Genomic DNA, 226,759 nt, shown 5'->3' with positions numbered 1-226,759 from the left:
CGGCGCGCTGCATCTGCGAAACCATCGGCCAGCGCCTTGTGCATCAGGCGGAACGACAGGCGCGCAGCGGCGAGTTTTTCTCGTACACGCTGAACGCTGAGAGGAGAAAGAAGGCTCACTACAGGCCCTCCTGTTCCAGCAGACGGCGATTCAGCAGCGCCACATTCACCATGACGCGGTTGCCGATCTTGATACGCGGGATGTAGCCCACGCGAATCCAGCCCTCCACTACCCCTTCATCCATACCAATCCAAGAGGCGAATTTTCGCCACGGCATCAGTACGGGAGCGTTTTTGACCGCTTCGAGAGAAACCTTGCTTCCGTTCTGTTCCATAACCTCCCCCTACGCTACGATCAGCCAATTTATGGGAAATTGCAGGTGGCTCCGTATAAGCCATTTGTAATTTACAAATGAAATATACGCCCAGCCTATGCGGAAGGCGAGCTATACATGTGTAATGTACAAGATCATTATGGAATCAATAGATAGCCGAATTAGAACAATTATCGATAAGACGACTATCGATGAGCTGGTCAAGAAAACGACGATCAGCGGAACTCGATGGCGTACCGTCAGGTATGACAAGCGCACTCGCGTCAGCACCCAAGAGCTGGAGGCGCTAATCGCTATCTATCCTCAGTACGCGCTATGGCTAAACACTGGGAACATCATCCCCGAGTCCGGGCAAACGAGTCCGGAATACGATGAGGCGCAGGCGCATTTAAACGGAGCCCACGCGGGATAGAGCTGACAAGGAAAGCAGCCCTCAAGTGGTTCATAGAAAAAAAGGGATAACGTCCTAAAGAACGTTGTGCTGCGTGCAATTAGTCAAGCCAGCATCAAAGGACAAACGACACAACTATCGACGATGTATCAGATCTGGCACAAAGTGATGACAAAGTGCTATGAATGCGCTAGTTATCGCTAGCCGAGACTGAGTTCAGCCCGGCTACTCCCCACACCTGCACACCACGGATGGATGCATGCGGGCTATCAATTTGATACGGATGTCAGTTAGCGGGCGCGCTCCCGCGCCTAGCCGGGTTTGGCAAGAGGTCCCCTCGTGAACCTCCTGCTCATCCACCAGAATTTCCCCGGTCAGTTTCGACACATAGCGCAGTATTTTTCAGCGCAGCCCGGTCATCGTGTCGTTGCCATTGGCCGGGATATTGCACCAGGCTTGGCCGGCGTCGAGCTACACCGATATCGACCACATCTCGTCGCGTCGCGGCAGACACATCCGTACCTGCAATCTTTCGAGTCGGCTGTTCTGCACGGCCAGCAGGTCGTGCGAGTCATCCAGAAGCTCAAAGCCGAAGGTTTTCGCCCGGACGTCATTCTGGGCCACCCCGCGTGGGGCGAAACGCTCTATGTGAAGGACGTCTTTCCTGATGTCCCCTTGGTGCATTTCTGCGAGTTCTATTACCGCACTCAGGGGGCAGATGCAGGATTCGACCCTGAGTTCCCTGCCTCGCTCGATGGCAATTGCAGGCTCAACACACGTAACGCGCTGCATCTTCTGAACCTGCAACAGTGTGATTGGGGAATATCTCCGACGCACTGGCAACGCAGTGTGCATCCCGCCCCATACCTGCAGAAAATCCGGGTCGTTCACGAAGGCATTCCAATTCGGCAACTCGGACCTGATCCGAAAGCCAGTCTGGTACTTCCTTCCAGGCTCGAACTGAAAGCCGGCCAGCCCGTTGTCACTTACGTCGCAAGAAACCTGGAGCCGTACCGGGGTTTTCACAGCTTCATGCGAGCCTTACCGCGAATCCTGAAAGAGCATCGCACTGCTCAGATAGTGGTCATCGGGGGAGACGACGTCAGCTACGGCGGCAAGCCCAAGGACGCTGCAAACTGGCGTGAACGAATGCTGCGAGAAGTACAGGTCGACCTCGAGCGTGTGCACTTTCTTGGCAAGGTCCCTTACGAAACGTACTGCAAGGCACTGCAGGTCTCGGCTGCTCACGTTTACCTGACCTACCCCTTTGTACTGTCCTGGTCGATGCTCGAAGCAATGGCCTCGGGGTGCCTGGTTATCGGCTCGGATACCGCCCCTGTGCGGGAAGTTCTGCGGCATGGCGAGAACGGCTATCTGGTCGATTTCTTCGATACCCAGGGCATCGCTGATCAAGTGCTACAAGCCCTGAATAGTCCCCAGGCACAGCAGGCTCTAAGAGCCGAGGCGCGCGACACCGCGTGCCGTTACAGCGTTGAAGCCGGCTTGACCGGCTACCGGGAGTTGATTGCCGAAGCTCTCTCCGCTTCGGGCAAACAACCCGCACCCACTACCTCATCCCTGACCCAGTTGGCCTGTCCTCTCTGACACGCCAGGAAAACCGCATGTCCAGTACCGAAGCGTTTTCACCAGAACAAGGACAATCTCAGGCGCCGGACACCGGCTTGATCTGTCTGGTCATGCTGGCCCGTTTTCACAGCGTGGCTGCGTCCGCTGATCAACTGGCCCATGAATTCATGCCGCCAGGTGCTCAGTTCGGAAGTGCCGAGTTGCTGCTGGCAGCACGCAAGCTCGGTCTCAAGGCTAAATCCGTAAAAACCCGCTTTGATCGACTGGCGCAAACGCCTTTGCCCGCCATCGCGCGAAGCAATGACGGTCACTACTTCATCATCGCTCGGATTGATCAGGGCAAGGCCTTGATTCAAAGCCCGCTAGTGCAACGCCCTGAGATCATCAGCCAGGAAGAACTCGAATCAAGATGGAGTGGTGAGCTGCTGTTGTTTCGTTCGGAGGCCTCGCAGGCTTCCGAGCTGTCGAGGTTCGACTTCACCTGGTTCATCCCCGCCATCGTCAAGTACCGAAAGCTGCTGGGGGAGGTGCTGGTTGCGTCGTTTGTCCTTCAGATATTCGCTCTGCTGACACCTCTGTTCTTCCAGGTCGTGATGGACAAGGTGCTGGTACACAGGGGGCTTTCCACGCTCGATGTCCTTGCAGTGGGCCTGTTGGGCATCATGCTATTCGAATCGCTGCTGAGCGGCCTACGCAGCTACATCTTTGCCCATACAGCGAGTCGGATCGACGTCGAGCTGGGTGCACGCCTGTTCCGGCATCTGGTCAGCCTGCCTCTGGCCTATTTCCAGGCCCGCCGGGTAGGCGACTCCGTGGCGCGTGTCAGGGAACTGGAAAACATACGCAGCTTCCTGACCGGCAACGCCATCACGCTGCTGCTCGACGTACTGTTCTCCTTGGTATTCGTCGCAGTGATGTTCTTCTACAGCGGATGGCTCACCCTTGTGGTGATCCTATCGTTACCGTTGTACTTCGTGCTTTCGCTGCTGATCACACCGCTGTTGCGGGCGCGAGTGCAGGAAAGCTTCAGCCGCGGCGCAGAGAACCAGGCATTCCTGGTCGAGTCGATCAACGGCATCGACACGCTCAAGTCCATGGCAGTTGAACCGCAGGTCACCCGCAAATGGGACAACCAACTGGCGGCTTACGTATCTGCCAGTTTCAAGACCCAGACGCTGTCCACTTTCGCCAATGAAGGTGTTTCGCTGATCGGCAAACTGGTCACCGTAGCGACACTTTGGCTGGGAGCGCGCCTGGTGATTGATGGCCAGCTAACTGTCGGGCAATTGGTGGCGTTCAACATGCTGGCCGGACGAGTGGCGCAACCCATCATGCGTCTTGCCCAACTATGGACCAATTTCCAGCAGACCGGCGTTTCCGTGCAGCGCCTGGGCGACATTCTCAACAGCCAGACCGAACTGGCCCAGGCCACCCGTAGCACGCTGCCGGCGCTTCGTGGCCAGATCGAGTTCGACCAGGTGCATTTCCGGTACCGGCCTGATGGTTCGGAGGTCCTGCGCGGGGTCAGCCTCGCCATTCGCCCTGGTGAAGTCATCGGCATCGTCGGGCGCTCGGGATCCGGCAAGAGCACCCTGACCCGTCTGCTGCAGAGGCTCTATGTTCCTGAGCGCGGACGGGTGTTAGTCGATGGAATGGACCTCGCCCTGGCCGACGTCAGCTCATTGCGCCGCCAGATCGGCGTGGTACTGCAGGACAACCTTCTCTTCAACCGCAGCATCCGCGAGAACATCGCACTCACAGACCCCGGCTCCCCGATGGAAACGGTTATTCAGGCTGCGAAGCTTGCCGGCGCCCACGAGTTCATCCTGGAACTCCCAGAGGGCTACGACACGGTGGTCGGCGAACACGGCTCATCACTGTCGGGAGGCCAGCGGCAACGCATTGCCATCGCGCGCGCGCTCATAGGCAACCCCCGCATCCTGATATTCGACGAGGCGACCAGCGCGCTGGACTATGAGTCCGAACGCGTTATCCAGCAGAACATGAAAGCCATCTGCCAAGGCCGGTCGGTAGTGATCATTGCTCACCGCCTTAGCGCCGTGCGTGACGCCAACCGAATCATTGTCATGGACCGAGGCCAGATCGTCGAACAAGGGACCCACGGAGAACTGCTGACCTTGCAAGCCGGCCACTACTCACGGCTTCACCGCCTTCAGCAGGGAGGTCAGGCATGAGCGCCAAACGCGAACTCCTCAATCGTTACCGGCGCACCTGGTCCCATGCATGGCGAAACCGCAAGCAGATGGACGCGCCCGCGCGACTCCCGCATGAAGTGCAGTTCCTGCCAGCGGCATTATCACTGCAGGAGCAACCGGTTCACCCCGCGGCCCGCTACATCAAATGGTCGATCATTGCGTTCTCGGCACTGGCAGTGTTGTGGGCGTGCCTGGGCGAAATCGATGTTGTGGCGACTGCCCAGGGCAAGATTGTCCCCAGTGGCAAGACCAAGGTCATCCAGCCAAGTGATGTGGCCGTGGTAAAGGACATTCACGTTTACGACGGCCAGCAAGTAAAGGCTGGAGATCTGCTGGTAGAACTGGACGGCAGCCAGACAGGAGCGGATGTGGAGCGGCTGAAGACGGACTTGCTAGCCGCTCGGATTGACGCCGCAAGGGCGGCAGCGCTGTTGGAGTCGATTCGTACTGCCCAGCCGCCACAGTCCCTAACTCCTCGCTTGCCTGATGTTGCCGAGGACCAGCGCCAGGCAGCTCAGCTGTGGCTTCAGGGACAGTATCTGGAACTGAGCAGCAATGTGGGTCAAACCCAGGCGACGATCGACCAACGGGCTGCTGAGATTCGTGCGGCGCAGGCGACCGTTGACTCCTTACGGCAGACCTTGCCGATCGCTGAGCAACTCGCCACTGACTACAAGCGTCTTCTGGAGCGCAATTTCGTGGCAAAGCACGCCTGGCTGGAAAAGGAACAGGCCAGGCTCGATCAGCAGCGTGAACTCGCCGTACAGCAAGCGCGCGTAATCGAACTCGATGCATCGCAGCGCGAAGCCGAGCAGCGTCGTGAAAGTGTCATCGCCCAAACTCGGCGCGCCATGCTCGATCTCCAGCACGAGTCCGAACAGAACGCAGCAGGGCTTACTCAAGAACTACTCAAGGCAGAACAACGGGACCGTCTGACGCGCCTGACCGCTCCCGTAGATGGCACCGTGCAGCAACTGGCAATCCACACCAATGGTGGGGTAGTCACCGAGGCTCAACCGTTGATGGTTATCGTTCCCAAAGACCAGCCAGTAGAAGTGGAAGCGATGCTTGAGAACAAGGATATCGGCTTCGTCCATCCAGGGCAGGAGGTTGAGATCAAGGTGGAGACCTTCACTTTCACCAAGTACGGCGTCGTGCATGGTCGGGTGATCAGCGTTTCAGAGGATGCGATTGAAGATGAGAAACGCGGACTACTGTACAGCATGCGCATCCAACTCGGCCAGGACCATATTCGCGTTGGAAGTACCGACGTGTCGTTAACGGCGGGAATGGCAGTTAGTGCTGAAGTTAAAACGGATAAGAGAAAGGTAATCGAGTACTTCCTGAGCCCATTAAAGCAGTATGTTAACGAGAGCTTGGACGAGCGGTAGATTAATAATTCTTATTTCTAAAATCAACTTTCCAAAGGATAAGCAAAATGGATGCTGCGATTGAGTTAAAAAAAGCGGAAGTATCAATCTCCGTGAAACCGAAAGATGGATCGGCCGGTGCCAAGATATCAATTGATGAAAAAGGAAATGCTACCGTTAGCGGAAATTTAGGGATTTTAAGTGTAGAGTACGACAAGGAGACTGGTGAGTACAAAGAGCGCGTGAACATCCCCACGGTAAGAGGGGTTGTCGTGGTTTCATTTGGAAACAATAAAACCATTAATCCTGATGGTAGTGTAACTTTCAATTCCGTTTCTCTCGAGGCATCTGTAGCGCTTCCAGGTGGTAGCGCTGATGCAAGTCTTACGGTAGGGGCAGGTATTGACGAGGATGGCAATCGAGCATTTAAACTTGAAGGCAAGGTCTCTGTTACAACCCCGTGGGGCGCAACTTATGAGCAGGAGCTGTTTAATTTCTATTGGGATCCTGCTGATATGTTTGATCCCGCTGAAAACGGTGTATTGTCGCACGGAATGCTGGGGCAGGCCTTTACGGACCTGAAGAACCGTGGTGATCAGATTGACGCAGCGGTAGACGCGGCAGTTAATGGAAATACCCCAGTTAGTAGGGACGTCAATACGAATTTTTTGTCTGCGAAAAGCTTTGTTCAGCGCGTTGACCCGCTGGCGGTGGATCTTGATGGTGATGGGCTGGAAACGGTTTCGGCCAATTTTGGTATTACCTTCGACTTTGATGGCGATGGCCTTAAGACCGGAACGGGGTGGGTTGGTAAGGACGATGGATTCCTAGCTTGGGATCGGAATGGAAACGGCAAAATTGATACCGGTGCAGAGCTGTTCGGCGTTGACTATGTCAAATCGAATGGCCAAAAAGCCACAAACGGCTTTGATGCGCTCAAAGATCTAGACTCTAACGGTGACGGGATTTTCGATGCAAACGATATCAAGTTCTCCAACGTGCGTGTATGGCAAGATCTGAACCAGGACGGAGTCAGCCAAGCCGAAGAACTAAAGTCGCTCAAAGATCACCACATCACTTCCATCAATCTCACGGCAACCACCAGCAATCAAAACAGCAACGGCAACATAATCAGTGCCATTGGTAGTTTTGTACGGGACGACGGCTCGATCGGCGAGGTCAACGGAAATCAAAGCATCGCTGGCAATCTGGATCTTGCATCTAACCCCTTCTATCGAGAGTTCACTGATCATCTGCCTCTAGATGAGGCGGCCAAAGCTCTCCCGGACATGAAAGGGTCCGGGGCAGTGCGGGATCTACGTGAAGCCAGTATGCAAAATTCTGCGCTCAAAGGAGTGCTAGCGGACTATGCCAGCGCTCAAACCCGGGAGCAGCAGATGGCTTTGCTCGACAGCCTGTTGAGCGAGTGGGCTGATAGCTCGAATTACCGGACCTTTGAACAACGGCTCAGCGACCTCTCTACCGGTATTATGACTGTAGACTTCGAATGGTCCTGGGAACAGGACCTGAAGCTCTCAGGCGGAGGCACTGGGTCCTCTTCCGGGAATATCGATCCGGGCTCAATCAATAGTGGTCCGACCGCCGCTCAGCTTCAGCAGAAAACCCTTCTGGAGCGCGTTCGACTGTTGGAAGTGTTTAATGCGCAAAACTTTTTTATTTTCACCAAAGAAGAGAACAGCAGTGGTGGTTTGAGCCACTTAGGCATCAAGTCCGGCGCATCACTGACAAATATCTCGGGTAGCGCGATCAACAACAACAGTGGGACCCAGAGCGGTGGTACGTCCATCGCTTCTCACTGGACGTTAACCGAGAAAAACCTGGTCCTGAATACAGGCCAGGCGAGCCTCATCAATCAGGCCTATGAGTCTTTAAGAGAGTCCATCTACAACGGACTGCTGCTCCAGACGCGCCTGCGTCCTTACGTCGAGGCAATAGGCATCACGCTTGGTGAAGAGGGCATTGGCCTTGATTTCAGCAAGGTGGCCACGCTGTTCCAAATCACCTTCGACAACAACCACGTCAATGGCGCGACTGACTTGCTGGAGTTCGTTACTCAGCCAATGGCGGGTAAAGCCATTACCGAGCTAACTCCTCTCGTTGAGCGTTTTGTGACGAGTCTGAGCTCGGACGAGGTTGTAAAGATTAACTCTTTGGGTATTGCGCTGCAGATAGGTACGACAGACAATCAGAGTCTCTCGGGCAAAGATAAACAGGACTATCTGTTCGGACTCGCAGGAAATGACACGCTAACTGGTGCGGCCGGTAACGATTATGTTGATGGTGGATCCGGTAATGACGGTCTTTATGGCGGCGCTGGGAACGACACCCTGATCGGTGGCGCCGGCAACGACATCCTCAGCGGTGATGCCGGAAACGATGTGTACTACTTCGAGCGCGGCTGGGGGCAAGACACTGTCTCCAACTACGACACCACGACCAACAAGACCGATACCATCGAGTTCGCCCCGGGCATCGCCCTGGCCGACATTGAGATGAGTAACTTGTATGGCGCTCTGATCCTCAAGCTCAAGGGATCGACCGACCAGATTTCCGTGTCATCTTTCTTCTCGCAGGATGGCGCCTCGAACTACCGCCTGGAGCAGATCCGCTTTGCCGATGGCACTGTCCTGAGCCTGGAAGACATCAAACTCCGCGTTCTGGCCGGAACCCCTGGAAACGACAGCATCACCGGCTATGCCAGCAACGATACGCTCCATGGGGGCACGGGCAACGATACCCTCAAGGCTGGACTTGGGGATGACCTGTTGTTCGGCGATGAGGGTGCCGACACGCTGTACGGGGAAGGCGGAAACGACACCCTGATTGGTGGCGCCGGCAACGACTACCTCAGCGGTGATGCCGGTAACGATGTGTACTACTTCGAGCGCGGCTGGGGGCAAGACACTGTCTCCAACTACGACACCACAACCAACAAGACCGACACCATCGAGTTCGCTCCAGGCATTGCCCTTAGCGATATAGAGATTAGTCGCTCGACTAGTTCTTTGATCCTCAAACTCAAAGGAACTACCGACCAGATCGATGTATCGAACTTCTTCCAACAAGATGGAAACTCCATCTATCGACTGGAGCAGATCCGCTTTGCCGATGGTACTGTCCTGAGCCTGGAAGACATCAAACTCCGCGTTCTGGCCGGCACCCCTGGAAACGACAGCATCACCGGCTATGCCAGCAACGATACGCTCCATGGGGGCACGGGCAACGATACCCTCAAGGCTGGACTTGGGGATGACCTGTTGTTCGGCGATGAGGGTGCCGACACGCTGTACGGGGAAGGCGGAAACGACACCCTGATCGGTGGCGCCGGCAACGACTACCTCAGCGGTGATGCCGGTAACGATGTGTACTACTTCGAGCGCGGCTGGGGACAAGACACTGTCTCCAACTACGACACCACAACCAACAAGACCGACACCATCGAGTTCGCTCCAGGCATTGCCCTTAGCGATATAGAGATTAGTCGCTCGACTAGTTCTTTGATCCTCAAACTCAAAGGAACTACCGACCAGATCGATGTATCGAACTTCTTCCAACAAGATGGAAACTCCATCTATCGACTGGAGCAGATCCGCTTTGCCGATGGTACTGTCCTGAGCCTGGAAGACATCAAACTCCGCGTTCTGGCCGGCACCCCTGGAAACGACAGCATCACCGGCTATGCCAGCAACGATACGCTCCATGGGGGCACGGGCAACGATACCCTCAAGGCTGGACTTGGGGATGACCTGTTGTTCGGCGATGAGGGTGCCGACACGCTGTACGGGGAAGGCGGAAACGACACCCTGATCGGTGGCGCCGGCAACGACTACCTCAGCGGTGATGCCGGTAACGATGTGTACTACTTCGAGCGCGGCTGGGGACAAGACACTGTCTCCAACTACGACACCACAACCAACAAGACCGACACCATCGAGTTCGCTCCAGGCATTGCCCTTAGCGATATAGAGATTAGTCGCTCGACTAGTTCTTTGATCCTCAAACTCAAAGGAACTACCGACCAGATCGATGTATCGAACTTCTTCCAACAAGATGGAAACTCCATCTATCGACTGGAGCAGATCCGCTTTGCCGATGGTACTGTCCTGAGCCTGGAAGACATCAAACTCCGCGTTCTGGCCGGCACCCCTGGAAACGACAGCATCACCGGCTATGCCAGCAACGATACGCTCCATGGGGGCACGGGCAACGATACCCTCAAGGCTGGACTTGGGGATGACCTGTTGTTCGGCGATGAGGGTGCCGACACGCTGTACGGGGAAGGCGGAAACGACACCCTGATCGGTGGCGCCGGCAACGACTACCTCAGCGGTGATGCCGGTAACGATGTGTACTACTTCGAGCGCGGCTGGGGACAAGACACTGTCTCCAACTACGACACCACAACCAACAAGACCGACACCATCGAGTTCGCTCCAGGCATTGCCCTTAGCGATATAGAGATTAGTCGCTCGACTAGTTCTTTGATCCTCAAACTCAAAGGAACTACCGACCAGATCGATGTATCGAACTTCTTCCAACAAGATGGAAACTCCATCTATCGACTGGAGCAGATCCGCTTTGCCGATGGTACTGTCCTGAGCCTGGAAGACATCAAACTCCGCGTTCTGGCCGGCACCCCTGGAAACGACAGCATCACCGGCTATGCCAGCAACGATACGCTCCATGGGGGCACGGGCAACGATACCCTCAAGGCTGGACTTGGGGATGACCTGTTGTTCGGCGATGAGGGTGCCGACACGCTGTACGGGGAAGGCGGAAACGACACCCTGATCGGTGGCGCCGGCAACGACTACCTCAGCGGTGATGCCGGTAACGATGTGTACTACTTCGAGCGCGGATGGGGGCAGGACACTATCTCCAATTATCACACTGACCTAAATAGCCAGGATCGGATTGTTTTCTCGAGTGGGATCAACGCAGAACAACTCTGGTTCCGCAACAATGGAAATAATCTCGAAATCAGCCTGATTGGGACAAATGACAAGGTATCTATCGGTGGCTGGTTCACAAACAGCAACAATCACGTCAATCAAATAACGACAGCTGATGGAAAAGCACTAATGGAAAGCCAGGTACAAAATTTAGTTAATGCCATGGCAGCATTTGGTGTTCCAGCTGGCGGGGAATCAAATTTGACCCAAGACCAACGAAGTCAACTCGATATAGTTATTTCCGCCAACTGGCAACAGACTTAAAAGCAGAACCCCGCCCTAAATATGATTGAACAAGGACCTTATCAGCCTTGTTCAATCCCTATACTGTATGCTTCTCATTGGGAGGTGCCCAGATCAAAAACTCTCGCTAAAAGACAAACTCGCAAACTTCGCACTAGCAAGCATAATTTAAACGATTTATTTATAAGTATATTACAAACATTATCCGACTTCTTATACAGACCCGTTCCACCTTGTCTGCGCCGTAGCCTTTGATCTGTAGCCGAACGGAATGAACCTGGAGATTCATGGATCGATAAATTCTCGGAGCGATAGTGAGGAGTGAGGAGTGAGGAGTGCTGATCTCTGGTCTTCGTGATTAATGACTGTGGCTAGGCTCTGAGACCAGAATGGCTCTGGATATTACACAGGGCTCGAACTGTTCGCTTTTGGCCGCAAGCAGACTCTCCCAACGTGTCGAAAAGGTGTCGAAAAGGTGTCGAAATTGCTGTCCTTTGTTATCCAAACCTATCCATTCCACAAGAAGCTTGGCGATCTCAAGCCTTGAGCTATCAAGGGCTATCTAATGCTATCCCCCCCCTAAAACCGTGACTAGCTTTTACGCGCAAAGCGACGCATACCCCAGCCCCTCCATCGGGCTGCTGCTAATCTGGCAGCATGACGCCCGATCTCGATCCTTCCCTTGACCTGACGGACCAGCTTCTGGAGCTGCTGAGGGAAGCCCCTGAAGGAATCTCCGAATTCCAGCTGATCCAGCAGTTGAAGGCTCGGCATTGCACCCATGTGCCCAACCTGCCGCTGACCGACAAGCTGGTGCTGTTCCGCACGCATTTCCTCGTCTTCAACGCGCTATATCGGCTGCGTGACCGGCTTTGGGCGGAAAACACCGCGCACCTGGAAATCGGCCCGCTGCAGATTCGTCTCTCGCCTTATATGAGTGGCGCGCAGGCGCTCGGCGAGCAGGATGCGCTGCGTTCCTACTATCTGGACGAGAAACACCTGAAGGAAACCAGTGAACTAGACGTCGAGAAAATGCTGAAAAGCTTCTGGACGCGCATGCAGGGCAACGAGGAGAAAGCGGCTGCGCTAGCGCTGTTCGAACTGGAGGACGGGCCAGTCGATTATGCCCTGATCAAGCTGCGCTACCGGCAGTTGGTGAGCCAGCACCACCCGGATCGGGGTGGTAGCACCACGCGCCTGCAGTCGATCAACAAGGCGATGGAAATTCTGGAGCGCTATTACAGCCGCCCGTGAAGCTTCCATTTGCTCTAACCCCACAGACGACGTGCCTTCCAGCCATTCCTATACTGCGACTTAAGGTCGCATAGGTCGGCCGGGCACCGGATGTCGCTGGCTACGCGCACTCGGCGCCTCGCTGGGGGGCGACCTTCTATAAGAAGAGGAGAATGCTGACATGATCCATCATGTGTGGGGGCTCTTCACCCATCCCGATCAGGAATGGCAGGAAATCCGTGGCGAGGAAGAATCCATCAGCCACATGTACCTGACCCACGTCCTGATCCTCGCTGCCATCCCGGTCATTTCCGCCTACATCGGCACGACGCAGGTGGGCTGGGTTCTCGGCAACGCGGGACCGGTCAAGCTGACCGCCGCCAGTGCGATCCAGCTGACCATCATGACGTACATCGCCATGCTCGCCGGCGTCGCCGTGATGGGCGCCTTCATCCACTGGATGGCGCGCACCTACGACGCCTCGCCATCGCTGACCCAATGCATCGTGTTCGCGGCGTACACCGCGACGCCGCTGTTCATCGGCGGACTGGCGGCGCTGTATCCGCACCTGTGGCTGGGGATGATCATCGGCACCGCGGCGATCTGCTACACGGTCTACTTGCTCTACGTCGGCATCCCGACCTTCATGAACATTCCCAAGGATGAAGGCTTCCTGTTCTCCAGCTCGGTGCTGGCGGTGGGACTGGTGGTGCTGGTGGCGATGATGGCGCTGTCCGTCATCCTCTGGGGCAGCGGCGTCGGCCCGGAATACACCTGATCCTGTTCTCTGCAAAAGAACCGGGCCCTCAGTGGCCCGGTTTCTTTTTGGCTTTTCGCAGGAACGAGCGGGCGCGCGAATCACCTGGCGATGAAGCCACCGGCGAGCATGGTTCGCGAGCAAGCTCACTCCTACCAAGAGCAGTCTTGCCTGAAACTCGCCGCGCTTGCCTGAATCTGCACCCCGGACGAGCGGCGGCGAGAAATCCTCCACCGGCGCTTCGACTGCGGCATAATCTGCCCCGTCGGAGAACCACTGTATGCCTGAACAGCTCAACGCTCGCGTCGAAGCCTGCTACCAGCAGGCCGAAGCCTTCTTCCAGCGGCGCTTTCCCCGCCCGGAAGTGAGCTTCCGGCTACGCGGCCAGAAGGCCGGCGTCGCCCATCTCGATGAGAACCTGCTGCGCTTCAACCCGCAGCTGTACCGGGAAAACCACGACCACTTCCTCCAGCAGACCGTGGCCCATGAAGTGGCCCACCTGATCGCCCACCAGATGTTCGGCCCGCGCATCCGCCCGCATGGCGAGGAGTGGCAGCTGATCATGCGCGGCATCTACGGCCTGCCGCCTGATCGCTGCCACACCTATGAGATCAAGCGCCGCCGCTCCACCCGCTACCTGTATCGCTGCCACTGCGGCGAAGGCAATGAATTCCCCTTCTCCGCCCAGCGCCATAACCTGGTCGCCCAGGGGCGCCGTTACTACTGCCGGCGCTGCCGCGCGACGCTGATCTTCACCGGCGAAACCCGCCGCGAGTGAAGCGGCTCAGGCGATGACCTTCGCCGCCTTGAGCGCTGCGACCTGCTCGTCGGTATACCCCAGCTCCGCCATCACCTCGGCCGTGTGCGCGCCCAGCGCGGCGCCGATATGGCGGGGGTCGGGCAGACCGGCGGAAAAGCGGATCGGGCAGGCGATCTGCCGCTGCTCGCCCCCCTGCCCAGTGGGCACCTGGGTGACAACGCCACGCTCGCGCAGCTGCGGATGCTCCACCGCTTCGGCAATCGACAGCATCGGTTCGACGCAGGCGTCCAGTGCGGCGAAGCGCGCCTGCCATTCGCTGAAATCGTGCTTCTCGAAGGCGATGGCGATCTCGCGCTTGAGCGCCTGCTGATCCTCGGTCTTGGGCGACAGCCCGCGCGCGGCCAGCTCCGGACGCCCGATGGCGGCGCAGAATTGCTGCATGAACTGCGGCTCCAGGCTGCCCACCGAGAACCAGCGTCCATCGCGGGTGCGGTAATAGTCGTAGAAGCTCCCGCCGTTGAGCGCGAGGCCCTCCATCTCCGGCTCGACGCCCGCCGCGAGGTAACCCGCGCCGGCCATGCCGTGCAGGCTGAAGGCGCAGTCGGTCATGCTGACATCCACCTGCTGCCCCTCCCCCGTCTGCTGCCGGTGGATGACCGCCGCCAGCAGGCCCATCACGCCGTGCAGCGAGCCGCCACCGATGTCCGCCAGTTGCACGCCCAGCGGCAGCGGGCCGCTCTCGCGGCGCCCGGTGTAGCTGGCGACGCCTGCCAGGGCCAGGTAGTTGATGTCGTGCCCGGCGCGGTCACGCAGCGGCCCGGTCTGGCCGTAGCCGGTGATCGACACGTAGATCAGCTTCGGATTGATCGCCTTGAGCGCCTCGTAGCCCACGCCCAGCTTGTCCATCACGCCGGGACGGAACTGCTCCAGCACAATGTCGTATTCCTGCACGAGCTGCTTCACCACCTCCACCGCCTCGGCCTGCTTGAGGTCCAGCGCGATGCAGCGTTTGTTGCGGTTGAGGTAGGCGTGGCTGGCGGAGGTGCCATCCACATGGGGCGGCAGCACGCGCACCAGGTCCATGCGGGTGGGCGACTCCACCCGTAGCACCTGCGCGCCCATGTCGGCCAGCAGCAGCGAGGCGAACGGCCCCGGCAGCAACGTGGAGAAATCGAGGATCTTCAGGGACGCGAGCGGGCCTTTCATGGGCACTCCTGTTTCGCTCAATCGATGCGTGGCGCCGCGACTTCAGAGCTTCATGCCGCGGCTGATGATCTCTTTCATGATCTCCGAGGTACCGGCGAAGATGCGCTGGATGCGCGCGTTCGCGTACATCTTGCAGATCGGATACTCCCACATGTAACCCCAGCCGCCGTGCAGTTGCACGCCTTCGTCGACTACCTTGCACAGCAGCTCGGTGGTGAAAAGCTTGGCTTCGGCGGCCACTTCGGCGGTGAGCTTCTTCTGGTTGTGGTCCATCACGCAGCGGTCGGTGAACACCTGCGCCACGTCGATCTGCGTGCGCATTTCGGCCAGCTTGAAGCGGGTGTTCTGGAAGTGCGCCACCGGGCGGTCGAACGCCTTGCGTTCCTTGACGTAATCGATGGTGGCGTTCAGCGCCGCCTCGGCGCCGGCCACCGCGCCACAGGCGTTGGTCAGGCGCTCCTGGGCGAGCATGTTCATGAGGTAGAAGAAGCCACCCTTGGCGTCGCCCAGCAGGTTTTCCTTCGGCACTTTCACATTGTTGAAGAACAACTCGGCGGTGTCCTGGCTCTTCATGCCCAGCTTCTTCAGGTTGCGCCCACGCTCGAAGCCCTCCATGCCGCGTTCGACCACGAACAGGCCCATGGCGTGCTTGTTCGACGGATCGGTCTTGGCCGCGACGATCACCAGGTCCGCCAGCAAACCATTGGAGATGAACACCTTGGAGCCGTTGAGGACGAAGTGGTCGCCCTTGTCCACCGACGTGGTGCGCATCCCGGCGAGGTCGGAGCCGGCCGACGGCTCGGTCATCGCCACCGCGAGGATGCTCTCGCCGCGGATGATCCCCGGCAGCCAGCGAGCCTTCTGCTCGGCGTTGCCGTATTCGGCGATGTAGGGGCCGCACAGTGCCGAGTGCAGCGGGATCATGAAACCCGGCTCGTTGATGGCGGCCAATTCCTCGCACATGATCTGTTCGTAGCGGAAATCCTTCAGCGCGGTTCCGCCGTACTCCTCTTCCGCCCAGGGCAACAGGAAGCCCATCTCCCCCGCCTTGCGCCAGACACTGCGGTCCACCACGCCGGCTTCCTCCCATTCCTCCTGGTGAGGCACCACTTCCCTGTCGAGGAAGGATCGGAACGCATCGCGGAACAGGTTGTGCTCGGTCTCGAAGTGATTGCGCAGCATGGTCGACTCCCGGTGGGTTGAGTGCCCGCAGGGTAGGTGCTGGCCGCGCGCGGCCTCAATGACGGGAGCGCTCAGGGTCGATTGACGCAATCGCCCAGTGGATGCGAGTGTGAAACTTCCCAAAGCTGCACCCGAGAGCGCCCGCATGCAGATCCGACCTTTCCAGGCAAAGGACCTTCCGCCGTACGAAAGCTGGTTCGCCGACCCGGTACTCGATGCGCAGTTGGGCCCCATGGACCGCGTCTGGATGGAACAAGGGCTGGTCGATCCGGACAGGGCGCTGTACAGCATCCTGCGAGGCGAAGAGTTGGTCGCGGTGGTGGGGATCAACCTGCCCAGCCCGGCGCATCCGTATTACTTCGTCACCGACCTTGCCGTACGCCCGTCACTGCGCGACTCCGGCATCGGACGCGCGGTGATGGGGCTGGTGATGAATCGCCGCGAATTGCAGGGCAGCCCGCTCTGGAGGGCCAGCGTGCGGCCGGACAACCCGGGGGCGCTGGCTTTCCTTCTCAAGCTGGGCTGGACGCGGCTGGAAATGGGCAACCCGTTCGATGAACTGCTCGAGTTCGAATTCCACCGGCGGCCGGCCGGGCCCGGATTTCGCTGAGGCAGCAAGGCCATAGGAGCGGACTCCGTCCGCGATGGCCAGCCGCCGCGCGAGGCCCACCCGATCACGGATGAATCCGCTCCTACGTAAGGAGCAGCATGACGATTCATTCGAAAGATGTTTTCCCGAAGCCATAAAAAACCCCCGCCGAGGCGGGGGTTCACACAAAGGAGTCAAACGGTAGAGCTGTCTTTCTTAGAACACGTACTGCAGGCGGGTGACGACGCCGTTGCCGTCGTCGTCGCCGTTGGCGTTACGGATGCCGTCGGTGCTGACGTGGACGTAGTCCAGGGATACCTTCACCGCTTCGTTGGCGTACCAGTTCACACCGACGGTGTTGGTGCTGGCCTTGGTGTCGCCCACGTCGCGGGTGGCGGTGGCAACCACCACGTTCGGGTCATCGACCTTGATGTGGTCGTAACGGTAGAAGACTTCCCAGGCACCGATTTCCTTGTTGGCCGGCTTGATGGTGTCGAACTTGGCGCCATCGAGCTTGTACGCGCGGGATTCACCGGTGATGGTGTACGCCAGCTGGCCGTAGTAGCCGTCAGCCTTGATGTCCTGGTAAGCGTCGGCATCAGCCTTCAGCTTGCGCTTCAGGTATTCGGCCTGAGCGGAGAACGGGCCGATGGCGTAGGCGAATTCAGCACCCCAGGTGGAGTCGTCCTTGTAGGAACCGGCCGGGCTCAGGGTGGCGCCGCCAAAGGTCGCGCGGTTGCCGTTGTCGCCAGCATCGTTACCGCCGTTGGTGGCGATACCACGCATGCCCAGACGCGGACGGATGCGGGAGTCGAAGGCGGTGTCGTCCAGGTCACGGTAGGCGTAGTCCACGCCCACGTGCAGCACGTTGCCGTCGGTGTTCAGCGGCGCGAACACACCACGGAAGTTGAACTGCTTGACGCTGTCGCCGTCGGTATCGTCGGCGTCCTTGGCGTACACGCCGGCGTCCAGGTAAGCCATGTTGGCGACGACGCCGCCAACCTGGGCACCCATGCCGTCCTGGTGGGTGTTGATCCAGTCAGCCAGTTCGTAGGCGGAGGTACGCTCGGTAGCGGTGACCCACTTGGAGCTGGTGGCTTTTTCCAGACCGAAGTCCGGGTCGAAGCGGCCGAACTTCAGGGTCACCGGGGCGAAGCCGATGTAGCTGAAGGAAGCTTCGTCGAAGTAACCGTTGTCAGCGTTACCGGAGTTGTGGGACATGTCGTAGTTGATCTGGTATTTCCAGTCCTTGTAGACAGTGCCGCCCAGCTCCAGGTAGGCGCGGCGGAAGTAGGCGCCGTCACCGTTGTTGCCGTTCTTGGTGTAGAAACCATCGAAGCGGCTGTAATCCGCTTGCAGACGGCCACCGAGCTTGAAGCTGAATTCCTTGTCGGTGGTGCCGACTTCAAGACCGCCTTTGGTCTTGATCACGATATCGGCGCCATCGGTGGTGACTGTGCCTGCGAAAGCCTGGGCGGAAACGGCCAGTGCCAGGGCAGTGGCGGCGTAACCGGCGAAGTGCTTACGGATCATCGAAGATTCCCCTTAATGGTATTTGCGTTGAACACGCCGAGTGCCTGGCTGCTGCGCGCCCCCCAAGGACTCGCACAGGCCGTTCTGGCGGCCCCCGTTTGTGTTGCTGGGAATCTTGGCGAGGGGTTATTTCAGAGGAGTTGCTCGTAGATAAAACTTTTATTACAGCGGAACTTTTGATTTCGATATGGCATAAACGTCCCAGGCCGCGGTTGACTAGGCCTGCAGGCGATTCCCGTGAGCCCTTTTGCCGGTATGCTGTCCGCCTTCCCTGAACGACCTTTCCTGCTCAGGCTTTCCGATGCACGAATTGCAACCGCTGATCCAGCAACACGGCCTCACCCTGCTGTTCTTCAACGTTCTGCTGGAACAACTGGGCCTGCCGATCCCGGCCTACCCTGCGCTGATCGTCGCGGGCGCCCTGGCCCTGCAGGGCAGCGGCGTGCCACTTGGCCAGGCCCTGGCGGTCGCCGTGTGCGCCTGCCTGATCGCCGACCTGATCTGGTTCTGCGCCGGCCGCCGCTTCGGCGGTTTCATGCTGCGCAGCGTGTGCAAGGTGTCGCTGTCGCCGGACAGTTGCATCCGCCAGAGCCAGAGCCTGTATTTGCGCGTCGGCCCGCGCGCGCTATTGATCTCGCGCTTCCTGCCGGGCGCCAGCGCGCTGACCACCACCATGGCCGGCATGACGCGCACGCCGCTGTTGCGCTTCCTCGCCTACGACTGCGCCGGCGCGGCGCTTTGGGCCGGCTCGGCACTGCTGCTCGGGAGCATTTTCAGCAGCGCAGTGGACCGCATCCTCGCGTTGCTCACCGAATACGCCAGCGTGGGAGTCGCGGTGCTGCTGGGCGCCTTCGGCCTGTTCATCGCCTGGAAGCTCTGGCAGCGCTTCAGCCTGCTCAAGCGCACGGCGCGGATTCCGCGCATCAGCGTGGACGAACTGCGGGCACGCCTGGATGCCGGTGAGCCGCCGCTGATTCTCGACGTGCGGGCCCAGTTCGATGACGAAGCGATCCCCGGCTCCATCGCCTTCAGCCTGGACGGCGCACTGGATGAGCTGGGCGACAGCCTGGCGGACAAGGACGTGGTGATCTACTGCGCCTGCCCCCACGAACTCTCCGCCGCGATGCTGGCGGAGCGGTTGCAGGCTTTCGGGCACCCGCGCACCTGGGCGCTGTCGGGTGGGCTGGAAGCATGGCGGGCGCAAGCACCTGCACCGGTGGTGAACCCCTCGTAGGAGCGGACTCCGTCCGCGATGGGGAGCGCTTCGCGCCGGTCGTTCAGGACACGCCATCGGGATTTTCGCGGACAAGGTCCGCTCCTACGAGATCTATCTGCGCTAGGGTTGGCCCTCGCCCTAACCCTCTCCCAGGGGGAGACGGGACCATTCGGCGCAGGATGAAAGCTTGGCGTCAGTAGGCTCGGACCGCCCCCTCTCCCTGAGGGAGAGGGCTGGGGTGAGGGGACGCATCGGCACGGACTCCTCCAGAAGAAAACGGTTGCTTACTGTCACCCCAACGCAAGAACGACCCGCGGTTCAACGCCGAGCGCTGTCCCGGCGTAGTTCGGCGAGGTGGTCGGCCAGGCGTTCCGAGTCAGGGGGCGGTGGGTCTGGCAGCAGGCGCAGGGTGGCCTGGGCCAGGCGCATCTGCCGCAGGTAGCGCCGGCAGTGGCGGCACAGCAGCAGGTGCCGGCGTAGCGCGAGCTTCTCGCGCCAGCCCAGCTGTTCGTCCAGCAGGTCGCTGGAGCGCGCCACCAGTTCCTTGCAGGTCAGCATTCCCCGGTCTCCTCGAAATGCTCCACGGTGGCGAACACCTTCAGCCGCGCACGGTGCAGCAGTACCCGGACATTGGAGAGCGAAACCTCCAGCAGATTACAGATCTCCTCCAGCTCCAGCCCCTGGCGTTCACGCAGCAGCAACACGCTGCGCTGCAGTTCGGAGAGGCTCAGCAGGGTCTTTTCCAGGCATTGGCGCAGCTCGTCCTCGGCCAGCAGGGCCTCGGGCGAATCCTCGTGCCAGGCCAGCGGCGCCGGGCTCCAGTGGCCATCGGCGGCGAAGCGGGTTTCGTCGAGGCTGCCGTGGGGCGCGGGCAGGTCGTCCAGCGACACGTCGCGGCGCACCTTGCGCAGGCGGGATTTGGCCGTGTTGGCGGTAATGGTCAGCAGCCAGGTCTTGAGGCTGGCGCGGCCCTGGAAGCCATCCAGGTTGCGCACGGCAGCCAGCCAGGCGTCCTGCACCACCTCATCGGCATGGGCGGCGCCGACGATGGCGATGGCCACGGCGCGCATCGCGCCCTGGTAGGTGGCTACCAGGGTGCGGAAGGCCTGCTGGTCACCGGCCAGCAGGCGGGACAACAGCTCGCTGTCGTCGGCGGGCACGATCAGCGCTTGCGCAGGATCACGCTGCCGATGGAGTAACCGGCGCCGAAGGAACTCAGCACGCCGATGGAGCCGGCGGGCAGGTCGTCCTGGTATTTGTGGAAGGCGATGACCGAACCGGCCGAGCTGGTGTTGGCGTAGGTGTCGAGGATCACCGGCGCTTCGTGGGCCTCGGCGTCACGGCCGAGCAGCTTGCGGGTGATCAGCAGGTTCATGTTCAGGTTGGCCTGGTGCAGCCAGAAGCGCTTCACGTCGCTGACCGGGATGTCGTTCTGCGCCAGGTGCTCGCCGATCAGCTCGGCCACCATCGGGCAAACGTCCTTGAACACCTTGCGGCCTTCCTGCACGAACAGCTTGTCGCGGGTGCCGATGCCCTCTTCCGCGGCGCGGTTGAGGAAGCCGAAGTTGTTGCGGATGTTGTTGGAGAACTGCGTCAGCAGCTTGGTGCCCACCACCTCGAACTGATGCTCGCTGGTGGCCTGGTCGGCACGCTCGATGACCACGGCGGTGGCGGCGTCACCGAAGATGAAGTGGCTGTCGCGATCGCGGAAGTTCAGGTGACCGGTGCAGATCTCCGGGTTGACCATGAGGATCGCGCGGGCCTGGCCCAGCTGCACGCTGTTCACCGCGGCCTGGATGCCGAAGGTGGCCGAGGAGCAGGCGACGTTCATGTCGTAACCAAAACCTTGGATGCCGAGGGCGGCCTGCACTTCGATGGCCACGGCCGGGTAGGCGCGCTGCAGGTTGGAGCAGGCGACGATCACCCCGTCGATATCCGCGGGAGTGCGGCCGGCACGTTGCAGCGCCTGTTTGGCGGCAGCGGCAGCCATCTCGCAGAGAATGCCCCAGTCCTCGTTGGAACGCTCCGGGATGCGCGGCGTCATGCGCTGCGGATCGAGGATGCCCTCCTTGTTCACCACGAAGCGGCTCTTGATGCCGGAGGCCTTCTCGATGAACGCGGAGCTGGACTCGGCCAGCGGCTCCATCTCGCCCTTGGCGATGGCTTCGGCGTGCTGCTCGTTGTGACTGCGGACGTAGCTGTTGAAGGATTCCACCAGTTCATCGTTGGAGATGCTGAACGGCGGGGTATACAGGCCGGTTCCGCTGATCACGACTTTATGCACGGTCAATCCTCTTCTCAATCTGCGCCGCCGGGCCGGGCGGCAAGGTTAGGCATCAAGGTGCCCGCTCGCGGCCGGCACTGGATATTCGTCGCTCCGCGTCCTGGCGCGAAGGCATCGGGAGGGCAATCCCCGCAACCGGGCAGTGTGCCACTCCCACCGCCGGTGGGCACCTTTGCCCGCCCGGCGGTGTGCGGTGCTACCCGGGGGTGCAACCGCTGATCGCTGATTATGCTGCAATTTTCGCCGAAAAGCCGCCGTGCGAGAGCGACATTTGCGCAAGATTACCGACACGAATCACGCCGCGCCTGCGTTGAAGCAACGGATTGAAATTTTCCACCGGCACCATAGAGACAGTGTGGACGCGCTACGGCGCGCAACGCCCTATCCTTCAGCGCATTCCCGACTTTGCCTAGGAGACTTCAGGATGAGTGCCGCGAACCGCCCGGAAATGGACGAACAGACGCTGGAATTCGCCAACCAGGTAATCGACCTTGCCCGACAGGGTGATAGCCTGCGTCTGACGGAACTGCTCCGCCAGGGGCTGCCGGCCAACCTGCGCAACCACAAGGGCGACAGCCTGCTGATGCTGGCCAGCTACTACGGCCACCACGATACCGTCGCTGTGCTGCTTGACCGCGGCGCCGATCCCGACCTGCGCAACAATGCCGGGCAAACGCCCCTGGCCGGCGCCGCCTTCAAGGGCGACCTGGAGATGGTGCGCCTGCTGCTCAGCCGCGGCGCCCAGGTGGAGGGTGCCTCGCCCGACGGCAAGACCGCGCTGATGATGGCAGCGATGTTCAACCGCCCGGAAATCGTCCTCTGCCTGCTGGAGCACGGCGCCAATCGCGAGGCCCGCGACGCCAGCGGCCTGACCGCCATGGCCGCGGCGAAGATGATGGGCGCGGCCGATACCCTGGCGCTGCTCGAAGCCGCCTGAGTCAGTCGATGCGCACGTGCTCGGCGAGGAAGTCGAGCACCGCCCGTACCCTGGCCGGCAGGTGCCCCGGCTTGCCCAGGTAGAGTGCGTGCATGGGTTTGCGGTCGCCGGGATTGAAGTCCGCCAGCACCTCCACCAGCCGCCCGGCAGCGATATCCTCGCGCACCTGGAATTCCGCCAGCCGCGCCAGCCCGAGGCCCGCCAGCGCCAGGTGGCGGACGCTGTCGCCATCGCTGGCCTGGACGTTGCCGCCGGGTTCCGCCTGCTCCGGCGAGCGGCCGAGGAACGGCCAGTCCGGCTCGATCCGTCGATAGCTGAAGCCCACGCAGTTGTGCCGGGGCAGATCGCTCGGCTGCAGCGGCGTCCCCTGCCGCGCCAGGTACTCGGGCGAGGCGACGACCTTGTGCCCGGATTCCCCCAGCGAGCGCGCCACCAGTCGCGAATCCCGCAACGGGCCGCTGCGCACGGCGACGTCGGCGCGGACCTCCAGCAGGTCCACCACTTCGTCGGTCAGGTGCAGGTCGAGACTGACGCCCGGATGCCGCTCGAAGAACAGCGGCAGCGCCGGAATGAGGAATTGCCGCCCGACCGGCAGGTTGCAGCTGATGCGCACCCGGCCTTGCGGCTCGGCGCTGGCCGAAGCCTCACGCTCGGCTTCGTCGAGGTCGGCGAGGATGCGCAGGCTGCGCTCGTAGAACGCCGCGCCTTCCGCCGTGAGTTGCTGGCGACGGGTGGAACGGTTGAACAGACGCGCGCCCAGACGATCCTCCAGCCGCGCCACCAGCTTGCTGACGGCCGACGGGGTCATTCCGCATTGCTGCGCGGCAGCGGTGAAGCCGCCGGTTTCCACCACGCGGATGAAGACTTCCATTTCGCCGAAGCGGTTGACGTCGGGCCGGGCCATGTTGAATTCAATTCACAGGTGATTTGCTGAAAAGCAGTCTATATCAGTAATCCGCTCAGCGATAACGTGGCGCCCATGCTTGAATCCATCGGGAGAGCCCACGTGCCCATTGCCTTGTACGCCCTGACCGCCGGTGCCTTTGGTATCGGCGTAACCGAATTCGTGATCATGGGATTGCTGCTGGAGGTCGGCCATGACTTCGGCGTGTCCATCTCCGCCGCCGGCCTGCTGATCTCCGGCTACGCGCTGGGCGTGGTGCTAGGCGCGCCCTTGCTCACCGCCCTCACCGCGCGCTGGCCGCAACGCCGGACCCTGCTGGGGTTGATGGTGATCTTCACCCTCGGCAACCTCGCCTGCGCCCTGGCGCCGGACTACACCACACTGATGGCGGCGCGCGTGCTGACCTCCTTCGCCCATGGCACCTTCTTCGGCGTCGGCTCGGTGGTCGCCACCAGCCTGGTCCCGGCGGAACGCCGCGCCTCGGCCATCGCGCTGATGTTCACCGGCCTTACCGTCGCCACCATCCTCGGCGTACCGCTGGGCACCTGGCTCGGCCAACTCTATGGCTGGCGCGCGGCCTTCTGGGTGGTGACCGGCATCGGCGTGCTGGCCCTGGCAATCCTTGCGGTCTACCTCCCGCGCAGCAGTGCGCCGCCCGCCGCCGGCAACCTGCGCGACGACTTCCGCGTGCTCAAGCGTCCGGCGGTGCTGCTCGGCCTGCTGACCACCGTGCTGGGTTTCGGCGGCGTGTTCACCGTGTTCAGCTACGTCTCGCCACTGCTGACCCGCCTCGCCGGCTTCTCCGAGACCGCGGTATCGCCGGTGCTGCTGGTCTTCGGCGGCGGCCTGGTGCTGGGCAACCTGCTCGGCGGCAAGCTCGCCGACCGCAGGCTGGTGCCCGCCCTGCTCGGCAGCCTGGTGGCGCTGGCGGCGGTCATGGGCCTGATGAGCTTCGCCCTGCAGAACCAGGTGGCGGTGGTGATTTTCATCGCCCTGCTCGGCGCGGCCGGCTTCGCGACTGTGCCGCCGCTGCAGATGTGGGTGCTGGAGAAGGCCCACGGCGCCGGCCAAAGCGTCGCGGCGAGTTTCAACATCGCTGCCTTCAACCTGGGCAACGCCCTGGGCGCCTGGCTCGGCGGCCTGACCATCGACCACGGACCGGGCCTCGCCGCGCTGCCCTGGGTCGGTGCGCTGCTGCCGCTGGCGGCGATCGCCACGGCGCTATTGTGCCTGCGCCTGGAGCACGGACCGGCGATCTCCGCAGCGACCGCCCAGCAGGCCCGGTGAACGATCGGCGAGACCGTACTGTCGAGGAAAGGGGCGCGCCTTGTCGCGCCCCTTTCTTTTATCCACAGACGGAGGACTCGCCCACCCATGCTGGTTTCGCTTCAGGCACTGCGGGCACTGGCCGCCTGGCTGGTGGTGTTCCATCACTTCATGCAGGTGTTCTTCGATTTCCGTGCCGACAGCCTCGGCGGCAAGCTCCTCTCCACCCGCGGCCAGGTCGGGGTGGATATCTTCTTCGTCCTCAGCGGCTTTGTGATCCACCTCTCCAGCGCTGGCCGGCCGATGTCGCCGGTGACCTTCCTGGTCCAGCGCCTGGCCCGCGTCGCCCCGGCCTACTGGCTGTACACGGCGATCACCGCGCTGATCCTCTACGCCTTCGCCGACGTGATGCCGGTCTACGGTGTCGGCGGCAAATCGCTGCTGCTGTCCCTGCTGTTCATCCCCAGCGAGAACCCCGGCGGCTTCGGCCTCTACCCGGTGCTGCCGGTAGGCTGGACGCTGAACTTCGAGATGCTCTTCTACGGGCTGTTCGCCCTCTCCTTCCTGGTCGCCGAACGCTGGCGCCCGTGGCTGGTCACCGGCCTGGTGCTGCTGGTGGCGCAGGTACTGGCGCGCGAGCCCTGGCTCAGCCACTTCTACCGCAACCCGATCATCTTCGAATTTCTCCTCGGCCTGGGCCTGGCGGCGCTGTACCGGCGCGGCTGGCTGAACCTGCCCCGGCCGCTGGCGCTGGCGATGGCCGCCGGGGCGGTGGCCACCATCGTGCTGTTCCCCGCCGACCATCCGTGGCGCCTGCTGACCTGGGGCCTGCCCGCCGCCGCGCTGCTGGCCGCGTGCGTGGCGCTGGAGCCGTTGTTCGAGCGCAACCGCGTCCTGCACGCGCTGGGCGACTGGTCGTATTCGGTGTACCTGCTGCACGTCATCGTGCTCTGGCTGGCCGCGTACTGGCTGCATGAGCGGCTGGGCCTGACGCCCTACCAGGCGCTGGGCCTCAGCGTGCCGGCCATCCTGCTGCTGTCCTGGCTGAGCTACGAATGGGTGGAGCGGAAGATGGCGCGCACGGTGCGCAGCGCCTACGCGCGGATTGCCGAGCCCGTGGCGGCCAGGCGTGCTCAGGCCGGGTCGCTGTAGACCAGGCGGTTGCGTCCCTCGGCCTTGCCCCGATACAGGCGGCGATCGGTGCACCGGTAGAGTTCGTCCGCATCCAGGCCGTCGCCCGGCCACTCGGCGAGGCCGAAGGTGGCGGAAATCTGGATGCGTTCGCCGTGGTACGTCAGCGGTGCCTCGTCGATGTCACGGCGCAGGGACTCCACCAGCGGCTTGGCGTCGAAGCGGTCGGTGAAGGGCAGCAGCAAGCCGAATTCCTCGCCGCCCAGCCGGCCGATGAGGTCAGTGGCGCGCAGGCGATGGCGCAGGCGATTGCACAGGTGCTGTAGCGCCTTGTCACCGGCATCGTGGCCCCACTGGTCGTTGATGTTCTTGAAGTGGTCGACGTCCAGCACCACCAGCACCAGTCGCGTCTCGTAGCGCGCCGCCTCCTGGATGCAGCGGCGCAGCGCGCGCTGGAAGCTTTCGCGGCTGGCCACGCCGGTCAGCGCATCGGTCAGCGCCAGGTGCCGCAGCTGCTTGTAGGCGGCGGCGCGGCGTTCTTCGTAGACGTGCATGAAGGCGATCATCAGCACGCCGCAGAAGATACCGTTGCCGATGTCGATCAGCCCCGGCGCATCCAGGCGCACCTGGTTGGCGTGCAGGTACATGACCGTGGCAATGAGCATGAACGGCACGGCGAGGAGGAACCCACGCCACTTGCCCAGCAGCAGATACGCCATCACCGGCATGAGGTAGACCCAGACGAAGGCCGTGGCCGACGCGCCGGGCATGACGATGATGTAGAGGATGAAGCAGAAGGTCGGCAGCAGGTAGGCGATGATCCACGGCACCAGCCGGCGAACCCGCTTGAGCCGGTGCGCCGCCCACAGCAGCAACACGCTGGTGAGCAGCTCCGCGCCGGACAGCCAGGCATTGCCGGCGAAGTACTGGAGGAGCGAGAACACCCCCAGGGTCGCCCCGGTGCAACCGAAGATCAGCCGCATCAGCAGGCGATGGTCGGCCTCCTCCAGGCCGGTCGGTCCGGCGCTGGACTCGAACAGGTGGTCCGGGTCGCTGTTGCGGTGCATCGCCCTGCTCCTTGGCTCGACCGCCCGGCGGTTCGGCCGATATGGCGGCATCCGGGCGCTCCAGCCCGATTCAGGTTCCTGAAGACTACTCCAATTTCCTACGATGCATAGCCAACCCGACGGAAACCGGGCGGATAGGCTAGCCTAGGCTGCACTGTCCATGGAGGAAGTCTATGCGTTCGATCCTTGCCGTCGTGTCCGTGCTCGCCATTTCCACTGGGGTGTTGTCCGGCTGTGCGTCGTACCAGAGCGATGAAGTGCAACCCGTCCCCGCCGACCGCCTGCTGGCCTACCAGCAACCGGGCAAGGACAGCGTGAAGGTCGACGTGACCCGCGACGTGGGCTACATCGGCGGTGGCTGCTACGTCGCCCTCACCATCGACCATGAAGTGGCCGCACGCATCGGCAAGGGCGAGTCGGCCAGCTTCCACGTACCGGTGGGCAAGCATGTGGTCGGCATCATCGGCGACAAGGATGGCGAAGGCCTGTGCAGCAAGGCCATGCTGCGCCGCGAGCTGCTGGTGCCGCTGGAACCGGGCGGCAACAACGCCTTCCGCATCGTCAGCGACAACCGCACCGGCTTCGACATCAAGCCGGCGGTCGAGTAACCGCCGACCGCGCGGGTGCGCCTCAGCCGTTCAGCCGGGCGACGAGGCGCGCCTGCAGCTTCTGCAGTTCCTCCGCATCGGCCTTGTTCGCCGCGTGGATGCCCAAGCCCTCGCCGGCGTAGCGCGGGACGATGTGCACGTGGATGTGGAACACCGTCTGCCCGGCCGGCGCGCCGTTGAACTGGGCAATCTGCACGCCATCGGGGTTGAGTTCCGCGACGATCACGCCGGTCAGGCGCTGCACCACGCGCATCACTTTCGCCAGCGCGTCAGGGTCGACCTCGAGGATGTTGCGCGCCGGGGAATTCTTCGGAATCACCAGGGCGTGGCCGTAGGACTGCGGGAACAGATCGAGGAAGGCGAGTACGTCGTCGTCCTCGTACAGCTTGTAGCACGGGGCCTCGCCGCGAATGATCTGGGCGAAGATGTTCTGCGGATCGTAAGTGCCTTGCAGGCTCATGCCGGGGTTCCTTTTCCATTGACTGGGTATGGGCCCGCACCATACCGGTTTGTCGCGCGCAGGTCATGACCGATGGCGCGCGCAGGGCTATCCTGAGGCCTTTCGCTGCTTAACCTCAGTGACCTTGCCGGAGTATGCATGCCAGACCTTTCCGCGTTCCCCATCACCCGCAAATGGCCCGCCGCACACCCTGACCGCCTGCAGCTGTACTCGCTGCCCACGCCCAACGGCGTGAAGGTGTCGATCATGCTGGAAGAGCTCGGCCTGCCCTACGAGCCGCACCTGGTCAGCTTCGAGCGCAACGACCAGATGTCCCCGGAATTCCTCTCGCTGAACCCGAACAACAAGATCCCGGCGATCCTCGACCCCAATGGCCCGGACGGCAAGCCGCTGGCGCTGTTCGAGTCCGGGGCGATCCTGGTCTATCTGGCCGATAAGACCGACTCGCTGATCGCCCCCGGCGCCAGCGGTCGCTACGAGACCCTGCAGTGGCTGATGTTCCAGATGGGCGGCATCGGCCCGATGTTCGGGCAGATCGGCTTCTTCCACAAATTCGCCGGCAAGGACTACGAGGACAAGCGCCCGCTGCAGCGCTACGTGGACGAAGCCAAGCGCCTGCTGGCCGTGCTCGACCGCCACCTGGAAGGCCGCGACTGGATCCTGGGCGAGCGCTACACCATCGCCGACATCGCCACCTTCCCGTGGATTCGCAACCTGGTGGGGTTCTACGAGGCCGGCGAACTGGTGGGCTTCGACAACTTCAGGAACGTGAAGCGCGTGCTGGAGCGCTTCCTCGCGCGGCCGGCGGTGCAGCGCGGGCTGAATATACCCAAGCGGGATTGAGTTTCGGGGCAGAGCCGCCTCGCGGCTCCCCTCACCCCAGCCCTCTCCCAGAGGGAGAGGGGGTTGTCCGTGCAAACTGAACGTTCAGGTTTCAGCCGGCAACTCAGGTTCCGGCTAACGCCGCCACCTCCGTCCACGCCGATCAGTCCCCTCTCCCTCTGGGAGAGGGTGAGGGAAGGGACTCCAGCCGACTACCCAAGTCATCGGCAAGCCGGTCGCGAGCAAGCTCGCTCCCACAGAATCAGGCCTCGACCTGGCTCCATTGCTTGGACAGGCGCTTGTCCGACACCGGCAGTTTCGTCCCCAACTGCTGGGCGAACAGCGAGACGCGGTATTCCTCCAGCATCCAGCGATACAGCACCAGCTCCGGGTCGCGCTTGCCCTCCTGGGCATGCTTGGCCAGGCGCGCCGTGTACTGCTCCCAGTAGCCGGCCATCTCGCCGCTCCACACGCGGTCGCGCTGGACCTGGCCGGCGACCTTGTCCAGGCGTTGTTCCACTGCCTTCAGGTAGCGCGGGTATTCCTTCAGCCATTCCAGCGGCGTGTCGCGCACGAAGCCGGGGTAGACCAGTTGGGCCAACTGCCCCTTCACATCGTTGAGCGGCACCGTCATGGCCAGGTCGACCTTGCCCTTGAAGCGCTTCTGCAGGCCGTGCCAGAGCTTGAGGATTTCCAGGGTCAGACGGGCGATGCGCTCGGCATGCTCGGTCCAGGCGCCGCGCTTCTTCTCGGCGAGGGACGCAAGCCCGGCGCCGTCGCGCGGCAGGCTGCGTTCGCCGTCGAGAATGGCGCTGTCCAGGCTGGCCAGCAGGATGTCTTCCACCAGCGATTCGACGCGCCCCAGCTCGCGGTAGAGCAGGCCCATGTCGGTCTGCCCCGGCAGCTTGCTGCGCAGGAACTTGGCCGGCTCGGCCAACTGCTGCAGAAGCAGGCGCTGCAAGGCGCGGCGGTGCTGGTAGTCGGCCTCGGCCTGGGTCGGGAAGCGGTTTTCCTTGACCACGCCGGCCTCTTCCACCAGCGCCGGGTAGACCGTCATCGACAGCCCCGCGACCTTCTGCTGGACCCTTTCCGCCACCTCGCCAAAGCCCTTGGCTTCCACCGGCTTCTGCGGCTTGTCCGCCTGCGGGATGGCCAGCGCTGCCTGGCTGGCCTCGGCGAAGCGCGCAGTCAGCTCCGCCAGGTCACGGCCTTCGCCGAGAAACTTGCCCCGCGCGTCGACGACTTCGATGTTCATCCGCAGGTGGCTTTCCACCTGGGTCTCGGCCTCCGCCCAGGCCTCTTCCGGCACGCGGCTGCCGGTCATGCGCTGCAACTCGCGACCGAGCGCTTCGGACAGCGCGCCCTCGGCAAAGACCATCTTGCCCAACGCGGCGCGGACGAAGTCCGGCACCGGCACGAAATTCTTGCGGATGGCCTTGGGCAGGCTGCGCACCAGCTCGATGCACTTGGCCTCCAGCAGCCCCGGCACGAGCCATTCCAGGCGCTCGGCGGGCAGCTGCGGCAGCAGCGGCGCCGGCACACGCACCGTCACGCCGTCACGCACGTGGCCGGGCTCGAAGTGGTAGCTGAGCGGCAGTTGCAGCTCGCCCAGGCGCAGGCGGTCCGGGTAGAGCCCGGCGGTGACTTCGCTGGCATCACGGGCGAGGACATCGTCCTCGCGCATGATCAGCAGGTCGGGGTGCTGCCGGTGCTCGCGCTCGTACCATTTCTCGAAGCTGGCGGACTGGTAGATGTCCGCCGGCAGGCGCTCGTCGTAGTAGGCGAACAGGGTTTCTTCGTCGGCGAGGATGTCGCGCCGGCGCGCCTTGGCCTCCAGCTCGTCGAGCTTCTCCAGCAACTGGCGGTTGGCCGACAGGCATCTGGCGCGGCTGTTGATCTCGCCGCGCACCAGCGCCTCGCGGATGAACATCTCGCGCGCGACCGGCGGATCGATCGGGCCATAGTGCACGGCACGGCGGCCGATGATGATCAGGCCGTACAGGGTGACCTGCTCGTAGGCCACCACCTGGCCACGGCGTTTCTCCCAGTGCGGCTCCAGGTAGTTCTTCTTCACCAGGTGCCCGGCCAGCGGTTCCAGCCAGTCCGGCTCGATCTTCGCGACCATGCGAGCGAACAGCTTGGTGGTTTCCACCAGTTCGGCGGCCATGATCCACTGCGGCTTCTTGCGGCCGATCACGCTGGAGGGATGAATCCAGAAGCGTCGCTGGCGCGCACCGAGGTAGTCACCCTCTTCCGCCTTCTGGCCGATCTGGCTGAGCAGGCCGGAGAGGATCGCCTTGTGCACGGCGGCGTAGTCGATGTCGCGCGGCTTCGCGTCCGGCTCACCGCCCTTGTGGGAGCGAGCTTGCTCGCGAACCTGCTTCGCTTCTTTGTCGACGGCTGGCTGACGGCCTTTGTTGTCCTGGGGTTTCGCGGTGTTGGGCTGTTCGCGAGCAATAGCGGAGGCGCCCCCCTCGCTCCTACGAGAAGCATCCGGCTTGCTGAAGGGCAGCTGCAGCTCGCGGCAGATCAGCGTCAGCTGACGGTGCGCATCGCGCCACTCACGCAGGCGCAGGTAGTTCAGGAAGTTCTTCCGGCACCAGGTGCGCAGCGGGTTGGAGCCCAGCGCCTGGCGCTGCTCCTCGAAACCGCGCCAGAGATTGATCAACGCGGCGAAGTCCGAGTCCGGGTCCTTCCACTGCGCATGCGCCTGGTCGGCGGCCTGCTGGCGGTCCATCGGCCGCTCGCGCGGGTCCTGCACGGACAGCGCGCTGGCCACGGTGAGCACTTCCGGCAGGCTGCCCAGTTGCGCCGCTTCCAGCAGCATGCGCCCCAGGCGCGGGTCGATGGGCAGTCGCGCCAGCTGTCGGCCCAGCGGCGTCAGCTGGCCTTCGCGGTTCACCGCGGAGAGCTCCTGCAGCAGGGTGAAGCCGTCGTTGATCGCCTTGCCGTCCGGCGGCTCGATGAAGGGGAAGGCCTCGATGTCGCCCAGGCGCAGGTGGAGCATCTGCAGGATCACCGCCGCGAGGTTGGTGCGCAGGATTTCCGGATCGGTGAAGGCCGGGCGGCCGTTGAAGTCTTCCTCGCTGTACAGGCGCACGCAGATGCCCGGCTCGACCCGGCCGCAACGGCCCTTGCGCTGGTTGGCGCTGGCCTGGGAAATGGCCTCGATGGGCAGGCGCTGCACCTTGGCGCGGTAGCTGTAGCGGCTGATGCGCGCGGTGCCGCTGTCGATCACGTAGCGGATGCCGGGCACGGTCAGCGAGGTTTCCGCGACGTTGGTGGCGAGCACGATCTTGCGCCCCGGCATGGGCGCGAAGATCTTCTGCTGCTCGGCCGGCGTCAGGCGCGCGTAGAGCGGCAGCACCTCGGTGTGGCGCAGGTTGGCCTTGCGCAGCATGTCGGCGGCGTCGCGGATTTCGCGCTCGCCAGGCAGGAACACCAGCACGTCGCCGGGGCGCTTGCCCACGTCGCGCTCATGGGCGGCGATCTCGTCCAGCGCGCGGAGGATGCCCTGGTCCACGGAGAGGTCGTCGAACAGCGCTTCGCCGTCCTCGTCCACTTCCGCCGCCAGCGGGCGATACCAGGTTTCCACCGGATAGGTGCGGCCCGACACCTCGACGATGGGCGCATCGCCGAAATGCCTGGAGAAGCGCTCCAGGTCGATGGTCGCCGAGGTGATGATCAGCTTGAGGTCGGGCCGGCGTGGCAGCAGCGTCTTGAGGAAGCCGAGCAGGAAGTCGATGTTCAGGCTGCGTTCGTGGGCTTCGTCGACGATGATCGTGTCGTAGCGTTCCAGGTAGCGGTCATGCTGGGTCTCGGCCAGCAGGATGCCATCGGTCATCAGCTTGATCAGCGTGCTGTCGTCGCTCTGGTCCTCGAAGCGCACCTGATAACCCACCAATGCCCCCAGCGGCGTGCCGATTTCCTCGGCAACGCGGGTCGCCACGCTACGCGCGGCCAGCCGGCGCGGCTGGGTGTGGCCGATCAGGCCATGGGTACCCCGGCCCAGCTCCAGGCAGATCTTCGGCAACTGGGTGGTCTTGCCCGAACCGGTCTCGCCGGCGATCACCACCACCTGGCTCTTTTCCAGCGCAGCCTTGATTTCATCGCGCTTGGCGGCGATCGGCAGGCTGTCGTCGTAGCAAATCCGCGGGATGCTCGCGCGGCGCGCCTCGACCTTGGCGCAGGAGGCCTGGAAGCGCTCCGCCCACTGGGCCAACCTGGCGTCGTCGGGGTGCTTGCGCAGTTCATGAAGCTGCCGGCGCAAGCGATGGCGGTCGCGGATCATCGCGTGATCCATGCGCTGCAGGAGCTGTTCGGGAGTCGGCGTACTGTCTGTGGTCATCGGCTTCGCGGGCATCAGGCGGGAGCGGCGCGAGCAGGTGCAAAGCCGGTCCCTGGAATGGGCTGTCATGGCGACAATGGGGTGAATTGTCGCAAAAGACCGGCACGGGCCGCCATGCTGATCGCAGGGTGGCCCGGTTAGGCGGGGCGTTGCGCCCCGCCAGGTCAGCGGAGGAACCGGTCGAGCAGGCGCTCGCCAGCCCCTCGAGGACTTAGACTCAGGCCTCTTGGTGTTCGCGCAGCTTGGCCAGGGCGATCGCCAACGCGGCGCCGCCCAGCGTCTTGATCAGGGTCGGGTGCTGGGCGTAGAAGTTGCCGATGCTCTCGACCACGCCCGGGTTGGCTTGCTCGGCCTGGGCGGCCATGGCCTGCACATCGTCGGGGCTCAGTTGGCTGGCCTGCTCCGGCGTCACTTGCGTGGCGCCGGGTTGCAGCACCTTGCCCAGCCCGCCGCTCATCATCTGCCCGACCAGGGCCGGGCCGGCAGCGGCCAGCAACTGGTTCAGCATGCCCGCGCGCTGCGTGTCGTTGGACTGACCGAACAACTGGCTGACGGTATTGGCAAAGGGCGGCGTCTGATCGGAATTGAACATGGCGGTGAGGCTTTGCCCCAGCGCGCCGGCCGGCGCGTTTGCCAGGTGCTCTTCCAGGTTGCCACCCACGGCACCGACCACTTGCTGCAACAACGAATCCATCAAACTCATGGTGATTACCTCAGCTCTTCTTGGCGAACAACAGGTGGTAGAGGGCGAGCAGGACCACGGCGCCGATCACGGCGCCGATGAAGCCCGTGGACTCGCCCGGCTGGTAGAAGTGCAAGGCCTGGCCGGCGAAGGTCGCCAGCAGTGCGCCGGCAATCCCCAGGGCCGCGGTGATGAAGAACCCCACGGGGTTGCTTCCCGGCGTGATCCACCGGGCAATGAGCCCCGCGACGAAGCCGATACAGATCGTCCAGATAAGGTGCATGGCGTTTTTTAACTCCGAGACAGGGGAGAACAGCGCGCACGAGACTACGAGCGGCGCTGCGGCGGAGATATCGGTGATTTCCGAAAACGCGGCGGGTTATGGACACTGTTGCTGCCCCCCGGCGACGGCTCCTGCGTCTTTCGCAGGGCAACCCGGGCCGGAGGACGATGAGGGCGGGCACAAAAAACCCGCCGTGCGGCGGGTTCCTTGTTCGTCGGGCTTAGGCCCTGATCTTCTTCAGCTCTTCGTCGCGCAGCTCGCGACGCAGGATCTTGCCGACGTTGGTGGTCGGCAGGCTGTCGCGGAACTCGACGGACTTGGGCCGCTTGTAGCCGGTGAGGTTGTCGTGCATGTGCTGCATGACCTGCTCCTTGGTCAGGGTGACGCCCGGCTTGGATACCACGAAGACCTTGATCGCCTCGCCGGACTTCTCGTCCGGGATGCCGATGGCGGCGCATTGCAGCACGCCCGGCAGGGTCGCGAGCACGTCTTCGAGCTCGTTGGGATACACGTTGAAGCCCGAGACCAGGATCATGTCCTTCTTGCGGTCGACGATCCGCATGTAGCCGTCGTCCTGGATGATCGCGATGTCGCCGGTGCGCAGCCAGCCGTCCTTGTCGAGGATCTCGTCGGTGGCTTCCTGGCGCTGCCAGTAACCCTTCATCACCTGCGGGCCCTTGACACACAGCTCGCCCCGCTCGCCCAGCGGCAGGTCCTGGCCGTCGTCGCTGATGACCTTGCACAGGGTCGACGGAACCGGGATGCCGATGGTGCCGATCTGGATGTTCTGGAACGGGTTCACCGACACCACCGGGCTGGTCTCGGTCATGCCGTAGCCTTCGCAGATGGCGCAGCCGGTGACGTCCTTCCAGCGCTCGGCGCTGGCCTGTTGCAGGGCCATGCCGCCGGAGAGGGTCAGCTTCAGCGCGGAGAAGTCCAGCTTGCGGAAGCCTTCGTTGTTGCACAGGCCGACGAACAGGGTGTTCAGGCCGACGAAGCCGGTGAACTTCCACTGCGACAGTTCCTTGACCATGCTGGCCAGGTCGCGCGGGTTGGTCACCAGGATGTTGTGGTTGCCGGTGAGCATCATCGCCATGCAATGGAAGGTGAAGGCGTAGATGTGGTACAGCGGCAACGGGGTGATGAGGATCTCGCAACCTTCATTGAGGTTGGCGCCCATCAGCGCCTTGCACTGCAGCATGTTGGCGACCAGGTTGCGGTGGGTGAGCATCGCGCCCTTGGCCACGCCAGTGGTGCCGCCGGTGTACTGCAGCACGGCGACGTCGTCGTTGTGCGGCGAGACTTCCTTCACCGCCTTGCCACGGCCCTTGGCCAGCACGTCGGTGAGCTTCTGCGCGTTGGGGATGTGGTAGGCCGGAACCATCTTCTTGATGTTCTTGACCACGAAATTGACGATGAAGCGCTTGAGCGGCGGCAGCATGTCACCCACTTCGGTGACGATGACGTTGCGGATGCCGGTCTTGGGCAGCACTTCCTCGGCCAGGTGCGCCATGTTCGCCAGGCACACCAGCGCCTTGGCGCCGGAATCGTTGAACTGGTGCTCCATTTCCCGCGCGGTGTACAGCGGGTTGGTGTTGACCACGATCAGGCCGGCGCGCATGGCGCCGAACACCACGACCGGGTATTGCAGCAGGTTGGGCAGTTGCACGGCGATGCGATCGCCGGGCTGGAGATCGGTGTTCTGTTGCAGGTAAGCGGCGAAGTCCCCGGAGAGCTTGTACATCTCGCCGTAGGTCAGGGTCTTGCCCAGGTTGCTGAAGGCAGGCTTGTCTGCAAAGCGTTGGCAGGACTCTTTGAGTACCGCGAGGATGTTCGGGTACTGGTCAGCGTTGATCTCGGCAGCGATCCCCACTGGGTATTTGTCCTTCCAGAAATTGTCGGTCATGGAAGCCCACTCCTAAGCAACAGCTCATCTTTACCGCGTTCGCGGTTCTTTGTTGTGTTTGTGTCGCTTTCCCCTGGCTCGGGGAGCGAAAAGCGGGCCGAGATTATCAGCTTTGGGAAAACGCGACCAGCACCAAACACAGCCTCGCCAGTAAGAAAAATGACCGAAAACAGTGGACCTGGTCATTTTCATTCCGCTCGTCGGAAAAGCCCGTCCCAGAAGGCTCGCAGCCTTGTTGGATTGTCTGACAAAGTGGGTTTCAGGGAAATGAAACCGTAAAAAAGTCCGGGACTGGAGGTCGGACCAAACCGTGTCGCAGGGTAAATCGTCGGAGTTCGAATCAGGCGATTTCGCATGCCATCCGAGGCGCAATGGTTTCCGCCCGCAGCGCTGGCACTTCCCCATGCGCAATGCGCTGCGCTTCAGTGATCTACCTCAACACTGGCCGGGCCCGGATCCAGCAAAGTGCTTTTGCACTCTCCTGGAGAACCCTCATGTTTCCCGAATTCCGCGAAAAAATTTCCCGCCTGAAATCCGAAGACCCGCATTTTGCCAAGCTCTTCCACAGCCACAACGATCTCGACCAGGAGATCAAGAACATGGAAGCCGGCATCATCCCCGCCACCCACGACGCCATCGAGGTGCTGAAGAAGCAGAAGCTCCAGCTCAAGGACGATCTCTACGAAATCCTGCGCAAGAAGGACGGCTGCTGCAACTGCGGCAGTGGCGGCTGCGGCGGCTGACCCGCCCCTGCCAGCGCCCGCGTTGACCGCCAGGAACCCCAGCCGAGGCTGGGGTTTGTTCGTTCACGGCGGCCGAAGTCGTTCTCGGCGGTGACGGCATCGCCCAGGCCTCTGCGCTCCAGGCCCCGCCCAAACAAAAAGGGGGCTGATCCCGGATCAGCCCCCTTTTTTGCCACTCGCCAGGCTTACGCCGTCTCGCGCAGCTCCCGGCGCAGGATCTTGCCCACCGGCGTCATCGGCAGGGCATCCTTGAGCACGATGTGCTTGGGTACCTTGTAGCCGGTGAAGTTTTCCTTGCAGTAGGCCTTGAGCTCCTCGACGGTGACGCCGCCCTCGCGGGCCACCACGAACAGCTTCACCGCCTCGCCGGATTTTTCGTCCGGCACGCCGACCGCCGCGCAGTTGGCGACCTTCGGGTGCGCCATGACCACGTCTTCGATCTCGTTGGGATAGACGTTGAAGCCGGAGACGATGATCAGGTCCTTCTTGCGGTCGACGATGCGGGTGAAGCCATCCGGGTCGATCACCGCGATATCCCCGGTGCGCAGCCAACCGTCGGCGTCCAGCACCTCGGCGGTGGCGTCCGGGCGCTGCCAGTAGCCTTTCATGACCTGCGGGCCCTTCACGCACAGCTCGCCGCGCTCCCCCAGACCGAGGTCATTGCCGTCGTCGTCGATCACCTTCAGCGCGGTGCCGGGCACCGGGATGCCGACCGTACCCAGGCGCGCCTGCTCGCCATAGGGGTTGGTGCTGACCACCGGGGAGGTTTCGGTGAGGCCGTAGCCTTCCACCACGGTGCAGCCGGTCAGGGATTTCCAGCGCTCGGCGGTGGCGGTGACCAGTGCGGTGCCACCGGAGTTGGTGACCTTGAGGTTGGAGAAGTCCAGCTCCTTGAATTCCGGGCGGTCCATCAGGGCGACGAACAGGGTGTTCAGGCCCAGCAGCGCGGAGAAGCGCCACTTCTTCAGCTCCTTGATGAAGCCGGGAATGTCGCGCGGATTGGTGATGAGCACGTTGTGGTTGCCGTTGACCATCATGCACATGCAGTTCGCGGTAAAGGCATAGATGTGGTACAGCGGCAGCGGCGCAATCATCACCTCGTTGCCGACCTGCATCAGCGGCTTGCCGTCCGGCCCGTGCTGCTGCAGGCAGGCGTGCACCTGCTGCATGTTCGCCACCAGGTTACCGTGGGTGAGCATGGCGCCCTTGGCCACGCCGGTGGTGCCGCCGGTGTACTGCAGCACCGCGATGTCGTCCAGGCCGACCTTGACCGGCTGCAGGCCATGGCCGCGGCCCTGGCGCAGAGCGGACTTGAAGGCGACGGCCTGCGGCAGGTTGTACGCCGGCACCATCTTCTTCACGTGCTTGACCACGGTATTGACCAGCAGGCCCTTGAGCGCGGGCTGCAGGTCGCCCATCTGCGCTTCGATCAGGTACTCGATGCCGGTATCGGGGAGCACTTCCTGCACCAGCTTGCCGAACAGGTTCACGTAGACCAGCGCGCGGGCGCCGGAATCCTTGAACTGGTGGCGCATTTCGCGGGCGGTGTAGAGCGGATTGGTGTTGACCACGATGAGCCCGGCGCGCAGGGCGCCGAACACGGCGATGGGGTATTGCAGGATGTTCGGCATCTGCACGGCGATGCGGTCGCCGGGCTTCAAGTCGGTGTGCTTCTGCAGGTAGGCGCCGAAGGCGGCGGACAGGCGATCCAGCTCGGCATAGGTCAGGGTCACGCCCATGTTGCTGAAGGCCGGGCGGTCGGCGAATTTCTTGCAGGAGCGCTCGAAGACTTCCACCACCGACTTGTAGGCGGTCAGGTCTATGTCGCTGGGCACGCCGGCCGGGCGTTTGTCGTTCCAGAATTCAGGTTGCATTTATTCTTGTCCTCGTACCTGAGCGAAACCGAACCGTCATTGCGGTCATTCGACGGAAGCTAGCAGTTCCTTTGGTCATCGCAAAGACTCCAGGCGGCGTCATAGACTGCGTGAATCTTGCGCCACCACCCCGGCATGGCGCGGGATAGAGCCGATGGCCGCCTGGGACGGGACTTGCACGACGATGGCCGGGCATCATCGGCAATCCATACAGGAAATGTCCCGGCGTGGCAGAATCGCCCCGTCCGGCCCATTCCATGGCCCCATTCCAACAAGAATCGACGAACAACAAGCAGGATGGACCCCATGCCCTACGCCGCCTACTGGCTCGCCGCCAGCGACGAGACACCGCTCTACACCCGCCACTGGGCACCGGAAGGCCCGTCGCGCGGGGCCCTGATGCTGTCCCACGGCATGGCCGAGCACAGCGGCCGCTACGAGCGCCTGGGCCTGGCGCTGAACGCCGCCGGCTATCACCTCTACGCCATCGACCAGCGCGGCCACGGCCGCACCGCCGAGAACGGCGAACTGGGCCACTACGCCGACCACGGCGGCTGGGGCAAGGTGATCGGCGACCTGCACACGCTCAACCAGCACGTGCGCGAGGAGCATCCGGACCTGCCGATCATCCTGCTCGGCCACAGCATGGGCAGCTACATCGGCAGCGCCTACCTGCTGCAGCACAGCGCCAGCGTACAGGCGGCGGTGCTGTCCGGCTCCAACTACCAGCCGGTGGCGCTGTACAAGAGCGCCCGCGTCATCGCCCGCTTCGAGCGCTGGCGCCAGGGCCCGCTGGGGCGCAGCGCGCTGATCGACTTCCTGTCGTTCGGCTCGTTCAACAAGGCGTTCAAACCCAACCGCACCGCCTTCGACTGGCTGAGCCGCGACCCCGCCGAGGTCGACAAATATGTCGCCGACCCGCTCTGCGGCTTCCGTTGCAGCAACCAGCTGTGGGTCGACCTGCTCGGCGGCCTGGCTGATATCACCCCGGTGGCACAGCTGTCGCGCATCCGCAGCGACCTGCCGCTGATGGTGATCGGCGGCGAGCGCGACCCGGTCAGCCAGGGCAGCCGCCTGCGCGATCTCGCCCAGGCGATGACCCGGGCGGGGGTTCGCGACGTCCAACTGACGATTTATCCCGACGCTCGCCACGAGTTGTTCAACGAGAGCAACCGCGACGAGGTCACCCGCAACCTGATCGACTGGCTGGGCGCGCACTGCCCCCTCCCACAGGTCGAGAAATCCGAGGAGCCCCTATGACAACCGTGCAAAACGTTCCCTACGACGAACTCGAAGTCGGCCAGAAGGCCAGCTTCCAGCGCAGCGTCGGCGAGCGCGACATCCAGCTGTTCGCCGAAGTCTCCGGCGACCGCAACCCGGTGCACCTGGACGCCGACTACGCCGCCACCACCCAGTTCAAGGAGCGCATCGCCCACGGCATGCTCACTGGCGCGCTGATCAGCGCGGCGATCGCCACCACCCTGCCCGGCCCGGGCACCATCTACCTCGGCCAGAACCTGGCCTTCACCCGCCCGGTGAAGCTGGGCGACCAGTTGACGGTGGAACTGGAAGTACTGGAAAAGCTGCCGAAGAACCGCGTGCGCATCGGCACCGTGGTGCTCAACCAGGACGGCAAGGCCGTGGTCAAGGGCGAGGCCGAAGTCATGGCGCCGACCGAGAAGCTCAACATAGAACTGCCCGCGCTGCCGCCGATCACCATCGGCTGATGGTCGCTCCGGGGCCGGCCACCGGCCCCGGAAACTTGTATACAGTTTTCCGCTCGACTACCCTGCCCTCGTCACCGCACATTCATCTGGGATAACCGAAGGCGTCGTGCCCGAAACCCCTCACCGGGAATCGGAGCCGCCATGGACCTTCGACTGCTGTTGCTGTCCCTTTGCACCTTCGCCGCGGGCCTCGCCGAGGCCATCCTCACCGGCATCCTGCCCTCGCTCGCCGCCGACCTCCAGGTTTCCCTCAGCCTCGCCGGGCAGCTCACCAGCCTGTTCTCCCTGAGTTTCGCCCTCGCCGCCCCGCTGCTCGGCTGGCTCACCCGCGGCGCCGACTGTCGCCGGCTGCTGGTCATCACCCTGCTGGTGTTCGCCGCCTTCAACGCAGGCGCCGCGCTGAGTCCCGGCTATGGGTCGCTGCTGCTGATGCGCATCGGCATGGCAGCCTGCTGCGGGCTGCTGATCCTGCAGGCCAGCCTGCTGGCGGTGGAACTGGCGCCCCCGGCGCAGCGCGGGCGAGCCATCGGCCTGATCTTCATGGGCATCAGCGGTTCGCTGGTGTTCGGCGTGCCGGCTGGTGTGCTGGTCAACGACTGGGTCGGTTGGCGCTGGATCTTCGCCGCCATCGCCCTCTACTCGCTGCCGCTGACCACCGCACTGTGGATCGCCCTGCCCCGCCGCGTACTGGGCAGCCCGGCCAATGGAGCGGCCTACGCACGCCAACTGCGCAACCCGGCGCTGAACCTGGCGCATTGGGTGTCGATCCTGCTGCTGGGCGGGCATTTCACCCTGTTCGCCTATATCACCCCGTGGTTCCAGCAGGTCGCCGGGATTACCGATAGCCAGGGCATCGCTGTGACCCTGCTGCTGATCGGCCTGGCAGCCATCGGCGGCGGATACCTGGGCGGCTGGCTGAGCGACCGCCTCGGCCCTCGCCGTGCACTGGTGGCGGTTCCGTTGCTGTTCGGCGTGGCGATGCTGGCGATTCCGCTGAGCCTCGGCCATCCGGGGCTGCTGCTCGGCGTGCTGATGGTATGGAGCACCATCAGCTGGATGATCTCGCCAGCGGTGCAGAGCTACCTGCTGGCCAGCGACCCGGCCAGCGGCAGCGCCGGGGTGGCGCTGAACACCTCGGCGATGCACTTGGGCGTGGCCCTCGGTGCGGCGCTGGGCGGCGTGGTGATCAGCCTGGCCGGCATCGCCTGGACGCCCTGGGTGGGCGTCTCGCTGGTGGCCGCCTCCATCGTCTGTGCGGCGTTGTCCTGCTGGCTTCAGCGCGAACGGCGCGGCGCGCCGGTCACGGCTTGACGGTCACGCTGGCGGTCATCCCGGCGCTCAGGTGCACGCCCTCGGGCACCTTGTCGAGATGGATGCGTACCGGGATGCGCTGGGCCAGGCGCACCCAGTTGAAGGTCGGCTCGACATTGGCCAGCAACTGGCTGTCGGGGATGGCGTTGCGGTCGGTGATACCGCTGCTGATGCTCTCCACGGTGCCGTCGATGGCGACGTCGCCGCTCATCAGCACCACCTGCGCCGGCTGGCCGACGCGGATGCCGGGCAACTTGGTTTCCTCGAAGTAGGCGGTGACGTAGAAGGACTTCTGGTCCACCAGCGCCATCATCGCCTGGCCGGCCTGCACGTAGTTGCCCTGGGCCAGGCGCAGGTTGGTGATCTGCCCGTCACGCGGGGCCCGCATCTCGCTGCGGGTCAGGTTGAGCTGCGCCAGGCGCACCTGGGCCTGCGCCTCGTCGTATTCGCTCTTGGCAATGGCGGCGTTGATCTGCGCCGTCTCCTTGTCCTCGGCGCTGATCGCGGCGATGCCCAGCTTGCTGCGCCGCGACGCCTCGCTCACGCGCAGCAGGTATTGCTGGTGCCGGGTCTCGGCCAGGGCCTTGGCCTGCTCCAGGTTCGCCGCGTAGCGCTCGTGGTCGATGCGCATGATCAGGTCGCCGGCCTTGACCTGCTGGTTGTCCTGCACGGCAAGGTCGGTGACCCAGCCGGAAACGTCCGGGGCGATCACCACCACGTCGGCGCGCACCCGCGCGTCGCGGGTCCAGGGCGACAACATGTAATAGCGCCACAGCCAGGTGCCGGCCAGGACGGCGGCGATGACCAGGATGAGGGTGACGACTACGCGAAAGGTTCCGCGCATAGGGTTTCTCCTCTCAAGGCGCTGCGCTGAGCGCCCAGGTAATGGCACAGAGAATCAGCACGAACAGCGCACAGTCGAACAGCGCCTCGTGCCAGATCCAGCGCCCGAAGGGGGTGGCCTGCAGCAGCAGGCGCAGGACGACCGTCAGGCCCAGGGCCAGCACGGCGTAGATAAACAGCGGGCTGAGGAACACGCCGCCCCAGCCGAACTCATGCAGTCCCATTGGCGTCCTCCAGACGGCACCACTGGCGCCAGGTGTGACGCAATTGCGCCAGCGCGGCGCGGGCCAGCCGGTTGGGTTCGTTGTCGCCCTGCAGATCATGGGCGAGGGCCTCTTCCAGCGAAGGGCAGAGGCTTTCCAGGCGCTGCTCGCGCCCCGCTCCGGGGCCTTTCTCCAGCACGCTGCCCAGGGCGCCGAGGAACTGGTCCCGGCGCTTGCGCAATTGCCCCTGGGCACCATTGAGACAGGCGCGCAGGTGGATCAACTCGTTGCCCAGGTCGAGGGCGAACAGCCCCTCCTGCCAACGCCGCTGCTCGTCCTTGGGCAATAGCGTGTAGTGCCGCGCCAGGCGGATCAGCCGGTCGGCCATGCGTCCGCCGAACCAGCTTTCCGCCTCGGCCAGCGGCCGCCGCGTAAGGCGCCCCAGGTCCTCGCAAGTGGCCTGGATCAGCCGGCGGTTGAGCCAGTTGGCCGGCAGGGTGAGCAGGCGGAAGACCACCACCGCGAACCCCACGCCGATGACGATGCCCTGGGCGGAATTGAGCAGGGTGGCCAGGTCGTACTTCATCACGTTGCTCGGCGCCACCAGGGTGATGAAGTGGATCGAAAACGACGTTGCCGTGCCCGCCAAGGCTGGCGTGGCCATGCCCAGCAGGGCGAAGAACAGCGGCACGCCCAGCGCCAGGCAGAGCAGCGGAAAGCCGTTCCACTGCGGCAGCAGCCACTGGGTGACCACGGCGGCCGCCGGAATCGCCAGCAGAATGCCACGCAGAAAGCCCAGGCCGATGGCGACCGCGTTGTCGCGGTTGGCGAACAGGCTGCAGATCACCGCCGCCAGCAGCATGCCGCCGGTGGCGGCCGGCCAGGCGGTCGCCATCCAGAAGGCCGACATGCCCAGCAGCGCCAGGGCACTGCGCAGGCCGTAGAACAGCGCCATCAGCCAATCTCGATGCCAGGACAAGGTGCCGGTGGCGACGTCATCCACCCGCCCATCCGCCACCGCGCGCATGGCCTTTTCCGAATTCAGCGCCTTGAGCAGCAGCAAGGCGCAGCGGGTCAGGCAGTAGCGCAGGTCGTTGGAATAGCGCTCGTCAGTCCCGGCCTGTTGCAGGCGTTCCTGCAACGAGCGCATGGCGTCGACCTGCGGATCGTCCAGGACGGCGCGCAACTCCTCGAACCAGGGCTGCAGGCGCGCATGGTCCTCGGCGTCCAGCACACTTCGCTGCCGGGCCACGCCGCGTGCGGTACGCAACAGGCTGAGCAGATCGCGGGAGAGAATCCGCAGGGCTCGCGAGCGCATGCGTCCGCGATAGCCCTCGAACCAGGCGTGGTCGCGTTGCACGTCGACTTCGACGATCTTGCCCAGCGCCTGCAGCAGACCCTTGATCTGCCGGGAATCGGCATCGATCTCGCTGCGCGCGGCCTGCATGCCAGTGAGCCAGGTGGCGTGGGCCTGCTTGTCCAGATTGGCCTCGACCCGGCGCGGCCAGAGGATGGCGCTGACCGCGGAGGCGCAGAGAATGCCCAGGCAGATCTCCGTGCTGCGCGCCACGGCCTGGTCGAAGATGCCCAGCGGATGGCTGATCGCCGGCAGGCCGATGATCGCCACGGTATAGCCGGACAGCACGAAGGCGTAGGAAACATGGTTGCGCAAGGTCGTCGAGGCGGCTGTACAGAGGCCGAGCCAGAGCGAGATGGCCAGCAGGAACAGCCAGGGCGTCTGGGCAAACAGCGCGATCATCACCACCGACATGATGGTGCCGACCACCGTGCCGATCAGCCGGAAGATGCCCTTGGCCACCACCATGCCCGACAGCGGCTGGGAGACGATGAACACCGTCATCAGCGCCCACTGCGGCTGCTCCAGGTCGAAACGGAAGGCGCACCACAGCGCCAGGCCGCCCGCCAGGAGCGTCTTGATCGCGAATTTCAGCGCCAGCGTATCCGGCGCGAGGAATGCCTGAAGCGTAGGTCGCACGCGGTATCTCGAAAGGTCCGGGTCTATCGCTTAACGATAGTCGGCAACCGGAATGACAGAATCGTTGCTGATAATATTATTAGCAGCCTAACGATATGTCATCCCCACTTTCGTCGAGGCAAAAAAAACGGGCGACCTAAGTCGCCCGAAGTGCCTTGCGTGCTCTGTGACTCTGTAAGGATCAGCTCTTCTTGTGGCTGTCCTTCCAGATGAAAATTCCGACCCCGCCGAAGAACAGAACCATGAGGCCAACGGTAAGGACGCCTGCGAGTACCACTTCGTCGATGAACATGATGCTGGCCTCCTATCGGCTACATCGTCTGGGGATGGGTGCAGATTACCGGTGGGCTGGGGCGGCAAGTTGACCTGGATCAATGCTCGACAAGGCGCTATCCGTGGAGGGCCGGAGCACTGACGCAGGTCAAGTTTCGAAAGGGATCGGGTGCGGCGGGAAGCCGCGCAGAGCGGGGGTTTTGCGGGATTGTCAGGCAGAGATCAGCGTTTCTTGGGCTTGCTCTTGCCCTTCTTGCGCGGCTTACCCAGCGGCAGCGCCTGCTCGAAGGCCTTGCGCACGTCCTGCAGGCGCTTTTCGTGCACATCGTGGATGCGCTTGTCGCGTTCGGCGGTGAAGTCGATCAGTTTGTCGTCGTTGCTCATGGCAGGGCATGCACCAGGCGGAAAGTCAGATTCAGGCGCGGCGCGACCGGACGGCGCGTCTTGGCGACCTGATGCTGCCAATAATGCTGCGTCGCGCCGGACATGACCAGTAGCAAACCGCCGGGCAGCTCGATGGAATGTTCGATTGTGTTTCGGCCCTTGCGCCGCAGATCGAAGCGCCGCGTGCCGCCCAGGTTCAACGAGGCCACCACCGGGTTGCGGCCCAGTTCCGGCTCGTCGTCGCTGTGCCAGCCCATGGAGTCCTGGCCGTCGCGGTAGTAATTGAGCAGCACGCCATTGAAACGCTGGCCTGCCGCCTCTTCGACGGCCGCGCGAATCTCGGCCAGCAGCGGCGTCCACGGGAGCGGCGCGTGGGTCAGGCCGGAATAGGTATAGAAAGCCTCGGGATCGCCATACCAGTTCACCAGGCGCGGCACCGGGTAGTCGCGGCCATGCAGGTGCACCTGCGGCTGCTCCCAGGGCGTCTGCGCGAGCAGTTGCTCCAGCCAGCGTTCAGCGCGCTCTGGCGGGCACCAGTCGGGGAACAGGCGCAGCTCGGCATCGGGCAGCAGGATCGGGGCGTCGTCGAACAGCATGGAGGACTCGGGGAAACGGCGTTGTGGCCAGTCTACTCCGCCGCGCGGTCAGACCTCGACATCGATCCACAACCCTTTGCGCGGCGCAGCCTGCACCTCGTCACCCAACTCCTCCACCTCCTCCAGTTCCTCCAGCGCCTCACCCTCGGGCGTGCCGTCGGCGAGCTGGCGACGCTTGCGCCGGCGCTGGTATTCCTCGCGCAGCGCCTGTTCATCCGGGCGGCGTTCCAGTGCGACGCCGGCATTGCCGGCACTGGGCGCGGGCGGCGTCACCGGGGCGACATCCGGTCGCGGCTTGGGCACGTCCTGCTGGGCAGTGACGGGTGCCAGACTATGGGGAATCGGCGGCAGCATCGGCGGGTCCTGGGGCAAGCCCTGTGGGAATGGCGCTGACAAGTCCTCTGGTCAGGCTATCGGCGCGGCGGCTACAGACTTGAGGCCGCCTCGCTACACTTTCCACGATTCGCGATGAATGCGCGCCCCGTTACCGGTTCAACCGAGGATTCGGACGACCGGAGGCGCCGACGGCCATCGCTGAACGCTGCGCGTTCCGGTACCATAGCCGGCTTTTTTTGGGAGGTGTCCATGGCGCAGTATCAACCCGGTCAACGCTGGATCAGCGACAGTGAAGCGGAACTCGGGCTGGGGACCATCCTGGCGCTGGATGGCCGCATGCTCACGGTGCTCTATCCGGCCACCGGGGATACCCGCCAGTACGCCGAGCGCAATGCGCCGCTGACCCGCGTGCGCTTCGCCCCCGGCGACGAGATCACCCATTTCGAAGGCTGGAAGATGACCGTCCGCGAAGTGGACGAGATCGACGGCCTGCTGATCTACCACGGCATCACCGCGCAGAACGACCAGCGCACCGTGCCGGAAACCCAGCTGTCGAATTTCATCCAGTTCCGCCTGGCCAGCGACCGCCTGTTCGCCGGGCAGATCGACCCGATGTCCTGGTTCGGCCTGCGCTACCACACCCTGGAACACCGCACCCGCCTGCTGCAGTCCTCGCTGTGGGGCCTGGGCGGCGCCCGCGCGCAACCCATCGCCCACCAGTTGCACATCGCCCGCGAAGTCGCCGACCGCATGGCGCCGCGCGTTCTGCTGGCCGACGAAGTGGGCCTGGGCAAGACCATCGAGGCGGGCCTGGTGATCCATCGCCAGCTGCTCTCCGGCCGCGCCAGCCGCGTGCTGATCCTGGTGCCGGAAAACCTCCAGCACCAGTGGCTGGTGGAAATGCGCCGGCGCTTCAACCTGGAAGTGGCGCTGTTCGACCGCGAGCGCTTCGTCGAGAGCGATGCGAGCAACCCCTTCGAAGACACGCAGCTGGCCCTGGTGGCGCTGGAATGGCTGCGCGAGGACGAGAAAGCCCAGGACGCCCTGTTCGCCGCCGAGTGGGACCTGCTGGTGGTCGACGAGGCCCACCACCTGGTCTGGCACCCGGAACAGGCCAGCGCGGAATACCAACTGGTCGAGCAGCTGTCCCAGGTCATCCCGGGCGTGCTGCTGCTCACCGCGACCCCGGAACAGCTCGGCCTGGACAGCCACTTCGCCCGTCTGCGCCTGCTCGACCCGGACCGCTTCCACGACCTGGAAGCCTTCCGCACCGAAAGCAGCCAGTACCGCCCGGTCGCCGAGGCCGTGCAGGAGCTGATCGACCAGGGCAGCCTGTCCCCCGCTGCACGCACCGCCATTCACGGCTTCCTCGGCAACGCCGGCGACGAGTTGCTGGCCAGCGTCGAGGCCGGCAATGAAGAAGCCCGCTCGCGCCTGGTGCGCGAACTGCTCGACCGCCACGGCACCGGCCGCGTGCTGTTCCGCAACACCCGCGCCGCCGTGCAGGGCTTCCCGGAGCGCCAGCTGCATCCGTACGTACTGCCCAATCCCATCGAGTACCTGGAGCTGCCGCTGGGCGAACACCCGGACCTGTATCCGGAGGTCAGCTTCCAGGCCCAGGCCGATGACGGCGACGAGAACAATCGCTGGTGGCGCTTCGACCCGCGCGTCGAGTGGCTGATCGACACCCTGAAGATGCTCAAGCAGTACAAGGTGCTGGTGATCTGCGCCCACGCCGAAACCGCGATGGACCTGGGCGATGCCCTGCGCCTGAAGTCCGGCATCCCCGCCACCGTGTTCCACGAGGGCATGAGCATCCTCGAGCGCGACCGCGCCGCCGCCTATTTCGCCGATGAGGAATTCGGCGCCCAGGTGCTGATCTGCTCGGAAATCGGCAGCGAAGGCCGCAACTTCCAGTTCGCCCACCACCTGGTACTGTTCGACCTGCCGGCACACCCGGACCAGCTGGAACAGCGCATCGGCCGCCTGGACCGGATCGGTCAGAAGCACACCATCCAGATCCACGTGCCGCACCTGGAAAACAGCCCGCAGGAACGCCTGTTCCAGTGGTACCACCAGGCGCTGAACGCCTTCCTCAACACCTGCCCCACCGGCAACGCCCTGCAGCACCGCTTCGGCCCGCGCCTGGTGGAACTGCTCGACGGCGGCGACGAGGATGCCTTCGATGCCCTGCTGGCCGAAGGCAAGGCCGCCCGCGAGGCGCTGGAAGCCGAGATGCACAACGGCCGCGACCGCCTGCTGGAGCTGAACTCCGGCGGCGCCGGCGAAGGTGAGGCGCTAGTCGCCGAGATCGAGGAGCAGGACGACCAGTTCGCCCTGCCGATCTACATGGAGCGCCTGTTCGACACCTACGGCATCGACAGCGAGGACCACTCCGAGAACGCGCTGATCCTGCGCCCGAGCGAGAAGATGCTCGACGCCAGCTTCCCGCTGGGCGACGACGAAGGCGTGACCGTGACCTACGACCGCGCCCAGGCCCTGGCCCGCGAGGACATGCAGTTCCTCACCTGGGAACACCCCATGGTGCAGGGCGGCATGGACCTGGTGCTGTCCGGCTCGCTGGGCAACACCTCGGTGGCGCTGATCAAGAACAAGGCGCTCAAGCCGGGCACCGTGCTGCTGGAACTGTTGTTCGTCAGCGAAGCCGTGGCGCCGCGCAAACTGCAGCTGGGCCGCTTCCTGCCGCCGGTGGCGCTGCGCTGCCTGATGGATGCCAACGGCAACGACCTGTCCTCGCGCGTGTCCTTCGAGACCCTGAACGACCAGCTGGAAAGCGTGCCGCGCGCCAGCGCCAACAAGTTCGTGCAGGCCCAGCGCGACGTGCTGGCCAAGCAGTTCGCCCAGGCCGAGACGAAGATCACCCCGCGCCATGCCGAGCGCGTGGAAGCTGCCCGCCAGCAACTGATCGCGACCCTGGACGAAGAGCTGGCGCGCCTGACCGCCCTGAAAGCCGTCAACCCGAGCGTGCGCGACAGCGAGCTGGACGCCCTGCGCAAGCAGCGTGACGACAGCCTGGCGATGCTGGACAAGGCCTCCCTGCGCCTGGAAGCGATCCGCGTGCTGGTCGCTGGCTGATCGCCGACATCGCGTCGTGAAGAAGCCGCCACCGGGCAACCGGTGGCGGCTTTTTTTCATGGGCGCCGTTGTTCGCGAGCAAGCTCGCTCCTACAGGTTGCGGGCTTGCCGGCTTTTCGTAGGAGCGAGCTTGCTCGCGATCCCGCCCTGGCACGGTCCATCCATGTCTGAGCCGCTCTGTTCCCGGCACATCGGGCCATACCGACTACCATTGACGCTGCGCAAGGGAATCTCCGCCCTGGAGGGATAGAGTTTTCCTACCAAGCCACTCATTGAGGGAACACATCATGTACGAGCGCATTCTGGTAGCGGTGGACGGCAGCCCGGTATCCGACCGAGCCCTGGTCGAAGCGGCCAAGCTGGCCAAACTGAGCGGCGGCGAGCTGCGTGTCATCACCATTGTCGACAGCCCGCTGCGCCATCTGCCTGACTACGCCGTGTACTACAACCCGGAGCCGCTGCGCGAAGCCGCGCTGAAGGCCGCCGACGATATCCTGGCCAAGGCCAAGGACAAGGTCGCCGAGTTCGCGGTGAAAACCAGCTTCGAGCGGGTCTGCCAGGAACGCGCCAGCGAAGAGATCGCCGAGCGCATCGAGGTCGAGGCCGAGGCTTCCAAGGCCGACATCATCGTCATGGGCACCCACGGCCGCCGTGGCGTGCGCCGGCTGATGCTGGGCAGCGTGGCCGAAGGGCTGCTGCGCGTCAGCAATCGCCCGGTGCTGCTGGTACGCGACAAGTAACAGCTCCCGGAAAGACAAAAGGCCCTGCGGTGCAAGCCGCAGGGCCTTTTTCATGGCCGCCGCTCGGGTTACTGCGCGGCGGTCATGTCGCGTTTGCAGGAGTGGAAGATATCCAGGTCCGGCTGATACAGGCTGGTGTGCACGCCGTAGAGGCCCAGCACCGAGTGGAACAGGTTGTCATGGCTCAGCTCGGCGCCATCGGCCTTCCTCTCCAGGCAGCCGCGGTCCACGCCCATGCCACCCAGTGCACCGTTGCCGAACCACATCACCATGGGCACGTGGGTCTGCGCCTTCGGTGCGATGGCATAAGGCGCGGCATGCAGGTAGACGCCGTTCTCGCCCAGCGATTCGCCATGGTCGGAGACGTAGATCATCGAGGCGTCGAAGCGCTCCTGGTTCTGCTTGAGCAGCTCCACCACCTTGGACAGGAAGAAGTCGGTGTAGAGGATGGTGTTGTCGTAGACGTTGATCAGCTCTTCGCTGCTGCAACTGCCCAGCTGGTTGGTGCGGCACACCGGGGTGAAGCGCTCCAGCGACTTGGGATAGCGGTCGTAGTATTCCGGGCCGTGGCTGCCGTCGGCGTGCAGGACGATGATGGCGTTGTCCTTCAGGCCATCGATGTAGGCCTGCAGGTTCTGCAGCAGGGCTTCGTCCAGGCAGTTCTTGCCATCGCAGAAGGGACCGGGCTGGTCCTTGGGAATGTCGCGGTTGGGCACGCGCAGGCAGGTGCCCTTGCAGTCGCTGTTGTTGTCCAGCCAGAGCACCGACACGCCGACGCGCTGGAGGATGTCCAGCAGGCCCTGATTGGTCTTGCCCTTCTTGTCGCTGTAGTCCTCGCGGGGGAACTTGGAGAACATGCAGGGCACCGACACCGCCGTGGAGGTGCCGCAGGAACTGACGTTGGTGAAGTTGAGGATATCCAGCTTCTTCAGTTCCGGGTTGGTCTCGCGGGCGTAGCCGTTGAGGGAGAAGTGATCGGCCCGGGCGGTTTCGCCGACCACGAAGATCATCAGCGACTTCTTGCCATCGGCGCTGACCTTGCGCGGCATCACCGCGTCCTCGCCGATGGGCTGCACCACCAGGTTTTCCTTGATGCCCAGGCGCTGCTTGGTGAACTTGCTCACCGCGTAGATGTAATTGGTCGGGTTGATGAAGTGGGTCAGCTTCTCTTCCTGGCGGAACACCGGGGCGTAGGTGGAGTAGAAGGCGCCCACGCAGACGGCCACCACCACCAGGCAGCCGAAGATCACCAGCACCTTGTTCAGCAGGCCACGGAAGAACGGGCTGTAGCGCACCGGCGTCAGCCAGATGATCGCCGCCGGCAGCACACCGAGCAGCAGCAGGTAGACGACCATGCGCAGGCTGAACAGCGCGGCGGCTTCACCCGGATTGGTCTCGATGACGTTCTGCACCATCACGGTATCGATCACGACGCCGTAGGTGTTCATGAAGTACGCCGCCGCCGCGGACACCAGGGCCACCAGGGTCAGTGCCGGCTTGAGCAGCGGGCGGAACGACACCAGGGTCAGCAGCAGGGTGAAGGCCGCCCAGAGGAACAGGCCGAACGAGGCGAAGAACGCCACGCCCCACAGGCCTTCCATGGGCACCAGGCTATTGAGCGCGCGCCAGGTGGCGAAGTTGTAGAACAGCACCAATGCCAGCGAGAACAGCAGGACCAGCCGCGCGGAGCTGACCTGGGGGAAGAGGCGGCGCTTGCCCTCGAACATCGAGCGCACTCCTTTCATCGAGTCGGGTAGGAAATAGATAGCCGACCCTGCCGGCCGGCGGCGCAACTTTAGCGGGCGGTTAGTCAAAAAAGTGTCAAGTTGGAGTTCCAATTTAGACCAGCGATCGGATGTGCGATCGACCGATCAGTTGGTACTACCGTACGTCGCACGGCGCCCGGCTTTGCTCCGAAAACTCAGCGCAGTCCTTGCAGCGTCCTGCCGGCTTCCTAGACTTCACACAAAGTGATATCAATCTGCCTTCTCCCTTCCCGACATCCGGAGCATCCCGCCCATGGACTGGCACCAGGACGCCGTACCCGATGCTGTGCTGCTGGAGTGTTCCCACAACCCCGGGCTGGTCCTGCTGGCCATCCTGATCGCCTGCGTATCGAGTTTCGTCGCCCTCAGCATCACCGCACGCATGGCCCGCGCGCCGCAGCACGCCCATCGCTGGCAGTGGGTGGGCGGCATCTGCCTGGGCAGTGGCATCTGGTCGATGCACTTCATCGCCATGCTGGCCTTCCATGCCTCGGTGCCGTTGCACTTTGCCGGCGGGCTGACGCTGCTCTCCCTGCTCATCGCCATCGGCATCTGCGTGGTCGCCATGCGCCTGCTCGCCCACGCCGGGCTCAGCCCGCTGCAATACCTGCTGGCCGCCTGCTGCATCGGCGCCAGCATCGCCGGCATGCACTACACCGGGATGGCGGCCATCGAGTCGCCGCCGATGCAGCACTACGACCCGCTGCTGGTCACCCTGTCGGTGCTGATGGCCGTGCTGGTGGCCTTCGTCGCGCTGGTGCTGGCGCCGGTGCTGAACCGCCAGCCGACGGGTCGCCAGTGGCTCTACCAGACGCTCGCCAGCCTGCTGCTGGGCAGCGCCATCGCCAGCATGCACTTCACCGGCATGGCCGCGCTGACCCTGACGCTGCCCAGCTGGGTCGCGCCGGTGGCAGACGTCGGCCGCAACAACGCCATCCAGCTCGGCCTGATGGTCGGGCTGCTGGCCCTGGCCGTGGTGTTGGCCGGGCTGTGGGCGGCCTGGATCGAGGACAGCCTGGAAAGCAAGGAAAGCGAGCTGAGCCGCGTCAATGCGCTGCTCAACCAGCTGGACAATGCCAACGCCTCGCTGCAGAAACTGGCGCGCTTCGACGGCCTGACCGGCCTGCACAACCGCAACGCGCTGAACGAGGAGTTCGCGGCCCGTCTGCAGCGCAACCGGCAGAAGGGCCAGGGCATGGCGGTGATCCTGCTGGACCTGGACCACTTCAAGCGCGTCAACGATTCCCTCGGCCACGCCGCCGGTGACGAGCTGCTGTGCATCGTCTCCGAACGCATCCGCAGTGCCCTGCGCAGCACCGACCTGCTGGCGCGTTTTGGTGGCGACGAATTCTGCATCCTCGCCGACCTGGGCGAAGACCACGAGGCGCGCATCCTCGCCCAGCGCCTGATGCAACGCATGAAGGAGCCGATCAGCACCGCCGGGCGCAACCTGGTGATGACCCTGAGCGTGGGCATCAGCCTGTTCCCCAACGACGGCGACCAACCCGAGGAGTTGCTCAAGCACGCCGACCTCGCGCTGTATCAGTCCAAGGGCAACGGCCGCAACGCCACGCACTTCTTCAGTCCGCACCTGAAGACCAAGGCCACCCAGGAACTGCAGCTGGAGGAAGAACTGCGCAAGGCGCTGTGGGACGACGAGCTGGTGCTCTACTACCAGCCGATCCTGCGCATCGACCATGGCGAAGTGGCGCAGCTCGAAGCGCTGGTGCGCTGGAAGCACCCCACCCACGGCCTGCTGGCACCGGACCGTTTCATCGGCCTGGCGACCGCCAACGGCCTCATCGGTGCGCTGGATGCCTGGGTGCTGCGCCGAGCCTGCCAGGACCTGCGCCACCTGCACGACCGGGGCTTCGGCAACCTGCGCGTGGCGGTAAACTGCTGCGCCAGCAACCTGGGCCGCGAGAGCCTGGTCGACGAAATACAGCAGACCCTCGCCGACACCGGCCTCGCCGCGCGCTACCTGGAAATGGAAGTGACCGAGAACGCCGTGATGGCCAACATCAACCAGGCGATCCCGCTGCTCAACCGCCTGCGCGACCTGGGCGTGAGCCTGTCCATCGACGATTTCGGCACCGGTTATTCCTCGCTGTCCTACCTGCGCCAGCTGCCGCTGGATGCGCTGAAGGTGGACCGCTCGTTCATCCGCGACGTGCCGCAGTCGCGCCGCGACAGCGAGATCGCCCAGGCGATCATCGCCATGGCGCAGAAGCTGCACCTGAAGGTGATCGCCGAAGGGGTGGAGCACGCGCAGCAACTGGCGTTCCTGCGCGACAACCATTGCGAACTGGCCCAGGGCTACCTGTTCAGTCGCCCGCTGCCGCTGTCAGCACTGGTGGAATTTCTCGAAGCCTACCGCGAGGACAGCGACGCCGCGCTGATGCGCAGCCAGGCATGACTCAATAATCGAACTTGCCGGCGCGCCAGCGCGGCAGCCAGCGCAGCGAGTCGGCGGTGGTCCCGGTGGGGCGGTATTCGGCGCCCAGCCAGCCGTCGTAGCCCACGTCGTCGAGCACCTGCAGCGGCACGCCGAACTCCATCTCGCCCGAGCCCGGCTCGCCGCGCTCGGGGTAGTCGGCGAACTGCACATGGCCGATCTGGCCCATCAGCGCGTAGATGCAATCCACCAACTCCAGGCCCATGCGCGCCATGTGGTAGAGGTCCAGCTGCGCGCGCAGGTTTTCCCGCGCCACGCGCTCGAGCATGTCCTGCAGGTGCTCGGGGGTGTTGAGCAGGAAGTCCTTCATGTCGTGGCAGTTGATGGCTTCCATCAGCACGTCGGTGCCGCTGCCGGCAAAGGCGTCGCAGGTGGCGCGCAGGCGCTCGGCCAGGGTCTGCAGCGCGACCTCGCGCTCCAGCCCCTCGACCAGCCGCCCGGCCAGTACGTTGATGTGCTGCGGCTGGACGATGCGCGCGTAGTCCAGCGCCGTGGCCAGCGCCGCCTCGAACTCCACCGCGCGCTCCGGCACCGCGGCGATGCCCGGCCCGCCCTGCATCAGGTCGCCAGCCGGCAGGTTGATCAGCACCAGCGGCAGGCCGGCTTCGTCCAGTGCGGCCTTCAGGTCCTGCGCCGGGACGTCATAGGGGAACTGGATCTCCACGCCCTCGAAACCGGCCTTGGCGGCGGCGTCGATGCGCTGCAGCAGCGGGACTTCGGTGAACAGCAGGGAGAGGTTGGCGCAGAGTTTCATGCGGGGAATTCCTTCGACTGACGGTATTGCTCGACCAGGGTAGCCGGGTCGCGTTCGAGATGGCCCTGGCTGCCGTGCAGGCGCATCAGTTGCGCGGCGAGGCCGCTCATGGGCGTGGCCGAGCCTTCCTCGCGGGACAGCTTCACGGCGGTGTCCAGGTCCTTGAGCAGCGTGCGCACGTGCCACTTCACCGGTTCGAAGCGGCTTTCGGCCATTTGCGGCGCCAGGATCTGCAGGGGTCTGGAATCCGCGAAACCGCCGGCCAGGGCCGGGGCTATCAGGCTCGCATCGACGCCCGCCTTCTCCGCCAGCGCCACCACCTCGGCGATTACCAGCGCGTTGCAGGCGACGATCATCTGGTTGCAGACCTTGGTCACCTGCCCCGCGCCGACGTCGCCCATGCGCGTCAGCCGCTGGCCGAGGTGGGCGAGGATCGGCCGCACGCGCTCGATGTCCTCGACACGGCCGCCCGCCATGATCGCCAGGGTGCCGGCTTCGGCGCCCGGCGTGCCGCCCGAGACCGGCGCATCGACCCAGCGCATGCCGGTGCGCGCTTCCAGCTCGGCGGCCATCTCGCGGGTGGCAGCCGGCTCCAGGCTGGAAAAGTCCACCAGCACCTGCCCGGCGCGGGCACCCTCGACGATGCCACCCGCACCGAACACCACCTCGCGCACGGCGGCGGTATCGGCCAGGCACAGCATCACCACCTCGGCATCGGCGCACAGTTGCGCGGGGGTGGGCACGGCCGTGGCGCCTTCGGCGGCCAGCAGGTCGCGCTTGCCGGCGGAACGGTTCCACACGCTCAGCGAGTAGCCGGCGGCGAGCAGGCGGCGCGTCATCGGCACGCCCATCAGGCCGAGGCCGGCGAACGCAAGGGATGGCAAAGGGGACGACATGGGGTGATCTCCAGTTCGGCAGCAGGGCGGGCACGGGGTGCGGCATTCTAGCAGGCGTGAAGTGGCGAGGCCGGCACGCCTTTCGATACCGCGACGGCTGCTAAACAGGCGCGCCGCCACTATACTCCCGAGGTTTTTTCCGCCATTGAACCGGAGAACTCTCCCCATGCTCAAACGCACCCTGGCGCTCGCCGCCGGTTTCGCCCTGTCCCTGTCTGCCGTTTTCGCCCACGCCGATACCCCGAAAGAACTGAAAGTCTCGGCCATTCCCGATGAAGCCCCGACCGAACTGCTGCGCAAGTTCAAGCCGCTGGGCGCCTACCTGGAAGAACAACTGGGCATGCCGGTGAAGTTCATCCCGGTGTCCGACTACGCCGGCGTGGTCGAAGCCCTGGCGTCGGATCGACTGGACATGGCCTGGCTCGGTGGCTTCACCTTCGTCCAGGCGCGCCTGAAGACCGGCAACGCCATCCCCCTGGTACAGCGCGAGCAGGACCAGCAGTTCACCAGCAAATTCATCACCGCCGATCCGAACGTGAAATCGATCCAGGACCTCAAGGGCAAGACGTTCGCCTTCGGTTCGGTATCGTCCACCTCCGGCAGCCTGATGCCGCGCTACTTCATGCAGAAGGACGGCGTGGTGCCCGAGCAGTTCTTCTCCCGCGTGGCCTACTCCGGCGCCCACGATGCCACCGTCGCCTGGGTCCAGGCCGGCAAGGTCGATGCCGGCGTACTCAACGCCTCGGTCTGGCAGAAGCTGGTGGACAGCGGCAAGGTCGACACCAACAAGGTCAAGGTCTTCGCCACCACCCCGACCTACTACGACTACAACTGGACCGTGCGCGGCAACCTCGACCCGGCCCTGGCCGAGAAGATCAAGAAGGCCTTCCTCGCCCTCGACCCGAGCAAGCCGCGCGACAAGGAAATCCTCGACCTGCAGGCGGCCAGCCGCTTCATCGAGACCCAGCCTGACAACTACAAGGGCATCGAGGAATCGGCGCGCGCCGCCGGCCTGCTGAAGTGACCCTGACACTGACCGGCGTGGAGCACATCCACGCCAACGGCCAGCGCTCGCTCGTCGGCATCGACCTCAGCGTCGCCGCCGGCGAACGGGTGGCGATCATCGGCCCGTCCGGCGCCGGCAAGACCACCCTGCTGCGCATCCTCGCCACCGCCCTGAAGCCCACCGCCGGCCGCGTCGACCTGCTCGGTTCCCAACCCTGGGCGCTGAGCGGCTCGGCACGCCAGCGCCTGCGCTCGCGCATCGCCCTGGTGCACCAGGCGCCGCCGCTGCCACCGCGCCAGCGCGTGGTCACCGCCGTGCTCGCCGGCCGCCTCGGCCACTGGCCGCTGTGGAAAAGCCTGGCCAGCCTGCTCTACCCCGTCGACAGCGCCGGCGCCCGCAGCGAGCTGCAGCGCCTGGACCTCGCCGACAAGCTCTTCGAACGTTGCGACCAGCTCTCCGGCGGCCAACTGCAACGCGTCGGCATTGCCCGCGCGCTTTACCAGCAGGCCGAAGTCTTGCTGGCAGACGAACCCGTCTCGGCCATGGACCCGGTGCTCGCCGGCCACACCCTCGGCGTGCTCACCCGCGAGGCGCAGAACCGTGGCGTAACGCTGCTCGCCAGCCTGCATGCGGTGGAACTGGCGCTGGAACACTTCCCGCGCATCGTCGGCGTGCGCGAAGGCCGCATCGCCTTCGACAAGCCGGCGGAAAACGTCACGCCCGAGGACCTGCGCGCCCTCTACGCCAACGAGCAGCTCGGCCAGCAGGAAGCTGCCTCGCCGGTGGGCAAACCCGTGGTGGTGCAGATTCCGCGATGCTGAATCCCGCCCTCCCGCAAAGCCCGCCCCGCGATCCGGCGGCGCTGCCGCGCCTGCTGCTCACCCTGCTCGCCCTGGCCTTGCTGTGGCCGGGGCTGCGCCTGTCCGAGCTGGATATCGCCGGCCTCTTCAGCGGCGACAACGCGCGGACCATGGCCAACTTCCTCGGCGGTTTCTGGCCGCCGGCCCATGACGGGGAATTCCTCACCCTGCTCGGCCGCGCCACGTTGGAAACGCTCGCCATCGCCACCGCCGGCATGGCGCTGGCCTGGCTGATCGCATTCCCCGCCGCGCTGCTGGCGACCCGCGCGCTGTCGATCTCCGCCCTGCCCCGCGGCGGCCTGCCGGCCTGGTGGGCACGTGCGCTGCGCTGGCCGGTGCGCGGCCTGCTGATCGTACTGCGCAGCGTGCCGGAAATCGTCTGGGCGCTGCTGTTCGTCCGCGCCGTGGGCCTGGGCCCCACCGCCGGCGTGCTGGCCATCGCCATCACCTACGGCGGCATGCTCGGCAAGGTCTACGCGGAAATCTTCGAATCGGTGGACCCGCGCCCGACCCGTGCCCTGCTGCTGGGTGGCAGTTCGCGGCTGCAGGCTTTCGCCTACGGCGTGCTGCCCTCGGCGGCGGCGGAACTGATTTCCTACACCGTCTACCGCTGGGAATGCGCGATCCGCGCCTCGGTGGTGATGGGCTTCGTCGGCGCCGGCGGTCTCGGCCAGCAGATCGACCTGTCGCTGCGCATGTTCGCCGGCGGCGAGGTGGCGAGCATCCTGCTGACCTTCCTGGTCCTGGTGCTGGGCGCCGACCTGCTCAGCCGCTTCCTGCGCGGGAGGCTCGAATGACCGGCCTTGTGCGCAGCCTGGGCTGGCTGCTGCTGATCCTGCTCGCCGTCGGCGCGTCCTTCGCCTATCTGGAGATGGACACCGGCGGCTTGTTCGATGCCCGGGGCCTGGGCCAGATGCTCGACTACGGCCGCGACTTCCTCTCGCCGGACCTGAGCGCAACCCACCTCGCAGCGGTCGGCCGCGGCGCCCTGGAAACCCTGGCGATGTCGGCCATGGGCACCCTGCTCGCGGCGCTGCTGGGCATGCTCATCGCGCTGCCGGCGGCAGGCCGCTTCGGGCGCATCGCACAGAGCCTGTCGCGGCTGCTGCTCAACGCCCTGCGCGCGGTGCCGGAGCTGGTGTGGGGCGCGCTGATGGTACTGGCCGCCGGCCTTGGCCCGAACGCCGGCACGCTGGCCCTGGCGCTGCATACCGGTGGCGTGCTCGGACGGCTGTTCGCCGAGGCGCTGGAAAACACCCCGACCGCCCCCGCCGAAGCCGTGCGCCTGGCCGGTGGCGGGCGCGTTGCCGCCTTCGCCTACGGCACTCTGCCGGCGGTCTGGCCGCAACTGGTGGCGTACATCCTCTACCGCTGGGAGAACAACATCCGCATGGCCAGCGTGCTCGGCTTCGTCGGCGCCGGCGGCCTGGGGCAGATGCTGTACTTCAGCCTCAGTCTGTTCCAGCAGGCCCAGGCGGCCACGGTGATCATTGCCATGCTGCTGCTGGTGCTGTGCGTCGACAGCCTCAGCGCCTGGGCGCGGCAGCGCTGGGTGAGTCACTAGCCGGCATCCGTCCCTGTAGGAGCGAGCTTGCTCGCGAACCGCATCGGCGATCAGCCAGCCGATGACTCCGTTCGCGAGCAGGCTCGCTCCTACACAGGGCGGCACCGCGATATCACCGGCAACAAAAAGCCCGGCACTTGGCCGGGCTTTTTATTGGATTCGGACGTTACGAGTCGCCGTGGATCACCTTGTCCAGGTCGATCGGGTCGCCCGGATGGGTGCCGAGCTTCTGACGGATGTCCTCGAACATCGCGTCGTATTCCTTGTGGTTGCGCACCATGGAGCCGAAGCGCGGATGCAGGCCATGTTTCTGCGCGATGCGGGTGGCATCGCTGGCAAAGTTGAAGGCCTGTTCCTTGGGCATGTCCCACTCTTCAGTGAAGGAATTACCGTCGATCTCGCCCTTCATGATGAAGTGGACGAGCATGCCTTTTTCCGCATCCCGGCGGACTTCGTAGTTGATGTGAGCATCGATCTCCTGCTGTCCCAGACCCGGCAGGGACTGAAGATGCAGATGGCCCGGTTCAAACATGGCGAATCTCCTTCGATGGAATTTTCCGACAGTCTAGTCGGCCTTTTCAAATAAGAAATCGCCCAAGGTCAGTGCAGCGACTCTTTTCGAACTCTTTCTTGCACCAGCACCCAGGGGGCGATCACCACCGCCCAGAGTTCCGGGTCGCGGGCGTGGAAGTCCGCCGCCCGGGTTTCGTCGACCTTGCACAGATCACCACTGGTCAGCCACGCGGCGACCTTCGCCTTGTCGTCCTCGGCCACGCCCATCGCGACTTCCACCAGATCGGCGGTGCCGGCCACCTGGAGCAGGTTGCCGCGGGCGAAGAAGGGGGCGAGCTCCTGCCAGGAAATCTTCGCGGTTTCGCCAAGCAACTTGGCATAGAGGGTGCTAGCTTGTTCAGTCATGGATCTCACCTGGTAAACGAACGGCGCCATGATAGCGCCGGGGCCGCGCCAGGCAAGGTTCGGACGGCGTTTTCACGGGGTACGGAAAACCCAGAGTGAGAAGTCATACAGCGCCGTTTTTCTGTACGTTTGTGTCAATCTTGCGACATGCCCACCCTTGGCTGCCCGCCCCCCGCTTTTCAAGCGGTCAGGCGGCACTCTACACTGTACCGGTACAGTTGCCGGTGGGTCTGTCCGGGGCAATCCCGGTCCTGAAGCCTTTGGCAACCAGGACTACAAAAACGAAAACACAAGAAGAGTGGAGCACTATGAAAAAGGGTACTCAGCGTCTTTCCCAGCTGTTCACCGCCATGGCTCTGGCCGGCGTTGCCAGTTTCTCCATGGCCGCCGACACCATCAAGATCGCTCTGGCCGGCCCGGTGACCGGCGCAGTCGCCCAGTATGGGGAGATGCAGTTCATTGGCGCGAAAATGGCCATTGAGCAGATCAACAAGGCCGGCGGCGTCGACGGCAAGCAACTCGAAGGCGTGGTCTACGACGACGCGTGCGACCCGAAACAAGCCGTGGCCGTTGCCAACAAGATCGTCAACGATGGCGTCAAGTTCGTCGTTGGCCACCTGTGCTCCAGCTCCACTCAACCGGCTTCGGACATCTACGAAGACGAAGGCGTGATGATGATCACCGCCGCGTCCACCAGCCCGGACATCACCTCCCGCGGCTACAAGCTGATCTTCCGCACCATCGGCCTGGACAGCCTGCAGGGCCCGACCGCCGGCAAGTTCATCGCCGAGCACATCAAGCCCAAGACCGTGGCCGTGATCCACGACAAGCAGCAGTACGGCGAAGGCATCGCCACTGCCGTGAAGAAGACCCTGGAAGACGCTGGCATCAAGGTCGCCCTGTTCGAAGGCATCAACGCCGGCGACAAGGACTTCTCCGCGATGATCGCCAAGCTCAAGCAAGCCAAGGTCGACTTCGTCTACTACGGCGGCTACCACCCGGAGCTGGGCCTGATCCTGCGCCAGGCTGCCGAGAAGGGCCTGAAAGTCGGCTTCATGGGCCCCGAAGGCGTCGGCAACAAGGAAATCTCCGCCATCGCCGGCCCGGCTTCCGAAGGCCTCTACGTGACCCTGCCGAAGTCCTTCGACCAGGATCCGAAGAACCAGGCCCTGGTTGACGCCTTCAAGGCCAAGAACGAAGACCCGAGCGGTCCGTTCGTGTTCCCGGCCTACGCGGCCGTCCAGGTCATCGCCGAAGGCATCAAGAAAGCCGGCAGCGAAGACACCGACAAAGTGGCAGCGGCGCTGCGCGCCAACAACTTCGAGACCCCGACCGGTACCCTGGCCTTCGACGAGAAGGGCGACCTGAAGAACTTCAACTTCGTGATCTACCAGTGGCACAAGGACGGCACCAAGACCGAAGCCAAGTAAGCCACCCGCCGACACACAAAGCCCACTGCAGCCGCAGTGGGCTTTGTTTATCCGAGTATTCCGGGGGTCCGTCGCGCCACAAGCGCCGCTTCACGCGACGCCCGAGGAGTTAGGTAATGCCTGAGCTCTATCACTACCTGCAACAGCTGATCAACGGCCTCACCGTCGGCAGCACCTATGCCCTGATCGCCATCGGCTACACCATGGTCTACGGCATCATCGGCATGATCAACTTCGCCCATGGCGAGGTGTACATGATTGGCTCGTACGTAGCCTTCATCGTGATCACGGGGCTGGCGATGATGGGAATCGTGAGTCTTCCTGTCGTCATCATCTGCACCTTCGCCGCGGCGATCATCGTCACCAGCGCCTACGGCTACAGCATCGAACGCATCGCCTATCGTCCCCTGCGTGGAAGCAACCGACTGATCCCGCTGATCTCCGCGATCGGCATGTCGATCTTCCTGCAGAACGAAGTCCTGCTCGCCCAGGATTCCAAGGACAAGGCCATCCCCAACCTGCTGCCGGGCAACTTCATCATCGGCGCGGACGAGATGACCGGCGTGACCATTTCGTACATGCAGGTGCTGATCTTCATCATCACCCTGCTGACCATGTACGGCCTGTCCATGTTCATCTCCCGCTCTCGCCTGGGCCGCGCCTGCCGCGCCTGCGCCGAGGACCTGAAGATGGCCAACCTGCTGGGCATCAACACCAACAACATCATCGCCCTGACCTTCGTCATCGGCGCCACCCTGGCCGCCGTGGCCGCGGTGCTGCTGGGCCTGCAGTATGGCGTGATCAACCCGCACATCGGCTTCCTCGCCGGCATCAAGGCGTTCACCGCCGCGGTGCTGGGCGGCATCGGCAGCATTCCGGGCGCCATGCTCGGCGGGCTGGTGCTGGGCGTCGCCGAAGCCTTTGGCGCCGACGTGTTCGGTGACCAGTACAAGGACGTGGTGGCCTTCACCCTGCTGGTGCTCGTGCTGCTCTTCCGCCCCACTGGCCTGCTCGGTCGCCCGGAGGTGGAGAAGGTATGAGCCAGAAACTCAAGACCGCATTCTTCAGCGCCCTGCTGGTGATGGCCGTCGCCTATCCGGTGCTGGGCGTGAAGCTCAGCGTGATCGGCATCGGCCTGCAACTGGAGAACGTCAGCCCCGCGCGCCTGTGGACCATCGCCGCCTGCGCCGTGCTGATGTTCGTCTGGCAACTGGTGCGTGATCGCTTCGCCTTCGGCGGCAGCGTGAAACAGGCGCTGTCGCACCCGCACACCAGGCTGGCCGAACGCCTGACGCACGCCTCCGTGCAACGCAAGATCATCATGGTGCTGATCCTCATCGCCCTCGCCTGGCCGTTCTTCGGCTCGCGCGGTGCGGTGGACATCGCCACCCTGATCCTGATCTACGTGCTGCTGGGCCTTGGCCTGAACATCGTGGTGGGCCTGGCGGGCCTGCTCGACCTGGGCTACGTCGGCTTCTACGCCGTGGGCGCCTACAGCTACGCGCTGCTGTCGCACTACTACGGCCTGGGCTTCTGGGTATGCCTGCCGATCGCCGGCCTGATGGCCGCGTTCTTCGGCTTCATCCTCGGCTTCCCGGTGCTCCGATTGCGCGGTGACTACCTCGCCATCGTGACCCTGGGCTTTGGCGAGATCATCCGCATCCTGCTGCGCAACATGACCTGGCTCACCGGCGGCCCCAACGGCATCAGCAACATCGAGAAGCCGACCCTGTTCGGCCTCACCTTCGAGCGCCGCGCCCCCGAGGGCATGCAGACCTTCCACGAGTTCTTCGGCATCGCCTACAACTCGAACTACAAGGTCGTGTTCCTCTACCTGGTCGCGCTGCTGCTGGTGCTGCTGGTGCTGTTCGTGATCAACCGCCTGCTGCGCATGCCCCTGGGCCGTGCCTGGGAAGCCCTGCGCGAAGACGAGATTGCCTGCCGCGCGCTGGGCCTGAACCCGACGCTGATCAAGCTCTCGGCCTTCACCCTTGGCGCCTGCTTCGCCGGTTTCGCCGGCAGCTTCTTCGCCGCGCGCCAGGGCCTGGTTACGCCGGAGTCGTTCACCTTCATCGAATCGGCCATCATCCTCGCCATCGTGGTGCTGGGTGGCATGGGTTCCCAGCTCGGCGTCATCCTGGCCGCCGTGGTGATGATCCTGCTGCCCGAACTGATGCGTGAGTTCAGCGAGTACCGCATGCTGATGTTCGGCGCCCTCATGGTGCTGATGATGATCTGGCGTCCGCAGGGCCTTCTGCCCATGCAGCGCCCGCACCTGGAGTTGCGCAAATGAGCCGACCGATTCTTGAAGTATCCGGCCTCACCATGCGCTTCGGCGGGCTGCTGGCCGTCAACAACGTGGCCCTGAAGGTCGAAGAGAAACAGGTGATCTCGATGATCGGCCCCAACGGCGCCGGCAAGACCACCGTGTTCAACTGCCTGACCGGCTTCTACGCCCCCACCGGTGGCGAGATCCTGCTGCGCGGCGAGCCCATCCAGGGCCTGCCGGGCCACAAGATCGCCCACAAGGGCGTAGTGCGGACCTTCCAGAACGTGCGCCTGTTCAAGGAGATGACCGCGGTGGAGAACCTGCTGGTGGCGCAACACCGGCACATCAACACCAACTTCCTTGCCGGCCTGCTCAAGACCCCGGCCTTCCGCCGCGCGGAAGCCGAGGCCCTGGACTACGCCGCGCACTGGCTGGAAATCGTCAACCTCAAGGACATCGCCAACCGCCCGGCGGGCACCCTCGCCTACGGCCAGCAGCGTCGCCTGGAGATCGCCCGCTGCATGATGACCCGCCCGCAGCTGCTGATGCTGGACGAGCCGGCGGCCGGCCTGAACCCGCGGGAAACCGAGGACCTCAAGGCGCTGATCGCCATGCTGCGCTCCGAACACGGCGTCACCGTCCTGCTCATCGAGCACGACATGAAGCTGGTGATGAGCATTTCCGACCATATCTACGTGATCAACCAGGGCACGCCCCTGGCCGACGGCACCCCGGAAGAGATCCGCGGCAACCCGGATGTGATCAAAGCCTATCTGGGGGAGGCCTGAGTCATGCTGAAGTTCGACAAGGTTTCCACCTTCTACGGCAAGATCCAGGCGCTGCACGACGTCAGCATGGAAGTCCAGCAGGGTGAGATCGTCACCCTGATCGGCGCCAACGGCGCCGGCAAGTCGACCCTGCTGATGACCCTCTGCGGCTCGCCGCGTGCCGCCTCCGGCAGCATCACCTACATGGGCGAAGAGCTGGTCGGCAAGGAATCCTCGGTGATCATGCGCAAGAGCATCGCCGTCGTGCCGGAAGGCCGTCGCGTGTTCGCCCGCCTGACCGTGGAGGAGAACCTCGCCATGGGCGGCTTCTTCACCAGCAAGGGTGACTACCAGGAGCAGATGGACAAGGTCCTGGCGCTCTTCCCGCGCCTGAAGGAGCGCTTCAACCAGCGCGGCGGCACCATGTCCGGCGGCGAACAGCAGATGCTCGCCATCGGCCGTGCGCTGATGAGCAAGCCCAAGCTGCTGCTGCTCGACGAGCCGTCGCTGGGCCTGGCGCCGATCATCATCCAGCAGATCTTCGACATCGTCGAACAGCTGCGCCAGGAAGGCGTGACCGTGTTCCTCGTCGAGCAGAACGCCAACCAGGCGCTCAAGCTCGCCGACCGCGGCTACGTGCTGGAGAACGGGCGCATCGTCATGCAGGACACCGGCGCCAACCTGCTGGTGAACCCCAAGGTGCGCGACGCGTACCTGGGCGGCTGATCCGTCGCGGCGATGAAAACGGCCCTTCGGGGCCGTTTTTTTTGCCTTGCCAAGCCCTGCTTTTCGTAGGAGCGAGCTTGCTCGCGAACGGTTTTCCCTGCAGCACCATCGTCGGGACGGTTCGCGAGCAAGCTCGCTCCTACAGACGTTCCTGCGATTCTCCCCGCTGCAGCCCACCCAAGAAAAACGCCGCCCCAGGGGGCGGCGTTTTCGTTGCCAGGCGGATCAGGTCCCGTAACTCAGCACCTGCGCACGCTGGCGCAACTGGGACACCACATCGTCCTCCATGCGGCCCTCGGAGATCAGCAGGTCGCGGCGAATGGTCTGCACCGCCTCCTCGCTCTGCTCATGGTCGGCCAGGTGCTGGCCTTCGATGACACGCCGCAGAACCACGTCTCCATCATCGTTGGTGAGGGTCAGGATACGGCCGCCGTCGGGGCGTGCCGGGCCCAGCGAGGAAACGTAGGGAGCGAAGGTCTCGGTCAGCAGGGCGCTCAGCCGGTCCATGTCGTATCTCCTTGTTGCGAAATGAAAAACATGCAGAAGAAGACCGCACGTTCGGCGATAAAGTTCGCCGGTTTCAGTACCGTTGGTCATGACGACATGTGTCACGGCATCACGCGCAGGCATGAAAAAGCCCGCCAGGTGGCGGGCTTTTTCGAACGGCGATCCGCAGTTTAGAGCGGCTTGCCACGGTTGCCATGGGCGCTGACGAAGGCCTGGACCTTGGCCAGTTCATTCGCCAGGACGGTGCAACGTTCTTCGCGCTGGAACAGGTCGGCGAGGTGCGCCGGCAGGGCCGGAACCGCCTCGATACCGGCCTTCTCCACGGCCTCGGGGAACTTGACCGGGTGCGCGGTACCCAGGGTGACCATGGGGACGGACAGGCTGCGGCGGCACTCGCGCGCGGCGCGCACGCCGATGGCGGTGTGCGGGTCCAGCAGCTCGCCGGACTCGGCGAAGACCTGGGCGATGGTTTCGCAGGTCTCTTCGTCGCTCACGGCCAGGGAGTCGAACAGGCGGCGTGCTTCGGTCCAGCGATCATCCTCGACGGCCAGCTTGCCGGTGGCCTTGAAGTTGTCCATCAGCTCGGCGACGGCCTTGCCGTTGCGGCCGTGCAGGTCGAACAGCAGGCGCTCGAAGTTGGACGACACCATGATGTCCATGGACGGCGACAGAGACGCGTGCAGGGTGTCCTTGTCGTAGCGGTTGCCGGACATGAAACGGTGCAGGATGTCGTTGCGGTTGGTGGCGACGATCAGCTGGCTGACCGGCAGGCCCATGTTGCGCGCCAGGTAGCCGGCGAAGATATCGCCGAAGTTACCGGTGGGCACCGAGAACGCAACGGAACGGGCCGGCGCACCGAGCTGCAGGGCGGCGTGGAAGTAGTAGACGATCTGGGCCATGATCCGCGCCCAGTTGATCGAGTTCACCGCCACCAGACGGGTGCCCTTGAGGAAGCCCTGGTCGGCGAAGCTGGCCTTGACCATTTCCTGGCAGTCGTCGAAGTTGCCTTCGATGGCGATGTTGTGGATGTTCTCGCCGAGGATGGTGGTCATCTGCCGGCGCTGCACCTCGGACACACGGTTGTGCGGGTGCATGATGAAGATATCGACGTTCTCGCAGGCCTTGCAGCCTTCGATGGCGGCCGAGCCGGTGTCGCCGGAGGTGGCGCCCATGATCACCACGCGCTCGCCGCGCTTGGTCAGCACGTGATCGAGCAGGCGGCCGAGCAGCTGCAGGGCGAAGTCCTTGAAGGCCAGGGTCGGGCCGTGGAACAGCTCCAGCACCCACTCGTTGCCGTTGAGCTGGCGCAGCGGCGCCACGGCATTGTGGGCGAAGACGCCGTAGGTTTCTTCGAGGATCTTCTTGAAGTCGGCGTCGGAAATGCTGCCGGCCACGAACGGACGCATCACGCGGAAGGCCAACTCGTGGTACGGCAGGCCAGCCCAGGAGGCGATCTCTTCGACGGTGAAGCGCGGCAGGTTTTCCGGCACGTAGAGGCCGCCGTCGCTGGCCAGGCCAGCCAGCAGCACGTCTTCGAAGTTCAGCGCGGGCGCCTGGCCGCGGGTACTGATGTAACGCATAGATCAAACCTTCGGTTTGAGCCCCAAGCTTCAAGCCTCAAGCTGCAAGCAGTGCTTCTGCTTGCGGCTTGCAGCCTGCGGCTTGCAGCTCCGAGTTAATTGAGCTGTTCGACGCGGATGCGTACGACATTGCCGACGACGTCATCCAGCGCTTCCAGCGCGGCGATGGCTTCGATGATGCGGGACTCGAGCACGCGGTGGGTAACCAGGATCATCGGCACCAGACCGTCATGCTCTTCAACTTCCATCTGCATGATCGATTCGATGTTGATGCCGCGCTCGGAGAGGATGGTCGCCACCTGGGCCAGTACGCCCGGATGGTCCTTGGCCTGGATGCGCAGGTAGTAGGCGCTTTCGCAGGCGTCGATCGGCAGGATCGGGTGGTCGGAGAGCGAGTCCGGCTGGAAGGCCAGGTGCGGCACGCGGTTCTCCGGGTCGGCGGTCATGGCGCGAACCACATCCACCAGGTCGGCGACCACCGAGGAAGCGGTGGGCTCCATGCCGGCGCCAGCGCCGTAGAACAGCGTGGAACCCGCGGCGTCGCCATTGACCATGACGGCGTTCATCACGCCGTTGACGTTGGCGATCAGGCGGTCGGCCGGGATCAGGGTCGGGTGCACGCGCAGCTCGATACCCTTGTCGGTACGGCGGGCGACGCCCAGGTGCTTGATGCGGTAGCCCAGGGCCTCGGCGTAGTTCACGTCGGCGGTGGTCAGCTGGGTGATGCCTTCGGTGTAGGCCTTGTCGAACTGCAGCGGGATGCCAAAGGCGATGGATGCCAGGATGGTCAGCTTGTGCGCGGCGTCGATGCCTTCGACGTCGAAGGTGGGATCGGCCTCGGCGTAGCCCAGCGCCTGGGCTTCCTTGAGCACGTCGGCGAAGGCACGGCCCTTCTCGCGCATTTCGGTGAGGATGAAGTTGCCGGTGCCGTTGATGATGCCGGCCAGCCAGTTGATGCGGTTGGCGGCCAGGCCCTCGCGGATCGCCTTGATCACCGGGATGCCACCGGCCACGGCGGCTTCGAAGGCGACGATGACGCCCTTCTCGCGGGCCTTGGCGAAGATCTCGTTGCCGTGCACGGCGATCAGCGCCTTGTTCGCGGTGACCACGTGCTTGCCGTTCTCGATGGCCTTGAGCACCAGCTCATGGGCCAGGGTGTAGCCGCCGATCAGCTCGATGACCACGTCGATTTCCGGGTTGTTCGCCACGTCGAAGATGTCGGCAGTAATGGGGGTACTGCCGGTATCACACTTCGGATTGGGGCGACGGGCGGCAATCTGCGCAACCTCGATACCACGCCCGGCACGGCGGGCAATCTCCTCGGCGTTGCGTTTGAGTACATTGAAGGTACCGCCACCGACGGTCCCCAACCCACAGATTCCCACTTTCACCGGATTCACGCTGAAACTCCCCATGATTACAGCATCGGGGCGCCTGACGCACCGACGCCCGCCAGGAGGCGGGCGCGGCGGCAGACACCAAATCGGAACAGGCGGACTGCCTGTTCCCTAGTCAAAAGGAACCGAACATTACGAAGCGGTTCCGCATTAGTCAATCGGGGCGCAAGCCGCGACTTACTTGGCTTCCAGGGCCAGCTTGGCGATCTGGCCGGCCGGCTGGTAGCCCGGCAGCATGGTGCCGTCGGCGAGGATGATCGCCGGGGTGCCCTGCACACCGACCATCTGGCCCAGGGCGAACTGCGCGTCCACCGGGTTCTCGCACTTGGCGGCCTTCACTTCCTTCTCCTGGAACATGTCGCTCATGGCTGCCTGGCGGTCCTTGGAGCACCACACGGCCTGCAGTTGCTGGTCGCCCGGCGAGTTCGGGCCCTGGCGCGGGAAGGCCAGGTAGCGCACTTCGATGCCGCGCTTCTGCAGTTCCGGCACTTCAGCGTGCAGCTTCTGGCAGTAGGGGCAGGTGGTGTCGGTGAAGACAGTGATGTGCGCCTTGGTTTCGCCCTTGGCCGGGAACACCACCATGTCCTTCGCGGCGATGGCGTTGACGGTCTTGGCGACGCCCGCGCTCTCGGCCTTCTCGGTCAGGTTGGTCGGCTTGCCGTCCTTCACCTGATAGATGTTGCCCTGCACGACGAACTGGCCGTCGGCGCTGGCATAGAGGATACGACCGCCCTTGAGCTGCACCTGGTAGATGCCATCCAGGGGACCCTTGGAGATGTTCTCGATGGGCAGGTCGGGCTGCAGGGACTGCAGGGTGGTGCGGATCGCCTGGTCCGGCTCGGCGGCCAGGGCGAGGGTGCTGACGAGGCCAAGGGCCGCGCCAGCCAGAAGTCGGGACAAACGCATGGAAAACTCCTGATGTCGGTCGGCGAAGACTACCACACCGGTGCGGCAAGACCGAGCCAAAGGCTGTAGCCGGAAGCTTCGGCGGCGCTAGCGGTTAAGACCCTGGTCGCAAAGATCGAACAAGGTGTAGACATCCCTGTCGCGATAACCTGCCCACGCTCTACCCCGGCCCGGCCATCCTTGGCCGGTCGTTCGCGGGGCAACGCATGCCTTGCCAGAGCCCCGCTCACCCGCGGGGATGGTGCTGGGCGTGGAGGTCCTGCAGCCGCGCGCGGGCGATGTGCGTGTAGATCTGCGTGGTGGAGAGGTCGCTGTGGCCCAACAGCATCTGTACCACGCGCAAGTCGGCGCCGTGATTGAGCAGATGAGTGGCAAAGGCATGGCGCAAGGTGTGCGGCGAGAGACTCTTGCCGATACCGGCCACCTTGGCGTGCAGCTTGATGCGGTGCCAGAAGGTCTGGCGGGTCATCTGCTCGCCGCGCAGGCTGGGGAACAGCACGTCGCTGGGCCGCCCCGCCAGCAGGTCGCCGCGCGCCTCGCGCACGTAGCGCTCGATCCAGCGGATCGCCTCCTCGCCCAGCGGCACCAGGCGTTCCTTGCTGCCCTTGCCCAGCACGCGCACCACGCCCTGACGCAGATTGACCTGCTCCAGCGTCAACCCGACCAGCTCGCTCACGCGCAACCCGCAGGCATAGAGGACTTCCAGCATGGTGCGGTCGCGCAGGCCGAGCGGATCGTCCGTTTCCGGCGCCGCCAGCAGGGCTTCCACATCCGCTTCCGACAACGATTTGGGCAACGGCTTACCCAGTTGCGGCAACTCGACCAGCAGGGTCGGATCCTCGGCGATCAGCCCCTCGCGCATACAGTAACGGTAGAAGCCGCGCAGGCCGGAAAGAAACCGCGCCGTGGAGCGCGCCTTGTAGCCCTCGCCCAGGCGCCAGGCCAGGTGATCGAGGATCACGTCGCGCCCGGCGGACTCCAGCGCAACGCCCCGTTCGCCCAGCCAGCCATTGAACAGGGCGAGGTCGCTGCCATAGGCACTGCGGGTGTTGTCGGACAGCCCTTTCTCCAGCCAGAGAGCATCGAGAAAGCGATCGATCAGGATATGGGGAACCGGGGTCATTTCAGGCCAGAGCGAAGGAAATTACGGCGCGGGTAGTCTTTCATATCCTTCATCTTCCTCTCCACTCTCACGCAGGACCTCGCCGCTCCATGGATGAACACAGCACTTACTACGCCCTCGCCGGCATCGGCGCCGCTTCCCTCGCCAGCCAGTGGCTGGCCTGGCGCCTGCGCCTGCCGGCGATCCTGTTCCTGCTGCTGAGCGGCATCCTGGTCGGGCCCGTCCTGCACCTGCTGAACCCGGAAGCGCTGTTCGGTCCCCTGCTATTCCCCCTGGTGTCGCTGGCGGTGGCGCTGGTGCTGTTCGAGGGCAGCCTGACCCTGCACCTGGACGAATGGAAGGAAATCGGCACGGTAGTGCGCCGCATGGTCACCCTCGGCGCCCTGCTCACCTGGGGCGTCATCGCCCTGGCGACCCACTACCTGCTGGACTTCACCTGGGAAATGGCCCTGCTGTTCGGCACCCTCACCCTGGTCACCGGCCCCACGGTGATAGTGCCGATGCTGCGGGTGGTGCGCCCGAACGCCACCATCGCCAACATCCTGCGTTGGGAAGGCATCGTCATCGACCCCATCGGCGCTCTGCTCGCGGTGGTGGTCTACACCTTCATCGCCGCCAGCGACAGCGGCTCGGGCTGGACCGACAGCCTGCTGACCTTCTTCAGCGTGATCGGCACCGGCATCATCGCCGGCCTGCTCGGCGGCCAGGCACTGGGCGTGGCGCTGCGCCGCCATTGGCTGCCGGACTACCTGCACAACCTGGCCTCGCTCTCCGTGGTGCTGGGCCTGTTCGTGCTGTCCAACACGCTGATGTCCGAATCGGGCCTGCTGGCGGTGACCGTCATGGGCCTGCGCCTGGCCAACATGCAGGGCGTCGACGTACGGCAGATCCTGCACTTCAAGGAAAACTTAAGCGTCCTGCTGATCTCCGGCCTCTTCGTGCTGCTCGCGGCGCGCCTGGACCTCTCCGCCCTGCTCGGGCTGGGGCCGATCGCCCTGCTGGTGCTGGCACTCATCCAGTTCGTCGCCCGTCCGCTGGCCGTGCTGGTTTCCACCGCCGGCTCCTCGCTCGACTGGCGCGAACGCGCTCTGCTGAGCTGGATAGCCCCGCGCGGCATCGTCGCCGCAGCCGTCTCGGCGATCTTCGCGATTCGCCTGCAGGAGGCCGGCCACGCCCAGGCCGGCGTCCTGGTGCCGCTGACCTTCCTGGTGATCATCGGCACGGTGATCCTGCAAAGCGCCACGGCGCGCCCGCTTGCCCGGCTGCTGAAGGTCGCCGAGCCGGTACCCACCGGGTTCCTCATCATCGGCGCCAACCCCGTGGCCCGCGCCATCGGTACCGGGCTGCAGAATGCCGGGGTGAAGGTGCTGCTCACCGACTCCAGTTGGGAGAACACCCGCGCGGCGCGCATGGAGCACCTGCCGACCTACTTCGGCAATCCCGCCTCGCAGCACGCGGAGGCCCATCTGGACCTGATCGGCCTCGGCCATCTCCTGGCGCTCTCACCCAACGCCGAACTCAACGCCCTGATGTGCATGAGCTTCCGCCACGAGTTCAGCCCGCGCCATCGCTTCATCCTGCCTACCAGCCAGGACAGCCGGCGCAGCGAAAAGCATCGGGTCAGCGACCGCCACCGCGGCCACCCGCTGGGCCAGAGCCTCGTCACCTACCCGCAGATGGCCGGGCTGATCGCCCGCGGCGCGGAGGTCCGCTCCACCCTGCTCACCGACAGTTTTGGCTGGGCGGAATACCAGGCGCAGCACGGCCAGCGCGCCCTGCTGCTGTTCGCTCGTGATCCGAACGGGCGCCTGCACATCGCCAGCCCCGACCATCCGCTCTCCCCGGCCAGTGGCTGGACGGTGATTGCGCTGATCGAGGACGCATCGGAACCCGCTGCCAGCAGGAGCGAGACGGCGCAGGCCCTGACAACCTGACGACCGGCCATGTCAGCCTATCTTTAGGCTGGTGACAGAAAGTGTCTGACAGACAATGATTGCAACACGCCATCATAGCGCCCACGAAGCCCACGCCATGCCCAGTCAACAGAACTCCCGCCTCGGTCAGATCCTCGTCAGCAAGGGCCTGATCACCTCACAGCAGCTGGATAAGGCCATCCAGCTCCAGCTCACCAACGGATTGCGCCTGGGCGAAACCCTGATCCAGCAGGGCTGGATCAGCGAGCGGCAACTCGGCCGCGCGCTGAAGAAGCAGAACAACCTGCGTCTGGCGGCGACCCTGGTCGCCGCCCTGCTCAGCCCGTTCCAGCTGGCCAGCGCCGATGTGCAGCGCCAGGCGCCGTCCAGCATCACCCGCCATGAAGCCCCCAAGGGCCTCAAGCCGCTGAGCGACCGCGAGATGAGCGACGTCAGCGCACAAGGCTTCGACGACACCCTGCAAAGCCTGCTGGTCAGCGCCGAAAGCGGCGATGGCGTCGGTGCCATCAAACAGCTGTCGCGCCTGGTGATGCCGGTGGTCGATAGCCTCGATGCGGAAACCTCCCTGCACGACGTGCAGTACGACACCGCGCACGCCTCCTCGTCGCTGAACCCGGACGGCTCGATCAACGTGCGCCTGCCCAGCTCCATCGGCGAGGTGCGCTTCGACAACATCCGCGTCGCCGGCGCGCCAAAGACCCAGAGCATGGGCAGCCTGAGCCTGCAGAACATCGACCTGTCGCAAGCCTCGCTGAAGATCAGCCTGCGGCACTGAAAGGTCGGCGGGCTTTCTGCAGGAGCGAGCTTGCTCGCGAACCAGGTTTGCCGGTCACATCAATGTCAGGCGGCTCGCGAGCAAGCGCGCTCCTGCCAGTACGGATCAGCGAAGGCGCCCACGGGCGCCTTCTTTCGTTTCAGTCCTCGAAGCCAGGCAGGACAGGCACCGGGCGCTTCTCATCGTCGATGGCGACGAAACTGAACAGCCCGTGGATGGCCTTCTCGCGGCCGTCGACGGACATGCTCTCGACGAACACCTCCACCTCGACCTTGAGGCTGGTGTTGCCGACCTTCACCACCCGGCCGATCAGCTCGACGATGGAGCCGGCGGGAATCGGGTGCTTGAAATCGATGCGGTCGGTGGACACGGTCACCAGCGGCAGGCGGCAGAAGCGCGTCGCGGCGATGAACGAGACCTCGTCCATCCAGGCCAGCGCAGTGCCGCCGAACAGCGTGTTGTGGTGGTTGGTGGTGGGCGGGAAGATCGCCTTGGTCACGCGGGTTTCGGACAGCTCCGTACGACGGAGGATTTCCTGTTCTCTGGGGCTCATGCCACTGCTACCTGATGCAATGAGGGTGGCTGCCGGTGCTGCGGGATGTTGTGTTTCTAATGCGCTGCCGGGGGCAGATGGGGTATTCACTGAGAGAGCGAAAAACACACGGGCAAGAAAAAAGCAGCCCGGGGGCTGCTTTTTTCAGGACGAACCGGCGACTTAGGCCAGTTTTTCCTTGATACGAGCTGCCTTGCCGGACAGTTCGCGGAGGTAGTACAGCTTGGCCTTGCGCACGTCGCCGCGACGCTTGACGCTGATGCTGTCAACCAGCGGGCTGTAGGTCTGGAAGGTACGCTCTACGCCTACGCCGTTGGAGATCTTGCGAACGGTGAAAGCACTGTTCAGGCCGCGGTTACGCTTGCCGATGACAACGCCTTCGAAGGCCTGCAGACGCTGACGGTCGCCTTCCTTCACTTTAACCTGGACGATTACGGTGTCGCCGGGGGCGAACGCCGGAATCTCTTTGCTCATCTGTTCAGCTTCGATCTGCTGAATGATCTTGTTGGTCATTTCGTGCTCCTAAGACAAGCGCTCGGCGCTCGCCATCGATACGTTAACTATCGTCCCGCTGGCGGATGTATTCCTCCAGCAGCTTCTTCTCTTCTCCAGAAAGCGAGCGGCAATCCAGAAGATCGGCACGTCGTTCCCAGGTCCTGCCTAAGGACTGCTGCAAACGCCAGCGCCGGATGTGTTCGTGGTTGCCGCTGAGCAGCACCTCAGGAACACGTTTGTCTGCGTACACCTCAGGTCGGGTGTAGTGCGGACAGTCGAGCAGGCCATCCGTGAAGGAGTCCTCCTCGGCGGAGTCCACGTGGCCCAGTGCACCGGGCAACAACCGCGTGACCGCGTCAATCAGCACCATGGCCGGAAGCTCACCCCCGGACAGGACATAATCGCCAACTGACCATTCCTCATCGACATGCTCTTCAATGAAGCGCTCGTCGATGCCTTCGTAACGCCCGGCGATCAGGATCAGTCGTTCCTCGTTCGCCAGTTCTTTCACGGCCGCCTGCGTCAGCTTGCGACCTTGCGGCGACAGGTAGATCACCTTCGCCGGTCCGCCTGCGGCTTGCCGGGCATCGCCCAGTGCGCCTTCGAGCGGCTTGATTTTCATCACCATGCCGGGACCACCGCCGAAAGGCCGGTCGTCCACCGTCTGGTGACGGTCCTCGGTGTTGCTTCGCGGGTTGAAGCACTGAAGCTGAATCAGCTCCTGCTTGACCGCGCGACTCGTGATGCCGTAGTCGCTGATGGCGCGAAACATCTCCGGAAAGATGCTGATGACCCCTATCCACATTGGCTGAAGGCTCTCATCCACAGGGATTAGAAATCCGCGTCCCAGTCCACCCGAATCTCACCGGCTTCCAGGTCCACCGCTTGTACGCACTGATCCGTATACGGGAGCAGGCGTTCACGGTCGTCCAGGCTGCCTGCGCAGGGCTTGACCACCATCACATCGTTGGCGCCGGTCTCCAGCATGTGGTCGAGAATCCCGAACAGTTGCCCGTTCTGGTCGATCACCTTGAGACCTTCCAACTGGCTCCAGTAGAACTCACCATCGTCCAGTACCGGCAGCTCGCTGCGCGGGACCAGGATTTCGAATTCTGCGAAGGTGCGGGCGATCTCGCGATCATCCAGTCCCTTCAGCTTCGCGACCAGGACATTGCCCTGCACGCGACCTTGGACCAGTTCAGCCTGTCGAACCTCGTTGCCACGCTTGAGCGTCCAGCGACGGTAATCCAGCAGGTTGTCCAACGGATCGGTAAAGGAATACACCTTCACCTCACCACGAATGCCGTGCACCGATACGATCTTGCCGAGAACGATCATCTCCTCGGCGGGAGCAGGCATCGTGTTCATCGATCTCAGGCAGCCTTGGCGGCTTCCTTGATCAGCTGAGCAACACGCTCAGACGGTTGAGCGCCTTGGCTCAGCCAGTAGTTCAGACGCTCCTGGTTGACCGACAGCTTGACTTCGGCGCCAGTGGCGACAGGGTTGAAGAAGCCGACGCGCTCGACGAAACGGCCGTCACGAGCGTTGCGGCTGTTGGTCACGGTCAGGTGATAGAACGGGCGCTTCTTGGAGCCGCCACGAGCCAGACGAATGGTTACCATGCGTACGTTGTTCCTATGGTTTGCTTGCAAAAAAGAAATGCAGCCCTCGGGCACATAGCCCGAAAGGCCGCATATTCTATGAGCTAAAGCCCCGCGCCGCAAGCCGCAGCGCGCTCGGCCCGCCGGGCGGCGAGCCGTCTGGGGTCACATCTTGGGCATGCCGCCGGGGAACATGCTGCCCATGCCGCGCATCATCTTGGCCATGCCACCCTTGGCGGTGACCTTCTTCATCATCTTCTGCATCTGCTTGTGCTGCTTGATGAGGCGACCGACGTCCTGCACCTGGGTCCCCGAGCCCATGGCGATGCGGCGCTTGCGCGAACCGCTGATCACTTCCGGATCGCGGCGCTCGGCGGGGGTCATGGAGTTGATGATCGCCTCCATCTGCTTGAACTGCTTCTCCGCCGCGTTCTGCGCGTTGCCCATCTGCGACAGGTTGACGCCGCCGAGCATCGGCAGCTTGTCCATCAGGCTGCCCAGGCCGCCCATGTTCTTCATCTGTTGCAGCTGATCGCGGAAGTCTTCCAGGTCGAAGCCCTTGCCCTTCTTGATCTTCTTCGCGAGCTTCTCGGCCTTCTCGCGGTCCATGTTCTGCTCGGCCTGCTCGATCAGGCTGAGCACGTCGCCCATGCCGAGGATGCGCGAGGCCACGCGGTCGGGGTGGAACGGATCGAGCGCTTCGCTCTTCTCGCCCATGCCCAGGAACTTGATCGGCTTGCCGGTGATGGCGCGCACGGAGAGCGCCGCACCGCCACGGGCGTCGCCGTCGACCTTGGTCAGCACCACGCCGGTCAGCGGCAGCGCATCATTGAAGGCCTTGGCGGTGTTGGCGGCGTCCTGGCCGGTCATGGCATCGACCACGAACAGGGTTTCCACCGGCTTGATCGCCGCGTGGACCTGCTTGATCTCATCCATCATGTCGGCATCGATGTGCAGACGACCGGCGGTATCGACGATCACCACGTCGATGAACTTCAGCTTGGCTTCGCGGATGGCCGCTTCGGCGATGGCCACCGGCTTCTGGCTGATGTCGGACGGGAAGAAGGTCACGCCGATATCGCTGGCCAGGGTTTCCAGCTGCTTGATCGCCGCCGGGCGATAGACGTCGGCGGACACCACCAGCACGGACTTCTTCTTGCGCTCTTTGAGGAAGCGCGCCAGCTTGCCGGCGGTGGTGGTCTTGCCCGCGCCCTGCAGGCCGGCCATGAGGATCACGGCCGGGGGAGCGGCGTTGAGGTCGAGGTCCTCGTTGGCCGCGCCCATCAGCTCGACCAGTTCGGCCTGGACGATCTTCACGAAGGCCTGGCCCGGGGTCAGGCTCTTGGAAACCTCGGTGCCGACCGCGCGATCCTTGATCTTGGCGACGAAGTCCTTGACCACCGGCAGGGCCACGTCGGCCTCCAGCAGGGCCATCCGCACTTCGCGGAGCGTGTCCTTGATGTTGTCCTCGGTCAGCTTGGCCTTGCCGGTGACGTGGCGCAGCGTTTGCGAGAGGCGATCTGTAAGGTTTTCGAACATGCGCGTTCCTAATCAGGCCCGGTCGGACCAGGGTTTGGCTTGTCAGCAAGCCGCCGATTATAACCAAGTGCGGCCAGCGCCAACACCGCCGATGATCCCGATGTGACGGACCGCGTCGCAGGCCAGAAGCGAACTGTTCGCAACGGCTTTCTCGGCGCGGGCGATCTGTGCCAAACTCACGACCTTTCGGGTCCCCTTTCCAAGGACTGTTCCAAGGACTTATGCAACCTCTGCTGCCCAGCCTGATCGCCGCCGTCCTTTATATCGGCACCACCGCCTACCAGGGCGCAAGCCTGGCCCGCCGCACCCCGCCGCAGAAACCGCTGCTCCTCCTGCTGGGCCTGCTCGCCCTGCTCTGCCAGGCGTACAGCCTGAGCCAGGAGCTGCTGACGCCGGCCGGCCTGGCGCTGGACTTCTTCAACGCCGCCAGCCTGATCTCCGCCGCGGTCACCGCCCTGACCCTGCTGGCGTGCCTGCGCATTCCGGTGCACAACCTGCTGATCGTGCTCTATCCGCTCGGCGCGCTGACCACCCTGCTGGCCGTGCTCGTGCCCCATGGCACCATCGAGCCGATCAACGAGCAGCCCGGCATCCTCGCCCACATCCTGCTGTCGATCCTGGCCTACGGCCTGCTGACCATCGCCGTGGTCCAGGCGCTGCTCCTGCTGGTCCAGGACCATCAGCTCAAGCACAAGCACCCGTCGGGCCTGATCCGCAACTTCCCGCCGCTGCAAACCATGGAAAGCCTGCTGTTCGGCTTCCTCTGGGGCGGCTGGTCGCTGCTCTCGCTGTCACTGATCTCCGGCTGGCTGTTCGTCGACAACCTGTTCGCCCAGCACCTGGCGCACAAGACCATCCTCTCCTGCTTCGCCTGGGTGGTGTTCGGCGTGCTGCTGTGGGGCCGCCACCAGCTCGGCTGGCGCGGCCACAAGGCGATCCGCTGGACCCTCGCGGGTTTCTGCCTGCTGATGCTGGCCTACTTCGGCAGCAAGCTGGTCAAGGAATTCATCCTGCACATCTGACGCTTACGGCGGCGCCCAAGCGCCGCTGAAGGACCTGCGCGCATGGAAGAGATCCACCCCGGCTACCTGATCGGCCTGCTCGTCTTCCTGATCCTCTGCTCGGCGTTCTTCTCCAGCGTCGAGACCGGCATGCTCAGCCTCGACCGCTACCGCCTGCGCCACCTGTCCAAGCAGGGCAACCGTGGCGCACGGCGCACCAGCTGGTTGTTGCTGCGCACCGACCGGCTGCTGGGCACCATCCTGATCGGCAACAACTTCGTCAACATCATCGCCTCGTCGCTGGCGACCCTGCTGGCCCTGCGCCTGTGGGGCGAAGCCGGGGTGGCGGTCGCCACCGTGGTGCTGACACTGATCCTGCTGATCTTCGGCGAGATCACCCCCAAGACCTACGCCGCGCTGCGCCCCGAGCGCGTGGCCTTCCCCGCCAGCCTGCCGCTGATCTGGATGCAGAAGCTGTTCACCCCGCTGCTCTGGCTGATGACCGGCATCAGCAACCTGCTGCTGCGCCTGGGCGGCCTCGACCCGACCCAGCGCGGCAACAAGCCGCTGAGCAATGACGAGCTGCGCAGCGTGGTCACCGACTCCAGCGAGAAGCTCACCAACAACCGCCAGGACATGCTGCTGAGCATCCTCGACCTGGAAAAGATCACGGTGAACGACCTGATGGTGCCGCGCAACGAAGTCCAGGGCATCGACCTGGACGATGAGCTGGAAACCATCATCGGCCAGTTGCGCAACACCACCCACACACGCCTGCCGGTGTTCCGCAACGACATCAACCAGGTGGAGGGCGTGGTGCACATGCGCCAGATCGCCCGCCTGCTGACCCACAACCAGTTGACCAAGGAAAGCCTCAAGGCCGCGTGCCTGGAGCCCTACTTCGTGCCGGAGAGCACGCCGCTGTCGACCCAGCTGATCAACTTCCAGAAGCAGAAGCGGCGCATCGGCATCGTCGTCGACGAGTACGGCGAGGTCATCGGCATCATCACCCTGGAAGACATCCTCGAAGAGATCGTCGGCGAGTTCAGCAACCAGAACACCCTGCGCAACCCGGACATCCACCCCCAGGCCGACGGCACCTACGTCATCGATGGCTCGGCCAACCTGCGCGACGTCAATCGCGCCCTGGGCTGGCAGCTGCCCAGCGACGGGCCTAAGACGCTCAACGGCCTGGTCACCGAAGCGCTGGAGCAGATTCCCGATTGCGCGGTGTGCCTGAAGATCGGCCGCTACCGCCTGGAAATTCTCCAGTCCGGGGAAAACCGGGTGAAAAGCGTGCGCGCCTGGCTGCCCGGCGCCCCGCCGAAAGAACCCTACGCCGATGAGCTTGCCTGAGGCGCCCCGCCCGCCCCTATAATCCGAACGGCTTACCCAGCCTCCCGCCGACGCCCGCCGCTACCCGCGACGCCGCGCCGGCCAGTCAAACGCACGCCCCGCCGAGCCTCGACCCCGCGTCGTTGCCTTGCGAAGCAGCCGGCCTCGCCCTGACCCGCCGCGAGCCGCGCCCACCCTGCCCCGATCCCGGGCCGCGCTCGCACTCGCGCCAGGGCGATGCCTCAAGAAACGTCGGACACGACCTTCAGAGTCGTCGCCGCGCCTGACTGCCAGGGATCGACCCCGTATGACCAGCGCCACCCTCGAAGCCGCACAACCGGCTGAACAGACCAACTCCACCACCCGCGTCGCGGTGGCCAGCTTCATCGGCACCGCCATCGAGTTCTACGACTTCTACGTCTACGCCACTGCCGCCGCACTGGTGATCGGCCCGGTGTTCTTCCCGCAGACCTCCGGCACCGCCCAGGCGCTCAGCGCCTTCCTCACCTTCGGCATCGCCTTCCTCGCCCGCCCGCTGGGCTCGGCGTTGTTCGGCCACTTCGGCGACCGCATCGGGCGCAAGTCGACCCTGGTGGCCTCGCTGCTGCTGATGGGCATCTCCACCACCCTGATCGGCCTGCTGCCGGGCTACGACAGCATTGGCGCCTGGGCGCCGATGCTGCTCTGCGTGCTGCGCTTCGGCCAGGGCCTGGGGCTGGGCGGCGAATGGGGCGGCGCCGCGCTGCTGGCCACGGAGAACGCGCCCAAGGGCCGTCGCGCCTGGTTCGGCATGTTCCCGCAGATGGGCCCGTCGATCGGTTTTCTCGCCGCCAACGGCCTATTCCTCTGCCTGGCCATGCTGCTCAGCGAAGAACAGTTCCGCGCCTGGGGCTGGCGCATCCCCTTCGTGCTCAGCGCCGTGCTGGTCATCGTCGGCCTCTACGTACGCCTGAAGCTGGTGGAGACCCCGGTGTTCGCCAAGGCCATGGAGCGCCACGAGCGCGCCAGCCTGCCCATCGCCGAACTGTTCGCCAAGCACTGGCGGCCGACGCTGCTGGGCGCCCTGGCGATGGTGGTGTGCTACGCCCTCTTCTATATCTCCACGGTGTTCTCGCTCAGCTACGGCGTCAGCACCCTGGGCTACAGCCGCGAGGACTTCCTCGGCCTGCTGTGCATCGCCGTGCTCTTCATGGCCGCGGCGACGCCGGTCTCGGCCTGGCTGAGCGATCGCTTCGGGCGCAAGCCGGTGCTGATCGTCGGCTGCATCGCCGCGATCGCCTCGGGCTTCGCCATGCAGCCGCTGCTGAGCCAGGGCTCGTCGGTGGAAGTGGCGGTATTCCTGTCGCTGGAACTCTTCCTCATGGGCGTGACCTTCGCCCCCATGGGCGCCCTGCTGCCGGAACTCTTCCCCACCCATGTGCGCTACACCGGCGCTTCGGCGGCCTACAACCTGGGCGGCATCCTCGGCGCCTCGGTGGCCCCCTACATTGCCCAGAAGCTGGTGGGCCTGGGCGGTTTGAGCTGGGTGGGCGGCTACGTCTCGGTCGCCGCCGCGCTCAGCCTGCTGGCCGTGCTGTGCCTGCGCGAAACCCGCGGGGATGACCTGAACGATATTCGCTGAGCCAGGCAACTGCACGACTGGATTCCGCAGGATCAGGACCGCGGGCAAGCCTGCAGGTAGCTCAGCAAACTCACAGCTGGGCCACGTGCCCGCCGCCCTGGTGCTCGCGCAGGTAGGGCAGCACCGCGCCCAGCAGGGGTTCCTTGAAGTCTTCCTGGAAGCGGTGGGCCATGCCGGGAATCAGCCTGAGCACCGAACCGCGAATGTGCGCGGCCACGTGCACGCCATGCATGACGGGCAGCAGCGGATCGGCGGTGCCATGGACCACCAGGGTCGGCACATTGAGGCGGTTGAGCAGTTCCACCCGGCTGGGCTCTGCGAGGATCGCCAGCATCTGCCGTTGCACGCCTTCGGGGTTGAAGGCGCGGTCGTAGGAGCGCGCCGCTTGCTGCAGCAATTGCTGGCGGTCATCGCGCACCTCCGGGCTGCCCAGCGCCGCGAGCAGATCGGCCTGTTGCTCGATGGCCTGCTCGCGGCTGGCCGCTTCGCGCCGGGCCAGCAGGCGCAGCAGCGATTCGCTGGGCGCCGGCAGCCCCTCGGCCCCTGAGCTGGTCATGACCAGGGTGAGGCTGATCACGCGATCCGGCGCGAGGTCGGCCACGTGCTGGGCGATCATCCCGCCCATGCTCGCGCCAAGCACATGGGCGCGCTCGACGTGCAGGGCATCCAGCAGGTGCAGCGCGTCGCCGGCCATGTCGGTCAGGCTGTAGGGCGCGCTGACCGGCAGCCCGAGGCGATAGCGAATCACTTCGTAGGTCAGGTTGCCGCTGGGTGTGGGCACGCGCCAGGACGACAGGCCGACATCGCGGTTGTCGTAACGGATCACCCGGAAGCCCTGCTGACACAGGGCCTCGACGACCTCGTCCGGCCAGTGGATCAATTGCCCGCCCAGGCCCATGACCAGCAACAGCGTCGGGTCCTGCAGGCGGCCGATGCTCTGGTAGGCCAGGCGCACGTCGCCCAGGTCGACCAGCTCGGTCGGCACCCGTGCGTCGCAGCGCTCGGCGGCAATAGTGAGGGAGGGCAAGCCGCAGAGGAGCGCGACTGCCAGCAAAAAAGCACGCATGAGTGAAAATCCGGAACGCAAAACCCCAGTTGAGCGCGATTCTGATGAATTTCCGTCGCTCGCTCTGCCACAGGTCCGTGACAGTTTGATGAAAGGCGCCGAGCGGTCAGCGACGGCCGTTCCCATGATCCGGATCAAGGGAAGCCGCCCCTTCCACTGGCGAACATACGAAACCTCCACTCGGACGTTTCCCATGGCCTACCCCATCCTGCTGGTGCTGCATCTGTTCGCCGCGATCCTGTTCGTCGGCACGGTATTCTTCGAAGTGCTGATCCTTCGGGGCATCCACCACCAGGTGCCGCCGGGCACGATGAGGCTGGTCGAGGGCGCACTGGGCCAGCGCCTGCGCCGGGTGATGCCGTGGGCGATCCTGGCGCTGTTCGGCAGCGGGCTGGGCATGCTGCACCTGCGCTATGCGCCGCTGCTCGCCGACCCGCTGGCATCGACCTTCGCCACCCTGCTGAGCCTCAAGCTGCTGCTGGCGGTGAGCGTCCTGGGGCATTTCATCTTCGCCCTGTACTCCTTCCGCGTCGGCCGCATGACGGGTCGACGCTCCCGGCGCATCCACTCCAGCGTGTTCGCCCACGTGGTGCTGATCGTTCTGCTGGCCAAGGGCATGTTCTATCTGAGTGGCTGAGGGCGGGCTGGTGAAGCGCCCGCCGGGGGCTTATCATGAGTCCAGCTCAATTGCTCCGCCGTTTGATCAAGATTTCCTCATAGTGAGGCGAGGCCGCGCCATGCTTGAACTCCGTCACCTGAAAACCCTGCATGCCCTGCGCGAAGCCGATAGCCTGGTGGAGGCCGCCGAGCGTCTGCACCTCACGCAGTCCGCCCTCTCCCACCAGTTCAAGGAGCTGGAGGAGCGCCTGGGTCTGTCGCTGTTCATCCGCAAGACCAAACCGGTGCGTTTCACCAGCGCCGGTCTGCGCCTGCTGCAACTGGCCGATTCCGTGCTGCCGCAACTGCGCGGCGCGGAGCGCGACCTGGCACGCCTGGCCGGCGGCACCGCCGGCCGCCTGCACATGGCCATCGAGTGCCACAGCTGCTTCCAGTGGCTGATGCCGACCATCGACCAGTTCCGCGACGCCTGGCCGGAGGTGGAGCTGGACCTCGCATCGGGCTTCTCCTTCGCTCCGCTGCCGGCCCTGGCGCGCGGCGACCTGGACCTGGTGGTGACCTCCGATCCGGTGGACATCGCCGGCATCACCTATGTGCCGCTGTTCACCTACGAGGCGCTGCTGGCGGTGGACAACCACCACGCGCTGGCCGGCAAGTCCTACATCGTCCCGGAAGACCTGGCCAACCTGACCCTCATCACCTACCCCATCGAGCGCGATCGCCTGGATATCTTCACCCGCTTCCTCGAACCCGCCGACGTCGAACCGGCGCAGGTGCGCACCTCGGAGCTGACGGTGATGATGATGCAGCTGGTGGCGTCCGGCCGCGGCGTCTGCAGCCTGCCCAACTGGGCGCTGCACGAGTACAGCTCGCGGGGCTACGTGACCGCCAAGCGCCTGGGGGAAAAGGGCCTGTACTGCACACTGTTCGCCGCCATCCGCGCCGACATGCTGGACGCGCCGTTCATGCGCGATTTCCTGCTGACCGCCAAGGACACTTCCTTCGCCACCCTGGAAGGCGTCAGCGCTGCCAAGGGCTGAGTCTGTCGCCACCCATAAAAAAGGCCCTCCTTGCGGAGGGCCTCGGGGACATAAATCAAGTAGCGGCTTGTAGTCGTTATGGTTGCCGGCGCCGAGCGATGGGGTGCGCGGCGCTGGCGGGATGATTGACCACCTCGTCCGACCGGAAAATATGGCCACATCGAAAAAGGAATTTTCCTATGCGACCTGTGACCGAATCCTCAAATCGTTCCGGTCGATAAGCCTCCGCCAGCACGCTTTCACGGCGCCTTCCCCTCCGCCGCTTTCCCATGTTCCGCCGCCCAGTGCGCATCACGCTCCCAGACCCGCTGGAAGGCTGGGCGAGACGTCACCAGTTCCACGTAGCGCTCGAACACCGGCAGCTTGGGCACCACGCCGAAACCGATGGTCCAGCGCAGGGCCGCGCCCCACAACACGTCGGCGGCGGTCATGCGGCTGCCCAGCAGGTAGGGGCCGGTTTCCAGTTGTTCAGCGAGGGCGCGCATCACGCTGTCGTAATCGCCGTAGGGGCTCATGGCCTGCGGGGCGGCGTCGCGTTTCAGGGCGCGGTCGACGATGGCCGGCTCGAAGCTCGAACCATAGAACACCAGCCAGCGCAGGTAGGGGCCGCGCAGCGGGTCGTCGAGGGCCGGGGCGAGATTCGCTCGGGGGAACAGGTCGGCGAGGTAGATGAAGATGGCGCCCTGCTCGGTGACCAGCGACTCGCCGATGCGGATCGCCGGGACCTTGCCCAGCGGGTTGATGGCCAGGTAGGCCGGCATGCGTTGCTCGCCGGCCTTCATGTTGATCAGTTCGAGGTCGTATTCGGCGCCCAGTTCTTCGAGCAGCACCAGCGTGCCGCTGGAACGTGTCTGGGGCGAATGGTAGAGGGTGAGGCGGGGCATGGCGGGATCTCCTCGGGCATCACGGCTCGGAGTCCCCAGCATAGCCCCGCGCGGGGCTCACGCCTCCTCGAAATGCATCTCTGGCGGTTGCTCGCGGAAGCCGCCGGTGATCACCGCAAGGTAGATCACGCCGAGCACCAGCCAGGTGGCGCCAAGCCAGATGGCCAGGTGGTCGAGGCTGACCATCAGCCACAGGTCGGCGAGCAGGCCGATCAGCGGGAACAGCAGGAACAGCACCCCCTCGCGCAGGCCGCGACGCTCCGCCTTCAGGTAGTAATGGAAGATCACCGAGAGGTTCACCAGGCTGAAGGCCAGGAAGGCGCCGAAGTTGATGAACGAGGTGGAGGTGGTGACATCCATGTGCAGCGCCAGCAGCGCGACCACGCCGCACAGCACGATGCTGTTCACGGGGGTTTCGAAGCGCTTGCTGATGCGCCCGAAGAACGGGCGCGGCAGCACGCCGTCGCGGCCCATGGCGAACAGCAGGCGCGAGGCGCTGGCCTGGGCCGACAGGCCGGAGGTGAACTGGCCGACGATCAGGCCGATCAGGAAGAAGCTGACGAACAGGTCACCACCGATATTGCGGGCAATTTCGTAGGCGGCGGAGTCGGCGTTCTGGAATTCCACCGAGGGGTGCGCCAGCTGCACGAAATAGCTGGCGGCGATGAAGATGCCGCCACCGATGAGGGTGATCAGCAGGATGGCGCGGGGAATGGTCTTGCGCGGCTCGTGGGTTTCTTCCGTCAGGGTGCTGACGGCGTCGAAGCCCAGGAAGGAATAGCAGGCGATGGCCGCGCCGCCCATGATCAGCGGCAGCTGGGTGCCTTCCTTGAGGAAGGGCTCCAGCGTCCACAGCGGACGGCTGCCGTCCCCCATCACGTAGTGGATGGCCAGGCCGACGAAGGCGATCAGCACGAGGAACTGCACCAGCATCAGCACGCCATTGATGTTCTTCGCCAGGCGCAGGCCGACCACGTTGATGGCCGTGGTCACGCCGATGAACGCCAGCACCCACAGGGCCTGGGGCACAGCGGGGAACGCGGAGTGCAGGTAGGCCGCGCCGATCAGCCAGATGGCCATGGGCAGGAACAGGTAGTCCAGCAGCACCGCCCAGCCGGCGAGGAAGCCCAGTTTCGGGCTGATGGACTTGCGCACGTAGGTGTAGGCCGAGCCGGCCACCGGGAAGGCGGCAGCCATACGCCCGTAGCTGAGCGCGGTGAAGAGCATGGCCACGGAGGCGACGAGGTAGGCCGAGGGCACGACGCCGCGCGTGACGTCGGCGAGGATGCCGAAGGTGCCGAGGACGATGATCGGGGTCATGTAGGCGATGCCGAACAGCACCACTGACCCCAGCGACAGGGTTCGTTTGAGTCGAGCCATTACTGCTTACTCCGCGTTGTGTTTGTTATGGCAGTACAAGGTTGCTGGCCTGCGCTCACCCGCAGGCCTCGCGGGCGCTCGGGGCGCCCGTCGACGTTGGAATGACGCTGTGTCGGCGCAGCCCTGCGCCCCGGCACCGTTGCAGCGGGGCCGGAGGGAACTCAGGCGGGAATGATCAGCTCGCGCAGGCCACCTTCGTGCTCGCGCGTCTCACCCGGCAGCACGAAGCGGCGCTCGGCCAGGTAGCTGTAGTCGCGGCGCGATTGCGCCAGGCGTTCGAGGTCCAGCTCGACGATCTGCCGGCATTCGTCGCGGCCGGCTTCGACGATCAGCTGGCCATAGGGGTCGACCACGGCGCTGCCACCGGCGAATACCAGGCCGTCGTCGCCGGCGCCGACGCGGTTGACCATCACTGCGTAGGCCTGGTTTTCCATGGCGCGGCCCATGATCGCAGTGCGGTGGGTCGGGCCGTAGGGGTCCATGTTGCCGTTGGTGACGATGATCAGTTCGGCGCCGAGCTGGCCCAGGGCACGGGCGGATTCGGGGAACTCGATGTCGAAGCAGATCACGATGCCGACGCGGATGCCGTTCCACAGACAGGTGGCGTAGCGGTCGCCGGGGGTGAAGATGCCGCGGTCCGACGCCCACAGGTGCGTCTTGCGGTACTTCAGGGCGATGCCCTCGGGGGTGATCAGCAGCGTGGTGTTGTAGAAGCGGCCGTCGGCGGCTTCGGCGAAGCCCACGGCAACGGCGATGTTCTTCTCCCGCGCGGCCTGCTGCACGGCCTGCACGCTGGGGCCGTCCACCGGCTCGGCAATGGCGGCGATGTTCTGCGCGGTGGGGAAGCCGGTCAGTTGGGTCTCGGGGAACACCACCAGCTGGGTGTCGTCGGCGCAGGCGTGGATGGCCTCCAGGGTGCGGGCCAGGTTCCAGGCCACGTCGCCATCACGGCCGGCGAGTTGGACGAGTTCTACTTTCATGGGGCTTCCTCGGATTCTTGTATTCCAGTGACCGCGCCGTGCAAAAGGGTCAGAATGCGCACCGCGCCGGCTCAAGGCATCCATCGAGTATGCCGGGCGTGCCATCACCGGGTAATTACGCCCGCGTGGTAACCCATCGGGGGTAGTGTCATGAGCCTTTCCCTTCAGGATATCGCCTGGCACCGGAGTGTCGGGCAACTGATCGAGGCGCTGGACAAGCCGAGCTTCTGGACCTCGCTGGTGCGCCTGCTGGGCCAGTATGTGCCGTTCGACAGCTGGGTCGTGCTGCTCTTCAGCGACGGCCGACCGCAGGTATTCGCCGAATGCCCGGGCGAGGACGGCGGCCCCGATCCGCTGTTCCAGGACTACCTCAAGGGCCTCTACCTGCTCGACCCCTTCTACATCGCCAGTCGCGAAGCGCCCGGCAGCGGGCTGCTGCGTCTGGACGACGTGGCGCCGGAGATGTTCGAGCAGACCGACTACTACCAGCGCTACTTCCGCCTCAACGTGGTCGCCGACGAGGTGCAGATCAATGTGCAGCTCGATGGCGAGCGCACCCTCTGCTGCTCGCTGGGCAGCAAGGGCCGCTTCACCCCGGAGCAGATCGCCCTGCTCGCCCTGGTGCAACCGTGGGTCGCCGGGTTGATGCGGCAACGCATGGCCTTCGAACGCGACGTGCAGGAAGCGCCCCCGCCGCCGCGCTGGCAGAACCGCCTGGAGGCCACCGCCCAGCAGGTGGAAACGCCGCTGACCGCGCGCGAGCTGGAAGTGGGCCGGCTGATGCTCAGCGGCTGCTCGGGCAAGGAGATCGCCCGCAAGCTGGCGATCTCCGCCGAGACGGTGAAGGTCCATCGCAAGCACATGTACGCCAAGCTCGGGATCAAGTCGCAGTCGGAGCTGTTCTCGCTGTTCCTGCAGGCGCAGGGCTGACGCCGCCGGCCACGGTGTCCGCGCCGAGCCATCGCGGATGAATCCGCTCCTACAAGAGCGGTGCCTCCCGTGGCGTAGGAGCGGACTCCGTCCGCGATAGCCCCCCCTTCACGCCGACCTCCCCTGTAGGAGCGAGCTTGCTCGCGAACAGACTACCAAGGCCGGCTCCGCTGAAAAACGATTCGCGAGCAAGAACTAGGCGCCCCCCTCGCTCCTACGAAAAGCCCGCAGCCGCCGAGCGGCCGGTGAGCATTCGCGGCCTGGCGGGTCCATGCTTGGGGCAGGAGGAATTTCCCATGAGTCTCAGCGTCTTCGACATGTTCAAGCCTGGCGTCGGGCCGTCCAGCTCCCACACGGTGGGGCCGATGCGTGCCACCCGCGAGTTCGTCGACGGTCTGCGCGACGTCGACCTGCTGCCACGCACCACTGCCGTGGAGGTGCATCTCTACGGCTCCCTCAGCGCCACCGGCAAGGGCCACGCCACCGACCGCGCCTGCCTGATCGGTCTGCTCGGCATCGACCCGGCCGAAGCCGACCCGGCCGCCCTCGCCCCGCAGGTGGACGACATCTTCCTGCGCCATCGCCTGCGCCTGGGCGGCGTGCAGGACATCGATTTCGACCCGGCGCGCCAGTTGATCTTCCACGACGACAGCCTGCCCGCCCATCCCAACGGCCTGCACCTGCGCGCGCTGGACGATCACGGCGCACTGCTGGCCGAGCGCGTCTGCTATTCGGTCGGTGGCGGCTTCGTGGTGGACGCGGCGGACTTCAATACCGACCGCGCCTTGCAGGGCAACCCCATGCCCTACCCCTTCCACAGCGCCGAGGAACTGCTGCGCCTGTGCCACGCCCACGGTTTCCGGCGCATCAGCGACCTGATGTGGGCCAACGAACGCGCGCTGCGCAGCGACGAGGAGATTCACGCGGGCCTTGCGCATATCTGGGATGAAATGCAGGCCTGCGTGAAGCGCGGGCTGGAAACCGAAGGCACGCTGCCCGGCGGCCTCAAGGTGCGGCGCCGCGCGCCCATGCTCTACCGCCGGCTGAACGAAGCCGACAGCGGCAACCTGATCGCCACCACCCTGGGCGCCCTGGACTGGGTGGACCTCTGGGCCTTGGCAGTGAACGAGGAGAACGCCGCCGGCGGCCGCGTGGTGACCGCGCCCACCAACGGCGCGGCGGGCATCGTCCCGGCGGTGCTGCACTACTACGCGCGCTATGACGGCAACGCCTCCATCGACGGCATCGAACGCTATCTGCTGACCGCCGCCGCCATCGGCATCCTGTGCAAGCTCAACGCCTCCATCTCCGGCGCCGAAGTCGGTTGCCAGGGTGAGGTGGGCTCGGCCTGCGCCATGGCCGCCGGCGGGCTGGCGGAAGTCCTCGGCGGCAGCCTGGAGCAGGTGGAGAACGCCGCGGAGATCGGCCTGGAGCACAACCTCGGCCTGACCTGCGACCCGGTGGCCGGGCTGGTGCAGGTGCCGTGCATCGAGCGCAACGCCATGGCCTCGCTCAAGGCGATCAACGCCGCCCAACTCGCCCTGCGCGGCGACGGCCAGCACCTGGTCAGCCTCGACAAGGCCATCGACACCCTGCGCGACACCGGGCGCGACATGATGGACAAGTACAAGGAGACGGCCAAGGGCGGGCTGGCGGTGAATGTGATTGCCTGCTAGCCCGGTTGAACGCGGGTTCGCGAGCAAGGACCAGGCTTCCCCCTCGGTCCTGTGACGTGAGCGCCAAGGCCCAACCTGTAGGAGCGCGCCATGCGCGCGATCGCGGGCATGGCCCGCTCCTACAATTTGCTCCCCCGTGGACGCGGATAACCCGTTCCGGCTTATTCACCCTGCGCCCCCTGTAGGAGCGAGCTTGCTCGCGAACAGCCCAGCGACGAAGGCAGCCTTTCTTGCACCGTCCGAAACAGCCTTTCTCAGCCCCCGCGAAAATCGTTAGCTAGCTTTCTTTTTTCGCTACTTCGGGCTACCGTCGATGCCCGCCAGAACCAGAAGATCTTCCGAATACCCGCTCCATTGACCCTTGCCCAGGCACGTTTGCGCGATGCCTGCCATGCTCTGTGGCGGCCCTTTCGGCCAACCTTACCGTGACCAAGCCCGACGACTGGAGATTCCATGAACCTGTCGCTGCTCAGCCGCTATGCCTTCTTCGCCGCATGCGTCCTGTTCACCGTGCTCAGCCTGCCCTTCCTGGGGTACGACTGGGTGTGGCCCTTCACCCTCACCACCCTCGCCCTGAGCCTGCTCGGGGTCTTCGACCTGTTGCAGGAACGCCACGCGGTGCGCCGCAACTACCCGGTCCTGGGCAACATCCGCTACCTGGTGGAGGCCATCCGCCCGGAAATCCGCCAGTACCTGCTCGAAGGCGACCAGGAAGCCCTGCCCTTCTCCCGCGCCCAGCGTGCGCTGGTGTACTCGCGGGCGAAGAACGAGACCGCCGACAAGCCGTTCGGCACCCTGATCGACGTCTACCAGTCGGGCTTCGAATTCATCGCCCACTCCATCCGCCCGGCGCCGGTGGCCGACCCGTGCACCTTCCGCGTCAGCGTCGGCGGCCCGGAGTGCCGGCAGCCCTACTCCATCTCGGTGTTCAACATCTCGGCGATGAGCTTCGGCTCGCTCAGCGCCAACGCCATCCGCGCGCTGAACAAGGGCGCCAAGCTGGGCGGCTTCATCCATGACACCGGCGAGGGCAGCATCAGCCCCTACCACCGCGAATACGGCGGTGACCTGACCTGGGAACTGGGCAGCGGCTATTTCGGCTGCCGCAACGACGACGGCACCTTCAGCCCCGAGCGCTTCGCCAAGCAGGCGGTCGACCCGCAGGTGAAGATGATCGAGATCAAGCTCAGCCAGGGCGCCAAGCCGGGCCACGGCGGCATCCTGCCCAAGCACAAGGTCACCGAGGAAATCGCCGCCACCCGCGGTGTGCCCATGGGCAAGGATTGCATCTCGCCCTCCTCGCACAGCGCCTTCAGCACGCCCAAGGGGCTGCTCGACTTCATCGTCCAGTTGCGTGAACTTTCCGGCGGCAAGCCGGTGGGCTTCAAGCTGTGCATCGGCCACCCGTGGGAATTCATGGGCATCGCCAAGGCCATGCACGAGACCGGCATCCTCCCCGACTTCATCGTCGTCGACGGCAAGGAAGGCGGCACCGGCGCCGCGCCCCTGGAATTCACCGACCATATGGGCCTGCCGATGCGCGAGGGCCTGCTCTTCGTGCACAACACCCTGGTCGGCCTGGGCCTGCGCGACAAGATCCGCATCGGCGCCAGCGGCAAGATCGTCAGCGCCTTCGACATCGCCAGCGTGCTGGCCATGGGCGCCGACTGGGCCAACTCGGCGCGCGGCTTCATGTTCGCCATCGGCTGCATCCAGTCGCAGTCCTGCCACACCAACAAGTGCCCCACCGGCGTCGCCACCCAGGACCCGCTGCGCCAGCGCGCCCTGGTCGTGCCGGACAAGGCCGAGCGCGTGTATCACTTCCACCGCAACACACTCAAGGGCCTGGCCGAGATGATCGCCGCCGCTGGCATCCAGCACCCGTCGCAGCTGGAAGCCAAGCACCTGGTGCGCCGCGTCTCGGCCACCGAAATCCGTCTGTTCTCGCACCTGCACTACTTCCTCAAGCCCGGCGAACTGCTCTCGGGCAACATCGAAGGCGAGTTCTACGAGCGTATCTGGCGCATGGCGCGCAGCGACAGCTTCGAAGCCGCCGCCGGCTGATTCGGTGCCCCACGGAGCGCCCGCCCGGGGCGCTCCGTTTCATCCGCGGTGGTTATCCCAAGCGGCTCCACACCTGCGCCAACCCCAGCAGATGCACCAGCGCAAAGCCCAGGCAGATCGCCGAGCTGACGTAGATGAAACGCTGGCTGCGCCCCGTGCCCTTGAGCATCGATGGCCCGGCCACGCCGCGCAGCAGGTAGACCAGCGAGATCGCCACCAGCGCCGGGCGCAGCAGCGGCAGCGGCTCCAGCACGCCGGCCGCGGACAGCGCATAGGCCGCCCAGGCGAACAGCACGAAGGCAATGGCGAAGGTGATGAGCGCCGGATAGGCCTTCCCCGCTTCCGCGGCACGGGCGAGCTTTTCGCCGGCGCCGAACAGCCGGTACCAGCGCGGCCCGACCAGCACCACGCCAACGTGCAACGCCCCGGCAAGGGCGCTGAGCGCCGCGGCGACGATCAATGCCAGGTTGTATTCCTGCCCCATGGATGACTCCCTCCTGGAGTTCGTGTCCTTCCCGTGGGGCATCCTACCGTCGGCGGGCAGGATTCACGACCACCGGCTGCACGAATCTTCCAGACAGCCGCCTTGCGCGCGCTATGCTGGCCGACCGGGCAAGCGTGCGGAGGCAGCCCATGCACAAAGACAACTGGATCGACCTGCTGCAGGATGCCGACACCGGCATCCAGAGCCTGCGTGCGCATTTCAAGGGCCACGCCTACGATCCGCACTGGCACGACACCTACCTGATCGGCTACACCGAGTCCGGTGTGCAGCAGTTCCGCAGCCGCAACCAGCGCCATATCAGCACCCCCGGCAAGGTGTTCTTCCTCGAGCCCGGCGACATCCACGACGGCGACGCCCCCACCGAGGGCGGCTTCACCTACCGCACCCTGTACCTCGACGCGCCGTGGCTGGAGCGCGAGATCGCCACCCTGTTCGAAGAGGCGCCCGGCAACTGCCAACTGGCGGTGCCCGAACTGCTGATCGACGACCCGCAACTGGCGAGGCGCATCGACCACGCCTTCCAGGCCGTACACGGGCCTGAGCTGAAGATCGTCCGGCAAAGCGCCATCGACGACCTGCTCGACGGTATGACCCGCCACCTGCACTGGCGCCGGCGCGGCAGCACCCAGGCCCACCTGCCGCTGGTGGCGCAACGCGCACGGGACTACCTGCACGCCAACCTCACCGCCGACATCGGCCTGGACGACGTGGCCCGCGCCAGCGGCTGCGATCGCTTCCGCCTGACCCGCGCGTTCAAGCAGGCCTTCGGCCTGCCGCCCCACGCCTACCTGATCCAGCTGCGCCTGGCCCGCGCGCGGCAATTGCTCGGACGCGGCCTGGCGCCGGCCGACATCGCCGCCGACCTCGGCTTCGCCGACCAGAGCCACCTCGGCCGCTGGTTCCGCCGTGCCTATGGCATCACGCCCGCCTACTACCGCAAGCGCTGCTCAAAGCTTCCAGACTGAACCCGCCACGCTGGCGACGATGGACTCCCCACGGATTCAGCGGAGTTCCCCTCATGCACCTCTCGCAGCTCGGCCAATGGCTGCCCTTCGTCCTCTTCGCCTTCGTCGCCTCGATCACACCGGGGCCGACCAACCTGCTGATCTTCAGCAACAGCGCGCGCTTCGGCTGGGGTGCGGCGCTGCCGATCATGTTCGGCGGCTGCGCGGCCGCCGCCGCGCTGGTGCTGGCGGTGGGCAGCGGACTGGGCGAAGTGCTCGCCAGCCTGCCGCGCGTGCAGCAGGCAATGAGCGCGGTCGGCGTGCTGTGGCTGAGCTGGCTGGCCTGGCAGATCTTCCGCAGCCCGCCGGCGGACCTCGCCCGCGACCGCGACGCCGCCCGCCTGGGCGCGCTGGGCGCCGCCGCGCTGCAACTGGTCAACCCCAAGACCTGGATGATGGCGCTGGCGGTGATCAGCGTGTACGCCGGCCATGGCGTCGATCGGCTGGACCGCGTGCAACTGCTGTCGCTGCTGTTCTTTCTCGTGTCGATTCCCTGCACCGCCGTCTGGGCCGGGCTGGGCATCGGCAGCCAGCGCCTGCTGTCGCCCACGCAGATGCGACGGCTCAACCAGTTGATGGCGGCCCTGCTGCTGGTGTCGGCCTGGGCCGGGGCGTTGCTCTAGACCGCTAGAGGATGCCGTCGCGCCGCAACGAGTCGCGCAGGTGCTCGATGAACGCGTGGATCTTGCGCGTCGCCCGGCGGTTGCTCGGGTACACCGCGAGGATCTGCGCGCCGAAGGTGTCCGGCTCGAAGAAGAACTCATCCAGCACCGTCACCAGCCGCCCGCTGCGCAGGTGTTCCAGCACGCTCCAGTGCGGGCACGGCAACAGACCATGCCCGGCCAGGCAGGCGGTGAGCAGTACCGCCTGGTTGTCGCTGTTCAGGCGGCCGTTGCGCGGGGTCGAGAAGCGCTCACCCTCCACGTCGAACCACCAGCGGTCGTCCAGTGCCGGATGCCGGTACACCAGGCAATCATGGTCGATGATCTCGCTGGGGTGCCGCGGGGTGCCGCGCCGCGCCAGGTAGGCCGGGCTCGCGCACATGATCAGGCGGCTCTCGGCCAGCGGCTGGGCGATCAGCCCCGGCAGGTCGCTGTTGCCCATGCGCAGGGCCAGGTCGTAGCGGCCATCGAGCAGGTCGACGTAGCTGTCGGAAAGGTCCACCTGCAGGCGCACGTCCGGGTGCAGGTCGAGGAAGTCGGCACAGGCCTGGTCGAGGAACACCGGGCCGACGATCAGCGGCCCGGTGATGCGCAGCACGCCGCGCAGGCTGTGCTGTAGCTGGGCGATTTCCTCGGTGGTCTCGCGCATCCGCGCCAGCACCTCGCGGGCGCCATCGAGATAGAGCTGGCCGGCTTCGGTGAGCGACATGCTGCGCGTGGTGCGCTCGAACAGCCGCGCGCCGACTTCGCTCTCCAGCTGGCCCACCGCCTTGGTCACCGCCGAGGGGGTCTTGCCCAGCTGTTCGGCGGCACGGCTGAAACTGCCAGTCTCGGCACTGGCGACGAACATGGCCAGGCTGCTGAATCTATCCAACGTCATTCGTGCCAATCCTTCACAAGTGTTATGCCTGCCGGCGACTTCCGCGATACCCGCCCCGCCATTAGCCTGCGCTGCAGACCAACAATAATCCACCGAAAAGCAGAGGGAAGTCATGCACGGCATGCTCAAAGGCGCGTTGGCGCTCGCCATCGCACTGGGTACTTTTGAAGCACAGGCACAGAACGCCGACCTGATCCTGTACAACGCCAAGGTCTTCACCGCCGAACCCGGCCAACCGCTGCAGCAGGCCATCGCCGTCGCCGGCGGCAAGGTGCTGCAGGTGGGTTCCAACGAGGACATCCGCAAGCTCGCCGGCACCGCCAGCAAGCAAGTCGATCTGGGCGGCAAGGTGCTGATGCCCGGCTTCATCGACAGCCACTCGCACTCCATCTTCGGCGGCCTGGAGCTGATCGCCGCCAGCCTGGAAGACGAAGAGATGGACCTCGACGCCTTCGTCGCCCGCCTCAAGCAGGACCGCGACAGCGGCAAGGCGAAGAAGGGCGACATCGTGGTGATGAACGGCATGAACTCCAGCTACTGGTCCAAGGCCGACGGCCTGGCCGAGCGCCTGAACCACGGCGAGTGGGAGAAGGTGCCGGTGATCCTGATCGGCAGCGACCACCACACCGCCTGGGCCAACGCCGCCATGCTGGCGCGCGCCAAGCTGGACGCCAAGCGCGTGCAGGGGCTCAGCGCCCTGGAACAGGGCAACGTCGCCCACGACAAGGCCTTCAACCCCACCGGCTTCCTGGTGGACTCGGGCTTCGACCTGGTCGCCGCGACCATGCCCGCCGCCAGCACCGAGACCATGGACCGCGCCGGCCGCGCCGCGGTGAAGTACAACAACAGCCTGGGCATCACCGCCTGGATGGACCCGGCCGCCAACGGCGCACCGGGCGAGGCCGTGTTCAACATCAAGCCCACCGAGAAGACCGTCGGCGTGCTGCCGGTGTACCGCGACCTGGCCCGCGACGGGGAGCTCACCGCCCATGTCGCCGCGCTGCAAGTGGTCAACCCCAGGAGCACCCCGGCCGATCTCGAGGTCATCGAGATGGTCCGCCAGCAGTTCCAGGGCATCCCCAACCTCACGCTGCCGGGCATCAAGGTGTTCGCCGATGGCGTGATCGAATTCCCGGCGCAGTCCGCCGCGCTGCTGGAGAACTACAAGAACAGCCACAAGCCGGGCGAACTGCTGATCGATCCGAAGCACTTCGGCGAACTGGTCAGCGCCGCCGACGCCCGCGGCTGGCTGGTGCACGTGCATGCCATCGGCGACCGTGCGGTGCGCGAGTCGCTCAACGGCGTGGCCCAGGCGCGCAAGGACCGGCAGAGTGGCGTGACCCACTCGATCACCCACTTGCAACTGGTCAACCCCAAGGACTTCCCGCGCTTCAAGCAACTGAACGTGATCGCCTCGATGCAGCTCGACTGGGCCACCGCCGAGCCCTACACCGTGGAGATGGTGAAGCCCTACATCGCCGACGACGCCTACCGCTACATGTACCCGGCCAAGTCGCTGCTGGACAACGGCGCCACCATCGCCGGCGCCAGCGACTGGCCGGTGTCCACGCCCGACCCGCTCAAGGCCATCTACCAGGCCGTGACCCGCCAGGGCGCGGAAGGCGTGCTCAACGCCGCCGAGCGCGTGGACCGCCAGACCATGTTCTACGCCTACACCCGCAACGCCGCGCAGACCATCGGCCTGGCCGACAAGATCGGCACCCTGGCGCCGGGCAAGCAGGCCGACATGGTCGTGCTCGACCGCGACGTGTTCAGCGTGCCGGACCAGCAACTGGACGAAGCCCGCGTGCTCCACACCCTGTTCGAAGGCCGCGAAGTCTACCGCGCCGACGACCAACCGGCTCTCTGAGCCGGGCTCCTGCGCCGGGGCATGAACACCCCCGGCGCCTTGCCCGCCAGCCCAGCCCTTTCGTGACGCTCCTCGGCCATGCCGAAGGGCCGGCGCTGCGCGGGATTTTTCCGCTGCCCACAGACAATCACAACAAAGGGAACCCCGTATGAATCGCCCGCAATGGCTTGTCGGCGCGCTGCTCGCGTGCGCTCCGCTCACCTCCGTCCTGGCCGTCGAACTGGGCCAGGGCTTCGCCCTGCAGATCGACACCGCCCTGGTCAGCGACTACCGCACCCGCGGCATCTCGCAGACGCAGAACGACCCGGCCGCCCAGCTCGGCCTCACGCTGCAGCATGCCTCCGGCGCGTACCTGGGCGTATGGAGCTCCAATGTCGATTTCGGCGGGGGTTTGAAGACGCGCCAGGAAGTGGATTACTACGGCGGCTGGTACTGGCAGGCCAACGACGATGTCGCCCTGGACCTGGGCTACATCAAGTACGCCTATCCCAGGGAAAGCCAGTTCAACCAGAGCGACACCTACGCCATCCTCCACGCCTACGGCTTCGAGGTGGCGGCCTACTATGGCAAGGACTACCCCACCTACTTCGGCGAAGACCAGGCCAACCTCTACACCTACCTGGCCTACAACGCCGAGCTGCCGGCGGAGTTCAAGCTGCGCGTACGCTACGGCCGCAACGACGCCAAGGACCCGCTCTACCTCGCCGGGGACGGCAGCACCCGCGATACCTACCATGAGTGGGAAGCCAAGCTGAGCCACGAGCTGCTGGGCTTCACCTGGGCGGTGAGCTACCTCGACACCGACCTCTCGCAGAACGAATGCCGCACGCAGTTCGGCTTCGGCGACGTGTGCACGGCCACGGTGGTTGCCAGTGTGAGCCGGAGTTTCTAGTCCAGCCGCTCGGGCGCCGCGATGGGGCGTCTCATCGTGGTAGCGCGTCCTGCTCCGAAGGGAGAGGGGCTGTCCGTGGCGGCTGACGCCTTGGTTTCAACCTGCTCCATACGGTCCCCTCTCCCTTCAGGGAGAGGGTTAGGGAGAGGGAGCCCCCAGGCACGAACGTGACTGTTGCTCCTGCGAGCATCACGCGGGTTCGCGAGCAAGCTAGCTCCTGCAGTTTCGACAGCGGTGCGCTCTTTGTAGGACCGAGGGGGACGCCTAGTCCTTGCTCGCGAACAGCGGTCAACGGCGAAGGGCGATGCGAGCGCAGCCGCCTCCCGAAGGCTAATGATTGCCACACGCGTGATCGCGGGCATGGCCCGCTCCTACAGGATAGCGAGGTGCCACGTGGTTTCGCGAGCAAGCTCGCTCCTACAGGTTTAGCAGCGGTGCGCTCTCTGTAGGAGCGAGCTTGCTCGCGAACAGCAGGTCGCGGTAGCGGCCTACGCGATCGAAGCAGCCCTCGAGCAGGCGGCACAGCGGATGAAGGCGGGAAAGCCCGCGTCAATTGTTCAGCGAGAAGATGCGGTACTCCACCCACCCCGGCCCCAGCCGCCCCTCGCCCACGGCCAGTTGGTGGTTGAGCCAGCGGTAGCGGTCGTCGCCGACCTCGAAGCGCGGCTGGATCATGAAGTAGGTATCGCCGTAGTCCGTGCTGTCGCCCCGCGACACCGCGTGGATGGTCTTCGGATTGGCCACCAGCAGGCCGTTGTGCTGCATGAGGATGCGCGCACCGTCGTCGGTGCGCAGCACCAGGCGTACGTCCAGGTGCCAGCCGCCGTCGCTGTCCACCAGGATCCAGTCGCCGCCGCCGGGCAGTACCTCGCCGCTCAGCCGCTGCCCCTTGAAGGTGCCGCCGCCGGCCGCGGAAATCAGGCGCTGGCCGTGCGGCACGCGGCCGATCTCCAGCGGCACGCTGGCCTTCACGTTCATTTCCATCAACGGCTCGAGCTTCATCGCCGGCTCCCGTGCACGGTCGTCGTAGACGCATCAGTAAAGCAGGCGCAACACCGCCCGGCCATTCGCCCAGGCCGCTGGCCTGAAGCGATAGCGCAGCAGCCGGCCCAGGCGGCGCAGGACGTCGCGCCCCCGGTCGTCGAACAGCTTGGCGCGCAGGGCGATGCCCACCTGCCCGGCATGCCCGATGCGCAGGCGGGCGAAGTCATAGTCGATCTGTTCCACGGCCTGCCGGGAGTAACGATCACGCAGCAGGCTATCCGGCAGTTCGCTCTCCTTCGCCTTGGCGTAGAGGGTGATCAGCAGGGTTTCCGGCGTACTGCGCAGGGTGATGCGTTTCCGCGTCATTCGTGCAGGTAGTAGAGCTTGTTGACGATCTGCCAGCCGTTGCCGATGCGCAGCAGGGCCAGGTAGTCGGTGAAGTGCATGCCGAGGAATTCGTCGGTGACCTTGGCCACGGCGCTGTCGCCGGTGATGTCCAGCGACTTCAGTTCCCACGGCGGCGGCGCCCCCTCGGAGGGCGGCGACTCAGCCTTGATCGCGCCGATGAACTCGTCCAGCGAGGCCCACTCCAGCGCGCCATGGTAGTGGCCGATGATCTTGCAGGACGGGTGGAAGGCCAGGCGCAGCCGCGCCTCGTCGCCAAAGGTCATGCCCTCGACGTAGTCCGTCAGCACGCGGTTGATGGCGGCGCTCTCCGCCGTGTAGTTGCTCATCGCTGCAGCCCTCCCGGCCGGTGACCATGGGGCAAGGCTAGCACCCTGCCCCGGCCACGCCCCGGCGAGCGACGACCGGGGCACGCTGTCAGACCATCGCCAGCGGCCGCTTGCGCGTGGGCGGCGGGAAGGCCGCGTCGAGAGCTGCAATATCCTCCGGCGTCAGGCGCACGTGCAGCGCGGCGGCGTTATCGCGGATGTGCAGCGGCTCCACGGCCTTGGGAATGGCGATCACGCCCGGCTGGTGGATCAGCCAGGCCAGGGCCACGCGCGCCGGGGTGGCGTCGTGGCGGCCGGCGATCTCCGCCAGCACCGGGTGGCGCAGCAGCTTGCCGCCCTGGCCCACCGGGCAGTAGGCCATCAGCGGCATGCGCTGCTCCTGGCACCAGGGCAGCAGGTCCCATTCGATACCGCGTTCCTCCAGGCTGTAGAGCACCTGGTTGGCGGCGCAGGCCGGCTCGCCGAGTTCGTGCAGGTCGTCGAGGTCGAAGTTGGACACGCCCCAGCGCCTGATCTTGCCCGCCTCACGCAGGCGTTCGAAGGCCTCGACGGTTTCCTCCAGCGGATACTGGCCGCGCCAGTGCAGCAGGTAGAGGTCCAGGCAGTCGGTGCCCAGGCGCCGCAGGCTGCGCTCGCAGGCCTCGGGGATGCCGCGCCGGCTGGCGTTGTGCGGGTACACCTTGCTGACCAGGAAGACCTGGTCGCGCAGGCCCGCCAGCGCCTCGCCGACCACCTCTTCCGCACCACCCTCGGCGTACATCTCGGCGGTGTCGATCAGCGTCAGGCCGCGCTCGATGCCGTCGCGCAGGGCAGCGACCTCGCGCTTGCGCTGGGCGCGATCCTCGCCCATGTGCCAGGTGCCCTGGCCGATGGCGGGAACGGCGGTGCCGTCGGCAAATACCACAGTGTTCATCGCGTGCTCCTTGTTGCGCGTGTAGGGGGACACGGGGCCAGCCGCCCGAAACCGGGCAACGGCCCCTCAGGGTAGCGCAGAAGCAGGAGCCGGGTTTGCGATCAGCGGTTGGTCTGCAGGTTCCGGCGCGCGGCGTGGCGCTCGAGAGCGAGGTCGACCAGGCGGCTGACCAGTTCGCTGTAGGTCATCCCGGCGGCCTGCCACAGCTTGGGATACATGCTGATGCGGGTGAAGCCGGGCAGCGAGTTCAATTCGTTGATCAGCACCTCGCCGCTGTCGGTGAGGAACACGTCGACCCGCGCCAGCCCCGAACACTCCAGGGCGAGGAAGGCCTCCACGGCGAGCTGGCGGATGCGCTCACTGGCCTCGACGGGGATATCGGCGGGTACCACGACCTTGGCCGCGTCCTCGTCGATGTACTTGCTGTCGTAGGAGTAGAAGCCGCTGCCCACGACGATCTCGCCGCAGCCGCTGGCGATCGGCTGCTCGTTGCCCAGTACCGCGCACTCGATCTCGCGGCCCTTCACGGCGGCCTCCACCAGCACCTTGTCGTCGAAGGCCAGCGCCAGGCGAACCGCTTCGTCGTACTGCGCCTCGTCCTCGACCTTGCTCACACCCACCGAGGAGCCCATGTTCGCCGGCTTGATGAACAGCGGCAGGCCGAGCTTGCGCTGTGCCTCGGCGAAGGGCGTGCGCGCGGCGTTGGCGCGGGTCAGGGTGAGGAAGGGCGTGATGGCGAGGCCGGCGTCGCGCAGCAGGCGCTTGCTCACGTCCTTGTCCATGCAGATGGCCGAGCCCAGCACGTCGGAGCCGACGAAGGGGATGTCGGCCATGCGCAACAGGCCCTGCAGGCAGCCGTCCTCGCCCTGGGTGCCGTGAACGATGGGGAAGATCACATCGACATGGTCGAGCAACTGGCGGCTGCCGGTTTCCACCAGCTGCTGCTCGGCCTTGCCCGGCACCACGGCCAGCTCGCGGTTGGAGCGGTTGAGGGCGATCAGCGCCGGGTTCTCCTGGTTGAGCAGGTAGTCGGAGGCATCGTTGAGGTGCCAGCGGCCTTCCTTGTCGATGCCGATCAGCACCGGTTCGAAACGCTCGCGGTCCAGCGCGTCGACGATGTTCTTCGCCGATTGCAGGGACACCTCGTGCTCCGCCGAACGCCCACCGAAAATCACCCCAACGCGCACCTTGCCCATGACAGCCTCCACCTGATCGATGGGCGCTTTCTAACACGCGCACCGGTGCTTGGGTAGGAACAGTGAGCGGCGAACAGACGAGCCGCGCCGCCCTCAGAAACCGTTCAACGCCTGCGCCAATTCGCGGGCGGCCTGGCCGCTGTGCACGCCGGGGAACAGGTGGGTGAAGGGCAAGGCCACGAAGCGACCCTCGCGCACCGCGCGCAGGCGCGAGAGCAGCGGGTCGGCACGCAGCGTGCGGATCTTCTGCGCGGCCGTGGACCAGCTCGCGTCGGCCAGCAGGATGACGTCCGGGTCGCGCGCCAGCAGTTGTTCGGTATTGGCGGTGAAGCTGCCCAGGTCGACGTCCTCGAACAGGTTGCGGGCGCCGGCGGCCTGCAGCAGCTGGGTGACGACGCCACGCCGCCCCTGGCTGGCCAGCCCGTTGCTGGCGCTGTCGAGGTAGAAGACGTCCAGCGGCTGCCGGCGGGTGGAAAGGCGCCGGGCGTCGGCCCGTTCGGCGCGTTGCCGGCGGATCAGTTCCTGCGCCCGTTGTGGCTCGTCGAGCAGCTTGCCCAAGGTGCTCAGGTCCGTCTCGACGCCCGCGAACAGATCGTCCTGCCACACGCCGCATCCGGCCTCCAGCAGGTAGCTGGCGACGCCGTGGCCGGCCAGTTCCCCGCGGGACAGGTTGCCCAGCCGGAACGCCGAGGCGAAGCCGGCCACCACCAGGTCCGGGCGCTGCGCGTACACCGCTTCGGCCGAGGGATACAGCCGCGCCAGCAGCGGTACGCCGCGATAATGGCCGTCGCTGACGTCCAGGTCGTCATCGATGTAGGCCACGCCGATCAGTCGCTTTCCGGCGCCCAGCTCCAGCAGCAAATCGGCGGCGTGCTGGTTGAGGGCGAGGATGCGCTGCGGCGGGTGATCGAGCTGCCAGGTCTGGGCGCAGTTGCGGTAGTCCTGTGCGGCGGCCGTCGTCGTGGCAAGCAAGATTGCGAACAGCAGCGCCCCCTGTAGGAGCGGGCCACGCCCGCGATCGCGCGCATGGCGCGCTCCTACCTTCGAGCCACTGTGCGTCAAGCGGTTCGCGAGCGAGCTTGCTCCTACCAAGAGCAGGCGCCTCATGGCTCGTCCACCCGCAGCTCCGCCACGGGCACGCCATCGCGCAGGTGCTCGGCCACCACCCGGCACACCTGCTCGTCGCTGCGCAGGCCATACCAGACCCGCTCGGGATACACCGTCAGCAGCGGCCCGCGGTTACACGGGAACTGGCAGCCGGTGCGGGTCAGCAAGGCGCCCTCGGCATTCTCGTGCAGATCGAGGCGGACCAGCTCGCGGCGCAGGGTCTTCCACAGTGGCAGCGCACCGCGGCGCACGCAGCGCGGCCCGGTGCAGAGGAACAGGTGACGGCGGTGCGGCGGCGGCGCCCGCCAGTCCGGCTGCGCGGGCACGGCGCCGACGTCCCGGCACTCCAGCCGCTGCGCCGGGTCCTCGATCGCCGCCAGCACCGCCGCCGCTTCCAGCCCGCGCCGGCCCAGCGCCGAGGCGGTGACGTTCGCCACCGGCGCCTGCGGATAATGCGCCTGCAGCGCCGCCACTTCGGCGCACAGCCAGTCGAGGTAGGCGCCATCAGCGCTCGGTTCGAGGTCCACCAGCAGCACGTCTTGACGCTCGGCAAACCCCGCGCGCAGGCGCGTCCACAGCCCTTCGAAACCGTCGCCGGTGTCGACGCACTCGACATCGGCCAGACGCGTCGACACCTCGCGGAGCAGGCGCTCGCCCTGGGCGCCGGCCAGCGGGCCGACCAACAGGATGGCCTTCATCAGAAGCTGAAGGTGTAGCGCAGCTCGGCCGTGCGCGGCCGGCCAAGGTTGTCCACCTGGCGGAGGCCGTTGCTGGTGCGGCCGGTGGCGTAGTCGCGGTCCAGCAGGTTCTCCAGCAGCAGGCTCAGGCGGTGTGCGCGGGCGGCATCGAGGTAGCGGTAGGCGTCGCCGTCGAGCACCGTGTAGTGGCCGTAGTCATCCCCCTGGGCGCTGACGATGGAGCCGACATAGCGCGTGGCAAGCCCCGCCCCCCACTGGCTGTCGTCGTAGCCCAGGCGCAGGCGGGCGAAGAACTGCGGGATGTTGTTCACCGCCACGCCCTCGCGGCTGTCCACCAGGTTGCGCGTGGCGTCGGCCCAGAGCTGCCAGCGCCGACCGAGCTGCCACTGGCCGCTGGCTTCGGCCCCGCGCACGGTGATCTCGCCGTTGCCGTTCACCCACTGGTCGCCGGCGAGGGTGATGAGGTCGGTGATCTCGCGGCGGAACAGCGTGACGCTGCCGCTCCACGGCTGGTCGAACAGCTCGCCGGTGTAGTCCAGGCCCAGCTCGGCGTTGCGGCTGCGCTCGGGCTTGAGGTCGCGGTTGCCGACTTCCTCGCCCGGTTCGTTGACGAACAGCTGCTCGGCGGTGGGCAGCTTGAAGGCGGTGCCGAACTGGCCGCGCAGCTTCAGCTGCCGGGTGAGGTCATAGAGCGAGGTGAGCATCCACACGGTGGCGCCCTCGCCGCCGGCGATCGCCTCGCGGCGCACCCCCAGGCTCGGGTGCCAGTCGGGCAGCGCCGCGATGCTCGGCCGCAGTTGGGCATAGAGCGCGTGGGACTCGGCCTGCTGGTTGTCGATGATCAGCACATCGTCCTGGCCCTTGTACCACTGGTTGTCATTGCCCAGGACCAGTTCGTGGCCGCCCGCCAGCGTCGCCTTGCCTTCGAGCTGCGCGCCCCAGTCGGTGAAGCCCCAGTAGTCGTTGTGGTTGAGCACCTGGGTGCCGCCGCCCTGCAGGTTGTAGACGCGGTCGTAACGGGTGTCCCAGTCGTTGAGGTGGGTCTTGGCGAACCAGCTGAAGTCGTCGCCGACGCGCTGCTGGAAGGTCGCCGTGGCGATCTGCTGCACGCGGTTGTTGCGGGTGTGGCGGTTGGCGGTGGGCCGGGCGAAATCCAGCGCGGCGTCGGCATTCTGGTAGAACAGCTCCAGCCGCGAGGCCTCACCGATGGCCTGGATGGCCTTGGCGCCGAACACGTTGACGTCGTAGGAGCGGCGCTTGTCGCTCAGCGTGTCGGTCATGTCGCGGTCGCGGTACGGCTGGTAGCCGTCGGAGCGGTTGTGGCTGACGTAGGCCATCAGCCCGAGGTCGCCCAGGCCGGTCTGCACGATCTGCTCGGCGCGGGCGTCTCCGCTGCGGCCCTTGAAAGTGTCCAGGCCGAGGTTCACTTCCCCGGATGCCACGCGGCTGCGCGCGCTGCGGGTGATGATGTTGATCACCCCGGATACCGCCTGCGTGCCAAACAGCAAGCCCTGGCCGCCCTTGAGCACCTCGATGCGCTCCACCGCGGTGGTCGGCAGGGTATCGAGGTAGATGCCGCCGTAGAGGCGGTTGTTCAGGCGCACACCGTCCAGCAGGATCAGCGTGTCGTCGTTGCGTCCGCCCAGCAGCGAGTAGGTGCCGTAATCGAACGGGCCGTTCTTCGGCGCGACGAACAGGCCGGGCACATACATCTGCAGCACGCGGGTGAGGTCGGCGCCGGGGCCGGCGCGTTCGATCTGCTGGCGGTCGATGACCTCAAGCCGGCTGCCGTAGCGGGCCATGTCGGCTACCGTGGTGGATTCCACCGATGGCGCGCTGACGACTTCGTCGGCCAGGTCCAGTGGCGCCGCCGCGAGCGGCGAGCCGAGCGTGCAGAGGAACAGAACGGGACTCCAGCGCAGCGCGCGCCGGTTCAGGTCGGGAGAGTGTTGCAAGGTGATCGCCTCGAAATCGGGATTTCGCAGGCGGCGCAGCGAGGCCCGGAACGAGCGCGCCCGGGGACCGGCTCACGCCCGCCCACCGCGGGTTTGCCAAACAGGTTCCAGGCCGGTCTCCGGGCTTGCGAGGGTCGTGGAACATCCGCCTTCCCATGCCTGAGCACAGTGGCCTCGTGGATGCTCCGCTCGCTTACCGTTGCGGGGGCAGCGCCGGACTGATCGCACGAAGGCGACGCACCGGCTTCCCGTTTCACCCCACGCACGGCGGCGGGGGGCACCTGAAACGGGAGGCATCTGAACATCGGCTGGCGGAAAGCGTCAAGCGCGGGGGTTGGGCAGGATGTTGCAGGCGCGGCGCGGGCGCCCTCAGTGCCAGGGATCGTAGGTGCCGAAACTCCAGATGTGCCCTTCCGGGTCGCGGCAGGTGAAGCCCTGGCCGCCGTAGTCCTCGTCCTTGATGTCGATGACGATCTGCGCGCCGGCGTCGACGGCCGCGCGATACACGACTTCGGCGTCTTTCACCACCACGTAGATGCTCTGGGTGCAGCCGCCGATCTCGTCGGGCTGGCGCATCAGCCGGCCGTATTCGTTGTCGTGCAGCGAGCCGAGCATCACCAGCCCGCTGCCGTCGGCCAGGGCCAACTGCGCGTGGGCGATACCGCCGTGGTCATCGGCGACCACCAGTTGCCGCTGGAAGCCGAACGTGGCGCACAGCCAGTCGATGGCCTGGGGCGCATCGCGGTAGCGCAGGCAGGGAATGACGCTGGGGCGGGTAACGGGAAAAGGTGTGGACATGGCGATCTCCGAGCAGCAACGAGCGCAATGCTCTGAGCATAGTCGCGCGCTTTTCCCCGCCCAGCCCGCCGCGGCGACCGACAGCCAAGCGCAAGTTCCTGCAAGATGGCTCGCCCGACGGGTCGTAGTGTCGGCAGACCGATTTCAAGGAGCAACACACCGTGACCCAACGCCAACCGATCAACCTGCAGGACAAGCTCGGCCGCATCACTGACACCTGGCAGCCGCGGGTGATCGCCGAGATGAACGACTACCAGTTCAAGGTCGTGAAGCTGCACGGCGACTTCGTCTGGCACAGCCACGCCGACACCGACGAAACCTTCATCGTGCTCGACGGCGAGTTGCGCATCGACTTCCGCGACGGCCCGCTGACCCTGCGCGCCGGCGAGCTGTACGTGGTGCCGCGCGGCGTAGAGCACAAGCCCTATGCCGAGCACGAAGTGCAGGTGATGCTCATCGAACCGCGCGGCGTGCTGAACACCGGCGACCAGGGCGGCGAACGCACGGCGGAGAATGATCGCTGGATCTGACCGCTCAGAGATCCAGCAGGTCGGCGTGAATCCCCAGCGCCTTCGCGACCTTTTCCCGCGTCGGTTTGCGCGGCCGGGTCGCGGCTTCCTGCTGGGCATAGGCGGGCTGGCTGATGCCCATTCGCCTGGCGACTTCCGCCTGGGTCAGCCCCAGGTGCCTGCGCCAGGCGCCAATGGCGCTCAGCCCCTCCTGGACCATGAAACCCACCACCTCGTTGGGCACCAGGTCCTCCTTCGGGTGGCTGGCGATGTACTCCGCGTAGGGGATGACCACGAAGGCCGGCACACCGTCCGGTCCGTTGATGATCTGCACGTTAGTACGTGTGCTCATCGCGCTTGCTGACCTCTTCGATATTCACGATGCGGATGGCGCCATCCCAGTCGAACAGCACCCGGTAGCTGCCCACCCGCAGGCGGTAGCCATAGGCATGCTTGACCAGTCTCTTGACGTTCTGGACGTCAGGCATTCGCGCCAGCGTCTGCACGGCGTCGTAGATCACCGGCTGGTCCGCCTTGTTGAGGTGGCCGAGCTGCTTTACGGCCTTACGGGTCCACTGGATGCGGTTCATGACGGCCTCGCTGGGGAGGCGGTCAATATAAGCATCCTTATAAGGATATTAGCGCGACTTCAGCGACAGTGGGATCGCGTTCTCACCGTGCTCAGCTGCGGACCGGGAGCTCGCCCGCCTTGGCCCCGAAGCGCTTGCGGTAGTCGCTCGGCGCCATGCCGGTGATCTTGCGGAAGATGCTGCGGAACGAGCCCGGGTCGAGGTAGCCCACGGTGTAGGCGATGTGGTCCACCGTGCCGTTGGTGAACTCCAGCAGCTCGCGCGCCTTGCCCACCCGCAGGTGCTGGCAGTACTCGGTGGGCTTGAGCCCGGTAGCGGCGCGGAAGCGGCGCAGGAAGGTGCGCTCTTCCAGCCCGGCCTGGGCGGCCATCGCGGCGAGGCTGACGTCCACCGCGCCATTGCCCTGCAGCCAGTGCTGCACCTTGAGGATCGCGGCGTCGCCATGGCCCAGCAGCGGCGCGAAGTTGCTGCCGCATTGCTGGGCGCTGTCGCTGTGTTCCACCACCAGGAAGCGTGCCGTGCGGTTGGCGATGCTCGGCCCGAGCAGGCGGTCGACGATGCGCAGGCCCAAGTCCGACCAGGCCATCAGCCCGGCGGAGGTGATCAGGTCGCCGTCGTCCACCATCGGCTTGTGCGGCTCCAGGCGCACACGCGGAAAGCGTTCGGCGAAGGCCTCGGCACCACTCCAGTGGGCGGTGGCGCTGCGACCGTCGAGCAGCCCGGCCTCGGCCACCAGCAGGCCACCGATGCACACCGAGCCGACGATCGAGCCCTCGCCGTGGCGTGCGGCCAGCCAGTCGGTGAGGTTGCGCAGCGGCGCGGCATCCGGCAGGCCGAACAGCGACGGCGGGACGATCACGGCAACCAGGGGGCTGTGCGCGCCGGGATGCGTGTCGAACACGCGCCGCGGCTCGCCGCCGTCCTCGCCGAGCCAGTGGCTGACCCGCAGCGCCGGCAGTTGTTGCGCGGCCTCTTCGCCGGCGATGCGCTCGGCCACCGCGAACAGGTCGGTGAGCCCATGCAGCGCCGCCGTCTGCACGCCGGGATAGAGCAGCAACCCGATCTCGACGACGCTTCGTTCCACAGCCATTGTCAGTTTTCCCCCGGTTATTGTCGTTCCGACTGATCCCCGCGCGGCGCGCGGCGAACCATACTGGCTCCACTTCCTCCCCTCACGAAAGGAACCTGAAATGGCCAAGCAAGCGCTCATCCTAGTGGATATCCAGAACGACTACTTCCCTTCCGGCAAGTGGCCGCTGGTGGGCATCGAGGCCGCCGCCGACCAGGCCGCCAAGGTGCTGGCCGCGTTCCGCGAGCGCGGTGACCTGGTGGTGCACGTGCGCCACGAATTCGACAGCGCCGACGCACCGTTCTTCGCCCCCGGCAGCGACGGCGCGAAGATCCACGGCAAGGTGGCCAATCTGCCCGGCGAGCCGGTGGTGCTCAAGCACTTCGTCAATTCCTTCCGCGATACCGAGCTGAAGGTCCTCCTCGACCAGCACGGCGTCGAGTCGCTGGTGGTGGTCGGCCACATGAGCCACATGTGCGTGGACGGCGCGGTGCGCGCCGCCGCCGACTTCGGCTACCCGGTGACCGTGCTGCACGACGCCTGCGCCACCCTGGACCTGGAGTTCAATGGCGTGAAGGTGCCGGCAGCCCAGGTCCACGCGGCCTACATGGCGTCGCTGGCATTCGCCTATGCCGAGGTGGTGTCCACCGCCGAGTACCTGGACCGCTGATTCGGGGCGCTCCCACAAGGAAATCTGACGCTGGGCAGTACCTGTAGGAGCGAGCTTGCTCGCGAACCGCTTGATGCCGAAGGTGCCAGGCGGGTTCGCGAGCAAGCTCGCTCCTACAACAGGGGCAGCCCTGCGCATCCGGTAACGGGGAATCCCGTTTTGCTGGCTTTCCGCTATGATCGACGCTCATTCGCCTGTCGATAAGGACATCCCATGAGCGTTTCCTCGATCATCACCCTCGCCATCATCGCTGGCGTGATCTTCCTGCTGATCAGCGTGTTCAACCGCCTGGTCGCCCTGCGCAACCGCTACCAGAACGCCTTCGCGCAGATCGAGGTACAGCTCAAGCGCCGCTACGACCTGATCCCCAACCTGGTGGAAACCGCCAAGGCCTACCTCAAGCACGAGCGCGAAACCCTGGAAGCGGTGATCGCCGCGCGCAACGCGGCGGTGGCCGGCCTGAAGGCTGCCTCCGAGCAACCCGGCGACGCCGGCCGCATGGCGCAACTGGCCGCCGCCGAGAACGCCCTGGGCGGCGCCATGGGCCGCCTGAACGTGACCCTGGAAGCCTACCCGGACCTCAAGGCCTCGCAGAACCTGCAGCAGGTCAGCGAGGAACTGTCGAGCACCGAGAACAAGGTGGCCTTCGCCCGCCAGGCCTACAACGACGCGGTGATGGAGTACAACACCTACCGCCAGTCGTTCCCCGCCAACTTCCTCGCCGCCACCTACGGCCACAGCAAGGACGCCAGCCTGCTGCAGTTCGAGGACAGCAAGGACATCCAGGCCGCGCCGAAAGTCGCCTTCTGATACCCCGGCGCAGGACGCGCGATGAACTTCTTCGAACACCAGGACCGCGCCCGCAAGCAGACCGGGCGCCTGGTCGTGCTCCTCAGCGTCGCGGTGGTCTGCCTGGTCACCATCACCAGCTTCGCCCTGGGCTGGCTCTGGCGGCACCTGGGCGAGCCGGCGCTGCACCTCACCTCGCCCGCCTCCCTGCCCGACCCGGAGCTGTATCTGTCGGTGGCCGCCGTGATCGTCGGCGTGGTCGTGCTCGGCGCGCTGTACAAGCAGGTGCAACTGAGCGCTGGCGGCAAGGTGGTGGCCGAGAGCCTGGGCGGTCGCCTGCTCAACCTCAGCGCCAGCAACGCCGACGAGCGCCGCTTGCTCAATGTCGTCGAGGAAATGGCCCTGGCCTCCGGCTCGCCGGTACCGCCGGTGTACGTGCTGGAAGACGGCTCGATCAACGCCTTCGCCGCCGGCCTGACCCCGCGCGACGCGGTGATCGGCATCACCCGCGGCGCCATCGAGCAACTCGAGCGCCATGAGCTGCAAGGCGTGATCGCCCACGAATTCAGTCACATCCACCACGGCGACATGCTGCTCAACACGCGACTGACCGCCCTGCTGCACGGCATGCTCCTGCTCGGGTTGATCGGCGGCATGCTGCTGCGCGGCTGGAGCGAGACCAGCAGCGGCGTGCGCATCAGCACCCGCAGTAGCAGCAACGACAAGAACGGCGGTGGCAGCGTGGTGCTGCTGGTGATCGGCGCCGGCGTCGTGCTCTATGTGCTGGGCTATGTCGGCACCTTCTTCGGCCACCTGATCAAGGCCTCGGTGAGCCGCCAGCGCGAGTACCTGGCCGACGCCTCGGCGGTGCAGTTCACCCGCGATCCCTCGACCATCGCCGGCGCGCTCAAGAAGATCGGCGGCAACCCGCTGGGCGCCCTGCTCAGCGCGCCGCGCGCGGCCGAGTTCAGCCATATGTACTTCGGTGACGGCGTGGGCAGCAGCTGGTTCGACACCCACCCGCCACTGAAGGATCGCATCCGCCGCGTGGACCCGGGCTGGGACGGCCGCTACCCGAAATTCGAGCCGCGCCTGGACGTGGCCTTGATGAACAAGGACGCCTGGACCGCCGCCGTTACCGGCCAGCCTTACCAGCCCGGCGCCGTGGACGTGGCGGTGGCGGCCGTGGGCGCGCCGACGGCCGCTCACCTGCTGGAAGCGCGCCACACCCTGCAGCGCCTGGACGAACGCCTGCAACGCGCCGCCCATGACAGCGAGGGCGCCCAGGCGCTGATCTACGGCCTGCTGCTGGACAGCGAACCCGGCCTGCGCGCGCGCCAGCTCGAAGAGGTCAGGAAGCGCCTGGACCTGAGCCTGGCGCTGCAACTGGACCTGCTGGAAGAGTCGCTGCTGCGCCTCGACCCTGGCCAGCGCCTGCCGCTGCTGGACCTGGCGATGCCGGCGCTCAAGCAACTGGACGCCCAGGCCTTCCTCGCCCTGCGCGAGAACATGGCGCTGCTGATCAAGCTGGACGGCAAGGTGAAGCTGCTGGAGTGGACCCTCCTGCGCATCGTCGAACGCAACCTGCGGCCGGGCAGCGGCAAGATCGGCCATGTGGCGCTGGCGGAGCTTGGCGAAGAGTCCGCGACGCTGCTGGCCTTCCTCGCTCGCGTCGGTGAAACCAGCGATGTGGAAACCGCCCAGGCCTTTGCCGATGCCTGGAGCGGCCTGCCCTTCCCGCCTCGCCCCTTGCCGCCGGCGGGCAGCCTGCGTGACCTGGAAGGCGCGCTGAAAAAGCTGGAGCAACTGCGCCCGCTGCAGAAGCCGCAGCTGCTCAAGGCACTGGCGCGCTGCATCGAGCACGACGGCCGCATCAACCCCGGCGAGGCCGAACTGATGCGCGCGGTGGCGGATATCCTCGACTGCCCCATGCCGCCGTTGCTGGCGGGCTGAAAAAGAGCGCGCCATGCGCGCGGTCGCGGGCGTGGCCCGCTCCTACATGGAAGTTCCGTGCCATGCGGTTCGCGAGCAAGCTCGCTCCTAAAAAAAGCGAATGCGCCGTTCTCACTCTGAAGGCTTCCAGAGAAATCTCCGCGCCCGCCGAAAGCCCCGTTCAGCGCGTAGGGCGAATAACCCGGCACGGGTTATCCGCCGATGCCCGGACGGCGGATAACGCTGGCGCGTTATACGCCCTACGAGGGGCCGCGCGAAGCAGCGGCATTCCCCTGTAGGAGCGGATTCATCCGCGATGGATTTCGCGGACAAGGTCCGCTCCTACGCACCGGAGTCCGGCTGTAGGAGCGAGCTTGCTCGCGAACCGCATGGCAGCGGCGCCTACGTAGTCACCCGCATATCCCCAGCGAGTCCGTCGCCCTAGGATGGCTGGCATCACGGATATCGGACGCTCGCCATGCCCCACATCGCCATCGACTACACCGCCAATCTCGCCGACGACCTCGCACCGCTGGCCCTGGCACAGAAGCTCCACGACGCCGCGCGGACCCTGGGCGTGTTTCCCCTCAACGGCCTGCGCACCTTCGCCCGCGCCGTCGAGGAGTTCCAGGTCGGCGCCAACACTCAGGATGAAGCCTTCATCAATATCCAGATCCGTATCGCCCCCGGTCGCCCGGAGGAATTGCGCCAGCGCATCGTCGACACGCTGTTCGCCACGGCCGAACAGACGCTCGCCACGCTCCTCGCCAAGCGCCCCGTCGGCCTGCAGCTGGAGATCACCGAGTTCGACCGCAGCCTGACCCGCATGGCCGGCAGCCTGCCCAGCGCCTGATTCGCCACAATAAAAAAAGGCCTCCGAGGAGGCCTTTTTTCATTCGCTCAACCGCGCATCAGGCACGGCTGGCAACGCTGCCCTGCTCTTTGGGGGCAAGGTTCAGCGCGTAGTACAGCACCGTCAGCAGCACCAGGAAGGCCGGGCCGATGTACAGCGCGATGCGGGTGTCCTCGAAGAAGGCCATCAGCACCACCACCAGCACCAGGAAGGCCATGGCGAGGTAGGAGCTGACCGGGTACAGCCACATCCTGAACTGCAGCTTGCCGGCTTCGGCGGCGGAGAGGCCGCGGCGGAACTTCAGTTGCGCCAGCAGGATCATCGCCCAGGTCCAGATCGCACCGAAGGTGGCGATGGAGGTCACCCAGGTGAACACCTTCTCGGGCACGAGATAGTTCAGCAACACGCCCAGCAGCAGCGCGAAGATCGACAGCAGCAGCGCATTGCGCGGCACGCCGCCCTTGGAGGTCTTGGCGAACACCGCCGGCGCCTGGCCGTGCTGGGCGAGGCTGTAGAGCATGCGCCCGGTGCTGAAGATGCCGCCGTTGCAGGACGACAGCGCGGCGGTGATCACCACGAAGTTGATGATGCCGGCGGCGGTCTTGATGCCCATGCGCTCGAAGGTCATCACGAAGGGGCTGCCCTGGGTGCCGATCTCGTTCCACGGGTAGATCGACATGATCACGAACAGCGCGCCCACGTAGAACAGCAGGATGCGCCAGAACACCGAGTTGATGGCGCCGGGAATGGTCTTCTGCGGGTTCTTCGCTTCGCCGGCGGTGAGGCCGATCATCTCCACGCCCAGGTAGGCGAACATCACCATCTGCAGCGACATCAGCACGCCGGTGATGCCGTGGGGCATGAAGCCGCCGTTGCTCCAGAGGTTGGAGATACCGGTGGCGATGCCGCCGTTGCCCAGGCCGAAGACGATCATGCCGCCGCCCACCAGGATCATGGCGACGATGGTGACGATCTTGATCAGGGCGAACCAGAACTCGAACTCACCGAAGGCGCGCACGGCGATCAGGTTGATGGTGCCCATGCTCGCCAGCGCGGCCAGCGCCCAGATCCAGCGCGGCACGTCGGGGAACCAGATGCCCATGTAGATGGCCACCGCGGTGATCTCCGCGACGCAGGTCACCAGCCAGAGGAACCAGTAGTTCCAGCCGGTCAGGTAGCCGGCCAGCGGGCCGAGGTAGTCCTGGGCGTAGCGGGCGAAGGAGCCGGCGACGGGATTGTGCACGGCCATCTCGCCCAGCGCGCGCATGATCACCAGGATGGCGAGACCGCCGATGATGTAGGAGAGCATGATGGCCGGGCCGGCCATCTGGATGGCCTTGGCGGAGCCGAGGAACAGGCCGACGCCGATGCAGGCGCCCAGGGCCATGAGACGGATGTGCCGCTCGTTGAGATCCCTTTGGAGATCGTGGGACGACATGGTGATGCAACCTCGTTTTGTTCTTGGGAGTAATCAGCCGCGGACTCGCAGTGCAGTCGGGATGCGGAAGCACCGGAAAAGCTTCGCCACCGCGCAGGAGGGCACGGGGGGAGCAGTGTCTGGCAGTTCCAGGACGGCACACCGGAAGAGGCTGCCCGCTCTTGTGAAGCGGACGTGGGCATTGCGGGAGGACCACGGCTGAGGTCGCGGGCGAGTGTTACATAACTGCGTAGGAAACGTCTGCACCACCAAGGTGCAATGTGACCAAAGGGATAGCGGCGTTTCGCCACATCTGCCTCCCTAGTCAGGGCCGGTGTAGAGCGGCTCAGCCCACCACGGGCTGCAGCTCCAGCAGCAGCGAACAGGGCTGGCCGGTCTCCGGATGGCGCGGTTCGCGCAGCTGCCGCAAGCGCCAGCCGCTGGCGGCCAGCAGCGCCAGCCAGGACTCCAGGGTGCGGAAGTACCAGGGCATCGGTGTGCTGAAGTCGCCACCGAAGGCGCTGAAGGTTTCCAGCCGCCAGCCATCGGCATAGGGCTCGTCGCCGCCGGCGGTCCAGGGATGCACAGTCTGGATCAGCAGCCGCCCGCCGGGGACGAGCCGGTCGCGCAGCGCGCCGAGCAGAGGCGCGGGATGGTCGTCGAGCAGGGCGAAGTTGCAGACCAGCGCGTCGAACCGGCCGAGGGTGGCGCCCGAGGCGACCAGCGCCGCGTAATCCATCACCTCGAAGCGCGCGCCACCCGCCGCCCGCGCCGCGTCGATCAGGGGCGCCGCGGCATCCACGCCAACGCACTGGTGCCCCTGCCCTGCCAGTGCGCGGCACAACCAGCCTTCACCGCAACCGATGTCGAGCACCCGCTGCGCCGGGCCATCGGCGATGGCGCCGAGGATCGCCGCATCCGTCACCAGCCGCCGGCTCTCGATACGCTGCTCGCGCACGGCACGGGTCCAGGCCGCGGCGTTGGTTTGCCAGCTGTGGCGGATTCGGGCGGCGTGGTCGGTCATGGTCGGCTCCGTGCGTGGGAGATGCGATCGCGGATGAATCCGCTCCTGCAAAGTCGAAAAGCCCCTCACCCTAACCCTCTCTCGCAAGCGGGAGAGGGAACCGTCCGGTGCAGGATGAAACCACAGAATCAGCCGGCACAATCTGCCCCCTCTCCCTCTGGGAGAGGGTGGGGGTGAGGGTAGACAAGCTGCACTCGTCCCGGCAGAAAAAGCCGGACCTACCGTCCCTTCAACACCTTCGGCACCGCCAACCCCTTGGGCGGCGGGGTCTGCGGCAGCGCCTGGCGGCAGCCGGCGTCGCGGAACGGCCCGCCGATCCTCTGCCAGCCATTGCCCGGCGACGTCTGCTGGCAGGTATAGGCGCCATCGACCTTGCTCTGCCAGCGGTAGAACGGCATCGGCGCCGCCTGGGCGCTCAAGGACGCCAGTAACAGCGCGGCCAGGGGCAGACGGCAAGGCAGAAAAGGCGAACGCATGGGCAAGGGTTCCTGTCGAAGTTCGTACATTGCACCTGCTGGCCGTCGGCAAATCAATCCGCATGGCCATGAACGGCGCCGGGCGGCGCGCAGATTTTTTGCCGCCGACTACGCTGGAAGTTAGGAAAGCCGCGGGGGAAGCGGCTTTCGCGGTGCCAGGATGGCGCCGGCCATCACGTGGGCGGAGTCCGCTACCTGGGCTGTCGTACAAGCAAGGGCGGGGCGTGAAGATGGGCAGAGCGAAGCATTCCGGTACGCAAGTGGCAGGTCAACCGGGAAGTCTGGGGCCCGGTATTTCCTCGCAGAAAGTCCACCACCATCGCTTCCTGATCCTCTTCCTGTTTCTCCTGCCGTTGCTGGCCGCCATGGGCGCGGCGCTGCTCTATGAAGCGCGCACCTCGAAGCTGCAGGCGCGCGAACTGGCGCGCTACGCCACCGGCCTGACCTGGAGCCTGGAACAGGGCGGCACCAGCAATGTGGTCTACCCCCAGGGCGGGCCCTTCGACCGGCGCCTGGGCTACCAGCAGTTGCCCGGCTTCCTCGGCCGCCTGCACGAGCGCAACTTCGTCACCCTCAGCCAGGCGCGATTCTCCGACACGCTGATGCAGTACACCGGCCACGGCCTCTTCCCGCCCTACCCGGAGAAGGCCCAGGCCGGCGTCGACATCGCCGATTGCCGCGGCCTGCCGATCTACAACTTCCGCTATCCGCAGCGGCTCTACGCCAACTTCGAGAGCATCTCGCCGACCATCGTCAACAGCCTGCTGTTCATCGAGAACCGCGATCTGCTCGATCCCGATCGCCCCTACCTGAACCCGGCCATCGACTGGAGCCGCTTCACCCAGGCCTCGGTGGCGCAGGTGGGCAAGCTGGTCGGCCTGGGCAACCACGCCCCCGGCGGCAGCACCCTGGCCACGCAGATCGAGAAGTACCGTCATTCCGAGGATGGCCGCACCAACTCCATCACCGACAAGCTGCGGCAGATGGCATCGGCCAGCGTGCGCACCTACCGGAACGGCGCGGAGAACATGGCCGCGCGGCGCAACGTCGCCCTCACCTACCTCAACTCCGTCCCGCTCTCGGCGCAGCCCGGCTACGGCGAGGTGAGCGGCCTGCCGGACGGCCTGTGGATCTGGTACGGCGCCGACTACCAGCAGGTCAACAAGCTGCTCAACACCCCGCCCGGCTCTGGCGCGGAGCTGGCCGCCCAGGGCAAGGCGCTGCGCCAGGTGGTGTCGCTGATGATCGCCCACCGCCGGCCCTCCTGGTATCTCGCCCGCGGCCGCGACCAACTGGCCGTGCTGACCGACAGCTACCTGCGCCTGCTGGCGCAGAACAACGTGATCGCCCCCGAGCTGCGCGACGCCGCGCTCAAGCAGAAACTCACGTTCCGCGATCCGCGCAGCGAGCCGAGCTTCACCCCGCTGGAGAACAACAAGGGCATCGGCCTGGCACGCACGCGCCTGGCCGGCATGCTCGATGTGCCGCTGTACGACCTCGACCGCTTCGACATGAGCTTCACCACCACCCTGCAGCATGAGTTGCAGGAGCAGGTCACCGGCTACCTGCGACAACTGTCCGACCCGGCGTTTGCCGAGCAGATCGGCTTGTTCGGCGAACACCTGCTGTCCAAGGACAAGACCAAGGACGTGCGCTACAGCTTCACCCTGTTCGAGCGCACGCCCAGCGGCAACCGCGTGCGGGTGCAGACCGACAGCACCGAGCAGCCCTTCGACATCAACGAAGGCAGCAAGCTGGAGCTGGGCTCCACCGCGAAGCTGCGGGTGCTCGCCACCTACCTGGAAACCATCGCCGACCTGCATGAGCAGTACGCCCCGCTGTCCGTCGCCGAGCTGAAGAAGGTCCCGGTGGAGCCGCTGGACTACCTCAGCCGCTGGTCCATCGACTACCTGATGACCGCCAAGGACCGCAACCTGCCGGACATGCTCGCCGCCGCCCTGCAGCGCAAGTACTCCGCCAGCCCCTACGAGAGCTTCTTCACTGGCGGCGGCATCCACACCTTCAGCAACTTCCGCAAGGAAGACAACGGCCGCATCCCGACCCTGCAGGACGCCCTGCGCGAGTCGATCAACCTGCCCTTCGTGCGCCTGCTGCGCGACCTGGTGCGCCACGACATCTATGCCAACGAAGGCAGCAAGGTCGCCGTGCTGGCCGACGACAAGGACCCGCGCCGGCAGGACTACCTGGACCGTTTCGTCGACAAGGAAAGCCAGGTCTACCTGCTGCGCTTCTGGCAGAAGTACAAGGGCAAGGACAACGACGAGCGCCTGAGCACCTTCCTCGACGGCCTGCGCGCCTGGCCGGTGCGGCTCGCGGCGATCCATCGCTACCTGCAGCCGCAGGCGGATATCCCGACCTTCGCCGCCTTCCTGCAGGACCGCCTCAAGCAGGGCAAGTACGCCGGCGACAAGCTCACCGACAAGCGCATCGAGGACCTCTACACGCGCTACGGGCCGGGCGCCTTCAACCTCAACGACCAGGGCTACGTCGCCCGCGTGCACCCGCTGGAACTGTGGCTGCTGGGCTACCTGCAACGCCAGCCGGCGGCGACCTTCGCCGACGCCGTGGCCGCCAGCAGCGCCGAGCGCAAGGAGGTCTACGGCTGGCTGTTCAAGTCCCGGCACAAGTACGCCCGCGACAAGCGCATCCGCATCATGCTGGAGGTGGAGGCCTTCCTCGACCTGCATGAACAGTGGAAGCGCCTGGGCTACCCGTTCGACCACCTGGTGCCGTCGCTGGCCACCGCGCTGGGCAGCTCCGGCGACCGCCCGGCGGCGCTGGCGGAGCTGATGGGCATCATCCTCAACGACGGCGTGCGCCAGCCGACCCTGCGCATCGACAGCCTGCATTTCGCCGCCGGCACGCCCTATGAAGTCAGCCTTGGGCCGGAGGCGGGCAACGGCCGCCAGGTGATGCGCTCGGAAGTCGCCCAAGCGCTGCGCACCGCGCTGTCCCAGGTCGTGGATGCGGGTACCGCGCGGCGCCTGTCCGGCACCTTCAAGCTGGCCGACGGCAACGCCCTGGTGATGGGCGGCAAGACCGGCACCGGCGACAACCGCATCGAGAGCGTGACCCGCAGCGGCTGGGTGAAGAGCTCCAAGGCGATGAACCGCACGGCGACCTTCGTCTTCTACATTGGCCCGCGCCACTTCGGCACGCTCACCGCCTACGTGGCCGGCAGCGAGTCGGACGGCTTCAAGTTCACCTCGGCGCTGCCGGTACAGGTGCTCAAGGGCATGGCGCCATTGCTGACCGGGTACCTGGAACCGGGCATCAGCACCGGCTGCCAGGAGCGGCTGGACAACCTGCGGGTGAGTTGGCGCTGAGTGGGCGGCGATTGGCTCCGCCCCCTCGCCCTAGCCCTCTCCCGGAGGGAGAGGGGACTGTTCCGAGCGCTCTGGCATTGCTGCGTTAGCCGGCTGACTCGGTTCATATACAACGCCCGAACGGCTCCCTCTCCTCGGAGAGAGGGCTGGGGTGAGGGGAAAGCCCCGAGCACACCTGCCTGCCTGAACCTGTAGGAGCGAGCTTGCTCGCGAACCGCTTCATGCCACGGGCAACCGGGCCGGTTCGCGAGCGAGCTCGCTCCTACGAAGAGCTCCGCGCCTACCGGCTGACTTCCTTGGCAGCCACCACACCGAACGGCCCCCTCTCCTCGGGGAGAGGGCTGGGGTGAGGGGATAGCCCAGCGCACACATGCCCGCCTGAACCTGTAGGAGCGAGCTTGCTCGCGAACCTCGCCGGGCACCCTTGGCATCAAACGATTCGCGAGCAAGCTCGCTCCTACGCAAAGCCGCTCTGTTACTTGCCCTGCACGCTCTTCACGTACAGCGCCTCGACCTGCTCCCGCGCCCAGGGCGTGCGGCGCAGGAAGGTCAGGCTGGACTTGATGCTCGGGTCGTTCTTGAAGCAGCGCACGTCGATGCGCTTGGCCAGCCCGTCCCAGCCGTACTGCGCCACCAGGTGGTTGAGGATGGCTTCCAGGGTCACGCCATGCAGCGGGTTCTTCGGTTTGTCGTTCATGGTCGGTGCCGTCGTGCGGGAAATGCGCGGCACCTTAGCATCAAGCTCCGGTTCGGGCGATCACGTCCGCAGCCCGGCCACCCCGGCGATGATCAGGGCCACCGAGGCCAGCTTGGTCAGCGTCAGCGCCTCGCCCAGCAGCAGGAAGCCGAAGAACACCGTGCCCAGCGTGCCGATGGCCGTCCAGATCGGGTAGGCGATGCTCACCGGCAACTGGCGCATCGCCAGGGTGAGGAAGAAGATCCCGCCGATCACCGCCAGCACCGTCACCACGGTCGGCAGCGGCCGGGTGAAGCCCTCGGCGTACTTCATCGACACGGCGAACATCACCTCGAACACCGCGGCCACCATCAGCATCGCCCAGGCCATCACGCACGCGCCCACTCGCTCTCGGCGAGGTCGGCCAGGGCTTTCTCAGCCTGTTGGTAAGAGGCGCGGAAGGCATCGGGATTGCCCTCCTCGCCCTCGGCGGCGACCACCTGCACATCCTCGATGCCGAGGAATCCCAGCGCCACGCGCAGCCAGGCGTCGGCGTGGTTCATCCACTCCAGCTCGCCGCCCGGCCCCATGCCGGCGCCGCCGCGGCTGGTGACGATGAGCGCCTTGCGCCCCTTGAGCAGCGGCTCGTATTCGGCCTCGCCGTCCTTCAGGTGCAGGTCGAAGGTGCGGCCGATGCGGACGATCTGGTCGACCCAGGCCTTCAATCCGCTGGGCACGCTGAAGTTGTACATCGGCGTGGAGATCACCAGTAGGTCATGGGCGAGCAACTCGTCCACCAGCTCGTCGCTCAGCGCCAGCTCGGCCTGCAACTCGGCCGGGCGATGCTCGCGCTGCGGGTGGAAGGCGGCGGCGATGAAGCCCTCGCTGACGTGGGGCAGATCGGCGCGGCCCACTTCGCGGCAGGTGATCGAGGCCTGCGGCAGCGCGGCCAGGAAGCCTTCCGCCAGGCGGCGGGAATGCGAGCGGTCGGCGCGGGGGCTGGCGTGGATGGAAAGAATCCTGTTCATCTGTCACTCCTTGCGAAGGTATACACTGCGGAGGTCCAGGCTGGCCTCCTGTTGCGACCTAAGCTATTTCCAGCCGGGTCAGCGGACAACTGAGGGAATCTCCCTCCAGATGAATTGATCTCATCCATGGAGCACGCCATGTTCGCCAACCTGCCGCTTCCAGCACTGCGCACCTTCGAATCCGCAGCGCGCCAGTTGAGCTTCAAGGCCGCCGCCCAGGAACTGGCGGTGACTCCCACGGCGGTGTCACACCAGGTGCGTGCACTGGAGGAATGGCTCGGCCTGCCGCTGTTCGAACGTCTGCCACGCCAGGTACGCCTGACAGAGGCCGGCGAGCGGCTGTTCCGCAGCCTGCATGGGGCGCTGCTGGAGGTCTCGCAATCGGTGGACAGCCTGCGCCCGCAGCGCAGCGCCAGCAGCCTGACGATCTCCACCACGCCGGCTTTTGCCGCGCTGTGGCTGGTGCCGCGCCTGGGCCGTTTCTATGCGCGCCATCCGCACATCCGCCTGCGCCTGGACAGCCAGTGCGAACTGCTCGACCTGCAACAGGACGCCAGCGTCGACCTGGCGATCCGCTACGGCTTCGGCGACTACCCGCGCATGCACAGCCAGTTCCTGCTGGCGGAACGTTTCGCCGTGTATGGCGCGCCGGCGCTGGTGGCCACCGCGGACGTGGAGGTGCCGGAGATGATCAGCGTGCGCTGGCACAACTCCGAACTCTACGAGCGCGGCTGGAAGGCCTGGTGCCAGGTGGCCGGCGAGGAATGCCTGCTGGCCCAGGCGGTGCAGCGCGAATACGACGAGGAGTTCTACGCCCTGCAAGCGGCCGTCGCCGGCCAGGGGCTGGTGCTGGCCAGTTCGCTGCTGGTGTCGGAGAGCGTGGAGCAGGGCCTGCTGGTGCCCTACCGCCCGGAGATCAACGTCCCCGGGGCGCGCTACACCGCGCTCTGCGTGCCGGGCCGCGAGCGTCATCCGCCGGTGCGCGCGTTCCTCGACTGGCTGGCCGAGGAAGCGGCGCAGGCGGCCGACCCGCTGATCGACAACGCCGCCTGAGCCTGCCGCTGCACCCGCGCAGGCGCCGCTTCGCCGTGCGCGATGGGCAACCCGTGCGTAGAATGGCCTTGCCGCTACAACAATTCTTCTTCGCCCGCGACACGCCCGCCGCGTGATCCCAGGGCACGGCCTGAGCCCCACTTCACCTCAGGATTCCCATGAGTACCGCGCACCACACCCGCTCCGGCAGTTGGCTGAACGTCATCGCCCTGGCCATCGCCGCCTTCATCTTCAATACCACCGAGTTCGTCCCGGTGGGCCTGCTCAGCGACATCGGCGCGAGCTTCGACATGCGTCCGGAACAGACCGGGCTGATGCTCACGCTGTACGCCTGGGTGGTTTCCCTGGCCTCCCTGCCGCTGATGCAACTGACCCGCAACATGGAACGCCGGCGCCTGCTGGTGGTGATCTTCTGCCTGTTCATCGTCAGCCACGTGCTGTCCGGCTTTGCCTGGAACTTCACGGTGCTCATGATCAGCCGCTTCGGCATCGCCTTCGCCCACGCCGTGTTCTGGTCGATCACCGCTTCGCTGGCGGTGCGCGTGGCGCCGCCGGGGCAGCAGGCCAAAGCCCTCGGCCTGCTGGCCACCGGGACGATCCTGGCGATGGTCCTGGGCATCCCGCTGGGGCGCATGCTCGGCGAGGCGCTGGGCTGGCGCACGACCTTCCTCACCATCGCCGGCGTCTCGGTGGTGGTGGTGCTCTGGCTGGCCCGCGCACTGCCGCTGCTGCCGAGCCAGAATTCTGGCTCGCTGCGCAGCCTGCCGCTGCTGCTGCGACGCCCGGCGCTGGTGGCGATGTACGTGCTCACCGTGCTGGTGATCACCGCACAGTTCACCGCCTACAGCTACATCGAGCCGTTCGCCCGCGAGGTGGCCGCGCTGGACAGCCAGAAAACCACCCTGCTCCTGCTGCTGTTCGGCGGTGCCGGGATGTTCGGCTCGATCCTCTTCAGCCGCTACAGCGAGCGCTTCCCGCGCGCCTTTCCGTGCCTGGCCATCGCAGTGCTCGGCGGCACGCTCCTGCTGCTGATGCCGCTGGCGCATTCGCCGACGGCGCTGCTCGGGCTGAGCCTGTTCTGGGGCGCGGCGATCCTCTGCTTCGGCCTGGCGCTGCAGGCCAAGGTGCTGCAACTGGCCCATGACGCCACCGACGTGGCCATGGCGATGTTCTCCGGCCTGTACAACGTCGGCATCGGCGGCGGCGCGCTGCTGGGCAGCCGCGTGGCGGTGGGCCTGGGGCTGGAGTGGATCGGCTACGTCGGCGGCGCGCTGGCGGCGGTCGGCCTGCTGCTGTGCCTGTTCGCCTGCTGGCGCTATGCGGCAGCGCTGAGTGGCGGGCACGGCTCGCACTGACACATCGGTGCTCCCTGTAGGAGCGAGCTTGCTCGCGAACCTTCCGGACGCCCAGCCACGTAGGATGGGTGGAGCGGAGCGATACCCATGCTGCCGGCGCTGCGAATGATGGGTATCGCTCCGCTCCACACCATCCTACCAATGCGCACCCGGTCAGCACGAAGCACATCACGGGCCCCCAACGAAAAAGGCCGCGCCCCTCACGGAGCGCGGCCTTCTTCATTCAGCGAAGACTCAGCGGCTGGTAGCCGGAGAACCCTCGGGCAGGTGCGCGTCCGCGTACTCGGCCTCGGCGGCTTCGAAACGCTGGATCATCGCCTTGGACGGTGCGGAACCGAACAGGCTGAACACCACGATGGAGAGGCTGGAGAGGATGAAGCCCGGGATGATCTCGTACAGGCCGAGCCAGCCGAACTGCTTCCACACGATCACGGTGACCGCGCCGACGATGATGCCAGCCAGCGCGCCGTTGCGGGTCATGCCCTTCCACAGCACGGAGAACAGCACCAGCGGGCCGAAGGCGGCGCCGAAGCCGGCCCAGGCGTAGGACACCAGGCCCAGGACGCGGTTGTCCGGGTTGGCGGCCAGGGCGATGGACACCAGGGCCACCAGCAGCACCATGGCGCGGCCGACCCATACCAGTTCAAGCTGGCTGGCGTTCTTGCGCAGGAAGGCCTTGTAGAAGTCTTCGGTCAGCGCCGAGGAGCACACCAGCAGCTGGCAGCTCAGGGTGCTCATCACCGCCGCCAGGATGGCGGACAGCAGCACGCCGGCGATCCACGGGTTGAAGAGGATCTTCGCCAGCTCGATGAACACGCGCTCGTGGTTCTCGCCGACCGCGCCAGCCTGCTCCGGATGCGCCTGGAAGTAGGCGATGCCGAAGAAGCCCACGGCGACCGCGCCACCCAGGCAGAGGATCATCCAGGTCATGGAGATGCGGCGGGCAGCCGGGATCGACTTCACCGAATCGGCGGCCATGAAGCGCGCCAGGATGTGCGGCTGGCCGAAGTAGCCCAGGCCCCAGGCCATCAGCGACAGCACGCCGACGAAGGAAGCGCCCTTGAACATGTCGAAGTTGGCCGCGTCCTTCAGCTCGATGGCCGCGAAGGTCGGCTCCACGCCGCCGGTGGCGAACAGCACGATCACCGGGGTGAGGATCAGCGCGAAGATCATCAGCGAGGCCTGCACGGTGTCGGTCCAGCTCACCGCCAGGAAGCCACCGACGAAGGTGTAGGCGATGGTCGCGGCGGCACCGGCCCACAGCGCGGTCTCGTAGGACATGCCGAAGGTGCTTTCGAACAGGCGGGCGCCGGCGACGATGCCGGAGGCGCAGTAGATGGTGAAGAACACCAGGATCACCAGCGCGGAGATCACGCGCAGGATGCGGCTGTTGTCTTCGAAGCGGGTGCTGAAGTAGTCCGGCAGGGTCAGGGCGTTGCCGTTGTGCTCGGTGTGCACGCGCAGGCGGCCGGCGACGAACAGCCAGTTCAGGTAGGCGCCGCAGATCAGGCCGATGGCGATCCAGCTTTCGGAGATGCCCGACAGGTAGATGGCGCCCGGCAGGCCCATCAGCAGCCAGCCGCTCATGTCCGAGGCACCGGCCGACAGCGCGGTGACGAAGCTGCCGAGGCTGCGGCCACCGAGGATGTAGTCGGAGAAGTTGTTGGTCGAACGATAGGCGGCCAAGCCGATCAGAACCATGGCCGCGATGTAGATCACGAAGGTGATCAGTGTTGGCGTGTTGACGCTCATGGGGACTCCCCTACAGCTTGTTTTTATCCAGGTTCGCGGGGTATCGCGGACCCTTGACTGGCAGCCGGCGTGGTTGACGCCGACCGGTTAGCGCTTGCTCACAGGCAAACCGGGTTGCGCGTGGCGCCAAACCGGCACCGAACCGCTACGCACCCCGACGCAGGCACGCCCTCGTCCTTGCTGGCGTCTTCCTGCAGCCACCGTCTCACCACGGCGACCTCCGTCCCGCCTGCGCCGGTAAGCGCAGGGCGGGCCGATTTCCGGGCGGACCCGGTCATCCATCAGGCGCCGAGGCAGGCGCCCTGCTCCCGGCGAATGCCCGCCAGCCGCACGATACGGGGCTGGCAACGGCGTTCGTCGCGAGTGACTGAAACTGTGCTGGCGCGCGCATGAAGGTGCGGCAGGGGCTGGCCGGCGCGCGAGGGCGCGGATTGTACAGAAAGCATCGGCAGGGATGGCGCCATTGGTCCGAGGGCGGACGGCGCGCGGCCACGGGCGGGCGCTGCGGGCCGGGCCGTGGAGGCGGTGGCGCGGCCGGCTACGGGCGCGCGAGGGGCGAAGTCTGAACCGGTGATGGGCATGCGCCCCTCCCGCGTATCGAGCTGGCTGTTGTTCTTGGTATGACCGGGTTGCACCTGCAACGCGGTGGGCGGACTCTAGGGGTTGCACCCTGCGGATTTCTTGCCGAAAGCTCTGGAGTTCTTGCAAAAAGCTCCGGCAGCCGACGGCGCGCCACTGACCATTCGATCAGCAATCCAGAGCGCGCAGGCCGTGGGCCTCAGCTGCGGCGCAGGCTGCCCGGGGTCAGGCCGAGGTAACGGCGCATGGCGGTGGTCAGCGCGCTCTGGCTGGAGAAGCCGCATTCGCCGGCGACGCCGACCAACGGCAGGTCGGTTTCGCGCAGCAAGCGCGCGGCGCGATCCAGGCGCTGGCGCAGCAGGTACTGGTGCGGCGTGAGGCCGACGCGGTCCTTGAACTGCGCGTGGAAGTGACTGGGGCTCAGGCAGGCCACCTGCGCAAGCTCCGCCACCGTGATGCGCCGCGACAGGTGATCGGCGATGTAGCCGTCCAGCCGCTCCAGGTCCAGCGGCCCCTGGCGCGGCGCGCGGTCCTCGCCGAACAGGCGCAGGTGCAGGGCCCGCAGCAGCACGCCGCCCAGAGCGCGAGCGAGCAGCGGGTCGCCGCCGTAGCGGGCGATCTCGGCGCCGGCATAACTGAGCAGGTGCTGGAAATCCGCATCCAGGGTCGGGTAGCGCGGCACCTCGAACAGCCGCGCCAGCAGGTCGCGATCCTGCTCGGCCGCGCCGGCTTCGTCGAGATCGACGATCAGCAGGCGGTTGTCGCCCAGCCCGGCGAATTCATGATCGATCTCCCCCGGCACCAGGCAAGCGCGCATGCGGCAGACCTCGCCACCGGCGCCGGCAATGGCGAATTCCGCGCGGCCGCTCAGGCACATCACCAGTTGGTGATGGTCATGGACGTGCTGGTCGGTCTGGTCGGACAGCGTGGCGAGTCGGGTATCGAACATGGCGCTGGGTGATCAAATTTTGAGCATGGTACGGAAAATTTGTACGCCTGCCCAGCAGCAGGTGCAACCGAGCGCAACTCCAGACAGCGCCAGCACAAAAGCATCTAAGCGAGAAACTATTGCTAACCAATAGATATGTTATGTTATAACAACTAACACCTTTCCATCCCCCCTTCCCTGCCGCCTGGCGCAATCCCTGATCACCAGGGAGGGGTTCGCTTTGCCAGAAGAAAAACCAGGAGTTCGTCATGCCCCCATCCCTTCCCCGTCCGCGCTGGCGTCTGGCCCCGCTGGGCCTGGCCCTGTGCGCCGGCGCACCCTCGCTGGCCGAGGCCGCGCCCACCGAGCTGGAGCCCCAGGTGATTACCGCCAACCCGCTGGGTGACGCCTCCCCCGCCGCACCGAGCAGCGTCCTGCAGGGCGACCAGTTGACCCTGCGGCAGAAAGGCAGCCTCGGCGAAACCCTCAACGGCACGCCGGGCGTGTCCTCCACCTGGTTCGGCCCCGGCGCCAGCCGCCCGGTGATACGCGGCATGGACGGCGACCGCATCCGCCTGCTGCGCAACGGCGTGGGCGCGCTGGACGCCTCGTCGCTGTCCTACGACCACGCCGTGCCGGAAGACCCCAACGTGGTCGAGCGCATCGAAGTCGTGCGCGGCCCGGCCGCGCTGCTCTATGGCGGCAACGCCATCGGCGGCGTGGTCAACAGCTTCGACAACCGCATTCCCAGCGAACCGGTGGACGGTATCCACGGCCAGGGCGAGCTGCGTTACGGCGGCGCGGACACCACCCGCAGCGCCGCCGGCGCGCTGGAAGCCGGCGACGGCCACTTCGCCCTGCACCTGGATGCCGGCTCCCGCGAGTTCAACGACCTGCGCATCCCCGGCTACGCCCACTCGGGGCGGCAGCGCCAGGTGGACGGCGACGAGGCGAAACATCGCGTGGACAACAGCGATGGCCGCCAGGACAGCGGCGCCATTGGCGGCAGCTACCACTGGGACCACGGCTATGCCGGCCTCTCCTACAGCGGCTACGACAGCAACTACGGCTCCCCCGCCGAAGACGACGTGCGCCTGAAGATGCAGCAGGACCGCTACGCCTTCGCCTCGGAAATCCGCGACCTCGACGGTCCGTTCAGCTCGGTGAAGCTGGACGCCGCCTACACCGAGTACCAGCACAAGGAAATCGAGGACGGCGAGACCGGCACCACCTTCAAGAACGACGGCTACGAGGCCCGCATCGAGGCACGGCACCAGCCCATCGGCCCGCTGGACGGCGTGGTCGGCGCGCAGGTCGCCAACAGCCGCTTCTCCGCGCTGGGCGAAGAAGCGTTCGTGCCGCACACCGAGACCGACAGCGCCGCGCTGTTCTTCCTGGAGAACTGGCAGGCCAGCGAGCGCCTGGCGCTGAACCTGGGCGGCCGCGTCGAGCACACGCGCATCGCGCCCAACGCCAAGGACAACGAGCGCTTCGCCGAGAACGACGACGCGCGCAGCTTCACCGCCGGCAGCCTGTCCACCGGCGCGGTGTACACCCTGACGCCGATCTGGTCGCTGGCCGGCACCCTGGCCTACACCGAGCGCGCGCCGACCTTCTATGAGCTGTACGCCAACGGCGCCCACGCCGCCACCGGCACCTATGAAGTGGGCGACGCCGACGCGAGCAAGGAAAAGGCCGTCTCCACCGACCTCGCCCTGCGCTTCGACAGCGGCCGTCACAAGGGCAGCGTCGGCGTGTTCTACAGCCGCTTCTCCAACTACATCGGCCTGCTGGCCAGCGGGCGTTATCGCGACGAGGAAGGCGCGGTGGTGGACGCCGGCGACGACGAGGCGCTGCCCGAGTACCTCTACAGCGGCGTGAAGGCGGACTTCTACGGCGTCGAGGCGCAGGACCGCATCCACCTGCTGGACAGCCCCTACGGCCGCTTCGACCTGGAGCTCTCCGGCGACTACACCCGCGCCAAGAACAAGGACACCGGCGAAGCCCTGCCGCGCATCGCCCCGCTGCGCCTGAACAGCGCGCTGCTCTGGGAGTTGCAGCAATGGCAGGCGCGGGTCGATGTGGAATACGCCGCCGACCAGAACCGCGTGCCCGAGAACGAGCTGCGCACCGACGGCTACACCACCCTGGGCGCCAGCGTCGGCTACCGCTTCGACCTGGGCGACAGCCGCTGGCTGGCCTTCGTCAAGGGCGAGAACCTGACCAACCAGACCGTGCGCTACGCCAGCTCCATCCTGCGCGACAGCGTGCCGGCCGGCGGGCGCGGCATCCAGGCGGGGGTCAAGGTCGCGTTCTGATGTGCTAGCGCTGCCGCCCGGCGTAATCCCGGGCGAATTGCGCGGCGATCCGCCCGGACCGCGACCCGCGATGGGTCGCCCAGCGGATCGCCGTTTGCTCCCACTCCTCCGGCTGCACGCCGCCCAGGCCGTGGTATTCCAGCCAGCGGGCGACCGCCTCCAGGTACTGCTCCTGGCTGAAGGCATAGAAGGATATCCACAGGCCGAAGCGCTCGGAGAGCGAGATCTTCTCCTCCACCGCCTCGCCGGGGTGCAGTTCGCCGCTCTCGCTGCGCTGGAAGGACAGGTTGTCCTCGGCGCGCTCGGCCAGCAGGTGGCGGCGGTTGGACGTGGCATAGATCAGCACGTTGCCGGACTGCCCCGCCACCGAACCATCCAGTACGGTTTTCAGGCCCTTGTAGCCGGTCTCGCCGTCCTCGAAGGACAGGTCGTCGCAGAACAGGATGAAGCGCTCCGGGCGATGGCGCAGCAGGTCGATGATCTGCGGCAGGTCGGCCAGGTGCTCCTTGTCCACTTCGATCAGGCGCAACCCTTCAGCATGGAAGGCGTGCAGGCAGGCCTTCACCAGCGAGCTCTTGCCGGTGCCGCGGGCGCCGGTCAGCAGGACGTTGTTCGCCGGGCGGCCGGAGACGAACTGGCGGGTGTTCTGCTCGATCAGCGCCTTCTGCCGCTCGACATTGCGCAGGTCGTCGAAGGCGATCAGCGCCGGCTCGATCACCGGCGTCAGGCGCGGCTGGCCCTGGCGGTACTCCCACAGGTGGGCGATGGCGCCTTCTTCCAGCGCCAGCGCGGGGCGTGCCGGCAGGGCGTGTTCGAGCAGGCCGGCGATGCGCGCCAGTTGTTCGGAGATGGCGGCCAGTGCGTTCAGGGGAAGCTCGGTCATGACGAAGATCATCGGGCAGAGGAGGACTGTTCAGCAGCCTAGCGATGGGCGAAAGTGGTCGTCTAACGACAAACAGGCATGCACATGCGCAAAAAGGACATTCCGCCCCATCCGCTGGAGAACCACGGCGACGAACGGGCCGCCAGCCCGGTGGCGGCGGTCGCGCTGGACTTCCCCGACGGCCACCAGGTGCCCGCGCACAGCCACCACCGCGCGCAACTGCTCTACGCCGTGCGCGGCGTGCTGGTGGTGGGCAGCGCCAGCGGCCAGTGGGTGGTGCCGGACAACCGCGGCCTGTGGATACCCGCCGGCGTCGAGCACTGGACGCGCATGGTCGGGGAAGTGCAGGTGCGCACCCTGTATGTGGAGCCGGGCAGCGCCCCGCACCTGCCGCCGGACTGCTGCGTGCTGGCGGTGTCGCCGCTGCTGCGGGAGCTGATCCTCGCCGCGCTGTCGATCAGTGGCGAGGTTACGCCGGACTCCCGCGACGGCCGCGTGCTCGGCCTGGTGCTCGACGAGTTGCGCGAAGACCCCATGCTGCCGTTGCACCTGCCGCTGCCTGCCCATCCGCGCCTGCGCGCGCTGTGCCAGGCCATCCAGGCGCAGCCCGGCGACAGCGCGAGCCTCGCCCAGTGGGCCGCGCGGCTGAGCGTGGACAGCAAGACGGTGCAACGCTGGTTCTTCGCCGAAACCGGGCTGACCTTCGGCCAATGGCGGCAACAGGCGCGCCTGCTGGCCGCCCTGGAGCACCTGGCGCTGGGCGACAGCGTGCTGAGCGTGGCGCTGGACGTGGGCTACAGCACGCCCAGCGCCTTCAGCGCGATGTTCAGCCGCCAGTTCGGCCGGCCGCCCAGCGATTTCCTGCGGCCGCGTCGCCCCTGAGCTCCGCCGGCACACCGGCCGCAACAACTTCAGGCACATTGCTGAAAAATGGGATTGAAACCCCGCGCCGGTTTCCCCATCTAGACTGTCATGTTCAATCAGTCAGGTGCCTCATGAGCGACCACGACGAGATTCACGATATCCATAGCGCCGAAGAGGTCAGCAACACCGGGCTGGTGCTGCCAGGGCAGAACCTGCCGACCACGGTCTACGTCATCCCGATCCACAACCGCCCGTTCTTCCCGGCGCAGGTGCTGCCGGTGATCGTCAACGAGGAGCCGTGGGCCGAGACGCTGGAGCTGGTCGCCAAGACCGAACACCACAGCCTGGCGCTGTTCTTCATGGAGAACCCGCCGGAAGACCCGCGCCATTTCGACCCGGACAGCCTGCCCGAGCACGGCACCCTGGTGCGCGTGCACCACGCCAGCCGCGAGGGCGGCAAGCTGCAGTTCGTCGCCCAGGGCCTGTCGCGCGTGCGCATCCGCGGCTGGATCAAGCGCCATCGCCCGCCCTTCCTGGTGGAGGTGGAGTACCCGCACACCCCCAGCGACCCGAGCGACGAGGTGAAGGCCTACGGCATGGCCCTGATCAACGCGATCAAGGAGCTGCTGCCGCTCAACCCGCTGTACAGCGAAGAGCTGAAGAACTACCTCAACCGCTTCAACCCCAACGACCCGTCGCCGCTGACCGATTTCGCCGCCGCGCTGACCACCGCCCCCGGCTCCGAGCTGCAGGGCGTGCTCGATACCGTGCCGATCCTCAAGCGCATGGAGAAGGTGCTGCCACTGCTGCGCAAGGAAGTGGAAGTCGCGCGGCTGCAGAAGGAGCTGTCCGCCGAGGTCAACCGCAAGATCGGCGAGCGCCAGCGCGAGTTCTTCCTGCAGGAACAGCTGAAGATCATCCAGCAGGAACTGGGCATCACCAAGGACGACAAGAGCGCCGACTCCGACGAATTCCGCGCACGCCTGGAGGGCAAGACCCTGCCCGAGCAGGCGAAGAAGCGCATCGACGAGGAGCTGAACAAGCTGTCGATCCTCGAGACCGGCTCGCCCGAGTATGCCGTCACGCGCAATTACCTCGACTGGGCAACCTCGGTGCCGTGGGGCCTGATGGGCGTCGACAAGCTCGACCTCAAGCACGCGCGCAAGGTCCTCGACCGGCACCATTCCGGCCTGGAAGACGTGAAGGACCGCATCCTCGAATTCCTCGCGGTGGGCACCTTCAAGGGCGAGATCGCCGGCTCCATCGTGCTCCTGGTCGGCCCGCCCGGCGTGGGCAAGACCAGCATCGGCAAGTCCATCGCCGAGAGCCTGGGGCGGCCGTTCTACCGCTTCAGCGTCGGCGGCATGCGTGACGAGGCCGAGATCAAGGGCCACCGCCGCACCTACATCGGCGCCCTGCCCGGCAAGCTGGTGCAGGCGCTGAAGGAAGTGGAGGTGATGAACCCGGTGATCATGCTCGACGAGATCGACAAGCTCGGCAGCAGCTACCAGGGCGACCCCGCTTCGGCGCTGCTGGAGACGCTGGATCCGGAGCAGAACGTGGAGTTCCTCGACCACTACCTGGACCTGCGCCTGGACCTGTCCAAGGTGCTGTTCGTCTGCACCGCCAACACCCTGGACTCCATCCCCGGCCCGCTGCTGGACCGCATGGAAGTCATCCGCCTCTCCGGCTACATCGCCGAGGAGAAGCTGGCCATCGCCAAGCGCCACCTGTGGCCCAAGCAGCTGGAAAAAGCCGGCGTGCCCAAGCATCGGGTATCGATCAACGACGCCGCCCTGCGCGCGGTGATCGAGGGCTACGCCCGCGAGGCCGGCGTGCGCCAGCTGGAAAAGGTGCTCGGCAAGCTGGTGCGCAAGTCGGTGATGAAGCTGCTGGAAGACCCGGACTCGGTGGTGAAGATCGGCGCCAAGGACCTGGAGCAGTACCTGGGCATGCCGGTGTTCCGTACCGAGCAGGTGCTGTCGGGGATCGGCGTGATCACCGGGCTTGCCTGGACCAGCATGGGCGGCGCGACCCTGCCCATCGAGGCGACGCGCATCCACACGCTCAACCGCGGCTTCAAGCTCACCGGGCAACTGGGCGACGTGATGAAGGAGTCGGCGGAGATCGCCTACAGCTACATCAGCTCGAACCTGAAGAAGTACGGCGGCGAGTCGACCTTCTTCGACCAGGCCTTCGTGCACCTCCACGTACCCGAGGGCGCCACGCCCAAGGACGGCCCCAGCGCCGGCGTGACCATGGCCAGCGCGCTGCTGTCGCTGGCGCGCAGCCAGGCACCGAAAAAGGGCGTGGCCATGACCGGCGAGCTGACCCTCACCGGCCAGGTACTGCCCATTGGCGGAGTACGCGAGAAGGTCATCGCGGCGCGCCGGCAGAAGATCTTCGAGCTGATCCTGCCCGAGCCCAACCGTGGCGACTTCGAGGAGCTGCCGGAGTACCTGAAGGAAGGCCTGACGGTGCATTTCGCCAGGCGCTTCGGGGATGTGGCGAGGGTGCTGTTCCCGGTTTGAACCCTGCGACCGATCGGCTCGCTCCTGCCCTTGTAGGAGCGAGCTTGCTCGCGAACCGCACGGCACAGCGCTGATCGCGGACAAAGTCCGCTCCTACGACAGCCGACATTGCGAGGGCAACTTGTAGGAGCGGGCCATGCCCGCGATCGCGCCCACGGGGCGCGCCTACAGGCTGGCGCCAGCCGCCCCCACATATCCCGCCCCGCGAAACCTCTACTTCTCCCACGATTGCGGTATCCTGCGCCCCAACCTGTCCCCACTCAGGAGCCGTCATGCCGTCGTACCGCCCGTTGCTGCCCCTCACCCTGGCCCTGCTCGCCGGCTGCGCCGGGCAGAGCAAACCCGTGGTCACCCTGGAAGACGCCAGCGACTGCAAGCCGCTGAAACTGCACACCGGACAGGAGCTGGTGCTGATCCTGCCGAGCAACCCCACCACCGGCTTCCGCTGGGAGCTGCGCAACGCCGCCAACGGTCTGCTGCGCGCGCTCGGCCCCGAGGTGTACAGCAACCCGGAGGACGTGGGCCTGGTCGGCAGCGCCGGCGAATCCACCTGGCGCTTCCGCGTGAGCGCCGCCGGCGAGGACACGCTGGAACTGGCCTACCGCCGTCCGTGGGAGGCAGAAGTGCCGCCGGCCAAGACGTTCGTCTGCCCCATCGCGGTGAAATAAGGCGCCATAAGCTCCTCGCCCTGACGCCTTCGGCCTGTGGCCGGGGCGCCGCGCTACGGCACAGTAGGCGTTCATTTCCTCGGGAGGGAACCCCATGCGCTGGGCACTCTTGGCACTGATCGGCGCTGCCGCCTACCTGTTCGCCGTCACCTTCGACCTGCCTGCCCTGCGCATGCTGTGCAAGCCGCTGCCCGTGCTGGCCATGTTGTTGTGGATACTCGGCAGCCCCGCCGACGGCTATCGCCGCTGGGTTGCCGTCGGCCTGGTGCTGTCGATGCTCGGCGACATCCTGCTGGAGTGGCCGATCAATGCCTTCGTGCCCGGCCTTGCCGCCTTCCTGCTGGCGCACCTCGCCTACCTCGCGGGCTACCTGGGCGATACCCGCCGCGTCGCCCCGCTCGGCCTGTTGATCGCAGCCATCCTGGGCGGCGGCCTGTTCGCCCTGCTCTACAGCCGCGGCCTGGGCCCGCTGCTCGTGCCCATCGCGCTGTACAGCCTGACCATCAGCGCCATGCTCTGGCGCGCCATCGCTCGCCTCGGCGTACCCGGCATCGCCAACGCAAGCCGCGCGTGCGCCGCTCTCGGCGCGCTGCTGTTCGTCAGCTCCGACGCGATGATCGGCATCAGCCGCTTCGTCGCCGCCTTCGACGGCGCCTCCTACGCCATCATGCTGACCTACTGGCTCGGCCAGCTCGGTATCGCCGCCTCGGTGACATCCCGTCACATCGCTCTGCCATACTCGGAAGACCCCACCACTTCCCGGGCCTGACATGCTGCGACTCGCGTCACCGCTGCTCCTGCTCTGTTCGGCGCTGGCCAGCGCCGAACCCCTGCGCCTGGCCGGCGACGACTGGTGCCCCTACCTCTGCCCGGACGATCCGGACAAGCCCGGCTACCTGCTCGAGGCCCTCGGCCAGGTGCTGCCGCAGCCGCCACGCTTCGAACCGCTGCCCTGGCCGCGCGCCCTGCAGATGGCCCGCGAAGGCCTGGTGGATGGCGTGGTCGGCGCCTACAGCGAGGAGTCCGCGCAGTTGCTGATCGGCGAGGAGCCCATCGGCTGGGTGACCATGCGTTTCTACGTGCGCAGCGACAATCCCTGGACCTGGAAAGGCCCGGCCTCGCTGAGCAGCCAATCCATCGGCCTGGCCCAGGGATACTCCTACGGCAAGGAGCTCGATGCCTGGCGCGACGAACACCTGAGCAACCTCGAACAGGTACAGGTGCTCAGCGGCGAGAAGGTCCTCGAGCGCAATATCCAGAAGCTGCTGCTGGGACGCATCACCGTACTGCTCGAAGACAGCCAGATCGTCGAGCACTACCTGCACCGCCACGGGCTGTCCGGGCGCATTCAAGCCGCCGGCGAGCTCGCCGATAAACGTCCCATGTATGTCGCGCTCAATCCGCGGCTGGAAGGCGTGCGCGAGCGCCTGGACGACCTCGACGAGGGCCTGCGCGAACTGCGCCGCAACGACCAGTGGAAACCCCTGATGCAGGGTTACGGCATCGCCGTTGACTAGCCCTGCGAAGGCGTGAGAAAAGTCCGGCAGAGCCCTCTGTCATCGGCTATAGATCAATCATAAGAGACTGGGAAAAGGGGAGCTCCATGCGTGCAGTAGGTCGCTCGATGTTGTTGCTGGGAGCCTGCCTGATCCTCTCGGCCTGTGGCAGCCTGCTGCCCAGTGAACGCGCGGAAGTGCAATCGCCCTTCCTGGATTACCAGGACGCACAGAGCCGCTACAACCAGGTCGATCCCGGCAAGACCACCAAGTCGCAGCTCTATGCGCTGGGCTTCGATCCGCTGTCCCAGGGCAATGCGAAGATGCTGTCGTTCATCGACGTGCGCCTGCTCTTCGTGCAACCCAACATTCCCATCGACTACCTGCCCGACGGCCTGGTGACCTGCCTGCAGGCCAAGGACCGCTGCATCGGCTATGCCTTCGACTTCAACAAGACCGACAGCCAGCGCGTGGGCAGCTTCTGGGCGGACATCTTCAACTTCCGCAAGCGCCGCCAGGTGCAGGGCTGGTCGTTCCGTCCGGTGTTCGTGCTGATTGACGACGTGGTGGTGCACAAGACCAGCAACGGCGAACCGAACATCCGCCGCATGGAAGACAAGAAGAACCCCCTCGGCCCGCTGCAGGGCGCTGGCGAGTACTTCTCCGACCAGCTCAAGTGACCCTTATCGGCTGAAGCTTGGGCGCACCCTGCGCCTCGGCTACAATGCGCGCCCCGGCAAACCGGGCGCGCCGCGCCCGCTTGCCTGTTCAGCGCAACGAGGCCCCATCCAGCGTGAGCGAATCCGACCGCATCTTCGCCCAGCCGCAAAGCCAGGTTCCCGACTTCACCTTCAACGAGGACGTGGTGCGCGTCTTCCCGGACATGATCAAGCGATCCGTGCCGGGCTACCCCACCATCGTCGAGAACATCGGCGTGCTCGGTGCGCGTTTTGCCGCGCCCAACAGCGTGCTCTACGACCTCGGCTGCTCGCTGGGCGCCGTGACCCAGGCGCTGCGCCGCCATGTGAAGACCGAAGGTTGCCGCGTCATCGGCGTCGACAACTCCGCGCCGATGATCGAGCGCTGCGGCGAGTACCTGCGCGCCCAGGACGCCATGCACCAGGAACTGCTGCCGGTCGAACTGATCGAGGCGGATATCTTGACGCTGGACCTCAAGCCCTGCTCGCTGATCGCGCTGAACTTCACCCTGCAGTTCATCGCCCCCGACCAACGCCTGGGCCTGCTCACCCGCCTGCACAGCGCCCTGCTGCCCGGCGGCGCGCTGATCCTCTCGGAAAAACTGCGCTTCGCCGATGAGCAGGAGCACGCGCTGCTCACCGACCTGCATATCGACTTCAAGCGCGCCAATGGCTACAGCGAACTGGAAATCGCCCAGAAACGCACCGCCATCGAGAACGTGATGCGCCCCGACACCCTGGAGACCCACCGCGAGCGCCTGCTGGCCGCCGGTTTCTCCAAGGTGGTGCCCTGGTTCCAGTGCCTCAACTTCGCTTCCCTGATTGCCCTGCCATGATCGAACGCTTCGACCTCGACCGCCTGCGCCTTGAACTGGCCGGCACGCCACTGGAATCCTGGGCCGCCTCGCTGCCCGCGCAACTGGCCGCCAAGGTCGAGGATGGCCATGGCGACCTGGAACGCTGGCTGGCAGCGGTGGACCGCCTGCCGCCGCTGCAGGCGTCCGCCGTCGAACTGGGCGAACGCTTCAACCTGGAAGGCGCCTGCGACGAAGACACCCGTGCCCAGCTCAGCCTCGCCCTGCAAGGGCTGATCCCGTGGCGCAAGGGGCCGTTCCACCTGTTCGGCGTACACATCGACACCGAATGGCGCTCGGACTGGAAATGGCAGCGCGTCTCGCCGCACATCGACCTGGTGGGCAAGCGCGTCCTCGACGTCGGCTGCGGCAATGGCTACTACCAGTGGCGCATGCTCGGCGCCGGCGCGCGCAGCGTGGTGGGCGTGGACCCGAACTGGCTGTTCTTCTGCCAGTTCCTCGCCATGAAGCGCTACCTCCCGGCCCTGCCGGCCTGGCACCTGCCGTTCGCCCTGGAAGACCTGCCCGAGAAACTGGAAGGCTTCGACACGGTGTTCTCCATGGGCGTGCTCTATCACCGCCGCTCGCCCATCGACCACCTGCTGGCGCTCAAGGACTGCCTGCGCCGGGGCGGCGAACTGGTGCTGGAGACCCTGGTGGTGGAAGGCGACGTGAACGCCGTGCTGGTGCCCGAGGACCGCTACGCGCAGATGCGCAACGTGTGGTTCCTGCCGTCGGTGCCGGCGCTGGAGCTATGGCTGCGCCGCGCGGGCTTCACCGACGTGCGCAGTGTCGATATCAGCCGCACCTCGGTGGAGGAGCAACGCGCCACGCAGTGGATGCGCTACCAGTCGCTGCCGGACTTCCTCGACCCGCAGGACCACAGCCGCACCGTCGAAGGCCTGCCGGCGCCGCTGCGCGCCACGCTGGTGGCGCGCAAGCCTTAGCTTGTGCCGGGTTCGCGAGCAAGCTCGCTCCTACGAAAAGCACGGTTCCCTGTAGGAGCGAGCTTGCTCGCGAACCGCCCAATCCCCCTCAACCATCGCGGCGCATAACCCGTTCCGGGTTATGCCCCCAACGATGTCGAATCAGGCAGCAATCAGCGATTCGCCGCCGCCACGATCAGCGCCTTCATCTCAGCCACCGCCTGCTTGAAGCCCACGAACAGCGCATGGGCAACGATGGCGTGGCCGATGTTCAGCTCGTTGATGCCGGCAATCGCCGCCACCGGCTCGGCGTTGTGGTAATGCAGGCCGTGGCCGGCGTTGACGATCAGGGCGTGGGACAGGCCGAACTCCACGCCGTCACGGATGCGCGCCAGCTCCTGGGCGGCTTCGGCCGGGGTGTGCGCGTCGGCGTAACGGCCGGTGTGCAGTTCCACCGCCGGCGCACCGATGCGCGCGGAGGCTTCGATCTGGCGCTGATCCGGGTCGATGAACAGCGACACCTCGCAGCCGGCGGCCGCCAGGCGCTGCACCGCTTCGCGGATGCGTGCTTCCTGGCCGGCGACATCCAGGCCGCCCTCGGTGGTCAGTTCCTGGCGGGTTTCCGGGACCAGGCAGACGTGCGCCGGACGGATGATCTCGGCGAACTTCATCATCTCCTCGGTGACGCCCATCTCGAAGTTCATGCGGGTCTGCAGCACCTCGGCGAGCACGCGCACGTCGCGGTCCTGGATGTGCCGGCGATCTTCGCGCAGGTGCACGGTGATGCCGTCGGCACCGGCCTCCTCGGCATCCAGCGCGGCTTTCACCGGGTCGGGATAACGGGTGCCGCGGGCCTGGCGCAGGGTGGCGACGTGGTCGATGTTCACGCCGAGCAGGATACGGTTGGCTTCAGTCACGGGAAGTGTCCTTGCGATTCATGAAGAGCTCGCGGCTGACCAGCGGTCTGCCGCCAAGGTGGGGCGCCAGGGCCTGGCGCATCAGGCGCTTGGCCGCCGCCAGGGCGCCGGGGGCGCTCCAGTCGGCTTCGGCCATGGCCAGCAGGTCGGCGCCATGGAACAGGCCCGGCTGCAGGCTGCCGACCGGCTCCAGGCCCGAGTCGGGCAGCAGGCGGTAGAGGCCGTCCGGCGCCACGCTCTGGCCGACGATATCGGTGTCCAGGGAAAAACCATAGCCCAGGTCGTCCAGCAGCCGCCATTCGAAGGCGCGCAGCAGCGGTTCCAGCGGGCTGCCGGCGGCCAGCAGCGGCAGGGTCGCGCGGTAGTGTTCGAACAGGGCGGGGTGCGGGTCCTCCGCCGGCAGCAGGCGGATCATCAGCTCGTTCAGGTACAGGCCGCTGAACAGCGCCTCGCCACTGAGCAGGTTGGGGATGCCGTTGGGCTCCAGGCGCGCGACGTTCTTCAGGTCGCTGCGCCCGCGGAATTCCGCTTCCAGCGGCACGAACGGCCGCGCCAGCGCACCGGCCTTGCCCCGCGCACCCCGCAGTACGGCGCGCAGGCGCCCCTGCGGGGTGAAGAAATCCACCAGCGCGCTGGTTTCCTTGTAGGGACGGCTGTGCAGGACAAACGCGGCTTGGGCAGTAGAAGCGAGGCTCATGGCGCTGCGCCTGGAGTGGGAATCGGGATATCGGCGCGCTCACGCACCGGCAGGCTGCGCCCCGCGATGGCTCGCGGGGCGCCGGAGGATCAGAGGTCGCCGTAGCCCAGCGAACGCAGTGCGCGCTCGTCGTCGGACCAGCCGCCCTTCACCTTCACCCAGAGGTTGAGCATAACCTTGGAGTCGAACAGCACCTCCATGTCCTTGCGGGCGTTCTGGCCGATGCTTTTGATGCGCTCGCCCTTCTCGCCGATAATGATCTTCTTCTGGCCGTCGCGTTCCACCAGGATCAGCGCATGGATGTGCAGGATCGGGCCGTCCTGCTTGAACTCTTCGATTTCCACGGTGACCTGGTAGGGAAGCTCGGCGCCCAGCTGGCGCATGATCTTCTCGCGCACCAGCTCGGCGGCCAGGAAGCGGCTGCTGCGGTCGGTGATCTGGTCTTCCGGGAAGAAGTGCTCGCTTTCCGGCAGGCGCTCGGCCACCAGCCCTTCGAGCACGTCGAGGTTCTGCCCGTGCTGGGCGGAAATCGGCACGACTTCGGCGTTGGGCAACTGTTCGGCCAGCCACTGCAGGTGCGGCAGCAGCTCGCCCTTGTCTTCCATGCGGTCGACCTTGTTCACCGCCAGCAGCACCGGGCAGCTGACGTACTTGACCTTGTCGTAGACCATCTGGTCTTCGTCGGTCCAGCGATTGCGGTCGACGACGAAGATCACCACGTCGACGTCCTTCAGCGCGGCGCTGGCCGAACGGTTCATGTAGCGGTTGAGCGCCTTGTCGTTGTCCTTGTGCAGGCCGGGGGTATCGACGTACACGGCCTGCACGTCACCCTCGGTCTTGATGCCCAGCAGGGTGTGGCGGGTGGTCTGCGGCTTGCGCGAGGTGATCGCCAGCTTCTGCCCGAGGATATGGTTGAGCAGGGTCGACTTGCCCACGTTGGGGCGGCCGACGATGGCGACGTAACCGCAACGGACGGCTCCTGCTTCATCGTGCTCGGATGGTTCGTGCGGGTCTTGCTCGTGCTCACTCATGGCCATTCTCCACGCCCAGGGCTGCCAGCGCGGCGGCGGCGGCCACCTGCTCGGCGATGCGGCGGCTACCGCCGTGACCGTGGGTCTTGTCGTTCAGCAGGGCCACCTCGCACTCCACGAAGAAGGTGCGGCAATGCGGCTCGCCCTGGATATCCACCACGTCGTAACGCGGCAATTCGCACCCGCGCGACTGCAGGAATTCCTGCAGGCGGGTCTTGGGGTCCTTGTTGGTATCCACCGGGGTCAGCTCGCGCAACTGCGGGCCGAGCCAGGCCATGATCCGCTCGCGGGCGGAATCCATGCCGGTGTCCAGGTAGATGGCGCCGATCAGCGCCTCCATGGCGTCAGCCAGGATCGACTCGCGGCGGTAACCGCCGCTTTTCAGCTCGCCCGAGCCCAGACGCAGGTAATCGCCGATCTCGAAACCGCGCGCCAGCAGCGCCAGGGTCTCGCCCTTCACCAGGCGCGCGCGCAGGCGCGACAGCTGGCCCTCTCGGGCCTGGGGAAAGTGGGTGAACAGGGCTTCGCCGATGACGAAGTTGAGGATGGCGTCGCCGAGGAACTCCAGGCGCTCGTTGTTGCGCCCGGCGAAACTGCGATGGGTCAGCGCCAGGACCATCAGGTCCTGGTCGCGAAAGGTGTAGCCAAGCTTGCGCTCGAGTCGATCCAGACTGTTGTTACTCACGGCATTCGTACACGGAATTCTTTGTCAAATTTGACCACCAGGTCGATGTTCTGCACCAGTGGCTCGCGTTTTTCGTATTTCAGGTGGGCGCGGAACTCGTTGTTCTCGAGTTTCACGTCCAGTGCGTCATCCAGCTTCAGGTCGCGGATGTTGTTGAGCATCAGCGCCTTGTCGACATAGGAGTAGAACTCCGGCACGGTGCGCACTTCGGCGGCCTTGTCCGTCTCCACCGAGGTAATGGCCTTCTCGATCGCGTAGTAGTCCAGGTAATGCGGGATGACCTTGAACGCGGCGCTGGCCAGGAACGCCACCACGGCGAGCACCACCAGCCAACTCAGCAAGGACATGCCCTTCTGCGAACGTGCGTACGTCATATCGACCTCATGTCGGTATCTTTTCTTATTTGCCCGCCAACCGCGGCGGGTCCAAGTGAAGCGGGGCTGCCTCGCTCCCCGCGTGCAGCCCCGCCCTTTTCTAGCACCGTTCCAGCCATGCTGGCCTGGAGCGTCTCACAAGTTTAGTGAATCACGCCGACTCGCGAGAAATTCGGCAGATTGCGCATCTTCGGATCCGGCCAGCTCATCCACACCGCGAACGCCTTGCCGACGATATTGCGGTCCGGAACCATGCCCAGCAGGTCCTTCGGAATCTTCGGGTCGTTCCAGTAGCGGCTGTCGTTGGAGTTGTCGCGGTTGTCGCCCATCATGAAGTAATGGTCGGCCGGCACTTTCCACTGCTTGCCCGGTTCGATGCGGAAGCGGGTCATTTCCTTGCGGATCATGTGCTCCACGGCGCCCAGCTTCTCCTGGTACAGGGTCACGCTGCCCAGGGTGCCCGGCTCCTCGCCCACCAGCGACTCGGCCACGGCCTGGTCATTGATGTACAGGCGCTTGTCGCTGGTGTAGCGGATGGTGTCGCCCGGCACGCCGATGACGCGCTTGATGTAGTTGATGTTCGGGTCGCTGGGGTAGCGGAACACCATGACATCGCCACGCTGCGGGTCACCGATCGGGATCACCTTGGTGTCCAGCACCGGCAGGCGGATGCCGTAGGCGAACTTGTTCACCAGGATGAAATCGCCCACTTCCAGGGTCGGCTTCATCGAGCCCGACGGGATCTGGAAGGGTTCGACCAGGAACGAGCGCAGCACCAGCACGATGAACAGCACCGGGAAGAACGACTTGCCGTACTCGACCAGCACCGGCTCCTTGTTCAGCTTCTCCAGCACTTCCGGGTCAGCTTCGCTGACCGAGCCTTCGTAGGCGGAAATGGCCGCCCGGCGGCGCGGCGCGAACAGCACCAGGTCCACCAGGGCGAGAACGCCGCATACCGCAACGGCAATCACCAGCAACAGCGGGAAATTCAGGGTCATAGGGTTCAACTGTCCACTTTGAGCACAGCGAGGAAGGCTTCCTGCGGAATCTCCACGCTACCGACCTGCTTCATCCTTTTCTTACCGGCCTTCTGCTTCTCCAGCAGCTTGCGCTTACGGCTCACGTCACCACCGTAGCACTTGGCCAGCACGTTCTTCCTGAGCGCCTTGACCGTCGAGCGGGCGATGATCTGCCCACCGATGGCGGCCTGAATCGCGACGTCGAACATCTGCCGCGGAATCAATTCCTTCATCTTCTCCACCAGCTGACGGCCCTTGTACGGGGCGTTGTCGCGGTGGACGATCAGGGCAAGCGCGTCGACCTTCTCGCCGTTGATCAGCACATCGAGACGAACCAGGTTGGCCGGTTCGAAGCGATCGAAGCTGTAGTCCAGCGAAGCATAGCCGCGGCTGGTGGACTTCAGGCGGTCGAAGAAGTCCAGCACCACTTCGTTCATCGGCAGATCGTAGATCACCTGGACCTGGCCACTGAGGAAGTGCATGTCGCGCTGGACACCGCGCTTCTCGATGCACAGGGTAATGACGTTGCCCAGGTGCTCCTGAGGCACAAGGATGGTCGCGCGGCAGATCGGCTCGCGCATCTCGTCGATGGACGAGAGGTCGGGCAGCTTGGACGGGTTGTCGACATAGAGGATGTCGCCGTTCTTCTGCACGATCTCGAAGATCACGGTCGGCGCGGTGGTGATCAGGTCCAGGTCGTACTCGCGCTCCAGGCGCTCCTGGATGATCTCCATGTGCAGCATGCCGAGGAAGCCGATGCGGAAGCCGAAGCCCAGGGCCTCGGAGCTCTCCGGCTCGTACTGCAGCGCGGCGTCGTTCAGCGTCAGCTTCTGCAGCGCCTCGCGGAAGTCTTCGAAGTCATCGGAGCTGACCGGGAACAGGCCGGCGTAGACCTGCGGCTTGATGCGCTTGAAGCCCGGCAGCACGTCCACGTCGGGGGTGCTGTTCAGCGTCAGGGTGTCGCCCACCGGCGCGCCCAGGATGTCCTTGATGCCGGCGATGATGAAGCCCACTTCGCCGGCCTTGAGGTCCGGGGTCTCGGTGTGCTTCGGGGTGAAGACACCGACGCTGTCCACCTGGTGGACCTTGCCGGTGGACTTCACCAGGATCTTGTCGCCCTTCTTCACGCGGCCGTGCTTCACCCGCACCAGCGAGACCACGCCCAGGTAGTTGTCGAACCAGGAGTCGATGATCAGCGCCTGCAGCGGCGCATCGATCTCGCCCTCGGGCGCCGGAATGGCGGTGACCAGGCGTTCCAGCACATCTTCAACGCCCATGCCGCTCTTGGCCGAGCAGGCCACGGCGTCGGTGGCGTCGATGCCGATGATGCTTTCGATTTCGTCCTTCACGCGGTCCGGGTCGGCCTGCGGCAGGTCCATCTTGTTCAGGACCGGCATGACTTCCAAGCCCTGCTCGATGGCGGTGTAGCAGTTGGCGACCGACTGCGCTTCCACGCCCTGGCCGGCATCCACCACCAGCAGCGCGCCTTCGCAGGCGGCCAGCGAGCGGCTGACTTCGTAGGTGAAGTCGACGTGGCCGGGGGTATCGATGAAGTTCAGCTGGTAGGTCTTGCCGTCCTTCGCCTTGTAGTGAAGGGTGACGCTGTGCGCCTTGATGGTGATGCCGCGCTCACGCTCCAGGTCCATGGAGTCCAGCACCTGGGCCTCCATCTCGCGGTCGGAGAGGCCGCCGCACATCTGGATGAAGCGGTCTGCCAGCGTCGACTTGCCATGGTCGATGTGGGCGATGATGGAGAAATTGCGGATATGACTCAGGTCACTCACGGCTGAACACACTCGGAAGGCTGAAGGCGGCGGTCCGCCGAAAAATAGCCGGGGAGTTTACCTGAATACAGCGCGGGGCGTCACGCCGCGCCGGACGGTCAGGCATGAAAAAGGGCGGTCGAAACCGCCCTTTTCTGGTGCACAGGCTTACTCGGTCAACTTGAACGTGATGAAGCTCGCACGGCCCTGGCGCAGCACGCGCATGGAAATCGAACGGTCCTTCGGCAGCGCCTTGGCGATCTCGCTGAAGGTTTTCGAGGAATCCACCGCGCGGTTGTTCAGGTGGGTGATGACGTCGCCCGGACGCAGGCCGATCATGGCCGCCGGACCGCCCTGCACTTCCTTGATGACCACGCCGCCCTTGATATCCAGGGACTTGCGCTGCTCGGCAGTCAGTTCCGCCACGGTCACGCCCATGCGGTTGCTGCTGCGCTCGGCGCCCTTGCCCTCGACGGCGGCGACGGCATCGTCGTCGTCCGGCAGGCTGCCGATGGTCAGGTTGAGGGTCTGGCGCTTGTTGTCGCGGATGACCTCCAGGCTGGCCTTGTCGCCCGGCTTCATGTTGCCCACCAGGTGCGGCAGGTCCGCGGATTCGTTGATCGCCTGGCCATTGAGGCTGAGGATCACGTCACCCACCTGCAGCCCGCCCTTGGCGGCCGGACCGTCTTCCACCAGCTGCGCCACCAGCGCGCCGGACGGCTTGTCGAGACCGAAGGACTCGGCCAGGTCCTTGTTCACTTCCTGGATCACCACGCCCAGCCAGCCACGGTTGACCTTGCCGCCGGCCTTGAGCTGATCGGCGACGTTGAGCGCCACATCGATCGGGATCGCGAAGGAAAGACCCATGAAGCCGCCGGAACGGGTGAAGATCTGCGAGTTGATACCCACGACCTCGCCCTGCAGGTTCAGCAGTGGGCCGCCGGAGTTGCCCGGGTTGATCGCCACGTCGGTCTGGATGAACGGCACGTAGTTCTCGTTCGGCAGGCTGCGGCCCTTGGCGCTGACGATACCGGCGGTCACCGAGTGGTCGAAGCCGAACGGCGAACCGATGGCCAGCACCCACTCGCCGACCTTCAGCTTGTCGGAATCGCCCAGCTTGAGGGTCGGCAGGTTCTTGGCATCGATCTTCAGCACGGCGACGTCGCTGCGCGGATCGGCACCGACCAGCTTGGCCTTGTGCTCGCTGCGGTCGGACAGGCGCACGAGGATCTCGTCGGCGTCGGCCACCACGTGGTTGTTGGTGAGGATGTAGCCATCATCGGAAATGATGAAGCCCGAACCCAGCGACTGCGCTTCGCGCTGCTGGCCACGGGGCGCCTGCCCCTGGCCGCCCTGGCCGCGGGGAATGCTGCGTTCGAAGAATTCGCGCAGGCCCGGCGGCAGGCCGTCGAGGTCCGGAATGCCCATCTGCGCGTTGGAGCGGTCGGGAATCTTCTGCGTCGTACTGATGTTGACCACCGCCGGCGAGGCCTTCTCGACCAGCGGGGTGAAGTCCGGTAGTTCAGCCCGCGCGACAACCGACAGGCTCAAGGCCAGCAGGGCGACCAGCGCAGCCATGCTGCGTTTCAGGGTTTGCATTGACTACAGCTCCCGTGATGTTGATTGGGAAAATCACTATACAGGGCCGGGCGGCCCACCGACCGGCGCACGCAGCACAACCGGTTGCATCGCCGGATCATCCTTGTGGCGTCGCGCATGGCGACGCACGAGCAGCCAGGCCAGCAGGAAACCCGCCAACCCGGCCACGATGATAAGAGGTTCCCCGCCGCCGAACTGCGCTGCCAGCAGGGACAACGCCAGTAACCCTAGCAGAGGGGCAAGATAGAGAAGCAGGGCATGTTTGAGCAGAAGGTCTTCGCCGATGCCCAGCACGATGTCGTCGCCGGGCGACAGTTGCAGCGCAGCCACACGCTGCGAGGGGAGCGTACGGACCTGGCCGCGATCTCGCGCAATACCCAGTCGATCGAGCAGGCCCTGCCCGCAACCGGCGTTGGCCGAACAACCCGAGCAGGTGGAGCGGCGCAGCGTTTCGACCTGGACAGCGCCAGCCTCGACCGCAATCACCCTCCCCCGCTCGTGGATCACTGAGCCTTGGCTCCTGTTGGCCGCATGGACAACGCCACGCGTTCGGCGGTGCCGCTGGGTATCTCGCCGACCACGGTCACCATGGTGCCGCCATCGTCGCTGGCGAACCGCCTCGACACCACGGTGGTCGGGCCCAGCTGGGTGCGGGCATCGTCGACCTTGGCGCCGTGCAACGGCTCGAGGAACACCGAGAAGCGCGCCAGGCCGTCGCCATAGGCGAGGCACAGGACCTGGTCATTGGAGACCGGGCTGCGTTCCTGCAAGGTGCTGTTGAGGGTGAAGCCCGGCGGCACCCATTCGGAATGCCAGCTGGTTTTCACTTCGGCGACCTTGGCTTCCTTCACCGGCTTGCAGGCCGCGGTCGGCTGCAACTCGCCGTCGTCCGGGGCTGCCATGTCGATGCGGGTGAACTGCAGGCGCTCGATGATCTGGCCCTTGTCATTGAGCAGCAGGGACTTGAGCGGCAGGCCGGTCTGCTTGTCCACGTGCAGTTCGAAGCCGTAGCGGTGCTGGTCGCGCGGGATCACCGCCAGGACCACCGCCGGGCGATCGGCAATGCGCGATTCGCCGGCCACGCGGACGTCGTAGTAACTGGACAATTCAGTCGGATCGAGCTTGCGCGCCGGCCACATCTCGCCGGTCGACACCTGCCCGGACATGCCGCCCGCCACGCACTGGGTGGCGCCGTCGACGCGCACCACTTCCTGGCGCGGCCCATCGACCTGGACCAGGTGCTCGCGCACGGAACCGTCGCTCTCCACCCGATGCCAGACATCGTGGGTGGAGAAGGCGCCGCTGCGTTCGTAGATGAAGGTACCCTGGAAGTTCTGCTGCTGATCAGCCTCGGAGAGGCGCTTGATCCAGTCCAACGCATCGGCGGCCTGAACTGGCACTGCCAGCAGACCGCCGAGGAAGAACAACAGTGCTGTGGTTGCGCGCATGTCGCTCCTTAAGGTCGCAAATCAGCGGTCTTCCAGGCTCGCGGCGCGTGCGTAAGGCAGGGCGCTGTCGGTGCCGCTGACGGCGGACTGCTGCGCGTGTTGACGCAGGTAACCCGGAAGGCGCTGCTCATGCCAGGTGGTCTGCCCGCCCTGGGCATTGGTGATCACCTGCGGCGCCTCGTCCTGAGTGTAGCCTGCCAGCACCGCCGGGCCTTGCACTTGCGGCAGGGCGATCTGCGGGGTGGCGCCTTGCTGGGCAAGGCCGCTGGCGACACTGTCATCCTGGTGGTACAGGCGCACACCGGCCAGCACGGCCAGCGTCACCGAGGCGGCGACGGCCAGTCGGCCGACATTGCGCCACGGGTTGCGGCTGCGCACCGCCGGGGCGGCCTCATCGGCCAGCGCGGCGGACACGGCGGCGGCGATGTCCAGTTTGGGCAGGGCTGGCTCGCGGTGCATCACTGCACGGGCCAGTTGGTAACGGGACCAGGTGGCCCGCAATTCGGCGTCCTCGCCGCAGGCTGCAAGCACACGCCGCAGCTCCAGCTCATCCGCTTCGTTATCCATAACAGCGGACAGCGACTCCTGCAGGGCTTCACGACTCATAGCGGTACCTCTCTTGGCTTCTGCCGCTGTATCAGACTTCATCATGCAACAAAGGCTGCAAAGCTTTGTCGATCGCTTCCCGCGCACGGAAAATCCGTGAGCGGACGGTTCCCACCGGACACTGCATCACGGTGGCGATATCTTCGTAACTCAGGCCTTCGAACTCGCGCAGGGTCAATGCCGTGCGCAAATCATCGGGCAGCTGCTGGATGGTGCGATGGACCGTTTCCTCGATCTCATCCCGCAGCATGGCTCTTTCCGGCGACTCGATGTCCTTCAGGGCATGGTCGCCGTCGAAGAACTCCGCGTCCTCTGCCGTGACATCGCTGTCCGGCGGCCGCCGACCGCGCGCCACCAGGTGGTTCTTCGCGGTGTTGATGGCGATACGGTACAGCCAGGTATAAAAGGCACTGTCACCCCGGAAGTTACCCAAGGCGCGATACGCCTTGATGAATGCTTCCTGTGCAACGTCCTGGGCTTCCTGGGCGTCGTGCACGAACCGCACGATGAGCCCCAGAATCTTGTGCTGGTACTTCAGCACCAGCAGGTCGAAAGCCCGTTTGTCTCCGCGCTGTACCCGTTCAACCAGTTGCTGATCCTGTTCCTGGGTTAGCATGAATGCTCCTCTGAAAACCTGGAGGAGCATCGAGCACCCTGGTAAATCGTCCTGCCAAGATAGACTCGGGTCTTTTGCAAAAGTTCTCCCCTCCAAGCATGCGCCGCACAGTTTTTTCACATTTGTGGCAATCGGACCCCGACATGCGTCCGAAGCCCGTCAAATTCAACTGTACCGGGCGGAACACCCGCTCCCCTTCCGCGCAATGTCAATCTGCGCGCAAAGTTGAATGGGTATTCCGGGTTCGAACCGGAACCCCTGAAAAAGTTCCGGTGATTTGCCGTGATCCTTCAATCACTTCGATGTCACCCTCGGCGCCCGTCAGGCCGGCTTGAGCGGGGAAGAATGTCTCCCGCCCTGCGACCGCCGCTCCAGCGCGGGCGTCTTCGGTGTCATCGGTTCGCCAGTATTGTGCCGTGGCCCCCTTCTATATACTAGGGCGCCATTTTGTGGAGCCGGGTATGAGTCAGCATTTCCAGCACGATGTCCTAGTGATCGGCAGCGGGGCCGCCGGCCTGACGCTGGCGTTGACGCTGCCTGCGCACCTGAAGATCGCTGTGCTGAGCAAGGGCGAGCTGTCCCAGGGCTCCACCTTCTGGGCCCAGGGCGGGATCGCGGCCGTGCTGGATGACACCGATACCGTCGAGTCCCACGTCGAGGACACCCTGGTCGCCGGCGCCGGCCTGTGCCGCGAGGACGCGGTGAAATTCACCGTCGAGCATAGCCGCGAGGCCATCCAGTGGCTGATCGAACAGGGCGTGCCGTTCACCCGCGACCATGAACCGGGGCGCGAAGACGGCGGTTTCGAATTCCACCTGACCCGCGAAGGCGGCCATAGTCACCGGCGCATCATCCATGCCGCCGATGCCACCGGCGCGGCGATCTTCAATACCCTGCTGGAGCAGGCGCGCCAGCGGCCGAACATCGAGCTGCTGTCGCAACGCGTCGCCGTCGACCTGATCACCGAGCGCAAGCTGGGCATGAACGGCCAGCGCTGCCTGGGCGCCTACGTGCTGGATCGCGCGACCGGCGAAGTGGACACCTTCAGCGCGCGCTTCACCGTGCTTGCCTCCGGCGGCGCCAGCAAGGTCTACCTCTATACCAGCAACCCCGACGGCAACTCCGGCGACGGCATCGCCATGGCCTGGCGCGCCGGCTGCCGGGTGGGCAACCTGGAATTCAATCAGTTCCACCCGACCTGCCTGTACCACCCGCAGGCCAAGAGCTTCCTGATCACCGAGGCGCTGCGCGGCGAAGGCGCCCTGCTCCGCCTGCCCAATGGCGAGCGCTTCATGCCGCGCTTCCACGCCCTGGGCGAGCTCGCCCCGCGCGACGTGGTGGCCCGCGCCATCGACCACGAGATGAAGCGTCTGGGTATCGATTACGTCTACCTGGACATCAGCCACAAGCCGGCCGAGTTCATCCGCGAGCACTTCCCCACCGTCTACGAGCGCTGCCTGGACTTCGGCATCGACATCACCTGCGAACCGATTCCGGTGGTGCCGGCGGCGCACTACACCTGTGGCGGCGTGGTGGTGGATTCCCAGGGCCGCACCGACGTGCCGAACCTTTACGCCATCGGCGAAACCACCTTCACCGGCCTGCACGGCGCCAACCGCATGGCCAGTAATTCGCTGCTGGAGTGCTTCGTCTACGCCCGCTCCGCGGCCGCCGACATCCTGGCCGAACTGCCCAAGGCGCAGGACCTGGTCGCGCTGCCGTGCTGGGACGCCAGCCAGGTGACCGACTCGGACGAGGACGTGATCATCGCCCACAACTGGGACGAGCTGCGGCGCTTCATGTGGGACTACGTGGGCATCGTGCGCACCAACAAGCGCCTGGCCCGCGCGCAGCACCGGGTGCGCCTGTTGCTGGACGAGATCGACGAGTTCTACTCGAACTACAAGGTCAGCCGCGACCTCATCGAACTGCGCAACCTGGCCCAGGTGGCCGAGCTGATCATCCTGTCCGCGATGCAGCGCCACGAAAGCCGCGGCCTGCACTACACGCTGGACTATCCGGACCTGCTGCCCGAGGCCCGCGACACTATCCTGGCGCCGTCCACCTACTGCGGCTGAAGCGCAACCGCACGCGCAGGCGCCGGTGCAACTCCGGCGCCAGGGCATCGGCCGGGACGCAGACGCTGCGCGCCAGCCAGTCGCCGGGACGACGGAAGCGCAGGACGATCAATGCCGGCAGCGCCAAGCTGTCCGGCAGCAGGCGCACCGGCTGGAAACCATCCCGCTCGCTCCACAGCTGCCAGCCGTCGGCGTTGTGGCGCAGCGCACGTACCGAATCCGGCGCGCGCAATAGAATCCGCCGCGGCACCACCCAGCAGGCATGCAGCAGGCAGAGGCTCAGGCCGAACGTTTTCCAGTGCAGGGGAATCTCCGCCAGCAGCAGCGCCAGGACGGCACCGCACTGCGCGGCGAGGTAGGCCGCGAGCAAACCGATGGACGGCTGCCAGCGGCACTCGAAGGGCTCACTTGGGCTGGACACGGTCCAGGATCATGCGAACGATGATGCGCAGGTCGGCATCCTCCGGCTCGCCGCGCTGCATGAACCAGCCGAACATGTCCTGGTCCTCGCATTCCAGCAGCTTGCGGAAGCGCGCCTGATCCTCGGCCGGCAGGCCCGGATAGACTTCCTGGACAAAGGGCACCAGCAGGACGTCCAGTTCCAGCATGCCGCGGCGGCTGTGCCAGAAAAGGCGTTTGAGTTCGGTTTCGTCGGTCATCTGCGGGCACCTCGATTAACAGCGGGCGAATACGGCGTGGCGCTCGCGAAGTCGACGGACGGCGCGAGCCGAGCGGCATTATACGCATGCGCAGGCTCCCCGGCACCCGCTGACAAGGCGTGGCCTGGGCTCTATCATGAGTCCCCTAACTTTCTTCCAGCGAATCGTGATGACCGACTCTGCTTTCTACACCGAACTCAATCACGAAGGGATTCTCGCCGTCCGTGGCGCGGACGCCGCCAAATTCCTCCAGGGCCAGCTGACCTGCAACCTCAACTACCTCACCGCCGACCATTCCAGCCTGGGCGCCCGCTGCACACCCAAGGGCCGCATGACGTCCAGCTTCCGTATCCTCGCCGAGGGCGACGGTTTCCTGCTGGCCATGGCCAAGGACCTGCTGGACAGCCAACTGGCGGACCTGAAGAAGTACGCGGTGTTCTCCAAGGCCACGCTGTCCGATGACAGCGCCCAGTGGGCGCGTTTCGGCCTGGGCGGCGCGGACGCCATCCTCGCCGAACTGGGCCTGGAGCTGTCCGGCGACGCCGATCAGGTGGCGCGGGCCGATGGCCTGATCGCCGTCGGTCTCGGCCAGGGCCGCGTCGAACTCTGGGTGCCGGCCGAGCGCGCCGCCGCCCTGGTCGACCTGCTGCAGGCCCGCCTGGCCCACGCCGAGCTCAACGACTGGCTGCTGGGCCAGGTGCGCGCCGGGGTCGGCCAAGTGTTCGGCACCACCCGCGAGCTGTTCATCCCGCAGATGATCAACCTGCAGGCCGTGGGCGGCGTGAGCTTCAAGAAGGGCTGCTACACCGGCCAGGAAATCGTCGCGCGCATGCAGTACCTCGGCCGCCTCAAGCGCCGCCTGCAGCGCCTGAAACTCGACGGCGGCGAGCTGCCGGAACCGGGCCGCGAGCTGTTCTCGCCGGTGCACAGCACCAGCGTCGGCGAAGTGGTGCTGGCCGCCCGTGCAGAAGATGGCGTGGAGCTGCTGGCCGTGCTGCAGGACGACGCCGCCGCCGACGGCAATGTGCGCCTGGGCGACGACCAGCCCCTGCGCCTGCTGGATTTGCCTTACGTTCTGGACAGCGACCGCGAGATCCAGCGCTGACTTTCGTGCCGGGCGGGGAGCCCGGCGCCCCTCACAGGAAACGCCATGAGCAAGCTTGCCGAAAAAGTACAACAGGAACTGCTGCGGGCCATCGACAACGATGAACTGGTGCTGCCGACACTGCCGGAAGTCGCTCTGCGCGTCCGCGAAGCGGCGGAAAACCCCGACATCAGCATCCAGGATCTGGCCAAGGTAATCGGCAACGATGCCGCCCTGACCGCGCGCATCATCAAGGTGGTGAACAGCCCGCTGCTGCGCACCAACAAGGAAATCAACGATCTGCAGATGGCGATCAGCCGTCTGGGCATCAACTACACCTGCAACCTGGCCACCGGCCTTGCGATGGAGCAGATGTTCCAGGCCACTTCCGATGTGGTCGACCGCAAGATGCGCGAGGTGTGGACCAAGAGCACCGAGATCGCCGGCATCTGCCACGCCCTGTGCCGCCACTACACGCGCCTGGCGCCGGACCAGGCGACCCTCGCCGGCCTGGTGCACCAGATCGGCGTGCTGCCGATCCTCACCTACGCCGAGGACCACAGCGAGCTGCTGGCCGATTCCATCAGCCTCAACCACGTGATCGAGCGCATCCATCCGATCATCGGCGACCGCATCCTCAAGGCCTGGGACTTCCCGGCGCCGATCGCCGCCGTGCCGGGCCAGCACCTGGACTTCAGCCGCGACTCGGCCAAGGTGGACTACGTGGACATCGTCCAGGTCGCCACCCTGCAGAGCTACCTGGGAAGCCAGCACCCCTACACCGAGCTGGACTGGGCGGCCATTCCGGCCTTCGCCAAGCTGGGCCTGGACCCGAAGGCGGACGTGAAGGAAGACGAAGACCTCTCCGCCGCGATGGAAGCGGCGATGAGCATGTTGCAGTAACCGGAAACGCCCGGAAGCCCTGCTCTTCGTAGGAGCGAGCAAGCTCGCGAACCCGCAAGGCAGCGGCGTTGCGGGAACGCTCGGTTCGCGAGCAAGCTCGCTCCTACAGGCCACACCGAAACCCGCCCTCACCAGCGGGTTTCGCGTTTCCGGTTCAGGCGTTTTCCGCCGGGAAGGTCACGCGCACCAGCAACCCGCCCAGCGCGCCCTGCCCCAGCTCGATCCGCGCGCGGTGCGCGCTGCAGATCTCGCCGACGATGGCCAGGCCCAGGCCGGTGCCCTGCTGGCGGCGGCGGTAGAAGCGGCGGAACACCTTGTCGCGCTCCTCCGCCGGAATACCGGGGCCGTCATCCTCCACTTCCAGCTCTGCCGGCGAGCGCACGCGGATGATCACGTTGCCCTCCGCCGGGGCGTGGGCAATGGCGTTGTCCACCAGGTTGCTGAGCAGTTCGTAGAGCAGGGTCGGATCCCCCTTCACCCAGGCCGGCTCATCCGCTTCCAGGGCCAGCGCCACCCCGCGCGAATAGGCCAGCGGCGCCAGCGCCAGGCCCAGCTCGCGGGCCAGTTGGCCGAGCTCGATGCGCTCGCCCGCGCCTTCGGCAATCGCCCGGGCGCCACTTTCGACCCGCGCCAGCGAGAGGAGCTGGTTGGCCAATCCCGTCACCCGATCGGTGTTCTGCACCGCCTCCACCAGGGTCGCCCGCCACTGCTGCGGGTCCTGCTCGCGCAGGCCCAGTTCCAGGCGCGCCTTGAGCGCGGCCAGCGGCGTGCGCAACTCATGGGAGGCCTCGGCGATGAACTGCGACTGACGGTCGAACAGCCCGCGCAGGCGTACGGTGAAATGGTTGAGCGCCGCCACCAGCGGGCGCAGCTCCTTCTGCACGCGCACCTCCGGCAACGGCCGCAGGTCGTCCGGCTGGCGTTCCTCCACGGCTTCGCGCAGGCGGTCGAGCGGGCGCAGGCCGGCGCTCACCGCGTACCAGACCATCATCAGCGCGGCGATGGCCGACAGCGCCAGGTTGAGCAGCGTGTCGGCGAGCAGGTTGCGCGCCAGCCGCTCGCGGGCGCCCAGGGTCTCGGCGACGCGGATTTCCGCCATGCCGTTGACCGTTGGCTGGCTCACCGGCTGCAACAGGCTGACCACCCGCACGCCCTGCCCTTCGTAGGTGGCGTCGTAGAACTTGGCCAGCGCGGGGTAATCGTCGGTGCGCGGCGTGGTCGGCAGCGGCGCGGGCAGGTTCTCGTAGCCGGAGATCATCTGCCCCTGGGGGTCGATCACCTGGTAGAAGATGCGCCCGGCGCTGTCGTACTCGAAGCTGTCCAGCGCCACGTAGGGCACGTTGGCCCGCAGCGAGCCGTCGCTGGCGTAGAGGCCGTCGGCGATGTCCCGCGCCGAGGCCAGCAGGGTGCGGTCATAGGCGATATCGGCGGCATGCCGGGCGCGCCAGTAGGTGGCCGCGCTGCCAATCAGCAGCAGCACCAGCAACAGGCCGCCGAGGCGCCAGAGCAGCCGACCGCGCAGGCTGCCCGTGCCGGGCAAGGCCCAGCGTCGATCAGCCATCCTGGGCTTCCAGCAGATAACCCAGGCCACGGAAGGTGACGATGCGCACCGAGCTGCCTTCGAGCTTCTTGCGCAGGCGGTGCACGTAGATTTCGATGGCATCGGCGCTGGCGTCCTGGTCCAGGCCGAATACCTGCGCCGCCAGTTGTTCTTTGCTCATCACCCGCCCGGGACGTGCGATCAGCGCCTCGAGCACGGCCTGCTCGCGGGAGGTCAGGTTCATCGCCTGCTCGGCCAGGGTGAAGCGCCGTGCGCCGAGGTCGTAGACCAGTTCGCCACAGCGCTGCTGCTGTTCGCCGCCCAGCACGCTGCGACGCAGCAATGCCTTGACCCGCGCTTCCAGCTCGGTGAGTTCGAAGGGTTTGGCCAGGTAATCGTCGGCGCCCAGGTTCAACCCATGCACACGGTCGCGCACTTCCCCGCGGGCGGTGAGCATCAGCACCGGCAGGGTCTTGCCGCGCTCGCGCAGGCGCGCCAGCACCTGGAAGCCATCCAGCCGCGGCAGGCCGACATCGAGGATCGCCAGCGCGTAGTCCTCGCTGGCCAGGGCCAGGTCGGCGGCCACGCCGTCCTGCAACAGGTCCACGGTCCAGCCGGCGCCCTTGAGCGCCTGGGCGACGCTTTCACCGAGTTGCGGGTGGTCTTCAACCAGGAGAATTCGCACGGGTTTCTACCCCTCGGACTACAGGTTCGGGCCGGCAGTTTACCCATCCGCGCGCCGCTGTGAATGGGGGAAATTCGCTGAAATCACTGCGAAAGGACACTGAAAGCCTGGCGAAAGCTTAGCCCGTTAGCATCGCCAACGAGCCGCCTCCCAACCCCGATTCTTCCGCGCCGACTGCCCAGGCGCAACGGCGGGAGCAGCGGACTCGACGACGGCGAAGACCGTCAGCAGAGCGAAAGGCGGCGTGGTGCCCTTTCGCGACAACAACAAGAACGGAGACCACAGATGCCCACCGCCCGGCCTTTGGCTGCACCGGCTTTCACCAAGCCCAGTTCCCGCTGTCTGACCCCTGCCCTGCTGGCGTTCGCCGGGGTCGCCCCGCTGTGCGAAGCCGACGGCTTCATCGAGGACAGCAGCGCCACGCTCAGCACCCAGAACATCTACTTCAACCGTGATTTCCGCGACGGCGCCGGCCAGTCCAAGCGCGAAGAATGGGCGCAGGGTTTCATCCTCGATTTCCAGTCCGGCTACACCCCCGGCCCCGTCGGCGTCGGCCTCGATGCCATGGGCATGCTCGGCCTGAAGCTCGACTCCTCGCCCGACAGGACCGGCACCGGCCTGCTGCCGACCCACGATGACGGCCGCGCCGCCGACGAGTACAGCAAGCTGGGCCTGACCGCCAAGTTCAAGGCCTCCGAAACCGAGCTGAAGATCGGCAGCCTGATCCCCGACCTGCCAACCCTGCAGCCCAACGACAGCCGCCTGTTCCCGCAGACCTTCGAAGGCGGCCTGCTCAACTCCACCGACCTGCCGGGCCTGAACTTCACCGGCGGGCGCCTGGAAAAGGTCAAGGACCGCGACTCCACCGACTACACCGACCTGGCGCTGAACAACAAGAACCGCCGCTTCTCCGGCGGCAGCGCCGAGGGCAAGCACTACGACCTGGCAGGCGGCGACTACCAGTTCACCGACAACCTCACCGGCCGCTACCACTACGCGCAACTGGACGAGGTCTACCGCCAGCACTTCGTCGGCCTGCTCGCCAGCTACCCGCTGGGCCCTGGAAAATTCAGCGCCGATGTGCGCCTGGCCATCAGCGACGACCAGGGCGAGGCGCGTGGCGGCGAGATCGACAACCGCGCCTTCAACGGCATGCTCGGCTACGCCCTGGGTGCCAACAAGTTCAGCCTCGGCTGGCAGCGGATGAGCGGCGACAGCGCCTTCCCCTACATCGACGGCAGCAACCCCTACCTCGTCAACTTCGTCCAGGTCGGCGACTTCGCCGAAACCGACGAGCGCTCCTGGCAGGTGCGCCACGACTACGACTTCGCCAAGCTCGGCATCCCCGGCCTGACCCTGATGAATCGCTACATCAGCGGTGACAATGCCAGAATCACCGGCATGGACGGTCACGGCAAGGAATGGGAGCGCAACACCGACATCAAGTACGTGATCCAGAGCGGCCCGCTCAAGGACGTGGCAGTGCGCGTGCGCAACGCCACCTACCGCTCCAGCTTCGCCCGCGATGCCGACGAGACGCGTATTTACCTCAGCTACTCCCTGGCGATCTGGTAAGCCAACAACAATAAGAGGAACTGCCCCATGCCCACCGTCCTGCGCACCCTGACCCTCGCCGGCGCCACGCTGCTCGCCGCCAGCCAACTGATGGCCGAGCCCAAGCGCCCGGAATGCATCGCCCCCGCCTCCCCCGGCGGCGGCTTCGACCTCACCTGCAAGCTGGCGCAGAGCGCCCTGGTGGACGGCAAGCTGCTGTCCCGGCCGATGCGCGTCACCTACATGCCCGGCGGCGTCGGCGCCGTGGCCTACAACGCGGTGGTCGCCCAGCGCCCGGCCGACGGCAACACCATCACCGCCTTCTCCAGCGGCTCGCTGCTCAACCTGGCCCAGGGCAAGTTCGGCCGTTTCGATGAAAACGCCGTGAAGTGGCTGGCTGCCGTGGGCACCAGCTACGGCGCCATCGCCGTGCCCAGCGACTCGCCGTACAAGAACCTCGGCGACCTGGTGGCTGCGCTCAAGGCCGACCCGAGCAAGGTGGTGATCGGCTCCGGCGGCACCGTCGGCAGCCAGGACTGGATGCAGACCGCGCTGATCGCCAAGGCCGCCGGCATCGATCCCAAGCAGTTGCGCTACGTCGCCCTGGAAGGCGGCGGCGAGATCGCCACGGCCCTGCTGGGCGGTCACATCCAGGTGGGCAGCACGGACATCTCCGACTCCATGCCGCACATCCGCGCCGGCAAGATGCGCCTGCTCGCGGTCTTCGCCGAGGAGCGCCTGAAGGATGAAGGCATGGCCGACATCCCCACCGCCAAGGAACAGGGCTACGACATCGTCTGGCCGGTGGTGCGCGGCTTCTACGTCGGGCCAAAGGTGAGCGACGAGGACTACCAGTTCTGGAAGGCCTCGTTCGACAAGCTGCTGGCCTCGGAGGACTTCGCCAAGCTGCGCGACCAGCGCGAGCTGTTCCCCTTCGCCATGACCGGCCCGGAACTGGACGCCTATGTGAAGCAGCAGGTCGCCCAGTACAAGCAGCTGGCCCGCGAGTTCGGCCTCATCCAGTAAACGATCGGCTGCGCGTCGGCCAGCCGGCGTTGAAAGCGGGCTCAGACTGCTCATTTACAACCGTAAACTCCGCGTCTTCGCCCGCTTTCGCCTTGTCTGGCTCTAGCTCGCTCAATCGTTAGCCAGCTCTACTCATGACATGAGGAAGCTTTCATGAACTTTACCAATAGCCTCTTCCAGCGGCTGTTCGCCGGCGCCTGGCTGCTCGCCTGCGTCGCCTTCGCCCTGATCGCCTGGCAGCTCCAGGCGCCCTTTTCCTACGAACCGGTCGGCCCGCGCGCCTATCCGCTGCTGTGCCTGGGCCTGATGGCGGTGGGCCTGGCCTGGCTGATCGCGCGACCCACGCCGATCAAGCGTGAGGACGACGAACCCGCCCTGGAAGGCGCGCTGCTCGGCAAGGTGGTGCTCTGCGTCGCGCTGCTGGCCGTTTACGCCGGGCTGTTCGAACCGCTGGGCTTCATCCCGGCGAGCGCCCTGGTCGGCACCTTCATCGCGCTGATCTACGGCGGCCGCCCGGTGGCCAGCGTGGCCACCGCGACGCTGCTCGCCATCGGCCTCTACGTGCTGTTCGACCGCACCCTGGATGTCCCGCTGCCGCTGGGCATCCTCGACCCCCTGCTCTGAGGACTGAGTCATGGATACGTTGAGCTACCTCGGCCAAGGCTTCGGTGTTGCCCTGAGCCCGTACAACCTCATCACCGCGCTGATCGGCACCCTGATCGGGACCGTCGTCGGCCTGCTGCCGGGCCTGGGCCCGATCAACGGCGTGGCCCTGCTGATCCCGGTGGCCTTCGCCCTCGGCCTGCCGCCGGAGTCCGCGCTGATCCTGCTGGCCGCCGTGTACCTGGGCTGCGAGTACGGCGGGCGGATTTCCTCGATCCTGCTGAACATCCCCGGCGAAGCCTCCACCGTGATGACCACCCTCGACGGCTACCCCATGGCCCGCAACGGTCTGGCCGGCGTGGCCCTGTCGCTGTCGGCGTGGAGCTCCTTCATCGGCGCCTTCATCGCCACCTGCGGCATGGTGCTGTTCGCCCCGCTGCTGGCGAAATGGGCGATCGCCTTCGGCCCGGCCGAGTACTTCGTGCTGATGGTCTTCGCCATCGTCGCCCTCGGCGGGCTGGCCGGCGACCGTCCGCTGAAGACGCTGCTGGCGGCGCTGCTCGGGCTGTTCCTGTCCAGCGTCGGGATCGACGCCAACAGCGGCGTGTATCGCTTCACCTTCGACAACATCCACGTCTCCGACGGCATCCAGTTCGTCGTGCTGGTGCTGGGCCTGTTCTCGGTGAGCGAAATCCTCCTGCTGCTGGAGAAGACCCACCACGGCCACAAGATGGTCGAAGCCAGCGGGCGGATGCTGTTCAACCTGAAGGAAGCGGCCTCGGTGGCCGTGGTCAACGTTCGTTGCGGCCTGCTCGGCTTCATCATGGGCGTGCTGCCCGGCGCCGGGGCGACCCTGGCCAGCGCCGTGGCCTACATGACCGAGAAGAAAATGGCCGGCGAGACCGGCAAGTTCGGCAAGGGCGACCTGCGTGGCCTGGCCGCCCCGGAAACCGCCATCGGCGCCTCCGCCTGCGGCGCCCTGGTGCCGATGCTGACCCTCGGCGTGCCCGGCTCGGGCACCACCGCGGTGATGATCGGCGCGCTCAGCCTGTACAACATCACCCCCGGCCCGCTGCTGTTCCAGGAGCAGCCGAACATCGTCTGGGGCCTGATCGCCTCGCTGTTCATCGCCAACGTCATGCTGATCATCCTCAACGTGCCGATGGTGCGGGTGTTCACCCGCATCCTCTCGGTGCCGAACTGGGCGCTGGTGCCGGGCATCGCAATCATCACCGCCATCGGCGTGTACGCCGTGCATGCCACCACCTTCGACCTGTTCCTGATGGTCGCCATCGGCATCCTCGGCTACATCCTGCGCAAGCTGGACTTCCCGCTGTCGCCGCTGCTGCTGGGCTTCATCCTCGGCGGGCTGATGGAGCAGAACCTGCGCCGCGCGCTGTCCATCTCCAACGGCGAGCTGGGCATCCTCTGGTCCAGCCCCATTGCCATCGGCACCTGGGCGCTGGTCGCCCTGATGCTCGGCCTGCCGCTGTATCGCGCCTGGCGCAAGCGCACCCGCCGCGCCCGCGAAGCAGTGGCTGACGCCGCGTAACGCAAAACCACGCTCGCCGCGTCGAGACGCGCGGCGACTTTCAAGGCCCGCCTGCGTGCGGGCCTCTTTTTTCCTGATACGCCATCGCCACTGCCAAGTTGTGCCGAATGACGGAAAAGACTGACGCCAACTCAGCATTTAACTTCGGACAAGTCCTATAGCCGTCAAAACATAGAAGAGAGTAAAAGCGGGAGTCTCTCGGACAAGGATGCCTGCACGATGGATCCCCTTTCGCTTGCGCTCCACGCTATTCGCCGACAGCTCCCGACAGCTAAGATTTCGTTCACGCGCTCGCTACTTAAATCGTTTCGAACCACTTCAGCAATCGCACTACTTTCCGCGACGTCGGGTTGCGGCACATTCCTCGCGGCTATCTCCAACGGCCCCTTTTGCCCTTATGAAGGAGTGACGGTGGATTTCACCGCCATGACAAACTGGGACTTGATTACACATACCGGCGGAATGAGCATCCCACTGGGAATCATTGATCTGCCATTCTCTTTTATTGCGGACACCTTCAACTTATCCCACTTGGATGAAATGAGTAAAACCCAATGTCCGCGCCACTTCGACTGATCGGCAACCGCATATATACACCCCATAAAAGAACAATTTAATCAAGGATATCAAATGACTCCCCCAAGAATCCCATACTCATCAGCAGCACTACTTTTATTCAGCTTGAGTGGCTGTGCACAGACTGCTGTTTTCTCGCCGCCATCCAATAGCGAGGTGGTCACCGTCACAGTGAAAGTGCCCAAGGACTTGGCAGCAGACACCATGCGAGTGATGTACCGCTCCGAAAAGTGCCCCAGCAAGGAGTCCGCCGACGGCAAACCCTACGAGATCGACGGCTTCTACCCCATCGACGTGGAGCCCCGGCAGGTGGGGCAGAGCGACCTGTATGAGGCCAAGTTGGCCAGGGACGGCGGCGGCGCCTGCCAATGGAAACTAAGTAACGTGACCTTTGGGGTGCATTACGAGAATACGGCGCAGTTTGGGGAGAGTGTTAAGTATGGGCGTGGGGGAGGAGTTATCGTGATATTTGACAATAATCGCCCCCAACGCCGCTCAATGGAAAGCATTGTAGAAGCATCCGGAGATATCCAGATAAAAAAAGATTACTACCCATGGCTTGTTGAAATACACCTGCATGAGCCTCAGAGCATAATAAACATATTAGGAGATCAGGATGTATTTACATACAAGACCAACGACACAAACAAGATCACTTTTGAGCCGAAGCTTCACAGCGAAAAGACAGTAAAGACAATTGGTGCGAAAAGTAGAGACAAGATCGACCTACCGAAGATTATCTACCCTGATGGCAGCGAAATTACCGACGACACCGGCGAACCTGATCTCGGAAAGCTTCAGTCCATTAAAGGAAAATCTTAAAATTATACTCAGGAGGATTCATGGTGTCTGAATATACCCATCGCACTGATACGCTCTGCCCCGAGAAAGTTGTGACCGTGCGTGGCGAACAGATTCGTCACTGGCTGGAATTTCCAGTTGCTCGACGAACAAGGCGACCCGCTATCGCACCAACCTTTTCGAGCAAGCAACGAGGCAACCCGCTGCGGATTGGTCCCCGAGTTCAGCGGCCAAAGCGATGCTAAAGGGCTGATTCGCCTGGAAGGCCTCCATCCCATTGCCGTGACCTTGTGGCTGACCGCCGACCCCTTGGCGGAGGTATTGCAAACCCGGCGCTTGCGCGCGGAGCGAGCTGAGCAGCGGCGGGAACTGGTGTATGCCTACACCTACGACGGCCAGCCACCGAAATCCCCGGTGGAGGCACGGGCGCGAGCGGCAGACCACGCCTACCACTACCTGCGCATTGGCCAACTGAGCGACCGCCTGCCAAACATCCGGCCCAGATGGAAAGATGAAGCACCTCCGGCCTTCCACTTCCCCGACCCAAAGTTCAGCGGCTTTACCGTCAACGCAGAGGCGCTGGACCGTCGCCATGTGCTGGAAATCTGCCCGTTCCGTGCCTGGAACCTGGTATTGCACCACCAGCCCGAATACAGCATGGCCAATGCCTACAACCTGGGGCTGATGGCCAACCTGACTTACACCGACGTGGAGTATGAGGAAAGCCGCCGAAAACAGCCGCGGGCATTGAGCGGACTGAGCGGCACGGTGGAGGAGTTCTTCTTCCGCCAGTGCCAGGACCTCTCCCGTTCGCCCTCATTTCCTCCGCCCGAGCCTGGCGGCGAGTGGGTGCCTGCATTGGTGGTGGATGTGCCCTTCAGCGAGCGCTACACCACTGCGGTGATGCTGGATGCGCGCACGGCATCGATCCCCAAGGGTGAGCCCAAGATTCCCTTCCACATCATCGAGGACACCCAGCTGTTCTACGCCAGCAACAAGACCCAGTTGCTGGTGGCCTGGCGCGGCACCCAGGGGATCTGGGACTGGCTGAGCGATGCCCAATACCAACCCGTGGCCGCCGATGGCACGAGTTGCGAAACCAAGGCGCCCTGCACGCAGCTGACCAGCAAGGGCAAGGTGCACTTCGGTTTTCTGCAGGGGTTTGAGGTAGCGAAAAAGCTTTTCTCAACAGAGTTCGGGACAATTAAAGAAGAGTTAGATCGAAGCCCTAAAGAGCTTTTCATCTGCGGCCACAGCCTGGGCGGCGCACTAGCTCTGATCCATTCAGCAGAACTAAAAGACCGCGAGCCCCTGCTCTACACCTACGGCATGCCACGCACCTTCACCGCCATGGCCATGCAGTACCTACGCTTCCCGCACTTTCGCCATGTCAACGATGCCGACGTCATCCCCTGCGTGCCGCCGGAAGCGGAGCTGGACAACTGGCTGTACGACGTACTCGGCCCCCTGGGGCCGGACCTGGGCTACCTGTGGTCCACCGGCGAGTTGCTGGCCAGCAAGATCGTCGAGTTCGGCGACCCGTTCTGGCACCACGGCAACGTGGTGCTGTTCGGCACGGTGCGGCAGACCGTGGAGAGCACCGAAACCTATCTTGCCCAGGGCGGCAGCGATGGACCCCGCATGCCCCACCAGCGTGTGCTGACCATGCGCCTGCCCGCCATCACCAAGCTCTACCTGGTGCCCAGCCTCAGTGACGAGAAGAGCCGCTTCGCCAACGAGCAGCAGAAGGCGTTCATCAAGTCCCTGTCGCGGGACAGCCTGACCAAGTACTTCCCGCCCTACAGCAACCCGGTAACCGGCAATCACGGCATCAGCGGTAACGACCACCGCATGGCCTTGCAGTACCTGCCCTTCCTGTACAACCAGTTGCTGGAGCTGTGCGCACCGGAGCGGAAGATGCGGCGCAAGGACGAGCGTGCAGCCTTCGAAGAGCAGATGGCAACAAAATCCCGGAACAGCCCCACGGAGGAGCGCACGCGCAACGAGTTGTTCCTCGCCCTGCAAACGCTGCTCCCGATGACCATGGACATGACCAGGCAACTCGAAGGCGGTGGCGATGCGATCCAGCGTTTCGCCGCCCTGGAGCGGGAATCTGGCGAGCCCATCGAAAACATCTACCGCAAGCGCCCGACCGAGGAGTGATGGCATGAGCAATATCCTGATCCACCCCGGCCAGTTCCCGGTGCAGCAAGTCACTTACAGGGTCAGCCAGTACGATGGCAGCCCGCATACTTTCGTGCTCTACCGGATCACCACCCGTGAACGCAAGGTCCACGAGGGCGTGACCAACCGGTATGGCATGACAGAGTCCATCCCCACCCGCTACCCCGACGAGATGAAAATTGTATTTCCCGAAAGCGTCAACGAGGAGGAGCGCTAAGCATGAAAGCCTTGATCAACAGCGCCGGTGGCACCCTGCTGGTGTTCGCCAGCCTGAGTGGCTGCGCCCAGCAACCGACCTTCGCTCCGGCGCCCGGCGGCGAACAGGTGACCATCAGCATCAAGGTGCCGCGGGACCTCGCCGCCAGAAACATGCGAGTGATGTACCGCTCGGCCAAATGTCCCAGCAAGGAATCCGCCGATGGCGTTCCTTACGAAGTCGACGGGTTCTTTCCCATCGAAGTGCAACCACAGCGCCAAGGGCAGAGCGATCTGTATGAAGCCAAGCTGGCCAGGAATGGCGGTGGTGCCTGCCAGTGGCATCTGAGCAACGTGACTTTTGGCGTGCGCTACTCGAATACCGCGCGTTTTGGGGAAATCGTCAAACCAGGAGGCGGGGGGGGAGTAATTGTCGTGTTCGACGATAATCCACCTCAGCAACGCTCCTATCCCGATAGAACCGAAATCATCAGCGGCGACTTATTGATTAAGAAGGATTATTACCCATGGGTGAGCGAAGCTTTCCTGGGGGGGTATGAAAAACAGGCACGCTTAGTGGGAGAGGGAGATATTTACTTAACCTTCAAAGCACCCTTTGCAAAAGAGGTGAAATTTATCCCGGCTCTGCATCCTGAAAGCGTCGTTTACTCAGCAGAGGGGAAGGTTAAACAGAAGGGTAACTACACCAGATTCACCTACCCCGACGGCAGCGTCATCGCCGACGGCAGCAGCGAGCCCGACTTCGACAAACTCCAGGCCATTCGTCTGAAGCAGGCCAAATGAACCCGCTGTAAAAGCCATCCGCAGTTCCCAGTCAGGCGCCCACGGCCTGCGGGCGCCCGTCCAACACGGAGAATTCGTTCGCGACACGAGGGGATGGCCTCAGCCATACCCCAAGGGCGCATCGCGGCAGACGGAACAACACGCGCTGCGCTTTTGCTCAAGACAGATGATAAACGCGCAGCGAAACCGTCCAGCCCTTGCCGCTGACAGGCTTGGCGCAGACGACTTCGACGACCTTGCGGGTGAGTTCGCGTCCGTCCGGTGCGGATAAGCGAATCTCGCCCCAGCGTGTATCCAGCGGCACCGAACAACGAGCGACGAGGGTCTTGAGATTGGGTTCGGTGACGGTCCAGTCGGTGTTGTTTCGGGCGTTTTCGGCGGTCACGAAGGTGCGGGCCGCCTGGTCGATTTCGTAGAGTCCGTGGATGACAGCGTTTGAGCGTTGGGTTTCGAGGAAGGAGCCAGCAGCAAGACAACTGCCACTGACCATTAGGCCCTGCAGGATCGCCAGCCACGCGCGCCGGAGCATCGGCATCACACCGGCGGCAGCGACCAGTCGATGGGCGCCAGGCCGTGCTGTTCGAGGAACTTGTTGGTGCGGCTGAAGTGGCCGTTGCCGAGGAAGCCGCGGTAGGCCGAGAGCGGCGACGGGTGCGCGGACTTGAGCACCAGGTGTTTCTGCGCGTCGATCAGCTTCTGCTTGCTCTGCGCGTGGGAACCCCAGAGCAGGAACACCAGGTTCTCGCAGCGCTGGCTGACCACTTCGATCACCTTGTCGGTGAACGGGCCCCAGCCCGCCTGGGCGTGTGAGCCGGCGCGGGCCTGCTCGACGGTGAGCGAGGTGTTGAGCAGCAGCACGCCCTGCTCGGCCCAGTGCTGCAGGTAGCCGTGATTGGGGATGGGCAGGTTGAGGTCGCGGTGCAGCTCTTTGTAGATGTTCTGCAGCGACGGCGGCGTCGGCACGCCCGGCTGCACCGAGAAGCACAGGCCGTGGGCCTGGCCGGGGCCGTGGTACGGGTCCTGGCCGATGATCACCACCTTCACCTTGTCCAGCGGCGTGGTGTTCAGCGCGTTGAAGATCAGCGGACCGGGCGGGAAGATCACCTTGCCGGCGGCCTTCTCCGCGCGCAGGAATTCACCCAGCTGCTTCATGTAGGGTTTTTCGAATTCCTCGTGGAGGGCTTCTTTCCAGCTGGGTTCCAGCTTGATCCGGTCGTCGTGGGTCATGGTGCGTCTGCCTGGTGAAACGAACCGGCACGCTAAGCAAGCGCCCCGGCCAAGTCAAGGCGGCCTCAGCCGGTGTGCAGCGCCCGGTAATGACTGGGCGCCATGCCCACCACGCTCTTGAACAGCCGCGAGAAGTAGTACGGATCGGCATAGCCCAGCTGTTCGGCGACCTGGCGCACCTCCAGGTTGCCCTGGTCCAGCAGGCGGCAGGCATGGGTCATCTTCAGGCGGATGAAATCCTGGATCGGCGCCTGGCCGGTCAGCGCGCGGTAGGTCTTGGCGAAGTGAAAGCGCGACAGGCGGAACTGCGCGGCCAGCTCGTCGAGGTTCAGCGCGTCGTGCAGGTGCTCGCGCATCATCGCCTGCACCGCTTCCACGTCCAGCACCCGCCCGGACTTCAGCCGCGCCCGCGCCGGGCGCAGCGCCAACGAGGTCAGCAGGCTCTGCAGCAGATGCGCCGCATGGATGAAGTGCGGCAGGCTCAGGCCCTGCCGGCGCAGCGCCAGCAGCGCATCGAACTCGCCGAGCAGGCGCGGTTGCACGCCCACCCGCAGGCGCGGCGACTTGCCCAGTGGCCGCAGGAAGTCTTCGGCCAGCCGGCCGTCCAGGTGCACCCAGAAGATCGACCAGGGTCGCTGCGCATCGGCCCCATAGGCGTGGGGGCGGCCCTTTGGCAGCACCAGCAGATCGCCGCCGGCGACCTCGAATCGTCCATCCGCAGTTTCCAGCCAGCCGTGCCCGGCGCTGCAGTAGATCAGCAGGTGATCGTCCGGGTCTTCCCGCTCCATGCGGTGCCCCACCGCCGCCGGGTAGTAGCCCAGGGCCAATGGATAGCAGGCCTGGCCGAGCGGATGGCGGTCCAGGGCGCGGCGCAGGCGTGGCGGCGTGATGAAGCGCACGCCCTGCTGCGGCAGTGGCCAGGTGGAGATCAGGGGACGGGACATGGTCCGGGTTCCGACGATGGCAATGCCAAGATCGTCCATCCTCAGCCCAAGATCGTCAATCCACAGCGGCCGGCGCAACGGCTATAACCGAAGGACTCTTTACCCGAGAGCCTCTTCGCCCAGGAGCGCGCGCGCCACAAGCGCGAAGCGGTAGCCAACAAGAACAAACAGAGGTAGCTGCATGCATTTCGATCTGTCCGACGAACAACGCCTGCTGGTGGACAGCGCCCGCGCCTTCGCCAGCCGCGAACTGGCGCCCCACGCCGCCGACTGGGACCGCCAGCACCACTTCCCGGTGGACGTCATCCGCCGCGCCGCCGAACAGGGTTACCTGGGCCTGTACATCGCCGAGGAAGATGGCGGGCTGGGCCTGTCGCGCCTGTCCGCCTCGCTGATCTTCGAGCAACTGGCCGCCGGCTGCGTCGCCACCACCGCCTACATGACCATCCACAACATGGCCAGCTGGATGCTCGCCAGCTTCGGCGACGCCGCGCTCAAGGAGCAATGGCTGCCGGGGCTGATCGGCGGCGAGCTGCTGGCCTCCTACTGCCTCACCGAGCCGGACGCCGGCTCCGACGCCGCCCGCCTGCGCACCCGCGCCAGGCGCGACGGCGACGACTACGTGCTGGATGGCGCCAAGACCTTCATCTCCGGCGCCGGCAGCACCGACGTGCTGATCGTCATGGCGCGCACCGGCGAGGAAGGCGCCAAGGGCATCTCCTGCTTCCTGGTGCCGGCCAACGCCGAGGGCATCCGCTATGGCCGCAACGAGGACAAGATGGGCTGGAAGGCGCAGCCGACCCGCACCATCACCTTCGAGGGCGTGCGCGTTCCCGCGGGGAACCGCATCGGCCCGGAAGGCCAGGGGTTCGTCTACGCCATGAAGGGCCTGGACGGCGGCCGACTGAACATCGCCAGTTGCTCCCTCGGCGCGGCCCAGGCGGCGCTGGAGCAGTCGCTGCGCTACGTGGAGGAGCGCAAGCAGTTCGGCAAGGCGCTGGCCGAGTTCCAGGCGCTGCAGTTCAAGCTCGCCGACATGCTCACCGACCTCACCGCCAGCCGGCAGATGGTGCGCCTGGCCGCGCACAAGCTGGACCACAAGGACGGCGAGGCGACCCTGTACTGCGCCATGGCCAAGCGCTTCGCCACCGACCGCTGCTTCGCCCTGTGCAACGAGGCGCTGCAACTGCACGGCGGCTACGGCTACCTCAACGACTACCCGCTGGAGCGCTGGGTGCGCGACAGCCGCGTGCACCAGATCCTGGAGGGCACCAACGAGATCATGCGGGTCATCGTCGCCCGCCGCCTGCTGGAGCAGGGCGGGATGCTGGACCGGTTGTTGTAAGGAGTCACCTGTAGGACCGAGGGGGGCGCCTAGCCCTTGCTCGCGAACCTGCCCCGCTGCGGAGTCGGTTCGCGAGCAAGCTCGCTCCTACGAAAGGCCCACGACCACCGCACTGGAAAAACCGCCCGCCCATGCAGGCGCAATCGAACAGATCGGACATGGACGCGCCCCGCCGCGCGGCCCTAGAGTCCTTGCCCATACGCCCGCCCGCCGGCGGCACCGACAGGAGATGCCCATGAGCAATGCCATCGAGCCTTACAAGCCCGGAGTCTTCGACCTGACCCACAAGCTGACCGTGGAAAAGCACGGCCACACCGCGCTGATCACTATCAACCACCCGCCGGCCAACACCTGGGACCGCGACTCGCTGATCGGCCTGCGCCAGGTGGTCGAGCACCTGAACCGCGACGACGACATCTACGCCCTGGTGGTGACTGGCCAGGGCCCGAAATTCTTCTCCGCCGGCGCCGACCTGAACATGTTCGCCGACGGCGACAAGGCCCGCGCCCGCGAGATGGCGCGCCGCTTCGGCGAGGCCTTCGAAACGCTGCGGGACTTCCGCGGCGTATCCATCGCCGCGATCAACGGCTACGCCATGGGCGGCGGGCTGGAATGCGCCCTGGCCTGCGATATCCGCATCGCCGAGCGCCAGGCGCAGATGGCCCTGCCCGAAGCCGCCGTGGGCCTGCTGCCGTGCGCCGGCGGCACCCAGGCGCTGCCGTGGCTGGTGGGCGAAGGCTGGGCCAAGCGCATGATCCTCTGCGGCGAGCGGGTCGATGCCGAGACCGCGCTGCGCATCGGCCTCGTCGAGCAGGTCGTGGATACCGGCGAAGCCCGTGGCACCGCCCTGCTGCTGGCGGCCAAGGTCGCACGGCAGAGCCCGGTGGCGGTGCGCACCATCAAGCCGCTGATCCAGGGCGCCCGCGAACGCGGCCCGAGCACCTGGCTGCCGGAAGAACGCGAGCGCTTCGTCGACCTGTTCGATGCCGACGACACCCGCGAAGGCGTGAACGCCTTCCTGGAAAAACGCGATCCGCACTGGCGCAACCAATAAGGGCCCGACGATGAATGTGATGTTCGAGGAACGCCCCGGCCTGCACGGCTTCCGCATCGGCGTGGTGACGCTGGACGCGGAGAAGAGCCTGAACGCCCTGAGCCTGCCGATGATCGAGGCGATGAACCACCAGCTGCGCGTCTGGCAGGACGATGCGCAGATCGCCTGCGTGGTGCTGCGCGGCAACGGCGGCAAGGCCTTCTGCGCCGGCGGCGACGTGCGCAAGCTGGTGGATGCCTGCCGCGAGAAGCCCGGCGAGGTGCCCGAGCTGGCACGGCGCTTCTTCGCCGATGAATACCGCCTGGACTACCTCATCCACACCTATTCCAAGCCGCTGATCTGCTGGGCCCACGGCTACGTGATGGGCGGCGGCATGGGCCTGATGCAGGGCGCGGGCGTGCGCATCGTCACCCCCAGCAGCCGCCTGGCCATGCCGGAGGTGAACATCGGCCTGTACCCGGATGTCGGCGCGAGCTGGTTCCTCGCCCGACTGCCGGGGCGCCTCGGCCTGTTCCTGGGCCTCACCGCGACGCAGATGAATGCCCGCGACGCGCTGGACCTGGACCTCGCCGACCGCTTCCTGCTCGACACCCAGCAGGAGGACCTGATCGACGGCCTGGTGCAGCTGAACTGGCGCGAACAGGCCGACGTGCAGCTGCACAGCCTGCTCCAGGCGCTGGAGCACGAGGCCCGCGGCGAGATGCCCGAGGCCCAGTTCCTGCCGCGCCGCGCGCGCCTGGACGCGGTGCTGGACTGCGCCAACGTCGCCGAGGCCTGGAACGCGCTGACCGCCCTGGCCAACGACGAGGACGCGCTGATCGCCCGGGGCGCGAAGACGCTGGCCGCCGGCTGCCCGCTGACCGTTCATCTGGTCTGGGAACAGATCCGCCGCGCGCGCCATCTGTCGACTGCCGAGGTGTTCCGCATGGAGTACGCGATGAGCCTGAACTGCTGCCGCCACCCGGAATTCCCCGAGGGCGTGCGGGCGCGGCTGATCGACAAGGACAACACCCCGCACTGGCACTGGCCGGATATCGCTGCCATACCTGATGCAGTGGTGAATGCGCACTTCGACGCGACCTGGGAGGGCGAGCATCCGCTGGCGGACCTGTAGGTCCCTCCTCTGCTCTCCCTGTAGGAGCGGGCCATGCCCGCGATCGCGCCCATGGGGCGCTCCTACAGCAGCGTAGGGCGCATAACCTGGAACAGGTTATCCGCCGCCCACCTGGGCTGCGGATAACGCTTGCGCGTTATGCGCCCTACGAGAGCTGCCGCCCTGAGCCGGCATGGCTTCTCTCCTGGCGCCGGAACGATCTGCGGTCCAACAGGAGGAAACCAGCATGCAAACCATCGCCTTCATCGGCCTCGGCCACATGGGCGCGCCCATGGCCGCCAACCTGATCAAGGCCGGCTACCTGCTGCGCGTGTTCGATCTGGTGCAGAGCGCCATCGACGGCCTGGTCGCCCAGGGCGCCAGCGCCGCGCGCAGCGCCCACGACGCGGTGGACGGCGCCGACGTGGTGATCACCATGTTGCCGGCCAGCCAGCACGTCGAAGGGCTCTACCTCGGCAACGAGGGCCTGCTGGCGCACATCGCCCCCGGCACCCTGGTGCTGGAATGCTCCACCATCGCCCCCGCCTCCGCGCGCAAAGTCCACCAGGCCGCCGCCGAACTCAAGATTCCAATGCTCGACGCCCCCGTCTCCGGCGGCACCGGCGGCGCCATCGCCGGCACCCTGACCTTCATGGTCGGCGGCGACGCCCCGGTGCTCGAACGCGCCCGCCCGGTGTTCTCCGCCATGGGCCGGAACATCTTCCACGCCGGCGGCGACGGTGCCGGGCAAGTGGCCAAGGTGTGCAACAACCAGCTCCTCGCCGTGCTGATGATCGGCACCGCCGAATCCCTGGCCCTGGGCGCCGCCAATGGCCTGGACCCGGTGGTGCTGTCGGAGATCATGCGGCGCAGCTCCGGCGGCAACTGGGCGCTGGAGGTCTACAACCCGTGGCCCGGCGTGATGGAGAACGCCCCGGCCTCGCGTGGCTACACCGGCGGCTTCATGGCCGCGCTGATGACCAAGGACCTGGGCCTGGCGCAGGAGACCGCGCAGGTCAGCGGCAACAGCACGCCCATGGGCAGCCTGGCCCTGGCGCTGTACCGCCTGCTGGTCAAGCAGGGGCATGGCGAGCAGGACTTCTCCGTGGTGCAGAAGCTCTTCGATCACTGAGCCGATTGTGAAGCCAGGCTTACGAGTGCATGGTGCGGGCGTGGCTTTATCCCCCGTCGCGCTCGGCCGAAGATGCATCACCTGCCGCCCTCACCGACCTGAGCGCGGCTCCTCCTCCCACGAAAAGGTGATTGCATGAACATTGCCCTGATCGGCGCCACCGGCCACGTCGGCCATTACTTCCTCGAAGAAGCCCTGCGCCGCGGCCACCAGGTGACCGCGCTGGTGCGCGACCCGGCGAAACTGCCGGCGCGCGATGGCCTCAACGTCGTCCAGGCCGACGTCTACGACCCGGCCCAGGTCGCCCGTGCCGTCGCCGGCCAGGACGCCGTGATCAGCGCGTTCAACGCCGGCTGGGGCAACCCGGACATCCGTGGCGCCCACGCCAGGGGCAGCCGCGCCATCCTCGACGGCGTGAAGGCCGCCGGCGTGAAGCGCCTGCTGGTGCTCGGCGGCGCCGGCAGCCTGGAAATCGCCCCCGGCCAGCGTCTGGTGGACAGCCCGGAATTCCCCGAGCAGTGGAAACAGGGCGCGCTGGGCGCGGCCGATGCGCTGGACCAGCTGCGCGCGGAGAAGGACCTGGACTGGGCCTTCCTCAGCCCGGCCATGCTGCTCGACGGCGAAACCCGCACCGGCAGCTTCCGCGTCGGCGGTGACCAGGTGCTGTTCGACGGCAATGGTGAAAGCCGCATCTCCCTGCCGGACCTGGCGGTGGCGATGCTCGACGAGGCCGAGCAGGCCAACCATCACCAGCAGCGGTTTACCGTGGCGTATTGACCGCAGCGCCGATGCCCATCTGTAGGAGCGCGCCATGCGCGCGAATCGCGGGCATGGCCCGCTCCTACAGGGGGCGCCGGTGCGGGGGCCTGGGTAGGAGCGGACTTCGCCCGCGATAGGGCCGCCTCGCGCCGGAAGCCATCGCGGACAGAGTCCGCTCCTACGCAACGGACAACAGTGAAGCCAACGTGTAGGAGCGCGCCATGCGCGCGATTCGCGGGCATGGCCCGCTCCTACAGGGGGGCGGCGGTGCGGGGGCTTGGGTAGGAGCGGACTTCGTCCGCGATAGGGCCGTCTCGCGCCGGAAGCCATCGCGGACAGAGTACGCTCCTACGTATGCGGACAGCATGGGAGCGCGCCATGCGCGCGATCGCGGGCATGGCCCGCTCCTACAGGGGGGCGCCGGTGCGGGGGCCTGGGTAGGAGCGGACTTCGTCCGCGATAGGGCCGCCTCGTGGGCCCATGACCCTGATGGTCATCTGGAGACACCGCGTCTTCCCCGATGGGTTTCGCGGACAAGGTCCGCTCCTACGAAAGCGCAAACGCCAGAGCCGGCCTGTTGACGCCCCGCACAAACAAAACGGGCCACCCTGGGGTGGCCCGTCTTGTTGGGGCGGGCGCGGCAATCACCGCTCGCGCAGCGCCTCCGCCTTGGCCCGCAGGATGGGCTTGAGCAGGTAGCTGAGGATGCTTTTCTTGCCGGTCATGATGTCCACCGTGGCGATCATCCCGGGGATGATCAGCAGCGGTTTGTCGTCGGTGCCCAGGTGGCTTTTGCGGGTGCGCAGCTTGATCAGGTAGAAGCTGTTGCCATCGTCGTCGGTGACGGTGTCGGCGCCAATCTGCTCCAGGTCCGCCTGCAGGCCGCCGTAGATGGTGTAGTCGTAGGCGGTGAACTTGACCATGGCGTGCTGGCCGGGGCGCAGGAAGGCGATGTCCTGCGGGCGGATGCGTGCTTCCACCAGCAGGGTGTCGTCCAGCGGGACGATCTCGATCAGGTCGCTGCCCGGCTGGATAACGCCGCCAATGGTGTTCACCAGCAGCTGCTTGACGATGCCGCGCACCGGCGAGGTGACCAGGGTGCGGCTGACGCGGTCTTCCAGCGCCTTGCCGGTGGCCGTGGCCTTGCTCAGTTCGGTGCGCGCCTCGTTGAGTTCCTTCAGCGCGTCGCTGCGGAAGCGCGACTGGGTCTCGGCGACCTTGCGCTCGACTTCCTTCACCGCCGCCTCGGCCCGCGGAATGGCCAGCGTGGTGGCATCGAGCTGGCCGCGGTTCTCCACTTCCGAGCGCTTCAGGCGCAGCAGTTCCACCTGCGACATGGCGCCCTGTGCCACCAGCGGCGCGGACATGGAGATCTCCTCGCGCAGCAGGTTCAGGCTGTTGCGGTATTGCGCCTGCTTGGAAACGAACTCGCGCAGTTCCTGCTGCTTCTGCACCAGCTGCTGCTGCAGGCCTTCGGTTTCATCCTTGAGCTGCTGCTGGCGGCTGTGGAACAGCGCCTCTTCGCTGCTGGCCTGGCCCGGCGCCTTGGCGCGCACGTCCTCGGGGATGTTCAGCGGGCGGTCTTCCACCTCGGCGGACAGGCGCTCCACACGCAGGAACATCGCCAGGCGGTCGGCCTCGGTCTCGCCGACGTTGGACTGGAAGCGCGTCGGGTCCAGGCGCATCAGTTGCTCGCCGGCCTGCACCACCTGTCCTTCGTGGACGAAGATCTGCGAGACGATGCCGCCTTCCAGGTTCTGGATCTTCTGCACCTTGGACGAGGGAATCGCCTTGCCCTCGCCCCGGGTGACCTCGTCGATCTGGGCGAAATGCGCCCACAACAGCAGGAAGGCGACGAAGCCGATGAGGATCCAGATGGTCAGGCGCACCACCCGCGGCGCGTCCTCGATCAGCGCCTTGCTGACTTCCGGAAGCGGCTGGCCGGAGAGGCTGTCGCCGCCCTTGAAATAGCCACGGACGGAGTGGCGGATACCGCCCTGGGGATTAAGCGACACTGATCTGCCCCTTCTTCAGTGCATCCATGACCACGTCCTTCGGACCGTCGGCAATGATGCGTCCCTTGTCGATGATCACCAGACGGTCCACCAGGCTGAGCATGGAGGCGCGGTGGGTGACCAGCAGCAGTGTCTTCTCGCCCATGATCGCCTGCAGGCGCTGTTTCAGGCGCTCTTCGCCGGCGTTGTCCATGGCGCTAGTGGGTTCGTCCAGCAACAGGATCGGTGGGTCGAGCAGCAGCGCGCGGGCCAGGGCGACATTCTGCCGCTGGCCGCCGGAGAGGTTGTGGCCGCGCTCGCCGACCTGCAGTTCGTAGCCCTGCGGGTGCAGGCGGACGAACTCGTTGACGCCGGTCAGCTCGGCGACTTCCAGCACGCGTTCGTCATCGATGTAGCGCGCGCCGCTGACCAGGTTGTCGCGCAAGGTGCCGCTGAACAGGCTGATGTCCTGCGGCACGTAGCCGATGTTGTGGCGCAGCTCGCTGATGTCCAGCTGGCGCACGTCGGCGCCGTCCACCAGGAGGTTGCCGTTCTCCGGCTGGTGCAGGCCGACGATCAGCTTGGCCAGGGAGCTCTTGCCCGAGCCGCTGCGGCCGATGATGCCGACCTTCTCGCCGGCGCGGATCTGCAGGTTGATGCCGTGCAGTGCCGCCACCTGCTGGTTCGGGTAGGCGAAGTCGAGGCCGCGCATCTCGATGCCGCCGCGCAGTTGCGAGCGGGTCAGCGGACGCTCGTCGGCGTTGCGCTCCTGGGGCAGCTCCATCATCTGGTTGGTGGTGGCCATGGACAGGCGCGCCTGCTGGTAGCGTTGGATCAGCCCGGAGAGCTGGGTCAGCGGGCCGAGGGCGCGGCCATTGAGCATGTAGCAGGCGATCAGGCCGCCCATGGACAGGTCGCCGGCGATGATCAGGTAGACGCCGCCGATGATCATGATGACCCCGGCCAGCGCCTGGATCAGCACGGTGATGTTCATCGCCAGGGTGGACAGCAGCTTGACCCGCAACTCCAGGCGGCTGAGGGTGCCGATGGTCTGCTCCCAGAGGTACTGGCGCTCGCTCTCGGCGTTGTTGACCTTCACCGCGTCGAGGCTGGCGAGCGTCTCGATCAGGCTGGACTGGCGCTCGGCGGCCAGCGCCATGGTGCGGTTCATGGTCTCCACCAGCGGCTTCTGCAGCAGCCAGCCCAGGCCCGCGGCCAGCGGGAAGGCCATCAGCGGGACGAACACCAGCGGCCCGCCGATGATGCCGATCACCAGCAGGATCAGCAGGGTGAACGGCAGGTCGATCAGGGTGGTGAGCGTGAGCGAGTTAAGGAAGTCGCGCAGCGTCTGGAATTCGTGGATGTTCTGGGCGAACGAGCCGACCCGCGCCGGGCGGTACTTCATGCTCATGCCGACGATGCGCTCGAACAGCGTCGCCGAGATGATCAGGTCGGTCTTCTTGCCGGCCAGGTCCAGGCACAGGCCGCGCATGGTCTTGAGCAGCAGGTCGAACAGGTAGGCGCCGCTGATGCCGATGGCCAGCACCCAGAGGGTGGCGGCGGCCTGGTTGGGCACCACGCGGTCGTAGACGTTCATGACGAACAGCGGCGCGGCCAGGGCGATCAGGTTGATCAGCAGGCTGGCGGCCACGGCGTCGACATACAGCCAGCGCGAGCGCTTGAGGGTGTCGCGGAACCAGCTCTTGGCGCGCGGGATCAGCTCGCCATGCTGCAGGTCGAACTTGTGCTGCGGCTGGGCGAAGAAGGCCTGGCCGGCGTAGTCCTCGCTCAGCAGTTCGCGGCTGACGCGCACTTCGCCGCCGTCGCTTTCCGACAGCAAGAGGCGCGCATCGCCGTTGCTCTCCCAGCCCAGCAGCACCGCGCAGCGCCCTTCGCGCAGCAACAGCATGGCGGGCATGGCCAGGGCGGGAATCTGCTCCAGCTTGCGCTGCAACAGGCGCCCCTGCAGGCCGGCGCGAGCCGCCGCACGGGGCAGCAGCTCGGCGGACAGGCGCTGCCCGGGCAGCGGCAGGCCGCTGGTGAGCATGGCGCGGCTGGCCGGTTTCTGGTGCAGCTGACAGAGCGTCAGCAGGCTGTCCAGCAACGGGTCGTCGAGCAGACCGCGCGGATCGTGGCTTAAGGGTACGGCGCTGACTTCTTGATCCACGCGGATGCTCTCTCGGGCTGGTTAGTTGAGGCCGGGCAGCTGGACTTTCGGCTTGACGTCTTCGGAAGCCACGGCGGCCATCGGCGCCACCACGCCCTGGCTCTTGAGCAGCTCGCCCAGGGTGGCCTTGATGCGGTACTGGGTGAACAGCTCGGTGTACTTCAGGTCGACCAGGCGGCGCGAGGCGTTGAACAGCTCGTTCTCGCTGTCCAGCAGGTCGAGCAGGGTGCGCTCGCCGATGGTGAACTGCTTCTGGTACGCCTCACGCACGCGGGTGCTGTAGTCCACGTACTGGCGGGCGATCGGCAGCTGGTCGCGGGCGTTGTTCAGGGCGTTCCAGGACAATCCGAGTTCCTCGTTCAACTGGCGCAGGGCGTTGTTGCGGATGTCCAGGGCCTGGTTCGCCTCGTAGGACTTGGCCTCCAGCTGGGCCTTGTTGCTGCCGCCGGCGAACAGGTTGTAGCGCATGCGCAGCATCGCCTGCCATTCGTTGTTGTGGCCTTCCTCGCCATCGAGGTTGTTATCGGCACCCTTGGAAAGTTCTGCATCGAATCTCGGATAGAAGGTCGACTTCGCCGCTTCGTACTGCTGCTCCGCCGCGGCCACGTCCGACTCCGCCGAGCGCAGGATCGGGCTGTTCTCCACCAGCTGGCGGCGGGCCGCCTGCAGGTCGTCGGGCAACTGGCCGACGAGGCCGGTCGGCTCGCTCAGGTCGACCGGGTCGCTGCCCACCACGCTGTAGTAGTTGGTGCGGGCGTCGGCCAGGTTGGTCTTCTCGGTCATCAGGTTGTTCTGCGCCTGGGCCAGGCGTGCTTCGGCCTGGTCCTGGTCGGCGAGACGACCGACGCCGCGGGAGCTGCGCAGGCTGATCTGGTCGTAGACGCGTTGGTGGCGTTTGAGATTTTCCTCGGCCAGGCGAACCATTTCCTCGCGGCGCAGCACGTCGGTGTAGACCTGTGCGACGTCCAGCGCGGTGCGCTCGGAGGTGCCCAGCAGCGCGTAGGCGCGAGAGTTGACGGTGGCCTGCTGGCGACCCACTTCGCTGGAGGTGGCGAAGCCGTCGAAGACCATCTGGCGCAGGGCGAGGTTGGATTCGCCACGGTTCAGGGTCTTCCAGTGGTCGCCTTCGCCACGGGTGGTGGTGTCGTCGGAGCCTTCACGGCCATAACCGGCGGTCAGGTCGACGGACGGCAGATAGCCGCCCTTCGCCGCACGCAGTTGCTTGTCTGCCGCCAGACGGGAGTTCACCCCGGCCTGGATTTCCGGGTGGTACTCCAGCGCCTTCTGCATGGCCTGGTTGAGGGTATCGGCCTGCACCGGCAGGGCGGCGGGGATGACGAAAGCCAGGGCGAAGGGTACGGCGTGGGCGAATCGCATGCGCATGAGGAAAAACATCCTTATCAGTGAGATAGCCGCAGCGATTCGATTGCCGCAATCAGCGTCAAAAGACCGGCGAATGGCTGCAAGGAAAGCTTCAAAAAGCGTGATGAATTTCACGCTAAATTTTTTTGGGCGGACCACCGATATCAAAGTGACATCGATTTGCCAATTGTTTAGGATGGCAATCGAATGGTCAATACATTGGCATATACCTAATTTCCAACGGCTATAAGCCATGTTTTTGACGCCAAACTTTTTGCTCTTACAGACAAGGGAATGCCTCCTGAGCCGACCCCACTCGCGGCCGGTCGGCAACCAGGCAAGCCTCACCAGGAGAAGTGCATGAGCAGCGTCGTCGCCGTCGTAAAAAGCATCATCGGCCAAGTGATTGCGGTATCCCCCGAAGGCGCCCAGCGCGTGCTGGTCGAAGGCGATCGCATCTACCAGGGCGAGCAGCTGCTCACCGGCGCTTCCGGCGCGGTGACGCTCGACGTCGGCAAGGGCACCCTGGTGGACCTGGGCCGCGACAGCCAATGGAGCAGCGCCGACCTGCCGCAGGCCGAGGCGCACCACGCCGCCGCGCAGCCGGTCAACGCGCCGAGCACCGAGGACCTGCAGAAGGCCATCGCCGCCGGCCTCGACCCGACCCAGGCGCTGGCGCCCACCGCAGCCGGCCCGAGCGCCGCGCCTTCGGCCGCAGGCGGCAACGGCGGCGTGGGTGGCGGCCACAGCTTCGTGGTGCTGGACGCCACGGCCGGTCGCGTCGACGCGAACATCGGCTATGCCACCAACGGCCTGGGCAACGGAGGCGCGGGCGACGACCAGCGCCAGGGCGAACTGCCGCCCAACCTGGCGCCGGTGATCACCGACGGCCGCAACGGCGTGCTGAACCTCACCACCGCCGAAGACACGCAACTCACTGGCGCCTTCTCCGCCCGCGATCCCAACGGCGACCTGATCGCCTACAGCGTCGGCCAGGCTCCGGCCAACGGCCTGCTGGTGCTCAACCCCAACGGCACCTGGCAGTACAACCCCAACGGCGACTACAACGGCGCCGACACGTTCACCGTGATCGTCACTGACGCCCGTGGCGCCAGCAGCACGCTGGTGGTGAATGTCGGCATCACCCCGGTGAACGACGCCCCGGTGGCCACTGGCACCTATACCAGTGCCATCACCGACACCGCCGCCAATGACAGCTTCGCCGACATCAAGGGTCAGCTGACCGCCACCGACGTCGATGACCGCAACCTGACCTGGAGCGGCAGCGCCAAGGGCGCCTATGGCGAGCTGACCGTCAACGCCGACGGCAGCTACACCTACGTGGTCGATGCGAATGCCGTGAACGCCCTGCCCCAGGGCCAGAACCCGAGCGACAGCTTCACCGTCACCGTCACCGATCCGTCCGGCGCCACCGACACCCGCGTCATCACCATCAACGTCCAGGGCTCCAACGACACCCCGGTCGCCCAGGATGGCCAGGCCAGCGGCAATGAGGACAGCGTGATCGGCGGCCAACTGCTGGCCACCGACCGCGACACCGGCAGCAGCCTCACCTTCACCAGCAGCGGCAATCCGCCGGCGGGCTTCACCCTGAAGCCGGACGGCAGCTGGACCTTCGATGGCAAGGACCCGGCCTACCAGCACCTGGCCGAGGGCGAAACCCTGGTGGTGCAGGTTCCCTACACCGTCACCGACGAGCACGGCGCCACCAGCACCGCCACCCTGACCGTGACCCTGACCGGCACCAATGACGCGCCGGTCGCACAGCCGGGCGCCGCCAGCACCGACGAGAACAGCGTGCTCAACGGCCAGGTGCCGGCCGCCTCCGACGTGGACGGCAGCGTCGCCGGCTACCAGCTGACCACCGGCGTCGGCCAGGGCAACGGCAGCCTGACCTTCAACCCGGACGGCAGCTACGTCTTCAACCCCGGCAAGGACTTCGACAGCCTGGCCCAGGGCGAGACCCGCGACGTGACCTTCACCTACCAGGCGAAGGACAACAACGGCGCGCTGAGCGACCCGCAGACCATCACCCTCACCGTGACCGGCACCAACGACGCGCCGGTTGCCCAGCCGGGCGCGGCGACCACCGACGAGAACAGCGTGCTCAACGGCCAGGTGCCGGCCGCCTCCGACGTGGACGGCAGCATCGCCGGCTACCAGCTGACTACCGACGTCGGCCAGGGCAACGGCAGCCTGACCTTCAATGCCGACGGCAGCTACGTCTTCAACCCTGGCAAGGACTTCGACAGCCTGGCCCAGGGCGAAACCCGCGACGTCACCTTCACCTACCAGGCGAAGGACAACAACGGCGCGCTGAGCGATCCGCAGACCATCACCCTCACCGTCACCGGCAGCAACGACGCCGCGGTGATCGCCGGCCAGACCAGCGGCAGCGCCGATGAGACCAACGCCCCGGTCACCCTCGAGGGCAAGCTGACCATCAGCGACGTCGACAGCCCGGCGAGCTTCCAGGCCCAGACCGGCACCGCCGGCGACCATGGCACGTTCAGCATCGCCGCCGACGGCAGTTGGTCCTACGTCGCCAATGACGCCTACAACGCGCTCAAGCTCGGCGAACACCTGACCGACAGCTTCACCGTGCTGGCCGCCGACGGTACCCCCACCACCGTGACCGTGACCATCAACGGCACCAACGATGCCCCGGTCGCCTCCGCCGATACCGCCACCACCGAAGAAAACACCGTTCTCAACGGCCAGGTTCCGCCGGCCAGCGACGTGGACGGCACCGTCGTCGGCTACCAGCTGAGCACCGACGTCGCCCAGGGCAAGGGCTCGCTGACCTTCAACGCCAACGGCAGCTACACCTTCGACCCGGGCAGCGCGTTCGACCATCTGGCCGCCGGCGCCAGCGAAACCGTGACCTTCACCTACCAGGCGCAGGACAACAACGGCGCGCTGAGCGACCCGCAGACCGTCAGCATCACCGTCACCGGCACCAACGACGCGCCGGTGGCCTATGCCGATAGCGCCAGCACCGACGAGAACAGCGTCTTCAACGGCCAGGTCCCGGCCGCCACCGACGTGGACGGCAGCATCGCCGGCTACCAGCTGACCACCGGCGTCGGCCAGGGCAATGGCAGCCTGACCTTCAATGCCGACGGCAGCTACGTCTTCAACCCGGGCAAGGACTTCGACGGCCTGGCCGAAGGCGAATCCCGCGACATCACCTTCACCTACCAGGCGAAGGACAACGATGGCGCCCTGAGCGACCCGCAGACCATCACCCTCACCGTCACCGGCAGCAACGACGCCCCGGTCGCCAACGCCACCACTGGCGCGGTGAAGGAAGACGCGCAGATCAGCGGCCAGCTCGCCGCCAGCGACGCCGACAACGGCGCCAAGCTCAGCTATGCCCTGGACAAGGCCGCCCCGGCCGGCTTCAGCGTCGATGCCGACGGCAAGTGGAGCTTCGATGCCAGCGTCAGCGAGTACCAGCACCTGAAGGCCGGCGCCACGCAGACCCTGAGCATTCCGTTCACCGTCACCGACGAGCACGGCGCCACCAGCGCCAGCTCGCTGACCATCACCGTCACCGGCACCAACGATGCGCCGGTGGCCAACGCCGCCTCGGCGAACGCCAGCGAGGACAAGCTCAGCCTCGGCAAGCTGACCGCCAGCGACGTCGACGACGGCGCCAAGCTCAGCTTCAGCCTCAACGACAAGGCCCCCGCCGGCTTCACCCTGTTCAAGGACGGCACCTGGGCCTTCAACGGCCTCAACCCGGCCTACCAGAGCCTCGCCGCCGGCGAGAGCAAGGTGTTGTCCATCGACTACACCGTCACCGACGAACACGGCGCCACCAGCAGCAACACCCTGACGCTGACCGTCACGGGCACCAACGACACGCCCATCGCCCTGCCCTCGCTGACCTTCGTCCGCGAAGACGCGCAGATCAGCGGCGAGCTGAAAGCCATCGACGTCGACCACGGCGCGCAGCTCACCTACAGCCTGAACCAGGCCGCCCCGGCGGGCCTGACCCTGGGCAGCGACGGCAAGTGGAGCTTCGACGCGGGCGATGCCGCCTACCAGCACCTGAAGGCGGGCGCGACGCAGCTGATCAGCGTCGGTTACACCGTCACCGACGAGCACGGCGCCAGCACCCCGAGCGTGCTGCTGATCACCGTCACCGGCACCAACGACGCGCCCAAGGCCAACGCCGCTACCGCGGCAGCCGCCGAGGACGCCGCCAGCAAGGGCCAGCTCACCGCCACCGACGTGGACGACGGCGCCAAGCTGAGCTTCAGCGTGGCCGGCAACCCGCCCGCCGGCTTCACCCTGAAGACCGACGGCAGCTGGACCTTCGACGGCAAGGACCCGGCCTACCAGTCCCTCGCCGAAGGCGAGACCCGCGACATCCAGGTCAAGTACATCGTCACCGACGAGCACGGCGCCACCGACACCCAGACCCTGACCCTCACCGTCACCGGCAGCAACGACCCGGCCGTGATCGGCGGCGTGGCCAGCGTGAATGTGGACGAGACCGACGCGCCGATCACCACCGGCGGCCTGCTGACCGTCAGCGATGTCGACGGCGCCGCCAGCTTCCAGGCGCAGACCGGCGTCGCCGGCAAGTACGGCAGCTTCAACCTGGGCGCCGACGGCCAGTGGACCTACACCGCCAACGCGGCCTACAACGAGCTCAAGCAGGGCGAAAAACTGACCGACAGCTTCACCGTCAAGGCGACCGATGGCACCAGCGCCACGGTCACCGTGAACATCGTCGGCACCAACGACGCGCCGGTGGCCTTCGGCGACAGCAGGACCACCGGGGAGAACGCGGCCTTCACCAGCCAGGTTCCGCTGGCCACCGATATCGATGGCAGCGTGGTCGGCTACCAGCTGGCCACCGACGTCGGCCAGGGTCATGGCAGCCTGACCTTCAACGCCGACGGCAGCTATACCTTCGAGCCGGGCACCGACTTCGATCACCTGGCCGCCGGCGAAAGCCAGGACGTCACCTTCACCTACCAGGCGAAGGACGACAACGGTGCGCTGAGCGACCCGCAGACCATCACCATCACCGTCACCGGCAGCAACGACGCCGCGGTCATCAGCGGCCAGACCTCGGTCAGCGTCAACGAAACCGACGCCCCGATCAGCACCGGCGGCCAGCTGAGCATCAGCGACGTCGACAGTGCGGAATCCTTCCAGGCGCAAACCAACGTCGCCGGCAAGTACGGCACCTTCAACCTGGGCGCCGACGGCCAGTGGACCTATACCGCGAACGCCGCCTACAACGAACTGAAGGTCGGTGAGACCCTGGTCGACACCTTCGCCGTGAACGCCGCCGACGGCACCGCCGCCAGCGTCACCGTCAATATTGTCGGCACCAACGATGCGCCGGTCGCCTACCCGGCCACCGCCAGCGCGGTCGAAGGCGGCATCAAGGACCTCGGCGTCGTGGCCGGCGCCACCGACGGCTCGTCCATCACCCTGACCGTGACCACCACCCAGCCGGGCGAGGCGGTCAGCTTCAACTGGTCGTTCGGCACCCAGGACTACGGCCCGTTCAACGACTTCGCCTACGTGCAGGTCAACGGCCAGAAGGTGCAGCTGCTCTCCAGCGTGTCCGTGGTCGGCGACGGCGGCAACTCGGGGCTGCAGACCTTCCAGCAGGTGTTCGACAAGCCGGGCACCTACACCATCGTCCTGGGCGTTTCCGACTCCGGCGACACCCTCGTCGACTCGACCCTGGTGCTGAGCAACCTGCCGTCGCAGGTGAGCGTCGGCAATGTGCTCGGCCAGGTCAGCCATACCGGCAACAACTGGACCCTGACCACCAACGGCGCGAACGGCACCACCCTGGGCAACCAGCTCAAGCCGGTCAGCGAGATCACCGGCAAGCTGCAGGCCACCGACGTCGACCACGACGCCCAGCTGACCTTCAGCACCGCCCAGAACACCGCCGGCTTCACCCTGAAGCCGGACGGCAGCTGGCTGTTCGATGCCAAGGACCCGGCCTACGACAATCTCGCCCAGGGCGAGCAGCAGGCGGTGGTCATCCACTACACGGTCACCGACGAGCACGGCGCCACCGGCACCAGCACCCTGACCATCACCGTCACCGGCACCAACGACGCACCGGTCGCCGGGGTGATGAAGGAAACCGTCTACGAGGACAGCAAGATCGGTGGCCAGCTGGCCGGCAGCGATGTCGACCACAACGCCGTGCTGACCTTCGCCACCACCGGCAGCCTGCCGGCGGGCTTCAGCAGCGACAGCAGCGGCAAGTGGAGCTTCGACGCCAGCAACGCGGCGTACCAGCACCTGGCCGTGGGCGCGACCCAGGTCTTCACCGTCAACTACAGCGTCACCGACCAGTTCGGTGCGAAGAGCGCCAGCACCCTGACCATCACCGTCATCGGCACCAACGATGCACCGGTGGCCAAGGCGGCCAGCGCCTCGGTGAATGAAGACAAGATCAGCGGCGGCACCCTCACCGCGACCGATATCGATGACGGCCACGCGCTGTACTTCAGCCTCAAGGACGCCGCGCCCAGCGGCTTCACCCTCAACGCCAACGGCACCTGGAGCTTCGACGGCAACCACGCCGACTACCAGACGCTCGGCGCCGGCGAAACCCTCGAGCTGCAGATCAAGTTCATCGTCACCGACGACAAGGGCGCCACCGACGAGAACGTCCTGACCCTGACCGTGAACGGCAGCAACGATGCCGCCATCATCAGCGGGGCGAAGATCGTCAACGTGGACGAGACCAACGCGCCGATCACCACCACCGGCAAGCTGGACGTCAGCGACGTCGACGGCCCGGACGCCTTCCAGGCCCAGACCAATGTCGCCGGCAAATACGGCACCTTCAACCTCGGTACCGACGGCACCTGGACCTACGTCGCCAAGGACGCCTACAACGAGCTGAAGCCGGGCGAGCAACTGACCGACACCTTCACCGTGAAGGCTGCCGACGGCACCAGCTCCAGCGTCACCGTGAACATCCTGGGCACCAACGACGCACCCACCGCGTACGATGACAGCGTCACCATCGACGAGAACGGCCGCGTCAACGGCAAGGTACCGGCCGCCACCGATCCGGATGGCAAGGTCTCCGGCTACCAGCTGGTCACCGACGTCGGCCAGGGCAACGGCTCGCTGAACTTCAACTCCAGCGGCACCTACCACTTCGAGCCGGGCAGCGACTTCGACCACCTGGCCGCCGGCCAGAGCCAGGTCGTCACCTTCACCTACCAGGCGAAGGACGACAACGGCGCGCTGAGCGAGCCCCGGACCATCACCATTACCGTCACCGGCAGCAATGACGCCGCCGTCATCAGCGGCGTGAAGTCCAGCAGCGTCAACGAGACCGACGCGCCGGTCAGCACCGGCGGCAAGCTCAACGCGAGCGACGTCGACAGCCCGGCAACCTTCCAGGCGCAGAGCGATGTGGCCGGCAAGTACGGCACCTTCAACCTGGGCACCGACGGCGCCTGGACCTACGTCGCCAGCAGCGCCTACAACGAACTGAAGGTCGGCCAGACCCTGACCGACACCTTCACCGTGAAGACCGCCGACGGCACCAGCGCCACCGTGACCGTCAACATCGTCGGCACCAACGACAACCCGGTCGCCTTCGACGGCACCGCGGCCACCGACGAAAACAGCGTCTTCAACGGCCAGGTTCCGAGCGCCACCGATGTGGACGGCAGCATCGCCAGCTACCAACTGGCCAGCGACGTGGCCGCCGGCAAGGGCACCCTGACCTTCAACGCCGACGGCAGCTACAGCTTCAACCCGGGCAGCGCCTTCGACCACCTGACTGCCGGCCAGAGCGAAACCGTCACCTTCACCTACCAGGCCAAGGACAACAACGGCGGGCTGAGCGATCCGCAGACCATCACCATCACGGTCAACGGCACCAACGACGCGCCGGTCGCCTATGCCGACAGCCAGACCACCGACGAGAACGCCGTGCTCCAGGGCCAGGTCCCGGTTGCCACCGATGTCGACGGCAGCGTCGCCAGCTACCAGCTCGCCAGCAACGTGGCGGCCGGCAAGGGCACCCTGGCCTTCAACACCGACGGCAGCTACACCTTCGCGCCGGGCAGCGACTTCGACCACCTGGCCGCCGGCCAGAGCGAAACCGTGACCTTCACCTACCAGGCGAAGGACAACGACGGCGCACTGAGCGACCCGCAGACCGTCACCATCACCGTCACCGGCAGCAACGACGCGGCGGTCATCACCGGCCAGGCCAGCGGCAGTGCCGATGAAACCAACGCCCCGGTCACCCTCGACGGCAAGCTGAACGTCACCGACGTCGACGGGCCCGCCAGCTTCCAGGCACAGACCAACACCGCCGGCACCTACGGCACCTTCAGCATCGCCACCGACGGCAGCTGGACCTACGTGGCCAACTCCGCCTTCAACGAGCTGAAGGCCGGCGAGCACCTCACCGACACCTTCGTCGTGAAGGCCGCCGATGGCACCAGCAGCAACGTGACCGTCACCATCAACGGCACCAACGACGCGCCGGTCGCCTTTGCCGACAGCCAGACCACCGACGAAAACGCCGTGCTCCAGGGCCAGGTCCCGGTTGCCACCGATGTGGACGGCAGCGTCGCCAGCTACCAGCTCGCCAGCAACGTGGCGGCCGGCAAGGGCACCCTGGCCTTCAACGCCGACGGCAGCTACACCTTCGCGCCGGGCAGCGACTTCGACCACCTCGCCGCCGGCCAGAGCGAAACCGTGACCTTCACCTACCAGGCGAAGGACAATGACGGCGCACTGAGCGACCCGCAGACCGTCACCATCACCGTCACCGGCAGCAATGACCGCCCGGTTGCCGTCGACGGCACGGCATCCACGGAAGAGAACACCGTCCTGCACGGCCAGGTCCCGGCCGCCACCGATATCGACGGCACCGTGGTCGGCTACCAGCTGGCCACCGATGTCGCCCAGGGCAAGGGCAGCCTCGTCTTCAACGCCGACGGCAGTTACACCTTCACGCCGGGCACCGCCTTCGACCACCTGGCCGCCGGGCAGAGCGAAACCGTCACCTTCACCTACCAGGCGAAGGACGACGCCGGCGCGCTCAGCGATCCGAAGACCATCACCCTCACCGTCAACGGCAGCAACGACGCCCCCAACGGCGCCGACAAGACCGTCACCCTGGACGAAGACAGCAGCCGCAACTTCAGCGCCGCCGACTTCGGCTTCACCGACGTGGACAGCGGCGACACCTTCAGCGGCGTGCGCATCGACAGCCTGCCCACCCACGGCACCCTGACCTTCAACGGCAACGCCGTGACCGCCGGCCAGGTGATCGGCGCCGCCGACCTCGGCAAGCTGGTGTTCACCCCGGCCGCCAACGCCAACGGCGACAATTACGCCAGCTTCACCTTCTCGGTGAAGGACAGCGCCAATGCGTTCGACACCACGCCGAACACCCTCACCCTGAACGTCACCCCGGTGAACGACGCCCCGCTGGCAGTGAACGACACCTTCACCCTCAGCGGCCTGAAGGGCAGCTACTGGGGCTACCGCGAGGGCGTCGATGGCAGCAACCTGACCAGCCTGTCGCAGGTTTCCTCGTTCATCAACGGCAAGGCGGCCGCCGCCACCTTCACCGCCACTTCGCTGAACTACAGCCTCAGCGGCGGTGACCTGGGCGGCGACGGCAACCTGCAGAAGTTCCTCGGCAACGATGCGAACTCCCTGAGCAGCGACCCGGCAAACACCTCCGACGCGATCATCCAGCTGACCGGGGCGATCAACCTCAACGCCGGCAACTATCAGCTGCGGGTGAATGCCGACGACGGCTTCAGCATCAGGATCGACGGCGTAGAGGTGTTCAAGTTCGACGCCAACCAGAGCCCGACCGGCCGTGAATCGGCGGTCTTCAGCATCGCCCAGAGCGGCAGCCACAGCATCGAGATCGTCTACTGGGACCAGGGCGGCCAGGCCCAGCTGCAGGTGGAAATGCGCCCGCAGGGCGGCACCTACAGCGTGCTCGGCGGCACGGCGCTGACCCACGCGGTGAGCGAGCTGGTGACCAACGAAGACACCGCGCTGACCATCGCCCCGCAGACTCTGCTGGGCAACGACAGCGACGTCGACGGCGACACCCTGTCGATCGTCAGCGTGCAGAACGCGGTCAACGGCAGCGTGAAGCTGGAAAACGGCAACGTGGTGTTCACCCCGGCCAAGGACTTCAACGGTACCGGCAGCTTCACCTACACCATCAGCGATGGCCACGGCGGCACCAGCACCGCGACCGTCACCGTGGGCATCAACCCGGTGAACGATGCACCGGAGGCCAAAAACGACCAGCAGACCACCGGCGAGAACAACAGCCTCAGTGGCGTGGTGCCGGCTGCCAGCGACATCGACAGCGCGGTCAACCCCAACGGCTATGCCCTGGTGAAGGACGTCGGCGCCGGCAACGGCAGCCTCACCTTCAACGCCAACGGCAGCTACGTGTTCAACCCCGGCACTGACTTCGACGCGCTCAACGTCGGCGAATCGCGCCAGGTGACCTTCACCTACACCGCCAAGGATGCCCAGGGCGCGGTCAGCGCACCGGCCACCGTGACCATCACCGTGACCGGCAGCAACGACCTGCCCACCGCCACCGACAGCACCGTGACCCTGAACGAGGACGGCAAGCGCAGCTTCAGCGCCAGCGACTTCGGCTTCAGCGACAAGGACGCCGGCGACGCGCTCAAGGCCATCCGCATCGACAGCCTGCCCACCGCTGGCAGCCTGAGCCTCAATGGCCAGTCGATGACCGCCGGCCAGGTGATCGCCGTCAGCCTGCTCGCCAGCCTGGTCTACACCCCGGTGGCCAACGCCGCGGGCAACGCCTACGCCACCCTGAAGTTCTCGGTGCAGGACAGCCACGACGGCTTCTCCAGTGCCTCCAGCACCCTGACCTTCAACGTCACTCCGGTGAACGATGCGCCGCTGTCGGCCGACGGCTCGGCCAGCGTCTATGCCGGCAAGACCTACACCTTCGCCCTCAAGGACTTCGCCTTCAGCGACACCGCGGACTCCGCCAACGGCCAGAACCACAGCCTGCAGAACATCCTGATCAAGGCCCTGCCGGACTCCGGCACCCTGCTGCTCAACGGCCAGGCCATCAGTGCTGGCAAGCCCGTCAGCGCCAGCGACATCGCCGCCGGCAAGCTGACCTACGTTCCGGACGGCTCGGGCAGCAACGCTCACTTCGAGTTCGCCATCCAGGACAGCGGCGGCGTGGCCAACGGTGGCGTCGATACCTCGGCCACTTACGGCTTCGACATCCACGTCGGCCAGGTGCAGATCCCGGCGACCAACCCCAACGGCGACAACACCCTCAGCGGTGGCTCGGGCGACGACGTGATCCTCGGCGATGTCGGCGGCATCAAGACCCTCACCCAGGGCGGCACCAACTACAACATCGCCCTGGTGGTCGACACCTCCGGCAGCATGTCCTACAACCTCGCCGGCCAGTCCGGCGCGGCGTACGCCAACTCGCGGATCAAGCTGGTCAAGGACGCGCTGATCAACCTGGCCAACGAGCTCAAGGGCCATGACGGGATCATCAACATCTCCCTGATCGGCTTCCAGAGCACCGCCAGCCTGAAGGTCAGCATCACCGACCTGTCCGATGCGAACATCGATCAACTGATCAACGCCATCGGCCAGAACCAGAACCAGGGCCTGCAGGCTTCCGGCGGCACCGACTACCAGGAAGCCTTCGGCCAGGCGGTCAACTGGTTCAACACGCAGAAGAACGGCTACGAGAATGTCACGCTGTTCCTCACCGACGGCGACCCGACCGAGTCCAACGGCAGCGGCTCCCTGATGCAGAACACCACCCAGGCCTTCGCCAGCCTGTCGGCGCTCAGCGAGGTGCGCGCCATCGGGATCGGCACCGGCGTCAACGAGAGCACGCTCAAGTACTTCGACAACACCAGCGTCACCGGCCTGGGCTCGGTGAACTGGAGCAGCAGCTCCACCTTCACCTTCGACAACAACAGCGCCCTGCCCGGCTGGACCCTGAGCAAGAGCTCGACCGGTTCGGTGGGCATCAGCGGCAACCAGCTGCGCCTGACCGACACCAACGCCGCCGGCTCCTCCACGGCCATCACCTCGGACCTGAGCGTCGCCAAGAACAGCACGTCTACCTTCAGCTTTGCCTTCAACGAAAGCATGAACGCCAACGACACCTTCACCTGGAGCCTGAAGCAGTATGTCAACGGCGCCTGGACGACGGTCGAAACGCACACCCTGACCTCCTCGTCGAGCAACACCACCTACTCGACCGACAAGGCCGTGGGCGAAGGCACCTACCGCATCGACTTCGTGCTGACCGACAACTCCAGTTCCGGCACCGCGACCGTCAACCTGGATAACCTCAAGCAGTCCACCACCACCTACGCCCCGGTCGGCCAGGTGGACATCGTCAAGCAGGCCAGCGACCTCACCGCCGCCCTGCACGGCGGCTCCACCTCCACCGAGCTGGCGCCCTCGGGCCACGACACCATCACCGGCGGCGCGGGCGACGACATCATCTTCGGTGACACCATCAACACCGATAACCTGCCCTGGGGCGTCAACGGCAACCCGGCGAAACCGGCCGACCTGCCAGCGGGCTCCGGTGTCAGCGCACTGTCGGCGTTCCTCGAGCTGAAGAACGGCCACGCCGCCACCAGCGACGAGATGTACGACTACATCAAGGCCAACCACGCGCTGTTCAACGTCGACGGCGATACCCGCGGCGGCGATGACCACCTGTACGGCGGCGATGGCAACGACATCCTCTACGGCCAGGGCGGCAACGACTTCCTGTTCGGCGAGAATGGCAACGACATCCTCTTCGGCGGCACCGGCAACGACCAGCTCACCGGTGGCAAGGGCGACGACATCCTCACCGGCGGTGCGGGTGCCGACACCTTCATCTGGAAGGCCGGCGATATCGGCAACGACACCATCACCGACTTCAAGGCCGGTGAAGGCGACCGCATCGACATCAGCGACCTGCTGCCGGACACCGCGCACAACGACATCCTCAGCTACCTGAAGGTGGACACCGCGACCTCGACCCTGCAGGTGAGCACCACCGGGCAGATCAACAACGGCGGCGCGGCGGACGTCACCATCAAGCTGAGCGGCGTCGACCTCTCCGCTTACGGCTCGACCTCCACCGAGATCGTCAACAAGCTGGTGGCGGGTTCCGACCCGGTGGTCAAGACTGAGCATCACTGATCCGCGGTTGCCGCACGGCTTCCAACCGGTCAGGCTCTGACACGGCGACAGCGGGCCACCCTTCGGGGTGGCTGCGCTGTCGCCCCTTCACATCACGAAACAGGGGACGGGTCGATGCTGTACATCCAGCGCAACGCCGAGGGGAAGATTTCCCGCGTCGAGGACGCCGAATTCGAAGGCGCCACCGGCACCCTGCCGGCGGACCATCCGGACATCCAGGCCTGGGCGGCCGAGAGCAGCCTGCTGCAGCTCAAGCAGAGCGACCTGGACATGATCCGGGTACTGGAGGACTTGATCTCGGTGCTGATCACCAAGGGCGTCATCCGCATCACCGACCTGCCGCCGGCGGCGCGCTCCAAGCTGCTCAACCGCACCCAGGCGCGCGAGGCGCTGGGTGGGCTGACCCGGCTGATCAACGACGACGAGGAAACGGGGCTGATCTGAGCCCCGTTTTCTTTGGGCCGACGCCTGCGGGCTTCGGTTGCCCAGCAGCGAACTGCCTGATACGCCGGCCCTGCCGGCGGTTCGCGGGCATGGCCCGCTCCTACAGGGTAAGTTCGGCGCTGGGGCTTCGCGAGCAAGCTCGCTCCTACGAAGAGCCCATGCCTTCGGCTTTGGCTCTCAGAAACTATCAGCGCAACCACCGCACGTTCCGAATGCTCCCGTTCAGAAGCAGGTCGGGGACGCCTCCCGCTGGCTCACTCCGTCGTTTCCGCTCCCGTAGGAGCGGACTCCGTCCGCGATCACGTGGGGAGATTCCTGCGTCGCGTCGGCGTGCTCCTCGTAGGAGCGAGCTTGCTCGCGAACCGCACTCTGCTGCCCTCGCAGAAGAACACCTTGGTAGGATGGGTGGAGCTTGCGATACCCATGCGGTTCGGGGCGATGCCATCGATGGGTATCGCTGCGCTCCACCCATCCTACGTGCGTGCTCCGTCGTGAAGCCGAGTCAGCGCTGAGGCATGTCGCGGGCATGGCCCGCTCCTACAAAGGGGGCTGCGCGACTCACGTCCTGTTCAGGCGGTCGAGTGGAAGCGGCGCAGAGCTCCCCCCGAAGCACAGAGCATCGCGGACAAAGTCCGCTCCTACGCCAATGTAAGCGCCGAGGTCAGCCTGTAGGAGCGGGCCATGCCCGCGAACCGCCGGCAGGGCCGGCGTCACCGGTATGAACACCCATCACCACGGCGCCGGCCCACCAAACAGCTGCCCCTGCACGCCCTGGATGCCCATCTCCTTCAGCACCCGGAACTCCCCGGCCGTCTCCACGCGCTCGGCGATCAGCGGCAGGTCGATGCTGTGAGCCGCGCGCTGCATGGCCTCGATGAACAGGCGCTTGTCGTTCTCCTGGTCGATATGACGGATGTGGCTGCCATCCACCTTGAGGTACGCCAGCCCCAGCCGCGCCAGGTTGCCGATCATGCTGAAGCGCCCGCCGAAATGCTGCAGGCTCAGGCGATAGCCCAGCTCGCCCAGGCGGCGGGTCAGGGCTTCGAGCACCGGCTGCGCCGGCAGTTGGTCCTCCTCCAGCTCCAGGGTCAGGCGCCCGGCAAACTGCGGGTGCTGGCGCAGCAGGTCGAAGACGCGGGTGGTGGCCCACTCATCGCGCAGCAGCGCGCTGGAAAGGTTCAGCGCCAGCGGGCGATTGTGCCGGGCCATGTCGGCCAGCACGCTTTCGAGCATCAGCAGGTCCAGCCGCGCGGTCCAGCCGAAGCGGTCCAGCCAGGGCAGGAAGCGCCCGGCGGCGAGGCTGCCGCCCTGCCCGTCCGGCAGGCGCGAGAGCACCTTGTAATGCAGCACCACCTGAGGGTCGGCGCAGGACACCACCGCCTGGAAGTGCAGCTGGAAGCGCTTGTGCACCAGCGCCTCGTCCAGCAGCTGGTGCCAGCTGTGGCGCTCCTCGGCCACCGGCTTCGCGCCGCCCTGGAGGAAGGCCCAGCAGCTGTCGTGCTGCCGCTCCGCCTGCACCAGCGCCTCGTCGGCGCGCTGCAGCAGCGTCTGCGCCGACTCGCCGGAAACGAACGGCACCAGCCCCAGGCACGCCACCGGGCTGACATCGCTGGCACCGGTGCTCACCAGCGCCGCGAGCATGCCCTCCAGGCGCATCGCCAGGGCCGGCGCGTCCTCGGGCATCAGCCCCGGCGCCAGCATCACGAATTCGCCACCGCGGCTGCGCGCCAGGGTCAGGCCGGCGCCCAGCCCTTGCCCGGCCAGGCGCAGCTGATCGGCCACCGCCTTGAGCAACTGGTCGACGCGTTGCCCGCCCAGGCGCTGGTTCAGCCCGGCCAGGTCATTGACCCGCAGCACCAGCAGCACGCCGCTGCTGACCTGGTCCTCGGCGCTCAGCCGGTTGCTCAGCTGCATGTCGAAGAAGCGCCGGTTGCCCAGCCCGGTCAGGCTGTCCTGGTAGGCCTCGTCGCGCAGGCGTTCGCTGCGCTGCGCCTGCTCCTGGAACAGCGCCTTGAGCTTCTCCACCATCTGGTTCATCGCCTGCACCACGCGGCGCAGCTCGGGCGTGCGCGGCAGTTCCGGCAGGCTGAGGAATTCGCGCCGGGCGATGGCGTGGGACTGCGCCACCATGTAGTCCAGCGGCTTCAGCTGGCGGCGCAGCAAGATGGCGCCGAGCACGGCGCTGGCGATGCCGCACAGCACCAGCCAGAGCAGGCTGCCCAGGGCGCTCTGCCAGAGCCTGGCGATGGCGAACATCGGGTGGCTGAGCACTTCGACCCGCGCCGCCTGGCTCCAGCCGCGGCTGACAATGGCATCGCCGCCGGCCGAATGCAGGTCGATCAGCGCGATGAACCACTGCGGCACCTTGGCCGCCACCGCGTCGGGCACGCCGGTGCGCTCCACCATCACCTTGCCGGTGGCCAGGTCGATCACGCGGATGCTCTCGAAGTAGCCGCTGTCGAAGATCGAGCTGACCATCAGCTCGACCATCGCCGGGTCGTCGATGTTCGGCGTCAACGACAGGCCCAGCGCGGTGGCCGCGTCCTGGGCGTGGGAGCGCAGCTGGTTGCCGTACTGCTCGCGCGAGCTTTCCAGGCCGACCATGAAGCTGCCGCTGAAGGCGACCACCAGGAACAGGCAGATGGCGATCAACAACTGTTTGAACAGGGACATCGTGTCTCCAGGCTCCCCCCGTGGGAGCTATTCGTTGCGCGGCTATTCATCGAAGGCTATTCCTCCAGGGGGAAGCCTTCGGCCTTCATCTTCTTCAAGAGGTCCTGCCAGCGCGAGAGCCGCTTGCTGTCGCCCACCTGCTTGCCGCCGCCGGCACCGTTGCCGGCAAGCCAGAGGCCCTCGCCATTGAAGGCGTAGACCGGCTGCAGATCGCTGCGCTGGCTGGCCGGCAGGATGCTGCCGATCAGGTTGTCCAGCACCAGCGGCACGGCGTCGGGCCGTGGGTAATAGGTCAACACCATGTGCGCCTGGTTCAGGCGCAGCGCCTTGACGTAGGTAATGCGCAGCTTCTGCGCCGGCACCCCGAGGTGGCGCAGGCTGATGTACTTGGCGATGGCGAAATCCTCGCAATCGCCGGCCCCCTTGAGCAACGCCTCCACCGGCGTGGCCCAGTAGTCCACTTCGTGCCAGAGGCTCAGGTCGTCGGTGAAGCGCAGCTGGTCGTTGAAGAAGCGATTGACCGCCTGCAGCTGGTCACGCTCGCTGGCGGCGGATTGTTGCGCCAGCAGCTTCTGCCAGGCATCGATGCGTGCCTGGCCTTCGCCCAACGGACCGTAGAGCCGGGTGGACTGCTGGCTGATCCGCTGGAAATCCCACTCGTTCTGCTGCGCGCCCGCCAGGACACCGAGCGACGTCGCCAGCACCAGGGCCAACGGCCCCGGCCAGCAACGACGCAGCATCCTGGAACAACGGCTGAGCATGATCGCGACGACTCGACTGCGAGCGCCGACAACCAGCTGCGGGCGCAGGGGTGGCATGGTGCAGACTGGCGGCGGAAAAAACAATGGCACAATGCAATCACTCGCATCGTGCCATCGAGGGACGCGCGGCCAGCAGGGGAACGGCCGCGCGGGAGGGGCAATGGATCAGCTCTTCTGCGGCGGGGTGACGATGTCGAACCAGAAGTCGAAGTCCTCCAGCATGCCGAACAGCTTGGCCAGCAGCAGCGGGTTGCCCGAGCTCTTGAGCTTGCCTTCGAACACCAGGCGTACCGGCGACACCTGCTTGAGCATCAGGCGGTTGAGGTCGGCGCGGTCGATGGTCACGGTCTGCCCGGCGTTCTCGCTCTGCACGCCCTTGATGTTGTTCAGGTGCGAATTCTTCAGTTCCAGCAGGTACTGCTCGTCCTTGTCCGGCAGCACCAGGTTGATGGCGAAGTCCTCGCCCTCGGCCTTCTCCGCGTTCAGGCGCACGCCCAGGTAGTCGAACAGCAGGCCGGTATCCATCGCCGCCAGGGCATCGGGGCTGCCCGACTTCATCGACGGCAGGTCCTTGGGCACGCCGTTGCGCAGTTCCTGCGCGGCCATCAGGTAGCTGTTGCGCCAGCCGGCGTTCTCCGCCTGGTAGCCGAGCTGTTCCAGGGCGTCCGCCTGCAGGTTGCGCGCGGCCTGGTTGGCCGGATCGGCGAAGACCAGCTTGTTGACCACCTCCACCACCCAGCGGTACTCGCCCTTGTCGAACGATGCCCTGGCCATCTGCAGCAGGTGATCGGCGCCGCCCATGAACTCGACGTACTTCACCGCCGACTCTTCCGGCGCCAGCGGGTTCAGCGTCGCCGGGTTGCTGTCGTAGTAGCCCAGGTACTTGTTCACCACCGCGCGCACGTTGTGGCTGACGCTGCCGTGGTAGCCGCGGTTGAACCACTCGTTGGCCAGCTCCGGCGGCACCTTCAGGCGCTCGTGGATCTGGTTGATGGTCACGCCGTTGTTGGCCAGGTGCAGGGTCTGGTCGTTGAGGTAGCCGTACATGTCGCGCTGCTTCTCCAGGGTGCGGACGATGTCCTCGTGCCCCCAGCGCGGCCAGTTGTGCACCGCGAACATCACCTCGGCCTTGTCGCCGAAGCGGTGCAGCGCCTCGTTGATGTACTTGCTCCAGCCCAGCGGGTCGCGGGTTTCGGCGCCGCGCAGGGTGTAGAGGTTGTGCAGCGTGGCGGTGACGTTCTCGGCCATCAGCAGGGCCTTCTGCTGCGGCAGCCAGACGTTCATCTCCGCCGGCGACTCGGTGCCGGGTGTGTTCTGGAAGGTGACGGGCACGCCGTCGATGTCCATCTCCACCAGCGAACCATCGACGGTCTTGGTCGGTGCGATGAGGCTCATCGGGCCGTGGGCGACGGCCTTGCCGATGGCCATGTCGACATGCCCTTGCGGGCCCTGCGGCAGCATCGTGCCGTACTGGTAGGTGGCGCGGCGCAGCATGGCGTTGCCGGCGAGCACGTTTTCCTTGATCGCCGCCTCCATGAAGCCCTTGGGCGCGATGATCTGCACCTCGCCCTTGTCCACCTGCTCCTGGCTCACCAGGCCCTTCGCCCCACCGAAGTGGTCGATGTGGGCATGGCTGTAGATGATCGCGCGGATCGGCTTCTGCCCCAGCTCCTGGCTCACCAGGGCGTAGGCGGCCTTGGCAGTGGCCGGGGTGGTCAGGGTGTCGATGACGATCCAGCCGGTCTTGCCTTCGATGAAGGTGGTGTTGGCCAGGTCGTAGCCGCGCACCTGGTAGATGCCGTCGGTGACCTTGAACAGGCCGTAGCTGAGGTTCAGCTGGGCCTGGCGCAGCAGGCTGGGGTTGACGCTGGCGACGTCCTTGGCGGCCTTGAGGAAATCGTAGCCACCCAGTTGCCAGGCGACCGTGCCGTCGTCGTTCTTGATGACGAGGTTGTCGGGGCGCTTGATCAGGCCCTTTTCCACCCGCTCGAAATCGGCGCGGTCGTTGAAGGGCAGCGACTGGCGCACCTGCTCCTGGGCGGCCTGGGTGAAGGACGACGGCGGCTTGGGTTGTTCGGCGGCGAGCAGCAGGCCGGGGCAGAGGCTGGCGAGCAGCACGGCGGCGGAAAGACGGGACATCGGAGCACTCCGGGCTTTGTTGTTGTGCTCGCACTATGCCGGCCGCTGCGTTAATAATTCCAATGCATTCCTATTCAACAATCGATGCAGGACGCGCATGAGCGATCTTCGCCAGCTACGCCACTTCGTTGCCCTTGCCGAGCACGGCCACTTCGCCCGCGCCGCCGATGCGGTGAATCTCAGCCAGCCCGCCCTGTCGCGCAGCATCCAGGCGCTGGAGGGCCAGCTGAGCTGCCAGCTGGTGGACCGCAACCCGCGCGGCGTCACCCTCACCGCCCATGGCCGGCTGGTGCTGGAGCACGCGCGCCGCCTGCTGGCCGGCGACCGCGCGCTGAAGAACGCGGTGCTGCAACTGGCGGACCTGGAAACCGGTGAGCTGCGCCTGGGCGCGGGCCCCTTTCCCGGCGCGCGCCTGATGCCGCAGGTGCTGGCGCGCTACAGCAGCGCGCACCCGAAAGTCTCGGTCCTGCTCTCCATCGAGAACTGGAGCGAGCTGCATCAGCGCCTGCTGGACGACGAACTGGAACTGTTCATCGCCGACTACCGCGAACTCGAAGGCGACAGCCGCCTGGACATCCTGCCGTTGCGGGTGCACCGCGGCGTGCTGTTCTGCCGACCGGGGCATCCGCTGATCGCCAGCATTCCCTCGGTGGCGCGGGTGCTCGACTACCCCCTGGCCGGCCCGCGCCTGCCGCGCGACGCCCACGAGGGACTGGCACGCACCCTGGGCCGCGAGCAACCGCTGAGCGTGCAATGCGATGACGTGCTGATGCTCAAGGAACTGGTGAAGGGCAGCGACGTGCTCTGCCTGGCCACCTGGGACGTGGTGGCCGCCGATGTGCAGGCCGGCAACCTGGCCGTGCTGCCCTGGCCCGGCAGCAGCGAGGTCGCCGGGCGCGGCTCCGCCTATGCGCTGGTGCGCCACGCCAGCCGCAGCCTGTCGCCGGCGGCCAGCCAGTTCGTCGAGCTGTTGCTGGAGGAAGACGCGGCGTTCAACGCCGCGCTTTGAGCACCATCATGAGAGTTCGGCTCTGGGCTCTCCCTCACCCCAGCGGGCGAGGGGTTCTGGATTTCCCCTGAGACTCAACGGCGCCAGTCCGGGTGGGGGCCACCGTAGTAGCCCGGCGCCGGCGCATCGTAGCCATAGCGATGCGGGCCGCCCCAGCGGCCGTGGTCATGATCGATGAACACACACCCGGTCAACGGAAGGGTGAGCAAAACAGCAGCAAAAATACGACGCATGGCGCCTCCATCAGGCGAGCCGGCCGCCCCGCCGGGATGCGGGGCGTACATTCTTCCGGGCTCACAGGATCAGACAGGCGTGCCCGACGGCGGTGCCGCGGCCAAAGGTAAAGCTTCGGTAAATCAGCCGTTTACAGTGCCCGCCCGGCGCAGCTTGCGGCTCTGCAGGTGCAGCACGCCGAACAGCAGCACCTGCGCCTGCTCCAGCCAGGGACGGCGGCGCGCCAGCAACAGCACCTCGCCCACATGCGCCACCAGCAGGATCGTGGACAGCCACAGCAGCGGGCGATGCAGCTCGCCGAAGGGGTAGATCAGGTTGAGCACGGCGGCGACCCAGAACAGCGTCAGCGCGCCCTTGGCGAAGCTCAGCAACTCGGACATGGCGATGGATTCCTCGACGGTGAAGGTCACCGCAGTCTGCCGCCGGGCTGGCGTGGCACGCTCCTGTCTTTCGACTGGCCCGCACGCACCAGGATGCGGCGCCGCGCTTCATTTGGGGGCGGACGAACGCCCCGGCATGCAGCGAAAAACCCGCCGTGAGGCGGCGCAGCCCTTCTGCCCCGGCACTTTCGCCAACTTGGCACGCCGCTCGCTTGGTTCCCGGCGTGCAGGAACGATCCGAAGCCATCGGACAGCGGCACCACAATCTGACAATGGATGACTAGGGTTCCGGCTCGCGCGGCGAGTGGCTGGTCCGAGAGTCATCGACCTCCAGCGAGGTTACACGGCGGGACAAAAGCCCGGGAGACGAGAGCGACACGTGCCGCCCGACTCCTGCCTGCCCGACAATCGACTGGAGATGCTCCATGCGCAAGCCCCTTCTGACCGCCCTGTTCGCTGCCGGCCTCGCCGCCTTCAGCGTCTCTGCCTCCGCCGCCGCGAAGAACAGCTTCAACCTCTGCTGGACCCTCTACGCCGGCTGGATGCCCTGGGAGTACGCGGCCAGCCACGGCATCGTCGACAAGTGGGCGAAGAAGTACGGCATCCAGATCAAGGTCACCCAGCTCAACGACTACATCGAGTCGATCAACCAGTACACCGCCGGGCAGTTCGACGGCTGCACCATGACCAACATGGACGCCCTGACCATCCCGGCCGCCGGCGGCGTCGACTCCACCGCGCTGATCGTCAGCGACTTCTCCAACGGCAACGACGGCATCGTCCTCAAGGGCGAAGGCAAGACCCTGGCCGACCTCAAGGGCATGAACGTCAACCTGGTGGAACTGTCCGTCTCCCACTACCTGCTCGCCCGCGCCCTGGAGAACGCCCGCCTGACCGAGAAGGACGTGAAGACGGTGAACACCTCCGATGCCGACATCGCCGCCGCCTTCAACACCGACGAGGTGCAGGCCGTGACCACCTGGAACCCGATGCTCGCCGAAGCCCGCGCCAAGCCGGGCACCACCGAGGTGTTCAACTCCAGCCAGGTTCCCGGCGAGATCATGGACATGATGGTGGTCAACAGCGCGGTCCTGAAGGACAACCCCGCCCTGGGCAAGGCACTGACCGGCGCCTGGTTCGAAACCGTGGCGCTGATGCAGGGCGACAGCGCCGAGACCCGCGCCGCACTGGAGCACATGGCCAAGGCCTCGGGCACCGACCTCCCCGGCTACCAGAGCCAGCTCGCCACCACCAAGCTGTTTGCCACGCCACAGGAAGCACTGGCCTTCGCCACCAGCCCGAAACTGCCGGCGACCATGGACAAGGTGGCGGCCTTCTCCTTCGCCCACGGCCTGCTCGGCGAAGGTGCGAAAAGCGCCGAGGCGGTCGGCATGAGCTTCGCCGGCGGCCTCACCACCGGCGATGCGCAGAACCTCAAGCTGCGCTTCGACCCGACCTACGTGCAGATGGCGGCGGACGGGAAGCTCTGAGGCTCGACAGCTTTTCGTAGGACCGAGGGGGGCGCCTAGCCCTTGCTCGCGAACCGCATGACATCCGAGTGCCAGGCGGAACTCTGTTCGCGAGCAAGAACTGGGCGCCCCCCTCGCTTCTACTAGAGCCCATCTCCCCCGCCCTGGCTGCGCGCCCAGCTCCGAAGGGAGAGGGCGCTTCACACGGAAATCCACAGGTACACCCCATGCGCCTGATCAACCGAACCCCCGACCGCAGTGGCCGCCTGTTCCTAGTTCTGCTGCCGTTCGCCCTGCTGCTGTTCGCCTACTTCGCAGGCTCGGCGTCGCGGCTGGCGGAGAACCCCAACGACAAGCTGCTGCCCAGCGCCGCGCAGATGGCCGATGCGGTCAATCGCCTGGCATTGAGCGAAGACAAGCGCACCGGCGAGGTGCTGTTCTGGCAGGACACCGGCGCCAGCCTGCAACGTCTGGGGCTGGGCCTGTCCATCGCCGCCCTGCTCGGCCTGGTGCTGGGCATCGCCGCCGGCAGCGTGCCGCTGTTCGGCGCGCCACTCTCGCCGCTGCTCACCGTGCTGTCGATGATCCCGCCGCTGGCGATCCTGCCGGTGCTGTTCATCGTCTTCGGCCTCGGCGAGCTGTCCAAGGTGGTGCTGATCGTCATCGGCGTCGCCCCCTGCATCGCCCGCGACATCGAACAGCGCGCCCGGGAAATCCCCCGCGAGCTGCTGATCAAGGCACAGACCCTGGGCGCCAGCACCTGGACGCTGATCCTGCGCGTGGTGCTGCCGCAACTGATGCCGCGCCTGCTGATCTCCCTGCGCCTGATGCTCGGCTCGGCCTGGCTGTTCCTCATCGCCGCCGAGGCCATCGCCTCCACCGACGGCCTGGGCTACCGCATCTTCCTGGTGCGCCGCTACCTGGCCATGGACGTGATCCTGCCCTACGTGGTGTGGATCACCGCGCTGGCCTGGCTGATGGACTGGGCGCTGCGCGCCCTCACCCGGCGTGCCTTCCCCTGGTACGAAGGAGGCAAGGCATGAGCTTTATCTGCGTCCGTAACGTCTGGCAGTCCTACGACGGCAACGTGGTGCTGGAACGCCTGAACCTCGAGGTGAACGAAGGCGAGTTCTGCACCCTGGTCGGCGCCTCCGGCTGCGGCAAGTCCACCTTCCTGCGCCTGCTGCTCGGCCAGGAGCGCCCCAGCCGTGGTGAATTGCTGCTCGACGGCCAACCGCTGCCGGGCGAGCCGGACCCGAGCCGTGGCGTGGTGTTCCAGCGCTACTCGGTGTTCCCGCACCTGTCCGTGCTCGACAACGTCGCCCTGGGCCTGGAGCTGCCGCGCTCGCCGCTGCTCGGCCGGCTGCTGGGCAGCGCCAAGCGCGAGGCCCGCGAACAGGCCGCCGAACTGCTCAAGCGCGTCGGCCTCGGGCATGCCCTGGAGCAATACCCGAGCGCCCTCTCCGGCGGCATGCAACAGCGCCTGGCGATTGCCCAGGCGCTGGTGATGAAGCCACGCGTGCTGCTGCTCGACGAACCCTTCGGCGCGCTGGACCCGGGCATCCGCAAGGACATGCACGCCCTGCTGCTGGAGCTGTGGCAGGAAACCCGGCTCACCGTGTTCATGGTCACCCACGACCTCGCCGAAGGCTTCAGCCTGGGCACCCGCCTGCTGGTCTTCGACAAGGTCCGCCACGACCCGCAGGCGCCGACTGCCTATGGCGCCCGCATCACCTACGACATCCCGCTCAACGCCGACCGCAAGGCCGCCCGCGCGGCCCTGCCCGAACCGCTCGCCGCGCGCCTGGAAACGGCCGCGCCGCTGCTCACGCCGGCCTACTGAGGAACCCGACATGAACGACCTGCGCACCACCCTTTACGAAGAAACCGTCCCCGGCGGCGGCCACACCTCCTTCGTCCTCAAGCGCGGCCAGCTGCTGCGCCTGACCGACATCGAAGGCGGCGGCAACGTCAGCCTGCTGCTGTTCAATGCCGCCGAGAAAAGCGAGCGGCTGAACCTGCCCGACAGCCTCAAGTGCCAGCACACCGCCAAGCTCACCGCCGGCCACTGCCTGTACTCGGACATGGGCCGCGTGCTGGCCGCCATCACCGCCGACAGCTGCGGCTGGCACGACAGCTTCGGCGGCGTGCTGAATGCCGCCGAGGTGCAGGAGAAATACGGCGCGGGACGCTACCAGGAACTGCGCAACGGCTTCCACCGCAACGGCGTGGACAACCTGCTGGTGGAAATGGGCAAGTGGGACATGCGCCTGCAGGACCTGCTGATGTGCCTGAACCTGTTCAGCCGCGTGGACGTGGACGCCGACGGCTGCTTGCGCTTCGCCCAGGGCAACTCGACAGCCGGCGACCATGTCGAGCTCTACGCGCCGATGGACACCCTCGTCGTGCTCACCGCCCTGCAGCACCCGCTGGACCCGAACCCGCAGTACGCTCCCAAGCCCATCGGCCTGACCTGGCAGCAGGTCGCGTCCGACGGCATCAGCGTGCTCTGCCGCACCTCGCGCGCGGAGAACGGCCGCGGCTTCCACAACACCGAACGCCAGTATCTGTAAGGAGCGCGAGCATGCCCATCGTCCCCAGCGACAAACACCTCGAAGCCTGCGTCTCACGCACCCTGATCCCGGCCGGCGAACCCAGCCTCACCGAACTGAAAGCCGGGCAGACCCTGCGCATCCTCGACCTGGAGGGCAACCAGGCGGTGGACACGCTGTTCTTCAGCGCCGCCAACCCGCGCGAGCGCTACGACGTGCAGCGCACCCTGCGCAAGCAGGGGCAGGTCTACCTCAGCGCCGGCAGCGTGCTCTGGTCCAACCTCGGCAACCCGATGCTGACCATCACCGCCGACACCTGCGGCCGTCACGACACCCTCGGCGGCGCCTGCGCCCAGGAAAGCAACACCGTGCGCTACGCCCTGGACAAGCGCTACATGCACAGCTGCCGCGACAACTTCCTGCGCGCCAGCCTGCACGACGGCCGCCTGACCAAGGCCGACATCAGCCACAACATCAACTTCTTCATGAACGTGCCGGTCACCGCCGAAGGCGGCCTGACCTTCGAGGACGGCATCTCCGGCGCCGGCAAGTACGTCGAGCTGCTCGCGCACATGGACGTCATCGTCCTGATCTCCAACTGCCCGCAGCTCAACAACCCCTGCAACGGCTGGAACCCGACCCCGGCGGAGCTGCTGGTATGGGACTGAAGCAGCCACAAGCGGCAAGCGGAAAGCTGCACGCGTTGCGGCGCTGGCTCTTCCTCCTTGGCCAGAGCCGCAGTGCCCAGTGCAGCCCGACGCTGTGCGGCTCTTCATGTAGGAGCGAGCTTGCTCGCGAACAAGATCCCCTGACACGCCGGCGCTAAGCGGTTTCGCGAGCAAGCTCGCTCCTACAGAAAAGCCAAAGCTTCTGCGCCACGGACGACCGTGGCGCGCACCGAATGACGGCGGGACGGCCCGCCACCCCATGGGGACGCCCTCATGTTCGACAAACTGCTCATCGCCAACCGCGGCGCCATCGCCTGCCGCATCCTGCGTACTCTTCGCGAGTTGCGCATCGGCGGCGTGGCCGTCTACTCCGAAGCCGACGCCGCCAGCCTGCACATCCAGCAGGCCGACCAGGCCATCAGCCTCGGCGATGGCCCGGCGTCCAGCACCTACCTGGTGGTGGAGAAAATCCTCGCGGCGGCCCGCGACAGCGGCGCTCAGGCGATCCATCCCGGCTACGGCTTCCTCTCCGAGAACGCCGCCTTCGCCGAAGCCTGCGAAGCCGCCGGCATCGCCTTCGTCGGGCCGACGCCGGAACAGCTGCGCCTGTTCGGCCTCAAGCACACCGCCCGCGCCCTGGCCCGCGAGCAGGGCGTGCCGATGCTCGAAGGCACCGACCTGCTGGAAGACCTCGACGCCGCCCTGCGCGCCGGCGAACAGGTCGGCTACCCGGTGATGCTCAAGAGCACGGCCGGCGGCGGCGGCATCGGCATGCGCGTGTGCCGCTCGGCAGACGAGCTGCGCGACGCCTTCGATGCGGTGAAGCGCCTGGGGCAGAACAACTTCAGCGACTCCGGCGTGTTCATCGAGAAGTACATCCAGCGCGCGCGTCACCTGGAGGTGCAGGTGTTCGGCGACGGCCAGGGCGAGGTCATCGCCCTCGGCGTGCGCGACTGCTCGGTGCAGCGGCGCAACCAGAAGGTGCTGGAAGAAACCCCGGCGCCCAACCTGCCCGCCGGCATGGCCGAGGCCCTGTGCGCGGCGGCGATCCAACTGGCGAAAGCCGTCAGCTACCGCAGCGCCGGCACCGTGGAATTCGTCTACGACAGCCAGGCGCAGCGCTTCTACTTCCTCGAAGTGAACACCCGCCTGCAGGTGGAGCACGGCGTCACCGAACAGGTCTGGGGCGTCGACCTGGTGCGCTGGATGATCGAGCTGGCCGCCGGCGACCTGCCGCCCCTGGCCGACCTGGCCGCCGCACTGCGGCCCAGCGGCCACGCCATCCAGGCGCGCCTCTACGCCGAAGACCCGGGCCGCGACTTCCAACCCTGCCCCGGCCTGCTCACCGCCGTGCAGTTCCCGGCGGCGGACGGCAAGGCGCTGCGCATCGACACCTGGGTCGAGGCCGGCTGCGAGATTCCGCCCTACTTCGACCCGATGATCGCCAAGCTCATCGCCTGGGCGCCGATCCGCGAACAGGCCAGCGCCGGTCTCGACCGCGCCCTCGCTGACAGCCAGTTGTACGGCGTGGAATGCAACCGCGACTACCTGCGGCAGATCCTCGCAGATGCGCCCTTCGCCAGCGGCTCGCCCTGGACCCGCTGCCTGGAAGGCCTGCGCTACCGCGCGCAGACCGTGGAGGTGCTCGGCGCCGGCACCCAGACCAGCGTGCAGGACTACCCCGGCCGCCTCGGCTACTGGGCGGTGGGCGTGCCGCCGTCCGGGCCGATGGATGATCGCGCGCTGCGCCTGGGCAATGTCCTGCTGGGCAACCCCGAAGGCGCCGCCGCGCTGGAAATCACCATGAGCGGCCCGACCCTGCGCTTCAACACCGACGCGGTGGTGGCCGTCACCGGCGCGGCGCTGCCGATCAGCCTGGATGGCGTCGAGCAACCGATGGACACCGCGCTGTTCATCGCCGCCGGTTCCACCCTCAGCCTCGGCACCGTTGGCGGCGCGGGCGCGCGCAGCTACCTGTGCCTGCGCGGCGGCCTGCAGGTGCCGGACTACCTGGGCAGCAAGAGCACCTTCACCCTCGGGCAGTTCGGCGGCCACGGCGGCCGCGCCCTGCGCGCCGGCGACGTGCTGCACCTGGCGGAACTGGTCGACGACAGCCACGGCGCCAGCCTGCCGCCGGAGCTGCGCACCGAACTGCCGGCCGTGCGGCAGATCCGGGTGATCTACGGCCCCCACGGTGCGCCGGAATACTTCACCCCGGCCTACATCCAGACCTTCTTCGCCACCGACTGGGAAGTGCACTTCAACTCCAGCCGCACCGGCGTGCGCCTGATCGGGCCGAAGCCGGAATGGGTACGCGAGAGCGGCGGCGAAGCCGGCCTGCACCCGTCGAACATCCACGACAACCCCTACGCCATCGGCGCAGTGGACTTCACCGGCGACATGCCGGTGATCCTCGGCCCGGACGGGCCGAGCCTGGGCGGCTTCGTCTGCCCGGTGACGGTGATCGAGGCGGACCTCTGGCAACTCGGCCAGCTCAAGGCGGGGGAAAAGGTGCGGTTCCTGCCTGTATCCCTCGTCGAAGCCCGGAATCTGGCGGCTTTTCGCAGGACCGAGGGCGGCGCCTTGGCCCTTGCTGGCGAACAGCATGCCACGGCCTTTCGTAGGAGCGAGCTTGCTCGCGAACCCGCCCAGTTCCTGGACCTCCAGCAGAATGCGTTCGCGAGCAAGCTCGCTCCTACCGATCAGCCCAACTCCGCTGCCGCCGGTTTCCCCTCACCCCAACCCTCTCCCACAGGGAGAGGGGGCAGCGCGGAGCTGCCGGCGATTACCGTGCTATCCGGCCACGCGGACAGCCCCCTCTCCCGCTTGCGGGAGAGGGCGGAGGGTGAGGGCAGCCCGAGCGCCAGTCTCACCTCCCCCATCGTCCTCGAACTCGGCCAGGACGACACCCGCCTGGTCGCCCGCCTGGCCGGCGACACCCACCTGCTGCTGGAAATCGGCCAGCCCGAGCTGGACCTGGTCCTGCGCTTCCGCGCCCACGCGCTGATGCAGGCACTGGAGGCGAAGAACCTGCCCGGCGTGATCGACCTCACCCCCGGCATCCGTTCGCTGCAGGTGCACTACCAGCCGGAAACCCTGCCGCTGCACAGCCTGCTGGACACCGTCGCCGGCCTGTGGGACGCCGTCTGCGCCGCGCAGGACCTCAAGGTGCCGTCGCGCATCGTGCACCTGCCGCTGTCCTGGGACGACCCGGCCTGCCAGCTGGCCATCGAGAAGTACATGACCACCGTGCGCAAGGATGCGCCCTGGTGCCCGAGCAACCTGGAGTTCATCCGCCGCATCAACGAGCTGCCGGACCTGGAGGCGGTGTACCGCACTGTGTTCGAGGCCAGCTACTTGGTGATGGGCCTGGGCGACGTCTACCTCGGCGCGCCGGTGGCCACGCCGCTGGACCCGCGCCACCGCCTGGTGACCACCAAGTACAACCCGGCGCGCACCTGGACCGCGGAAAACTCCGTGGGCATCGGCGGCGCGTACATGTGCGTCTACGGCATGGAGGGCCCCGGCGGCTACCAGTTCGTCGGCCGCACCCTGCAGATGTGGAACCGCTACCGCGAGGTCGCGGCGTTCGACGGCAAGCCCTGGCTGCTGCGCTTCTTCGACCAGGTGCGGTTCTACCCGGTATCGGCCGAGGAACTGCTACGCATCCGCCGCGACTTCCCGCTGGGCCGCTATCCGCTGCGTATCGAACACAGCGAACTGCGCCTGGCCGACTACCAGCGGTTCCTCGCCGAGGAGGCCGAGAGCATCGCCGCCTTCCGCCGCCATCAGCGCGCCGCCTTCGATGCCGAGCGCGAACGCTGGATCGCCTCCGGCCAGGCGCACTTCGAGAGCGAGGAAGCGGCCGTCGACAGCGGCGAGGACGCCCCGCTCGGCGCCGGCCAGCATGCGGTGGAGAGCCACATCGCCGGCAACCTCTGGCAGGTGCAGGTGGAAGCCGGCGCCAGCGTGAAGGCCGGGGACATCCTGGTGATCCTCGAGTCGATGAAGATGGAAATCCCCCTCACCGCCCCGCGCGACGGCGTGGTCCGCGAGGTGCGCGTACAGCCCGGCTCGCCGGTGCGCGCCGGGCAGCGGGTGGTGGTGATGGAGGAGGCGTGAGCAGGTCCGCGCAGAGCCAAGAGCCCCTCTCCCCCGCCCTCTCCCGCAAGCGGGAGAGGGAGCCGTTCGGTGCGAGAGGCAACTTCCGAGTCATCCTGAAAACTCATCGGCAGACCTCGCGCCGGACCGCTCTTCCTTCAGCGAGAGGCCGCCGAAGCGGGGAGAACGTTCGATTCATCTGCAACCACGGCCTGTCCGTGGTTTGAACCCGACACCGCGCCAGCCTGCTCTTCCCCCTCTCCCCTCAGGGAGAGGGCCGGGGAGAGGGTATCCGCCCAGCACAGGAACCCGAAACCACGACACACCGACGGGTGGGTCGTGCTTGGAAACAGACACCGCGCCGGACTGCTCTGCCCCCTCTCCCTCCGGGAGAGGGCTGGGGTGAGGGCAATCCGAGTGAAGAATTGACAGGATCAAAGGACCTCCAACCATGCCCACCACCTTCGACCTCCGCCTCGCCACCCTGCACGCCGCCTATCGCGAAGGCCGCGCCACGCCGCGCCAGTTGATCGCCGAGCTGCGCGCCAAAGCCGCCGCGCTGAACCCCGACTACCACCTGTTCATCCACCTGTTGAGCCTGGAAGAACTGGAGCCCTACCTCGCCGCGCTGGAGAAAACCTCCCCCGAGGCGCTGCCGCTCTACGGCATCCCCTTCGCCATCAAGGACAACATCGACCTCGCCGGCATCCCCACCACGGCCGCCTGCCCGGCCTTCGCCTACACGCCGGAAACCTCCGCAACCCTGGTGCAGCAACTGATCGACCTGGGCGCCATCCCGCTGGGCAAGACCAACCTCGACCAGTTCGCCACCGGCCTCAACGGCACCCGCTCGCCCTACGGCGAATGCCGCAACAGCGTGCTGCCCGAGTACCCGTCGGGCGGCTCCAGCGCCGGCTCCTCGCTGGCCGTGGCGCTGGGCGTGGCGAGCTTCGCCCTGGGCACCGACACCGCCGGCTCCGGCCGTGTGCCGGCGGCGCTCAACGGCCTGCTGGGGCTCAAGCCGAGCAAGGGCCTGCTGTCCAACACCGGCCTGGTGCCGGCCTGCCGCACCCTGGACTGCATCACCTACTTCACCGCCAGCGCCGCCGAGGCCAGCGAGCTGCTCGCCCTCACCGCCCGGCTCGACCCGAAGGACGGCTACAGCCGCGCCAATCCGGCCTGGAACGACGCCGGCGCCTTCGGTGCGCCCCGGCCCTTCCGCTTCGGCGTGCCGCGCGCCGACCAGCTGGAATTCTTCGGCTGCCATGAAGGCCCGGTGCTGTTCACCGATGCCCTCGACCAGCTCAAGGCACTCGGCGGCGAGCCGCGGGAGATCGACTTCGCGCCCTTCCTCGAAGCCGCGCGCCTGCTCTACGAAGGCCCCTGGGTGGCCGAGCGCTACAGCGTGGCGGGCGAGCTGATCGAGCGCGACCCGCTGGCCGTGCTGCCGGTGATCCGCGACGTGCTGGCCAAGGCGCCCGGCGCCACGGCCGTGCAGGCCTTCCGCGCGCAGTACCGGCTGCAGGAACTCAAGGCGCAGTGCGACGCGCTCCTCGCCGACCTCGACTGCGTGCTCACCCCCACCATCGGCCGGCCGGTGACCCTGGACGAGCTGCACGCCGAACCGGTGAAGCGCAATTCCGACCTGGGCTACTACACCAACTTCATGAACCTGTTGGACTACGCCGCCGTCGCCGTGCCCAGCGCCCTCATGGGCAACGGCCTGCCCTGGGGCGTGACGCTGTTCGGCCGCGCCTTCACCGACCAGTACCTGCTGGGCCTGGCCGACGCCCTGCAGCGCCAGCACAACCTGCCGCTCACCGGCGGCAATGCCATCGCACCGGCGTCCTCCGCCAACGCCGCGCGCAACGACCGCGCGCGCCTGGTGGTGTGCGGCGCGCACCTGGATGGCCTGGCGCTGAACGGGCAACTGCGCCAGCGCGGCGCGCGCCTGCTGCGCGCCACCCAAAGCGCCCCGGCCTACAAGCTCTATGCGCTGGCCGGCGGCCCGCCGCTGCGCCCCGGCATGTTGCGGGTAGCCGAGGGTGGCGTGGCCATCGAGGTGGAAGTCTGGGAGCTGCCCAGCGCCGAGCTGGGCTCCTTCCTCACCGGCATCCCCGCGCCGCTGGGGCTGGGCAAGGTGCAACTGGAAGACGGCAGCTGGGAAACCGGCTTCATCTGCGACGCCTGGGGCCTGGACGGCGCCGAGGACATCAGCCGCTTCGGCGGCTGGCGCGCGTGGCTGGCAAGCCGCACCTGATCGTGCGGAATTTCGTAGGGCGGATAGCCTGTTCCAGGTTATTCGCCCTACGCCTCGACGACGCTCCTAAAACCGATCCATGCGCAGGGGCAACTGTCTTTGTCTGAACGTCCGTGACAGGGGGCCGGCCCTCTCCCTAACCCTCTCCCTGAAGGGAGAGGAGGCTGGATCGGCACCGGTGGAACTGCGGCGTCAGCCGGCACGGGCTGCTCCCTCTCCCTTCGAAGCGGGGCGCGCCGGCAGGGCGGGGGGAGGGATGCCCCAGCGCAGGAGTTTCCCGGTAGGAGCGGGCCATGCCCGCGACGGCGTATGACGCCACGCGTCATGCGCGCTGCGAAGCTGCCCATGGAACCGCGCCCCGCCGGCAGCTAGAGTTCAAGCATCATCCGCCGCAAGGACCGGTCATGCCCGACCTCAGCCACCAGCAGGCGCAGCACCGCGTCAACGATATCCTCGCCTTCGACCGCGAGTTGCGCCGCCTGCACGACGAAGGCGCCCTCCTTCTCGACAACGCCCAGCGCGAGCGCTTGCACGACCATCAGCAACGCCTGCTCGCCGACTACCGCGCGCGCTTCGACATCGACCGCGACAGCCAGGACCACCGCCTCTCCCTGGGCATGCGCATCGCCTCCTTCCTCGGCGCCCTGGCGCTGGCCGCCAGCCTGTTCTTCCTCTTCTACCAGTTCTGGGGGCTGTTCAGCGAAAGCGTGCAGGTTGTCATCCTCATCGGCGCCTCGCTGATCAGCCTGCTGCTGACCCTGCTGCTGCAACGTCGCGATGCGTCGGGCTACTTCGCCAAGCTCGGCGCCATGCTGGCCTTCGCCTGCTTCGTGCTCAACGTCGTGATGATCGGGCAGATCTTCAACATCACGCCCTCGGACAAGGCGCTGCTGCCCTGGGCCGCCTACGCCCTGCTGCTGGCCTACACCTGCAACGCCCGGCTGCTGCTGTCCGCCGCGCTGGTCTGCGTGATGGCCTTCGTCGCCGCGCGGGTCGGCACCTGGAGCGGCGCGTACTGGCTGGACGTGGGCGAACGGCCGGAGAACTTCTTCCCCGCCGCGCTGCTGATCTTCCTCGTTCCAACGTTCTTCTCGCAGCAGCGCTTCGACGGCTTCGCCGCGATCTACCGGGTCTTCGGCCTGCTCGGGCTGTTCCTGCCGATGCTGGTGCTGGCCAACTGGGGCGGCAGCAGCTACCTGCCGTTCCACCCGCGTTCGCTGGAAAGCGCCTACCAGGTGCTGGGCTTCGTCGTCTCGGCGCTGGCCATCTGGCTGGGCGCGCGCCGCGAATGGCCGGACGTGGTGAACACCGGCCTGACCTTCTTCGTGATCTTCCTCTACACCAAGTTCTTCGACTGGTGGTGGACCCTCATGCCCAAGTACCTGTTCTTCCTCGTGCTGGGCCTGTGCGCGGTGCTGATCCTGCTGGTGCTGCGCCGCCTGCGCCGCGCCCACGGCCTGCTGGGAGGGACCGCCTGATGAACTGGACGCGCACCCATGCCCTGGCCGGCGGTGTCGGCCTGATCCTGCTGGTCAACGCCATCGCCCTGGGCGGCGTCGCCTGGAACCGCTCCGGCGAGCCCGACAGCACCTTGCCGCTCAGCCAGCGCGAGCTGCTGCGCAATAGCGACTGGTACAAGGAAAACAGCGGCCTGAGCCTGCGCCTGCATTGGCGCACGCCCAGCCGCGACGAGGACGCACGGCAGCACAATCGCGGCTGGCAGCCCGCCCTCGACAGCCGCAAGATGGCCGAACTCGGCTTCACCATGCCCGAGCAGGTCGACGACGATAGCGCCCGGCGCTTCGGCCGCCAGCAATCGCGCGATGCCCTGCTGGTGCTGGAACTCGATGGCCCGCTGTACGAGCGCGAAGTGCAGCTGACCCGCAAGCGCCTCGACGAAGCGCGCCTGGCCGCCGATGCCGCGCCGCAGAATGCTCGCCTGGCGGACGAGCGCGACTTCATCCGCCGCGAGCTGGACAGCGAGGAGAAGACCGACACGCGCCTGCTGCTCAAGGACGTCGGCCGGGACCTGGCGACCCTGCGCGCGCGCTACCCCGATCGCCGGCGCTACCTCATCGTCCACGGCCAGGTGCGCCCGGTGTCCAACTACTACGAGCACATCTGGACCCTGGGCGGCACCGCCAGCTCCGTCGGCACCGACAGCCTCAACGTGCCGCACCAGTGGCGCGAGCGTCTCGACCAGATCACTGCGCAACCGCACCGCGCGGCGGACGGCCGGGCCCAGCCCTTCGTCGCCGACGTCGCCTTCGGCCGGCGCCTGGAACCCTGGATCGTGCGCATCGAGATGCCCTGAACCACACCGCGCGCCGATCCGAATCCGCTTGCGCGATGCGGGTCGGCGCTGCACCCTGTGCGCCCGCATCGCCACCGCTTGCCGCCCGACCGGCCATGAACGACGCCACTCCCAACCCCAGCCGCTGCCCGCTCTGCGGCCAGTCCAACCGCTGCACCCTGGCCAACCCGGCGCTGGCGGGCCAGGACTGCTGGTGCTTCAGCACGCCCGTCGACCACGAGGCGCTCGAGCGCATCCCGCCAGAACTGATCGATCGCGCCTGCCTCTGCCCGCGCTGCGCAGCCGGGCTGAAGGCCGCCGAGCAAGCCTGATGCGCCTGGACCGCTTCATCGCCAACCTGCCGCACCTGAACCGCCAGCAGGCCCGCCAGTTGCTCGCCGAGGGCCGCCTGCGCGTGGATGGCCAGGTGGTGCGCGATGGCCGCCACGAGGTACGCGAGTTTTCCAGCGTGGAGCTGGACGACGGGCTGCTGCAGGCCGGCAAGCCGGCGCGCTACTTCATGCTGCACAAGCCGGCCGGTTGCGTCAGCGCCACCCGCGACGCCGAGCACCGCACCGTGCTCGACCTGCTGGACGAGCCGGACAAGCACGAGCTGCACATCGGCGGCCGCCTGGACTACAACACCACCGGGCTGTTGCTGATCACCAACGACGGGCAGTGGTCGCGGCGCATGACCCTGCCGGGGCGCAAGCTGCCCAAGGTCTACTACGTCGAGACGCAAGACCCGATCGAGGAGCGCTACATCGCGACCTTCGCCCAGGGCCTGTATTTCGCCTTCGAAGACCTCACGACCCTGCCCGCCCAGCTGGACATCCTCGGCCGCCGCGCCGCGCGCCTGACCCTGCATGAAGGGCGCTATCACCAGGTCAAGCGCATGTTCGGCCATTTCCAGAACAAGGTGACCCGCCTGCACCGCGAACGCATGGGCAGCCTGGCGCTCGACCCCGCCCTGCAACCCGGCGACTACCGCGCGCTGACCGCGCAGGAAATCGCCGAACTGGGCTGATCCACCCTGTTGCAGGAGCGAGCTCGCTCGCGAACCGCCCCCGTACCAGGCCCACCGGCAACCCTGTTCGCGAGCACGCTCGCTCCTACATACTGCGCCTGTTGAACGTTCGGAAAAGCCCTACGCGCGCCGTTCAGCCCGGCAGTTTGCAGCGGCCCGCGCCGCTTGGCTAAGCTGCCAGCCAACCCCGCGTCCCAAGGAAAGGTGATGAAGAAACTCTCGGTTGCCCTGCTGATCGCCCTGAGCGCCAGCGTTGCCGTTGCCAACCCGAGCAAGCCCTCGCCGTTGTCCAACCTGCAGGCCGCGCTGAAGACGCTCAAGCCCGGCCAGTTCCTCTGGTACCCGGAAATCTCCCCCGCGGGCCCGGTGACCGTGGTGGTCAGCCTCACCGAGCAGCGCGCCTACGTGTACCGCAACGGCATCGCCATCGGCGTGGCCACCGTGAGCACCGGCAAGAAGGGCAAGGAAACCCCCACCGGCGTGTTCTCCATCCTGCAGAAGAAGGTCGAGTACCACTCCGACCTCTACAACAGCGCGCCCATGCCCTACATGCAGCGCCTGACCTGGGACGGCATCGCCCTGCACGCCGGCAACCTGCCCGGCTACCCGGCTTCACACGGCTGCATCCGCTTGCCCATGGCGTTCGCCAAGAAGCTCTATGAGGTCACCGGCTTCAGCACCACCACGGTGATCATCTCCGATGCCAAGAGCTCGCCCGTGGAGGTCTACCATCCCGGCCTGCTCGCCCCCATCGTCAGCGCCGGACGCGCCGCCGGCCCGCATGACGACAGCGGCATGGTGGTGCCGTTCTGGAGCGACCCGGGCGCGGAAAAGGGCCCGGTTTCGGTGCTGGTCAGCCGCGCCGACCGCCGCCTCTACGTCTACCGCGGCGGCGTGCAGATCGGCACCGCGCCGGTGGCCTTCGAGCATCCCGAGGAGAAGACCGGCGTGGCCGCCTTCTCGTTGCTGGAGAAGCCCACGCAGAGCGAGATCGACAGCGAGAACCCCAACCTGCGCTGGACCAGCGTGCAGGTCAGCGATCCGCAGCGCGGGCTGTCGCCGGCCGAGCAGCTGGGCAAGTTCAGCCTCGACCGCGAGTTCCTGCGCAACCTGCTGGCCAGCATGGATGTGGGCAGCACCCTGGTGATCACCGACCTGCCCTCCACGCGCGACATGCGCAGCAACCCTGACTTCACCGTGATCACCACCAATGACCGCCAGGCCGAACAGAAGCCGGTCAAGAACCAGAGCGTGCAGTAGGGCGATGAGCCGGGGTGACGTTGCCATGCTCCGGACTTCCCCTACAGGCTGTTCATCGTTTCCCTGCTCCCATCACCTGCCGCTCACGCCACACTGTCGGCACTCGCCCACGGACAGACGGCCTCAAGCCGGCCGTGCAAGCTGCCGAAGAATCTCGAAACACAACGAGTCAAGGCGCCTGTCCGGGGCGAGCTCCTTTCGCCCAACTCCCCAGAAACCAACGCTTTGCGGCGATCCACCGCACGGGAAAGTTCGTAATTACCGACGGGCGGGGCCATACTCGATCAAAAAACAGCCACACCACTGATCAAAAATCACGCACAATCCGGCGTTTCCCAGAAAAAACCATATCGATTCCACGGGAATGTTGTATTCATGCTGACTTTCTTGAAGTTACGGGGGTTCTTCCGGATTTCGCTCGCCAGTGCCGCGCTTTTTGCGTTTGGCAGCTGGCAGACCGCGTCCGCCGCCCGCCTGCCCACGGCCGAGGAACTGCACCGCCTCGCGCCCGCCACCAACACCGAAACCCTGCGCCTGGCGCTCAACGCACTGCAGTGCGCCAGCACTCAGCTCGGCGGCCAGAACCGCCTGCTGACGGTGATTGACTACTCCAAGCCATCCCGCGACAAGCGCCTCTGGGTGTTCGACCTGAAGCAGCGCACGCTGCTGTTCGAGGAATGGGTCGCCCACGGCAAGAAGAGTGGCGAGGACATGGCCACCTCCTTCTCCAACCTGCCCGAGAGCAACCAGTCCTCCATCGGCCTCTACCAGACCGGCCAGACCTACAGCGGCAAGCACGGCCGTTCCCTGCGCCTGCTGGGCCTGGAACCGGGCTTCAACGACAACAGCGAGGAGCGCGCCATCGTCATGCACGCCGCCGCCTACGCCGACCCCAAGGTCGTCCCCGGCCTTGGTCGCCTCGGCCGCAGCCTAGGCTGCCCGGCGGTGCGCCCGCAGGTGGCGCAGCAACTGATCGACACGGTGAAGAACGGCAGCTACGTGTTCGCCTACTACCCGCAGCAGCAATACCTGCGCAACTCGCAGTTCCTCGCCGGGCAGAGCTGCACCGTGGCGAAGAACCCGCAGATCAACCGCTACGCCACTAACCTCGCCAAGCGCTGATCCCCGCCTGTTCCGCCAAACGCAAACCGCCGGCTGATGCCGGCGGTTTGCGTTTGGATTGCTGCTGCTCGGTCCCTGAGCTAGCATCGCGCAAGGTTAGTTCACTGGGTTAGCTAACACCGAGGTAAAGCCATGAGCAGCGATATCGAGATCGTGAACATTCACGACGCCAAGACCAACCTGTCGCGTCTGGTCGATCTCGCCAGCAAGGGGCATCCCTTCATCATCGCCAAGGCTGGCAAGCCCCTGGTGAAGGTCGAGGCCATCCACGACAAGCCGGAGAAGCGCATCGGCGCGCTCAAGGGCCTCTATCCCGCCGTGGACGACATCGACGCGCCCTTCGCCGACGACATCGCCCAGCTGTTCAGCGGCGAGGCCGACTGATGCGCCTGCTGCTGGATACCCACATCCTGCTCTGGGTTCTGACCGACGACCCACGGCTGACCAGCGAGATCAGGTCGCTCATCCTGTCCGATGACACCGACCTGTTCTTCAGCGCCGCCAGCATCTGGGAAATCTCCATCAAGAGCGCACTCAAACGCGCGGACTTCCCCTATGACCCCAGCATCGTTCGCAAGGCCCTGCTGGACAATGGTTACGCCGAACTGCCCATCACCGGCGAACATTCGGTCTTCGTCGGCTCCCTGCCCGCCCTGCACGCCGATCCCTTCGATCGCATGCTGATCGCCCAGGCGCATGTGGAAGGCATGCTGCTGCTCACTCACGACAGCAAGATCGAGCGTTATCCGGGGCCGATCCGCAGGATCTGAGTCCGCCCTCAGGCCTTCACCCCATCGAGGATCTGCAGGATCGCCCGCACATCCACGGCGTCCATCTGCTCTGGGTTGAGGAAGCGCTCGCCGTACTCGCGGTACACCCCCTGGCTGATGAACAGGCGGAACAGATCGGCGTCGATGTGCTGGTCGCGGGCCATGAAGGCGAGGATCTTCAGCGACTCGGAGAGCGTCTTCGGCGCCTTGTACGGGCGGTCGGCGGCGGTCAGCGCCTCGAAGATGTCGGCGATCGCCATGACCCGCTCGGGGATGCTCATCTGCTCGCGGGTGAGTTTGCGGGGGTAACCGGTGCCGTCCATCTTTTCGTGGTGGTTGGCGGCGATGGTCGGCACGCGGCGCAGGTGGCGCGGCAGCGGCAAGGTGGTGAGCATCATCAGGGTCTGGACGATGTGCTCGTTGATCTTGAAGCGCTCCTCGTCGTTCAGCGTGCCGCGGCGGATGCCCAGGTTGTACAGCTCGCCGTAGTGGCTGGCATAGGGCGGCAGGCGCATGTCGAAGCCCCAGATGTTGCGCGGGTCGTCCTTCGCCACCGGCGGCTTGCGCTCGCCCCACATCACGCGGTGTTCGGGCTTGTCGGCGAGCAGGCATTCCTCGGCCGGCAACGGCCGCTCGGGGCGCCCCTGCAGGCGCTCGGCCTCGTCGTGGGAGATGCCCAGGCGGTCATCGAAATAGCGCAGCCAGCGGCGCTCGCCGATCTGCTTGAGGCGCTCGATGTCCTCGTCCTTCATGAATTCGCCGCCGACGTTGGCCTGGGCGACGAAGGCAAAGTCGTCGCGCAGCGATTCGTGCAGCGCGTCGCGGCGGGCGGCGAGCAGGCCGATGTCGTTGCCTTCGGCGATGCCGCGCCAGTAATCCAGCTCGATGTCGCGCCAGATCACCTCGAAGCGCGTGCGCACTTCGTGCAGGCGGTTGTACAGCGTCTCCAGCTTGGTCGCCTTGTCCACCACGTACTCGGGGCTGGTGATCTTGCCGCAGTCGTGCAGCCAGGCGGCGATCTGAAATTCGTAGCGCTCGGCGTCGCTCATGGTGAAGGCGGCGTACTCGCCGTCCCGCGAGTCGATGACCTTCTGCAGCAGCAGGTCGGCCAACTGCGGCACGCGCTCGCAGTGGCCGCCGGTGTAGGGGCTCTTGGCGTCGATGGCGTCGGCCAGCAGCTTGATGATGGCGTCCAGCAGGCGCTGCTGGGCTTCGATCAGCTGGCGGGTCTCGATGGCCACGGCGGCGGCACCGGAGAGCTCCTCGACGAAGCGCTTGAACGGCTTGCGCGGCTGCTGGCTGTGCGCGCCCTCCTGGGCCAGTTGCAGGACGAGGATGCCCAGCAGCTCATCGGAACGGTTGCGCAGCGAGACCTCCAGGTACTGGCCGCGATTGGCCAGCGCCAGGTCCACCCGCTCGGCCAGCTCCGCCTCGGTGAAGCCCTCGATCAGCATCGATTGCGGGTACTGCTCGCCGTTCACCGCGCAGGCCAGGCGCAGACGGCAGTCCTCGTCGTCCAGCAGGTAGACCGCGCCGCCCATCACGTTGGTGGCTTCCACCAGGCGCGAGAGCACGCCTTCGAGCATGCTTTCCAGGCGCGTCTCGCGGCTCAGGGTGAGGGTGATCGCCTGGAAGTTGTGGATGGTGCGCGACATGCTGCCCATCACGCTGCTCAGGTCGCGAACCTCGGCGATCTTCGACTCCACGCCGACCGGCCGGGCGAAGTCGAAGGCCGCCAGCGCGCCCACCTGGTCCGCCAGCGCCGTCAGCGGGCGGGCGATGCGCCGGCCGATGTACCAGCCGATCAGCAGCAACACCAGCAGCAGCGTGCCGCTCCACAGGGCCTGGTTGAACAGGAGTTGCCGCGCGCCCGCCAGCAGCTCCACGGCGGGGATGGCGATCAGCACCTTCACCTCGTTGCTGGTGAAGTTCGACAGCGGCACCCAGATGCCGTACCAGTCCTCGCCGCCGACCTGATACGACTGCGGTGTTCCGGACGGCACCTTCTCGGCGTTGAGCGCGCTCAGCGCCGGCACCTTCAACTCAGCCAGCGAGGCCAGCCGCAGTTCCTTGCCTTCGTGGATCATCAGGCGGGACAGGTCCGGGTAGGCGATCACCGTGCCCTTGCCGTCGACCACCGCCAGCTCCGTGTTGGCGGTCTGGCGCAGGTCGCCCATTTCGCCGCCCAGGTCGTTGACCGAGGCATCCATGCCGATCACCGCCGCGCCGTCGACGCTGCGGTGCGCCAGGGTCAGGCCGATCTCGCGGGTGGTGAAGAAGACGTATGGCTGGGTCAGCACCGTCTTGCTGGTGAGGCGCGCCTCGTTGTACCAGGGCCGCTGCCGTGGATCGTAGTTGTAGTCGGGGCGCTCCTGCACGCGCAGCAGGCGCAGTTCGCTGTCATAGAAGCGCCACTCGCCCAGCAGGCCGCCCTGGCCGTTGAGCGTCTGGCTCTGCACCAGGTACATGGCGGCATCCGGCGCCTGCAGGGTCTGGCGTACCTCGGGTACGCGCAGCGCGCGGATCAGCAGGAACTCGCCATTCGGATAACCGATATACACCGCGCTCAGGGTGCGGTTGGCGCGCAGGTTTTCCACCAGCATCGGCAAGCGATCCAGGCGCGCCGGCAGGTTGTCCGTCTGCGAGATGGGGTCGTGGGTGAGCAGGCGCAGCGCGCTTTCCGCCGGGTCGATCAGGCGGCGAATGCGCTCATTGATGGTCGCCCCCAGTTGGCTGGCCGACTCGCCGGCCGCCGTTACCAGCGCGCCTTCCACACCGCGGTATCCCTGCACCAGCAACGCGCCCGCCAGCACCAGCATGCTGGCGATGATGGCCCCGGCCACCAGCAGTTGCAGCGGAATACCCCGTTCGAATGCCTTCATCCTTTACCAGCCTCTGTCCGTGGAGCTGTAGCGATATCCGCTGTCGAGCAGTCCTTCCGCCACCGGCGGCGGTGCATTGTCACGCATGATCCGGGCCAGGGTGCCATCCAGCCACAACGTCTCCAGCAGGCGCATCCATTCGGCGCCCTGCGCCGGGGTGAAGCGCTTGCGAGAAAGCATCAGATTGTGGGGCGTCGCCGGCCCGGGCATCACGTCTACCACATGAAAGCGTTCACGCTGACGACGGTCGTGAACGGCCCCTTGCAGATTCATCTCATGGCCGATCACGCCCTCCACATCGCCATTGAGCAGGGCGCTGAAGCGGCTCGTGTCGTCCTTGTACTCCACCACCCGCCCCTCGGCGCGCAGGATGCGCAACATGCCATCGATGAAGGCGCCGTGGCGGTAGCCGGCGATCACCCCCAGGCGCGCGCCGGGCATGTCGTGGAAGGCGTCCAGGCTGTTGATCTCGCCCAGGTCGTCGCGCACGATCAGCTTGTTGCGCAGGTACAGGTACGGCAGCAGGTAGGTGTAGGCCCGCCGCTGCGGCGTGGCGACGCCGCTGGTGCCCATCTGCAGATCGCCGCTTTCGAGCAGGCTCCAGATTTCGTCCCGCGGGCGCACGGAAGTGACGAACTGGCAGCCGGTGCGCTTGCCCAGTTCGGCGATCAGGTCAGGGTCGATGCCGACGTCGTCATGGAAGAACACCACGTTGCGGGTGTAGGCGACGCTGATCGGCTGCTCGCAACCGTAGCGATCCTCCGCCATGGCGTGCGCACACAGCCAGGCGGCCGGGGCAAGGACCAGCGGTGTGACGAACCTTGGGTGAAGTGCCATGGACCCGCTCCGCACGCGGTATCGGCCTCAGGGGGAGCACGGCGTGATCGCTCGTCTTCGGCAAGGGGCATAACAGCTATCCCAAGAGTGTAATCCGGCTTCACCAAAGCGCCGGACAAATACGCGGAGAAATGTCATTTCGTCGGAATTCGCACCACCGATGTGACTCAAGCACGCGATGACGGTTGCGCCGGCGGAACGGTGCTGCTTAACTCTGGCTCAAGCGTGACCAATGAGTCACACGCTGCATCCAATACAGCTTTTCGCGGCACGCCGTTCCCCACGCCGCCCCTTCCCTGCCTGATCAATAGCCCGAATCCGCGTCCTGACCGGCGCCGGAAATCGTGCCCATTGATGCTCCAACCAGTTGAAAATCAAGAGATTGTTAACTTTCGTCGAGTGACATGAAGCTGTCACGTCAAGACGCTTTCCTCTGCCTGGGTACTTTCTTCGCATCCGATGGTGGGTGCGCACCATGACCTGCGTCTGGAGGAATACGACATGAGGCCGGAAACCGCCGTCGTCGAGATTCAGCAACATCGGGTACACACGGAGTTCCACGCCAACAGGGAAGCGCGCCAGACCATCATCCTGGTCAACGGCTCGCTGGCAACCACCGCCTCCTTCGCGCAAACGGTGAAATACCTGCAACCGCATTTCAACGTGGTCTGCTACGACCAGCCGTACGCCGGCCGGTCCCGCGCACACAACGACTGCCGCGAGTTCATCACCAAGGAGTACGAGGCACAGCTGCTGCTGGGCCTGATCGAGCACTACCGCGCCGACGTGGTGATGTCGTTCTCCTGGGGCGGCGTCGCCACCCTGCTCGCCCTGGCCGAGCGCCCGGCGCGGATCCAGAAGGCGGTGATCAACTCCTTCTCGCCGCTGCTCAACGCCTCGATGCTCGACTACCTGCACCGCGGCCTGGACTACCTGTCCGCCTGCGACCGCACCAACATCGGCAACCTGGTGAACGACACCATCGGCCAGTACCTGCCGCAGTTGTTCAAGCGCTACAACTTCCGCCACGTCAGCGGCCTCGACGAGCATGAATACCGGCAGATGCACTTCCACGTCTGCCAGGTGCTCAAGCTCAGCGCGGAAAGCTACATGGAGAAGTTCGCGGCCATCGACATCCCCCTGCTGTTCATGAACGGCGAGCTGGACATCTACACCACCCCGGCCGAGGCCAAGCTGTTCCAGCAACTGATCCGCGACTGCGAGTTCCGCACCATCCGCAACGCCGGCCACTTCATCGACGTGGAGCACAAGAAGGCCTGGCAGGAAACCCAGGACGCCCTCCTGAGCTTCCTCCAGCCGCAACGCCACCCGGTGCTGGCCAACCCGTACCTGCCCACCAGCCAGGGCGTCCCCATCGCCGCCATGGTGGGCTGATGCAGCCTGCGCCCACAACCGGGGGCCGGCCCCAGACCTTCCGCCCCCGGTTTTCCATGCGCCAGCCTGTTCACACCAGCCACCCGCTCGGCACGCCTGACCGCAGAAGGCTTCACTAAGCCTCGCCCTTCTGGTAAAAAGGCACCCCCAAGCGGGCGTCGTATAATGGCATTACCTGAGCTTCCCAAGCTCATGACGAGGGTTCGATTCCCTTCGCCCGCTCCAGAACACCCTGCCGAACCCCTGAAATGCCTAGCGTTTCGGGGGTTTTGCTTTTTGGACGCCGGTAAGGTGTCGAAAAAGTGTCGAGAAAAACATTACCTCGCCCCTCCCATGTGGAGAAGCTACAGTCTCTTATCAAAGATTGACACACGCTTGTCTAATTTCTCGGCAAGAACTTTTGCTTGATCCAGCCGAACAATAAGATCAGCCAAATGCTGAGCAACACTCTCTTTAACCCTTTCAAACCCCCACACTTTAAAAATATCTATAAGACCAATCTCAATAAGGTCTTCATCAACCCCCAGCACTCGAACGCCAGAATTACGCAACTCTGAAATCTCATGCACCGACAAAGAGTCTGGAACTATCTCAGCAATAACATCCGTTATAACATCCACCAAATCCTCATCATAATAGTTATCAGGCGCAGTCCATGCACCCACGCTTTCATAGGAAAAATAGACTGGATCAAAAGTCTGCTCATAATTAGCCGACAACCCTCCCATCGACTCTGGAAGAGACCGAACAAAGCTAACCGCATCCACACAAGAGTCTAACAACCTTGCCAACGCTATAGCACCAATCAGTTGCTCCACAGCAAAATACTTAGCGAATCGATAGGAATCTATAACTTTTAAAAAAGAAAGAGCCGCCTCCCACATAGACCAGTTTTTCGCCGCGTGCTCGTAAAATCGCTTTGCAAATACATCATCCGAATTCTTAACAAACGCCGAAGCATGATATTCAGCAATACTTTTATGAAGAAAAGTCACATCGCCGAACCCTTCCTCAAGCATCAAACAAGAAACCTTTGTTATGTCGTTTCGAAAATCAACCTCATAACAATCTGATCCATCCGTATACTCTTGCGCCAAATCAAATGCTTTCGAGAATTGAGCAGAGCTCAGAGACCTACCATTGCCTAACTGCATACTCATGAAGCAGAACGCCTCAAATAAGCTTTGGAGCTTCCGCTCTGACAACTTCGTATAGTGCTGACGATCAAATATCGGCTTCAATTTATCGTGCCGAGTGAATACTGTATAGAAGAGGCGCTCAAAAAACTCCGGAAGCTCTGCTGGGATGTGATTTTCAGACTGGTATACAAAAACCACCAGAGTCAGCATTAACGGCGTACTAATCAACTCGGAGACCTTACTCGGACTGGACTCTATAGCCTCAACTATCGAATGAGCCTTTACAACATCAACCCCAAGTTTACCCAAAAATCCAGCATAGTCAGAACTCTCCAAAGGCAATATATCCATCACCCGAAAGCAGCTCATCTTTTGGATTTCGTTTCGCGGCCTAGACGTAGCCACTACTTGCAAACCAGGATACGCCCTTACCAAGCCTTCTATTACTATAGCTGTATCCTTAACCACCTCAGAATCAAGCTCATCAAACCCATCGAGCAAAATAACAATCTTCCCCGATTCAGCCAAATACTTAAAAACCTCATCCGTCGCACTTAAATCATAACTGGATAGTACTGCCTTCAGCCCGTCAAGCAACCCAAACGACTTACTCAGCCTTCTCAGCTCCAAAAAAACAGGCATCCTTGGCCGATCAGAGCTTAATATCTCCTGGATCGCGAGATACCTGAGAAATACTGACTTTCCCTGCCCAACAATTCCTTGAACTACCACACTCCCCTTACCAAGATCAGTTACTCTACACACCTCTGTCGCACAACCATTGATATCAAACTTACTAGGGTAATAAAACCCAGACAACGAAACGTTCTTCTCAGGACTCCAAATAGTTCTGACCGAATCAAGATACTCTAGACTGTCTGACAGATTTGAGGGAAACGAGCTCGCCCCCCATTTCTCGAGGCATTTTTTAACCTCCCCCTTTGCACCATTATAAATATCTTTAATTAATGGCGAAGCCGCACGAATGATTACAGAAAGACTTGCAAACTCAGCACTCATATCCATTCGCTCCATGAACAGGATTTACTATTTCACGATATAGACTTCAGACGCATCATAATCAACGCAGGAGTGGATTCAACAATACTGCATCTTTTAAATGCTCTTCCGATAGATGAGCATACCGCATAGTCATCGAAAGTGATGCATGCCCCAGAACGTGCTGCAACGTCACGATGTGCCCGCCGTTCATGATGAAGTGACTAGCGAACGTATGGCGTAGCACGTGGCTGGCCTGCCCTCTCGGGAGCTTGATCGACGTGGACAGCAGCAGGATGCGAAACACGCCGAGGCAGTTGGTGAACGGACCATGGGCCTGCCAATGCTGACGAATCTCTTTGGCCAAGGCTTCGGAGATTGGCACCGAGCGAACACGCTTAGACTTGGTGTTGGCGAAGATGACCGTATTGCCTTTCAACCGCTCCGGTGTCAGAGCCTGAGCTTCTCCCCATCGAGCACCTGTTGCGAGGCAGATGCGAGCGACCATCTTCGGATGCGGCGACGTAGTGCGGGCATCGAGCGCGGCCAGCAGCTCTGAAACCTGATGCTTGGTCAGGTATGACAGCGGCTTCTCCTGCAGCTTCAACGGACGCATGCGTCCAACGGGATTCTCGTAGTCGATGGTCCCCAGCTGTCGTAGCTCGTTGTACATCGACTTGAGGTAGCCAAGGCGGTTGTTGGCGTACTTGCCCGACATGCCTTTAGCGACTTGCAAGGAGCGCACACGGGCCACTTGGCCGGCTCCAGAGTTGCCGCTATAGGGTCACCCAGGTCCTTCGCTATCAGCCGCAGAATCGCCACACAGCGCTTGCCATTGGCAAGGGTCTGGCCGTGAAGCTCATACCAAAGTTCGACTAGCTCGGAGAGCTTGCGGCGATCCTTGGGCTTAATCGTCCAACTCGGATTCTCGGCGCACTTCTGGCGCGCGTTGGCCTCGAACTGCTGCGCTTCCATTTTGGTCTTGAACCGCTTCCGGAAACGCTTTCCCTTTATCGGCTCGACATCAACAAACCAACGGCCATCGGGGAGCTTGGTGATGCTCATTAGATCGCGTACCCCCGCTTCAAGTACCGGTCGTTGATGAGCCCAATGATGTGACGTTCGAGGTCGCGAGTGCTGTAGCCCTTGGCGGTGTAGTGATCTTCAATCACATGCCAGAAGGGAAGCGTTCTCCCGACCTCAAGGGCTTTTTTTGGTGGTACGCGCTCCCGTGCAATAAGGCTGGCGAACTGTCCCAGGAACATCTCGCAGTTCTTGCCGGAAAAGCCCTGAGCGGTCTTGTAGTAGCGGCGGTATTCCGTGCGCTCAATGAGCGGATCGGCCTCTACCTGCACCTTGGTATCCAGGGTGATCAGCGACCAGAACGGATCGAACCACTTGGGGTTATCCAACAACAGGCGGAAGCTGTCGCAAGCGTATTCCCACAGTCCTTGCAGATGCGGGCAAAGACCCGAGTAGGTACGGCAGCCGATTACCTCACCAGAGGCCATCCGGGAGCCTTCGGAGAACTGCTGTACTACCGAGTGGTGGAAGCGAAACTCGATGCGCCACACCGTTTCCAGCGGGTTATAGGCGGGCTCGCCATCGCCGAAAGGATCGCCGTTGAGGGATGCCCAAACGTTTTCCCAGTAGTCGAGCTTGTCCGTGCTCCGGGCCTGGAGCGTCTTGTTGTAGATGCAGAGCTGAAGGCCGTTGGCCGAGCCGAACATGAAGGTTTCACCACGCCCGTATACCGAGGCGTTACCGTCGAACTCGATACGGTCGATACCGGTGATCTGGCGCACCCGGTGCGAACGGCAACGCATACGCTCTACGAGGTCGCTGGAAGGCGTCCAGCCCTGCACATCGAGTGCGAGGTGTACGGCGCACTGATTCACTTCGCAGGCGGCAAGCACACCAGCGGCGAGGTCATCCAGTACGCCTTGCAGGATCGAAGGATCGGCACCATCCAGGGCGTGCGGAGACACTTCAATCTTGAGGTGCGGGCCGATGTTTTCGAGCTTCACGTTGTGATTCTTGATCAGCAGGATCAGGCCCATATCTGCGTTCTGTAGCCGGTACTGGTAACCGGAATCGCGCCCTACCCTGCCCTTGGCCCACTGGTAACCGGCGAACTCCACAATGTCTTCCGGCTCATCAAAGATCGCCATTATCTCGGGGCGGATCAGACCGTTGTAGAGCTGCCGAACCGTGTCCACCCCGCAACGAAGCAGGCGCACGCCGGATAGATCGGTGAACTTGGCCAGCTTGTCGTCGAAGAACAAACGCCCTTCGGGCGACTCGTAAATTTCGCCACCGGGTTTGAGGGTGACGCGAACTTGATGCTGTGGCTTGGTCATTGGAAACACTCCAAATAGATACGAAACGAAACTGTGCTCAGTGGGTTATCCGACGTGTTACAGGGTCGTCGGCCGCGCCCCGCCGGGCCGTTTGCGGGTGGCCTCCTACGTCGGCTCAAACCGCAAAACGGCCCTGGCGGGCTCACCACAAGAACTTGCCTTTCTCATAGGGAATGACCGTCACCGTGGGCCCGCTGGGCTCATTGCTGGCCGTTGGCTGAGCGCTCGGGTAGATCGGGGGTGGAGGTGACGGCTGCGCCATGCGCGCGTCAGGGCCGGTGCCTCGGTCGGGCAAGGTGGGATCGAAGTAGCCGTTGCGCGCCACGCTGATGCAGAACTCGAAGCTGGTCGC

195 protein-coding genes, 1 tRNA gene, 1 pseudogene and 2 riboswitches (1 of these 199 cut by a window edge) are annotated in these 226,759 nt (G+C 65.7%); of the genes and pseudogenes, 99 read left to right on the top strand and 98 right to left on the bottom strand.

Going from position 1 to position 226,759, the window contains the following annotated elements; all coding sequences use genetic code 11:
• Positions 1 to 118 precede the first annotated feature (118 nt).
• On the bottom strand, positions 119 to 334 hold the full coding sequence (locus N0B71_RS15495) for a DNA-binding protein (protein ID WP_259753441.1): 216 nt from the start codon (positions 332 to 334) through the stop codon (positions 119 to 121).
• A gap of 730 nt (positions 335 to 1,064) precedes the next feature.
• Between N0B71_RS15495 and N0B71_RS15485 the strand changes: the two genes are divergently transcribed.
• From N0B71_RS15485 to N0B71_RS15455, 7 genes are all read left to right on the top strand, one after another.
• A complete protein-coding gene (locus tag N0B71_RS15485) occupies positions 1,065 to 2,330 on the top strand; it encodes a glycosyltransferase family 4 protein (protein WP_259753440.1) in 1,266 nt (421 codons plus the stop codon).
• A gap of 17 nt (positions 2,331 to 2,347) precedes the next feature.
• The gene (locus N0B71_RS15480) at positions 2,348 to 4,507 is read left to right on the top strand and encodes a type I secretion system permease/ATPase (RefSeq protein ID WP_311197151.1); all 2,160 of its coding nucleotides are present in this window, start codon (positions 2,348 to 2,350) and stop codon (positions 4,505 to 4,507) included.
• Positions 4,504 to 5,919, top strand: a complete 1,416-nt coding sequence (locus N0B71_RS15475; RefSeq protein WP_259753439.1) for an HlyD family type I secretion periplasmic adaptor subunit — start codon at positions 4,504 to 4,506, stop codon at positions 5,917 to 5,919. Before N0B71_RS15480 ends, N0B71_RS15475 begins: the two co-directional genes overlap by 4 nt.
• Positions 5,920 to 5,966: 47 nt before the next feature.
• On the top strand, positions 5,967 to 11,135 hold the full coding sequence (locus N0B71_RS15470) for a calcium-binding protein (RefSeq protein WP_259753438.1): 5,169 nt from the start codon (positions 5,967 to 5,969) through the stop codon (positions 11,133 to 11,135).
• Between the two features lie 636 nt (positions 11,136 to 11,771).
• Positions 11,772 to 12,368, top strand: coding sequence for a DNA-J related domain-containing protein (locus N0B71_RS15465; RefSeq protein ID WP_259753437.1), 597 nt, complete (start codon positions 11,772 to 11,774; stop codon positions 12,366 to 12,368).
• A 160-nt stretch (positions 12,369 to 12,528) separates the two neighbouring features.
• On the top strand, positions 12,529 to 13,125 hold the full coding sequence (locus N0B71_RS15460) for a Yip1 family protein (protein ID WP_259753436.1): 597 nt from the start codon (positions 12,529 to 12,531) through the stop codon (positions 13,123 to 13,125).
• A gap of 259 nt (positions 13,126 to 13,384) precedes the next feature.
• Positions 13,385 to 13,882, top strand: coding sequence for a SprT family zinc-dependent metalloprotease (locus tag N0B71_RS15455; RefSeq protein WP_259753435.1), 498 nt, complete (start codon positions 13,385 to 13,387; stop codon positions 13,880 to 13,882).
• A gap of 6 nt (positions 13,883 to 13,888) precedes the next feature.
• On the opposite strand, the gene N0B71_RS15450 is transcribed toward N0B71_RS15455, so the two are convergent.
• A complete protein-coding gene (locus N0B71_RS15450) occupies positions 13,889 to 15,070 on the bottom strand; it encodes a CaiB/BaiF CoA transferase family protein (RefSeq protein ID WP_259753434.1) in 1,182 nt (393 codons plus the stop codon).
• A 42-nt stretch (positions 15,071 to 15,112) separates the two neighbouring features.
• Positions 15,113 to 16,252: an acyl-CoA dehydrogenase family protein gene (locus N0B71_RS15445; RefSeq protein WP_259753433.1), complete on the bottom strand. Its 1,140-nt coding sequence runs from the start codon at positions 16,250 to 16,252 to the stop codon at positions 15,113 to 15,115.
• A 145-nt stretch (positions 16,253 to 16,397) separates the two neighbouring features.
• Between N0B71_RS15445 and N0B71_RS15440 the strand changes: the two genes are divergently transcribed.
• A complete protein-coding gene (locus tag N0B71_RS15440; protein ID WP_259753432.1) occupies positions 16,398 to 16,862 on the top strand; it encodes a GNAT family N-acetyltransferase in 465 nt (154 codons plus the stop codon).
• A 195-nt stretch (positions 16,863 to 17,057) separates the two neighbouring features.
• On the opposite strand, the gene N0B71_RS15435 is transcribed toward N0B71_RS15440, so the two are convergent.
• Complete coding sequence (locus N0B71_RS15435; protein WP_259753431.1) at positions 17,058 to 18,374, bottom strand: OprO/OprP family phosphate-selective porin; 1,317 nt, start codon at positions 18,372 to 18,374, stop codon at positions 17,058 to 17,060.
• 301 nt (positions 18,375 to 18,675) lie between these two features.
• Between N0B71_RS15435 and N0B71_RS15430 the strand changes: the two genes are divergently transcribed.
• Positions 18,676 to 19,608: a DedA family protein/thiosulfate sulfurtransferase GlpE gene (locus N0B71_RS15430; protein ID WP_259753430.1), complete on the top strand. Its 933-nt coding sequence runs from the start codon at positions 18,676 to 18,678 to the stop codon at positions 19,606 to 19,608.
• Between the two features lie 300 nt (positions 19,609 to 19,908).
• Here the strand turns inward: N0B71_RS15430 and N0B71_RS15425 are convergent, their stop codons facing one another.
• From N0B71_RS15425 to N0B71_RS15415, 3 genes are read right to left on the bottom strand one after another with little or no spacing between them, the layout of a single operon-like run.
• On the bottom strand, positions 19,909 to 20,148 hold the full coding sequence (locus N0B71_RS15425; RefSeq protein ID WP_259753429.1) for a zf-HC2 domain-containing protein: 240 nt from the start codon (positions 20,146 to 20,148) through the stop codon (positions 19,909 to 19,911).
• A complete protein-coding gene (locus tag N0B71_RS15420; RefSeq protein WP_259753428.1) occupies positions 20,142 to 20,750 on the bottom strand; it encodes an RNA polymerase sigma factor in 609 nt (202 codons plus the stop codon). The genes N0B71_RS15425 and N0B71_RS15420 overlap by 7 nt, the downstream gene beginning before the upstream one ends.
• Positions 20,751 to 20,752: 2 nt before the next feature.
• Positions 20,753 to 21,874 (bottom strand): beta-ketoacyl-ACP synthase III, encoded by a 1,122-nt coding sequence (locus N0B71_RS15415; protein WP_259753427.1) that lies wholly within the window; start codon positions 21,872 to 21,874, stop codon positions 20,753 to 20,755.
• Positions 21,875 to 22,298: 424 nt separating this feature from the next.
• Between N0B71_RS15415 and N0B71_RS15410 the strand changes: the two genes are divergently transcribed.
• Positions 22,299 to 22,811: an ankyrin repeat domain-containing protein gene (locus N0B71_RS15410; protein ID WP_259753426.1), complete on the top strand. Its 513-nt coding sequence runs from the start codon at positions 22,299 to 22,301 to the stop codon at positions 22,809 to 22,811.
• Position 22,812: 1 nt separating this feature from the next.
• Here the strand turns inward: N0B71_RS15410 and N0B71_RS15405 are convergent, their stop codons facing one another.
• Positions 22,813 to 23,715 (bottom strand): LysR family transcriptional regulator, encoded by a 903-nt coding sequence (locus N0B71_RS15405; RefSeq protein WP_259753425.1) that lies wholly within the window; start codon positions 23,713 to 23,715, stop codon positions 22,813 to 22,815.
• Positions 23,716 to 23,817: 102 nt separating this feature from the next.
• Between N0B71_RS15405 and N0B71_RS15400 the strand changes: the two genes are divergently transcribed.
• Both N0B71_RS15400 and N0B71_RS15395 read left to right on the top strand, forming a co-directional pair.
• Positions 23,818 to 25,002 carry an MFS transporter gene (locus tag N0B71_RS15400; RefSeq protein WP_259753424.1) on the top strand — a complete coding sequence of 395 codons (1,185 nt, stop codon included), beginning with the start codon at positions 23,818 to 23,820 and terminating at the stop codon, positions 25,000 to 25,002.
• An 87-nt stretch (positions 25,003 to 25,089) separates the two neighbouring features.
• Positions 25,090 to 26,133 (top strand): acyltransferase family protein, encoded by a 1,044-nt coding sequence (locus N0B71_RS15395; protein ID WP_259753423.1) that lies wholly within the window; start codon positions 25,090 to 25,092, stop codon positions 26,131 to 26,133.
• Here N0B71_RS15395 and N0B71_RS15390 read toward each other — a convergent pair.
• Positions 26,115 to 27,179 (bottom strand): GGDEF domain-containing protein, encoded by a 1,065-nt coding sequence (locus N0B71_RS15390; RefSeq protein WP_259753422.1) that lies wholly within the window; start codon positions 27,177 to 27,179, stop codon positions 26,115 to 26,117. The genes N0B71_RS15395 and N0B71_RS15390 overlap by 19 nt on opposite strands.
• A 173-nt stretch (positions 27,180 to 27,352) precedes the next feature.
• Between N0B71_RS15390 and N0B71_RS15385 the strand changes: the two genes are divergently transcribed.
• A complete protein-coding gene (locus N0B71_RS15385; protein WP_259753421.1) occupies positions 27,353 to 27,787 on the top strand; it encodes a 3-isopropylmalate dehydratase in 435 nt (144 codons plus the stop codon).
• A gap of 22 nt (positions 27,788 to 27,809) precedes the next feature.
• Here the strand turns inward: N0B71_RS15385 and N0B71_RS15380 are convergent, their stop codons facing one another.
• Positions 27,810 to 28,247, bottom strand: coding sequence for an HIT family protein (locus N0B71_RS15380; protein WP_259753420.1), 438 nt, complete (start codon positions 28,245 to 28,247; stop codon positions 27,810 to 27,812).
• Between the two features lie 138 nt (positions 28,248 to 28,385).
• Between N0B71_RS15380 and N0B71_RS15375 the strand changes: the two genes are divergently transcribed.
• On the top strand, positions 28,386 to 29,090 hold the full coding sequence (locus N0B71_RS15375) for a glutathione binding-like protein (protein ID WP_259753419.1): 705 nt from the start codon (positions 28,386 to 28,388) through the stop codon (positions 29,088 to 29,090).
• Between the two features lie 241 nt (positions 29,091 to 29,331).
• Here the strand turns inward: N0B71_RS15375 and hrpA are convergent, their stop codons facing one another.
• The 4 genes from hrpA to fadD1 all read right to left on the bottom strand — a co-directional run bounded on the left by hrpA (position 29,332) and on the right by fadD1 (position 36,288).
• Positions 29,332 to 33,417: an ATP-dependent RNA helicase HrpA gene (gene hrpA / locus N0B71_RS15370; protein WP_259753418.1), complete on the bottom strand. Its 4,086-nt coding sequence runs from the start codon at positions 33,415 to 33,417 to the stop codon at positions 29,332 to 29,334.
• A 217-nt stretch (positions 33,418 to 33,634) separates the two neighbouring features.
• Positions 33,635 to 34,120, bottom strand: a complete 486-nt coding sequence (locus N0B71_RS15365; protein WP_259753417.1) for a hypothetical protein — start codon at positions 34,118 to 34,120, stop codon at positions 33,635 to 33,637.
• Positions 34,121 to 34,130: 10 nt separating this feature from the next.
• Positions 34,131 to 34,382 carry a GlsB/YeaQ/YmgE family stress response membrane protein gene (locus tag N0B71_RS15360; protein WP_259753416.1) on the bottom strand — a complete coding sequence of 84 codons (252 nt, stop codon included), beginning with the start codon at positions 34,380 to 34,382 and terminating at the stop codon, positions 34,131 to 34,133.
• Between the two features lie 220 nt (positions 34,383 to 34,602).
• A complete protein-coding gene (fadD1, locus tag N0B71_RS15355) occupies positions 34,603 to 36,288 on the bottom strand; it encodes a long-chain-fatty-acid--CoA ligase FadD1 (protein ID WP_259753415.1) in 1,686 nt (561 codons plus the stop codon).
• Positions 36,289 to 36,782: 494 nt separating this feature from the next.
• Here fadD1 and N0B71_RS15350 point away from each other — a divergent pair, with 494 nt between their 5' ends.
• Complete coding sequence (locus N0B71_RS15350) at positions 36,783 to 37,031, top strand: YdcH family protein (protein ID WP_259753414.1); 249 nt, start codon at positions 36,783 to 36,785, stop codon at positions 37,029 to 37,031.
• Between the two features lie 185 nt (positions 37,032 to 37,216).
• Here the strand turns inward: N0B71_RS15350 and fadD2 are convergent, their stop codons facing one another.
• Complete coding sequence (gene fadD2 / locus N0B71_RS15345) at positions 37,217 to 38,905, bottom strand: long-chain-fatty-acid--CoA ligase FadD2 (RefSeq protein WP_259753413.1); 1,689 nt, start codon at positions 38,903 to 38,905, stop codon at positions 37,217 to 37,219.
• 306 nt (positions 38,906 to 39,211) lie between these two features.
• Between fadD2 and N0B71_RS15340 the strand changes: the two genes are divergently transcribed.
• The 3 genes from N0B71_RS15340 (at position 39,212) to N0B71_RS15330 (ending at position 41,943) form a co-directional block, all read left to right on the top strand.
• Positions 39,212 to 40,165, top strand: a complete 954-nt coding sequence (locus N0B71_RS15340) for an alpha/beta hydrolase (protein WP_259753412.1) — start codon at positions 39,212 to 39,214, stop codon at positions 40,163 to 40,165.
• Complete coding sequence (locus N0B71_RS15335) at positions 40,162 to 40,632, top strand: MaoC family dehydratase (protein ID WP_259753411.1); 471 nt, start codon at positions 40,162 to 40,164, stop codon at positions 40,630 to 40,632. Before N0B71_RS15340 ends, N0B71_RS15335 begins: the two co-directional genes overlap by 4 nt.
• 141 nt (positions 40,633 to 40,773) lie before the next feature.
• Entirely contained in the window at positions 40,774 to 41,943 is a 1,170-nt protein-coding gene (locus N0B71_RS15330) for an MFS transporter (protein ID WP_259753410.1), read from the top strand.
• On the opposite strand, the gene N0B71_RS15325 is transcribed toward N0B71_RS15330, so the two are convergent.
• From N0B71_RS15325 to N0B71_RS15300, 7 genes are all read right to left on the bottom strand, one after another.
• Positions 41,933 to 42,787 carry an efflux RND transporter periplasmic adaptor subunit gene (locus N0B71_RS15325; protein WP_259753409.1) on the bottom strand — a complete coding sequence of 285 codons (855 nt, stop codon included), beginning with the start codon at positions 42,785 to 42,787 and terminating at the stop codon, positions 41,933 to 41,935. The genes N0B71_RS15330 and N0B71_RS15325 overlap by 11 nt on opposite strands.
• 13 nt (positions 42,788 to 42,800) lie before the next feature.
• Positions 42,801 to 43,010, bottom strand: coding sequence for a DUF1656 domain-containing protein (locus N0B71_RS15320; RefSeq protein WP_037010214.1), 210 nt, complete (start codon positions 43,008 to 43,010; stop codon positions 42,801 to 42,803).
• A complete protein-coding gene (locus tag N0B71_RS15315; RefSeq protein WP_259753408.1) occupies positions 42,997 to 44,985 on the bottom strand; it encodes an FUSC family protein in 1,989 nt (662 codons plus the stop codon). The genes N0B71_RS15320 and N0B71_RS15315 overlap by 14 nt, the downstream gene beginning before the upstream one ends.
• 181 nt (positions 44,986 to 45,166) lie before the next feature.
• Positions 45,167 to 45,277: a cytochrome c oxidase subunit CcoM gene (gene ccoM, locus N0B71_RS28170; RefSeq protein ID WP_017522205.1), complete on the bottom strand. Its 111-nt coding sequence runs from the start codon at positions 45,275 to 45,277 to the stop codon at positions 45,167 to 45,169.
• A gap of 203 nt (positions 45,278 to 45,480) precedes the next feature.
• Complete coding sequence (locus N0B71_RS15310; protein ID WP_088419735.1) at positions 45,481 to 45,642, bottom strand: hypothetical protein; 162 nt, start codon at positions 45,640 to 45,642, stop codon at positions 45,481 to 45,483.
• Positions 45,639 to 46,238, bottom strand: a complete 600-nt coding sequence (locus N0B71_RS15305; protein ID WP_259753407.1) for an alpha-ketoglutarate-dependent dioxygenase AlkB family protein — start codon at positions 46,236 to 46,238, stop codon at positions 45,639 to 45,641. The genes N0B71_RS15310 and N0B71_RS15305 overlap by 4 nt, the downstream gene beginning before the upstream one ends.
• A gap of 48 nt (positions 46,239 to 46,286) precedes the next feature.
• Positions 46,287 to 46,592, bottom strand: coding sequence for an aspartate-semialdehyde dehydrogenase (locus N0B71_RS15300; protein ID WP_259753406.1), 306 nt, complete (start codon positions 46,590 to 46,592; stop codon positions 46,287 to 46,289).
• Positions 46,593 to 46,817: 225 nt separating this feature from the next.
• On the opposite strand from N0B71_RS15300, the gene rapA reads away from it, so the two are divergent.
• Positions 46,818 to 49,670 carry an RNA polymerase-associated protein RapA gene (rapA, locus tag N0B71_RS15295; protein WP_259753405.1) on the top strand — a complete coding sequence of 951 codons (2,853 nt, stop codon included), beginning with the start codon at positions 46,818 to 46,820 and terminating at the stop codon, positions 49,668 to 49,670.
• Positions 49,671 to 49,957: 287 nt separating this feature from the next.
• A complete protein-coding gene (locus N0B71_RS15290) occupies positions 49,958 to 50,410 on the top strand; it encodes a universal stress protein (RefSeq protein ID WP_259753404.1) in 453 nt (150 codons plus the stop codon).
• A 68-nt stretch (positions 50,411 to 50,478) separates the two neighbouring features.
• On the opposite strand, the gene N0B71_RS15285 is transcribed toward N0B71_RS15290, so the two are convergent.
• Entirely contained in the window at positions 50,479 to 52,137 is a 1,659-nt protein-coding gene (locus N0B71_RS15285) for a phosphoethanolamine transferase (protein ID WP_259753403.1), read from the bottom strand.
• A 292-nt stretch (positions 52,138 to 52,429) separates the two neighbouring features.
• Between N0B71_RS15285 and N0B71_RS15280 the strand changes: the two genes are divergently transcribed.
• Complete coding sequence (locus N0B71_RS15280; RefSeq protein ID WP_259753402.1) at positions 52,430 to 54,592, top strand: putative bifunctional diguanylate cyclase/phosphodiesterase; 2,163 nt, start codon at positions 52,430 to 52,432, stop codon at positions 54,590 to 54,592.
• 1 nt (position 54,593) lies between these two features.
• Here the strand turns inward: N0B71_RS15280 and N0B71_RS15275 are convergent, their stop codons facing one another.
• Together N0B71_RS15275 and N0B71_RS15270 are read right to left on the bottom strand one after the other, a co-directional pair.
• Positions 54,594 to 55,385 (bottom strand): hydroxypyruvate isomerase family protein, encoded by a 792-nt coding sequence (locus N0B71_RS15275; protein ID WP_259753401.1) that lies wholly within the window; start codon positions 55,383 to 55,385, stop codon positions 54,594 to 54,596.
• The gene (locus N0B71_RS15270) at positions 55,382 to 56,281 is read right to left on the bottom strand and encodes an NAD(P)-dependent oxidoreductase (RefSeq protein ID WP_259753400.1); all 900 of its coding nucleotides are present in this window, start codon (positions 56,279 to 56,281) and stop codon (positions 55,382 to 55,384) included. Before N0B71_RS15270 ends, N0B71_RS15275 begins: the two co-directional genes overlap by 4 nt.
• 166 nt (positions 56,282 to 56,447) lie before the next feature.
• Between N0B71_RS15270 and N0B71_RS15265 the strand changes: the two genes are divergently transcribed.
• The 4 genes from N0B71_RS15265 to phnE are packed head-to-tail and all read left to right on the top strand — an operon-like array spanning position 56,448 to position 59,711.
• Entirely contained in the window at positions 56,448 to 57,305 is an 858-nt protein-coding gene (locus N0B71_RS15265; RefSeq protein WP_054907404.1) for a putative selenate ABC transporter substrate-binding protein, read from the top strand.
• The gene (locus N0B71_RS15260; RefSeq protein ID WP_259753399.1) at positions 57,302 to 58,108 is read left to right on the top strand and encodes a phosphonate ABC transporter ATP-binding protein; all 807 of its coding nucleotides are present in this window, start codon (positions 57,302 to 57,304) and stop codon (positions 58,106 to 58,108) included. The genes N0B71_RS15265 and N0B71_RS15260 overlap by 4 nt, the downstream gene beginning before the upstream one ends.
• Entirely contained in the window at positions 58,102 to 58,944 is an 843-nt protein-coding gene (locus N0B71_RS15255) for a PhnE/PtxC family ABC transporter permease (RefSeq protein WP_259753398.1), read from the top strand. The genes N0B71_RS15260 and N0B71_RS15255 overlap by 7 nt, the downstream gene beginning before the upstream one ends.
• Positions 58,941 to 59,711, top strand: coding sequence for a phosphonate ABC transporter, permease protein PhnE (phnE, locus tag N0B71_RS15250; RefSeq protein ID WP_259753397.1), 771 nt, complete (start codon positions 58,941 to 58,943; stop codon positions 59,709 to 59,711). Before N0B71_RS15255 ends, phnE begins: the two co-directional genes overlap by 4 nt.
• A 166-nt stretch (positions 59,712 to 59,877) precedes the next feature.
• On the opposite strand, the gene N0B71_RS15245 is transcribed toward phnE, so the two are convergent.
• Together N0B71_RS15245 and N0B71_RS15240 are read right to left on the bottom strand one after the other, a co-directional pair.
• The gene (locus tag N0B71_RS15245; RefSeq protein WP_259753396.1) at positions 59,878 to 60,243 is read right to left on the bottom strand and encodes a DUF5064 family protein; all 366 of its coding nucleotides are present in this window, start codon (positions 60,241 to 60,243) and stop codon (positions 59,878 to 59,880) included.
• Positions 60,244 to 60,311: 68 nt separating this feature from the next.
• On the bottom strand, positions 60,312 to 60,629 hold the full coding sequence (locus N0B71_RS15240; protein ID WP_259753395.1) for a DUF2288 domain-containing protein: 318 nt from the start codon (positions 60,627 to 60,629) through the stop codon (positions 60,312 to 60,314).
• 308 nt (positions 60,630 to 60,937) lie between these two features.
• Between N0B71_RS15240 and N0B71_RS15235 the strand changes: the two genes are divergently transcribed.
• The 5 genes from N0B71_RS15235 to N0B71_RS15215 all read left to right on the top strand — a co-directional run bounded on the left by N0B71_RS15235 (position 60,938) and on the right by N0B71_RS15215 (position 65,821).
• A complete protein-coding gene (locus tag N0B71_RS15235) occupies positions 60,938 to 62,059 on the top strand; it encodes a branched-chain amino acid ABC transporter substrate-binding protein (protein ID WP_259753394.1) in 1,122 nt (373 codons plus the stop codon).
• Between the two features lie 116 nt (positions 62,060 to 62,175).
• The gene (gene livH / locus N0B71_RS15230) at positions 62,176 to 63,099 is read left to right on the top strand and encodes a high-affinity branched-chain amino acid ABC transporter permease LivH (protein WP_017522222.1); all 924 of its coding nucleotides are present in this window, start codon (positions 62,176 to 62,178) and stop codon (positions 63,097 to 63,099) included.
• A complete protein-coding gene (locus N0B71_RS15225; RefSeq protein WP_017522223.1) occupies positions 63,096 to 64,352 on the top strand; it encodes a high-affinity branched-chain amino acid ABC transporter permease LivM in 1,257 nt (418 codons plus the stop codon). Before livH ends, N0B71_RS15225 begins: the two co-directional genes overlap by 4 nt.
• Positions 64,349 to 65,116, top strand: a complete 768-nt coding sequence (livG, locus tag N0B71_RS15220; RefSeq protein ID WP_259753393.1) for a high-affinity branched-chain amino acid ABC transporter ATP-binding protein LivG — start codon at positions 64,349 to 64,351, stop codon at positions 65,114 to 65,116. The genes N0B71_RS15225 and livG overlap by 4 nt, the downstream gene beginning before the upstream one ends.
• Positions 65,117 to 65,119: 3 nt before the next feature.
• A complete protein-coding gene (locus tag N0B71_RS15215; RefSeq protein WP_017522225.1) occupies positions 65,120 to 65,821 on the top strand; it encodes an ABC transporter ATP-binding protein in 702 nt (233 codons plus the stop codon).
• A gap of 225 nt (positions 65,822 to 66,046) precedes the next feature.
• On the opposite strand, the gene N0B71_RS15210 is transcribed toward N0B71_RS15215, so the two are convergent.
• Entirely contained in the window at positions 66,047 to 66,328 is a 282-nt protein-coding gene (locus tag N0B71_RS15210; RefSeq protein WP_192430666.1) for a DUF3509 domain-containing protein, read from the bottom strand.
• Between the two features lie 30 nt (positions 66,329 to 66,358).
• Here N0B71_RS15210 and N0B71_RS15205 point away from each other — a divergent pair, with 30 nt between their 5' ends.
• Positions 66,359 to 66,502 (top strand): hypothetical protein, encoded by a 144-nt coding sequence (locus N0B71_RS15205; RefSeq protein WP_259753392.1) that lies wholly within the window; start codon positions 66,359 to 66,361, stop codon positions 66,500 to 66,502.
• On the opposite strand, the gene thrC is transcribed toward N0B71_RS15205, so the two are convergent.
• The 4 genes from thrC to xerD all read right to left on the bottom strand — a co-directional run bounded on the left by thrC (position 66,499) and on the right by xerD (position 71,334).
• Positions 66,499 to 67,908 (bottom strand): threonine synthase, encoded by a 1,410-nt coding sequence (gene thrC / locus N0B71_RS15200; RefSeq protein ID WP_259753391.1) that lies wholly within the window; start codon positions 67,906 to 67,908, stop codon positions 66,499 to 66,501. The two genes, N0B71_RS15205 and thrC, sit on opposite strands and share 4 nt — an antisense overlap.
• Before the next feature lie 95 nt (positions 67,909 to 68,003).
• The gene (locus N0B71_RS15195; RefSeq protein WP_259753390.1) at positions 68,004 to 69,308 is read right to left on the bottom strand and encodes a homoserine dehydrogenase; all 1,305 of its coding nucleotides are present in this window, start codon (positions 69,306 to 69,308) and stop codon (positions 68,004 to 68,006) included.
• A 174-nt stretch (positions 69,309 to 69,482) separates the two neighbouring features.
• A complete protein-coding gene (locus tag N0B71_RS15190; protein ID WP_259753389.1) occupies positions 69,483 to 70,211 on the bottom strand; it encodes a thioredoxin fold domain-containing protein in 729 nt (242 codons plus the stop codon).
• 226 nt (positions 70,212 to 70,437) lie between these two features.
• Entirely contained in the window at positions 70,438 to 71,334 is an 897-nt protein-coding gene (xerD, locus tag N0B71_RS15185) for a site-specific tyrosine recombinase XerD (RefSeq protein WP_259753388.1), read from the bottom strand.
• A gap of 89 nt (positions 71,335 to 71,423) precedes the next feature.
• On the opposite strand from xerD, the gene N0B71_RS15180 reads away from it, so the two are divergent.
• Positions 71,424 to 73,268, top strand: coding sequence for a cation:proton antiporter (locus N0B71_RS15180; protein ID WP_259753387.1), 1,845 nt, complete (start codon positions 71,424 to 71,426; stop codon positions 73,266 to 73,268).
• Between the two features lie 97 nt (positions 73,269 to 73,365).
• Positions 73,366 to 74,043 (top strand): hypothetical protein, encoded by a 678-nt coding sequence (locus N0B71_RS15175; protein ID WP_259753386.1) that lies wholly within the window; start codon positions 73,366 to 73,368, stop codon positions 74,041 to 74,043.
• A 139-nt stretch (positions 74,044 to 74,182) separates the two neighbouring features.
• On the opposite strand, the gene N0B71_RS15170 is transcribed toward N0B71_RS15175, so the two are convergent.
• From N0B71_RS15170 to ffh, 6 genes are all read right to left on the bottom strand, one after another.
• Complete coding sequence (locus tag N0B71_RS15170) at positions 74,183 to 74,596, bottom strand: acyl-CoA thioesterase (protein ID WP_259753385.1); 414 nt, start codon at positions 74,594 to 74,596, stop codon at positions 74,183 to 74,185.
• Positions 74,597 to 74,758: 162 nt separating this feature from the next.
• Entirely contained in the window at positions 74,759 to 75,109 is a 351-nt protein-coding gene (rplS, locus tag N0B71_RS15165) for a 50S ribosomal protein L19 (protein ID WP_017522234.1), read from the bottom strand.
• A 43-nt stretch (positions 75,110 to 75,152) separates the two neighbouring features.
• Positions 75,153 to 75,896 carry a tRNA (guanosine(37)-N1)-methyltransferase TrmD gene (trmD, locus tag N0B71_RS15160; protein WP_205337068.1) on the bottom strand — a complete coding sequence of 248 codons (744 nt, stop codon included), beginning with the start codon at positions 75,894 to 75,896 and terminating at the stop codon, positions 75,153 to 75,155.
• Positions 75,897 to 75,922: 26 nt separating this feature from the next.
• The gene (rimM, locus tag N0B71_RS15155) at positions 75,923 to 76,450 is read right to left on the bottom strand and encodes a ribosome maturation factor RimM (protein WP_259759573.1); all 528 of its coding nucleotides are present in this window, start codon (positions 76,448 to 76,450) and stop codon (positions 75,923 to 75,925) included.
• 14 nt (positions 76,451 to 76,464) lie between these two features.
• The gene (gene rpsP, locus N0B71_RS15150; protein ID WP_024766882.1) at positions 76,465 to 76,713 is read right to left on the bottom strand and encodes a 30S ribosomal protein S16; all 249 of its coding nucleotides are present in this window, start codon (positions 76,711 to 76,713) and stop codon (positions 76,465 to 76,467) included.
• Positions 76,714 to 76,857: 144 nt separating this feature from the next.
• Positions 76,858 to 78,231, bottom strand: a complete 1,374-nt coding sequence (ffh, locus tag N0B71_RS15145) for a signal recognition particle protein (RefSeq protein WP_259753383.1) — start codon at positions 78,229 to 78,231, stop codon at positions 76,858 to 76,860.
• A gap of 221 nt (positions 78,232 to 78,452) precedes the next feature.
• On the opposite strand from ffh, the gene N0B71_RS15140 reads away from it, so the two are divergent.
• The 3 genes from N0B71_RS15140 (at position 78,453) to N0B71_RS15130 (ending at position 82,188) form a co-directional block, all read left to right on the top strand.
• Positions 78,453 to 79,253: a cytochrome C assembly family protein gene (locus N0B71_RS15140; RefSeq protein ID WP_259753382.1), complete on the top strand. Its 801-nt coding sequence runs from the start codon at positions 78,453 to 78,455 to the stop codon at positions 79,251 to 79,253.
• 42 nt (positions 79,254 to 79,295) lie between these two features.
• Positions 79,296 to 80,588, top strand: coding sequence for an HlyC/CorC family transporter (locus N0B71_RS15135; RefSeq protein ID WP_259753381.1), 1,293 nt, complete (start codon positions 79,296 to 79,298; stop codon positions 80,586 to 80,588).
• A gap of 286 nt (positions 80,589 to 80,874) precedes the next feature.
• Positions 80,875 to 82,188, top strand: a complete 1,314-nt coding sequence (locus tag N0B71_RS15130; protein ID WP_259753380.1) for an MFS transporter — start codon at positions 80,875 to 80,877, stop codon at positions 82,186 to 82,188.
• Positions 82,189 to 82,258: 70 nt separating this feature from the next.
• Here N0B71_RS15130 and N0B71_RS15125 read toward each other — a convergent pair whose 3' ends face one another.
• Positions 82,259 to 83,254 carry an alpha/beta fold hydrolase gene (locus N0B71_RS15125; protein ID WP_259753379.1) on the bottom strand — a complete coding sequence of 332 codons (996 nt, stop codon included), beginning with the start codon at positions 83,252 to 83,254 and terminating at the stop codon, positions 82,259 to 82,261.
• A 193-nt stretch (positions 83,255 to 83,447) separates the two neighbouring features.
• Between N0B71_RS15125 and N0B71_RS15120 the strand changes: the two genes are divergently transcribed.
• Together N0B71_RS15120 and metR are read left to right on the top strand one after the other, a co-directional pair.
• On the top strand, positions 83,448 to 83,891 hold the full coding sequence (locus tag N0B71_RS15120) for a CopD family copper resistance protein (RefSeq protein ID WP_259753378.1): 444 nt from the start codon (positions 83,448 to 83,450) through the stop codon (positions 83,889 to 83,891).
• A 100-nt stretch (positions 83,892 to 83,991) separates the two neighbouring features.
• On the top strand, positions 83,992 to 84,912 hold the full coding sequence (metR, locus tag N0B71_RS15115; RefSeq protein WP_259753377.1) for a transcriptional regulator MetR: 921 nt from the start codon (positions 83,992 to 83,994) through the stop codon (positions 84,910 to 84,912).
• 239 nt (positions 84,913 to 85,151) lie between these two features.
• Here metR and N0B71_RS15110 read toward each other — a convergent pair whose 3' ends face one another.
• The 3 genes from N0B71_RS15110 to N0B71_RS15100 form a co-directional block, all read right to left on the bottom strand.
• Positions 85,152 to 85,796, bottom strand: a complete 645-nt coding sequence (locus N0B71_RS15110) for a glutathione S-transferase family protein (RefSeq protein WP_259753376.1) — start codon at positions 85,794 to 85,796, stop codon at positions 85,152 to 85,154.
• 57 nt (positions 85,797 to 85,853) lie between these two features.
• Positions 85,854 to 87,176 carry an APC family permease gene (locus N0B71_RS15105; protein ID WP_259753375.1) on the bottom strand — a complete coding sequence of 441 codons (1,323 nt, stop codon included), beginning with the start codon at positions 87,174 to 87,176 and terminating at the stop codon, positions 85,854 to 85,856.
• Between the two features lie 161 nt (positions 87,177 to 87,337).
• Positions 87,338 to 88,156, bottom strand: coding sequence for a carbon-nitrogen hydrolase family protein (locus tag N0B71_RS15100; RefSeq protein ID WP_259753374.1), 819 nt, complete (start codon positions 88,154 to 88,156; stop codon positions 87,338 to 87,340).
• Between the two features lie 150 nt (positions 88,157 to 88,306).
• Between N0B71_RS15100 and N0B71_RS15095 the strand changes: the two genes are divergently transcribed.
• The 3 genes from N0B71_RS15095 (at position 88,307) to N0B71_RS15085 (ending at position 92,826) form a co-directional block, all read left to right on the top strand.
• Positions 88,307 to 89,086, top strand: coding sequence for a helix-turn-helix transcriptional regulator (locus N0B71_RS15095; RefSeq protein WP_259753373.1), 780 nt, complete (start codon positions 88,307 to 88,309; stop codon positions 89,084 to 89,086).
• A 296-nt stretch (positions 89,087 to 89,382) separates the two neighbouring features.
• Positions 89,383 to 90,762 (top strand): L-serine ammonia-lyase, encoded by a 1,380-nt coding sequence (locus N0B71_RS15090; RefSeq protein ID WP_259753372.1) that lies wholly within the window; start codon positions 89,383 to 89,385, stop codon positions 90,760 to 90,762.
• 453 nt (positions 90,763 to 91,215) lie between these two features.
• Positions 91,216 to 92,826 carry an FMN-binding glutamate synthase family protein gene (locus tag N0B71_RS15085; RefSeq protein ID WP_259753371.1) on the top strand — a complete coding sequence of 537 codons (1,611 nt, stop codon included), beginning with the start codon at positions 91,216 to 91,218 and terminating at the stop codon, positions 92,824 to 92,826.
• A gap of 52 nt (positions 92,827 to 92,878) precedes the next feature.
• Here N0B71_RS15085 and N0B71_RS15080 read toward each other — a convergent pair whose 3' ends face one another.
• Positions 92,879 to 93,310: a hypothetical protein gene (locus tag N0B71_RS15080; protein ID WP_259753370.1), complete on the bottom strand. Its 432-nt coding sequence runs from the start codon at positions 93,308 to 93,310 to the stop codon at positions 92,879 to 92,881.
• Positions 93,311 to 93,459: 149 nt separating this feature from the next.
• On the opposite strand from N0B71_RS15080, the gene N0B71_RS15075 reads away from it, so the two are divergent.
• Complete coding sequence (locus N0B71_RS15075) at positions 93,460 to 94,296, top strand: AraC family transcriptional regulator (protein WP_259753369.1); 837 nt, start codon at positions 93,460 to 93,462, stop codon at positions 94,294 to 94,296.
• A 53-nt stretch (positions 94,297 to 94,349) separates the two neighbouring features.
• Entirely contained in the window at positions 94,350 to 94,958 is a 609-nt protein-coding gene (locus N0B71_RS15070; RefSeq protein ID WP_259753368.1) for a LysE family translocator, read from the top strand.
• Positions 94,959 to 94,962: 4 nt separating this feature from the next.
• On the opposite strand, the gene N0B71_RS15065 is transcribed toward N0B71_RS15070, so the two are convergent.
• The gene (locus N0B71_RS15065; RefSeq protein ID WP_259759572.1) at positions 94,963 to 95,871 is read right to left on the bottom strand and encodes a LysR family transcriptional regulator; all 909 of its coding nucleotides are present in this window, start codon (positions 95,869 to 95,871) and stop codon (positions 94,963 to 94,965) included.
• Positions 95,872 to 95,989: 118 nt separating this feature from the next.
• Between N0B71_RS15065 and N0B71_RS15060 the strand changes: the two genes are divergently transcribed.
• Entirely contained in the window at positions 95,990 to 97,747 is a 1,758-nt protein-coding gene (locus tag N0B71_RS15060) for an amidohydrolase (protein ID WP_259753367.1), read from the top strand.
• A 148-nt stretch (positions 97,748 to 97,895) separates the two neighbouring features.
• On the top strand, positions 97,896 to 98,639 hold the full coding sequence (locus N0B71_RS15055) for a TorF family putative porin (RefSeq protein WP_259753366.1): 744 nt from the start codon (positions 97,896 to 97,898) through the stop codon (positions 98,637 to 98,639).
• A 549-nt stretch (positions 98,640 to 99,188) separates the two neighbouring features.
• Here the strand turns inward: N0B71_RS15055 and N0B71_RS15050 are convergent.
• The 9 genes from N0B71_RS15050 to N0B71_RS15010 form a co-directional block, all read right to left on the bottom strand.
• Positions 99,189 to 99,641: a DUF3237 domain-containing protein gene (locus N0B71_RS15050; RefSeq protein ID WP_259753365.1), complete on the bottom strand. Its 453-nt coding sequence runs from the start codon at positions 99,639 to 99,641 to the stop codon at positions 99,189 to 99,191.
• 33 nt (positions 99,642 to 99,674) lie between these two features.
• Positions 99,675 to 99,989 carry a hypothetical protein gene (locus tag N0B71_RS15045; RefSeq protein WP_259753364.1) on the bottom strand — a complete coding sequence of 105 codons (315 nt, stop codon included), beginning with the start codon at positions 99,987 to 99,989 and terminating at the stop codon, positions 99,675 to 99,677.
• The gene (locus tag N0B71_RS15040) at positions 99,986 to 100,357 is read right to left on the bottom strand and encodes a nuclear transport factor 2 family protein (RefSeq protein WP_259753363.1); all 372 of its coding nucleotides are present in this window, start codon (positions 100,355 to 100,357) and stop codon (positions 99,986 to 99,988) included. The genes N0B71_RS15045 and N0B71_RS15040 overlap by 4 nt, the downstream gene beginning before the upstream one ends.
• 88 nt (positions 100,358 to 100,445) lie before the next feature.
• Positions 100,446 to 101,270: an aldo/keto reductase gene (locus tag N0B71_RS15035; RefSeq protein WP_259753362.1), complete on the bottom strand. Its 825-nt coding sequence runs from the start codon at positions 101,268 to 101,270 to the stop codon at positions 100,446 to 100,448.
• A 101-nt stretch (positions 101,271 to 101,371) separates the two neighbouring features.
• Positions 101,372 to 102,466 (bottom strand): D-alanine--D-alanine ligase, encoded by a 1,095-nt coding sequence (ddlA, locus tag N0B71_RS15030; RefSeq protein ID WP_259753361.1) that lies wholly within the window; start codon positions 102,464 to 102,466, stop codon positions 101,372 to 101,374.
• A gap of 93 nt (positions 102,467 to 102,559) precedes the next feature.
• Positions 102,560 to 103,438 (bottom strand): ABC transporter substrate-binding protein, encoded by an 879-nt coding sequence (locus N0B71_RS15025; protein ID WP_259753360.1) that lies wholly within the window; start codon positions 103,436 to 103,438, stop codon positions 102,560 to 102,562.
• 131 nt (positions 103,439 to 103,569) lie between these two features.
• Positions 103,570 to 104,271 carry a (2Fe-2S) ferredoxin domain-containing protein gene (locus N0B71_RS15020; RefSeq protein ID WP_259753359.1) on the bottom strand — a complete coding sequence of 234 codons (702 nt, stop codon included), beginning with the start codon at positions 104,269 to 104,271 and terminating at the stop codon, positions 103,570 to 103,572.
• Positions 104,271 to 106,226: a TonB-dependent receptor plug domain-containing protein gene (locus N0B71_RS15015; protein WP_442964612.1), complete on the bottom strand. Its 1,956-nt coding sequence runs from the start codon at positions 106,224 to 106,226 to the stop codon at positions 104,271 to 104,273. The genes N0B71_RS15020 and N0B71_RS15015 overlap by 1 nt, the downstream gene beginning before the upstream one ends.
• Positions 106,227 to 106,319: 93 nt before the next feature.
• A riboswitch (cobalamin riboswitch) is annotated at positions 106,320 to 106,526 on the bottom strand.
• Positions 106,527 to 106,595: 69 nt separating this feature from the next.
• The gene (locus N0B71_RS15010) at positions 106,596 to 107,024 is read right to left on the bottom strand and encodes a VOC family protein (RefSeq protein ID WP_259753358.1); all 429 of its coding nucleotides are present in this window, start codon (positions 107,022 to 107,024) and stop codon (positions 106,596 to 106,598) included.
• A 161-nt stretch (positions 107,025 to 107,185) separates the two neighbouring features.
• Between N0B71_RS15010 and N0B71_RS15005 the strand changes: the two genes are divergently transcribed.
• Positions 107,186 to 107,554: a cupin domain-containing protein gene (locus tag N0B71_RS15005; protein ID WP_259753357.1), complete on the top strand. Its 369-nt coding sequence runs from the start codon at positions 107,186 to 107,188 to the stop codon at positions 107,552 to 107,554.
• A gap of 4 nt (positions 107,555 to 107,558) precedes the next feature.
• Here N0B71_RS15005 and N0B71_RS15000 read toward each other — a convergent pair whose 3' ends face one another.
• The 3 genes from N0B71_RS15000 to N0B71_RS14990 form a co-directional block, all read right to left on the bottom strand.
• Positions 107,559 to 107,885 (bottom strand): helix-turn-helix domain-containing protein, encoded by a 327-nt coding sequence (locus N0B71_RS15000; RefSeq protein WP_259753356.1) that lies wholly within the window; start codon positions 107,883 to 107,885, stop codon positions 107,559 to 107,561.
• Positions 107,869 to 108,123: a type II toxin-antitoxin system RelE family toxin gene (locus tag N0B71_RS14995; protein ID WP_259753355.1), complete on the bottom strand. Its 255-nt coding sequence runs from the start codon at positions 108,121 to 108,123 to the stop codon at positions 107,869 to 107,871. The genes N0B71_RS15000 and N0B71_RS14995 overlap by 17 nt, the downstream gene beginning before the upstream one ends.
• Positions 108,124 to 108,214: 91 nt before the next feature.
• Positions 108,215 to 109,213 (bottom strand): GlxA family transcriptional regulator, encoded by a 999-nt coding sequence (locus tag N0B71_RS14990; protein ID WP_259753354.1) that lies wholly within the window; start codon positions 109,211 to 109,213, stop codon positions 108,215 to 108,217.
• Positions 109,214 to 109,313: 100 nt separating this feature from the next.
• On the opposite strand from N0B71_RS14990, the gene N0B71_RS14985 reads away from it, so the two are divergent.
• The 4 genes from N0B71_RS14985 (at position 109,314) to N0B71_RS14970 (ending at position 113,436) form a co-directional block, all read left to right on the top strand.
• Positions 109,314 to 109,862, top strand: a complete 549-nt coding sequence (locus tag N0B71_RS14985; RefSeq protein ID WP_259753353.1) for a cysteine hydrolase family protein — start codon at positions 109,314 to 109,316, stop codon at positions 109,860 to 109,862.
• 213 nt (positions 109,863 to 110,075) lie between these two features.
• Entirely contained in the window at positions 110,076 to 110,672 is a 597-nt protein-coding gene (locus tag N0B71_RS14980; RefSeq protein ID WP_259753352.1) for a LemA family protein, read from the top strand.
• Between the two features lie 21 nt (positions 110,673 to 110,693).
• Entirely contained in the window at positions 110,694 to 112,604 is a 1,911-nt protein-coding gene (locus N0B71_RS14975) for a M48 family metallopeptidase (RefSeq protein WP_259753351.1), read from the top strand.
• 457 nt (positions 112,605 to 113,061) lie between these two features.
• Entirely contained in the window at positions 113,062 to 113,436 is a 375-nt protein-coding gene (locus N0B71_RS14970; RefSeq protein WP_259753350.1) for a 5-carboxymethyl-2-hydroxymuconate Delta-isomerase, read from the top strand.
• Between the two features lie 58 nt (positions 113,437 to 113,494).
• Here N0B71_RS14970 and N0B71_RS14965 read toward each other — a convergent pair whose 3' ends face one another.
• The 3 genes from N0B71_RS14965 to N0B71_RS14955 all read right to left on the bottom strand — a co-directional run bounded on the left by N0B71_RS14965 (position 113,495) and on the right by N0B71_RS14955 (position 116,353).
• Positions 113,495 to 114,874 carry an amino acid permease gene (locus tag N0B71_RS14965; protein WP_259753349.1) on the bottom strand — a complete coding sequence of 460 codons (1,380 nt, stop codon included), beginning with the start codon at positions 114,872 to 114,874 and terminating at the stop codon, positions 113,495 to 113,497.
• A 325-nt stretch (positions 114,875 to 115,199) separates the two neighbouring features.
• Positions 115,200 to 115,877, bottom strand: coding sequence for a class I SAM-dependent methyltransferase (locus tag N0B71_RS14960; protein WP_259753348.1), 678 nt, complete (start codon positions 115,875 to 115,877; stop codon positions 115,200 to 115,202).
• A 218-nt stretch (positions 115,878 to 116,095) separates the two neighbouring features.
• The gene (locus N0B71_RS14955) at positions 116,096 to 116,353 is read right to left on the bottom strand and encodes a hypothetical protein (RefSeq protein WP_259753347.1); all 258 of its coding nucleotides are present in this window, start codon (positions 116,351 to 116,353) and stop codon (positions 116,096 to 116,098) included.
• 230 nt (positions 116,354 to 116,583) lie between these two features.
• Between N0B71_RS14955 and N0B71_RS14950 the strand changes: the two genes are divergently transcribed.
• The gene (locus N0B71_RS14950) at positions 116,584 to 119,700 is read left to right on the top strand and encodes a transglycosylase domain-containing protein (RefSeq protein ID WP_442964611.1); all 3,117 of its coding nucleotides are present in this window, start codon (positions 116,584 to 116,586) and stop codon (positions 119,698 to 119,700) included.
• Positions 119,701 to 120,175: 475 nt separating this feature from the next.
• On the opposite strand, the gene N0B71_RS14945 is transcribed toward N0B71_RS14950, so the two are convergent.
• The 3 genes from N0B71_RS14945 to N0B71_RS14935 are packed head-to-tail and all read right to left on the bottom strand — an operon-like array spanning position 120,176 to position 121,404.
• Positions 120,176 to 120,397 carry a VF530 family protein gene (locus tag N0B71_RS14945; protein WP_259753346.1) on the bottom strand — a complete coding sequence of 74 codons (222 nt, stop codon included), beginning with the start codon at positions 120,395 to 120,397 and terminating at the stop codon, positions 120,176 to 120,178.
• Positions 120,398 to 120,457: 60 nt separating this feature from the next.
• Positions 120,458 to 120,766 carry a DMT family transporter gene (locus tag N0B71_RS14940; RefSeq protein ID WP_259753345.1) on the bottom strand — a complete coding sequence of 103 codons (309 nt, stop codon included), beginning with the start codon at positions 120,764 to 120,766 and terminating at the stop codon, positions 120,458 to 120,460.
• Positions 120,766 to 121,404: an FMN-dependent NADH-azoreductase gene (locus tag N0B71_RS14935; protein WP_259753344.1), complete on the bottom strand. Its 639-nt coding sequence runs from the start codon at positions 121,402 to 121,404 to the stop codon at positions 120,766 to 120,768. The genes N0B71_RS14940 and N0B71_RS14935 overlap by 1 nt, the downstream gene beginning before the upstream one ends.
• Positions 121,405 to 121,542: 138 nt before the next feature.
• On the opposite strand from N0B71_RS14935, the gene N0B71_RS14930 reads away from it, so the two are divergent.
• Both N0B71_RS14930 and N0B71_RS14925 read left to right on the top strand, forming a co-directional pair.
• On the top strand, positions 121,543 to 122,457 hold the full coding sequence (locus N0B71_RS14930) for a LysR substrate-binding domain-containing protein (RefSeq protein WP_259753343.1): 915 nt from the start codon (positions 121,543 to 121,545) through the stop codon (positions 122,455 to 122,457).
• A gap of 158 nt (positions 122,458 to 122,615) precedes the next feature.
• Positions 122,616 to 123,812 (top strand): sugar transporter, encoded by a 1,197-nt coding sequence (locus N0B71_RS14925; RefSeq protein WP_259753342.1) that lies wholly within the window; start codon positions 122,616 to 122,618, stop codon positions 123,810 to 123,812.
• A 234-nt stretch (positions 123,813 to 124,046) separates the two neighbouring features.
• Here N0B71_RS14925 and putP read toward each other — a convergent pair whose 3' ends face one another.
• Positions 124,047 to 125,564, bottom strand: a complete 1,518-nt coding sequence (putP, locus tag N0B71_RS14920) for a sodium/proline symporter PutP (protein WP_259753341.1) — start codon at positions 125,562 to 125,564, stop codon at positions 124,047 to 124,049.
• A gap of 778 nt (positions 125,565 to 126,342) precedes the next feature.
• The gene (locus tag N0B71_RS14915; RefSeq protein WP_259753340.1) at positions 126,343 to 127,092 is read right to left on the bottom strand and encodes an AraC family transcriptional regulator; all 750 of its coding nucleotides are present in this window, start codon (positions 127,090 to 127,092) and stop codon (positions 126,343 to 126,345) included.
• Positions 127,093 to 127,340: 248 nt separating this feature from the next.
• On the opposite strand from N0B71_RS14915, the gene N0B71_RS14910 reads away from it, so the two are divergent.
• On the top strand, positions 127,341 to 129,389 hold the full coding sequence (locus N0B71_RS14910; RefSeq protein WP_259753339.1) for a TonB-dependent receptor: 2,049 nt from the start codon (positions 127,341 to 127,343) through the stop codon (positions 129,387 to 129,389).
• Between the two features lie 4 nt (positions 129,390 to 129,393).
• Here N0B71_RS14910 and N0B71_RS14905 read toward each other — a convergent pair whose 3' ends face one another.
• Positions 129,394 to 130,272 (bottom strand): ATP-binding protein, encoded by an 879-nt coding sequence (locus N0B71_RS14905; protein WP_259753338.1) that lies wholly within the window; start codon positions 130,270 to 130,272, stop codon positions 129,394 to 129,396.
• Positions 130,273 to 130,356: 84 nt separating this feature from the next.
• On the opposite strand from N0B71_RS14905, the gene N0B71_RS14900 reads away from it, so the two are divergent.
• The 8 genes from N0B71_RS14900 (at position 130,357) to cmoB (ending at position 138,330) form a co-directional block, all read left to right on the top strand.
• Entirely contained in the window at positions 130,357 to 131,154 is a 798-nt protein-coding gene (locus N0B71_RS14900) for an AraC family transcriptional regulator (RefSeq protein ID WP_259759569.1), read from the top strand.
• 113 nt (positions 131,155 to 131,267) lie between these two features.
• Positions 131,268 to 133,667 (top strand): endopeptidase La, encoded by a 2,400-nt coding sequence (gene lon, locus N0B71_RS14895; protein WP_259753337.1) that lies wholly within the window; start codon positions 131,268 to 131,270, stop codon positions 133,665 to 133,667.
• Between the two features lie 272 nt (positions 133,668 to 133,939).
• A complete protein-coding gene (locus N0B71_RS14890; RefSeq protein WP_259753336.1) occupies positions 133,940 to 134,335 on the top strand; it encodes a protease inhibitor I42 family protein in 396 nt (131 codons plus the stop codon).
• A 94-nt stretch (positions 134,336 to 134,429) separates the two neighbouring features.
• Positions 134,430 to 135,104 carry a lysoplasmalogenase gene (locus tag N0B71_RS14885; RefSeq protein ID WP_259753335.1) on the top strand — a complete coding sequence of 225 codons (675 nt, stop codon included), beginning with the start codon at positions 134,430 to 134,432 and terminating at the stop codon, positions 135,102 to 135,104.
• Between the two features lies 1 nt (position 135,105).
• Entirely contained in the window at positions 135,106 to 135,852 is a 747-nt protein-coding gene (locus N0B71_RS14880; protein WP_259753334.1) for a substrate-binding periplasmic protein, read from the top strand.
• 86 nt (positions 135,853 to 135,938) lie between these two features.
• Positions 135,939 to 136,511 (top strand): hypothetical protein, encoded by a 573-nt coding sequence (locus N0B71_RS14875; protein ID WP_259753333.1) that lies wholly within the window; start codon positions 135,939 to 135,941, stop codon positions 136,509 to 136,511.
• A gap of 113 nt (positions 136,512 to 136,624) precedes the next feature.
• A complete protein-coding gene (gene cmoA, locus N0B71_RS14870) occupies positions 136,625 to 137,365 on the top strand; it encodes a carboxy-S-adenosyl-L-methionine synthase CmoA (RefSeq protein ID WP_259753332.1) in 741 nt (246 codons plus the stop codon).
• On the top strand, positions 137,362 to 138,330 hold the full coding sequence (cmoB, locus tag N0B71_RS14865; RefSeq protein ID WP_259753331.1) for a tRNA 5-methoxyuridine(34)/uridine 5-oxyacetic acid(34) synthase CmoB: 969 nt from the start codon (positions 137,362 to 137,364) through the stop codon (positions 138,328 to 138,330). Before cmoA ends, cmoB begins: the two co-directional genes overlap by 4 nt.
• Before the next feature lie 152 nt (positions 138,331 to 138,482).
• Here the strand turns inward: cmoB and pdxJ are convergent, their stop codons facing one another.
• From pdxJ to rpoE, 12 genes are all read right to left on the bottom strand, one after another.
• Complete coding sequence (pdxJ, locus tag N0B71_RS14860; protein ID WP_259753330.1) at positions 138,483 to 139,226, bottom strand: pyridoxine 5'-phosphate synthase; 744 nt, start codon at positions 139,224 to 139,226, stop codon at positions 138,483 to 138,485.
• The gene (gene recO / locus N0B71_RS14855; RefSeq protein ID WP_259753329.1) at positions 139,219 to 139,923 is read right to left on the bottom strand and encodes a DNA repair protein RecO; all 705 of its coding nucleotides are present in this window, start codon (positions 139,921 to 139,923) and stop codon (positions 139,219 to 139,221) included. The genes pdxJ and recO overlap by 8 nt, the downstream gene beginning before the upstream one ends.
• A gap of 89 nt (positions 139,924 to 140,012) precedes the next feature.
• A complete protein-coding gene (era, locus tag N0B71_RS14850) occupies positions 140,013 to 140,954 on the bottom strand; it encodes a GTPase Era (RefSeq protein ID WP_259753328.1) in 942 nt (313 codons plus the stop codon).
• A complete protein-coding gene (gene rnc / locus N0B71_RS14845; RefSeq protein ID WP_231387805.1) occupies positions 140,947 to 141,573 on the bottom strand; it encodes a ribonuclease III in 627 nt (208 codons plus the stop codon). Before rnc ends, era begins: the two co-directional genes overlap by 8 nt.
• A 62-nt stretch (positions 141,574 to 141,635) precedes the next feature.
• Complete coding sequence (locus tag N0B71_RS14840) at positions 141,636 to 142,013, bottom strand: DUF4845 domain-containing protein (protein ID WP_259753327.1); 378 nt, start codon at positions 142,011 to 142,013, stop codon at positions 141,636 to 141,638.
• 143 nt (positions 142,014 to 142,156) lie between these two features.
• The gene (gene lepB, locus N0B71_RS14835) at positions 142,157 to 143,011 is read right to left on the bottom strand and encodes a signal peptidase I (protein WP_259753326.1); all 855 of its coding nucleotides are present in this window, start codon (positions 143,009 to 143,011) and stop codon (positions 142,157 to 142,159) included.
• A gap of 5 nt (positions 143,012 to 143,016) precedes the next feature.
• Positions 143,017 to 144,816, bottom strand: a complete 1,800-nt coding sequence (gene lepA, locus N0B71_RS14830) for a translation elongation factor 4 (protein ID WP_259753325.1) — start codon at positions 144,814 to 144,816, stop codon at positions 143,017 to 143,019.
• Positions 144,817 to 144,963: 147 nt separating this feature from the next.
• Positions 144,964 to 146,394 carry a DegQ family serine endoprotease gene (locus N0B71_RS14825; protein WP_259753324.1) on the bottom strand — a complete coding sequence of 477 codons (1,431 nt, stop codon included), beginning with the start codon at positions 146,392 to 146,394 and terminating at the stop codon, positions 144,964 to 144,966.
• A gap of 36 nt (positions 146,395 to 146,430) precedes the next feature.
• A complete protein-coding gene (locus N0B71_RS14820; protein ID WP_259753323.1) occupies positions 146,431 to 146,901 on the bottom strand; it encodes a SoxR reducing system RseC family protein in 471 nt (156 codons plus the stop codon).
• Positions 146,898 to 147,842 carry a MucB/RseB C-terminal domain-containing protein gene (locus N0B71_RS14815; RefSeq protein ID WP_259753322.1) on the bottom strand — a complete coding sequence of 315 codons (945 nt, stop codon included), beginning with the start codon at positions 147,840 to 147,842 and terminating at the stop codon, positions 146,898 to 146,900. Before N0B71_RS14815 ends, N0B71_RS14820 begins: the two co-directional genes overlap by 4 nt.
• Before the next feature lie 21 nt (positions 147,843 to 147,863).
• A complete protein-coding gene (locus N0B71_RS14810; protein WP_259753321.1) occupies positions 147,864 to 148,448 on the bottom strand; it encodes a sigma-E factor negative regulatory protein in 585 nt (194 codons plus the stop codon).
• A 31-nt stretch (positions 148,449 to 148,479) separates the two neighbouring features.
• Entirely contained in the window at positions 148,480 to 149,064 is a 585-nt protein-coding gene (rpoE, locus tag N0B71_RS14805) for an RNA polymerase sigma factor RpoE (RefSeq protein WP_017516654.1), read from the bottom strand.
• 461 nt (positions 149,065 to 149,525) lie between these two features.
• Here rpoE and nadB point away from each other — a divergent pair, with 461 nt between their 5' ends.
• A complete protein-coding gene (gene nadB, locus N0B71_RS14800) occupies positions 149,526 to 151,142 on the top strand; it encodes an L-aspartate oxidase (RefSeq protein ID WP_259753320.1) in 1,617 nt (538 codons plus the stop codon).
• On the opposite strand, the gene N0B71_RS14795 is transcribed toward nadB, so the two are convergent.
• Both N0B71_RS14795 and N0B71_RS14790 read right to left on the bottom strand, forming a co-directional pair.
• Positions 151,111 to 151,563 carry a protein YgfX gene (locus N0B71_RS14795; protein WP_017516652.1) on the bottom strand — a complete coding sequence of 151 codons (453 nt, stop codon included), beginning with the start codon at positions 151,561 to 151,563 and terminating at the stop codon, positions 151,111 to 151,113. The genes nadB and N0B71_RS14795 overlap by 32 nt on opposite strands.
• Complete coding sequence (locus tag N0B71_RS14790; RefSeq protein ID WP_017516651.1) at positions 151,547 to 151,801, bottom strand: FAD assembly factor SdhE; 255 nt, start codon at positions 151,799 to 151,801, stop codon at positions 151,547 to 151,549. The genes N0B71_RS14795 and N0B71_RS14790 overlap by 17 nt, the downstream gene beginning before the upstream one ends.
• A 169-nt stretch (positions 151,802 to 151,970) precedes the next feature.
• Between N0B71_RS14790 and ygfZ the strand changes: the two genes are divergently transcribed.
• Positions 151,971 to 152,906, top strand: coding sequence for a CAF17-like 4Fe-4S cluster assembly/insertion protein YgfZ (gene ygfZ, locus N0B71_RS14785; RefSeq protein WP_259753319.1), 936 nt, complete (start codon positions 151,971 to 151,973; stop codon positions 152,904 to 152,906).
• 45 nt (positions 152,907 to 152,951) lie between these two features.
• On the top strand, positions 152,952 to 153,788 hold the full coding sequence (locus tag N0B71_RS14780; RefSeq protein ID WP_259753318.1) for an HDOD domain-containing protein: 837 nt from the start codon (positions 152,952 to 152,954) through the stop codon (positions 153,786 to 153,788).
• A 154-nt stretch (positions 153,789 to 153,942) separates the two neighbouring features.
• On the opposite strand, the gene N0B71_RS14775 is transcribed toward N0B71_RS14780, so the two are convergent.
• The gene (locus N0B71_RS14775; RefSeq protein WP_259759568.1) at positions 153,943 to 155,328 is read right to left on the bottom strand and encodes a sensor histidine kinase; all 1,386 of its coding nucleotides are present in this window, start codon (positions 155,326 to 155,328) and stop codon (positions 153,943 to 153,945) included.
• Positions 155,329 to 155,341: 13 nt separating this feature from the next.
• Positions 155,342 to 156,013, bottom strand: coding sequence for a response regulator (locus tag N0B71_RS14770; RefSeq protein WP_024765529.1), 672 nt, complete (start codon positions 156,011 to 156,013; stop codon positions 155,342 to 155,344).
• A 285-nt stretch (positions 156,014 to 156,298) separates the two neighbouring features.
• Here N0B71_RS14770 and N0B71_RS14765 point away from each other — a divergent pair, with 285 nt between their 5' ends.
• From N0B71_RS14765 to N0B71_RS14725, 9 genes are all read left to right on the top strand, one after another.
• On the top strand, positions 156,299 to 157,588 hold the full coding sequence (locus N0B71_RS14765) for an OprD family porin (protein ID WP_259753317.1): 1,290 nt from the start codon (positions 156,299 to 156,301) through the stop codon (positions 157,586 to 157,588).
• A gap of 27 nt (positions 157,589 to 157,615) precedes the next feature.
• A complete protein-coding gene (locus tag N0B71_RS14760; protein ID WP_259753316.1) occupies positions 157,616 to 158,593 on the top strand; it encodes a Bug family tripartite tricarboxylate transporter substrate binding protein in 978 nt (325 codons plus the stop codon).
• Between the two features lie 153 nt (positions 158,594 to 158,746).
• The gene (locus N0B71_RS14755) at positions 158,747 to 159,217 is read left to right on the top strand and encodes a tripartite tricarboxylate transporter TctB family protein (RefSeq protein WP_259753315.1); all 471 of its coding nucleotides are present in this window, start codon (positions 158,747 to 158,749) and stop codon (positions 159,215 to 159,217) included.
• A 10-nt stretch (positions 159,218 to 159,227) separates the two neighbouring features.
• Entirely contained in the window at positions 159,228 to 160,748 is a 1,521-nt protein-coding gene (locus N0B71_RS14750; protein ID WP_259753314.1) for a tripartite tricarboxylate transporter permease, read from the top strand.
• A gap of 219 nt (positions 160,749 to 160,967) precedes the next feature.
• Entirely contained in the window at positions 160,968 to 161,324 is a 357-nt protein-coding gene (locus N0B71_RS14745; RefSeq protein ID WP_259753313.1) for a YceK/YidQ family lipoprotein, read from the top strand.
• A 54-nt stretch (positions 161,325 to 161,378) separates the two neighbouring features.
• Complete coding sequence (locus N0B71_RS14740) at positions 161,379 to 162,146, top strand: hypothetical protein (RefSeq protein ID WP_259753312.1); 768 nt, start codon at positions 161,379 to 161,381, stop codon at positions 162,144 to 162,146.
• A gap of 117 nt (positions 162,147 to 162,263) precedes the next feature.
• The gene (locus N0B71_RS14735; protein WP_259753311.1) at positions 162,264 to 164,288 is read left to right on the top strand and encodes a lipase family protein; all 2,025 of its coding nucleotides are present in this window, start codon (positions 162,264 to 162,266) and stop codon (positions 164,286 to 164,288) included.
• Positions 164,289 to 164,292: 4 nt separating this feature from the next.
• On the top strand, positions 164,293 to 164,526 hold the full coding sequence (locus N0B71_RS14730; RefSeq protein ID WP_259753310.1) for a hypothetical protein: 234 nt from the start codon (positions 164,293 to 164,295) through the stop codon (positions 164,524 to 164,526).
• Between the two features lie 2 nt (positions 164,527 to 164,528).
• Positions 164,529 to 165,308 carry a hypothetical protein gene (locus N0B71_RS14725; RefSeq protein WP_259753309.1) on the top strand — a complete coding sequence of 260 codons (780 nt, stop codon included), beginning with the start codon at positions 164,529 to 164,531 and terminating at the stop codon, positions 165,306 to 165,308.
• Positions 165,309 to 165,465: 157 nt separating this feature from the next.
• Here the strand turns inward: N0B71_RS14725 and N0B71_RS14720 are convergent, their stop codons facing one another.
• From N0B71_RS14720 to N0B71_RS14710, 3 genes are all read right to left on the bottom strand, one after another.
• The gene (locus N0B71_RS14720; RefSeq protein WP_259753308.1) at positions 165,466 to 165,837 is read right to left on the bottom strand and encodes a hypothetical protein; all 372 of its coding nucleotides are present in this window, start codon (positions 165,835 to 165,837) and stop codon (positions 165,466 to 165,468) included.
• 5 nt (positions 165,838 to 165,842) lie between these two features.
• Entirely contained in the window at positions 165,843 to 166,535 is a 693-nt protein-coding gene (gene ung, locus N0B71_RS14715) for a uracil-DNA glycosylase (RefSeq protein ID WP_259753307.1), read from the bottom strand.
• 65 nt (positions 166,536 to 166,600) lie between these two features.
• Positions 166,601 to 167,479 carry an AraC family transcriptional regulator gene (locus tag N0B71_RS14710; protein ID WP_259753306.1) on the bottom strand — a complete coding sequence of 293 codons (879 nt, stop codon included), beginning with the start codon at positions 167,477 to 167,479 and terminating at the stop codon, positions 166,601 to 166,603.
• Positions 167,480 to 167,660: 181 nt separating this feature from the next.
• Between N0B71_RS14710 and N0B71_RS14705 the strand changes: the two genes are divergently transcribed.
• The 5 genes from N0B71_RS14705 (at position 167,661) to N0B71_RS14685 (ending at position 172,880) form a co-directional block, all read left to right on the top strand.
• A complete protein-coding gene (locus tag N0B71_RS14705) occupies positions 167,661 to 168,824 on the top strand; it encodes an isobutyryl-CoA dehydrogenase (protein WP_259753305.1) in 1,164 nt (387 codons plus the stop codon).
• Positions 168,825 to 169,059: 235 nt separating this feature from the next.
• Positions 169,060 to 169,878, top strand: a complete 819-nt coding sequence (locus tag N0B71_RS14700; RefSeq protein ID WP_259753304.1) for an enoyl-CoA hydratase — start codon at positions 169,060 to 169,062, stop codon at positions 169,876 to 169,878.
• A 10-nt stretch (positions 169,879 to 169,888) separates the two neighbouring features.
• On the top strand, positions 169,889 to 170,992 hold the full coding sequence (locus N0B71_RS14695) for an enoyl-CoA hydratase/isomerase family protein (RefSeq protein ID WP_259753303.1): 1,104 nt from the start codon (positions 169,889 to 169,891) through the stop codon (positions 170,990 to 170,992).
• 226 nt (positions 170,993 to 171,218) lie between these two features.
• Positions 171,219 to 172,103 (top strand): 3-hydroxyisobutyrate dehydrogenase, encoded by an 885-nt coding sequence (gene mmsB / locus N0B71_RS14690; protein WP_259753302.1) that lies wholly within the window; start codon positions 171,219 to 171,221, stop codon positions 172,101 to 172,103.
• 135 nt (positions 172,104 to 172,238) lie between these two features.
• A complete protein-coding gene (locus N0B71_RS14685) occupies positions 172,239 to 172,880 on the top strand; it encodes an NAD(P)-dependent oxidoreductase (protein WP_259753301.1) in 642 nt (213 codons plus the stop codon).
• A gap of 626 nt (positions 172,881 to 173,506) precedes the next feature.
• Here the strand turns inward: N0B71_RS14685 and N0B71_RS14680 are convergent.
• From N0B71_RS14680 to N0B71_RS14670, 3 genes are read right to left on the bottom strand one after another with little or no spacing between them, the layout of a single operon-like run.
• The gene (locus N0B71_RS14680) at positions 173,507 to 174,877 is read right to left on the bottom strand and encodes an HlyD family type I secretion periplasmic adaptor subunit (protein ID WP_259753300.1); all 1,371 of its coding nucleotides are present in this window, start codon (positions 174,875 to 174,877) and stop codon (positions 173,507 to 173,509) included.
• Positions 174,867 to 177,023, bottom strand: coding sequence for a type I secretion system permease/ATPase (locus N0B71_RS14675; RefSeq protein WP_259753299.1), 2,157 nt, complete (start codon positions 177,021 to 177,023; stop codon positions 174,867 to 174,869). The genes N0B71_RS14680 and N0B71_RS14675 overlap by 11 nt, the downstream gene beginning before the upstream one ends.
• 21 nt (positions 177,024 to 177,044) lie before the next feature.
• A complete protein-coding gene (locus N0B71_RS14670) occupies positions 177,045 to 178,406 on the bottom strand; it encodes a TolC family outer membrane protein (RefSeq protein ID WP_259753298.1) in 1,362 nt (453 codons plus the stop codon).
• Positions 178,407 to 178,745: 339 nt separating this feature from the next.
• Between N0B71_RS14670 and N0B71_RS14665 the strand changes: the two genes are divergently transcribed.
• On the top strand, positions 178,746 to 191,633 hold the full coding sequence (locus tag N0B71_RS14665; RefSeq protein WP_311197149.1) for a retention module-containing protein: 12,888 nt from the start codon (positions 178,746 to 178,748) through the stop codon (positions 191,631 to 191,633).
• Between the two features lie 114 nt (positions 191,634 to 191,747).
• On the top strand, positions 191,748 to 192,077 hold the full coding sequence (locus N0B71_RS14655; RefSeq protein ID WP_259753297.1) for a tryptophan synthase subunit beta: 330 nt from the start codon (positions 191,748 to 191,750) through the stop codon (positions 192,075 to 192,077).
• Positions 192,078 to 192,806: 729 nt separating this feature from the next.
• On the opposite strand, the gene lapD is transcribed toward N0B71_RS14655, so the two are convergent.
• The 3 genes from lapD to N0B71_RS14640 all read right to left on the bottom strand — a co-directional run bounded on the left by lapD (position 192,807) and on the right by N0B71_RS14640 (position 197,650).
• Positions 192,807 to 194,750: a cyclic di-GMP receptor LapD gene (lapD, locus tag N0B71_RS14650; protein WP_259753296.1), complete on the bottom strand. Its 1,944-nt coding sequence runs from the start codon at positions 194,748 to 194,750 to the stop codon at positions 192,807 to 192,809.
• Positions 194,751 to 194,806: 56 nt separating this feature from the next.
• Complete coding sequence (gene lapG / locus N0B71_RS14645) at positions 194,807 to 195,490, bottom strand: cysteine protease LapG (protein ID WP_259753295.1); 684 nt, start codon at positions 195,488 to 195,490, stop codon at positions 194,807 to 194,809.
• Positions 195,491 to 195,676: 186 nt separating this feature from the next.
• Positions 195,677 to 197,650 (bottom strand): alkyl/aryl-sulfatase, encoded by a 1,974-nt coding sequence (locus tag N0B71_RS14640; RefSeq protein ID WP_259753294.1) that lies wholly within the window; start codon positions 197,648 to 197,650, stop codon positions 195,677 to 195,679.
• A 97-nt stretch (positions 197,651 to 197,747) separates the two neighbouring features.
• Here N0B71_RS14640 and N0B71_RS14635 point away from each other — a divergent pair, with 97 nt between their 5' ends.
• Entirely contained in the window at positions 197,748 to 198,659 is a 912-nt protein-coding gene (locus N0B71_RS14635; protein WP_259753293.1) for a LysR family transcriptional regulator, read from the top strand.
• A gap of 74 nt (positions 198,660 to 198,733) precedes the next feature.
• On the opposite strand, the gene N0B71_RS14630 is transcribed toward N0B71_RS14635, so the two are convergent.
• Together N0B71_RS14630 and N0B71_RS14625 are read right to left on the bottom strand one after the other, a co-directional pair.
• Entirely contained in the window at positions 198,734 to 198,892 is a 159-nt protein-coding gene (locus N0B71_RS14630; RefSeq protein ID WP_259753292.1) for a hypothetical protein, read from the bottom strand.
• A 123-nt stretch (positions 198,893 to 199,015) separates the two neighbouring features.
• Entirely contained in the window at positions 199,016 to 199,273 is a 258-nt protein-coding gene (locus tag N0B71_RS14625) for a DUF1145 domain-containing protein (protein ID WP_259753291.1), read from the bottom strand.
• 269 nt (positions 199,274 to 199,542) lie between these two features.
• Positions 199,543 to 199,641: riboswitch (guanidine-I (ykkC/yxkD leader) on the top strand.
• Positions 199,642 to 199,698: 57 nt separating this feature from the next.
• Here N0B71_RS14625 and N0B71_RS14620 point away from each other — a divergent pair.
• The 15 genes from N0B71_RS14620 (at position 199,699) to N0B71_RS14550 (ending at position 216,795) form a co-directional block, all read left to right on the top strand.
• Complete coding sequence (locus N0B71_RS14620; protein WP_259753290.1) at positions 199,699 to 200,763, top strand: putative urea ABC transporter substrate-binding protein; 1,065 nt, start codon at positions 199,699 to 199,701, stop codon at positions 200,761 to 200,763.
• 206 nt (positions 200,764 to 200,969) lie between these two features.
• Positions 200,970 to 201,785, top strand: a complete 816-nt coding sequence (locus tag N0B71_RS14615) for an ABC transporter permease (protein WP_259753289.1) — start codon at positions 200,970 to 200,972, stop codon at positions 201,783 to 201,785.
• Positions 201,782 to 202,585: an ABC transporter ATP-binding protein gene (locus tag N0B71_RS14610; RefSeq protein ID WP_259753288.1), complete on the top strand. Its 804-nt coding sequence runs from the start codon at positions 201,782 to 201,784 to the stop codon at positions 202,583 to 202,585. The genes N0B71_RS14615 and N0B71_RS14610 overlap by 4 nt, the downstream gene beginning before the upstream one ends.
• 10 nt (positions 202,586 to 202,595) lie before the next feature.
• Positions 202,596 to 203,315 carry an urea amidolyase associated protein UAAP1 gene (locus tag N0B71_RS14605; RefSeq protein ID WP_259753287.1) on the top strand — a complete coding sequence of 240 codons (720 nt, stop codon included), beginning with the start codon at positions 202,596 to 202,598 and terminating at the stop codon, positions 203,313 to 203,315.
• Between the two features lie 11 nt (positions 203,316 to 203,326).
• Entirely contained in the window at positions 203,327 to 203,962 is a 636-nt protein-coding gene (locus N0B71_RS14600; RefSeq protein ID WP_259753286.1) for an urea amidolyase associated protein UAAP2, read from the top strand.
• A gap of 273 nt (positions 203,963 to 204,235) precedes the next feature.
• Entirely contained in the window at positions 204,236 to 208,084 is a 3,849-nt protein-coding gene (locus N0B71_RS14595; RefSeq protein ID WP_259753285.1) for a 5-oxoprolinase/urea amidolyase family protein, read from the top strand.
• A gap of 430 nt (positions 208,085 to 208,514) precedes the next feature.
• Positions 208,515 to 210,323, top strand: a complete 1,809-nt coding sequence (atzF, locus tag N0B71_RS14590) for an allophanate hydrolase (protein ID WP_259753284.1) — start codon at positions 208,515 to 208,517, stop codon at positions 210,321 to 210,323.
• 404 nt (positions 210,324 to 210,727) lie between these two features.
• Positions 210,728 to 211,801, top strand: a complete 1,074-nt coding sequence (locus N0B71_RS14585; RefSeq protein WP_259753283.1) for a DUF2157 domain-containing protein — start codon at positions 210,728 to 210,730, stop codon at positions 211,799 to 211,801.
• Complete coding sequence (locus N0B71_RS14580) at positions 211,801 to 212,637, top strand: DUF4824 family protein (protein WP_259753282.1); 837 nt, start codon at positions 211,801 to 211,803, stop codon at positions 212,635 to 212,637. The genes N0B71_RS14585 and N0B71_RS14580 overlap by 1 nt, the downstream gene beginning before the upstream one ends.
• A 95-nt stretch (positions 212,638 to 212,732) precedes the next feature.
• Complete coding sequence (locus N0B71_RS14575; RefSeq protein ID WP_259753281.1) at positions 212,733 to 212,948, top strand: cysteine-rich CWC family protein; 216 nt, start codon at positions 212,733 to 212,735, stop codon at positions 212,946 to 212,948.
• Positions 212,948 to 213,643: a pseudouridine synthase gene (locus tag N0B71_RS14570; RefSeq protein ID WP_259753280.1), complete on the top strand. Its 696-nt coding sequence runs from the start codon at positions 212,948 to 212,950 to the stop codon at positions 213,641 to 213,643. The genes N0B71_RS14575 and N0B71_RS14570 overlap by 1 nt, the downstream gene beginning before the upstream one ends.
• A 207-nt stretch (positions 213,644 to 213,850) precedes the next feature.
• Complete coding sequence (locus N0B71_RS14565; RefSeq protein WP_259753279.1) at positions 213,851 to 214,903, top strand: L,D-transpeptidase; 1,053 nt, start codon at positions 213,851 to 213,853, stop codon at positions 214,901 to 214,903.
• Between the two features lie 375 nt (positions 214,904 to 215,278).
• Entirely contained in the window at positions 215,279 to 216,025 is a 747-nt protein-coding gene (locus tag N0B71_RS14560; RefSeq protein WP_259753278.1) for a murein L,D-transpeptidase catalytic domain family protein, read from the top strand.
• A gap of 132 nt (positions 216,026 to 216,157) precedes the next feature.
• On the top strand, positions 216,158 to 216,409 hold the full coding sequence (locus N0B71_RS14555; protein ID WP_259753277.1) for a type II toxin-antitoxin system Phd/YefM family antitoxin: 252 nt from the start codon (positions 216,158 to 216,160) through the stop codon (positions 216,407 to 216,409).
• Positions 216,409 to 216,795, top strand: coding sequence for a type II toxin-antitoxin system VapC family toxin (locus N0B71_RS14550; protein WP_259753276.1), 387 nt, complete (start codon positions 216,409 to 216,411; stop codon positions 216,793 to 216,795). The genes N0B71_RS14555 and N0B71_RS14550 overlap by 1 nt, the downstream gene beginning before the upstream one ends.
• 8 nt (positions 216,796 to 216,803) lie before the next feature.
• On the opposite strand, the gene N0B71_RS14545 is transcribed toward N0B71_RS14550, so the two are convergent.
• Both N0B71_RS14545 and N0B71_RS14540 read right to left on the bottom strand, forming a co-directional pair.
• Positions 216,804 to 219,677: an HD domain-containing phosphohydrolase gene (locus N0B71_RS14545; protein WP_259753275.1), complete on the bottom strand. Its 2,874-nt coding sequence runs from the start codon at positions 219,675 to 219,677 to the stop codon at positions 216,804 to 216,806.
• Positions 219,678 to 219,680: 3 nt separating this feature from the next.
• Entirely contained in the window at positions 219,681 to 220,514 is an 834-nt protein-coding gene (locus tag N0B71_RS14540) for a substrate-binding periplasmic protein (protein ID WP_259753274.1), read from the bottom strand.
• 501 nt (positions 220,515 to 221,015) lie between these two features.
• On the opposite strand from N0B71_RS14540, the gene N0B71_RS14535 reads away from it, so the two are divergent.
• Positions 221,016 to 221,909, top strand: a complete 894-nt coding sequence (locus N0B71_RS14535; protein ID WP_259753273.1) for an alpha/beta fold hydrolase — start codon at positions 221,016 to 221,018, stop codon at positions 221,907 to 221,909.
• 151 nt (positions 221,910 to 222,060) lie between these two features.
• Positions 222,061 to 222,134 (top strand) — tRNA-Gly (locus N0B71_RS14530).
• 119 nt (positions 222,135 to 222,253) lie between these two features.
• On the opposite strand, the gene N0B71_RS14525 is transcribed toward N0B71_RS14530, so the two are convergent.
• The 4 genes and pseudogenes from N0B71_RS14525 to N0B71_RS14510 form a co-directional block, all read right to left on the bottom strand.
• Entirely contained in the window at positions 222,254 to 224,068 is a 1,815-nt protein-coding gene (locus tag N0B71_RS14525; protein ID WP_259753272.1) for an NACHT domain-containing protein, read from the bottom strand.
• Between the two features lie 61 nt (positions 224,069 to 224,129).
• Positions 224,130 to 225,112 (bottom strand): annotated as a pseudogene (locus N0B71_RS14520) (phage integrase).
• Positions 225,112 to 226,407 carry a hypothetical protein gene (locus N0B71_RS14515; RefSeq protein ID WP_259753271.1) on the bottom strand — a complete coding sequence of 432 codons (1,296 nt, stop codon included), beginning with the start codon at positions 226,405 to 226,407 and terminating at the stop codon, positions 225,112 to 225,114. The pseudogene N0B71_RS14520 and the gene N0B71_RS14515 overlap by 1 nt, the downstream one beginning before the upstream one ends.
• Before the next feature lie 142 nt (positions 226,408 to 226,549).
• Positions 226,550 to 226,759 carry the end of a zonular occludens toxin domain-containing protein gene (locus tag N0B71_RS14510; RefSeq protein WP_259753270.1) on the bottom strand. 972 nt of this gene lie beyond the right edge of the window, so 210 of the gene's 1,182 nt are visible here — the last part of the coding sequence; its start codon lies off the right edge, out of view; it ends in the stop codon at positions 226,550 to 226,552.

This window comes from Pseudomonas sp. GCEP-101 (assembly GCF_025133575.1).
Lineage (GTDB): Bacteria > Pseudomonadota > Gammaproteobacteria > Pseudomonadales > Pseudomonadaceae > Pseudomonas > Pseudomonas nitroreducens_B.
This window is presented reverse-complemented; position numbering and strand designations above follow the sequence as displayed.

Excerpts from the sequence above, each read along its gene's own strand:
- N0B71_RS15480 (WP_311197151.1), top strand. The coding sequence starts at position 2,348 with ATGTCCAGTACCGAAGCGTTTTCACCAGAACAAGGACAATCTCAGGCG.
- N0B71_RS15285 (WP_259753403.1), bottom strand. The coding sequence starts at position 52,137 with ATGTTCGAGGGCAAGCGCCGCCTCTTCCCCCAGGTCAGCTCCGCGCGG.
- metR (WP_259753377.1), top strand. The coding sequence starts at position 83,992 with ATGCTTGAACTCCGTCACCTGAAAACCCTGCATGCCCTGCGCGAAGCC.
- mmsB (WP_259753302.1), top strand. The coding sequence starts at position 171,219 with ATGCAAACCATCGCCTTCATCGGCCTCGGCCACATGGGCGCGCCCATG.
- N0B71_RS15300 (WP_259753406.1), bottom strand. The coding sequence starts at position 46,592 with ATGCTGCCGCCGATTCCCCATAGTCTGGCACCCGTCACTGCCCAGCAG.
- N0B71_RS15305 (WP_259753407.1), bottom strand. The coding sequence starts at position 46,238 with ATGCTGTTCGACGACGCCCCGATCCTGCTGCCCGATGCCGAGCTGCGC.
- N0B71_RS15070 (WP_259753368.1), top strand. The coding sequence starts at position 94,350 with ATGCACCTCTCGCAGCTCGGCCAATGGCTGCCCTTCGTCCTCTTCGCC.
- N0B71_RS15130 (WP_259753380.1), top strand. The coding sequence starts at position 80,875 with ATGACCAGCGCCACCCTCGAAGCCGCACAACCGGCTGAACAGACCAAC.
- N0B71_RS15320 (WP_037010214.1), bottom strand. The coding sequence starts at position 43,010 with ATGGGACTGCATGAGTTCGGCTGGGGCGGCGTGTTCCTCAGCCCGCTG.
- N0B71_RS15095 (WP_259753373.1), top strand. The coding sequence starts at position 88,307 with ATGAGCCTTTCCCTTCAGGATATCGCCTGGCACCGGAGTGTCGGGCAA.
- N0B71_RS15050 (WP_259753365.1), bottom strand. The coding sequence starts at position 99,641 with ATGAAGCTCGAGCCGTTGATGGAAATGAACGTGAAGGCCAGCGTGCCG.
- N0B71_RS15120 (WP_259753378.1), top strand. The coding sequence starts at position 83,448 with ATGGCCTACCCCATCCTGCTGGTGCTGCATCTGTTCGCCGCGATCCTG.
- N0B71_RS14610 (WP_259753288.1), top strand. The coding sequence starts at position 201,782 with ATGAGCTTTATCTGCGTCCGTAACGTCTGGCAGTCCTACGACGGCAAC.
- N0B71_RS15100 (WP_259753374.1), bottom strand. The coding sequence starts at position 88,156 with ATGAAAGTAGAACTCGTCCAACTCGCCGGCCGTGATGGCGACGTGGCC.
- N0B71_RS15035 (WP_259753362.1), bottom strand. The coding sequence starts at position 101,270 with ATGAACACTGTGGTATTTGCCGACGGCACCGCCGTTCCCGCCATCGGC.
- lapD (WP_259753296.1), bottom strand. The coding sequence starts at position 194,750 with ATGTCCCTGTTCAAACAGTTGTTGATCGCCATCTGCCTGTTCCTGGTG.
- N0B71_RS15455 (WP_259753435.1), top strand. The coding sequence starts at position 13,385 with ATGCCTGAACAGCTCAACGCTCGCGTCGAAGCCTGCTACCAGCAGGCC.
- N0B71_RS14565 (WP_259753279.1), top strand. The coding sequence starts at position 213,851 with ATGAAGAAACTCTCGGTTGCCCTGCTGATCGCCCTGAGCGCCAGCGTT.
- N0B71_RS14570 (WP_259753280.1), top strand. The coding sequence starts at position 212,948 with ATGCGCCTGGACCGCTTCATCGCCAACCTGCCGCACCTGAACCGCCAG.
- N0B71_RS14580 (WP_259753282.1), top strand. The coding sequence starts at position 211,801 with ATGAACTGGACGCGCACCCATGCCCTGGCCGGCGGTGTCGGCCTGATC.
- N0B71_RS14925 (WP_259753342.1), top strand. The coding sequence starts at position 122,616 with ATGAGTACCGCGCACCACACCCGCTCCGGCAGTTGGCTGAACGTCATC.
- N0B71_RS14670 (WP_259753298.1), bottom strand. The coding sequence starts at position 178,406 with ATGCGCATGCGATTCGCCCACGCCGTACCCTTCGCCCTGGCTTTCGTC.
- N0B71_RS15280 (WP_259753402.1), top strand. The coding sequence starts at position 52,430 with ATGGACTGGCACCAGGACGCCGTACCCGATGCTGTGCTGCTGGAGTGT.
- N0B71_RS14540 (WP_259753274.1), bottom strand. The coding sequence starts at position 220,514 with ATGGCACTTCACCCAAGGTTCGTCACACCGCTGGTCCTTGCCCCGGCC.
- N0B71_RS15085 (WP_259753371.1), top strand. The coding sequence starts at position 91,216 with ATGAACCTGTCGCTGCTCAGCCGCTATGCCTTCTTCGCCGCATGCGTC.
- N0B71_RS15435 (WP_259753431.1), bottom strand. The coding sequence starts at position 18,374 with ATGATCCGTAAGCACTTCGCCGGTTACGCCGCCACTGCCCTGGCACTG.
- N0B71_RS14760 (WP_259753316.1), top strand. The coding sequence starts at position 157,616 with ATGCCCACCGTCCTGCGCACCCTGACCCTCGCCGGCGCCACGCTGCTC.
- N0B71_RS14970 (WP_259753350.1), top strand. The coding sequence starts at position 113,062 with ATGCCCCACATCGCCATCGACTACACCGCCAATCTCGCCGACGACCTC.
- N0B71_RS15450 (WP_259753434.1), bottom strand. The coding sequence starts at position 15,070 with ATGAAAGGCCCGCTCGCGTCCCTGAAGATCCTCGATTTCTCCACGTTG.
- N0B71_RS15425 (WP_259753429.1), bottom strand. The coding sequence starts at position 20,148 with ATGCTGACCTGCAAGGAACTGGTGGCGCGCTCCAGCGACCTGCTGGAC.
- N0B71_RS15020 (WP_259753359.1), bottom strand. The coding sequence starts at position 104,271 with ATGAAGGCCATCCTGTTGGTCGGCCCGCTGGCCGGCGCCCAGGGCGAG.
- N0B71_RS14615 (WP_259753289.1), top strand. The coding sequence starts at position 200,970 with ATGCGCCTGATCAACCGAACCCCCGACCGCAGTGGCCGCCTGTTCCTA.
- N0B71_RS15045 (WP_259753364.1), bottom strand. The coding sequence starts at position 99,989 with ATGACGCGGAAACGCATCACCCTGCGCAGTACGCCGGAAACCCTGCTG.
- N0B71_RS15110 (WP_259753376.1), bottom strand. The coding sequence starts at position 85,796 with ATGCCCCGCCTCACCCTCTACCATTCGCCCCAGACACGTTCCAGCGGC.
- N0B71_RS14545 (WP_259753275.1), bottom strand. The coding sequence starts at position 219,677 with ATGAAGGCATTCGAACGGGGTATTCCGCTGCAACTGCTGGTGGCCGGG.
- N0B71_RS14625 (WP_259753291.1), bottom strand. The coding sequence starts at position 199,273 with ATGTCCGAGTTGCTGAGCTTCGCCAAGGGCGCGCTGACGCTGTTCTGG.
- atzF (WP_259753284.1), top strand. The coding sequence starts at position 208,515 with ATGCCCACCACCTTCGACCTCCGCCTCGCCACCCTGCACGCCGCCTAT.
- N0B71_RS14815 (WP_259753322.1), bottom strand. The coding sequence starts at position 147,842 with ATGCGCGCAACCACAGCACTGTTGTTCTTCCTCGGCGGTCTGCTGGCA.
- N0B71_RS14550 (WP_259753276.1), top strand. The coding sequence starts at position 216,409 with ATGCGCCTGCTGCTGGATACCCACATCCTGCTCTGGGTTCTGACCGAC.
- rnc (WP_231387805.1), bottom strand. The coding sequence starts at position 141,573 with ATGGTCCTGGCGCTGACCCATCGCAGTTTCGCCGGGCGCAACAACGAG.
- N0B71_RS14930 (WP_259753343.1), top strand. The coding sequence starts at position 121,543 with ATGTTCGCCAACCTGCCGCTTCCAGCACTGCGCACCTTCGAATCCGCA.
- nadB (WP_259753320.1), top strand. The coding sequence starts at position 149,526 with ATGAGTCAGCATTTCCAGCACGATGTCCTAGTGATCGGCAGCGGGGCC.
- fadD2 (WP_259753413.1), bottom strand. The coding sequence starts at position 38,905 with ATGCAACCTGAATTCTGGAACGACAAACGCCCGGCCGGCGTGCCCAGC.
- N0B71_RS15255 (WP_259753398.1), top strand. The coding sequence starts at position 58,102 with ATGCTGAATCCCGCCCTCCCGCAAAGCCCGCCCCGCGATCCGGCGGCG.
- N0B71_RS14525 (WP_259753272.1), bottom strand. The coding sequence starts at position 224,068 with ATGAGTGCTGAGTTTGCAAGTCTTTCTGTAATCATTCGTGCGGCTTCG.
- N0B71_RS14605 (WP_259753287.1), top strand. The coding sequence starts at position 202,596 with ATGAACGACCTGCGCACCACCCTTTACGAAGAAACCGTCCCCGGCGGC.
- N0B71_RS14940 (WP_259753345.1), bottom strand. The coding sequence starts at position 120,766 with ATGGCCTGGGCGATGCTGATGGTGGCCGCGGTGTTCGAGGTGATGTTC.
- ddlA (WP_259753361.1), bottom strand. The coding sequence starts at position 102,466 with ATGGGCAAGGTGCGCGTTGGGGTGATTTTCGGTGGGCGTTCGGCGGAG.
- N0B71_RS14945 (WP_259753346.1), bottom strand. The coding sequence starts at position 120,397 with ATGAACGACAAACCGAAGAACCCGCTGCATGGCGTGACCCTGGAAGCC.
- N0B71_RS14710 (WP_259753306.1), bottom strand. The coding sequence starts at position 167,479 with ATGTCCCGTCCCCTGATCTCCACCTGGCCACTGCCGCAGCAGGGCGTG.
- N0B71_RS15060 (WP_259753367.1), top strand. The coding sequence starts at position 95,990 with ATGCACGGCATGCTCAAAGGCGCGTTGGCGCTCGCCATCGCACTGGGT.
- N0B71_RS14640 (WP_259753294.1), bottom strand. The coding sequence starts at position 197,650 with ATGTCCCGTCTTTCCGCCGCCGTGCTGCTCGCCAGCCTCTGCCCCGGC.
- N0B71_RS14700 (WP_259753304.1), top strand. The coding sequence starts at position 169,060 with ATGAGCAATGCCATCGAGCCTTACAAGCCCGGAGTCTTCGACCTGACC.
- xerD (WP_259753388.1), bottom strand. The coding sequence starts at position 71,334 with ATGACCCCGGTTCCCCATATCCTGATCGATCGCTTTCTCGATGCTCTC.
- N0B71_RS15075 (WP_259753369.1), top strand. The coding sequence starts at position 93,460 with ATGCACAAAGACAACTGGATCGACCTGCTGCAGGATGCCGACACCGGC.
- N0B71_RS14595 (WP_259753285.1), top strand. The coding sequence starts at position 204,236 with ATGTTCGACAAACTGCTCATCGCCAACCGCGGCGCCATCGCCTGCCGC.
- N0B71_RS15190 (WP_259753389.1), bottom strand. The coding sequence starts at position 70,211 with ATGCGTTTGTCCCGACTTCTGGCTGGCGCGGCCCTTGGCCTCGTCAGC.
- ung (WP_259753307.1), bottom strand. The coding sequence starts at position 166,535 with ATGACCCACGACGACCGGATCAAGCTGGAACCCAGCTGGAAAGAAGCC.
- N0B71_RS15470 (WP_259753438.1), top strand. The coding sequence starts at position 5,967 with ATGGATGCTGCGATTGAGTTAAAAAAAGCGGAAGTATCAATCTCCGTG.
- N0B71_RS14955 (WP_259753347.1), bottom strand. The coding sequence starts at position 116,353 with ATGCGTTCGCCTTTTCTGCCTTGCCGTCTGCCCCTGGCCGCGCTGTTA.
- N0B71_RS15010 (WP_259753358.1), bottom strand. The coding sequence starts at position 107,024 with ATGTCCACACCTTTTCCCGTTACCCGCCCCAGCGTCATTCCCTGCCTG.
- lepB (WP_259753326.1), bottom strand. The coding sequence starts at position 143,011 with ATGACCCTGAATTTCCCGCTGTTGCTGGTGATTGCCGTTGCGGTATGC.
- N0B71_RS14740 (WP_259753312.1), top strand. The coding sequence starts at position 161,379 with ATGACTCCCCCAAGAATCCCATACTCATCAGCAGCACTACTTTTATTC.
- N0B71_RS14695 (WP_259753303.1), top strand. The coding sequence starts at position 169,889 with ATGAATGTGATGTTCGAGGAACGCCCCGGCCTGCACGGCTTCCGCATC.
- N0B71_RS14725 (WP_259753309.1), top strand. The coding sequence starts at position 164,529 with ATGAAAGCCTTGATCAACAGCGCCGGTGGCACCCTGCTGGTGTTCGCC.
- N0B71_RS15350 (WP_259753414.1), top strand. The coding sequence starts at position 36,783 with ATGTTTCCCGAATTCCGCGAAAAAATTTCCCGCCTGAAATCCGAAGAC.
- N0B71_RS15105 (WP_259753375.1), bottom strand. The coding sequence starts at position 87,176 with ATGGCTCGACTCAAACGAACCCTGTCGCTGGGGTCAGTGGTGCTGTTC.
- N0B71_RS15125 (WP_259753379.1), bottom strand. The coding sequence starts at position 83,254 with ATGCGTGCTTTTTTGCTGGCAGTCGCGCTCCTCTGCGGCTTGCCCTCC.
- N0B71_RS14810 (WP_259753321.1), bottom strand. The coding sequence starts at position 148,448 with ATGAGTCGTGAAGCCCTGCAGGAGTCGCTGTCCGCTGTTATGGATAAC.
- N0B71_RS15205 (WP_259753392.1), top strand. The coding sequence starts at position 66,359 with ATGCAGAAGAAGACCGCACGTTCGGCGATAAAGTTCGCCGGTTTCAGT.
- hrpA (WP_259753418.1), bottom strand. The coding sequence starts at position 33,417 with ATGACCACAGACAGTACGCCGACTCCCGAACAGCTCCTGCAGCGCATG.
- N0B71_RS14655 (WP_259753297.1), top strand. The coding sequence starts at position 191,748 with ATGCTGTACATCCAGCGCAACGCCGAGGGGAAGATTTCCCGCGTCGAG.
- N0B71_RS15275 (WP_259753401.1), bottom strand. The coding sequence starts at position 55,385 with ATGAAACTCTGCGCCAACCTCTCCCTGCTGTTCACCGAAGTCCCGCTG.
- N0B71_RS15365 (WP_259753417.1), bottom strand. The coding sequence starts at position 34,120 with ATGAGTTTGATGGATTCGTTGTTGCAGCAAGTGGTCGGTGCCGTGGGT.
- N0B71_RS15270 (WP_259753400.1), bottom strand. The coding sequence starts at position 56,281 with ATGTCGTCCCCTTTGCCATCCCTTGCGTTCGCCGGCCTCGGCCTGATG.
- cmoB (WP_259753331.1), top strand. The coding sequence starts at position 137,362 with ATGATCGAACGCTTCGACCTCGACCGCCTGCGCCTTGAACTGGCCGGC.
- N0B71_RS14635 (WP_259753293.1), top strand. The coding sequence starts at position 197,748 with ATGAGCGATCTTCGCCAGCTACGCCACTTCGTTGCCCTTGCCGAGCAC.
- N0B71_RS15180 (WP_259753387.1), top strand. The coding sequence starts at position 71,424 with ATGGATGAACACAGCACTTACTACGCCCTCGCCGGCATCGGCGCCGCT.
- N0B71_RS14905 (WP_259753338.1), bottom strand. The coding sequence starts at position 130,272 with ATGACCGAGCTTCCCCTGAACGCACTGGCCGCCATCTCCGAACAACTG.
- N0B71_RS14705 (WP_259753305.1), top strand. The coding sequence starts at position 167,661 with ATGCATTTCGATCTGTCCGACGAACAACGCCTGCTGGTGGACAGCGCC.
- N0B71_RS14985 (WP_259753353.1), top strand. The coding sequence starts at position 109,314 with ATGGCCAAGCAAGCGCTCATCCTAGTGGATATCCAGAACGACTACTTC.
- ccoM (WP_017522205.1), bottom strand. The coding sequence starts at position 45,277 with ATGTTCATCGACGAAGTGGTACTCGCAGGCGTCCTTACCGTTGGCCTC.
- recO (WP_259753329.1), bottom strand. The coding sequence starts at position 139,923 with ATGAGCCTCGCTTCTACTGCCCAAGCCGCGTTTGTCCTGCACAGCCGT.
- N0B71_RS14825 (WP_259753324.1), bottom strand. The coding sequence starts at position 146,394 with ATGCAAACCCTGAAACGCAGCATGGCTGCGCTGGTCGCCCTGCTGGCC.
- N0B71_RS14965 (WP_259753349.1), bottom strand. The coding sequence starts at position 114,874 with ATGTCGTCCCACGATCTCCAAAGGGATCTCAACGAGCGGCACATCCGT.
- fadD1 (WP_259753415.1), bottom strand. The coding sequence starts at position 36,288 with ATGACCGACAATTTCTGGAAGGACAAATACCCAGTGGGGATCGCTGCC.
- N0B71_RS14875 (WP_259753333.1), top strand. The coding sequence starts at position 135,939 with ATGCGTGCAGTAGGTCGCTCGATGTTGTTGCTGGGAGCCTGCCTGATC.
- N0B71_RS15465 (WP_259753437.1), top strand. The coding sequence starts at position 11,772 with ATGACGCCCGATCTCGATCCTTCCCTTGACCTGACGGACCAGCTTCTG.
- rpsP (WP_024766882.1), bottom strand. The coding sequence starts at position 76,713 with ATGGTAACCATTCGTCTGGCTCGTGGCGGCTCCAAGAAGCGCCCGTTC.
- N0B71_RS14665 (WP_311197149.1), top strand. The coding sequence starts at position 178,746 with ATGAGCAGCGTCGTCGCCGTCGTAAAAAGCATCATCGGCCAAGTGATT.
- N0B71_RS15245 (WP_259753396.1), bottom strand. The coding sequence starts at position 60,243 with ATGTTTGAACCGGGCCATCTGCATCTTCAGTCCCTGCCGGGTCTGGGA.
- N0B71_RS15175 (WP_259753386.1), top strand. The coding sequence starts at position 73,366 with ATGCCCAGTCAACAGAACTCCCGCCTCGGTCAGATCCTCGTCAGCAAG.
- N0B71_RS15460 (WP_259753436.1), top strand. The coding sequence starts at position 12,529 with ATGATCCATCATGTGTGGGGGCTCTTCACCCATCCCGATCAGGAATGG.
- N0B71_RS14535 (WP_259753273.1), top strand. The coding sequence starts at position 221,016 with ATGAGGCCGGAAACCGCCGTCGTCGAGATTCAGCAACATCGGGTACAC.
- era (WP_259753328.1), bottom strand. The coding sequence starts at position 140,954 with ATGAGTGAGCACGAGCAAGACCCGCACGAACCATCCGAGCACGATGAA.
- N0B71_RS15495 (WP_259753441.1), bottom strand. The coding sequence starts at position 334 with ATGGAACAGAACGGAAGCAAGGTTTCTCTCGAAGCGGTCAAAAACGCT.
- N0B71_RS14515 (WP_259753271.1), bottom strand. The coding sequence starts at position 226,407 with ATGACCAAGCCACAGCATCAAGTTCGCGTCACCCTCAAACCCGGTGGC.
- N0B71_RS15215 (WP_017522225.1), top strand. The coding sequence starts at position 65,120 with ATGCTGAAGTTCGACAAGGTTTCCACCTTCTACGGCAAGATCCAGGCG.
- N0B71_RS15235 (WP_259753394.1), top strand. The coding sequence starts at position 60,938 with ATGAAAAAGGGTACTCAGCGTCTTTCCCAGCTGTTCACCGCCATGGCT.
- N0B71_RS14900 (WP_259759569.1), top strand. The coding sequence starts at position 130,357 with ATGCGCAAAAAGGACATTCCGCCCCATCCGCTGGAGAACCACGGCGAC.
- N0B71_RS14950 (WP_442964611.1), top strand. The coding sequence starts at position 116,584 with ATGGGCAGAGCGAAGCATTCCGGTACGCAAGTGGCAGGTCAACCGGGA.
- lon (WP_259753337.1), top strand. The coding sequence starts at position 131,268 with ATGAGCGACCACGACGAGATTCACGATATCCATAGCGCCGAAGAGGTC.
- thrC (WP_259753391.1), bottom strand. The coding sequence starts at position 67,908 with ATGCGTTACATCAGTACCCGCGGCCAGGCGCCCGCGCTGAACTTCGAA.
- N0B71_RS14555 (WP_259753277.1), top strand. The coding sequence starts at position 216,158 with ATGAGCAGCGATATCGAGATCGTGAACATTCACGACGCCAAGACCAAC.
- livG (WP_259753393.1), top strand. The coding sequence starts at position 64,349 with ATGAGCCGACCGATTCTTGAAGTATCCGGCCTCACCATGCGCTTCGGC.
- N0B71_RS14935 (WP_259753344.1), bottom strand. The coding sequence starts at position 121,404 with ATGAACAGGATTCTTTCCATCCACGCCAGCCCCCGCGCCGACCGCTCG.
- N0B71_RS14730 (WP_259753310.1), top strand. The coding sequence starts at position 164,293 with ATGAGCAATATCCTGATCCACCCCGGCCAGTTCCCGGTGCAGCAAGTC.
- N0B71_RS14780 (WP_259753318.1), top strand. The coding sequence starts at position 152,952 with ATGAGCAAGCTTGCCGAAAAAGTACAACAGGAACTGCTGCGGGCCATC.
- N0B71_RS15090 (WP_259753372.1), top strand. The coding sequence starts at position 89,383 with ATGAGTCTCAGCGTCTTCGACATGTTCAAGCCTGGCGTCGGGCCGTCC.
- N0B71_RS15395 (WP_259753423.1), top strand. The coding sequence starts at position 25,090 with ATGCTGGTTTCGCTTCAGGCACTGCGGGCACTGGCCGCCTGGCTGGTG.
- N0B71_RS15310 (WP_088419735.1), bottom strand. The coding sequence starts at position 45,642 with ATGAGCAACGACGACAAACTGATCGACTTCACCGCCGAACGCGACAAG.
- N0B71_RS15265 (WP_054907404.1), top strand. The coding sequence starts at position 56,448 with ATGCTCAAACGCACCCTGGCGCTCGCCGCCGGTTTCGCCCTGTCCCTG.
- N0B71_RS15055 (WP_259753366.1), top strand. The coding sequence starts at position 97,896 with ATGAATCGCCCGCAATGGCTTGTCGGCGCGCTGCTCGCGTGCGCTCCG.
- N0B71_RS15135 (WP_259753381.1), top strand. The coding sequence starts at position 79,296 with ATGGAAGAGATCCACCCCGGCTACCTGATCGGCCTGCTCGTCTTCCTG.
- N0B71_RS15140 (WP_259753382.1), top strand. The coding sequence starts at position 78,453 with ATGCAACCTCTGCTGCCCAGCCTGATCGCCGCCGTCCTTTATATCGGC.
- N0B71_RS14720 (WP_259753308.1), bottom strand. The coding sequence starts at position 165,837 with ATGCTCCGGCGCGCGTGGCTGGCGATCCTGCAGGGCCTAATGGTCAGT.
- N0B71_RS14755 (WP_259753315.1), top strand. The coding sequence starts at position 158,747 with ATGAACTTTACCAATAGCCTCTTCCAGCGGCTGTTCGCCGGCGCCTGG.
- N0B71_RS14975 (WP_259753351.1), top strand. The coding sequence starts at position 110,694 with ATGAACTTCTTCGAACACCAGGACCGCGCCCGCAAGCAGACCGGGCGC.
- N0B71_RS15335 (WP_259753411.1), top strand. The coding sequence starts at position 40,162 with ATGACAACCGTGCAAAACGTTCCCTACGACGAACTCGAAGTCGGCCAG.
- N0B71_RS15340 (WP_259753412.1), top strand. The coding sequence starts at position 39,212 with ATGCCCTACGCCGCCTACTGGCTCGCCGCCAGCGACGAGACACCGCTC.
- N0B71_RS15475 (WP_259753439.1), top strand. The coding sequence starts at position 4,504 with ATGAGCGCCAAACGCGAACTCCTCAATCGTTACCGGCGCACCTGGTCC.
- N0B71_RS15405 (WP_259753425.1), bottom strand. The coding sequence starts at position 23,715 with ATGGCCCGGCCCGACGTCAACCGCTTCGGCGAAATGGAAGTCTTCATC.
- N0B71_RS14980 (WP_259753352.1), top strand. The coding sequence starts at position 110,076 with ATGAGCGTTTCCTCGATCATCACCCTCGCCATCATCGCTGGCGTGATC.
- N0B71_RS14745 (WP_259753313.1), top strand. The coding sequence starts at position 160,968 with ATGGATCCCCTTTCGCTTGCGCTCCACGCTATTCGCCGACAGCTCCCG.
- N0B71_RS15080 (WP_259753370.1), bottom strand. The coding sequence starts at position 93,310 with ATGGGGCAGGAATACAACCTGGCATTGATCGTCGCCGCGGCGCTCAGC.
- N0B71_RS14915 (WP_259753340.1), bottom strand. The coding sequence starts at position 127,092 with ATGTTCGATACCCGACTCGCCACGCTGTCCGACCAGACCGACCAGCAC.
- N0B71_RS14890 (WP_259753336.1), top strand. The coding sequence starts at position 133,940 with ATGCCGTCGTACCGCCCGTTGCTGCCCCTCACCCTGGCCCTGCTCGCC.
- N0B71_RS14960 (WP_259753348.1), bottom strand. The coding sequence starts at position 115,877 with ATGACCGACCACGCCGCCCGAATCCGCCACAGCTGGCAAACCAACGCC.
- N0B71_RS14790 (WP_017516651.1), bottom strand. The coding sequence starts at position 151,801 with ATGACCGACGAAACCGAACTCAAACGCCTTTTCTGGCACAGCCGCCGC.
- N0B71_RS15430 (WP_259753430.1), top strand. The coding sequence starts at position 18,676 with ATGCACGAATTGCAACCGCTGATCCAGCAACACGGCCTCACCCTGCTG.
- N0B71_RS15385 (WP_259753421.1), top strand. The coding sequence starts at position 27,353 with ATGCGTTCGATCCTTGCCGTCGTGTCCGTGCTCGCCATTTCCACTGGG.
- trmD (WP_205337068.1), bottom strand. The coding sequence starts at position 75,896 with ATGTGGATAGGGGTCATCAGCATCTTTCCGGAGATGTTTCGCGCCATC.
- livH (WP_017522222.1), top strand. The coding sequence starts at position 62,176 with ATGCCTGAGCTCTATCACTACCTGCAACAGCTGATCAACGGCCTCACC.
- N0B71_RS15170 (WP_259753385.1), bottom strand. The coding sequence starts at position 74,596 with ATGAGCCCCAGAGAACAGGAAATCCTCCGTCGTACGGAGCTGTCCGAA.
- N0B71_RS14840 (WP_259753327.1), bottom strand. The coding sequence starts at position 142,013 with ATGACGTACGCACGTTCGCAGAAGGGCATGTCCTTGCTGAGTTGGCTG.
- N0B71_RS14575 (WP_259753281.1), top strand. The coding sequence starts at position 212,733 with ATGAACGACGCCACTCCCAACCCCAGCCGCTGCCCGCTCTGCGGCCAG.
- N0B71_RS14685 (WP_259753301.1), top strand. The coding sequence starts at position 172,239 with ATGAACATTGCCCTGATCGGCGCCACCGGCCACGTCGGCCATTACTTC.
- ygfZ (WP_259753319.1), top strand. The coding sequence starts at position 151,971 with ATGACCGACTCTGCTTTCTACACCGAACTCAATCACGAAGGGATTCTC.
- N0B71_RS15330 (WP_259753410.1), top strand. The coding sequence starts at position 40,774 with ATGGACCTTCGACTGCTGTTGCTGTCCCTTTGCACCTTCGCCGCGGGC.
- N0B71_RS14620 (WP_259753290.1), top strand. The coding sequence starts at position 199,699 with ATGCGCAAGCCCCTTCTGACCGCCCTGTTCGCTGCCGGCCTCGCCGCC.
- rplS (WP_017522234.1), bottom strand. The coding sequence starts at position 75,109 with ATGACCAACAAGATCATTCAGCAGATCGAAGCTGAACAGATGAGCAAA.
- ffh (WP_259753383.1), bottom strand. The coding sequence starts at position 78,231 with ATGTTCGAAAACCTTACAGATCGCCTCTCGCAAACGCTGCGCCACGTC.
- N0B71_RS14750 (WP_259753314.1), top strand. The coding sequence starts at position 159,228 with ATGGATACGTTGAGCTACCTCGGCCAAGGCTTCGGTGTTGCCCTGAGC.
- N0B71_RS14765 (WP_259753317.1), top strand. The coding sequence starts at position 156,299 with ATGCCCACCGCCCGGCCTTTGGCTGCACCGGCTTTCACCAAGCCCAGT.
- N0B71_RS15210 (WP_192430666.1), bottom strand. The coding sequence starts at position 66,328 with ATGGACCGGCTGAGCGCCCTGCTGACCGAGACCTTCGCTCCCTACGTT.
- N0B71_RS15390 (WP_259753422.1), bottom strand. The coding sequence starts at position 27,179 with ATGCACCGCAACAGCGACCCGGACCACCTGTTCGAGTCCAGCGCCGGA.
- rpoE (WP_017516654.1), bottom strand. The coding sequence starts at position 149,064 with ATGCTAACCCAGGAACAGGATCAGCAACTGGTTGAACGGGTACAGCGC.
- N0B71_RS14995 (WP_259753355.1), bottom strand. The coding sequence starts at position 108,123 with ATGAACCGCATCCAGTGGACCCGTAAGGCCGTAAAGCAGCTCGGCCAC.
- N0B71_RS14910 (WP_259753339.1), top strand. The coding sequence starts at position 127,341 with ATGCCCCCATCCCTTCCCCGTCCGCGCTGGCGTCTGGCCCCGCTGGGC.
- N0B71_RS14630 (WP_259753292.1), bottom strand. The coding sequence starts at position 198,892 with ATGCGTCGTATTTTTGCTGCTGTTTTGCTCACCCTTCCGTTGACCGGG.
- N0B71_RS15240 (WP_259753395.1), bottom strand. The coding sequence starts at position 60,629 with ATGACTGAACAAGCTAGCACCCTCTATGCCAAGTTGCTTGGCGAAACC.
- N0B71_RS14880 (WP_259753334.1), top strand. The coding sequence starts at position 135,106 with ATGCTGCGACTCGCGTCACCGCTGCTCCTGCTCTGTTCGGCGCTGGCC.
- N0B71_RS14560 (WP_259753278.1), top strand. The coding sequence starts at position 215,279 with ATGCTGACTTTCTTGAAGTTACGGGGGTTCTTCCGGATTTCGCTCGCC.
- N0B71_RS15410 (WP_259753426.1), top strand. The coding sequence starts at position 22,299 with ATGAGTGCCGCGAACCGCCCGGAAATGGACGAACAGACGCTGGAATTC.
- N0B71_RS15040 (WP_259753363.1), bottom strand. The coding sequence starts at position 100,357 with ATGAGCAACTACACGGCGGAGAGCGCCGCCATCAACCGCGTGCTGACG.
- N0B71_RS15290 (WP_259753404.1), top strand. The coding sequence starts at position 49,958 with ATGTACGAGCGCATTCTGGTAGCGGTGGACGGCAGCCCGGTATCCGAC.
- N0B71_RS15375 (WP_259753419.1), top strand. The coding sequence starts at position 28,386 with ATGCCAGACCTTTCCGCGTTCCCCATCACCCGCAAATGGCCCGCCGCA.
- rimM (WP_259759573.1), bottom strand. The coding sequence starts at position 76,450 with ATGCCTGCTCCCGCCGAGGAGATGATCGTTCTCGGCAAGATCGTATCG.
- N0B71_RS15225 (WP_017522223.1), top strand. The coding sequence starts at position 63,096 with ATGAGCCAGAAACTCAAGACCGCATTCTTCAGCGCCCTGCTGGTGATG.
- N0B71_RS14990 (WP_259753354.1), bottom strand. The coding sequence starts at position 109,213 with ATGGCTGTGGAACGAAGCGTCGTCGAGATCGGGTTGCTGCTCTATCCC.
- lapG (WP_259753295.1), bottom strand. The coding sequence starts at position 195,490 with ATGCTGCGTCGTTGCTGGCCGGGGCCGTTGGCCCTGGTGCTGGCGACG.
- N0B71_RS15380 (WP_259753420.1), bottom strand. The coding sequence starts at position 28,247 with ATGAGCCTGCAAGGCACTTACGATCCGCAGAACATCTTCGCCCAGATC.
- N0B71_RS15325 (WP_259753409.1), bottom strand. The coding sequence starts at position 42,787 with ATGCGCGGAACCTTTCGCGTAGTCGTCACCCTCATCCTGGTCATCGCC.
- N0B71_RS15000 (WP_259753356.1), bottom strand. The coding sequence starts at position 107,885 with ATGAGCACACGTACTAACGTGCAGATCATCAACGGACCGGACGGTGTG.
- N0B71_RS15360 (WP_259753416.1), bottom strand. The coding sequence starts at position 34,382 with ATGCACCTTATCTGGACGATCTGTATCGGCTTCGTCGCGGGGCTCATT.
- N0B71_RS14600 (WP_259753286.1), top strand. The coding sequence starts at position 203,327 with ATGCCCATCGTCCCCAGCGACAAACACCTCGAAGCCTGCGTCTCACGC.
- phnE (WP_259753397.1), top strand. The coding sequence starts at position 58,941 with ATGACCGGCCTTGTGCGCAGCCTGGGCTGGCTGCTGCTGATCCTGCTC.
- putP (WP_259753341.1), bottom strand. The coding sequence starts at position 125,564 with ATGAGCGTCAACACGCCAACACTGATCACCTTCGTGATCTACATCGCG.
- N0B71_RS15440 (WP_259753432.1), top strand. The coding sequence starts at position 16,398 with ATGCAGATCCGACCTTTCCAGGCAAAGGACCTTCCGCCGTACGAAAGC.
- N0B71_RS15445 (WP_259753433.1), bottom strand. The coding sequence starts at position 16,252 with ATGCTGCGCAATCACTTCGAGACCGAGCACAACCTGTTCCGCGATGCG.
- N0B71_RS14885 (WP_259753335.1), top strand. The coding sequence starts at position 134,430 with ATGCGCTGGGCACTCTTGGCACTGATCGGCGCTGCCGCCTACCTGTTC.
- N0B71_RS14585 (WP_259753283.1), top strand. The coding sequence starts at position 210,728 with ATGCCCGACCTCAGCCACCAGCAGGCGCAGCACCGCGTCAACGATATC.